We start from the raw sequence: 221,077 nt of genomic DNA on the forward strand, positions 1-221,077 counted from the left end.
GGTGTCGATGATGGTCGCGGCGATACCGCCGTGGACGTTGCCGCGTCCAGCGCCGTGGTTCGCGAGTTTCTCGTGGTACGGGACGCGCATCGTCATCTCGCCCTCCTCGACGTCCTCCACCTGGAGGTCGAGGAAGGAGAGGAACCCGTGGTCGTCAACGTAGGACTGGATGAACGCCTGCGCGTCGTCCGCGTCGAACGCCGTCATGTCTGGCCGTGGGGTGGCTGCCCGCATAAGCCCACCGAGGCCACCACGACGCAAAGCTTCTTGAGCGAACACTCCGTGATACCAGTTGACACATGACGAACCTCGTCACGAACGTCGAGTCAGTCGTCGCAGACTACCCCGAGGAACCGGCGCTGGTCTTCCGGGACCAGACCGTCTCCTACCGGGAGTTCTGGGCTCAGACCGGCCAGTTCGCGGCGGCGCTCCGCGAACACGGCGCCGAACCCGGGGACAGGGTCGCAGTCTACCTGCCGAACCTCCCGCAGTTCGTCGTCGCGTTCCACGGCGCGCTCCGGGCGGGGTGTGTGGTGGTGCCGATGAACCCGCAGTACAAGAGCCGCGAGATCGGTCACCTGCTGGAGGACTCCGGGGCGAGCACCGTGATTGCGCTCGCGGACCTCGTCCCGTTCGTCCAGCAGGTACGCGCGGACACCGACGTCGAGCAGGTCGTCACGGTCGGCGGGGAGGCCGACGTGGGGACCCCGTTCCGGGAGTTCCTCACCGGCGGCGACGACAGCGTCGCCGAGCGCGCGGACGACGACGTCGCGGTCCAGCCGTACACCTCGGGGACGACCGGCCAGCCGAAGGGCGTCGAACTCACCCACCACAACCTCGCGTCGAACGCCCAGCAGTCCGTCGACATCATCCCGGACGGCATCGCCCCGGGCGACAGACAGCTCGGCGTGCTGCCGCTGTTCCACATCTACGGGATGACCGTGGTGATGAACGCGACGCTGTTCGGCGGCGGCGCGTACTACCCGCTCCCCCAGTGGGACGCACAGGAGGCGATGTCGCTCGTTGAGGACGCCGAACTCACGCTGATGCACGGCGTCCCCGCGATGTACAACGACGTCATCAACCAGCCGAACGCCGAGGAGTTCGACCTCTCCTCGCTGCGGCTCTGTGGCGTCGGCGGGTCCGGCATCCCAGTCGAGGTGCTCCGGCGCTTCGAGGAGCTCTACCCCGTGAAGATCTACGAGGGGTACGGACTCACGGAGACCAGCCCGGTCACGCACTTCAACAGCCCGAAGTGGGGCCGACGCGTCGGCTCGATCGGGAAACCGCTGGAGGGAGTCGACGCCCGAATCGTCACCGGCGACTTCGAGGACGTGGACCCGGTCGAGGAAGGACCGCTCGACGAGGACGAAGTGGACATCGACGAGGTCTCGGGTGAACTCGTCGTCTCGGGGCCAAACGTGATGCGCGGGTACTCGGGCCTCCCGGAAGCCAACCGTGAGGCGTTCTCCGAGCGCGACGGCCAGCGCTGGTTCCACACGGGTGACCTCGGTTACCACGACGAGGACGGCTACTTCTACGTCGTCGACCGGAAGAAGCACATGATCAACACGGCGGGCTACAACGTCTACCCCCGCGAGGTAGAGGAACTGCTCTTCGAGCACGAGGCGGTCGCCGACGTCGCGATCGTCGGCATCCACGACGACCGGCGCGGCGAGACGGTGAAGGCGTTCGTCGTGACGACCCCGGACGCAGACGTCACCGGGGACGAACTGAAGCAGTTCTGCCTGGAACGCCTCGCGGAGTACAAACACCCCCGCGAGGTGGAGTTCGTCGAGGAGCTACCGCGGACGACCACGGGGAAGGTCAAGAAGTTCGAACTGGTCGGGGAAGCGTGAGGATCGCCAGTAGAACCGCTCGGCTGTCGGCCCGTCTCGTCTCCGCCGTCAGTCCTCGAGGACCGGAACTGGACTGACCGGACAGAGCAGCGGGACGTTGTCGAGCAGGTGACGGAGAACGTGGACGTGGCCCTGGCCGACGACAAGGACTACCCGGTCGGTGTCGGTCCCACCGGCGACGCGGCGGAGGTTCTCGGCGGTCTTGAGGTTGCGCTCGTACCAGCCTGTGAGGAGTCGCGACCCGACGTAGCGGTCCTCGGGACCGCCGAATGCCCCGGCGAAGTGCGTGCGATCGTTCGTCCGGAGGTGCTCCTCGCGGTTGTACCACGCGAGGAACTCAGTGACCGACGCGTTGTCCCACTTCTCTACGTGGTCTGCGTAATCGGGGACGAGGAATTCCGGGAGGGATTCGACCGCCGCGTCGACCTGTTCCTCGAACCACTCGTCGTCGACGTCACGGTCGAGGTGCGCCGCCATGTCCATCATGGAGTCGACGGCGTGGACCCGATCGTGGTCGAGATGGGCGGCGAGACGGAATCCGATCTGGACCACTTCACTCTGGCAGGTCACCTCGGGGTCGTCCATTCCCATCCGTGGCGACTCGATGGTGTACTGTTCGTCGAATGCACGCTCGCCTGTCCGGTAGTCGGTGTACAGCGCGTCGACGTGGTCCTGATGGCGGTGGGAGCGCTCGACGGCGACGGTGTCTGGCTCCCAGTCCGCGAGGCGGTCGGTCAGCGCCTCGAACTCGCGCTGTCGGTCGTCGCCGAGCACGCCTGCGACCCGTGGACTGTCGAGGTGGCTGGTGCCGAGCAGCAGCACGCGAGTCTGCTCGGGTGTCGGTTCCGGCCAATCGTTCCGCGGGGCCGTCGGTGTCACGCACTTGTGCACGCGAGAGCAGGGATTAACTGTTCGTAGAACGGCCCTTCTGTTGGTCTGTTGTTACTAGTCGCGCACTTCGACCACGTCCAATTCGGCGTCGAAGACGAACGTTCGCCCCTCGTCGTCCAGCGGGATCGGGAGGGCGATGCGCAACGGGTTCTCGGACTCGACGGTGCCGCGCCCCGTCTCGATCCACGCCAGTTCCCACGCCGGCGTCTCGCGGAGGTCGATGCCGTGGTCGTGGTGGTAGGCGGCGACGAGAGGGTGGGAGAGCACGGCTATCTGGACGGCCGCGTTGTACGTCTCTCCGCAGCGCTCGCAGTCGTGGAATACCATCCCGAGGAGGCCGCTGCCCGCGAGCCACTCCGGGGCATCGGGATCGTCGCTGAGGTGTAGCCGCCGGTCCAGTTCGCCGTAGCAGTTCTGGCAGATGCCCACGTCGGTGGCCGCAGCGCTCATCCGACTCCAGCGTCCGAGGACGCCCGGCGTGTCGTCGACGTCGTGGTCCGCGAGGAGGCCCGCCGGCACCTCGGGGTTCGTGAACTTCGCCTCGCACTCCGTGCAGTCGATGGCGACGCCGTGGTCCCGGAACCTGGCGACCTGGGGCGCGCCACAGTTCAGGCACTCGGCGTCGACGGGGACGGGGTCGGCGTCGAGTGCACCGGTGTACCCACCGGCGAGCACTGCTCCGACGAGACGCTTCCCCGGCGCCGATATCTCGTAGCCGTCGTCGGTCTTGGTAACGAACTGGCCAGTGAGCTCGCCGAGGTGGTAGTTGAACCGCCCGGGGTCGTCGACGCCCACCCGGTCGCGCAACGCCGAGAACGCCAGCGGTCCGTCCGCCGACTGGAGCGCGCTGAGGGTCGCGAACCGGGTCTCGTCGCTCACCAGTGAGAACGCCTCCTCGGCGGAGAGTCGCTCCACCAGGGGGTCTTTGCCGCTGCTCATACCTGGGGCCACGGAGTTGACACTGATGAGCGTTCGCCCCGAGGCTCGAAACCCGACGCGGGTTGTCAGTCGTTGACACAGTTTTATGCATGGCGGCGGCAAAGTTCGCGCCATGACAGACCGATTCTCCGTGTCCGGCACGGCAATCGTCACGGGCGCGTCGAGCGGTATCGGACGGGCCGTCGCCGAGCGGTTCGCCGCGGACGGCGCCAACGTCGTCGTCTGCTCGCGCGAGCAGGAGAACGTCGACCCAGCGGCCGAAGGCATCCGCGAGGACGGCGGGACGGCGCTCGCCGTCGAGTGCGACGTGACCGACCGCGACGCCGTGGACGCGCTCGTCGACGCGACAGTCGAGGAGTTCGGCGGCCTCAACGTCCTCGTGAACAACGCCGGCGCGAGTTTCGTCGCCGGCTTCGAGGACATCTCCCCGAACGGCTGGCAGACCATCGTGGACGTCAACCTCACGGGCACCTACCACTGTACGCAGGCCGCCGCCGAGCACCTCAAGGACGGCGGCGGGAGCGTCGTCAACCTCGCGAGCGTCGCTGGCCAGGAGGGTGCGCCGTACATGAGCCACTACGCCGCCGCAAAGTCCGGTATCATCAACCTCACGCGGACGCTGGCGATGGAGTGGTCGGGCGAGGACGTGCGAGTGAACTGCATCGCGCCCGGGTTCGTCGCGACGCCCGGCCTCGAGTCCCAGATGGGTGTCTCCGCCGACGATATCGACCGCGAGGAGGTCGACCGACGCATCGGGGTGAGCGAGGAGATAGCGGACGTAGCGCGGTTCCTCGCGAGTCCGGCCGCCTCGTTCGTCGTGGGTGAGACGGTGACCGCTGGCGGCGTCCCGCAGGGCGAGGAGGTGCCGTCGCTGTGACCGACCGCACCATCCACCTCCCGGTCGCCGCCCAGGACTCCCTCGACGACGTGCTCGACATCGGCGTGCGCGCCGAGGAACTCGGCTACGACCGGGCGTGGTTCCCCGAGACGTGGGGCCGCGACGCGGCCACGACGCTCGCCGCACTCGCCGACCGCACGGACGACATCGGCGTCGGGACGAGCATCGTGAACACGTACTCCCGCAGTCCCGCGCTCGTTGGCCAGACCGCCGCGACGCTCCAGGAGCACTCCGACGGTCGGTTCCGCCTCGGCCTCGGGCCGAGCGGTCCCGCGGTCATCCAGGGGTGGCACGGCGAATCCTTCGAGCGACCGCTCCGGCGCACCCGGGAGTACGTCGAGATCGTCCGGCAGGTGCTCTCCGGCGAGCAGGTGGACTACGACGGCGACCTGGTGCAGACGCGCGGCTTCCGTCTGCGCCAGGACGCCCCCGAGCCGGCGCCCGAGATCGACGTCACGGGTATGGGGCCGAAGGCCGTCGAACTGGCGGGCCGGTTCGCGGACGGCTGGCACGCCCTGATGTTCACCCGCGAGGGGTTCGCCGAGCGCCTCGACGACCTGCGGACCGGCGCGGAACTCGGCGGCCGCGACCCCGAGGACGTGCGGACGACGTTCGTGCTCCCGTGCTGTGCGCTCCCGGACGCCGACGCCGCACGGAACCTCGCGCGACAGCACCTCGCGTTCTACGTCGGCGGGATGGGGGACTTCTACCGGAACGCGCTCGCTCGCCAGGGGTACGAGGAGGCGGCCCACGCCATCTACGACGCGTGGCAGGACGGCGAGCACGAGCGCGCGGTCGGCACCGTGAGCGACGACCTGCTCGACGCGCTGGCCGCCGTCGGCACACCCGAGCAGGTGAGGGAGCGCTACGAGGCGTTCGCCAGCATCGACGGTCTCGACGCCGTCGCCGTCTCGTTCCCGCGGGCGGCCGACGGGGAGGTCATCGACGCGACGATGCGGGCGCTGGCGCCCGAGCGCTGACGGGAACCCGATCCCCGTTTCCCGGGGTTTGAGCCGCCTTTTTGCGCGTGGCCCGCGTACCAGTAGTCGTGCAAACAATCGAGGTCACAGAGTTCGGCGACGACGACGTACTGGCGCGCGTCGAGCGCGACCGACCCGAACCAGGTCCGGGCGAGGTACTGATCGACGTCGAGGCGGCGGGCGTGAACTTCGCGGACGTGATGCAGCGCCGCGGCCACTACCACGGTGGGCCGGAGCCACCGTACGTACCCGGGATGGAGGCCGCCGGCACTGTCGCAGCCGTCGGCGACGGAGCCGACCGAGAGGTCGGCGAGCGCGTCGTCGCGATGGTCGGCGGCGGAGGCTACGCGGAGTACGTCACGGCGCCCGCGCTCGCGCTGTTCGACGTGCCGGAGTCGATGTCGTTCGCGGAGGCCGCGGGCTTCCCCGTCCAGTTCCTCACCGCCCACCACTGCCTCCACGACTGGGGCGGACTCGACGCGGACGAGTCCGTCCTCGTCCACGCCGCGGCGGGCGGCGTCGGCACCGCAGCGGTCCAGCTCGCCGACCACCACGGCGCGGAGGTGTTCGGGACGGCGAGCACCGCGGAGAAGCTCGCGCTCGCGGAGCGACTGGGCTGTGACCACCCCATCAACTACACCGAGGTCGAGTTCTCCGAAGTCACCCACGACCTGACGGACGGCGCGGGCATCGACCTCGTGCTGGACGGCGTCGGCGGGGAGACGTTCCGGGAGAGCGTCGACGCGCTCTCGCACTTCGGGCGCGTCGTCGCCTACGGTGCGGCCTCCGGCGAACCCGGCACCGTCGACACGGCGACGTTGCTGTTCGGCAACAAGTCCGTCGAGGGGTTCCACCTCGGCCAGGCGATGGAGCGCGACCCCGAGCGCGTCTACGCGGCCGTCCCTGAACTCTCCGCGCTGCTCCGGGACGACGTCCTCGAAGTCGTCGTCGGCCAGACGTTCGACCTCGCGGACGCCGCCGAAGCTCACCGGGCGCTCGAGAACCGCGAGACCACCGGGAAGGTCGTCCTCGAACCCTGAGCGGCGAACCGGGGCCGCGAGTCGGGACTACTACGATTCCTTGACTCATCCAGACACTTTTCCGTCCGGTGGACGACGGGTGGGTGTGAACGGACGATTCCGGCGAGTCGCCCTCGGCGTCCTCCTCGCGCTACTCGTCGCCTCGGCGGGTTGCAACGCGTTCGACGACGGCCCCGCGACAAACCTCCTCCTGGTGAACAACGACGACCAGCGGCACGACGTTCGCGTCGAGGTCCTGCAGGACGGCGAAACGCAGTACACCTCCGAGAAGACACTGCCAGCGGAGTCCCAGGCCGACCTCTCGTCGTTCGAGGGGTCGGGCGAGTACACGGTGGCCGTCACCGTCGACGGGACGACGACCGGACGGACCCACGAGTTCGGCAGCGACGACGAGACGCTCTCCATCGGCGTCCAGAACGACGGCTCGGTGATCGTCGGCGGGTAGCTACACGGGGACCGACTCGATCCCCCCGCGGCGGCCGTCGAGCACCCAGCGCGTCGCCACGGTCGGCCCGGACTTCATCGGTTCGCCTCGTACTCCGCCCGCAGAATCGAGTAGCGGTACAGTGGGGTGACGGTGCCGTCGGGTCGGCGCGTCTCGTGGCGGAGACAGCCATCGAACTGGCCGCCGAAGCGCTCGACGACCGACTCGATCATCCGTCTCGACGCCTCGTTCTCCGGGTGGCAACTCGTGTAGTACGCGTCGAGGTCGTAGCGTTCGAACGTCTGGCGGACGAACTCGCGGGCGCGCTCGGACCCGTAGCCACGGCCCCAGAACCGCCGTGCGAGGACGACGCCCGACCCCGCCCTGCGTTCGTCCCATTCCGGGTCGAACGACGCGAATCCAGCGAACTCCCCACTCCCGGACTCGTCGCCGACGGGGCGCACGACGTACCACGCCTTCGCTCGTTCCTGCCAGCGCTCGCGTGCGACGTCCTGGAACGCCGCGACGTCGTTCACCGTCTCGAAGCGGTACCACGGCATGTGCTCCGTGACGTCCGTCTGCCAGGACTCGGTCCGCGTGCGTTCGTGCAGTTCGATGGGGTCGGCGTCGTGGACCGGCGTCAGCACCAGTCGGTCGGTCTCCACTCGGTCGGTGAATACCATGTGTTCTCCTCGAATTCGCGGGAGAAAGGCGCTGACGGCCGCGGACACGTCTTCCGCAACGCTCAATAGGGTTTTACTACGTAGTCTCGACTGAGGGATTCTCCCGGGTGCCAGACGGTGGGTAGCGACCGGACCGCGTTTCGCCGATCGTCGGCTGTATCGGTCGGTGAGCGTGCTACTCCACGACGGATCGGATCCCCGCGCGCCGACCGTCGAGCACGCCGAATCGCTCGCCGCGGCGGGACTCCAGCCAGTAGAGGAGGCGCTCGGCCCACGCCAGTTTCTTCGCCTTCTCCGGGCCCACGTCGGGGTCTTCGAAGTCCCACCCGGGGAAGACGAGTTCCGCGGCGCCGCAGTGGTCCGCGAGGAACGCCGCCCGGTCGCCGTCCGTGAACCCGCCGAAGTTCCGCACCGGGCCAGCGGGTTCGGCCTGCGTCGTCCCGAGGACGTGGTCGGCGTCGAACGTCGGGACGTGTTCGCGGACGGCGGGGACGTTGTCGCCGTGGGCGTGTGCGGCCACGGGGACGCCGGCTTCCGTGAGTCGGCGCGCGGTTCCCGGGTTCTTGTCGAGGTCGGTCACCATCACGTCGACGTCCACCCCCGCGTCGGCGAGGACGTCGACGGCCGTCGACGCGGCGAACACGCGGTCCGCAGTCGCCGCGACGTCCGTCTCGTCGGCGAGAGCGGGCGCACCGCCGGCGATCGCGACGCGCTCGCCGGCACAGTCCAGCCGCGAGACGTCGAACTGGTCGACGTACTCGGCGAGGACGTCGCGGGCGCGCTCGTCGGCGGCCCGCGGGTACCCGAAGTCGGCGAGTATCGTCTCGTAGACCGGCTCCCAGTCGTCGAACTCCATGGCTGTCACTACTCGGTGCGATAAATGAAAGGATTCCGTGGTCCGAGCCGAGACGCCCCGCAAAGTACCCCTACCCGGCGGGTGTCCGGCTTCCAGTCCCGGCTTCTTGCCCCGCCGGTATAAGCTTTCCCGTTAGTTGCCAACTCCCTTCCAGGTGGTCGCAAGTTCGCCCAGAACACCCTCTCGGCCCGCGATCGCCGCCGACGCGGCCCGTAGCGTCCTGACTGTCCCGGCGACGAACGCCGGGTCCTCGCTACTGACTGCTACGCCGGCGTCGGCGAGTTCCGCCCGTTCTCCGTCGTCGAGGCCGTGAACCACGTACGCCCGGGCCGCGGCGTCCGTCGCTACGTCAGCGTCGCCGCCGAGTCGCTCGACGTGGCGCTCGGCCTCCCGGACCGTGGTCGCGTCCAGTTCCTCCACCGCGTCGGACCGAGTCCGGTCCCGGGCGAACGCCTGCCCGACGAGCGCCGCGTCCCGGGTCTCCGCCACGTCGTGGGTGCGGATCACGTGGGCGCCGCGTTCGACGGCCATCGACGTCGCCGCCAGCGAGACGGGGAGCGCCTCCTCCGTGGAGCGGTCGGCGAGTTCGCGGAGGAAGTTCTTCCGGTTGATGGAGACCAGGATGGGGTAGCCGTGGCCGCGGAACTCCCGGAGACGCCTGAACGTCTCTCTGTCGTCGTCGGTCGTCTTGGCCGCCGACCAGCCGCCGAACGCGGGGTCGACGATGGTCTTGTCCGTGAAGCCGTTGAGCGCGAGCGCGTCGTAGATGTCGTCCACGGACTCGACGGCGCCTGGTCGTTCGAGGTCCGGGGGGCTGGCCATCTTCGCGACGGCGACGTCGTGGGCCTCACAGACCGCCGGCATCTCCGGGTCCGCGAAGCCGCAGATGTCGTTGACCATGTCGAACCCCCGCGAGAGCGCCTCGTCGGCCACCTCGCTGTAGCGCGTCTCGATGGAGAAGACGGCGTCGCCCTCCACGCGCTCGATGGTCTCGACGGCCGTCTCGAGACGGTCGAGTTCCTGCTCGGCGGAGAGCACCTCGAAGCGCTTGTTCGCCGACTCGAGGCCGACGTCCACGATGTCCGCGCCCTCGCCGACGAGCGCCTCGTCGACGTACGCGGCGGCGTCCGCTGGGTCGTCGAAGACGCTCGGGTCGTACGGCGATTCCTTCGAGACGTTCAGCACGCCCATCACGCGGGGCGGGTGGTCGTCCCCGATGGAGAGGCCGGCGGCGTCGACCGTTCGCATACTCCCACAGCGTATCCGGGCGTCCATAGGCGATGCGGTTCCGGCGACGCGGGCTTCAGGCGACTTATGTGGCGGCGCTGCCAACAGTCGGGCGATGACGAAGGTGAGCATCGGCTTCCGGGGGTGGCGCTTCGACGAGGACGAGGTGTTCGACGAGAACGGCGACTACCGGCCACTCAAGGAGATGAGCGAGGACACCCGCGAGCGACTCGGCCGACTCCCGCTGCTGGCCGACAGGCCCTGCGACGCCTGCTACCTGAGCGACGGAGAGAGTGACAACTCGCCGACGGCGGTGTACGGCGAACCCGGCGCGGAGGTGCTCGTCTGCGACGACCACGAGCCGGAGTTCTACTACTGGTTCCTCGAGGACGGTGGGGACGAGCACCGCGGCACCGAGACGCTCCAGGACGCCTTCCACGAGTGGTTCGCGGCCGGGAACCGCGCGCCCGACTGGTACGACGGCCCCGACCACGTGGAGACCGAACCCGAGAACCTGCCGGAGCCGGACCTGGACAACGTCGAGGCGGTGAACGTCGAACTGCCCGAGGACGAGCAGTCGAGCGTCGACCTGCGAGACGTCGAGGAGAGCCTGCGGGGCGCGGACATCGAGATGGACTACCCGACCGCAGATGAGTGAGGGCGGCGAGAGTGAGAACGGCGAGAAGCGCAGCAAGCCGGCGGTCGCGGTCGTCGACGCGAAGACCGCGGGGAACGTCGGCACCATCGCGCGGGCGATGAAGAACTTCGGCTTCGAGGACCTGCTGCTGGTCGACCCGCCGTACCTCGGCCGTGACTCCGAGGCGTACGGCTTCGCCGGGCAGGCCCGCGAGGACGTGCTGCCGAACGCCACGGAACTCTCCTTCGACGAACTCGCCGAGAACTACCACACGGTCGGCTTCACCGCGGTGACGAACCAGGACGCGACGAAGCACGCGCGCTTCCCGTTCCGGACGCCCGCGGAACTCGGCGCGAGCCTCGCGGACGTCGAGTCGAAGACGGCGCTCGTCTTCGGCCGCGAGCGCGTCGGCCTCACGAACGAGGAACTCGAGCGCATCGACGAGGTGTGTGCGATCCCCGCGAGCGAGGAGTACCCCGTCCTGAACCTGGGGCAGGCCGCGACCGTCGCGCTGTACGAACTCCGGGGGCTGGCGATGGGGCGTGACCAGTTGCCGGACGTCGAGCGCCACCGCGCGACGGAGGCCGAGATCGAGGCGTTCTACGAACACGCCGCTGAGTTCCTCGACGCCGTTGACTACCCCGAGGAGAAACGCGAGAAGACGCTCCGGATGCTCCGCCGGATGCTCGGGCGCACCCACCCGACCGGACGGGAGATCAACACGGTCCACGGGCTGCTGCGTCGCGCCGAGAACCGGATGGAGTGAGGCGAGTTACTGTTCTGCGTCTCGGCGCTCGTACATGCTGATGGGTTTCATCGACGCCTTCACCTCGCCGTCCTGGTTCGTCGTCGTCAGTTTCGTCCGGACGATGCCGCGGCCAGGGTCGCTCTCCATCGGGCGCTTCGACAGCACCTCGACGTGGAGTGACAGCGACTCGCCGGGGAACGTCGGGTTCGGCCAGCGCAGTTCGTCGACGCCGATCGCGCCGAGGCTCCCGGCCTCCGAGAGGTGCTGGTCGACGAGCAGTCGCATCGACATCGCGGCGGTGTGCCACCCGGAGGCAGCGAGGTCGCCGAAGTGGGACTCCTCGCGTGCGCGCTCGACGTTGACGTGGAACCACTGCGGGTCGTACTGCTCGGCGAACGCCACGATCTCCTCGGCGGTCACCTCGTAGGTGCCGAACTCCATCGTGTCGCCGACCGAGAGGTCCTCGAAGTAGACGGACATGGAGTGGCCTTCGACGGTCGGGGTGGTAGCTGTTGGGTTCGCGGCGGGTCAGTACGAACGCACCGCGTCGGCGGTGTCGAGGGCGACGGTGGACAGCGTCTCGCGCTTGAGGAGGGCGAACCCGAGGAAGATAGCGGCGAAGCCGACGACCGCCTGTGCGTCGACGACCTGGCCGAGCAGCGCCCACGCCGCCACCGCCGCGACGACGGGTTCGAGGTAGCCGACGAGGTTGAGTTCGGTGGCACCGATGCGGTCGAGCAACTCGAAGTACATGAGGAAGCCGACACAGCCCGATATCAGGGTGAGGTAGACGAGACTCGCCACGGCTGGCGCGGTCCACTCGACGCCCGAGAGAGACTCGCCGCGGGCGCCGGCGCCGACCCAGAGCACCGCCGAACCGAGCAGCATCGCCCAGGCCTCGAGCGTCTCGATGGGGAGGCCGGTGGAGAGCGGGCGGGCGAGCACGGCGCCGAGGGCGAACGCCACAGCGCCGACGAAGACGAGTGCGACGCCGAGGAGGTCGGTGCCCCCGCCGCCGGGAGCGGCGACCGCGGCGACGCCGGCGAAGCCGAGGAACAGTCCCATCCCCTCGACGAGGTCGACGCTCGCGTCGTCGAGGAGGCCGGTGGCGAACGCAGTGGTGAGGATGGGCGTGAGGCTGACGACGATGGCGGCGACGGCGCCCGACACGCGGAGTTCGCCGAGGTAGAGCGCGCCGTGGTAGACGGCGATGACGAAGACGCCGGCGACGGTGACGGCGAACCACTCCCGGAGACTCCGGGGCCGCCAGCGGTCGGTCGCGTACGCGGCGTACGCGAGGATGATCGCGCCGGCGACCGTGTACCTGAGGGCGGCGAACGACAGTGCGGGGACCGTGTGCAGGCCGACTTCGATGGCGACGAACGAGGTGCCCCAGAACGCGGCGAGCAGCAGGAACATCGCCGTCGTGGGCGACGGGGCGAACGAGGAGTGACGGTAGCTCATATACACCCAACCATACGGAGGTATATTAGACTTATCTTCAAACTTCGTTCGAGAAGTAGGATTTGGTGTAATTTAACGGTCGGTCGTCGTCGATGGGACCGACTCCCACAGGCTTTTGCCGGCGGTCGCCGACTCGGGGAACAATGGACGAACGCGACGTGCGCCTCCTGAAGGCCATCTCCGACCTCGGCACCGGCAGTCCCGAGCGACTCCACGAGGAGACGGACATCCCCGTCTCCACCATCCACTACCGGCTGAACAACCTCCGCGAGGAGGGCGTCGTCGAGAACGACCTCTACGACCTGGACCTCGACGAACTCGGCCTCGGGGTCACCGTCGTCCTCGAAGTGCTCACCAGCTACGAGGGGAGCTACGAGGACGTCGGCGAGAAAATCAGCGCCATCGAGGGCGTCACGCAGACGTTCTTCACGATGGGGGAGACGGACTTCATGGTTGTCGCGCGGCTCCCGGACTCCGAGGACGTCGAGCGACTCATCTCCGACTTCGAAGCCATCCCGGAGGTCGACCGGACGAACTCCACGTTCGTCGTCGAGGAACAGAAGGACGTCACGCGGCCGCTACAGAGCTACGACCTGGAGACGCTGCTCGCAGAACTGGCCGACGACTAGCTCCGGGCCTGGATCTCCTCGCGCAGCACCTCGCTGACGAGGTCGCCGTCCGCCTTCCCGCGTAGCGCGCCCATGCACTCGCCCATCAGCGCGGAGAACGCGCCCATCCCCTCCGCCTCGACCTGCCCGCTGTTCCGTTCGACGACCTCCGAGACCGCCTCCCGGACCTCGTCCTCGCCAGCGGAGCCGAGACCGAGTTCCTCCGCGAGAGCCGCCGGGCCCCGCTGGGGGTGCTCCGCGAGCCCAGTCAGCAGGTCCGGTACGCCCTCCTGGGCGAGTTCGCCCGCGGCCACGAGGTCGAGAACGCTACGGAAGTGGTCGTCGGTGAGGTTCTCGACGGCGACGTCGTCGCGGCGGATCTCCGTCACCGTCGATTCGAGCGTCTGTGCGGCGAGCGTCGCGTCGACGCCCGACTCGACGCTCTCCTCGAACAGCGGCCAGCGGCGCCCGAACGCCACCTGCTCGGCGAGCCCCTCGCCGAGGTCGAACTCTGACTGGTAGCGCTCGACCTTCTCCGTCAGCAGTTCGGGCACCGTCACGTCCGCGAGGTCCGGGTCGACGGGCGGTACGTCCGTCTCGGGGTACATCCGCGCCGCGCCCGGGAGCGGACGGAGGTAGCGACTCGTCCCGTCGTCGTTCGCGCCCCGCGTCTCCTCCGGCACGCCCTCGATGGCCGTCTCCGCGCGTTCGGCGACGGCTCCGATGGCGCTCTCCGCGACGGCCGGTTCGTCGGCGACGATAGCCACCGCGTCCGCGTCGCCCGCGCCGACCGCCTCCCGCAGCGCCGCGACTTCGTCCTCGGTGACGCCGTACGCGGGCAGTTCGTCCGTGTGGAAGATGCCGCCCGCGCCGTGGCGCTTCGCGTGGTCGGAGAACTCCGTGCCGAGCCGGCGGTCGTCCTGCAGTTCGCGGCCCACGAGGCCGTCGAAGCCGGAAAGCAGGACGGCGTGCACCTCGCCACCGTCGTCGATTGCACCGCGGACGACGCCGGAGTCGGTATCCGCGAAGACGTCGGTCACGTCCTGCGTGTCGCCCACGCTGGCGTCGCGGTCGTCGAGTTCCTCGCTGATGTCGACGAGTTCGACCTGTCGGCGGACCTCCTCGCGCACCAGGTCGTCGATGTCGTCGAGGCTCTGGACACCCTTCATCTCGACGCGCGCGCCGTCGGCGATGGAGACGTTGACGTCCTGGCGGATGGTGCCGAGGCCGCGCTTGACCTGTCCCGTCGAGCGGAGCAGCATGCCGATGGTCTCGGCGGCCTCGCGGGCCTGCTCGGGCGAGGCGATGTCCGGCTTCGTCCCGATCTCCACGAGCGGGATGCCGAGGCGGTCCAGCGAGAACAGCACGCCGTCCTTGCGTTCCTCGATGCGCTGGGCGGACTCCTCCTCGAGCATCACGTCCTCGACGCCGACCGGCCCCTCGCTCGTCTCGATCTCGCCGTCCTGTGCGACCAGCGTCGAGCGCTGGAACCCGGAGGTGTTCGACCCGTCGATGACGACCTTCCGCATCACGTGCGCGCGGTCGACGACGTCCATGTCCAGCAGTTCGGCGATCTCCAGGGTCGTCGCCAGCGCCTCCTCGTCGAGGCGGTGGGGCGGTTCGTCGTCCTCCTCGACGAGACACGTCGTGTCGTAGGCGAGGTACTCGAACTCCCGTTCGACCTTGCTCTCCTCCAGGGCCGCCTCGTCGATCTCGCCCAGCTCCGAGCGCGTCGGGTGGAGGTAGCGCGTGAACGTCCGTCCGGAGGCCTCGGGCTCGCGGAGCTCGGTCGGGCACTCGCAGAACAGCTTCGTCGCCGTGTCGAGTTGCTGGTGGATTTCCAGCCCGGCGACGAGGCCCAGTTCGTCGTAGTCGAACTCGGTCATTACGTGGAGGTGTGCGGCCGAACGGTAAAAAACCGTTCAGTCGCTCCCGAGCGCCGCCAGCAGCTGTGACTCCACGCGGTCGGAGATCTCGTCGGCCTCTGCGTCGTCGCGGTCCAGCGCGGCGGCGTCGCTCCCCGCGATAGAGCGCGAGCCCGCGGTGTCGACGACGACCGAGGTGAGCGACCAGCGCCGCTGGAAGACGGTCTGGCGCCGGATGACGGTCTGCACGCGGTCGTAGGGGACGATACGGGTCTGGCGTCGCCAGAACCCGGTCTGGGTGACGACGTGGTCCGGCCCGAGGTCGTAGCCGCGGTTCCGGTGGGCGCGCTCGGCCGCGGGAACCGCCAGCACGAGCAGCGGGACGAGCGCCGACCACGGGAACGAGACGAGGAACCGACTGATCGCGTAGCCGACGGCGAGCAGACCGACACCGACGAGCAGGTACCGCCGGACGTAGCGCTTCCGGGCGCGTTCTGGCGGTCGGGAGATGTCGAAGGCGTGGAACGGCTCGAGGGTGTTCGCCATCTCGAACACCGCCTCGCGCGAGGCGATCGGGATGGCGGCCTCGGAGCCACCGCTCGGCGAACTCCCGGGGGCGTACCCCGCGGTCTCGACGGCCAGCGACGCGAAGCCGTAGCGCCGCATCAGGACGTTCTCCTCGACGGAGACCGTCTGGAGCTTCGACAGCGGGATGGTGCCGTCTCTGACCTCGAAGAGCCCGCGCTCGTAGCGCAGGTCGTCGCCGACGCGCCGGAGTTCGAAGCCGTAGAAGCGCACCATGCGCGCGAGCGCCGAGACCAGCCACAGCGCGGCCATGCCGACCAGGGCGACCGCGACGAGCAGGACGACGCCGAACCGCGTTATCTCGACCCGGTCGCTGACGAACGGGACGAGGAACGGCGCGAACGCCAGGACGCTGGAGAACAGCCGCGGGTCGAAGGACAGCGCGCCGTACAGCGCTAGGTCGCGGTTCGAGAGCTCGAACAGCGTCTCGCCGCGACGGGACGTCCCGGTCTCCTCCTCGCCGGCCAGGCCCTCGGCCAGTCGCTCTCCGGGCGCCTCCTCCGTGGTCCGTTCCGTCCCCGTCTCGCCCTGTGCGGCGGCGCGACGCTCCCGGACCTCCTCCTGGAGGCGCTGGGCCTCCTCGCGGGAGACGTACCGGAGGCTGGCCTCCGTGCCGCCCCCGCCAGCCGTCTCCACCTCGACCTTGGCGAGACCGAGCAGTCGGGCGACGAACGACCGCGTGACGTCGACGTTCTGGACGCGACGGAGCGGAATCTCGCGTTCCCGCCGGGAGAAGACGCCCGAGTAGATGTCGAGGCTGTCGGGCGTGAGTTCGTACTCGAAGCGGCGGTAGTACGCCACCTCGTAGGTGACCACGGCCGCGATGGCGAGCACCGCGAGCACGACGGCGCCGCTCGTCAACACGGGGTCGCCCTGGGCGAGCGCCACGCCACCGACGAGGAACGCCCACGCCAGACCGACGCCGCGGGAGACGACGCGGTACGGGATCGACAGCGGGTGGAGCTTCATACGGCGTCCCCGGCGTCGCCCTCGGTCGGTTCGCTCTCGATGGCGAGGCGGCGGAGCGTCTCCTGGGCTTCGTCGGCGCGTTCGGCCGTGAGTCCGGGTATCGACACGTCGGCACCGCGGGACCCCGCGGTGTAGACGACGACGCTCCCGAGGCCGAGCAGGCGCTGGAGCGGCCCGCGACGCGCGTCGACGTGCTGGACGCGGACGTACGGGACGACCGTGCGCACGCTCACGAGGACGCCGCGCTCGATGTACAGCGTGTCCTCGCGCACCTCGAAGCGCCACGCGCGGTAGCGCAGGAGGAGGTGGACGGTGCCGAGGATGCCGAGGGAGCCGAACACCGCTGCGACGGCGACGACGGGGGAGACGACCTGGAGGAAGCCGACGTTGGCGACGGCGATACCCACGACGACGGCCGCGACGGTAGCGAAGACGATGACGCGGACGAACCAGATGAGACGAATCCGCGAGTCGAGTCGTTCCATGCGTTCGGGTTCGGTACGAGGCTTAAGAAAGTAGGCGGAGCCTACCTGGCGTCGCGAGCGCTGCTCAGTCCTGCCCGGGGATGCCGCGGTGAGTCATCTTCTCCGGGTCGAGGGCGTCTTCGGCCTCCGCCTCGGAGAGGTACCCCTTCTCGACGACGACCTCCTTCACGGTCTTGCCCTCCTTGAGCGCCGTCTTCGCGACCTCGCTGGCCTTGTCGTAGCCGATGGCGGGATTGAGTGCGGTCGCCAGCGCCATCGAACGGTCGACCTGGCGCTCGCAGTGCTCCTCGTTGGCCTCGAGTTTCGCGACGAAGCGCTCGGCGAACACCTCGCTGGCGTTCGCGAGCATACTCGCAGACTGGAGGAAGTTGTACGCGAGCACGGGCTTGTAGAGGTTGAGGTCGAGTTGGCCCTCGGCGGCGCCCGCGCTCACGGCGGCGTCGTTGCCCACGACCTGCTTGTGGACCTGGTTGACGGCCTCCGCGACGACCGGGTTGATCTTCCCGGGCATGATCGAGGAGCCAGGCTGGTTCTCCGGCTGTTCGATCTCGCCGAGGCCATTGCGCGGCCCGGAGGCGAGCAAACGGAGGTCGTTGGCGATCTTGTTGAGGCTGCCCGCGACCGTGCGGAGCGCGCCGTGGGCCTCCGACATTGCGTCGTGGGCGGCCTGCGCCTCGAAGTGGTCGTCGGCCTCGCGGAACTCGATGCCGGTCTCCTTGCTGATGTACGACGCCGCCTTCCCCGGGAAGTCCGGGTGGGTGTTGAGACCGGTGCCGACGGCGGTGCCGCCGAGCGCGAGTTCCGCCAGCCGCGATTTCACGTCCTCGACGCGGCGGCGCCCCTTCTCGATCTGGGTCCGGTAGCCGCCGAACTCCTGGCCGAGTCGGACCGGCGTGGCGTCCTGCAGGTGGGTGCGCCCCGTCTTCACGACGTCGTCGAACTCGTCGGCCTTCTCGTCGAGGGCGTGCTGGAGCACCTCCAGAGCCGGTTCGACGTCCTTCTCGACGGCTTCGAGCGCCGCGACGTGCATCGCGGTCGGGATGACGTCGTTGCTCGACTGGCCGTAGTTCACGTGGTCATTGGGGTGGACCGCTCGGTCGCCGATACCCTCGCCCAGGATCTCGGCGGCGCGGTTCGCCACGACCTCATTGACGTTCATGTTCGAGGACGTTCCGCTACCGGTCTGGAAGACGTCGACGGGGAACTGGTCATCGTGGTCGCCCGAAATGACCTCGTCGGCGGCGTCGGCGATGGCGTCGGCCGTCTCCTCGTCGAGGAGGCCGAGGTCGTAGTTCGCCTGCGCGGCCGCCTTCTTCACGACGCCGAGCGCGCGCACGAACCGGCGTCCGAAGGTGATGCCCGAGATGGGGAAGTTCTCGACGGCGCGCTGGGTCTGCGCGCCCCAGTAGGCGTCTGCCGGCACCTGCATCTCCCCCAGACTGTCCCGCTCCGTTCGATAGTCTTCGCTCATGTGCAGAACGTGGATTGGTGGCTGCGTAAAACCCACCGAATCGACTCAGCTTCGCCGCTTGGCTTCAGTCCTCTCGCGCGTCGTACTCCTCGGGGGTGTACGTCGACAGTTCGAGCGCGTGGACGTCGGTCGTCATGACGCCGTCGAGGGCGTCGTAGACGCGCTGGTGCTGCTGGACGAGGCGCTCGCCCTCGAACGCCGGGGAGACGACCGTCGCCCGGAGGTGGTCCTCGTCGTGGTCGCCCCGCATCTTCGTCACCGTCGCCTCGCTGTCCGGAATCGCGTCCTCGATGAGTGCTTCGACGTCGGAGAGGTCCATACGCCGCCTCGGTCGGCCGGCGAGAAAAGCGCGTGGGTCCGGGCCGCGGCGTATAACCCGCTTGTGCCTGAAAGGTCGATTCTTACCGTCGCTCGTCGCCTACGGTTCGTCACTATGCCTGTAGGCGAACTCGGCCCAGAAGACGTAGTCACGGTGGAGAAAGACGCCAAGATAAGCGACGTCGTCGACCAGCTCGAGTCCGAGAACGTCGGCGCCATCGTCGTCACGGACGAGGAGAAGCCGGTGGGCATCGTCACCGACCGGGACGTGGCGCTCGCGCTGAACCGGATGGACGATCTCGCGACGGGGGACGTCACGGACATCATGACCGAGGACCCGGTGACGCTGCGCGAGGACGACCCGGAGCTCGCGGTCGCGCGGACCATCGAGGACGAGAACGTCCGGCGCATCCCCGTCGTCGACGAGGACGGCAAACTGACCGGGATCGTGACCCTGGACGACCTCGTCGCTACGGTCGGCGAGGAACTCGGGAAGGTATCGAACACGATCGAGAGCCAGTCGCCGGACTACAAGCCGTAACGCCGTGCCGCGCTCAGGTCCACTGGTCGAGACCGGTCTGCGTCACTGCCTCCTCGATGCGTGAGAACCCGCGCTCGACCTCGTCGGCGTCGACCTCCCACTGCTCGGTGACGAACTCGCGAGCGGCGGCTACGTCCGGCGAGAGGTCGGTGTGGATGGCGTAGTCGTCGGTGACGTCGGGGTTCAAGAACAGTTCGCGGATGCGGTCGCCGTACTCGACGTACTCGTCCTCGGCCTCCAGGACGCCCCAGAGGTCGCCGTGCTCGTGGATGGCCTTCAGCGCGGTCTTCGGGCCGAAGCCGTCGATACCCGGGTTGAAGTCCGTCCCGCAGAGGATGCCGACGTCGACCAGCTGTTCCCACGTGATGTCGTGTTCGTCGAGAGTCGCCTGGAAGTCCATGCGCTCGGGGTCGCCCTTGCTCGTCAACTGGCGGAGCGTCAGCGGCGACCCGAGCAGGAGGCAGTCGTAGTCGTCGCTGCCGGCGTAGTCGACGGCGTCGTCGACGCGCGCCATGTACGACGCCTGTGCCTCGCCCTCCGCGGGCGCCTCGACCTGCGGCACGTCGAGGAGGTCGAACAGCTCCCGGGTCGTCTCGTGGATTGTCTCGGTGAGCCGTTGCGTGCGGGCGTCGAGCCGTGCGGCCTCCAGGTGGTCGCCGGCCTCGCGGGCGTCCGCGAGCTGCTCTTCGTACTCCTCGCGCTGGTCGCGGCGCTCCTCGATCTCCTCGTCCTTCAGTTCGGTGACGCCGCCGTCCCAGACGAACACCGGCGTGAGGTCGTGCTCGAAGAACTTCGGGAGTCCCTGCACGACGCCGACGAGGTTCGCAACCTCCACGCCGTCGGTGGTCGTGTAGACGTCGTCGCGGGTCCACTGCACCGTCGTCGTGAGGTACTTGTACAGCCAGTTGTGCACGTCCACGGCCACCACGCTCCCCTCCACGGCCGCGAAGGGGACCTCCTCGATGGCCGCGAGTTGACGGAGGTCGGCGTTACCCATTACGCGTGCTTGGCGCCCCCCGTGCTTGAAACTTCAGTCACGAACCGAGCGCGCTCGCGATCACGAGCAGGGAGATGCCCACCGAGTTAACTCCCATGCCGAACCCGCGCCACTGACGGCGCTCGCCGACTGCCTCGGCGTACCGCGGCGGCAGACGCGTTCGTACGAACCCGGGCGCGAGCATCGCTGGGACGCCGATGAGGAGGTGGAGCGCGGCGAGCACGTACAGGAGGAGTGAGAGTATGGACACGGGTGAGTCAGACGCTAGTGATCAACAGCAGGCCGACGCCGGCGGAGACGAGGCCCGCGGCGCGCCACTGCTGGTCGTCGCCGCCGATACCCGGGAACACCCTCCGAAGGGCAGCTTCGACTCTGGTCGGTACGATCACGGCGGCCGCGCCGACTACCACGCACAGCGACCCGACGGCCAGCGCGACGAGCGAAACGGGAGACACGCGGAGGAGTTGGCTGGCCACCGTGAAAAGTCACCCGTCGACTCTCGCGGGCGGCGACGCGCCACGCTTGCGGTCGAGGAACGCCGACTCGGCGTCCGAGAGGTCGCGTTCGCGGTAGCAGTCGAGGCCCGCCTGGTAGCTCGCGTCCCGTTCCGCTGCGGGACGTTCGAGGACGAGTTCCGCGACACCCGTCTCCTCGCCCGTGAAGCCGAATCCGGCCTTGTGGAGCGCCTCGTAGGCGAACGGGTTGTTGACGGCGATTCGAACGCGGTCGTAGTCGTCGTGGAGGTGGTCGGCGACGAACGCACAGAGGCGCGCGCCGACGCCGTCGCCGCGCCGGTCCTCGTGGACGGTGACGTACCGGAGCCACGCCGACGCCGCGTCCGTACGGTCCTCGTTGAACGAGACGGCACCGACCACGTCCGAGACTGGTTCATCGGCCTCGCGAGCGGCCGGCGGCCAGTCCTCCCGGTCCGCGAGCGCCGCGCCCTGGTAGGCGATCGCCTTCCCCGTGCTGGACATCACGAACTTGCCCGCGTAGCTGAACGCCCGCCAGTCGAGGCGGAGCGTCGGTCCGTCATCGGGGTCGCCGAGCACCGCGTATCGCACGCTCGACCGTTGGCAACCGAGGGCAAAGAGTTGCGTGGCTGGCACCCGGTGCCGAACGTATGCACGACGTGCCGTACTTCGACCGGTTCGCGGGTGTCTACGACCTCGCGATGCCGTCCGCCGACCGGGCGGACATCGAGGCCGGATTCGCACACGCCGAGCGACCCGTCGAGCTGGTCCTCGACGTCGGTGGCGGTAGTGGACGGGTCGCCCGCGCTCTCGATCAGCACGCAGTGGTCGCGGACGCCAGCCGGGGGATGCTCGCCGAGGCCCGGGACCACGGTCTACCGACGCTCCAGACGGACGCCGGGCGACTCGCCGTCCGCGATTCGAGCGTGGACGCCGTCACCATTGTCGACGCGCTCCACCACTTCCCCGACTGGGACGCGGCCGTCGCGGAGGCCAGCCGAGTGCTCCGTCCGGGTGGCGTCCTCGTGGTTCGGGACTTCCACCCGGCGACGGTCCGAGGGCGACTGCTGGTCGCCGTCGAGCACCTCGTCAGCTTCGAATCGTCGTTCGACACCCCCGACGAACTCGCCGCGGGAGTCGCGGCGGCGGGCCTCGACGCCCGCGTCCTCGAGCGCGGGTTCACGTACACGGTGGTCGGCGTCGAACCGGGAGACGGATAATCCCCCGCCGAGAACCGCGCCGTATGAACATCGTCGACGTCGACGCGCGGGCGTTCGTGCGGTTCCTCCCCGGGGACCTGCTGGCCGTCTTCGCGCTCGTTCTGGTCGGAACGATGCAACACGGGTCGCTGACCGCCGAGCGGTACGCCGGCGTCCTGGTCCCGTTCCTCGTCGGCTGGCTGGTCGTCGCGCCGCTGGTCGGCGCCTACGCCTCGGAAGTACTGGAGTCGACGCGCAGCGCGCTCGTGCTGGGCGTCGCGTCGTGGCTTGGCACCGACTTCGTCGGGCAGGTGCTGCGGGGCACCGACTACTTCCCCGGCGAGGCGGACCCCGTGTTCTTCCTCGTCGCGCTGCTGTTCGGCGGACTGTTCGTCGCCGTCACGCGGTTCGCGACGCTCGTCGTCGTCGACCTCACCGGTAACTGAGCCAGGCGGCGACGCCGGCGGCGAGCGCGGCGAACAGCGCGAGCACCGCGAACAGCGTCGGCGGGCCGGCGTACTGGAGGACGCCGCCCGCGATGGCCGCGCCGAGCGCGCCCACGCCGAACACGCCGAGGTAGGTGTAGCCGTAGGAGAGCCCCCGGGTGCCGGCCGGCGTGTAGACGGCGACCGTCGCCTGGTACAGTGGCTGGATGACGAACAGCGTGAACCCGAGGAGCGCGCCGACCACGAGCAGCGGGACGAGACCCACCTCGGACGCCGGGAGGAACGCGAGCGCGAGGACGACGAGCGCGCCGAAGCTGACCGCGATGGCGCGCTCCGTCGAGACGCGGTCCGTGAGTTTACCACCGACGTACTGGCCGAGGACCCCCACCATCAGCAGTCCCGAGTAGGCGTACCGGTAGGGCTCTATCTCGCGGCCGGCGAACTCGACGGGCGCGAACGCGGGGAACTCCGAGAGCACGTTCGGCAGGAAGGTCAACACGCCGCGGTAGTAGAGGCCGTCGAGCATCACGACCAGCAGGATGGCCGCGAACGGCCCGACGAGCAGCAGTTTCGACTCGGCGACGAACTCCGAGAGGGAGCCGACGCCGACGCTGCCCTTCGAGTCGCCGCCGTCGGCTTCCGCCTCCGGGACGGCCGCGCGCTCGTCGAAGCGCACACGGACGGCGACGAGTCCGGCGACGACGGCGGGGGCGGCGAGCACGATGGCGACCGTCCGCCAGTCCGCGACGAGTAACAGCAGCGTGACCGCCAGCGGGCCGAGTGCGATACCGACGTTACCCGCGATGCCGTGGTAGGCGAACGCGTTCCCGCGAGCCTCGACACCGGTGCTAATGAGCGAGAGCCCCGAAGGGTGGTAGACGCTCGCAGCGATCCCCCAGCAGACGAGCGCGAATCCGACGGCGAGAATCGAGGGTGCGAACGAGAGCACGACGAAGGACGCCGCCATGCCGAACAGACAGCCAGCGATGAGGCGGCGGGAACCGAACCGGTCCGAGAGCACACCACCCGGGAGCGCGCCGAGGCCGAACAGGCCGTAGCCGACGGCCACGATGACACCGATGGTCGCCCGGTCGACCGGGAACGCCTCCAGCCACAGCGGGATGAGGATGGGGATAGAGAGTTCGTAGGTGTGGACCATCGCGTGCGCGAGGGAGACGAGGCCGACGATGGCGCGGTCGTTGCGGTTCACTGCGATCGTCTGCATCATCCACGTGGGGCGTTATAGACGTGTCCAAACCGGAGACGGTTCGCGTTATCTGGTGCGTAACGGCCGACGAGCCATAACTTATGCAGTGCATTTCCCAATAGTCCGGGGAACCTTTATTGTGGTTCGGGCACAACAGTAGGACAACCATGACCGGGTACTACGACGCGCTTCTCGTTCTCATTCCGGTCGCGCTCGTCGGCGTCAGCGCCGTTCTCGCGGCGATTGGCGCGGCGAACACGACGGCCGTCACCCTCGGCGGCGTCGTCGCGGCAGGACTGGTTGCACACGGACTCTTCGTCAACGAACCGAGCTCGACCGACGCCGCCCCCGACTCGTCGTACGAACCCGCCGACTGACGCGGCGACCCGGGCGGCCTCAATTCTTAACCCGCTGTCGGACGAATCGACGCACATGACCGAGACGCTGTTCCTCGCCGACGAGGACGTCGCCGACCTCGCCGACCCCGCCGACTACGTCGACGCCGTCCGGGAGGGGTACCGACAGCGCGGCGAGGGTGCGCCAGCGAAACCGCGGACGAAGCTCCTCAACGAGTCACCGCCGGGCATGTTCACCGCGTACGCAGCCGTCCTCCCGGAGACCGGCGCGATGGGGGGCTACATGTACAGCGCCGGGTTCGAGGAGCGGGACGCGTGGTTCGTCACGCCGCTGTTCGACGCGACGACGGGGGAACCGCTCGCCATCGTCGACGGGGCGCGGATGAACCCGTTCAAGACTGGTGCCGTTGGCGCCGTCGGCGTCGACGCACTCGCTCGCGAGGACGCCAACACGCTCGCCGTGATCGGCAGCGGCGCACAGGCACGGGGACAGCTCCGCGCGACGGCGACCGTGCGAGACCTCGACACCGTCTGGGTGTACTCCCCGACGAAGGAGCACCGCGAGTCGTTCGCCGCGGAGATGAACGAGCGGCTCGACGCGTCGGTCGCAGCCGTCGCGTCTAGCGCGGCGGCAGTCGAGGAGGCGGACGTCGTCGTCACCGCAACGAAGGCGAGCGAACCCGTCTTCGACGGCGAGAACCTCGCGGATGGCGCCCACGTCACCGCAATGGGGCAGTACGACCCGAACAAGCGGGAACTGGACGCGGCCACCATCGAGCGCTCCGTCTACGTGCCTGACCTCCGTGAACGCGCGACGCAGGACGCCGGGTCGTTCATCCAGGCGATCGAGGAGGGCGTCGTCACGCCAGACCACGTCCACGCAGAACTCGGCGAGGTGGTCGCCGGACACGCTACGGGACGAGAGTCGCCCGAGGACGTCACCGTCTTCGACAGCGGCGGCACGGGCATCGAGACGGCTGCCGCGGCCTACATGCTCTACGAGCGCGCGGTCGAACGCGGCCGGGGCACCGAGATCGAGTTCGCGCCGGCCAGCGAGGCGCTCACCGGCGAGTAGTCCGAGAGTTTACGTACCAGAGCGGGACCAGGCCCGCCCGTGACCTGAGAACGTGCGTGGAGCGGCCAGCGGGAGTGCGGCGGCACCCTCCACGAGACCGCAGTGAGTGCTCCGGCCAGCCTCGCCCGGAGCGCCCACCGGCCGTCGCCTGTTCGCCCTACACCCACTGCGCGAGGCCGAGTGCCTCCACGAGCGGGATTCCCGCAGCGAGTGCGCCGACCAGGTAGCCGAGGATGGCGCCCCCGTTCAACAGCGGTAGCCCCGCGTGCGCCCGCCCCTCGAACACCATCCGCATCAGGACAAGTAGCCCCATCATCGTCCCGACGATCGCGGTCAGCGCGGCGAGTTCCACGCCGAACACCTCCGGCGTGTCGAGGAAGAACGCGGCACTCGCCACGAGAATCGACGGCATCACGGCGTCGCCGAGGCCGATGAAGTACGCGCCCCGGTCCGGACCCGATTCGTCGCGTTCGCCCTCGGCTGCCGACTCGGCCACCTCCTCGGCGTCCTCGCGGAAGGAGTAGTCGAGCGTCGTCGGGACGACCAGCACGACCGGGAGCCTGAGCTCCATCACGCCGGAGGCGAGCGTCAGCATGTGTTCCGTGCCGTAGACACTGATGGCGTCGTAGACGGCGAGCGCCGTCAGCAACACGATCGCCGGCAGGATGCCGAAACTGATGCCGAACAGCGCCGCGGCACCCATCCCCATGATGGCGCCGGCGCCGTCGATGACCCACCACTCGGGGTAGGCGTACAGCGCGACCACGAGGACGGCCGCGGGGACGTACGCCGCGAGGTTCACGCCCGCGACGTCGACGGCGGGGAGCGCGACACCGAAGACGTAGGACGCGATGAACCCGCTCGTCAGCAGCACGAATCCGCGGAGGATCCACTGGACATCGTACTTGATGACGAGCAGGATCGCAGCCGTGACGACCAGCAGGAAGCCGACGTAGAAGACGCTGTTGAGCGGGTTCTGGGGGTCCTCCGTCGACTGGAGGCCCGCGTCCTCGAACGGTTCGAGGAGCGCGAGCGCGCCGAACTGGACGACGAGAAAGAGGCCGACGACGACGCCGAGCACAGCGACGACGCGGGTCGAGTCATTCATACCCAGGTTCTCTCACCCGCCCCGCTTTGGTGTTGCGACTCGGGCGAACCAGTCACCGGACGTACAGCGTCTGCCCGACGAGCGCCGGCAGGTGGACGCCGCGGTCCGGCGTGACCGAGAGGTACGGCCGTTCGATCGGCCCGAACACGTCCACGACGCGGCCGACCGAGTCCAGGTTCTGGTCGACGACGCTGGCCCCGATGTCCGGGTGCTGCTCGTCGTCGCAGCGCACGACCGCGACGTTCTGTGCGGTTCGCACCACGTCGCCGGCGCGACGCATCAGTCCCGGAGCGCCGTCACGTACGCGGCGACGGCCTGCAGGAGGTCGGACTTCCCGGCGTCGTCGGCGTCCTTAACGAGGACGCGACCCGAGCCCTCCCAGTGGCGCCTGGGGTAGGCGACGTCGCGTTCGACGACGGCGTCGTAGCCGACCTGCTGGACAGCGGTCGCGATCTCGTCGACGGTCGGCTCTTCGACCGCGAGCGAGCTGGGGACGCGACGTCCCTCGCGGCGGGAGAGCGTCGCGTCGAAGTAGGCGGGCCAGATGACGTTCTCGACCATGGCGGAGCGTACCGGTTCACGCGGTTAAATGGTATCGGAGCGTGCCGCGACGGACGGAGCCGCGTTACCGGCGAGCGAGCAGCGCGGCGCCGAGCACGGCGACGACGGCGGCAGGTACGCCGAACCCGGGGACACCGCCGCCGGACTCGTCGTCAGTGGTGTCGGCCGTGGTCGTCGCGTCGGCCGTCGTGGTCGTTGGCGCTGCAGTCGTCGTGGTCGTGGTGTTAGCGTCGGCGTACGCCTCGGGGTGGAACGCCTGGGCCATCTGCGTCATCGGCTCGACGATGCGCGGCGCGGGCTGACTGAGGTGGTTCGTGTCCACGACGACGATGTTCCCCTCCTCCCAGGCGGTCGTGTTCCGGACGACCGAGTCCTGAGGGATGTACGAGCGGGAGTCGTTGCCGAGTTGCTCCGGGGGGACGCTGACGACGACGAACTCGGGGTCCTGCTGGGCGATGAACTCCTCGGAGAGCTGCGGGTACGGCTGGCTGGTGTTCGCCTCGTTGGCGACGTTGTGACCGCCGGCTCTCTCGATTATCTGGCCGACGAAGGTGTTCGGGCCAGCGGTGTAGCCGGCTTCCGTCCCCCAGTAGACGCGGGGTCTCTCCTCGCCAGCGACGGCCTCCTCGACCGTCTGGACGCGGTCGCGCATCTCGGAGACGGTCTCCTCGGCGCCCGCGCACTCGCCGGTGAGCTGGCCGATGAGCTGGGTCTTGTTGTAGATGCTGTCGACGGAGTCGGCCAGTTCGAAGCGGTAGACGGTGATGCCGGCGCCGCGGATCTGCTGGACCGAGTCGTTGTCGATGGTGTTCGGTGCGAGCACCAGGTCGGGGTCCAGGCTGATGACCTGCTCGACGTTCACCGTCGACGGGAAGCCGGAGGTCACGACCTCCCGCGACTCGGCGCCCTCGAGGTAGCCGCCGAACTGCGAGATACCGACGACCTTCTCGCGGCCGCCGATCTCCCACATCGTCTGTGCTGCACTCGGGTTCAACGTGACGACGCGTTCTGGTTCCGCGTCGACAGTGACCTGGTGGTCGCTGGCGTCGGAGTCGGTCAGTGGGAACTCACACTCCAGTGCGCCGCCGTCCTGTGCACCGATGGCGCCGGCGGCACCCGCGGCCGGCACCACCGCACTCAGAATCAGTAGGACTACACCAACTGCAGTTGCAGTTCTGTGCATACACCACCGAGGCCACTAACGCAATAAATATTTGTCTAAAGCAAATACGGTTGTAGTGATGCGCGCGTTCACCCGGGCGAGTCTCTGGACCGCCGCCACCTTCGCCGTCCTCGTGGCAGTCATGCTCGCCAGTGCGACCATGGGCCACGCCTCCATCCCAGTCGACCAGGTGGCCCTCGCGGCCCTGGAGACGGTTGCCGTCCCCACCTCGGTCTCTCCGTTCGTCGACTCGGCGACGCTTCCCGTCGTCGGGTCGCTCCCTTGGCCTGCCATCGACGTGGGCTACAGTTCCCCCCTCCAGTTCGACGTCCCCGGCGAGGCACAGTACATCGTCGGCCAGCTCCGCATGCCCCGTATCGTGCTCGGCGCGACCGTCGGCGCCGCGCTCGCGGTCGCCGGCGCCGTCATGCAGGGGTTCTTCCGCAACCCGATGGCCGACCCCTCTATCATCGGCGTCTCCTCCGGCGCCGCGGTGGGTGCAGTCACCGTCATCGCGTTCCCCGCGCTCCTCCCGTTCGGCGTTCAGGTGGCCGCGTTCGGCGGCGCGCTCGTCGCGGCGTTCGCCGTCTACCTCCTCGCGACACAGGACGGCCACACGCCCGTCGCGACGCTCCTGCTGGCTGGCATCGCCGTCCAGACGTTCCTCGGCGCGGTCACCTCCTTCGTCGTCGTGAAGTCCGGGAAGAGCATCCGCGAGGCGATCTACTGGCTGATGGGGCACCTCAACGGGAGCCGCTGGCACGAGGTCGAACTCGCGCTCCCGACGGTGCTCGTCGGCACGGTAGTCTTGTTCGCGTACGCGCGGGACATGAACGTCCTTCTCGCCGGCGAGGAGGACGCCCACACCCTCGGCGTCGACGTCGAGCGCACGAAGCGACTGCTGCTCGTGGTGGCGAGTGTCGTCACCGCCGCCGCCGTCGCCGTCGCGGGCGTCATCGGCTTCGTCGGTCTCGTCGTCCCGCACGCGATGCGCCTGCTCGTCGGCCCCGACCACCGCGTCCTCCTCCCCACGTCTGCGTTCGCCGGCGGCGCGTTCCTCGTCGTCGCCGACACGTTCGCCCGCACGGGCGCAGCCGAACTCCCCGTCGGCATCGTCACCGCGTTCGTCGGCGCCCCGTTCTTCCTCTACCTGCTCCGCGACCGGGAGGTGCGTGCGCTGTGACCCTCGACGTCCGGGACGTGGACGTGGAGCTGGGCGGCGAACTGATCCTCGACGCCGTCAGCGCGACTGTGGCGGACGGGCGCCTCGTCGGCGTCGTCGGGCCGAACGGCGCGGGGAAGTCGACGCTGCTGCGCGCGATGAACGGCGTCGTCGAACCGGCTGTCGGGACGGTCCTCGTCGACGACGAAGCGGTCGAGGAGCTCTCATCGAAGGCCGCCAGCCGGCGCATCGCCAGCGTCCCCCAGGACACCCACGTCTCCTTCGAGTTCACCGTGCGCCAGACCGTCGAGATGGGGCGCCACCCCCACGTCCCACGGTTCGGTACGGACGACGACCCCGGCGCCGTCGACCGCGCGATGGAGCGCGCGGAGGTCGCGCAGTTCGCGGACCGCGACGTCACCTCGCTGTCCGGCGGCGAGACCCAGCGCGTGCTGTTGGCGCGCGCGCTCGCCCAGCAGGCGCCCGTCCTCCTGCTCGACGAACCGACGGCGAGCCTCGACGTGAACCACCAGATCCGGACGCTCGAACTCGTCCGTGGTCTCGCCGACGACGCCGACCGCGCGGTCGTCGCGGCCATCCACGACCTCGATCTGGCCGCGCGCTACTGCGACGAACTCGTCCTCCTGGCGGACGGTCGGGTCGTCGACTCCGGGCGCCCCGAGGACGTCCTCACCCCCGCCGCGGTGAGAGACGCCTTCGACGCGCGAGTCGCGGTCGGCACGGACCCGACGACGGGCGCGCCCACGGTCACGCCGCTCCCCGACGTCGAGGACGGCGTCGACCGCCGCGTGCACGTTCTCGGCGGCGGTGAGACTGGGGCGCCACTGATTCGCCGCCTCGCGGACGCTGGCGTCGTCGTGACCGTCGGCCCGGTCGTCGAGGGCGACGTCGACCACGAGACGGCCCGCCGGTTCGGCGCGGACGTCGTGACCGTCCCGCCGTTCGCCGGTGCCGACGACGGGGTCGGGCGCGCTCGCGAACTGGTCGACGCTGCCGACGCCGTGGTCGTCGCCGCCGACGCCGCCGGACTCGGGGCGAACCCGGCGCTCCGGCGGCGAGCGGCGAACGCCCTGGTCGTCGGCGACGGACCGACGGGAACCCGGGTCACTCCCGGCGGACTCGTTCCAGCACTCGCCGCCCTCGACGACGAGAGCGGCCAGTTCGCGCTGGCTGACGGCGGTAACGACGAGGAGTGACGCGGCCACGTCGCCTATGTACGTCGGGCCCACAGGTGGGGCCATGATACGTGCGGTGGCGCTGTCGGTGCTGGTCGTCGCGTCGCTCGCTGTCGGTCCCGCCGCCGGGGCGTCGCCGGTCCTCGACGACGCTATCGACTCCTCCGCGGTCGAACAGTCCCGGGCTGCAGACGCGCAGTCGACGGCCGCCCAGCTGACCACCCGGACCATCGAGAAGTCGATCCGGCTCCACCGGACGCCCGGCGAACCCGGTGAGATCGACGTCTCCGCGACCTACGACGTCCCCGACGAACTCACGTCGATGAAGGTGCGACTCCCCGCGGAGGCTCACGACGTGAGGAGCAAGTCGTTCTCGCCGGACGGCGACCGCTACGCCTGGGACGGGAACACAGACCCTGCGACGCTCCGGTTCTCGATACTCGCGAACCAGTCGGCCAGTGGTGCGCGCTCGCCCGCGGTAGCCGCGGACGGAACGTACTCGTTCGCAGACACGGGCGAGTGGGCGCTCGTCACCGTCCCAGGGCTCGGCACGGAGTGGAGCTGGCGGAACGCCGACTCAGTCACGATCACCGAGGACGTCGCCGTCGACGGCCCGGGTTCGACGGGCGGCGAGATAGCCTACCTCGGCGACGTCGAGGAGTACACCCGCACGGCGAACGGCCAGACGTTCACGCTCGTCGTCCCCGAGCGCGCGACGATGGCGGAGCCACCCGGTGACGTCCTCGACGCGCTCGCGGCGGCGTCGAGTCGGCTTCGGGTCGGCGCCCGGGACGAGAACGTCTGGTTCGTCGCCGCGCCGGCGAACGACGACTGGGGCGTCAGGGGCGTCGAGTACGGCGGCAACGACGCCTGGGTACTCGCCGACGCGGCGCTCTCGGACCCGGGGAACGTCTGGCTGCACGAGTACGTCCACACGCGCCAGGACTACACGACGGCGGCCAGTGGACGCTGGACGATGGAGGCGGCCGCCGAGTACTACGCGGCGTCGCTCTCGATGCGTGCCGGTCTCGTCGAGTTCGACTCGTTCCAGCGGTACGTCGGCTACGGCGAGCGCAGTCCGTGGCGCGACGCGACGCTCGCCCGGCCGGAGACGTGGGCCGCCGGCGCGAACTACCTCAAGGGGAGCCTGGTCTGGGGGAGTATCGACCGGCGACTCCGCCTCGAAACCGACAGCGGCGCTACGACCGACGACGTGGTCTGGCGGCTGAACGACCAGGACGGCCCGGTGACGAACGCGGACGTGCTGGACGCCGTGGCCGCGGTGTCCTCGTCGTCGACGCGCGAGTACGCACAGCGGTACACGGAGACCAGCGCGACCCCCGGGATGTGGTCCGAGCGCGAACACGCCGAGGCGTTCGACACGCAGCCCGCGCGCATGCGCTACGACAGTCTGTCGTACGACGTCACGGGGCCGTTCCGCGACGAGTCGGTGGGCGCCCAGCCCACCGTCTACGTCGGCGAGACGCTCACGCTGTCCGCGACGGTGACGAACGACGGTGGCACCGCGGGGACGTACGTCGTGAAACTCACCTTCGACGACGCTCCACTCGCCGAGGCGCGGGGCGAACTCGACCCCACCCAGAGCGACGACGTCCGCCTCCAGCACGAGTTCGCCGAGCCGGGCACGTACAACCTCACGGTCGGCAGGGACACCGTCCAGGTGACAGTCCGGCAACCCGCCGAGCCAGTCGTCGAAAACCTCTCCGTCTCCCCGGCAGCGGTCGCGCCCGGAGCGGACGTCTCTGTCACCGCGACGTTCTCGAACCCGACCGACGACCCCGCGACGGGAACCGTCCCGCTCACCGTGGACGGCCAGCAGGTCGGGAGCTTCGACGTCACGCTCGGGGCCGACGAGTCGGTCACGCGCTCCCGGACGGTCACGCTCGACGAACGGGGGGAGCGCGAACTCGGCGTCGGCGACCTGACCGTCCGCGTCACCGTCGGCGAGTCGGAGGCGCCGGTTCCCGGCTTCGGGGTCGGCGTCGCGCTCGCCGTGCTCGCGCTGACGGGCGTCGGCGCCCTCGCTCGTCGCGAACGTTAACAAGCCGGACCGCCGAACGTCGCCCCGTGAACCGACGCACCCTCGCCGTCGTCGTCCTCGTCGCGCTCGCGGGCTGTTCCGGGTCGCTGGTCGAACAGGAGCCAGCGCCGGACGAACGCACCGCGACGGTTGTCCACGTCGTCGACGGCGACACCCTCGACGTGCGCTTCGCGGACGGTACCGAGGACCGGGTCCGCCTGCTCGGCGTCGACACGCCGGAGGTCCACGGCGACGTGAACCCAGACGAGTTCGAGGGCGTCCCGGACACCGAGGCCGGGCGCGCCTGCCTCCAGACGTGGGGCGAGCGCGCCAGCGGGTTCGCCGACGAACGCCTCGCGGACGCCACCGTCACCGTGACCGTCGACGGCGAGGCCGACCGCCGCGGCGGCTACGACCGCCTGCTCGCGTACGTCACCGTCGAGGGCGACTCGTTCAACCGTGCGCTCCTCGAGGACGGCTACGCGCGACTGTACGACACGGAGTTCTCCCAGCGCGACGCGTTCGCGGCCGCCGAACGGCGGGCGCGCGAGAACGCCACCGGACTCTGGTCCTGCGCCAGCTAAGGCGACCGGGCGCCGACCGGAGCGCCCCCGGCGAGAACCTTTTTCAACGGGTCCGGTGTACGTCGTCCGCATGGCGAGCGACACCGGGGACATCGACGCGCTGCTGGACGACATGCACGAGCGGGCCGCGGCGATGGAGGGCCAGGCCGACCTCCCGCTTGACGAGATGTTCCCGCCGGGTTTCATGCAGCGACACACCCACGACGACTCCATCGACGCGTTCCTCGACGCCTGCGAGTGGGACGTCGACTCCCGCGAGGCGTTCGCGGACGTCCCCCAGGACGAGTTCGACGACTACGTCGCCGGACGGACGCGCTTCGGCGACTGGGACGCGATGGTCGGCCGCGCAGGCGAGGAGTGGATGGCGCGGCAGATGGGGATGGAGCTCTGAGTCCGGGCGGGAGCCGGACGGCCACCGAACGACGAACGGCAGGAGACGGAGCAGATTCCTCGGCGACCAGTTACGTACGAGTGTCGTGAGGACGGGGTGGTCGTGGCACTTCTTCGTCACTCGTCAGGGTCTTCGCCCCCCAGACGGCTGTGAGTATCACTGCGAGCAGCACCCAGTGAGCGTAGTAGAACAGGTCCCCGACCACGACGGTTTCGGAGACGAAGTTCACCCATCCGTGCAACAGGATGATCCCGAGGATGCTGCGCGAGGTGTGGTTGTAGACCCACGTGAACGTCACCGAGAGCGCGACGATTCCGACCATGAACAGCCAGAACCCCGTCGTGGCGAACCCGACACTCTCGGCCTGGAACGACCCCTCGACGAAGAACAGTGGGAGGTGCCAGACCGCCCAGACGACACCCAGGATCAGGCTGGCACTCAACGCCGACCAGTTCATCTGCAGTCGGTCTAGCGCGTAGCCCCGCCAGCCCAGTTCTTCGAGGATGGGCGGGAGCGTCGCGAAGAACAGCGCTGGCAGGATCGCCAGTGGCGTGACGCCGAACTCCTGTACCCCTTCATCCAGCGTGGCGCCTGGGCCACCGAACAGCACGTCCACGACTCCAGCGACGACGGTTACGACGGTTGGGACCAGGAGGATGACGAGGAACCACGCGACCCCGATTCGGCGAACCGACCTGATGCGGTTCCAGAAGTCCGCCCGCCCACGCTCGTCGTAGACGAGGTAGACGAACCCGACACCGGCGGCTCCGGGTCCGGTGAGGCCCACGAGTAGCAGCGCGAGCCCCGCGGCGCTGTCGAAGCGCACCCCGAGGGCGATCGCTGCCAGCCAGAAGCTCCACGTGATGGCGTACGTCACGGCGAAGAACAGCCAGGGGTTCCCCGCGGAGATGGACGTGTCGCCGATCGTCGGACGTGCTGTCTCTCCCATACGACAGTTACTCCCGCCAGGTGCTTAGTTCGACGTCAGTATCGAATCGACCGGCGGATAGCTGTACGGGGGTTCCGCGATACCAGTGTGGATTCCGAGTAGAACGGGAGAACGGATTCGAAGCGTCGTTCCTGAAGCCGGTAAAGGGATTTGAACCCTTGGCCTATTCCTTACGAAGGAATCGCTCTACCAGTCTGAGCTATACCGGCGCACGTCACTTCCTGTGCGCATCCTACCGTAGCCGCATACGAGAAATAAGGCTTGCGAATCACCGGCGGGTGAGACGGGCGTCCACGACGACGTTGAGTTCGTGGGGCGCGTACGACCGCACGGAGCGATGGGTCTCGACGGTCACGTCGTAGGCGGGTTCGGCGGCTTCGCGGATCGCCGCCTCCGCAGGGCCGTACGGGTCGTCCTCGTGCTGGATGTCGTAGAGGTGGAGCACGCAGTCGTCGCCCGCGAGCGCGACGGCGGTGTCGAGGAACTCCTCCGCGGTGTGGGGGAGGTTCATCACGACGCGGTCGGCCCAGTTCTCGTAGTCGCCGGCGAGGTCCCTCACGTCCCCGGCGATGGCGGTGACGCGGTCGGCGACCCCGTTGCGTTCGGCGTTCCGCCGGAGGTAGTGGATGGCGCGCTCGTTGATGTCGGTGGCGACGACGTCGGCGCCCGCGGCGGCCATCGGCACCGCGTATGGGCCGACGCCGGCGAACATGTCGAAAGCCTGCTCTCCCGCGTCGACTTGCTCGACGACGCGGTGGCGTTCGGTCGCGAGGCGCGGCGAGAAGTACACCTCGGCGATGTCGAGTTCGAACTCGCAGCCGTACTCCCGGTGGACCGTCTCAGTACTGGAAGACTCGCCCTGCTCGTCTTCCAACCCTCGTCTCGCCTCGCTCGACTCAGTGCTCTCGCCGGCGAGGACGTCCCAGTCGCGGACGCGCTCGGTGCCCTTGATCTTCGACGCCCGGTTGACCACCGTCCTCGCGCGCACGTCCGACTGGACGATGGCGTCGGCGATACGCTGGGCGCGCTCGGGGTCGTCCTCGTCGACGATGACGACGTCGCCGAGGCGCTCGTAGCTGGGTTCGAAGCCGAGGATGTCCGCGGGGTTCGTCTGCGTGCGGCGCTCGGGCGCGTCGAAGTCGACCACCGCGAGGTCCCCGGGAACGGCCGCTGGGTCGGTGACCGGGATGTAGAGGAAGCCGTCCTCGCCGGTGATGGTGTGGTCGCCGTCGACGAGGTCGGCGTCCGCGAGGCGGCGGCGGGTGGCTTCGCCGTCCTCCGTGGGGACGCGCACGCACGGGACTGGCATCGTGGGTGCTCGGCGCGGCGCGGCCTTACCGGTGTCGCTTCCGCGACGACCGGCGCCGTCGGGCGCTCAGTCGTCGGTGTCGCCCGCTCCGGTGCGGGCGTCGTCGATGCGCGTCCGCTGGTTGTCGGAGAGCGAGAACTCGGTGGCGCCGACGTTCTCGTCGAGTTGGTCTGTCGTGCGCGCGCCGACGATGGGCGTGCAGGTGAACGCCTCGCGCTCGATTAGCCAGCGGAGCGCGACCTGCGCGGGCGTCCGATCGAGTTCGTCGGCGACGTCGCGAATTTCGTCGAGGACCTGCCAGCCGCGCTCGCTCACGTAGTAGTCCGCGAACTGGTCGTCGAGGTCGGCGCGGGAGCCCTCCGGACCGGTGACGCCGCCGCTGTCGTCGCGCTCGTACTTCCCGGTGAGGAAGCCCCCGGCGAGCGGCGAGTACGGACAGACCGCGAGGTCCTGGTCGGCGCAGACGTCGAGGTAGTCGGCGACGTCCTCGCCGGCCGCGGCGTGGAACATCGGCTGGGTCACGTCGAAGCGCGCGTGATCCTCGACGTCGGCGGTCCACAACGCCTTCGTCAGTTTCCAGGCCGCCATCGTGGACGCCCCGAGGTAGTTCACTTTCCCCTCCTCGACCAGGTTCGTGAGCGTGTCCAGCGTCTCCGCGATGGGCGTCTCGTCGTCCCAGCGGTGGATGTAGTAGACGTCGAGGTAGTCCGTGCCGAGGCGGTCGAGGGTCCCGTCTATCTGTCGCCGGATGTGTTTCCGGGAGAGACCGCTGTCGTTCGGACCCTCGCCCATCGAGCCGTACACCTTCGACGCGAGCACGAAGTCCTCGCGGTCGTAGTCCGCGATCCAGTCGCCGATCCACTCCTCGCTGGTGCCCGACGGCGTGCCGTAGACGTTCGCGGTGTCGACGAAGTTGACGCCCTGCTCCCACGCCCGGTCGAGCAGGCGGTGGGCCTCACGTTTCGTGGTCTCGACCTCGCCGCTGTCCGCCTCGCGGCCGAAGCGCCACGTGCCCAGACAGAGCTGCGAGACCTTCGTTCCCGTGTTGCCGAGGGTGACGTACTCCATGTGTGAAGCGTCGTCTGCCACCGGCAAAGTCGTTGGTCCCGCGGCAGTCTCGAAACCCATAGGGTCGCTCGCGAACAACTCCGCCCATGCTCACGTTCGTCGGTCTCGGACTCTACGACGAGCGCTCGGTCACCGTCGCGGGGCGCGACGCTATCGCCGCCGCAGACCGTGCGTTCGCGGAGTTCTACACCAGCAGACTCGTCGGCGCCGACGTCGCCGACCTCGAAGCCTACCACGACACCGACATCGAGGTCCGGGACCGCGCGGGCGTCGAACAGGACCCGGGGCCGATCCTCGACGCCGCCGAGTCGGGGGACGCCGTCTTCCTCACCGCCGGCGACACGATGATATCCACGACGCACGTGGACCTCCGGCTGCGGGCCGAAGAACGCGGTATCGACACCCGCGTCGTCCACGCGCCGACAGCCGAGTCCGCCGCCTCCAGTCTGACGGGGCTCCAGAACTACCGCTTCGGGAAGGCGACGACACTCCCGTTCGAGTGGGCCCACGGCGCCGACGGCGTCCCCGGGTCGGTCGTCGATACCATCGAGGCCAACCGCGAGCGCGGCCTCCACACGCTCTGCTATCTGGACATCAAGGTCGACCACCCGCGAATCGAGGGCGACGAGTACATGACCGCGAGCCACGCCGCCGGCCTGCTCGCCGAACACTGGAATCCGGACGCGCTCGGCGTCGTCGTCGCACGTGCGGGCGCACCGGACGCGACAGTTCGCGCCGCTCCGCTCGAGACACTCGCAGCACTCGACTTCGGCGACCCGCTCCACCTGCTCGTGCTCCCGGGCGACCTCCACCACGTCGAGCGGGACGCGCTGGTCGGCCTCGCGGACGCGCCCGCGGACCTGCTCGAGTAATCAGCTACTGGCCGGGTTCGGCTACCGCAGTTTCTCGAAGACGGTGCTGTTGCAGTTCGAGCAGGAGCGGCGGTTCCGCCGGTAGGTCTTCCCGCAGTTCTCGCACTTCCACTTCGGCTTCAGCGACTCCGGCTTCAGCGACTGGAGCAGTCCCATGTCCCTGGTACGGCGTCGCCGTGGAAAAGGTGTACGAACGCGTGGTTCGTCCGTCAGGCCGACCGGTCCATCGGCGACTCCGCGGGGTCCAGCACCTCGATCTCGTGGCCGTCGGGCGTCTTCGTGAACGCGTAGTTGTAGTCGCAGGACTCGGGGTCGCGGTAGTCGGCGGCCTCACGGGTGAGCAGGTCCTCCCAGTCACCGACCAGGTCGTCGGTGCGGACGGCGAGGTGGCCCCAGTCGTCGCCGTGGTCGTAGCTGCGGCCGTCGTAGTTGTAGGTGAGTTCGACCGCCATCGCCTCGTCGGCGGCGCCCCCGGGTTTCGCGAAGTAGTTCGCGAACGTGTCGGACTCCCAGCGGCCCGTGTGTTCGTACTCGAACTTCCGCGTCCAGAAGCCGAGGTGCTGGTCGGCGTCCTCGACGCGCACCATCGTGTGGTCGAGACTCCACTGCTGGCCGTAGTCGCGCTCGACGAGTTCGACCTCGTGGCCGTCCGGGTCCGTGACGAACGCGTAGGAACCACCGCAGGAGTCGGGGTCGCGGTAGTCCTCGACGCCCTCGTCCATCAGTTGCTCGTAGGCGTCGTAGACGTCCTCGGTGCGCACGGCGATGTGACCGAACGCGTCCCCGAGGTCGTACTCCGCGGTGTCGTGGTTGTACGTGAGTTCGAGGAGCGCGCCCTCGTCGTGGACGTCCTCGGGGCCGAGGTAGACGTTCGTGAACGTCTCGGCCTCCCAGCGCGCGTGTTCGACGTAGTCGAGGTGTGACTGGTACCAGTCCAGTGATTCCTCGAGGTCGCCGACGCGCATCATCGTGTGGTCGAGTACGAAGTCGCTCATGTTCGGACGGTGCACTGCGGCGTCGAAAAGCGTACCGGACGCGGAACGGCGGACCGTCACTCGGCGACGAACAGGTCCGCGTAGCAGACGGCCGCCGCGGTCCACAGCCACAGCGCCCCGAGGGGGACAGCGGTGATGCCGCGCTGGCCGGACAGCGAGACGGAGAGCGAGAGCACGCTGGCGCCCGCGAGCACCAGCAGGCCGACGGTCACGGCCGCGTCGACCCGGTCGACGAGCGCGGTGACGACGGCTCCGGCCCACAGCAGGACCGCGATCGGCCACGCCTGCAGGTGAGCGGGGAAGGCGCCGACGCGGTCGACGTACGTGGGCAGCGACGTGAACGCGAGCGACTCGATACGGAGGAAGCCGACGGAGAAGATGGGGTACCAGCCCGAGGGCCAGGTGACGGCGACCCACGGGAGGAGGCCGGCGAGGACGACCACGCCGACGAGCCGACGGTTCATCTACCGCCGCGCGACGACGCGCAGGATGTCCTCGTCCTGCAGTTCGTGGTCGCGGCCGACCTGCTGTTCGTCGTGTTGCGCGGATGGACCAGTCACGCGCGCGAAGCGGAACCGCTCGTCGAGCGTCCCGCCGAGTTTCCGGAGCGCGTCGTCGACGGTGTCGCCCTCGCGGACGATGAGCGGTTCCTCGTAGTCGACGCCCCGGCCGGGCTTGTCCATGTAGATGCGGATGAGGCCGAGTGCCGCCCAGATGCGTTCTTTCAGCGTCTCGAGGCCCTTCTCCTCCTCCGCGGAGATGAAGATGGCGTCGTCGGGGTCGATGCCCTGTTCGCGGAGGTTCGCCTTCATCGTCTCCGCGTACGACGGGTCGATGAGGTCGACCTTGTTCACCGCGACGAGCGACGGCATGTAGACGCGGTTGTCCATCACGCCGTCGACCAGGCGGTCCACCGAGGGATTGCCGCGGATGGTGACGTTCGCGTTGACGAACCCGCGCTCGCGGAGGATTCCCTTCACCGTGTCCTCGTCGAGGTCCATCTCGCCCGAGGAGTTCACGTCGATGCCGTCCTTGCCCTTCCGCCGGACGTTCACGGTCGGTGGCTCCTCGTCGACGCGGATGTTGACGTTGTACAGTTCCTCGGAGAGGCGCTCGTAGCGGTCGATCTCGAACGCCGACAGCATGAAGATGACGAGGTCGGCGGCGCGGATGACCGAGAGGATCTCCTTCCCGCCGCCGCGGCCGCCGGCGGCGCCCTCGATGAGTCCCGGCACGTCGAGCAACTGGATGTTCGCGCCGCGGTAGTCGAGCATCCCCGGGTTCACGTCGAGGGTCGTGAACTCGTAGGAGCCGACCTCGCTGTCCGCGTTCGTCATCGAGTTGATGAGCGAGGACTTCCCCACCGAGGGGAAGCCGACGAGCGCAACCGTCGCGTCGCCGTGCTGTTCGACGGCGTAGCCGCCACCGCCGCCGCTACCCGCCTCCTGCTTCTCGAGTTTCTCCTTCTTCTCGGCGAGCTTCGCCTTCAGACGGCCGACGTGGGCCTCCGTCGACTTGTTGTACGGCGTACTGGCGATTTCTTCTTCGAGCGATTCGATCTCCTCCTCGATACCCATTGTCCGAGGCTACGATGCTAGTGCCGAAAAGCGCTTTCCTCCGCGCCCGCCGGCGTTGCTTTCGACACGTTAATAGTTCGTCTCAAAGCACAGCGTAGTAATGGCCGACCCCTCCACCTTCCGCGACAGCACCCAGATCGTGCTGCCGGCTGCCACAGTGGAGGGGTTCCGCGAAGACCTCGAGGCGGAGTTCGTCGTCACCGTCTTCGAACCGGAGGACAGCGACCTGGTCCGCATCATCGGGAGCCCGGTCGTCATCAAGAAGGTCAACGACTACCTCACGCGGCAGGGAATCAGTCTCCCCTGAAAAGAAAGGGTTAAAACTGCGGCGACGGTTCTTCTGGGTATGGCTGAGACGATAGAAGTGCTCGTACCCGGCGGTCAGGCCGATCCCGGCCCACCGCTCGGTCCCGAGCTCGGACCTACTCCCGTGGACGTGCAGGGCGTCGTCGCAGAAATCAACGACCAGACAGAGGCGTTCGACGGGACCGAGGTCCCCGTCACCGTCGAGTACGAGGAGGACGGCTCCTTCAGCATCGAGGTGGGTGTCCCCCCGACGGCCGCGCTCATCAAGGACGAGGCGGGCTTCGAAACCGGCTCCGGCGAACCCCAGGAGACGTTCGTCGCCGACCTCTCCATCGAGCAGCTGAAGAAGATCGCCGAGCAGAAGAAACCCGACCTGCTCTCCTACGACACGCGCAACGCCGCCAAGGAGGTCGCGGGCACCTGCGCCTCCCTCGGCGTCACCATCGAGGGCGAGGACGCACGGACGTTCAAGCAGCGCGTCGCGAACGGCGACTACGACGAAGTGCTGGGCGCGGAAGAAGCCGCGGCGTAAGCCTGGTACCCGATCGCGGTTCGCAGTTCTCCGGTTCACCGTCGCTGACCAGTCAGTTTCCCGTCTTCACGGCGACGAAGCGGAGCCGACGGTAGTCCGCGGTCCAGGCGCCGTCCGCGAAGTACTCGGCCCGCAGTTCGTCCTCGACGGCGGCGACGACGTCGTCCAGTTCCGACGCCGGCACGGGGGCGAGCAGACTGTCGCCGAACATCTCCAGCCACGCGGCCAGGCCGTCCTCGCCGTCGTCGAGTTCCGTGGGTCGGTCGAACAGGACGGCGTAGCGAACCTCGAACCCGTGGGTCTCGAGCAGGGACGCGTACTCTCCCACGGACGGGAAGTACCACGGGTGGCTCCGCTCGTAGCCACGGCGCTCCAGTTCCGCGAACACCGCGTCGACGATGGCGCTGACGTTTCCGGTCCCGCCGAGTTCCGCGACGAACCGGCCGCCAGGGTGTAGCACCGAGGCGACCGACTCCAGGACGCTGTCCTGGTCGGGGATCCAGTGGAGGGCGGCGTTCGAGAACACCGCGTCGAACGACTCGTCGAACGCCAGGTCCCGGGCGTCGCCGTGGACGAACTCGTGGTCGGGGTACGCCGAGCGCGCCTCCGCGAGCATCGCCTCGGCGTTGTCGACACCAACGACGTCGGCCCCCGAGTCGGCGATGGCGTCGGTGAGGTGGCCGGTGCCGCAGCCGACGTCGAGGACGCGCTCGCCGGCCTGCGGATCGAGCAGCGAGACGACCGCCTCGCCGTACTCGAAGACGAACGAGTGGCTCCCGTCGTACGTCTCGGTGTTCCACTGGTTGGGCTGGGCGTCGGGCGAACGCGTCATCTCTACCCGGAGCCATCGCGGTCGGTCGGGATTACTCCACCGCTCGGACGCACGCTTGCCGGTCGAACCGTGTGCGAACCGGCAGGCTGAACCGACTGGCCGGGAGCAGGTGTTTCAGACGCGCTCACGCCGTGAGAGCGCCGCAGGCGGCTCGAGACTGGTTCGACGGTTTTAAGGCCGGCATCCACCTCTGTCGAAGCGAGACAGGCGTAGCCTGTTTCACTGACCCGTAGGAGATCTGGCCTTCACAGGGTCGACGCACTACGGAGGTGAAAGATGGCAGACAACGATATCCAAGAGGCGGTAGCTCGCGCACTCGACGAGGCCCCAGAGCGGAACTTCCGTGAGACGGTGGACCTCGCGATCAACCTGCGCGACCTCGACCTCAACGACCCGTCGAATCGAGTCGACGAGGGCGTCGTGCTGCCGTCGGGTACCGGTCAGGAGACGAAGATCGTGGTCTTCGCAGAGGGCGAGACCGCGGTTCGCGCCGAGGAGGTCGCAGACGAGGTTCTCGACGGAGACGACCTCGCGGACCTCGCAGACGACACCGACGCCGCGAAGGACCTCGCTGACGACACCGAGTTCTTCGTGGCGGAAGCATCCATGATGCAGGACATCGCGGGTGCACTCGGTCAAGTTCTCGGCCCGCGCGGCAAGATGCCGACGCCGCTCCAGCCCGACGACGACGTCGTCGAGACAGTAAATCGAATGAAGAACACCGTGCAGCTTCGCAGCCGCGACCGTCGCACGTTCCACACGCGCGTCGGTGCGGAGGACATGTCCGCCGAGGACATCGCGAGCAACATCGACGTGATCCTGCGTCGCCTGCACGCGGACCTCGAGAAGGGGCCCCTCAACATCGACGGCGTCTACGTCAAGACGACGATGGGGCCCGCCGTGGAGGTGGCCTGATATGTCCGCAGAAGAGCGCACGACGGACCACATCCCCGAGTGGAAACAGGAAGAGGTCGGCGCGCTCGTCGACCTCCTCGAACAGTACGACAGCGTGGGTGTCGTGAGCGTCACGGGCATCCCAAGCAAGCAGCTCCAGGACATGCGCCGCGGCCTCCACGGCTCGGCGGCCCTGCGCATGAGCCGCAACACGCTGCTCGTTCGCGCGCTCGAAGAGGTCGACGACGGCCTCGAAGAGCTCACCCAGTACATCTCGGGTGAGGTCGGACTGGTCGCCACGAACGACAACCCGTTCGGGCTGTTCAAGCAGCTCGAGGCGTCGAAGACGCCGGCACCGATCAACGCCGGCGAGGTCGCCCCGAACGACATCGTCATCCCAGAGGGTGACACGGGCATCGACCCGGGTCCGTTCGTCGGCGAACTCCAGACCATCGGCGCGAACGCGCGCATCCAGGAGGGCTCCATCCAGGTGCTCGAGGACTCCGTCGTCACCGAGGAAGGTGAGACGGTGTCCACGGACGTGGCCAACGTCCTCGCGGAACTCGGCATCGAGCCGAAGGAAGTCGGCCTCGACCTGCGCGGCGTCTTCTCCGAGGGCGTCCTGTTCACGCCAGACGAACTGGAGATCGACGTCGAGGAGTACCGCGCGGACATCCAGTCCGCTGTGGCCTCGGCCCGCAACCTCTCGATCAACGCGGAGTACCCGACGGCGCAGACCGTCGGCGCGCTGCTCGCGAAGGGCAGCGGCGAGGCGAAGAGCCTCGGCCTCCAGGCGGCCATCGAGAGCCCGGACCTCGCCGAGGACCTCGTCAGCAAGGCGGACGCGCAGGTTCGCGCGCTCGCCGCGCAGATCGACGACGACGAGGCGCTCCCGGAGGAGCTCCGCGATATCGAAGCGCCCGCTGCGCCCGCTGAGGGCGACAGCGACGAGGAGGAAGCACAGAGCGACAAAGAAGAAACTGAATCCGAGGCAGACGCCGACGACTCCGACGACGACGACGGAGACTCCGGCGCCGAAGGCCTCGGGGAGATGTTCGGATAACAATGGAGTACGTTTACGCAGCACTCATCCTGAACGAGACTGGTGAAGAGCTCAACGAAGAAAACATCACTGGCGTCCTCGAGGCCGCCGGTGTCGATGTCGAGGAGTCCCGCGTCAAGGCGCTCGTCGCCGCGCTCGAGGACGTCGACATCGAGGAGGCCGTCGAACAGGCCGCCGCCGCACCCGCCGCGGGCGCCGCGCCCGCCGGTGGTCCCGCGGAGGCCGACGAGGCCGAAGCGGAGGAAGCCGACGAGGAACCCGAAGCGGAAGCAGAGGACGAGGACGACGACGAGGAAGAAGAGGCCAGCGGCGAAGGTCTCGGCGACCTCTTCGGCTAACTCGGTTCCACACAGTACACCGTTCTTTTTGCGCCACACTGCGTAGCGACGCGTCCGTTTCCGCGTGATGCCGTCCGTAGCGACGCGTAGGTTGAAGTGCGAGTCCGGGACCAACTCGCCCCGATGGACGTTGCCGGGGTGCGCGTGTTCGTCGGGCCGGGAGCGACAGCGGCGGCGGTGGCGGCCGTCTCGACGGGCATCCTGCTCGGGACGTGCTCCGGCCTCGTTCCGGGGTTGCACGTCAACACACTGGCGCTCCTTCTGGCCGCCGCGGCACCCGCAGTGCCGGGACCGCCCCACCTCGTCGGTGCGGCGTTGCTCGCCGCGGGGGTGACCCACTCGTTCCTCGACGTCGTGCCGACGCTCGCTCTCGGCGTCCCGGACCCGGCGATGGCCGTCAGTGCGCTCCCCGGACACAAACTCGTGATGGGTGGACGGGGGCGGGAGGCGCTGCGCATCTCCGCACTCGGGAGTGGCGTCGCCGTCGCCTTCGTGCTCGGCGTCCCGGTGACGTGGGTCGCCAACCGCGTCGCACCGCTCGTCTACGCCCACCTGACCGTGGTGGTCGGGGCGCTGCTCGTGTTCCTGCTCGCCCGCGAGACGTCGTGGCGGGCACGCGGCGGCGGCGTCCTGGCCGTCGTCGCCAGTGGTGCCCTCGGCGTCGTCGCGCTCCCGATGGACCCGTCGGGCGTCGTGCCGACCGGCGACGTGCTGGCGCCGCTGTTCGCGGGCCTGTTCGGCGCGCCAGTGTTGCTCGCGGCCTACCGCGGTGCTGGCGTCCCCGAGCAGGACGACCCCGTGGTCGCCGACAGTCCGCGCGACGTCGTCGAACCCGGGGTGGCGGGCAGTCTCGCGGGCGCCGCCGTCGCGTACGTCCCCGGCGTCTCCGGCGCCATCGCCGCCATCTTCGCGCTGGAGGCCACCCGAACGGACGGCGACAGGGCGTTCGTCGCGGCGCTCTCGGGGGTGAACACGGCAAACACCGTGTTCGCGCTGTACGCGCTGTTCGCCCTCGGCGACCCGCACACGGGGGTGCTGGTCGCGTTCGAGCGGGCGGAACTCCCGCGGACGCTCCCGCTGTTGCTCGCGAGCGTCGCGCTGGCGGCCGTCGTCGGCGCCGTCCTCGTCCCCGTAGTCGGGGACCGCTACTTCCGCCTGGTTCGCGCCGTCGACCACCGGCGACTCACGGTCGCCGTCTGCGTCCTCCTGGTGGTCCTGTCGTGGCTGTTCGCGGGGGCAGTGGGTGTCGCGTTGCTGGTGGCGGCGACGCTGGTCGGGTTGATTCCACCGCGGTTCGGCGCGCGCCGCGTCCACCTGATGGCCGTCCTCCTCGTGCCCATCGCGCTCTGACTGGAGCGCCGAGTTGGGCGGCCCTACGCCGCCGGCGACGGGCGAAGGCTGGCGTTTCGAGGCGTACGTCGTTCATACCAATGGTGGGCGCCCTGCAACAGTCGCCCGGCATGACTGCTGTCAAGATCATCAAAGTGCTGGGTACCTCCGACGAGTCCTGGGAACGCGCGGCCGAGAACGCCGTCGAACAGGCGAGCAACACCGTCGAGAACATCAGCGGGATAGAGGTGGAGGACTGGACCGCGAACGTGGAGAACGGGACCGTCACCAACTACAAGGCGACCGTGGAGATCGCGTTCCCGGTGAAGGAGTCCGGGGAGTGAGGGGGTAGCGACAGCGGGTGAGTGACCGGGGTCAGACCATCGTCTCGAGGTCGCAGATGGCCGACTCCTCGACGACCATGAACGCGTCCTCGCGGAGCATGTCCTCGTCCTCCGGCAGGACGAGCACCTGTGGCCGACCGCCGGCGGTGGTCTCGATCACGTCGAGTTCGATGATCTCGTAGTCGAGGTCGTTCGACGGGTCGGGGTCCGGGGAGACTTCCTTCCAGTCGGTAGCCGATAGCGACGCCATCGTCAGACGTCCCGGTAGATGGCGACCTCGGCGTCGCCGTTCACAGTCACGTTCTCGACTTCGCCGCTGAAGCGGTAGGAGTCGACGCCGCTGCCGACGATGCCGACGACCTGACCGTCGTTGGCGATGTCCTCCAGTTCGTCCCACTCGTTACCGTCGCTGGTGACGACGGTCGCGGTCGCGTCCCGGGTGACGTCCCCGGAGACCGTGAACGTGTACGTCGACGCAGCCGTCTTGTCGCGGGCGAACACGGAGACGCGGTGCGGGAGGGTGTCGTCTGTGCTGCCACCCGTACTGCCGCCGGTGTCCGTGCTGTCGTCGGTGGTCGTGTCGTCTGTCGAGTCGTCGGTCGTCTTCCCCGTCGACTCGTCGTAGATGGTCGCCCCTTCGGCGACGAGTTCCTCGAACGTCGTCGTGACGCCGTTGAGCGCGACGGTGTAGTCGTAGCCGTCGTCGAGCGCGTAGTCGACGACCCGGCCGTTGAACCGGAAGGAGTCGAGCTCGTCCGGCCCGAGGTTGTTGACGTCGATCTTCGTGGTCCCGTCGGACTGCGCCGTGATGCCGTCGTTGGACTCCGCGTCCTCGCCGAGCGCGGCTTCACCACTCACGACGACGTCGAGGTCGAAGTCGCCGGGGACCGCGTCGCTGGAGACGGGGTTCTCGGGGTCGCCGTGGAGCACCAGTGTGTGCTCGTACTCGGTCGTGGTGTTGTCGTCGGTCGGTTCCTGGGTGCTACCGCCACTACCGCTCCCGAAAGGGCCGACGTCGGAGCCGACACCCTCGATCTCGTCGGCGACCGCGTAGCCGGTGATCTCCGACGGCAGGGGCACGGTGACCTCCTTGTCGGTGAGTCCGTTGCCGGAGTAGTCCGGCTGGATGCCGCGGTTGCCCGAACCGGAGAACGTGCAGTCCTCGATGGTGACGTTGCAGTCGCCGCCGGTCTTGTCGCGGACGACCCAGCCGTCGCTGTCGTTGTGGAAGTGGCAGTTCCGGATTTCGACGTTGGCGCCGGGCGCCTCGTCGTGGATCTCGACCAGGTCCGCCGTGCCCTCGACGTCGAGGTAGACGACGTAGCAGTTCTCGATGACGAAGTTACCCGGGTAGCGCATCCGGATGCCGCGGGCGTACGAGCCAGCTTCGTAGTCGCTGCGCGTCTTCTGGGTCACGGCGACCAGGCAGTTCCGGATGTACGTCGTGTGGTCCATCGGGTTCGACGTCCCGGCGCTCTCTCTGTGACCGACACGGATGTTGGCGATGTTGTTGTTGACGGCGGCGACGTTCTCGTAGGTCGCCGGTGCCTTGTCGGTGTACGCACCGTTGTTCGCCATCCACGCGATCGCGGAGTTCCGGACGGTCGTCCGCTCGCTGCCACCGTCGGGGTGGTAGAACGCGCGGTCCTCGCCCTGGCCACCGCCCTCCGGCCAGACGAAGCCGTCGACGACGCTACCGGGGTAGAGGTTGAGGCCCGCCTTCGACTGCGGGTTGTCGCCGCGGACCACGATGTTCTCGAGGGTGCCGCGGACGGAGCCGTCCATGGTACCCGATTCGAGGTTCCAGACGACGTCGCCGGGGTTGCCCTCGCCGACGAGCGAGTCGCCGGAGCCGACGTCCACGCCCGAGCCGCTCCAGGAGTACTCGCCGGCGGGGATGGTGACGTTACCGCTCTGGTCGAGGTACTGCTCGACGTCCCCGGCAGCCTTCGCGTTGCCGAGTAAGGTCGCGCTACCGCCGATTGCGGCGGCAGCACCGACTGTCTTGATGAACGTCCGTCGGCTCGTAGAGGGAGGTTTCTCGTTGCTCGCGTCGGTAGAGGTCTCCTTCTGTGTCTCGTCGTCGTTGTGGCGTTTCGCCATGGACCGGTAGAAAGTGGTTACTCAAAAAGGGATTCTGACGGAGTAGCCGTCCGACGGTAGTAGGATACCAATACTTGCGGACAGATGCGTACGAGATAGTTACCAGATAGTCACCGACTACTGGTTTCGGGCGGTAGATACCCCTTACCCATCATCGGTGCCCGCACGAATTACTGGAAAGCCCCAGTTACCGTCAACAGGCGGAGGTTACTCGTGGTGTACGACTACGGCGGGCCGCACGAATTCGTGGGTAAGAGGTGCTTAACGAGGCCTAGGACGCTATTTAGGCCCCGGCAACTCCCGGAGAGTGACCGGCGACGGTCGCGAACACCAGTAGGACAGGGTGAGCAGGTGGCAGACGCGTCGGCTCGTCTCGACGAGCTCCAGAGCGTCGAGCGAGCCCCGCGTCGAGTCGCTGGCGGCCACCGAGGATCCACTGGAGTGCTCGACAGGCGACGCGGGTGCGGAACCACTCACTGGTGCACACCAGGCCGACGCAGTCCCGCAGGTGGCGGCGTGGACAGCGACGAGCAGTAGACCTGCGCGCAGCGAGCCGAAGTTCGTGCAGGAACGGGTCCGTACTGCGGACGGGGACGACGAACGCAGGTTCGATGATGTACAGGGAGCTACAGTTGTCCGTTCTGCGTGCCTGGGCGAGTCGGTTCGACCTACGTCCAGATCTCGATGACTCCCGCGCCGGTGATGCGGACGTCGACTCCCTCGTACGTGAACGAGAGTTCGAGGCGCGGGGAGTCGGAGTTGGCCAGCAGGGCGTCCAGTGCGTCCGCGTCGACGCTGTGCTGCAGTGGGTCGAGGTCCGTCTGCTGTTTCCCGGTCGCTTCCGCAACTGCCTCCGCAACCGCCGTGCTCGGGTTCCCGTAAGAGGTCCAGTCCGACCGGAAGATGCCCGTGTCAGGTTCTGAACTCGTCGTATCTCGGGATACGTTCTTATCAGATGGCATGGAGTTCGTGGGCGCTGCCTGAGGTTTTGCTTCGGGGGTTAAATAATCGGTGGATTCTGGCAGAGAGTTCGCCTTGTGGGCGCCTGCACCCCGCAGAGCGCCGAACTCACGGCGACCGACAGCGGCGACCTACCAGAACGACTGCACGTCGGAGCCCCGGCCACCTCGCGGATCACCTCGACGGCAGCCGATCGACCGCCAGCCGACCCGGCCGCGACACACCCCGGAGTGCGTGTCGGTCATCGGCGTCTGGGAGCTGCGGCGCCGGTGATACTCGCCGGAGCGTTCGCTGGGACACCGCTGTGCCCTGGCGAAAGAGTCAGTTTTCTAACTGTCTGTCGCCCCGGAGGACCTCCGTCGTAGTGGGACTCCAGGTCCCCGGTCGCCCGGGCTGGTGTTCGACGTGGTCACTACGTGTCCGAGGTGTAGGCGACGGCGAGAGAACGGAGGTGGGCGCACGAGGCTGGCTGTCGCGGTTCACCGGGACGACGGGTGGTTGGACCCCCGGTGGGCCGACATCCTCGTAGCAGCCCGGTCAGACGGCCGACGGGGAGTCGGCGGCAGGCGTCGTCACTCGCTCCACGCAAGCGGCGACTCGGACCGGCTCTGTGAGTTCGACGCGGCGCCGTCGTCGAGCTCCGCGTTCGGCACGCAGTCCATACAGTTGTGGACCGAGTCCTGGTTGTCACCGAACACTCGAGCGAACTGGACTGTCACGTGACTCCCGCAGTTTCTACACTTTGGCATCGTTGATGTACGCACAGGCCACGGATTTGGTTATACACCTCCTTCGCACCGGGGGCGGTCCGTTAGGCTCACGCCGGACGTAACCCCTCCCGCGTAGCGGTGCTGTACGGCCCTCTCGGTGCTCGAGAGGCTGCGTTACCCGCCAGGTAACGGAGCCGTCAGCCCGCCGACTGAAAGCCACGCTTACTGCAGGAGGTGGGCCGCCGGTCAGCGAGACAGGACGACCTCGCCGCAGTCGTGCGATTATGACCGCCCGTTCGCGGCCATCGCCCGCGTAGACGCAGTATTACAATGCGACCGCCCGGCGTGAACGTGACCGGTGACGTCGCCGGACAGCGGCGGCCCGTCACCTGATTAGCCATGGTACGCGAGTTCAACGCCGACGACGAGGGGAAGAAAGTGGTAACGAACGACGGCGACACCGTCGGATCGATCGAGCAGGTAGACGGTGGCACCGCGCACGTCAAGCCGGACAGTGACCTGTCGACGAGCATCCGGCAGCGCCTGGGGTGGGCGAAAGACGACCAGGACATGTTCACGCTCGACCACGCGCACGTGCGCTCGTTCACCGGCGACGAAGTGTACTTGAAGGACTGAACAGTCAGGCGCTGTCGGCGCGGACCGCGGCCTCGATGCCGTCGAGGTGGCCGTAGCCGACGACGGCGACGACCGACGACTCTTTTCGCAGCGCGGCGAGCCGACGACCCATGAATCGCTCCCGCGTCGCGTCGAGGATGCGGGTCGCCTGTGGCGGGTCGAACGCGCGGAGCAGTGTACTGCTGCGCTTGAGGTGCGCGCTCTCGTGGGCGGCCTGCTCGTCGGGCGATGCCGACGGCGCGCAGTCGTACGTGCGCGTCCGCTCGAAGCCGCTGCCGACCCACCGGTCGGGGACGCCCGCCTCGCGCAGGCGACCGAGCGCGGTGTGGGTGACGAACCGGCCGAACCCGTAGACCGCGCGGGCGGCCGTGTCCAGGTCGGGGTCGGCGGCCCGCAGTTCCGAGAGGAGTGTGCCGACGGACCGGCGACCGGGGACGTCGACGCCCACGATCTCGTCCGCGGTCGTGGCGTCTATCGCGCCCGCCATCTCGCCGCCCTCGTCGCCACCCGCGGCAGCGTACGATTCGAACAGCCCCACCAGCACGTTCGGCAACTCGAGTGCGAGCGTCCCGGGTTCGAGTTCGGCCGCGACGGTTCGCGCGCGGTAGACGCTCGCCGGGTGGTCGTGGGCGACGCCGACGACGACGACCGGGTGGTCGCCGTCCGCGGCGGGAATAACTCGAACGTACTGCTCGTCGAGTCGGGGGTCGGCTGCGAAAATCTCCCGGAGCTGTCTGCGGGTTTCTGGCTGTTCGTCTGTCACGGTTCACCAGCCGTCGATTGGACCATCTTACCGTCGTTACAGGCCGAGTCTACTTACGTTGCGCGCGACCTAACAGCTACCTAACAAAGCGCCGCTGGCCCGGACTGGACGACGATGCCCGCAAACAGCCCCTTCGAGGACATCGAACGCATCGTTGACGAGATGCAGCGACGACTCGACGAGACGTCCGTCGGCGGACAGTCGGTCGGGAACCAGCCGAGCCTCGACGTGGTCGAGTACGACGAAGAGTTCGTCGTCACCGTGGACCTCCCGGGGTTCGAGGCCGAGGACGTGAGCGTGGAACTCGTCGGCCGGACGCTCGCCGTGGAGGCCGAGCAGACCCACGACGAGACGGTCGAGGAGGACGACGGTCGGTTCATCCGCCAGGAGCGCTCCCGGAGCACGTCGACCCAGCAGGTGGAGTTTCCCGCGCGCGTGCACGAAGCCGGGGCGATCGCGTCGATGCACAACGGCGTGCTCACCGTCACGGTGCCGAAGACCGACCCGGACCAGGGCGGCACCCGCGTCGAGATCGAGTGATCGCGGCGCGACGACGGAGCGCGTCTCCCGGCAGAAATCGCGAGTACAGGCTCCGCTTACTCCACGGAACCGCTCCATAACAATCCCTGTCCGCTAGCATCGTTCTACCATCACTATGAATCGTCGGGCGGTCCTCTCCAGCATCGGCACTGCCGCACTCGTCGCTGTCGCCGGGTGTGGGAGTTCGAACGACGACAGGTCGACACCCGAAGGCGACTCGACGCCGACCGGCGGGACGGGTGGCCCTCCGTCGCGACCGCCGGGCAGCGAACAGTACCCCCAGGCCATCGCCGACGAGTTCGGGTTCGAGAACGTCGTGAACTTCGCCGAGGTGGGTGCCGACCAGACGGGCAACCGGGCCGCGGACGACCTCTTCGAGGAACATCTGACTGACAACCAGCTGCTCTACCTGCCGCCCGGTCGATACCAGATCGACGACACGATGATGTTCGGCGGTGACGGCAGCAAGCGCCTCGGCCTGGTCGGCGAGAACGCGACCATCGTGCCACCGGACGGGTTCGAGAGCGTCCTGTTCGGCTTCGGCTACCCGTCGCCGCTCTCCGAACTGCTGGTCGAGGGGCTCACGTTCGACTGTACCGCGAGGAACACGGGCGCCCGCCCCTTCTTCGTGAGTGCCGACGACCGGGTCGTCGCGAAGAACCTCACCGTTCGCGGGGAGATCGACGTCAATCAGGACCTCCTGCGGTTCGACGTCACGAGCAAGTCGGGACAGGCGCTCGTCAAGAACATCAACCTCCCCGACGGCGCCGTCCCCGGGACCGGTGTCACCGGCATGGAGGTCGGCGACAAGAACCACGGCGACCTCCGGTTCGAGGACTGCCACGTCGCCGGCTTCCCGGACAACGGCCTCTACGCGAACCCACCGGAGGGGTCGGTCGAGGTGCTCGGCGGGACGTTCCTCAACAACGGCGTCGCGGGCGTGCGCATCGAAACCGCCAACGAGAGCGTCGTCCGTGGCGTACACGTCCGCTGCGACGACGCCTCGGGCGCCGGCGAGAACATGCGGGGGATCCGTCTCCGGAGCGGCAAGTCGCTGCTCGTCGAGGACTGCCTCGTGGAACTGCTCGACGTCACGACGAGCGACGGTGCGGTGACGTTCTCCTCGGAACTCGGCTCCGCGACGGTCCGCAACTGTCAGATCCAGGTCGACGCCGACAACGTCAACGCGGTCCGCATCAAGGAGCCGGAAGGCGGTGGCTCCGAGCGGGGACCGTTCCGCTGCGAGAACGTCGTCATCAGGGGCACGGCCGCCGGAGCCGAGGCGATACAGGCGGCCAACCGGGACGGTTGCAAGTTCGACAACGTCTGCGTCCACCAGACCGGCAAGGACCGGGACGGTCTCGTCGCGGACAACGTCGGTGGGGAAGTCCAGAACACGTACATCTCCGTCACTGGCGACCCGATTTCCTCCGTGAACTCCGCGATTACCCGGACGAACGTCGACATGAACCGACAGCCGGAGGAGACCAGCGCGGACATCGAACGCTACTGCGGCGCCGTCGACGGAACCGCCGACAAATCCCTCCCGAACCGGGAGTAACCGACTCCGTACTCCGTTCACCGCCACCACCCCGAAATCGCCATCAGGCGCGGTCTAACGCCTCACAAGCGCGTCTATAACAATGGGACGTTCGCGGGATAAACCGACAACCGCCACCGGCGGTGTCGACAATGTCTCCACGCAACAATCATATCCGAACCGCCCGGCCGAACCGAACCACGAGCCGCTCGTCGACCGCTGAGCGGCCCCACGGGGGAGGAGGAGTGCGATGACTGACGCCGCGTTCGGTCCCGAGGCCGACGTCCACCCGGACGCGACGCTCGGCGAGCGCGACGAGGGAGAGCCGACCATCGGCGAGAGCCCGACCATCCGTCGCGGCACCGTCGTCTACGCGGACGTCGAGATCGGCGACCGGTTCACGACCGGCCACGACGTCCTCGTACGCGAGGACACCACGATCGGCGACGACGTCCTCGTCGGCACGAAGGCCGTCATCGACGGCGCCTGCACCATCGGCGACGGCACGCGGCTCCAGACTGGTGTCTACCTCCCCGCGAACACGACCGTCGGCGACCGGGTGTTCTTCGGTCCCCACGCCGTACTCACGAACGACCCGTACCCGCTGCGAACGGCGACGGAGCTCGTGGGACCGACCATCGAGGACGACGCCTCCATCGGCGCGAACGCGACAATCCTCCCTGGCGTCACCGTCGGAGAGGGCGCGTTCGTCGCCGCGAACGCCGTCGTCACCGAGGACGTCCCGCCGGAGACGCTAGCGGTCGGTGCGCCGGCCGTCCACGAACCGCTCCCGGAGGAGCTCGAAGGGGGGAACGCGAGCCGATGATCCCGATCGCCGCCCCCGACGTCGGCGCCGCCGAGCGCGAGCGCGTCGTCGAGGTGCTCGAGGACGGACAGCTCGCCGACGGCCCGGTAGTCCGGGAGTTCGAGGCCGAGTTCGCCGACTTCTGTGGCGCCGAGCGTGCCGTCGCCACGACGAACGGCACCACCGCGCTCCACGCGACGCTGGAGGCGCTGGGCGTCGGCCCCGGGGACACGGTCGTGACGACGCCGTTCTCGTTCATCGCGAGCGCCAACGCCGTCCGACTCGCGGGCGCCGAACCGGTGTTCGCCGACGTCGAACCCGAGACACTCACCCTCGACCCCGATGCCGTCAAGGACGCCGTCTGCCGCCGTGACGACGTCGCCGCGATTCTCGCGGTCCATCTCTACGGCATGCCCGCGGAGATGCGAGAGCTCCGGGACATCGCCGACGACCACGGCCTCGCGCTCGTTGAGGACGCCGCGCAGGCCCACGGCGCGGAGTACCGCGGCGAACCCGTCGGCACGCTCGGCGACGCTGCGTGCTTCTCCTTCTACCCGACGAAGAACATGACCTCCGGCGAGGGTGGGATGGTGACGACGAACCACGCGGCGCTCGCCGACCGCGTCCGCCGCTTCTGCGACCACGGCCGCACGTCGGGGTACGACCACGCCGACGTCGGCCACAACTTCCGGATGACGAGTCTCTGTGGCGCCATCGGGCGGGCACAGCTCCGGAAGCTCTCGGAGTACAACGTCGCGCGCCGCGGCAACGCTGCCTACCTCAGCGACCGCCTGGCCGACACGAGCGTCGAGACGCCCACCGAACCCCGCGACCGGCGTTCGGTCTACCACCAGTACACCGTCCGCTCCGACGACCGCGACGGATTGAAGGCCCACCTCGCCGACGCGGGGGTCCAGACAGGCGTCTACTACCCGACCCCGATCCACCAGCAGGAGGCGTACGCCGACGTGCGAGCCGACCTGCCGGTCGCGGAACGGGCCGCCGAGCGCGTCCTCTCCCTCCCGGTCCACCCCGCGCTGTCCGTCGAGGACCTGGACGACATCGCCGCCGCCGTCGAATCGTTCGACGCACAACCCGCACCGACCGACGTCGCCGAAACCGGCGTGATGGACTCGTGAGTGGCACGCAACTCCGCGCGGGCGTCATCGGCGTCGGTAGCATGGGTCGGAACCACGCGCGGGTGTACCAGGAGCTCTCGGACACCCAGCTGGTCGGCGTCGCCGACGCGGACCGGGCGGCCGCCATCAGAGTCGCCACCGAGTACGGCACGTCGGCACTCGACACCGGCGTGCTCCTCGACCGCGTGGACGTCGTCTCCATCGCGGTGCCGACGCCGGTGCACGCGACGCTGGTCCAGCAGTGCATCGACGCCGGCGTCCACGCGCTCGTCGAGAAGCCGTTCGTCGACGACCCGACACGCGGTCGGGAGCTGGCGGCGGCCGCGCGGTCCGCCGGGGTCACGCTCCAGATCGGGCACATCGAGCGGTTCAACCCGGCGGTCCGCACGCTCGCGAACATCGTCCCGAACCTCGACGTGATGGCGGTGACCGCCGAACGACTCGGCCCGCCGCTCGACCGCGAGATGGAGTCGAACGTCGTCTTCGACCTGATGATCCACGACATCGACATCATCCGGTCGATACTGGGCGACGACCCGGTGTCCGTCACGGCGTCGGGCACCGCGGCCGGCGACTACGCCACCGCGACCTGCTCGTTCGACGACGGCGCGGTGGCGTCGCTGACCGCCAGCCGCGTCACCCAGCAGAAGGTCCGGCGGCTCGCCGTCACGGCCCGCGAGTGCCGCGTCACCGTCGACTACACCGACCAGTCCGTCGAGATCCACCGGAGTTCGACGCCGGAGTACGTCGCCGCCGACGGCGACATCCGTCACCGCACGGAGAGCGTCGTCGAGCGCCCGCTGGTCGAGAACGGCGAACCCCTGAAACACGAACTGTCGGCGTTCGCCGAGGCCGTCAGGGAGGGGACAGAACCAGTGGTGACCGCCGAGGACGGCGTCCGCGCGGTCGAACTGGCGACCCGGATCGACGACCTGATCGCCACCCGCAGCGCCACGGAGGTGCCACAGTGAGCCGTTCGCTGTACGGGTCGCAGGCGGCACCGGCGACGCAGCGCGAGTGGTTCCGCACCGGCGAGGTGCCGGTGGCGGTCTACGGCCTCGGCAAGATGGGGCTGCCGCTGGCAGCCGTCTACGCGGAGTGCTCGGGCAACGTCACCGGCGTCGACATCGACGAGTCGGTCGTCGAACAGATCAACGCCGGGCGGTCCCACGTGCAGCGCGAACCGGACCTGCCGGAACTCGTCTCGGCCCTCGTCGACCGCGGCGCGCTCTCCGCCACCACGGACGGCGTCGGGGCCGCACGCGACGCGTCGATCCACGTCGTCATCGTCCCGACACTCGTCGACGAGAACAACGAACCCGACCTCTCGGCGGTCACCTCGGTCGTCTCGGACGTGGCCGACGGGCTCTCGGCGGGCGACCTCGTCGTCGTCGAGTCGACGCTCCCGCCGCGCACGAGCGAGGACGTGCTCCGCCCGCTGCTCGAGGACCGCAGCAACGTGTCGACCGACGAGTTCGGACTCGCGTTCTGTCCGGAGCGGACCGCCAGCGGCCGCGCGCTCGGGGACATCCGCGGCGCGCACCCGAAGGTCGTCGGCGGCGTCGACGACGAGAGCACACGCGTCGCCGAGCTAATCTACAACGAGATCGTCGACAACGACGTGATCCCGGTCTCCGACGCCACCACGGCGGAGGCTGTGAAGGTGTTCGAGGGACTCTACCGGGACGCGAACATCGCGCTCGCCAACGAACTCGCGACGTTCACGGACGAACTCGAGGTCGACGTGCGGGAGGCCATCGAGGCCGCGAACACCCAGCCGTTCTGTGACCTCCACACGCCCGGGCCGGGCGTCGGCGGCCACTGCATCCCCTACTACCCGTACTTCGTGTTGAACTGGCTGCACACCGACGCGCCGCTGGTCGGGACGGCGCGCCGCGTCAACGACGGGATGCCAGGCTTCGTCGTCGACACCGTCTCCGAGGGGCTCGCGGCCGCCCACGAGTCCGACGAACTGGACGACGTCTACGCTGCCGACGGCGGTGCCGTCGAGGGCGCGACGGTGGGGGTGCTCGGCCTCACCTACCGGGCGGGAGTCGAGGAGACTCGCGCCAGTCCGGGCGTCGACATCTGCGAGCACCTCGACGAGCGCGGCGCGGAGGTGCTGGCCGCGGACCCGCTGGTCGACGCCGAAGGGGTGCCCGCCGAGCACGTCGCCCTCGAGGAGCTCCCGGACCGGGACCTGGACGCCGCCGTGCTCGCCACCGCCCACGCGGAGTTCGACGCCGTCGACTGGACGGCGTTCGACCCGATGGTCGTCGTGGACGGCCACGACGTGCTCGACCTCTCGGGGACGGACCACCGCGCCTACACCGTGGGGAGGGGGTGGCTGTGAGCGACGGGTTCACGATGCACGACTACGCCGACCTCCTCGCCGCCATCGCGGAGGCTGGCTACGACTGCCTCACCGTCCGCGAGTACCTCACGGCGGGCCGACTCCCCGAGCGGTTCGTCGTGGTGCGCCACGACGTCACCCGGAAGCCCGAGAACGCCGAGCGGATGGCCGAACTGGAGGCCGAGTACGGCGTCCGGGCGACGTACTACTACCGGACGCGGACGTTCGCCCCGGAGCGCGTCGGCCGCGTCGAGGCCCTCGGCCACGAAGTCGGCTACCAGTACGAGGACTACGCGGACGCGGGCGGCGACACGGAACTCGCCCACGCGCTCTTCCGGAACAACCTCCGCGTGTTCCGCCGGGCCTGCGACGTCGACACCGTCTGCATGCACGACACGCCGCTGTCGCCCTACGACAACCAGGACCTGTGGGCTGGCGCGGACGCACCCGGCTTCGCGGAGTACGACCTCGTGGGGGACGCCTACCTCACGGTGGACTTCGTCGACGTCCCGTACTTCTCGGACGTCGGGCGCACGTGGACGGACGTCCCCACGAACGTCGAGCGACGCGCGGTCGGCTGCCACGACAAACCGGTCTCCGCTGACACAACGTCGGACCTCACTCGGCTCCTCCACGACCGCGAACTCGACCGGGCGTGCCTGCTCGTCCACCCGAACCGCTGGGTGGACTCGCTGCCGGAACTGGTCGTCGAACGCTCGAAGGAACGCGCCGCGAACCTCGTGAAACGCGGCGTCGGACTGTTCGAGGACGGGACAGCGACATCATGAACCCACAGACGGACGGCGTCGACGGACCGACGCACGAATCGGGGGGACCGAACCGAGGGCCGCTGGGGGGCTGGCCCGACCGCAGCACTTCCGGCGCGCGACACCGCGTCACCGTCGGGATGATCGCCTGATGCACGCGCTCGTCGACGTCACCCACCCGGCGCACGTCCACCTCTTCCGGAACGCCATCACGGCCCTCCAGGAGCGCGGCCACGAGGTCAGCGTCGCCTCTCGCGAGAAGGACGTGACGACGGACCTGCTCGACGCCTACGGCATCGACCACACCCCGCTGACCGGCAAGCAGACCGGACGGTTCGCGCTCCCACGAGAGTGGGTGAGCCGCGAACTGCGGCTGTTCCGGTTCCTGCGGGCCGAATCGCCGGACGTCGTGCTCAGCCACCTGAACCCGGCTGCAGCGCACGTCTCACGCGCGCTCGGCGTCCCGAACGTCGTCTTCCATGACACGGAGGTCGCCGGTCTCGTCGAGCGGTTCACGGCACCGTTCGCGGAAGTCGTCTGCACGCCCGCGGAGTTCGACCGCGACGTGGCGGGCAACCAGCTCCGCTACCAGGGGTTCCACGAACTCGCGTACCTCCACCCCGCGCGCTTCGAGGCGGACCCCGCGCCGCTCGTCAAGGCGGGCATCGACCCCGACGAGCCGTTCTCGGTCGTCCGCCTCGTCGCCATGGACGCCCACCACGACGTGGGTTCGGACGGCTTCTCGCGGGAGCGCGTTCGCGACCTGGTCGAGGGGCTGTCCGAACACGGCGACGTCTACGTCACCGGGGAGAGCGACCTCCCCAGCGAACTGGCGGCCTATGAGGCGCCGGTGTCGCCCGCGGCGATGCTCGACCTGCTCGCGTTCGCCGACCTCTACGTCGGCGACTCCGGGACGATGGCGTCGGAGGCGGGACTGCTCGCGACGCCCGCCGTGCGGTACAACGTCCTCGACCGCGAGATGAGCGTCTTCGAGGAACTCGCAGAGTACGGCCTCGTCACGTCCACGATGGACGCCGAGGAGGCCGTCGAGCGGGCGGTAACGCTGGCCGCGGACCCGGACGCTGGCGCCCGGTGGCGACGCCGGCGGCGCGAGTTGCTCGCGGAGAAGATCGACGTCACCGCGCTCGCCGTCGAACTCGCCGAGGAGGTGGGCGGAGCGTGATGGGGAACCGCGAGAACTACGCTGAGGACCCCGAGCAGGTCGGTCTCGACGGGGAGGGCGAGCGCCCAATCCCGGACGGCCACGAGTTCGCGCTGTTGCTCACCCACGATGTCGACCGGCCGTACAAGACCTACCAGTACGTCTACTACGCGCTCACGGACCCCGAGAACCGCTGGACCCACCTCTCCGGGCTGCTGTCCACGGAGAACCCCTACTGGCAGTTCGACCGCCTGACCAGCATCGAGGCGGACCTCGGCGTCCGCTCGGCGTTCTACGTGCTCGACGAGCAGCGCCTCCGCGACCGGCCCGTGCGCGAGTGGGTGTCCAAGACCGGGTGGCAGCTGTACGGCGGCCGGTACTCTCTGGACGACCCCGCCATCCAGGAGGTCGTCCAGGCGCTCGACGACGGCGGCTGGGAGGTCGGACTCCACGGCTCCTTCGAGTCCTTCGACGACCCCGGCCGTCTGGCCGCCGAGAAGGCCGCCGTCGAGGACGTCCTGGGCGACGAGGTGGCCGGCGGCCGGCAGCACTACCTCAACCTGGACGCGCCCGAGACCTGGCGCATCCAGCGCGACCTCGGCCTGCGCTACGACAGCAGTCTCGGTTCCAGCGACGACTACGGCTTCCAGCACGGCTACGGCCTCCAGCGGCCGTTCGACGACGAGTTCGTGGTGTTCCCGCTGACGATCATGGAGCAGGCCGTCCCCGACCCCGGCGACGACTTCGACGCGGCGTGGACGGCCTGCGAGCAGACCCTCCAGGAAGCACGAGAGAACGACGCCGTGATGACGGTCCTCTGGCACCCGCGACACTTCAGCGAACGTGACTTCCCCGGCTACGGGCGACTCTACCGGCGCCTCGTCGAGCGCGCGCTCGACCTCGGCGCGTGGGTGGGGTCACCGGGTGCGTTCTACGACGAGGCGGCCCTCGACGAGCGACCCGTCGAGACCGGCGCCGACTGACCCACCGGGGGGTCGGTAGCCGCTCTATAACAAACGGTTCGCGGCCGCCCCTCACCAGTACATGGAGATCGAGCAGCTCTCACTGGAGGAGTGGGGAGACGCGCTCCCATCGTCCGGTTTCGAGGTATTCCACACGCCCGCGGCGCTCGGCGTGCTCGACGAGCACACCGCCGGCGAGCTCAGACTGTACGGCGGCTTCAAGGGCGACCAGCCGGTCGGGCTGTTCCCCGTCGTGGTCAGAGACCGCGCCGTTGGGCGTGCCATCCTCTCGCCGCCGCCGGGGTTCGCCATCCCGCGGCTCGGTCCGATCGTGATGCCGACAAGTCCGAAGCGGCGCAAACAGGAGCAGGTCAACGGTCGGTTCGCCGACCAGGTCCTCGAGGAACTGGACGTCGACGCCAGGCTGACCCTGTTCCGGACCGTCTGCCCCACTGCCTACCCCGACCCCCGGCCGTACGTCTGGTCGAACCTCTCACTCGACACCTCCTTCACGTACCACCTCGACGTCGGAGAGAACACCGACGAGATGCTGAAGTCGTTCAGCAAGAGCCTGCGCCGAGAGGTCCGTGACGCGAAGGACCTCGACGTCGAGGTCGACGTCGCCGGCGAGGACGGCGTCCGCACGGTGTTCGAGCGGACGCGCGACCGCTACGAGGAACAGGACCGGACGTTCGCGCTCGACTGGCCGTACGTCTCCGACCTCACGCGGGAACTCGTCGAGGAGGACCGCTGCCGGACCTACGTCGTCCGCACGCCCGGCGGTCGCTTCCTCTCTGGCATCGTCGTCCTCTACAGCAACGACGCGGCGTACTACTGGCTCGGCGGTGCGCGGACCGACTACGAGGGAACCAGCGTCAACAGCCTCCTCCACTGGCGCATCATCCAGGACATCGCGGACGGCGAACCCCGCGAGTCCGTCTCGACGTACGACCTGATGGGAGCGAACACCGAGCGCCTCTGCCGGTACAAGAGCAAGTTCGGCGCGTCGCTGGCGCCGTACTACACACTCGAGTCCGGCGGCGCGGGGATGACCGCCGCGAAGACGGCGTACCGACTGGTGAGTCGATAGCTACCGATGCGCGTGCTCAACCTCGTCACGAACGATCGGGCGCGATTCTTCAGACAGCAGGTGTCGGTGCTGAATAGCCGCGGCATCGACTACACGACGCTGACGGTGCCGGGTCAACGCCAGTACGACGACGGCAACACGTCGTCGCGTCCGGCGTCGGCGTACGCGCGCTTCGTCCCGACCGTGCTCCGCCACTCGTTTGGCGACTACGACCTCGTCCACGCGAACTACGGGCTGACCGCTCCCCACGCGGTGCTCCAGCCCAACCTCCCGGTCGTCGTCTCCCTGTGGGGGTCGGACCTGATGGGGGAGTACGGCTGGCTGAGCAAGTTCTGCGGGCAGTTCGCCGACGCGGTCGTCGTGATGTCCGAGGCGATGGCCGAGGAACTCGACCGGGACTGCTGGGTCATCCCCCACGGCGTCGACCTCGACCGGTTCCAGCCCCGCCCCCCGGAGGAGGCGCGTGCGGAACTCGGCTGGCGAGACGACGCGTACCACGTACTGTTCCCGTACTACACGGAACGCGACGTGAAGAACTTCCCGCGGTCCGAACGCGTCGTCGAGGCGGCGCGCGAACGCGTCGACGAGGACGTGGAGCTACAGACCGTCACGGGCGTCGCCCACGAGGATATGCCGACGTACATGAACGCCGCGGACTCGCTGCTGTTGACGTCCCGTAGCGAGGGGTCGCCCAACGCCGTCAAGGAGGCGCTGGCGTGCAACCTCCCGGTGGTGTCGACGCCGGTCGGCGACGTCGCCGAACGCATCGACGGCGTCACGCAGTCCCGGGTCTGTGCGACCGACGAGGGACTCGTCGACGCGCTCGTCACGGCCCTGGAGACGGAGGGCCGATCGAACGGTCGCGAGGCCGCCCGCGAGGTCAGCGTCGCGCGCACCAGCGAGCGCCTGGAGGCACTGTACAGAGAAGTCACCGGCGCGAACTGAGGGCGCGTACGGTCCCACTACTCCCGGTACGGACGACGAACCACCTCGATTCTCGGACGGTACGAGTCGACGCCACCGTTAGCCCCGGCACAGCGCTGGGTCCCGTGTCCGACCGGTCCGGAGCCACCCGTCGCCGCGAATCGAGGGACAGGAGGTGGTTCACCGGAGCCAACTCGGGCGTACCCAGCGCATAACAATCCCCCGACGACACGGAGTATCTCCAAGATTCCGGGGAGATACCAGAATGGCTACGAATTCACATCGACTGTCGAAGGTGGGGTTGGCTGCAGGGTTCCTCGGACTGCTCGTCGCCGTGGTCGTCGCCCACAGGGCGCCAGCGACCGGCTACGAACTGTCCATCTACAGTGGGACGCCGACTGCCGTCTGGGTCGGGCTGGGTGTCGCGATGGCCGTCGGGACGGTGCTCTCGCTTCTCGGCCCGCGGGCGAGTCGCATCTATCACGGCGCGCTGCTGCTCGTGGGGAGCACGGCGCTGGCGATGCTCTCGCTCCCCATCATCAGGGGGTACGAGTTCTACGGCCGGGGTGACGCGCTCAGCCACCTGGGGTGGGCCCGCGAGATCGCCGCGGGGACGTTAGACCCCGCGAACCTCCTCTACCCGGGCATCCACACGATGACGATCTTCGTCCAGTCCGTGGCGGGCGTCCCGATCACGCGGGCCAACCTCTACGTCGTCCTGCTCGTGTTCCCGCTGCTGTTCCTCCTGTTCGTCCCGCTCTCGGTGCGGCTGCTCGGCGGTGGCTCCCGGGCCCTCGCGATCGGCCTGCTGGCGGCGGCGCTGTTCATCCCGGTCAACAACGTCTCCGTCCATCCGAACGCCCACCCCGCGACGCAGGGGATCTTCTTCTTCTCGTTCGTGCTGTACCTCCTGCTCGCGTACACGGTCGACCCGTCGAGCGAGCGCCAGACCACCGACCAGCGCACGGCCGTAGCTGACGGTGGGCGGCGGTCCTCGTGGTGGCGGGACCCCGAATCCGGCGTCACCGGGGCGGGTGTGTTGCTCGCGACCGCGTCCGTGGCCATCGTGCTCGTCCACCCCCAGCAGGCGGTGAACGTCACGCTCGCCTTCCTCGCCATCACGTTCGTACAGCTGGGGTATCGCCGGCGGAAGCCCGATCACCCGATCGCGGCCCACAGGGCGATTACCATCCCGACGCTCGTACTCGTCGCTGCAGTCCTCGCCTGGGCACCACGGTTCGACCGGGTGACCGGGACCATCGTCGCGCTCATCGGGGGTCTGTTCAGGACCGGTGCGACGACGGGTGAAGTGGTCACACAGAAGTCCGCGTCGCTGACGACCGTCGGCGGCAGCCTCCCGACGCTGTTCGTGAAGCTGTTCCTCCCGGCGCTCGTGTTCTCGCTACTGGCGACCTGGCTCATCCTCGTGGCACTCCGTCGGTTAGCCGAGGCCCCCAGCCTCAACTCGCTGGTCGCCTACATCGCGGTCGGACTCGTCCCGCTGTTCGGCATCTTCCTGTTGATGGTCATCGTCCAGTCCGGAGACCAGTACTTCCGGTACGTCGGTTTCATCATGGTGCCGGTGACGGTGCTCGGCGCGGCCGCGCTCAGCCGCTGGCTGAACGGCCTCGGCGGCAGCTCGCGACCCGTCGGTGCCGTCGCACTCGTCGTCCTGATGCTCGTACTGTTGCCGGTCGGGGTCGCAGCGACTCACCCCTCGCCGCACATCTACCAGCCGAACTCGCAGGTGACCGAGTCCGAGTTCAGCGGCTTCGAGTCGACGTTCGAGCACCGCCAGGAAGAGGTCGCGTTCACGGGCGTCCGCGGCGGCCCGCGGCGGTTCGTCGACTTCCACTACGGCACCGAGCGGGCGATGAACACCCTCGACTTCCCGGGATACCGGTCACCACTCGGTGAGCAGATATTCGTGAAGGCCAACTACAGCGACGCGTTCGAGGAGCCGCGGTACATGGCGGTCACGGAGTCGACCTACGAGCGCGAGGTCACCCTCTACGACGGGTTCCGCTACCCCGAACGGAGCTTCGAGGCGCTCGAGGCGACGCCCAGCGTGAACCGCGTCCGGTCGAGCGACGGGTTCGACCTGTACCGAATCGACGGCGACGAGGACGACGCGTAGATGACACTGGCCGAACGGCTCTCCCGGGGAGCGAAGGCGACCTTCGGCGGCAACCTCGTCGGGATGCTGTCGAACGCCGCGCTCATCGTCCTGCTGACGCGGGTGTTCCTCACGCCAGAGGAGTTCGGTGAACTGAACTTCGTACTCTCGGCGGTGGGCGTGCTCGCCATCTTCGCCACGCTCGGCCTCCCGAAGTCGGCTGCCCGCTACGTGACCGAGTTCACGGAGACGGCCCCCAAACAGGTCCCCCACGTCGTGCGGCGCTCCGTCGTCTACCTCGCGGCGCTCGTCGCGGTAGTCAGCGGCGGTACGCTCGTCCTCGGGCGCCCCGTTGCGAACCTGATCGGCGTTCCGTCGCTCGTGCCCTACCTGCTCGTCGCCGCACTGTACGTGGCCGTGAGCGCGTTCTCCAGTTTCTTCGGCTCGCTGTTCCAGGGGTTCAACCGCGTCACCTGGACCGCGGCGACGCGGATCATCACGCGAGTCGGCCAGCTCGTCTTCGTCGTCGCGTTCATCATGCTCGGGTACGGCGTCGTGGGAGCACTGTTCGGGTACATCGCCGGGCTGGCGGTCAGCACGGTCTTCGGTGGCTACGTCGTCTACACGCGCTTCTACTCGACGTACGAACGCGCCGACGAGCCAGCCGAACGCCTCTCACGGCGCCTGCTCGAGTACAGCATCCCGCTGACTGCCACCCGCGGCGCGAACGTCCTCGACAAGAAGGTCGACACGATCCTCGTCGGCGTCCTCCTCAACATGACTGCGGTCGGCTACTACACGCTGGCCAAGCAGGTGTCGAACTTCGTGGCGATGCCCGCCGCCTCGTTCGGCTTCACGCTGTCGCCCGCGCTCGGCGAGCAGAAGAACAAGCAGAACGTCGAGCGCGCCTCCCGGCTCTACGAGCAGTCCCTCGAGTACGTGCTGCTGGCGTACGTCCCCGCCGTCGTCGGCCTCGCACTGGTCGCCGACCCGATGGTGCGGTACATCTTCGGGACCGACTACCTCGGCGCCGTCCCCGTCGTCCAGGTGTTCGGCGGGTTCATCCTCGTCAACGCCGTCAACAAGATCACCAGCGACGGCCTCGACTACCTGGGGCGGGCGCGCTCGCGGGCCATCGTTAAGACCGTCATGTCGGTGTCGAACTTCGGGCTGAACCTGCTGCTCATCCCCATCATCGGCGTCGTCGGGGCCGCCATCGCGACAGTGCTCACCTACACCGTCTACACCCTCTCGAACGTCTACTTCATCCACCAGGAGCTGACCATCCGCATCCCGCGGGTCGCCCGGCGCCTGGGCATCATCTGCCTGGTCACCGCGGGCATGGCGCTGGCCGTGCTCGTCGTGCTGCCGTACGTCTCGGGTATCCTGTCGCTGCTGGCCGCCGTGTTGCTGGGCGCCGCGACGTGGGCGTCGCTCTCCATCGCCGGCGGCGTCCTCGACGTCCAGAAGGTCACGAACTTCCTCGCCTGAGCACCTAGGGGCGGTATAACAATCCGGTCTTCGGGCGACCCGTCGAGCATGGATTCGCGTGACACGCGACGTGCAGTCGACGGTTCCTCGCTGCGAGACCAGACCGTCCTCGTGACCGGTGGTGCCGGCTTCGTCGGCAGCCACATCGCCGACGCGCTGGTCGACGACAACGAGGTCCGCGTCCTCGACGACTTCTCCTCCGGGCGCCCCGAGAACGTCCCCGAGGGAGCGACGATCGTCGAGGGCGACGTCCGAGACCCGGAGGTCGTCGCCGAGGCGACCCGCGACGTCGACGTGGTGTTCCACCAGGCAGGCCTCGTGAGCGTCCCGGAGTCCGTCGAGGTCCCCGAGGAGAGCCACGAGACGAACGTGAGTGCGACGCTGTCCATCCTCGAAGCAGCGCGCCGGGAGGACGCCCGCGTCGTCGTCGCGTCGAGCGTCGCCATCTACGGTGACCCCGTCGAGGTCCCCATCCACGAGGAGGACGCAAAGGCGCCGACGTCACCGTACGGTGTCGACAAACTCGCCGTCGACAACTACGTGCGGCTGTACAACGAGCTCTACGACCTCGAGACGGTCGCGCTCCGCTACTTCAACGTCTACGGCCCGCGACAGTCCGCGGGCGAGTACAGCGGCGTCGTCAGCACCTTCCTCGAACAGGCCCGCTCCGGCCAGCCGATAACCGTCGAGGGGGAGGGCGACCAGACCCGGGACTTCGTCCACGTCTCCGACGTCGTCCGCGCGAACCTCGCGGCCGCGACGACAGACAACGTGGGGCGAGCGTACAACGTCGGCACCGGCGACAGCATCACCATCCTCGGTCTCGCCGAACTGATCCGGGACGTCACCGACTCCAGCTCCGAGGTGGTCCACGTGGACCCGCGTCCGGCCGACATCGAGCGCAGCGAAGCGGACGTCAACCGCGCGAGACGACAGCTCGACTACCAGCCCCGGGTGCCGCTCGCGGACGGACTCCGAGAACTCGCCGGGACGACCGCGCCGATCCAGTGACGGCACCGCGACGACAGCCGTCACCCCCGGAACATCGTCCATACCGTGCGAGAGCGCGTCGCTGCCCCGCTGGAGACCGATGCGAGAGCTTCGGTAAGGGACTGTTACCGGCGTTTCGCAGTGTCTACTCATTACGCGCGTCTCCGTAGGGCAGTCCATGAGTGGTTCGCCCGGTGAACAGGAGTCCGCTCTCATCCCGTCTCACCGTGGAGCATCCGGTTACGCGTGCGTCCGATCACTCGCCGAGCACGGCGTCGACACCATCGTCGTCTCGGAGAAGGACGGTGTGCCGGCCGCCGCGTCCAGGTTCTGCACCGAGTCGGGGTCCCTCCCGCCGCCCCGGGAGGACCTCCTGGCGTACCGGGACGCGCTGCTGGAGTACGCCGCCCGGGAGGACGTCAGGACGGTCGTCCCGGCCCGCCCGGAGGACACCTACGTCCTGTCGCGGTACTACGACGAGTTCGACGCGGAAGTGTCGATTCCGGTGCCCGAGATCGAGCAGTTACGCTCAGTGTACGACCGCCTGGAACTCGCAGACGTCGCGAGGGCGGCGAGCGTGCCCGCCCCCGAGACGCGGCTGCTCTCGTCGGTCGGCGGCTGGGACGGCGACCTCGTCGTGAAGTCCCGGTTCAACGTGCTCGCGGACGTCTACGAGGACTCCCTCGGCCCCGCGGACGTCGACGTTGCCAAGGACATCTACCACGTCTCGGCGGACCAGACGTTCGACGCGGCGGCCATCGAGGAGTCGATGGGGCACGACCCCATCGTCCAGGAGTTCATCCCGAAGGACGGCGAGTTCATGTTCGCCGCGCTGTACGACCGCGGCGAACCGCTGGCGACGTTCCAGCACCGCCAGATACGCGGCTCGTCGTACAGGGGTGGCGGTGGCGTCTACCGGGAGTCGATCTACGACCCGGAGCTCGAGAGCGTCGCCCGCGACCTGCTCGACGAACTCGAGTGGCACGGCCTCGCCTGCATCGAGTACATGCGGGACGCCCGGACCGGCCAGTACGTCCTCACCGAGATCAACCCCCGGATGTGGCAGTCCCTCCCGTCGACCGTCCACGCGGGCGCCGACTTCCCGTACTACTACTGGCTGCTCGCGACCGGGCGGGCCGACGAGATCGACCACGACTACGAGACCGGCGTCGGGACGCACCTGCTGTACGGCGAACTGGCGTACCTGCTGAGCATCCTGCGAGAAGAGTCGCCCCACGTCGAGCGCCCGTCGGTCTCACGCACGACCTGGAACATCCTCGCGTCCTGTATCACCGAACCCAGCTTCGACTACCTCTCGCTGGACGACTACGGCCCGTTCCTGACGGGGCTGAAACGGAAGCTCTCGAAGTAGGCCGAGAACCCGCGGTTCGTCGACGCCTGCCAGGAGTGGCAGTCCCAGGCCTCCCGGGCGGACGAGTCCGGGCGCTCCGTCGTCCAGAGTCTGTTCTCGTAACGTCCCCGGGGTGGGGCCGCCGCGACACCTCGACGGCTACTCGATGTAGCCGAGTCCGCGGAGGCGGTCCTCGACGTCGTCCATGTCCCCGCCGTCGCCCTCGCCGACGCTGGCAGTCTCGCGCTCGGCGGTCACCTCCGTCGTCTCGACCGCCCGGGTCGCGGGCGTCGACTCCGCCTCGAAGATCTCGGAGAGGACGCGGCCGTCGACGTAGTCGGGAACTGGCTCACCCACCGCGTGGAGGAGCGTCGGCGCGACGTCCACGACGGTCGCGTCCTCGGCCTCGGCGCCGGCTTCGACCGTCGGTCCCCACGCGAAGTAGATCCCGTCCTCGTGGTGGCCCGCGGCCTTCGTCGTCGCGTCGACGAACACGTCCTCGGTCAGCATCGTCATCACCTCGTACTCGCCCTCGCCACGAATCACGAGGTCCGGGGAGTCGTCGTCACGCGGGAAGATGTCGTCGCCGTCGAAGACGCTGAACACCTCCTCACCGGTCTCCGGGTCGGTGAGGTCCTCGAACAGTTCCTGGAGTTCGGCCTTCAGGTCGGGGACGTCGGCGGGGTCGACGATGCCGTCGTCGAATCGCTCGGTGTCGTTGACGTACAGGCTGCCCTCGCCGTGCGTGAACGCGACCGTGTTCTCGTGGTCGACGTCGAAGAGGCTGTGTTCGCCCGGCACCTGGAGGGCGGCGACATTGACGAACGCCTGGGGGACGTAGTCGACGATCCGCTGCTTGGTGACGCCGACGCGGTCGAGTTTCGAGAGGACGTTCTGTTTGTCGATGCCGAGTTCCGCGAGCGTGCCCCGCATCCCGGACGCCTCGCGACGCTCGAGGTAGCCCTCGCGTTCGAGCAGCGCCGCCGCGGAGACGATGGTCTCGTTCGGGCCGAAGCCGTGGTCGGAGACGACGTTGAGCACGGCACCCCGCTGTTCGGCGTACTCCATCACGTCGCCGACGATGTCGTCGAACACCTGGTACCACTCCAGCAGCACGTCCTCGTCCCAGATGAGGTGCTGGAGCCTGTCGGGCGCCGTGAACACGAAGAAGAAATGCCGCCAATCCTCGCGCGCCATGAGTTTCTCCAGGAGCGCGGTGCGGTTCTCGACGAGCGCCTCGAGGTCCTCGACGAACGCGGCCTCACTGTCGCCGTACTCCCCCCAGTCGAGGCCAATCTCGTAGTCCGGAATCTCAGCCTCGATCTCGTCGCCCAGCGACGACGGACTCGTGAACCCGTCGTCGAGTCGCGGCGTCATCATCCCGGCGACCATCTCGCCGTCGATGTCCGCGGCCGGGTACGTCATCGGGACGTTCGCGACGACGGCCGGGTCGAGGTGGTCCCAGAGCGCTGGTCGCTGGACGTTCTCACTCGCGTTCATCTCGTGAGTGTAGTCCGACGCGAGGTTCTGGAAGCCGTAGACCCCGTGGTCGTCCGGCCACACGCCCGTCGAGATAGAGGGCCACGCCAGCGCGGTGTGGGCCGGCTTCGTACTCTCGAGGACGCCGCTGGCGCCCTCCTCGAAGAGCCGCTGGAAGTTCGGCAGGTGACCCTCGTCCGTCCACCGTTCGACGAGGTCCCACGGGACGCCGTCGAGCCCGAGGACCATCGCTCGTTCCGGGCCTGCAGGTTCGTGGTCTACACCGGGACGGTTTTTGGGAGGCATCTACCGTCAGCAAACCCGCGAAGAGGTTAGTTACTGAGGTGGTAACGGGATACCAGTAGCTACGATCGGTCACCCGCCTCCCGGGCGAAAACACCCCACTCTACACGCCTACCGGCCAGCGTAGACGAGCGGGTCCAGGTCGGGGTGGGGTTCGTGCTCCTCGCGCGGGAGGTCCCCGCGGACGTACGCGTCCCGAACGGCCTGCCACTCCGTGTGACGGCGGAGGACGCGGACCCGTATCTCGTCGAGGTCGAGGAGCTTCGCGATGCTGAGCCGGTTCCGGCCGTCGACGAACAGCAGGTCGCCGTCCCGGCCGACGTGGACGGCGATCTCGTCCTTGTAGCGCTCGGTCTTGAGCCGGTCGGGGTCCCTGATGGGGCTCGCTTCGTCGGTCTCCAGTAGCTCCGCCTGCGAGCAGTAGCCCTCCTCCGCGATGCGCTCGTACAGGTCGTCGAGGCGCTCACAGCGGGCTTCGAACTCCGCTCGAGTGTGGCACCCCCAGCGCTCTCGCCCCTCCGCCATCTCGCCGACGACACGCTCGAAGAAGTCGGTCTCCGACCAGGGGACGCCCTCCTCGAAGTGGCGCCGGTACGCCCGGTAGACGTCCATCTCCTCGAAGCGGAGGTCGGTCTGGTCCCAGTTGCCGGCGACGACCTGCCCCGCGTCGCGGAACATCGGCTGGCGACGACCCACGACGTGCTCGATGTCGTGCGGGTCGACCTCGATCAGTCGGTACGGGTCGATCGGGGCGTCGTAGCGCACACGGTTGGCGAGCACGGTGGCTCGCACGTACGACCTGGCGTACAGGTCCCGGGCGCGGAGGAGCCGTCGTTCGACCCCGTAGCTCTGGCTAGCGAGTCGTTCACCGATCCCCCGGAGGAGTCCGTCGACGTCGGGACTCACCTTCATCCCCCACATCCCCGGCTATTCGGCGTCCTGACCAATGCTGTGTTCGACTGGCTGTGCGTCTCGGCGGCCCGACCGAGTGGCCGCGTTCCGGATCGCCTCCATGAGGTACACCGTCCAGCGGGCCTCCGCCAGCGGCACCGGCATCTCGTCGCCGGACTCGAGCGCACGCGCCTCGGCGTCGTGCTGGTAGAAGTGCGGGTTGTTGAGGCGGGTTGTGTCCCAGTCGTCGTTGCGGTTGCTCCGGACCATCGACCGGACGTTCTTCACCGTCCCCGTCACGCGGTCCAGCACGGAGTCGACGTTGTTGAGTCCGCGGCTCATCGGCGAGGCGAGGTAGTCGCGGTCGTGCTCCTCGATGGTCTGTGAGATGAGGTCGACGGTGAGGGACTTCTCCTCGCCGTGGATGAGGATCTGGCGGACCGGCACCGTGTCGCTGAGGACCTTCGTCGTGCAGAGCACACCGTCCTCGGTGACGTACTGGAGCTGGGCGTTGTCGTAGTCGAAGTCGCGGTCGTACTCGTCGAACAGCGACGTGGTGGCGACGACGTCCTCCTGGCTGCGCGGGTAACCGCCGGCGCGCAGCGTGAGGTAGATGGGGTGGGGGAGGCCCTCCTCGAACTCGCCGCCCGCGAGTTCGAAGTTCCACGGGCCGCGGTTCGGGTCGTCCGGCCGACTCGAACCGGTGTAGATGACGTCGACGCCGCGGACCGCACCGAGTTCGCCGTCCCGTTTCATCTGCATCGCCTTCCGCATCGCGGGGACGAAGTTGTGGTTGTGGACCTCGGTGACGGTGACGCCGTGGCGGTCGGCGTGGGCCGCCAGCTCCTCGAACTCCTCGTAGGTCTCCGTGATCGGCTTCTCGATCTGGACCGGGATGCCCGCCTCGATGACGAGCTTCGCTATCGGGAGGTGGGTCTGGACGGGTGTACAGAGGTGGACCCAGTCGAGGTCGAGTTCGTCGAGCATCTCCTCGACGTCGAAGAACGCGTGGATGTCGTAGTCCTCGGCGATTTCCCGCGCGGTGTCCTCGTCGGTGTCGCAGATGGCGACGAGTTCCGTCCGGGGTCCCTGGTCGAGTCCGGAGAGGTGTTGTTCCGAGACGGTGCCGCCACCGACGACTGCCGTTCGCAGTGTCATCGTCGGAGGATACCGCCGTCGGCGCATTGTTATAGAGACGCTACGGCCTGCTGGGTCGCGAGTCCGGGCTCGACGGTCACTCCGGTGCGGACCGCTCGAACAGTCCACGGAGCAGCGGCATCCCGTCGAACAGCCAGACGGAGAGGGCGGCCAGCAGCAACAGGACGTCGGCGACGAGGTACAGCGTCCCGCGTGGCGTCGCGAGGAACTCCAGGAACACGACGATGAGTTCGCCGACGTGCGGGAGCGCCCGCTCGGGGCCGCCCTCCGCCGGGACGACAGGCCAGAGGAGGAAGCCGAGGCGCAGTTCTCCGCGGACGACCAGCGGGTAGACGACGTCACCCGCGAGGTGCGAGAGGTGGCCGACGGCGAACGCGATGCTGCCGCGGTAGGAGTCGATGGCCCACCCGATGGCGAACGCGACGGCGACCAGTGGCATGGCCACGAGCAGCGAGTGGCCCAGCGTCCGTCCGCCGGGCAGGACGGCGAGCACCCACGCCAGCGGTTTGTCGACGAGGTCCGGGAGTAGGCTGGCGAACGCGACGACGACGGTCCCGCGGGTCGTCGGCGGTCGTCCCCACAGCCAGCGGCTACACGCCGAGTACAGCAGGTAGCCGACCGCGAGGTGTTCCCACGGCCACATCTCAGACGCCGTCCCCGGTCACGGGCGGGGCGGTGGTGGCCGCGGCCGTGCCGGCTGACGACTCGTTGACGTCCACCCAGAGGAAGAGGTGGTTGTCGGCGGTCTCCGGCGTCACGGTGGCCGGAGGTTCGCCCTCGTAGAGGAGGACGTTGAACCGCAGGTCGTCACCGAGCATCTCCGGGCGCACCGACAGCGTCTGTTCGCGCGTCTCGCCGTCGGGGACGGTCAGCGACGTCCGGTCGAGTTCGTTGCGCTCGAGGACGGTGACCGAGCCGTTGTCCGTCTCGACCCGTTCGATCACGGCGACGGCGGTGTAGTTCGTCCGTTCGCCCTCCTGGTTCTCGACGGTCAGCGTGAAGTTCGTCGCGCCGCCGGACGTGAGCTCCGTCGAGTAGTTGCCTGCGACGAGTTCGCCGCCGTCCTGGCCGAGCAGCGCCGCCTCGGTGAACGACTCGCCAGACTGCGGGGCGACCAGGCCGAACGCGAGCGCGCCCATCGACGCGACGACGAGCAGCGCCAGGACGACGTTCAACACTGTGTCGGCGTTCCACTCGGCGTCGGCGGTCGCGGCCCGTAGTTCGTCGCGCCAGCTATCCGTCGGGAGGGCGAAGCGGTCGGTCTCCGGCAGCCGCAGTCGCCGGAACGCGCCGCCGAGTACGCCCACGCCAGTCACCAGCAGCAGCGTCGCGACGATCACCGTTGTGTCGAGGGGGAAGCCGAGCCAGGACAGCCCGAGCGCCACGATGGGCAGGAGTGCGACCGTCGCGCCGAAGGACAGACAGACGCGCTCGACCCAGCTGACGCCGCGCACGTGGGACGGCGTCGGCCGGCGAGTGCCCGCGTCCGTCGGCTGGTCGGGGCCGCGCGCGGGGAACAGCACTGCGGCCAGCGCGTACCCCGGCAGGAAGGTCAGCAGTGGCGCGGCGAGCACGACCCGGAGCGGGCCGGTGGCGACGCCACCGACGATGGCCGTTCCCACGACGAGCGCGTAGCCGAGCACCACCAGGACGTCCCCGAAGGCCGTGAGCAGGCCACCGTCCCCGACCGAGGTATCGAGAGCAGTCACCCGACTCATTGCCTCCCTCCCGCGCGGAGCACGTCGCGAAGATACCGATCCATGGAACTGGTAGCGAGAACGGCCACGCGGTCCATTGTTACCAACAGCGTACCACGTCCGTCCAGACCGGTTCTCGCGGCGTCAGCGGCCAGTGTTCGAGGACGTGGCTCCTGCGTGGACTTGGATCGTAGACGACGACTCGCGGCCTCGCAGAGCTGCGAGTTGTCCCGTTTCGCCGGACACCTCTCGGCGTTCGAGACGTTCGCTGCGGCCGTTAGCCCGCGTGTACCGCCAGTTGGAGCGCCTGGCCGGCGGTCTCGCGGGGCCCGACAGTCGGGTACGACCGTTCGGCGCTCGCGCCAGTAATCTCGGCTTTCCAGATTCGTAACCTGACCCTTGTCGGAGTGGTCGGAAAGCGCTGGCTTACAATGGTCGCGTACTCCCTCGGTAGGCGACGAGTATGGATACCGAACCCAGCTCTGTCAGGGCGATCGCAGTGGTTCTGGTGGTGGCGCTGGTCGCCAGCGGCGGCGCGACCGCTGCCGCTGGCTCGAACGCCACGGCCTCGTCGGTGGCCCAGTTGTCGTCGTGTGGGACCATCGATTCGCCCGGTATGTACGTCCTCTCCGAGGACATCGAGAACGCACCGTCCGACGGCTGTTTCACCGTCGAAGCGAACTACGTCAGCATCTACGGCGACGGACACACCGTCGCGACCGAGGACGGCACCGGTGCCGCCGTCGAGGCGGACGGCGTCGACCAGGTCGTCGTCGGGGGCATCGTCGCCACCGGCTGGCAGACCGGCGTCGCGTTCGACGACGTCGACGGCGGCGCGGTGGCCGGCAACGAGTTCCGGAACGTCTCCGTCGTCGCCGTCTCGCTACGGGACGGCACCAGCGTCGTGCGGGTCGACCGGAACGTGGTGACCGACGGGACCGACGGCGTCCGGGTCGCCTTCACCGACGAGGGCAACGTGGTCAGGAACAACGAGTTCACGGACCTCACCGGCACCGCCGTCGACGTCGGCGCGTTGGCCGAGGAGACCAGCGTCGTGAACAACACCGTCCGGAACGTGGGAGGTGACGCCGTCCGCGTCTCGAACTCGCGGTCGGCGACGGTCGCGGCCAACGACGTGACCGGCAGCGTCGGCGCCATCGCCGTCGAGGAGTCGGCGGGCGCGACCGTCCGCGACAACGTCGTCCGGGACGTCGACAGCACGGCGATCCGGATCGACGGCGGCGCGTCGGCGAGCGCCGCGGCCAGCGAACCGGCGACGAGCGCCGAAGCACGGCACTTCGCCGCGCTCCAGTTGCTCGCGCCCGAACCCGACGGCGACACGGAGAGCCGGATTATCAACAACACGGTCGCGGGAACCCCCAACCGCGGTATCTCGGTCAACGAGACCGCGTCGCCGACCGTCGCGCACAACCTCGTCACCGACGCCAAGGACGGCATCTACGTCCACGACTCCGCCGGCGTCGCGGTGACTGACAACCGCATCGCGGGCAGCGGCGACGACGGCGTCGCGCTGGCGAACAGCGTGAACACGACCGTCGCGCGGAACGACGTCACGACAAGCGGCGACAACGGCATCTACGTCGTGGGCGCCGACAACGTGGTGTCGAACAACACCGTCACCCGGAACGCCGACGACGGCGTCGACCTGCAGAACGCGACGCGGGCGACGGTCCACGCCAACGCCTTCGTGAACAACAGCGACGACGGCGTCTTCCTCAGGGACACCGACAACGCCACGATCACCGCCAACGACATCCGGGCCAACGGTGACGACGGCGTCGACCTCAGGGCCTCGGCCTGGAACGCCGTCGAGAACAACACGGTCTGCGAGAACGTCGACCGGGAGATCCGCGAACGTCGCGGTGCGGCGAACAACGACCTCGCGAACAATAGCTGCTGACGGCCCGCACCCGGACTTACTCTTTTCGGCGCTGGAGGAACCGACCAGCGAGAGCCAGCGCGAGGGCGAGCACCGCGACGGTCGGGCCGAAGCCCGGGGACAGCACGTCGGAACTACCGTCGGTCGTCGTGGGCGTCTCCGTCGTCGTCTCCTCGCCCGCGACCTGCAGGGACACCGTCGCGTTCCCGACCGACGCGGTGTACGAGCCCGGCGCCTGGATCTGGCGCGTGAACGTCACCTCCACGGTCTCCCCCGCGGGGACGGTCACCTCCTGGCTGTCGACCACCTCGCCGAACAGTTCGAGCTCGACGCTCGTGGTGCCCTCGGCGTCGCCCGTGTTCTCGACGAAGGCCGTCAGCTCGAACATGTCGCCCGCGAGCACGGGGTCGCCGGACTGCTCGACGCTCGCGACAGAGATGTTCGGTTCTGCGGGCTCGACAGCCACGGTGTACGTAGTCTCGCCCACGCTGACGGTCCGGTTCCCAGGCGTGGTGAACTGCCGGGTGAACGACACGGTCCTGGTCTCGCCCGGCTCGATCACGAGCGTCCGACTCTCGACGACCGTCCCGTCGACGGCGAACTCGACCTCCCGCTCGCCGGCAGCGTCGCCGTCGTTCATCAGCGTCGCGTCGACGACCAGCGAGTCGCCGGCGACGAGCGTCCGGTCGGACACCGAGACATTCGCCGGCCCGATGTCGGGTTCCGCCGGGTCGGCCGGTTCGCTCGAACCGCCACCACCACCGCCGCCTCCGCCACCGCCGCCGCCACCGCCGCCAGCACCGCCTCCGCCACCACCGTCGTCGTTGTCGTTACCGCCGTCGTTCCCGTCACCGCCGTCCCCACCGCTACCGCCGCTGTCGGCGGACGCGACATCGACGGTGGTGTTCGTCGAGGCCAATTCGCCGGCCGACGACTCGACCCGGAGCGTGACGGTGTAGCTCCCGGGTTCGTCGAACGTGTGCTCGACGGTCGCTCCGGTGGCGTTCCCGCCGTCCTCGAAGGTCCACTCGTAGCGCACGATGTCGTCGGTCGGCGTGGACGCGCTCGCGTCGAAGGAGACCGGTTCGCCCTCGGTCGGACTCTCGGTCTCCACGCTCACGACGGGGTCCAGCGGTTCGGAGTCGCCCTCGGTGACCGTCAGGATCGCAGTCGCCTGGTCCGTGGCGTTGTCGTCGTCGACCACCGTGACTGTCGGCTCGACGTCGCCAGTCCCGGTGTACGTGTGACTGACCGTCGCCTCGGTAGTAGTCTCGTCGACCGTGCCGTCGCCGTCGAAGTCCCAGCGGTACTCGATGATGCCGCGGTCGTCAGTCGACCCACTGGCGTCCAGCGTCAGCGCCTCGCCCGCCGTGGCGTTCGCGGGCACCTCGAGCGTGGCGTTCGGGGGACTGTTCGGCGCCTGAACGGTGAGCGTCGCGCTCGCCGTATCAGTGGCGTTGTCGTCGTCGACGACCGTCACTGCCGGCTCGACAGTCCCGCTCTCGCCGTAGACGTGGTCGACTGTCGCGCTGGTCGTATTGGCGTCGACCGTGCCGTCGCCGTCGAAGTCCCAGCGGAACTCCGCGAGGGTCCCCTCGTCGGTCGACCCGCTCGCGTCGAGTGTGACCGACTCGTTCACGGTCGCTTCGGCGGGGACGTCGAGCGAGGCGTCGGGTGGCGAGGCTGCGGCCGTCACCGTCACGGTCGCGGTGGCGTTCCCGCGCTGTCCCGTGGTGTCCACGACGGTCACCGTGGCCGTGTACGTGTCCGCGGAGTCGTACGTCGTGGTGGTCGTCGCCTCCGCAGTGGTCTCGTCCACCTCGCCGTCTCCGTCGACGTCCCACTCGTAGGAGTCGATGCCCTCCTCCGCGGTCGACCCGCTCGCGTCGAGTTCGACCGTCTCGCCGGTGGTCGCGTTCTCCGGCACGGTGAGGGTCGCGTTCGGCGGCGCACCAGGCGCCTCGATGGCGACGGTCGCGTTGGCCGCGTCGGTCGCGCCGTCGCCGTCCACGACGGTGACCGTCGGCGTGTAGTTGCCCGCAGTGTCGTACGCGTGGGTGACCGTCGCGTCGGTCGTCGTGTCCTCGGGGCTGCCGTCGCCGTCGAAGTCCCAGCGATACTCGGTGATGCCGCGGTCGTCAGTCGACCCACTGGCGTCCAGCGTCAACGCCTCGCCCGCGGTGCCGTTCGCGGGCGCATCGAGCGTGGCGTTCGGGGGACTGTTCGGCGCCTGGACGGTGAGCGTCGCGCTCGCGGAGTCCGTGAGGTTGTCGTCGTCGACGATCGTCACCGCCGGCTCGACAGTCCCGCTCTCGCCGTAGACGTGGTCGACTGTCGCGCTGGTCGTGCTGGCGTCGACCGTGCCGTCGCCGTCGAAGTCCCAGCGGTACTCGGTGATGCCGCGGTCGTCGGTCGACCCGCTCGCGTCGAGCGTGACCGACTCGTTCACGGTCGCTTCGGCGGGGACGTCGAGCGAGGCGTTCGGTGGCTGCACGACGTTCACGGTCGTCTCGTCGGTGGCGGCGTTCCCGTACGTGTCGAACGCCGTGACGGAGACCGTGTGCGCTCCCGCGTCCGTGAACGTGTGGGAGACGCTCGCGTCGGTCGTCACCTCGTCCACCTCGCCGTCGCCGTCGAGGTCCCACTCGTAGCCGCCGATGGCCGCCTCGGCGTCGGTCGACGCGGTCGCCTCCAGCGTGACGTTGGTGTCCGGCTCGACCTGCTCCGGACCCGAGACGTTGGCAGTGGGTGCAGTGTCGAGACACCCACCGCCGTGGACGAACACCCGGCGGTCCATGTCGAGGGTCGCCCGCGTCTCGCCGTCGGCACCCTTCACGACCCACGCGTCCATGTAGTACGCCGGGTCACCAGATTCGCCCCACTCTCCCCAGTGCGCCGCGTCCTCGTTGAATCCGGGGTCGAGGGTGACCGTCCCGTCGAACGCCCCGAAGCCGGTGTAGGCCCCACCGTCGGTCCGGTTGTCGGTCCACTTCCAGTCGACCGTGGTGGTCGTCTCGCCGATCACCCAGTCGTCGTCCTGGTCGGAGCCGTCGGGGGCCCTGTAGAGGTCGTCCTGGACGGCCCAGCTGCCGCTCGCTGGCAGCCCCTCGTACGCCATGGTCAACGTACTACCGCCGGCCTCGTCGCCGAGACGGTCGTTGATGGTGACCAGGCTCGTGTCGTTCGACCCGGCGTAGAACAGCAGCACGGACGTGTGGGTCTCCTGGTATTCGAGGGTCCCGTACGACGCGTACTTCGAGCCGTCGTACCCGGACTCCGGGTTCCGGTAGTCGTAGAATTCTGCGACGGTCTTCGAGGTGTTCGTCACCGGGCTGACGGTGGTACAGGTGGTGCCCTGTGCCACCGCGAACTGCTCGTTCGCCGGTGGTGCCGACTGTGCCGACGCAGGTGCGGTACTCGCAATCGGCGCGAGGACGACGACCGACACGACGACGATCGTCGCCAGCGCGCCCGCGGACAAACGCTCTGACATTCACTCTCCGAATCGCCGCGTGTAACCCTTTGTTATAGACGCGTTTCGGCAGAGACTACTCTCTGCTCACGCCTGGAACGCCCGTTCTCGAGCGTACTGGCTGTCAGGGCGTCCGTCGAGGTAATCAGAGCCATACCCGGAGAAGCGGCGGCGTTAGGCGGTCCGCGCCTCGAACACAAGCTCTGTGTAACAATACTCCGCGTCGGCATATTTCCGAGCAACCGCCGGCAGTCCGGCGAGAACACAATGTACCGAGGACACACTGTCGGGGTCGTCATTCCGGCGTACAACGAAGAGGGGTTCGTCGGCGACACGCTCAGGTCGGTTCCGGAGCTCGTCGACCGCGTGTACGTCGTCGAGGACGGCTCTACGGACGGGACCTGGCAGGAGATTCGAACGACCGCAGCGGCACTGAACGACCGGCGCAGCGACGACGAGGACGACCCCTTCTCCGAGTTCGTCGTCCCGATCAGACACGAACAGAACCGGGGCGTCGGGGGCGCGATCAAGACTGGCTACCTCCGTGCACGCGAGGAGGACGTCGACCTCATCGCGGTGATGGGGGCGGACGGCCAGATGGCGCCCGAGGGGTTGACCGACCTCATGGACCCCATCGTGGACGGACGCGCGGACTACACGAAGGGCAACCGTTTCCTCGGGCGGACCTCGCGGGGTGACATGCCCGCGTTCCGGTTCGTCGGGAACGCCACGCTGGGCGCCATCACGAAGATCGCCAGCGGCTACTGGAACAGCGGCGACCCGCAGAGCGGCTACACCGTCATCTCGAAGCGCGCCCTGGAGGAGACGGCCGTCGAGGACATGTACGAGTTCTACGGCTACTGCAACGACCTCCTCGTGAAACTCAACGTCGCGGGGATGCGGGTCGTCGACGTCCCGCGCCCCATCATCTACGGCGACGAGGAGAGCCACATCAAGTACCACACGTACATCCCGAAGGTGTCCGGGATGCTGTTCAAGAACTTCCTCTGGCGGCTGAAGACGAACTACCTCGTCTTCGACTTCCACCCGCTGGTGGCCGCCTACGCCGTCGGCGGACTGGCGTCGCTCCTCGGCCTGCTCGGGTTCGTCTGGGCGCTCCCGGGCGTAGGGAGCTTCGGGACGCCGCTGGCACGCGGTGGCGCCGCGGCCGGCTTCCTCCTGTTCGGCGTGCTGTCGTTCGTCCTGGCGATGGGGATGGACATGCAGGCCAACGAGGGGCTGAGCGCGACCCTCCGACCGGAGTCCGACACTGGGGACGGGGAGCAGCGAGCGGTGCCCGCCGGCGAACCGACACCGGCGGGCGAGCGCGCCGGCGAGGCGCCGGACCAGACGGTGACCGTCGAACTCGGCCCGCGCGAGTGGGCCTACGTCGCGGACGCAGAAGTCACAGACGGCGGCACGCCGTCGCCCCACGAGGTGGCCGTCGAGGAGGTCCGCGAACGGATCCGGGAACGACTCGAGGCGGCCGACGACGACGGCGACTGACCGACACCGACTCTCCCTCGAAGCCGCCGTTCACACGCGCTGCGCGGTCGTATACGGGGACTAACTAACTACGTAGCCGGCCCGCGTTGACGTAATGTTCGGGACGAGCGGGATACGCGGCGAGTTCGGCACGGACGTGACGGCGGGGCTCGCACTCGACGTCGGTCGTGCAGTCGCATCGGAAGACAACGAGCGGGTCGTGGTCGGACGCGACCCGCGGGAGAGCGGTCCAGTTCTTGTGGACGCCCTGACTGCGGGTCTGCGGGAGTGCGGCGCCGACGTCGTGCGCCTCGGGGAGGTGCCGACGCCGACCGTCGCGCGGGCCATCGAGTGGTACGACGCCGACGCCGGCGTCGTCGTCACGGCCTCGCACAACCCACCGGAGGACAACGGCCTCAAACTGTGGAGCGCCGACGGGTCGGCCGTCGTGGGCAACGAACAGGCCAGCATCGCGGGACGGCTCGAGCGGGAGGCGTTCGACCTCCAGCCGTGGGACCGCCTCGGCGGCGTGGAGTCGATCTCCGAGGCGCGCCACCGGCACGCCGACGCCGTCGCCGACGCGGTCACGGTCGACCCGCCCCTGGAGGTGGTGCTGGACGTCGGCAACGGGAGCGGACGGCTAACGGAGACCGCGCTCCGCAAACTCGGCTGCGCCGTCGAGACGATGAACGCGACGCCCGACGGCACGTTCCCGTCGCGACCGAGCGAGCCGACCGCCGAGAACTGCCGGCAGCTCGGGAACGTCGTCGCCGGGACCGAAGCGGACCTCGGCGTGGCCCACGACGGCGACGCCGACCGAATGCTCGCCGTCACCGAGTCGGGGCGGTGGGTGTCCGGCGACGTGCTGCTCGCGCTGTTCGCGCGCCGCGAGGCCCGCCCGGGCGACCAGGTCGCCGTCCCCATCGACACGAGCATGGCGGTCCGCGACGAACTCGAGGCGCTCGGCGCGACCACGACGTTCACGAAGGTCGGAGACGGCCACGTCGCCGACCGCGCGACCGACGACGGCGTCGTCTTCGGCGGCGAGCCCAGCGGCGCGTGGATCTGGCCGTCGCTCTCCCGCTGTCCGGACGGCCCGCTCGCGGCGGCGAAGCTCGCGGCGCTGGTCGCCGACCACGGCTCCTTCGACGCGCTCGTCGACGACGTCCACACCGTCCCGATACGCCGCGAGAACGTCGAGACGGAGTCGAAGCGCGACGTCGTCGAGTACGTCCGCGCGCAGGTCGCCGACCGCTACGAGAGCGTGACGAACGTCGACGGCGTGCGCGTCGACAAGGACGACGGCTGGTTCCTTGTGCGGGCCAGCGGCACCCAGCCGCTCGTCCGCATCACCGCGGAGGCCCGCGACGCCGACCGCATGGCGTCGCTGTTCTCGACGGCGAGCGAACTCGTCGACAACGCCGTGGGGTCGGTCGGGGCGAGCGCGGGCGCGGCGTGATAGCCGTCCAATAACAAGGACGGTTCCGGCTGTGGAGTACGTCGTCATGCAAGCAGTGATTCTGGCCGCCGGTTCCGGACGCCGGATGCGGCCGCTCTCGACTGTGACGCCGAAGCCGATGCTCCCCGTGGCGGACCGCCCGCTCGCGGCGCACGTCGCGGACGCCGCGGTCGCCGCGGGCGCCGACGAGCTAGTCTTCGTCGTCGGCTACGGTGCCGAACACGTCCAGTCCTACTTCGGGGACGAGTACGGCGGCGTCCCGGTCAGCTACGCTACCCAGTCCTCGCCCTCGGGCACAGCCGACGCGGTGCACACGGCGAGCGAACTGATCGACGGCCCGTTCGCCGTCCTGAACGGCGACAACCTCTACGACGAGGAGAGCATCGTGGCGCTGTTCGAACACGACGCCGCGGTGGCCGCCCACCGCGTGGAGGACCCCTCGGAGTACGGCGTGCTGACGACCGAGGACGGCGTCGTGACCGGCATCGTCGAGAAGCCAGCGGACCCGCCGTCGACGCTGGCGAACGCCGGCGCGTACGTCTTCCCGGAGTCGGTCGTCGACGAACTGGACGTCGAGGCGAGCGAACGTGGCGAGCACGAACTCACGGACGTCCTCGCTGGTCTCGTGGAGCGACGCGAGGTCGCGGTCGTCGAGACCGACCGCTGGCTCGACGTGGCGCGTCCGCCGGACCTCGTCGCCGCGAACGAACTCGCGGTGCCGGACTTCGAGGAGTCGGACGCGGCGGCCGAGGGCCCGGTCCACGTCGCCAGCGGCGCGACCGTGGCGCCCGACGCCACCATCGAGGGGCCGGTGCTGGTCGGTCGCGGTGCGACGGTCGAAGCCGACGCCGTCGTCAGAGGACCGGTCGTCCTCGGCCCTGACTCGACGGTCGGCGAGGGCGCCCTGCTCTCCGAGGCCGTGTTGCTCGAGGGCGCGACCGTAGAGGACGGCGTCCAGTCGAGCGGCGTCGTGCTCGGCCCGGCCTGTTCGCTCGGCGAGGACGCGACCCTCGTGGCGTCCGACCGGGACGACGCTACGGGGACCGCGTCAGTCGTGGGCGCGGACACCCCGCTGGGCGCCGGACTGCAGTACTACTGACTCCCGGACGGACCCACGTTTCTGGAGAACTACGTTGGGCAGCGGTGAGAACAGCGACCAGCGGTAGCGCCGGGACTCGTGCGGGGAACGTCGACTACGCCTTGGTGCGGAGCCGGTACGTCACGAATAGGACCGCGAGGAGGAACCCGACGACGATCGCGTTGGCCACCATGTAGGCGCTCGAGAGCTGTGCAGCCAGGAACAGGACACCGACGGCGAGGACGGACCCCGAGTAGAGTTCGTAGGAACTGGACTCCTCTTCGACGCCGACGTCGAGGTAGTTGTAGAGGGGGGCGACGTTCGGGCCCGGGTCGATGCGGCCGCGGTCCTGGTTGAACTCCACGACCCCGGCGTCGTCCATCTTCGGGAGGTGACACTGGTAGAGCCCGATGTAGACGCGCTTTCGCTGCTGGGCGTTGAGCTGCTTGACCGTGGTGTCGTTCTCGATCGCCGCGATGTGCTCGGCGAGTTCGCCGATGCTCGTCGTCTCCTCTGCGTCGCGGAGGTACTGGAGGACGAGGCGTCGCCGTCTGTTCTTCAGGATCTCGAACGTGACGTCGAGCGGTAGCTCCTCGGCCCGTTCGTCTGCCGTCTCCTCGGCGTCCGCCTCCTCGGATACGGCCGGCTCCGGTGGGTTCTCTGGCGACTGTACCTCCGACTCTGTCTGGCTCCCCGAATCTCCCTCGGTGTGGGTTCCCTCTAGCATTGTTGTGTCCCGCGTTCGTCTGGTGTGCTGGTCGTTCGTGCGCTCCGGTTCGTCCCCACCATCGGGCTCTCAGTCCGCCTCCGGCGTCTCGGTTCGGCTCACGCCCCTGTCCCGCGTGAGGACCTCCCCCGGCGCAGTGGTGGCGCCCGCGCCGACCGTGACGCCGACGTTCAGCCGCGTCCCGATGCCGAGTTTCGCGTCCTCACCAACGACGGCACCGAACTTCCGTCGTCCGGTCGAGACGCGCTCTCCCTCGTGGGCCACGGCGACGTCGTCCTCGTCGTGGCGCAGGTTCGCGACCAGGGACCCCGCGCCGACGTTCGCGTCCGGGCCGACGATGCTGTCTCCCACGTAGGTGAGGTGGGGGACTTGCGCGCCGGAGAGGAGCACGCTGTTCTTGATTTCTACGGCGTGTCCGACGCCAGCATCCGGTCCTATAAACGTACGTCCCCGGACATAAGCGTTTGGTCCGACTGTACAACCACTCGAAAGGAATGCAGGTCCCTCGACGACGGACCCGGCCTCGACTTCCGCACCGGATTCGACGACGACGGCGCCCCGGCACTCGGCGGTCTCGTGTACGGTTCCCAACACCGACCGTGACTGTTCGCCCAGGACTGCCTCGTTGGCCGCGAGGTACTCCCACGGGCGGCGGACGTCGAGCGCGCGCTCGCAGTCGACCGTCCGCCACTCGCGCTCGTCGAGCGGGACGTCCGCGAGCGACGCCGCCGACTGGAGCGACTCGAAGGCGTCGGTCGACACCGAGTACGCCGGCGGCCGTCTCGCGTCGTCTGCCTGACGCGTCGCCACGGCAGGGCCTCCGCCGGCGAGATGTTCGACGTCGGCTGTCCCTAACAGCGTCGCCGCGTTGACGACGACCGCCCGCTCGCTGCCCCTGCGTGCCCGTCGCCGGAGACCCTCGACTCCGACCACCCCGTCGGTCGGGCTCTCGGGTGACTCCGCCCACTCCTGCACCGGATCGTCGGTAGTGACGACGACTAACTCCTCGACTCCCGCGGCCGCCATCGCGTCGGCAGTCCGCTCCACGACCGGAATCCCGGCAACCCGGTACAGTGGCGCCGACACGGAGGGTGCGACCCGTGGGTTCGACTCTCTCGGCGTCCGTAGCACTCCCAACATGTCCGTCGTTCACACGTCAGGCTACGTCCTTAGTTATCCCCTGGTTAGCGGGGAGTAAGCCCACCCAAACGTCTCGCGAGCGTTCTCGGAAACCCCCGAGATACCGCCGCTCGAACCGGATGCCGGGGAATAACCACGGCTCGATTTCGGCAACCGCCGAATAACAATGCCCGGAAGAGCCGATTCACGCACGTTACCTTGGACGGTAAGCGCGTCCAAAACCACCATGACCCGGAACAACCAGAAACCGCAAGAGAGGGAGCGTCGGACGCGAAAGCGAACGGATTACGGACCGCCCGAGAGCCGCACGCGCGGTAGTTCACCGGGCCACCCACACGTTCGCCGATCTGGACGACCGTCCGACGGCCTCACGGAGGAGAACTGATGTGCGGGATAACCGCGTGCGTCGGACGCGACGACGTCGTCGACGTGCTACTCGGTGGGCTCGAGAACCTCGAGTACCGGGGATACGACTCCAGCGGCATCGCGACGCAGTCCGCGGAGTCGGTCGCCGTCGTGAAACGTGAGGGTGGCATCGAGGAGCTCGCCACCAGCCTCGACGCGATCGAACCCACCGGCCACGTCGGCATCGGCCACACGCGCTGGAGCACACACGGCGCGCCGACGGACGCGAACGCACATCCACACACTGACTGCGAGGACCGGGTCGCGGTCGTCCACAACGGCATCATCGAGAACTACGCCGACCTCCGCGAGGAGCTCGCGGCGGCTGGCCACGAGTTCACCAGCGAGACCGACACCGAGGTCGTCCCCCACCTGGTCGCGGACGCACTCGACAGCGGGCTCTCTCCCGACGCGGCGTTCCGTGCGGCCATCGACAGACTCGAGGGGAGCTACGCGCTGGCGATGGTGGTCGCCGGCGAGGACGCCATCTACGCGTCCCGCGACGGCTCACCACTCGTCGTCGGCGTCGGCGACGACCGGCAGTACCTCGCGAGCGACGTCCCATCGTTCCTCGAGCACACCTCGGAGGTGGTCTACCTCGAGGACGACGACGTGGTCCGCGTCACCGCCGACGGACACGACGTCACCAAGATCGACGGGACGCCCGTCGACAGACCGGTCGAGTCCGTCGACTGGCAGCCCGAGGACGCCGAGCGCAACGGCTTCGACCACTACATGCTCAAGGAGATCCACGAGCAGCCGGCGGCCCTCGAACGGGCCATCAACGGGCGCGTGACGGCAGACGGCAACGTCAAACTCGAGGAGTTCCCCCGCGGGAGCTTCGAGGACGTCGAGGACGTCATGTTCGTCGCCTGTGGCACTTCCTACCACGCGTCGATGTACGCCCGCCAGATGCTCGCCGCTCGCGGCGTTTCCGCGCAGGTGTACAGTGCCGGCGAGTTCGCGACGACGCCGTCGCCGGTCGACGAGAACACGCTGGTCGTCGCCGTCACGCAGAGCGGGGAGACGGCGGACACCCTCGCCTCGGTCCGCCTCGCACAGGAACGAGGCGCGCGCACGCTCGCGGTGACGAACGTCGTCGGGTCGACCGCCGCACGGAAGTGCGACGACGCGCTGTTCATCCGCGCGGGCCCGGAGATCGGTGTCGCCGCGACGAAGACGTTCTCCTCGCAGGTCGCGGTGCTCACGCTGCTCGCCGAGCGCCTGGTCGAGGACGTCACCGGGTCGCCGAGCGAGGAGCGCGCGGACGTGCTGCGCGCGCTCGAACGACTCCCGAGCGACGTCCAGCAGATCCTCGACCAGTCCTCCGTGGAGTCGCTGGCCGCCCGCAACAGAGACCGGGACGGCCACTTCTTCATCGGACGTGGGGTCGCCTACCCCGTCGCGCTGGAGGGCGCGCTGAAGTTCAAGGAGATCACCTACGAGCACGCGGAGGGGTTCGCGGCTGGCGAACTGAAACACGGACCGCTCGCGCTCGTGACCCCCGACACACCGGTGTTCGCCGTGTTCTCGGGCGACCACGACGAGAAGACGCTGAACAACGTCGAGGAGGTGCAGACGCGGGGAGCACCCGTCGTCGGCATCGGCAGCGAGGAGTCGACGGCGGTCGCCGAGACGGTCGACGAGTTCATCCCGATCCCCGACACCCACCCGCTGGTGTCTGGCGTGCTCGCGAACGTACAGCTGCAACTGGTCGCGTACCACGTCGCGGATCTGCTCGGTCGTTCCATCGACAAACCGCGGAACCTCGCCAAGAGCGTGACAGTAGAGTGACCGTACGCGAACCAGGACGCTCGAGAGCGAATCGCCGCCCGCCACCGGGAGCGGCAGCGTCGACCGGTCCCCGACTCGGGGAGCCGCGAGACGCCTCGGTGGCCGCCGCCGTGCCGGGCGGCGAACTCACCACAGACGAACCGTGAGTATTCAGTATGTCCAGGCCAGACCACGACACGTTGTCTCAGGGCGAAGTGTACGACCTCCTGAGCAACGCCCGCCGTCGGTACGTCATCTCCTACCTGCGGGACCGCGACGAGCCCGTGGAACTCACCGACCTCTCCCGGGCGGTCGCCGCGTGGGAGAACGACACCTCCGTCGAGGAGCTGAGCGACCAGCAGACCAAACGCGTCTACGTCTCGCTCTACCAGACGCACGTCCCGAAGCTCGACGACTCCGGACTCGTCGACTACGACCAGGAGAGCGGCGAGATCCGGCTCACGTCGAGTGTGAACGAGCTAGACACGTACCTGCCCGCCGAAGAGGAAGCGGGAGTGCCGTGGCAGCTAGTGTACATGGCTATCGCGGTGGTCGGCCTCGCGCTGTACGGCGCCGCGGCGCTGTTCCCGGCGGCGTTCGGCTGGCTCTCGCTGACGCTGCTCGGCAGCGTCGTGATGGCGGCGTTCGCCGTCGTCGCGGCCGCCCACTACCTGTCCGCGAGAGGCACGTGATCCAACCACTGTCGGCTCTCCACGGCCTGACGACACCCACAATCACACCATGACCACACAGACCCGGACCGGACGACACGCAGCGGCAACTCGACGGAGGTGGGCGTCGTGAGCCCCGACTGGGACGTGGTCGGGTACGTCATCAGCTCCGACCACCGCACGCTCGTACTCGGCCGCCTCGCGGAGGGACCGGCGACGCCGACACAGATCGCCAACGACGTGGAACTCTCCGTGACCCACGTCTCCCGGGCGCTGAAGTCTCTCCGGGAGCGCGACCTCGTCGAACTGCTCGTGCCCGAGGAACGACGCAAGGGCAGAGTGTACGGCATCACGGAGCAGGGACAGGAGGCGTGGCAGCTCATCCAGGCGAAGGACCTCAGCAAGTGAGGTCCCGAAAACGGGGTGGGGGAGAAAGTGGCTCCGGTTCGGGGTGGTGGGGTAGCAGTCGTTCCGAGGGGCGTGGTTCGTCTGCACCCCGTCTCGAAACTCTACTGCCAGCTCCTTTGTTAACCACACCGTGAGCCGCCAGCTCGGCGAGTGACGACGGTCACCGGGCGGGAACGTTGGGCCAATGCTCGGCAGTGACTCGACGGTCGTAGATGTGAGTACTGCGGAGGCGAGCGGCCTGGTCCGCGAGCGGCCGGATATCGGACTTCGACCGTGGATAGTCGAATCGTAACAAAGCTCTCGGGGCCCGCCGTCTCTGTCATGGAATCCCGACAGACAGTTCTCGGAGACTGCCCGCACTGCGCGACGACCATCCCGAAGGGCGCACTCCTCGTCAGTTACGAGCGCGACGGGTGGCCCGCGATGTACGCGGAGTGTCCGGACTGCGGCGACGTCGTCCACCCCCAGTAGGGGCGTCTCCTCGACGTGGACCACGTGGGTGGCGACACGGACGCCGTCCTGATCGTGTCCGACGGCCGAATGCTCTCGACCTGGCAGCCGTCGTCGGGTTTCGCGCCGTCTCGTCGAGCTGCCGGGAGGTGGAAGTCGCTGCATAACGAACTGCATCGGCGGTCTGGATACGAGTGGCCATGCGACTCAAACTACTCGCGACGACCGTCGCCATCGCAACCGTCCTGCTCGCAGCACGAAGCTTCGAACAACGTACTCGACCGGACGTAGCCGACGAGTACGGCGAATAGCGCCCGACTGTCCTCCGTCCCGTCCTCCGTCCTCAGTCGGCGTCTGCAGCGGCGACCGCTGTCGCCTCCTGCACCGACCCGTCCTCGACGCTGCCCCGGGCTCCCCGCTGGACCTACAGCGCGTTCCACGGCGGTCTCGTCGCCGCTGTCGGGTCGCTGGAGAGGGGGTGGCGAGCGCCGACAGGGGTGTCGGATCCGGGGTCCGGGAACCGCCCGTACACCGGTGATTAGGAGCCTTCTATCGCAGTTATTGTAGATATTACTTAGGCAGAAACTGACCAAGAGAGGGGCGATGGCACACCAGATAACTGACGCCGATAAGCAGCGCATGCAGGAGTTCGCGACCACCCCGAAGTACCAGCGGAGCCCTCACCTCCTCGAACCCGAAGACTGCGACGACGGCGACGAACAGAGCCGTCAGTAATCGTATACAAACGCAGTACGCTCCCGGTTTCGCGTCCACGGCTCGCTCTCGGCTCCGGTGCTGTGGACGACGAACCCGACGCCCTCCGTTCTTCTCTCCGATGTTCCACGACAGACGGCGACCCGTGCAGAATGCTAGTAACTGTCTCGCGTACGTGAGGGTTACTGCGGGCGTGCGACACTGGGCGGCGAATCTGTTACTCTGCGCCGTCCTCTAACTCCGCGACGAACGCGAGGAGCGACTCCAGGTCGTCGTCCGGTCGGTAGGTGACGGTGCGCTGCCCGGGGTCGTAGTCGACGACGTCGTGGTCGTCGAGTGTCGGGAGGTGTTTGTGGTGGAGTTCGGCGCGAACACGATCGGTGTCGGGCGGGTCCACTCCCACAGTCGAGGTTTCGGCGACGACTCGACGCACGACGTCGTCGACCGACTGTTCGGGCGACCCGGCCACGAGTACTTGGAGGAGCGTTCGGCGACACGAGTCCGCGAGCAGTCGGAGGAGGGCGTCGATGGACTCCGACTGGGTTGGAGTAGCGGTCATTGGTCCACCCGTCAGAACTAGTCAATACTACGACCATAATAATGTAACGGTGGAATGTATCTAATTTCAAACTAGAAGAGGGAACTGCCACGATTCGACCCGGACGTCCGAGCTACGTTCTCGCGCACTCGACGACTGTGTAGTGTCGACCGGCAGCGTCACGGGCGAGCCCTGCCGGAGTATCGGTCAGTGTTCGATGCCCGCGAGGAGTGCGTCGACGTGCGCCTGTTCGTCGTCTAGCTGCTGGGGGTAAATGCCGACGGCGACGACGAAGTCCCCGTCGTGTTTCACTTTCGTGACGTGGACGTAGACGTCGACGGACGGTCCACCCTGGAGGGTGGCGGTGCCCTCGAACTTCGAGACCTCGGCCGACTCCTCGAGGACGGTGACGGTCCGCGTGCCGACCTCGTCGCCGATGGAGAGGCTGTCGTACTGCTGCTGGGCGAGTTCGGCGAGTTCCCGGTTGGAGTAGTCCTTGATCGGGTTGAACGTCTGGCCGAGCACGCTCACCTCGGGGCTGGCGAACGTCGAGAACACCGCCGCTCGTTGCTCGCCGATACCGAGCACGTCGACGGTCCGCTCGTACATCGCGACGTGGTTCGTGACGCTGACGTTCTTCGACTGACCCGCAGCGGAGAACGTCCGCGTCACCTCGCTACTCGTGACCTCCGCCTCCTCGTACCCGGTCTCCGCGAGCGCGTCGTCCCCGACCGTCGCCTCCGACGCGGAGAACTCCAGGGGACCACTGAGGATACCGAGACACCCACTCGTCGCGACAAGCGCCGCGAACGCGACGACAACCGCCGTTCGTCGATGCATGGAGTACGCGACCCAGCGTGCGGAGATAAGCCTGTTGGCAGACGTCTCAGCGCCGGAACGAGACGCCGTCGTCCGTGTCCTCGACGACGACGCCGAGCGCCTCCAGGTGGTCCCGGAGGTCGTCCGCCCGCTCGTAGTTACCCGCGGCGCGCTCCTCCTCGCGGACGCCCAGGACGAGTTCGACGAGGTCGTCGGCCAGCGAGACGTCGCCACCAGCGTCCGCGTCACCGAACTGGAAGCCCAGGACGTCGCCCCCGAGGTCCTCGAACGTCTCGACGGCGTCGACGAGACCGCGGTAGTCGTAGCGCTCGGCGGCGTCGGCGTGGCGGTTCACCGCGGTGGCGAGTTCGAGCAGCGCGCTCACCGCCGCGCGGCTGTTGAAGTCGTCGTTCATCGCGTCGGTGAACGACTCGCGGGCGGACTCCGCTGCCGCACGGAGGTCGTCGTCGACGGTGGTCGCGTAGGCGTCGGGGCTGTCCGCGGCCTCGACGGCGCGGTCGTAGGCGCGTTCGAGGCGCTCCCAGCGCTCCTCGGCCTCCGAGACGGTCGCCTCGGAGAACGTCTGGCGCTGCGTGTACGACGTGGAGACGAGGAACATCCGCACGACGTCCGCGCCGAACTCCGCGACGGCGTCCTTGACGGTGAAGTAGTTGCCGAGGCTGGAGCTCATCTTCTCGTCGCCGGTCTCCAGCAGTCGCACGTGGAGCCAGTACTTCGCGAACGGCTCGCCCGCGGCCGCCTCGCTCTGGGCGATCTCGTTCTCGTGGTGGGGGAAGACGAGGTCCTGGCCACCGACGTGGACGTCGATGTGGTCGTTGAGGTGTGTCATGCTCATCGCGGAGCACTCGATGTGCCAGCCGGGACGGCCCTCGCCCCACGGGGAGTCCCACGTCTGGCCGGACTCGTGGTCCAGCGGCGGGAGGGTCTCGTCGCGGTGTTCGTTGGCGTCCTCGGGGTCGACGCCGCCGGCCTTCCAGAGCGCGAAGTCCGCCGGGTGGCGTTTCTCGCGTTGCTCGTCCTCGGGGCCCTGGGCCTCCACCTCCTCTACCTTCTGGCCGGAGAGTTTCCCGTAGTCCTCGAAGGTCGTGACGTCGAAGTAGACGGAGCCGTTCGTCTCGTAGGCGTACCCCTCCTCGATCAGCGTCTCGACGAGGTCGATTATCTCGGGGACGTGCTCGGAGACACGTGGGTAGACCTCGGCGCGGTCGAGGTTCAGCGCGCGCATGTCCTCGATGACGGACTCGATGTAGTGGCGCGCGACCGCAGCCTCGGTGTCCCCGAGGTCGTCCTCGCCTGTGCGGGCGACGATCTTCTCGTTCACGTCCGTGAAGTTCTGCACGTGGCGCACGTCGTAGCCGGCCTTCGCCAGCCACCGCACGACCACGTCCGACTGCACCCAGAGGCGAGCGTGCCCGAGGTGGGCGTCGTCGGAGACCGTGAGCCCGCACGTGTAGACGAGTACGCTGTCGGGGTCGTGGGGCTCGAAGCGCTCTCGCTCGCCGGAGAGGGTGTTCGACACGTAGAGCGTCATCCCCGGATGCTACGCGCGCCAGCGTTTCAAAGCGTCGGAACTGGCGGCGTCTGTCGGGAGACCGACTGCGGTTACTGTGGCACGCTCCCGAGTGCGTCCTCGACGACCCGGAGCGCGTCCGCGCCGTCACGGCGTTCGACGACCACCGCGAGCGCTCCCTCGGCCACCCCGGCGGCCACGGGTTCGACGTCCACCGCGTGCAGTCGGTCGAGTGCGAACGCGAGGACGCGCGTGTCCACGTCGCCGTTGGCGAGCAACGCGGTGAGCCGGCCCTCCCCGGGCGCGAACCCGTGCCCGGAGACCACCAGCAGGCCGTCCTCGCTCGCCCCGAGCCCGGACTCCATGGAGACGGTGCCGCGGCGCTCGGCCGCCTCGAAGTCGGGGAGTTCCTCGCCGTACCGCCTGATCGCTGCCGCGACTGCCTCCTCGTCGCCGTCCACGTCGAGGAAGCGCGCCGCGGCGGCGTGATTGACGACGCCGGCCCGCAGCGCCTGCCGGAGGAACGGGTTGTCGTCTATCGCAGCCCGGGTTGTCGCCGCCTTCGTCATACCCTCCCTCGTCGCCCCCGTGGCTTAAATCTCAGCTCCTGCGAGCGACGACCGTCTTTAAATCCCCGGGGCGGAAATGGCGCGTGTGAGCGAGGACAGCGACCCGACTGCGGTGCTCTCCGTGCTCGACGACGAGCACGCGCGAGCCATCCTCGCAGCGGCCAGCACGCAACCCATGTCCGCTAGTGAACTGAGCGAGGCGTGCGACGCATCGACGGCGACAGTGTACCGCAGGATCGACGACCTCACCGAACTCGAACTGCTCGAGGAGTCCATCAACGTCCGTCCGGACGGCAACCACCACCGCGTCTACCGCGCGACGCTCCGGCGGTTCACGCTCGAACTCGCCGACGGCGAGTTCACCACCGAGGTGGAGTGTGACTCCGAGGACGTCGCCGACCGATTCACGCGCATGTGGGAGGGACTGTGATGGACGACTGGTATCTCGCCATCTTCGCGGTGTCGCTGGCCTCGACGGCGGTGGGACTGTTCGTCGGCTACCAGGCCTACCGCGGCTTCCGCCGGCACCAGAGCGCGGCGATGCAGTACCTCTCGGCGGGGCTCATCCTGCTGACCGCGGTGACGAACACGGCCGCGTTCGTCGGCTCCGCGCTGCTCCGGTACGGCGTCATCGACGCGTCGCTGCAGTCGCCGTTCACCCTCGGCGTGCGCCTGCTGCAGTTCGCCGGCCTGCTCTGTATCGCGTACTCGCTTTACCGCCGCCCCTAGTCACTCGCAGGCCATGGACTGCGCGATTTCGACCAGTGCCTCCTCGTCGAGCGTCGACCCGACGACGGAGTACCGGGTGCGCTCGCAGGACCACGTGACGAGGTTGTACTGACCCGTCGACAGGTACCGGCCCTCGTAGCCGGCGACCGAGACGTTCTCGCCGCCCGGGTGCGCGTTCGGTTCCGCCGACGTCGCCGGGGACTTCGAGACGGTGAGGTGGCCGTCCTCGCTCTCGTACTGGAGGGTCAGCTGCGTGTGGTTCCCCTGGATCACCTGCGCGCGGTGGAACTCGTAGCCGTCCGGGACGTCGGGGTCCGGGACGGCCAGCGAGCTGTTCGCCCGGAGCGCCGACAGCGAGTCGAAGGTCTCCACGTGGAAGTCTCGCGTCTCGACGGTGGCGCCCTCCGGCTTCTCGAACGTGAAGACGTCCGTCGGGAGGTCGTCGTTGTACGTGACGTTCTCCAGGTGCATGGCCGTGTGGTACGTCTCGCCGTCCAGCGTCACGGTCTGGTTCATCCGCAGCGGGTAGTAGTACGCCGCGTCGAGCCACATCGTCCGGTCGAAGTCGACGGCCGCGTCCGACGCTGCGGTCATCCGGAACCCGTGGACCGTGCGCCCGTCGACGGTGTCGGTCCCCAGGTACGTCACCTCGTAGGTGTCGATGGGGTCGGACTCGGTGGTGGTCGCCGGGAGGACCGGGAGCGGGGAGACGCCGCTGGAGGGGTTCTCGATCGGTTCGTCCTCACAGGCGCCGGCGACGACGCGCGCGAAGAACTCCCCGCGGTCAAGAGACAATACACCGCCGACGTGGGGTACGTACGAGACCGATTTCTCGCTGGCGTCGTAGGTCACCGACGTCGACTCGTTCGACACGTACACGTCGCCTTCACGCTCGGCCGGGGCGTGGACGTACTGGTACTGGCGAGTGGACTCCCCGAGGCCGATGTGGACCGTGGCGCGCATGTGAACGGTCTCGTTCTCGGACCGGAACGAGAAGACCTGCGTGCCACTCACCGTCTCCAGGGAGTCGAACTTCGCGGCCACGTCGTCGTCCGGAGGTGACTGGGTACCGTCGCCCCCGAACAGCAGGACGCCGGTACAGCCGCTCGCGACGAGGAGGAGGGCGACTGCGACTGGCACGTAGCTCTGGGACCTCATTCTCACCTGCCACGACGCAGCCGGAACGAATAAAATGGGCGAAACATTCCGGTTCTTGCCGGCCGGCTCGGCCACCGGATTCCCCCGATTCCCGAATCCCTAAGGTCACTTCGTCCCTACCCGCGAGCATGCAAGCGCTGGTCATCGTCGGACACGGCTCACACCTCAACCCCGGGTCGTCGGACCCGGCGTTCGCGCACGCCGACACCATCCGCGAGGCGGGCGCGTTCGACGAAGTACGGGAGGCGTTCTGGAAGGAGGAACCGTCGTTCCGCGAGGTGCTCCGTACGCTCGAGTCCGAGGAGGTGTTCGTGGTGCCGCTGTTCATCTCGGAGGGCTACTTCACCGAGCAGGTCATCCCGCGCGAACTTCGACTCGACGACTGGGACCCCGCGGACTGGGACTCGAACGGCACGGACGCCGACCACGTCACACTCCACGCCGAGGACGTGGAGAAGACCATCCACTACTGCGGACCGGTCGGCACTCACGACTCGATGAGCGACGTCATCGTCCAGCGCGCGAAGTCCATCACGGGCGACGAGGACGTCGGCCCGGGCTTCGGGCTGGCCGTCGTCGGCCACGGCACGGAGCGCAACGAGAACTCCGCGAAGGCCATCTACTACCACGCCGACCGCATCCGCGAGACGGGCCGCTTCGAGGACGTGCAGGCGGTGTTCATGGACGAGGACCCGGAGGTCGACGACGTCACCGAGTTCTTCGACGCCGAGGACATCGTCGTCGTCCCGCTGTTCGTCGCCGACGGCTTCCACACCCAGGAGGACATCCCCGAGGACATGGGCCTCACGGACGACTACCGGACGGGCTACGACGTGCCCAGCGAGGTGGACGGCCACCGCATCTGGTACTCCGGAGCGGTCGGCACCGAACCACTGGTGGCCGACGTGGTGCTCGAACGGGCGGCCGAGGCGGGCGCCGACGTCCGGGAGGCTATCGAACTGGTGCGCGAGCGGACCGGCGGCGTGAACGCCGCGAGTGCGGGGGACTGATGTCCGCGACCACCACCGACGCGGTCGCCGACGCGCTCGTCGATGCGGCCAACGCCGGCATCGACTTCGACGGCCTCACCGTCGAGCCGTTCCGCGAGGCGTACCGCTGGCAGACGCCGGAGACCGAGGCCGTCGTCTCGGCCGAGGAACTCCAGGAGTACGCCGACGACCCGTACGCGACCAACTGGTACTACTGGGAGCGGGAGGTCGGCGGCCACGACACCGCGCGGCGCGCGTTCCTCCGCTGGCTCGAGGGCGACGACCTGGCCCCCGACCGCTACGAGCAGTTGCGCGGCGGCCACACGCGCCACTGGGGGGAACTCGCGATCACGGTCGTGCTGAGCGATGGCGGCACCCGGCGCTACGAGGTGCGGCACGAGGACGACGTCGGCGAGGACGTCGACGCCTACACGGACCCCCTCGAGGCGCGCCACCTCGTCAAGCACGACAACGAAGGACGCTACCGCCCGCTCTCGACGGCGCCCTCGCTCCCCCACGGCTGGGCGTTCGTGGACCTGGACGGCAGCGACCTCGTTCAGACCGTCGAGTACGTCTACCCCGCGACGGTCGCCAACTGGCACCGCGAACGGGAGGGCGACCTCGATGTCGACCACTGGGAGGACGCCGCGAGCCGCCAGACGGGCATCTACAGCATCGTCGAACAGCTCGACGGCGAGGCCCTGGAGTGGGGCGCGGAGGCCTGCTGCGTCGACTCCCAGTGCCTGAAGCGCCGCGAGTGGGACGAGAACGACGAGACGGAACTCGACGTCCCACGGGGTGACGGCGAGTTCCCGTGCCGCGAACCCTGCTCGCTGTTCGTCGCCGCCGCACGGAAGTTCGTCACGCTCGAACGCGAGGAGAGCCGCGAGTACACCTTCGAGTTGACGCCCGCCGAGAAGGAACAGATCGAGGACATCGTCGACACCGTCGCGGACGGCCGCACGGACGAGATCCGCGAAGCGGACGTCTACGAGGGTGCGAACCGCTACCGGGCGCGGTTCCTGCGCGCGAAGCGGATGGACGAACACGGCCTCTCGGGGACGCCCACGTACCCCGAGGACCACGACTGACGGCCCGTCAGGACAGCTGCTTCTGGCGAAGAGACGACTCAGACGAACAGCAGGTAGGCCGCAGCCGCGACGCCCGCCAGCAGTGCGAGCACGCCCACGACCAGCGCCAGCGAGTCGGAGACGGCCAGGGCGACCGCCGCGGCCACGACCACACCGCCGGCGGCCAGCACGAGGTTCCGCGCTCCCTCGGCGGTCCCACCGCCCGGGTCCGTCTCGACGGTCTGTTTCTCCGCGAGCGTCTCGTCGACGGCCACCTCGGGACCGCCGTCCTTTCGCTCGGCCGTCACGGTGACATTGAGGCGCGCCTCCTGGGCGCCGTACCCCGTCACGAGGTCGACGTACCCCTTCGCGGGGCCGTGACCGAGTGGAATCGTGATTTCGACGTCACGGGTCGCCTCCTCGTCGACGTACACCTGCGTGGCCGAGGGCTGGGCGACCGCGTCGAGCGCCTCGTCGAAGTGGAGGTGGACGTGGAGCGGGCCGCCGTGGTTCACGAACCGCAGGACGAACGAGCGGTCCGTCTCCAGGGACGCCACTTCGGGTGCGACGTCGCGTGGCTCCTCGCGGTTGAGGTGAACCGTCAGGGTCTCCGGCACGCTCGGGGGATGGAACCGGGGTTAGAAAAAGGTTCCCTGCCGAGTCAGGCGGGCGCCTCCTCGCGCATGTCCGGCGGGAGGAGGTTCGGGATGCCGTCCTCGATGGGGTAGGTCTCGCCGCACTCAGTGCACGTCAGCGTCCCCGACATGACCTCGCCGTCCTCGCGGGACTCGACGTCGAGTTCCAGGTCGTGCTTGTCGAGCGGACAGCAGATGATGTCCATGAGGTCTTCCTTCATGTTCTGAGCGTGGACGGCGCCGGTCAAAAGCGTGCGGGTTCCAGAGTGGGTGTTCTCCGGACTCGGTACGCGCGGCGTGGTAGCGGAGTACGACACAGAAAGCCCTCGGCTCGCCCTTTCGCTCCACCAGGGTGTCGGTCGTTCCACAGCAGTTTCTCGCAGAAAATCGGACTGGCAGCGGAGACGCTTACTCGAACGGGTCCTGGCGAACGACTGTCTCTTCGCGACCTGGGCCGACGCCGAGGACGTACGTCGGCGTGTCGAGTTCGTCCTCGAGGTACTCGACGTACTCGCGGGCGGCGGCCGGGAGCGCGTCGTAGCCACCGTCTGCGACCGCCTGCGGGTCGAACTCCTCCCAGCCGTCGAAGCTCCGGAAGACCGGCTCGCACTCGCTCCAGCGCTCCGTGCTGGCGGGCGTCGCGAGCAGTTCTTCGCCGTCGAGTTCGTACGCGTGACCGACCTTCAGTTCGTCGAGGCCGGCGAGCACGTCGAGGTGGTTGATAGCGAGGCCGGTGAAGCCGTTGGCGCGGGCGGCGTGCCGGAGCATCGGGACGTCCAGCCAGCCGACGCGACGCGGGCGGCCGGTGACGGTGCCGTACTCCCCGCCCTCGTCGCGGATGTACTCCGCCAGGTCGCCGTCCAGTTCCGTCGGCATCGGGCCGCTACCGACCCGGGAGAGGTACGCCTTCACGATACCGACGACTTCGCCCTGTCCGATGACTGTCGGGCCGAGGCCGGTGCCGGTGGCGGCGTAGCCCGCGGTCGGGTTCGAGGAGGTGACGAATGGGTAGTCGCCGTGGTCGATGTCGAGGCTGGTACCCTGGGCGCCCTCCAGCATCAGTTCCTCGCCGGCGTCGACGCGGTCGGCGAGGTACTCGCCAGCGTTGACGGCCATGTTCTCCTCGCTGATGCGTTCGCCGTACTCGCGGCAGCGCTCGTAGATGGCGTCGACGTCGAACTCGTCGCCCGCGTCGCCGCCGTAGACGTCCTCGTACAGCGTACGCTTCTGCGGGACGGCGTACTCCAGGCGGTCCCGGAGCACGTCCGGGTCGAGCAGGTCGCCGACGCGGACGCCGCGGCGGCCGACCTTGTCCTCGTACGTCGGGCCGATGCCGCGGCCGGTGGTGCCGATCTCCTGGTCGTCGTCGGCCTTCGCCTCCTCCTCGATGCCGTCGAGGACGCGGTGGTACGGCAGGATGACGTGTGCGCGGCGCGCGACCCGGACGTCGGGGTCCAGCCCGCGCTCGCGGAGCGCGTCGATCTCCTCGAACAGGGTCTCCGGGTTCACGACGCAACCGTTGCCGAGAACGCCGGTCTTCCCGCGGATGACGCCGGAGGGGACCAGGGAGAGCTTGTACTCCTCGCCGCCCACGACGACGGTGTGGCCGGCGTTGTCCCCGCCCTGGTAACGGACGACGACGTCCGCGGCGTCGCCGAAGATGTCGACGACACCGCCCTTGCCCTCGTCGCCGAGCTGTGCGCCCACGATAGTGACGGTCATACACGTGCGTTCCACGACTGGCGACAAACCCGTTACGATGTTCGCGGATATTGTGTGCACTCCCGTGCACAACGACGGTAGATTTCCCCGCCCCCATTGGACGAACGAGTAGATTCGACCGGACTCGAACGCCGAGCGCAATCGTTAATTGCTAGCACTCCCAAACGCCAAACACCCCGTTTTTCGCGGCGCAGTGTGACAACCTTTAAAACCCCGCCAAGACAAGTTAACAAGTGCCATGATAGACCGGCTTGAGAAGGAAGTCGATATGCTAGAACGACATCTGCAGGTCCTCCGAATGGTCATCGAGAACGAGCCAATCGGTATCGTGAAGATGTCCAACGAGACCGGCTACCCCCACCACAAGGTGCGCTACTCCCTCCGCGTACTCGAAGAGGAGAACCTCATCGAACCGTCCAGCCAGGGTGCGATCACCACCGAGCGGACCCAGGAGTTCGTCGACGAACTCGACGGCAAGATCGACGAGATCGTGGGGAAGATGGAGGCGATGAAGATCGACGCGGCAGCGGAAGCCGAGTGAGGCGTCCTCGACGTCGATAACTCCGGTCGAGAAGGTCCCCGCCGGGTACCTACAGTTCGGGGACGGTCAGGTGGAACGCGTCGTTTCTATCCTCCACCAGACAGAGGTGGTAGCCGTCCTTGCGGCCGACCTTCACGTAGCTCTCTTTGTCGCTGCGAGAGAGGAAGCCGCCGCCACCGGTCTCCTCGGCGGCGGTCTCCAGTGCCTGCGGTTCGAAGAACGAGGCCGTGACGTACATCGCCGCGCTCAGGTCGTCGGCACCCTCGCTGACGGCGGTCGTCGCGTCGACGAGCGCCTGCATCTCGTCGCCGGTCACTGGTTCCCGCTCCGCGTTCAGTTCCGCGACGACGAGCGGTTCGCCCATGCGGTCGCGCAACACGACGTCGAACGAGCGGGAGACGCTGCCGTCCTCCGTCTCGACCTCGACCGCGCCGTCGAGTTCCGCGCGGTCGACCCTCGGAATCGCGTCGTAGAGGTCGGCGAGCCCGGTCGAGTGGCCGGCGTCACGGATCTCGTAGGGGAGTTCTCTGACAGCCCAGGAGACGAAGCGGTACGCGCCCGTCCCCGTCAGGAACGTCTCGAACTCCTCGCCGTCTACGGTGGCCGTCGACGCCTCGAACTGCGTGTGGTGGTCGACGCGCATGTTCTGGTTCACGGCGTCCGCGTCGATGCCGTCGCCGAGTTCGTCGAGCGTGGACTTCCCCTTCGAGTCGTACCGGACGAAGAGGTTCGTCCCCGACAGCGCGGCCTCCGGTGAGAGGTCGTTCTGTCCCGGAGTGCCGCCCGTGGCGCCCGCGCTCTCGGCGGCCTCGAGTTCCGACTCGAGTGCGTCCGCGCGCGCCGCGAGTTCGTCGCGTTCCTCCTGGAGGCTCCGCACGCGCTCGCGGAGCTTGTCGCGTTCGCCTTCGAGGGAGTCGATGCGCTCGGCGGCCTCCTCGAGTTTCGCGTCGCGCTGCTGGACGGCCCGTTTCAGCTTCTCGACGTTCGAGCGGCGCTTGCCCGAGGAGGACGACTGCCGGCTGCGCTTGGCCCGGCGCTGTTTCTGCTGGCGTTTGGCCGTCTGCTCGGTGGCCTCGCCGCCGGCGTCCTCGTCGGCCGTCTCGCTCTTCTCCGGGTCGAGCGTCGGCACCGAACGGGCGTTGCGCCACTCCTTCTCCTCGTCGAAGACGCCCTCTTCGTCGGCTGCCGCAGCCGACGCTGCTGTCGCCCCGCCGTTGGGCGCCGCCTCCTCGGGTTCGTCTGTGGCGCCCGAACCGTCGTCTACGGTGGACGGCGAACCCGGCTCGGGAGCGTCACTGGGCTCGCTCGCCGACTCGTCGACGCTCCCCGGACCTGTCTCCGCTGCCTCTGCCGTCGCTTCCTCGGCGTCGGTCGTCGATTCAGCGTCCTCGGTGGACTGTCGCTCGTCGTCGACGCCACCGGGAGTGGCCGGCGATTCGACCGTCGTCTCCTCGGCTGTGTCGTCCGCGGCGTCCGCCGGTTCCTCCGCGGCCGCGGCCGCGTCGCCGGTATCCTCTTCGACATCGGGGATGCTCGTGACGTTCACGGGCGTCTTCAGCACCTCGTAGAGCCCCACTTCGTCGTCCGCGCGCTCGAAGGCATCGTCGCCGGTGATCAGTTCCTCGCTGGCGCCTACGAACGCGGCACTCATCGAGCGGCCGCCGTAGTAGACGACGTAGTAGTCCCCGGAGAGGACGTTCTCCGAGAGTTCGATGTAGCCGGTGAAGTTCGCGTCCGAGAGCGTCCTGTCGGCCTCCGAGAGCGCCGTGTCGTTCGTGTAGTACTTCGCCTGCGTCTCACCGCCCCGCTCCTGCATGGAGAACAGTAACGCGAGCGCGGGGTCCGGCGCCTCGTACACCGTTCCGTCGGTGTCCTCGAAATCGTCGATCTGGCCCTCGAAGACGCCAATGACGCGGCCGTTCAACATGAACAACCACGTCCCGCCGGCGACGACCGCGCCCGAGAAGTCGGCGTCCGCGAGTTCGTGCAACTCGTGGAAGCCACCCGAGAACGGTCGGGAGTGCCAGGACTCCACCCGCTCGACCGTGTGTGCCTGCATGGTCCATCGAACGCAAGGGGCCGGTATAAGGCTTTCCGGGGCGGACGAGCCCCTTCAGAACGTGTTCGGGAGCCGTCGTTACAGCTTGCCCGAGGCGTCGTCGGCGAGCTCCTCCATGCGCTTGCTGAGTCGGCCCGCGTTGGAGAACTCGTCGTCGCTCATCGCCGCCGCCAGCGCGTTGCCGAGCAGGAAGACGGCGTGTTTGTGTTCGCTCTTGGATTTGTGGACGTGCGAGGGGTCGACGTCGAGTTCTTCGTAGGCCGCGAACGCGTCCTGGTCGACGCTGTCGAACGCGAGGAACTGGTCTTTGATCTGGACCATCTGTTCGTGCAGGTCGAGGAGCTCGTCCTTGTGCATCGTTGGTCGGAGTAGGAAATTCGGCGATTTAAGCGTTGTCCGCTACGGTGTCACACGGTCAGAAGACGTACTCGTCGTCGTGGCCCATCATGCCACCCTCGCTCTCGAGTCCCGGGTCCTCTTCGTCTGCCGGTCCGCTCGTCTTGTAGGCGCGGATGCCCGAAGACAGCAGCTGTTCGACGGCCTCCTCGCGGCTCACGAACTCCCCCTGTTCGACGAGCTGAGCGATCTGCATCTCGATCTGGTCCGGGATGTTGATTTCGACGGTGGGCATGCTACTGGACGGGGATTCGCCACCACCGTTCTTAAGCCTGACGGGGTGGCCACTCGCCGTCTCCCCGGGAGCGTCACGCTCGCCGGAAGATACGGGGACGACGCGGCGAGCTGCAGTCGGTAGGAATACGTGTACCGACCCGCTACGCGCACCCATGAACGTCGAGGACGTCACGGATCTCTACGAGGAGTTCGGGGACGACCGCCTCCCACCCGGGCAGCGCGAGACGTCGAAGTTCCCCGTGCTCTCGAAGGGGAGTACGCCGACGTGGGACCCGGAGACGTGGCGGTTCACCGTCGGGGGCGCCGTGGGGAACGAACTCTCGCTCACCTTCGAGGAGTTCACGGACCTCGACGCGGTCACCCAGCGCCAGGACTTCCACTGCGTCACCGGCTGGTCGAAGTTCGACTGCGAGTTCACCGGCGTCACCTTCCCCCACCTCGCGGAACTCGCGGACGTCCGTCGCGACGCCACGCATGTCATGTTCCACGCGCTCGACGGCTACACGACCAACCTGCCGCTCGAAGACTGCATGCGCGAGGAGGTGCTGTTCACCTGGGAGTTCGACGGCGAGGACCTTCCGGCGGAACACGGTGGCCCGCTCCGGGTCGTCACGCCCCACAAGTACGCCTACAAGGGCGCGAAGTGGGTCGACGGCGTGGAGTTCCTCACTGAACCAGAACGCGGCTACTGGGAGAAGCGCGGCTACTCGAACACCGCCGACCCGTGGGCCGAGGACCGGTACAGCTAGACCAGTCGCGCAGGCGCTCTGCCAGCCGGTTTATCCTCGTCGAGAGAGAACGTCATATCGATGAGCCAGTTCAACCTGTGGCTCACGGTGCTGGGCGGCCTGACCCTCCTCTTGGTCCTGGGGGCGGGCGTGATGAAGACCCGCATCCGCGTGCTGTCCCAGCCGATCGTCGCCGTCCTCGTCGGTGTCGCCGTCGGCCCCCGCGGCCTCGACCTCCTCCAGACGACGGCAGTCTCCGAGACGCGTCCGCTCCTCGAGGAGGTCGCCCGGCTCACGGTCGCCTTCGCGGTCACGAGCATCGCACTTCGCCTGGATCCGGCGTACTTCCGAGCGCGTGCCCGGTCACTGGCGGTCCTCGTCGGTCCCGGGATGGTCCTGATGTGGCTGCTCAGCGCGCTCGTGGCCTACGCCGTCCTCCCCGTCGGCCCGGTCGTTGCCCTCCTCGTCGGGGCGGTCGTGACGCCGACCGACCCGGTCCTCGCGAACTCCATCGTCGTCGGCGAGACGGCCACGGAGAACATCCCGAGACGACTCCGCTACCTGCTCTCCGGCGAGGCGGGCATCAACGACGGCACCGCCTACCTCTTCGTGTTGCTCCCGGTGTTGCTGATGGCCCACCCCGTCGAGACGGCGCTCGGCGACTGGCTCACGCGGACGTTCCTCTGGGAGGTACTCGGAGCCGTCGTCGTCGGGTTCGCCATCGGGTCACTCGTTGGCGCAGTCGAACAGTGGGAGAACACGCGGGACTTCCTCGAGGAGACGTCCGTGTTCACGCTCACGGTCGCGTTGACGTTCTTCGTGCTCGGCGCCACCAAACTCGCCGGGACCGACGACATCCTCGCGGTGTTCGTCGCCGGCGCCGCGTACAACTGGCGGGCCGACCCCCAGGACGAGGCGAACGAACAGCGCGTCGAGGAGGTGTTCAACCGGCTGTTCACGATTCCGGTGTTCGTCCTCTTCGGCATCGCACTCCCCTGGAGCGGGTGGGTCGACCTCGGGTGGCGGGCGCCGGCGCTCGTCGCCGGCGTCCTGCTGTTCCGCCGCCTCCCGGTGATCCTCGCCCTCCGCCGGTACGTCCCGCCGCTGGACCGGAGAGGGGCCTCACTGTTCGTCGGCTGGTTCGGCCCGATCGGCATCGCCGCCGTCTTCTACGCCGTACTGGCAGCGGAACGGACGGGCGCGGAGGTCGTCTGGGTCGCGGCCAGTCTCGTCGCCGCGAGTTCGGTTCTCGTCCACGGCGTCACCGCGGTCCCCGCGACCCTCGGGTACGGACGACTGGGCGACGACGACGAGTCCTGGTGAGTCTCGGGCGGAAGGAACAGGCTATTAGTCGGAGCGCCCTCAACGTCGGACAATGAGTTCTCTGTCCGGCGAATCGACCGTTCGCGGGCCGGTCGTGAGCAGGAGTGCCCGGGTCGCCGACGTCTCCTACCGGGCGTTCCTGGCGTCGCGGGACGCACCCCGCATCCACTGGGCGGACCCCGACGGCCTCGAACTGTCGGGCGCTGGCGCGGCGGCCGCCGTCACCGCGTCTGGCGCCGAGCGATTCGACACGGTACGCGAGTGGGCCGACCGACTGTTCGCCGACAGCGACCACGACGGCCCCGAGGTCGCCCGCCCGCGCCTCCTCGGCGGGTTCGCCTTCTTCGACGACCACGAGGCCGGCGGCGCGTGGGCCGGGTTCCCCGCCGCGCAGTTCGTCCTCCCGGAGGTCCAGTTGTCCAGCGCTGGCGACGAGACGTGGCTGACCGTGACGCGTGCGGGCGACGACGTCGACCCGTCGACCGTCGAGACCGACCTCGACGACGCCCGCGAGGCCGTCGAGTCGCTGCCGGCGATGAAGCCGGGCGGCCCCCACCCCGGTGTCGAACGCACCGCGCCGACCCCGGAGAAGGCCACGTGGTGCGAGCAGGTCGCCGCCGCCCTCGACCGCATCGACTCGGGCGACCTCCGGAAGGTCGTCCTGGCGACGGCACTGCGCGCGGATCTCGCCGGCCCCGTCGAACCACGGGACCTCCTCGAGCGCCTCCGGCAGCGCTACTCGGAGTGTTTCCGGTTCCTCGTCGAACCGACCGACGACGCCGCGTTCCTCGGCGCGACGCCGGAGCGACTCGTCACACTCCGCGAGGACACCGTGGAGACGACGGCGCTCGCGGGGTCCGTGGGGCGCGGCAACACCCCCGCCGAAGACGCCCGCCTCGCCGAACGCCTCCGCGAGAGCGAGAAGCTCCGGCACGAACAGCGCCTCGTCACGGACGCCATCGCCGACGGCCTCGACGCGTTCGGCGACGTGACCGTCGGCGAGCGCGGCGTCCGCAGGCTCTCGAACATCCAGCACCTCGAGACACCCATCCGCGCCGACGTCGACGAGATGACCCACGTACTCGACGTGGTCGAGGCGCTCCACCCGACGCCCGCCGTCAACGGCCTGCCGCCCGCCGCGGCGCTCGCCACCATCCGGGAGACGGAGACGTTCGACCGCGGCTGGTACGCCGCCCCCGTCGGCTGGTTCGACGCCGCGGGCGACGGCACGTTCGGCGTCGGCCTCCGGTCGGCCGTCGCCGCCGACCGCACCGTCACGCTGTTCGCGGGCAACGGCATCGTCGCGGACAGCGACCCCGAGGCCGAGTGGGAGGAGGTACAACTGAAGTACCGCCCCATCCTCGACGAACTCGAATGACGACCGCGACGGAGGCCCCGCGATGACCGACCCGAACCGGAACGCGCTGTGGGCGCGCGCACTCGTCGAGGAACTCACACGGAGCGGCGTCGACGCCGCCTGCGTCTGTCCGGGCAGCCGGTCGACGCCGCTCACCGTCGCCCTGGCAGAGCACGACGACGTGCGCGTGTTCTCCCACCTCGACGAGCGCTCGGCGGCGTTCTTCGCCCTCGGCCGTGCGAAGCGCACCGGCCGCCCGACGCCCGTCGTCTCCACCTCCGGCACGGCCACCGCGAACTTCCACCCAGCCGTGATGGAGGCCACCCAGGCCCGCGTCCCGCTGCTGGTGCTCACCGCCGACAGACCCCCCGAACTCCGTGACTCGGGCGCGAACCAGACCGTCGACCAGCAGACGCTGTACGGCGACGCCGTCCGCCACTACCGCGACCTCCCGGAACCCGAGGCCGACGACCGGAAACTCCGTTCGCTGAGGACCGCGGTCTGTCGCGCCGTCGGCGAGACGACTGGCGCGAACCCCGGCCCCGTCCACCTCAACGTCCCGTTCCGCAAACCCCTCGAACCCGTCGAGGTGCCCGGCGACGTCCCCGAAAACTTCGCCGCCGACTTCCCCCTCGCCGCGGGTGGGCGGGACGACCCGTTCGTCGCCGTCGAACACGGCCGCGGGCTGCCCGACGACGGGACGCTCTCGGAACTCGCTGCGGCCGCCGAGTCCGCGGCGCGCGGTCTCGTCGTCGCCGGCCCGGACGACGGTGGCCTCGCCCCGGAGGCAGCCGCGGCGCTCGCCGACGCGACCGGCTTCCCGGTTCTCGCGGACCCGCTCTCGGGCCTCCGGTTCGGCGACCACGTCACGGACGCCCCGGTCGTCGGCGGCTACGACGGCTTCCTCGCGGGCGACGTTCCGGAGCCGGACTTCGTACTCCGCTTCGGAGCCTCTCCCACGTCGAAGCCACTCCGAAACTTCCTCCGGGACAGCGGCGCGCGACAGGTGCTCGTCGACCCCGCGGGCGGGTGGCGCGAGGCGACGTTCACGGCGACAGACCTCGTCGTCGCGGACCCGACCGAGACGGCTCGCGCGCTCGCCGGCCGGATCGAGACCGGTCGAGACGAGTGGACCGAGCGCGTCCTCGACGTCGAGTCCCGCTATTGGGCCGCCGTCGACGAGTTCGAAGCAGACGGCGTCATGGAGGGCGACGTGGTCGCGGCCGCGGCCGACGACGCGCCCGACCCGGCCACCGTCTTCGTCTCGAACAGCATGCCCGTCCGGGACTTCGACCGCTTCGCGCGGCCGCGAGCGGCGGACCTCACCGTGCTCGGGAACCGCGGCGCCTCGGGCATCGACGGCATCACGTCGTCGGCCCTCGGCGCCGGGAGCGCGACAGACGACCCGCTCGTCCTGCTCACGGGCGACCTGGCGTACTACCACGACTCGAACGGCCTGCTCGCGCTCGAACGCTGCGACGTGGACGCGACGATCGTCCTGCTCAACAACGACGGCGGCGGCATCTTCCACATGCTCCCCATCGAGGAGTTCGACCCACCGTTCACCGGCCAGTTCAGGACGCCACACGGCCTCGACTTCGCGCCCACTGGCGACAGCTACGACCTCGAGTTCGGCCGCGTCGAGACGCTCGCGGGGTTCCGCGACGCCTACCGGCGCTCCCTCGAATCGTCGGGGACGCAGGTCGTCGAGGTTCGCACGGACGCCGAACGCAGTCACCGCGAGCGCGAGCGCCTGCACGCCCGGGTCGCGGACCTTGTCTGATCCTGCTCACTCCCCGTGGACGTAGGCGCCGTAGAGCGCCGCGCCGACCGTGCCGAACGCGAGGGCGTACCCCGTGCAGTAGAGCGCCACCGTCACGAGATTCGGGCCGACCGTCACCGCCGCGAAGCCGACGCTCCGCGAGTACGACACCGCGGAGACGATTGTGACAGCAGTGACGCCGTAGCCCAGCGCGATTCGGATACCGGTGAGGAGGCTACTGGCGGGACGTTCGTCGGCGAACCGGGCAGCGAGCAGGAGCCCCGTGGCGAGCAGGACGGCTGGTGGAACGAGCACGAGCAGTGAGTCCCAGACTGGCGTCTCCTGGACGTCGACGCTGCGGCGCACGGTGCTGCCGAGCACCGACCCGTGGAACTCCAGTGGGACGTAGTGGCTGCCGTAGAAGAACCACCCGACCAGCTGGACGGAGTCCGGCTGGAGCCACTCGGCGACCCCCCGGAAGATGCCACCGGTGTCGGCGCCGAGGAGTGCAGCGACCTCGTCGACGACGGCGGCGGACTCCCGGACCTCGTCGTACTGGACGGCGAGCGTGGCGGCGTAGCCGACGCAGAAGGCGAGGACGCCGGCGAGCGCGCCTTCGGCGGTCGCCCGCCACTCCCGCCACAGCGCACCGTACTCCATACCGGTCGGTCCCCGGGCCGGCCCATAAGCGTGCGGGTCAGTTCTCGGGCGAGTGCTGTACAAACGCTTTTGCCCGCCGCCCGCGGACGCCCGGTATGGTTTCCGAGCTCTTCGACCCCGACCGCTGGGAGGCGGTCGACGACGTCGACTTCGAGGACGTGACGTACCACCGCGGGACGGACGTCGACGCCGTCCGCATCGCGTTCGACCGGCCAGCACTGCGCAACGCGTTCCGCCCGGGCACCGTCGACGAACTGTACGAGGCGCTCGACCACGCGAAACGCCAGGCTGACGTCGGCTGCGTCCTCCTCACGGGCAACGGCCCGAGTCCGAAGGACGGCGGCTGGGCGTTCTGCTCCGGTGGCGACCAGTCCGTCCGGGGCGACTCGGGCTACGAGTACCGCGGCGACGACCGGGCCGGCGACGAGGAGGACGCCGCGGTGCGCGAGGCGAAGGCGGGCCGCCTCCACATCCTCGAGGTCCAGCGCGCCATCCGGTTCATGCCCAAGCCCGTCGTCGCCGTCGTCCCCGGGTGGGCCGTCGGTGGCGGCCACTCCTTGCACGTCGTCTGTGACATGACCCTCGCCAGCAAGGAGCACGCGAAGTTCCTCCAGACGGACCCGGACGTCGCCTCATTCGACGCCGGCTTCGGCTCCGCCTACCTCGCCAAGCAGGTCGGCCAGAAGAAGGCCCGCGAGGTGTTCTTCCGCGGGAAGACCTACTCCGCCGAGGAGGCCGCCGACATGGGGATGGTCAACGAAGTCGTCCCGCACGACGACCTCGAGGACGTCGCCCTGGAGTGGGCCGACGAGATGACGAGCAAGTCCCCGACGGCGATGCGGATGCTGAAGTACGCGTTCAACATGGCCGACGACGGCCTAGTCGACCAGCAGGTGTTCGCGGGGGAGGCCACCCGACTCGGCTACATGACCGACGAAGCGAAAGAGGGGCGCGAGGCGTTCATGGAGGGCCGGGACCCCGACTTCTCGAAGTTCCCCTGGCACTACTGACCGGAGAGGGTGCAGTCCGCCGGACTCCAGTGCGTTCGTCAGTCGACGGGAGTTCCCAACGAGGAGACGGACTCGACGGGCGCACCCGCACCGTCGCTGGACGGCGACGCCCGCTGGAGCGCCACCCTGAACGTGCTGCCCGCCGGCCCCGTCTCCACCAGGTCGACGGACCCCCCGTACTGTTCGACGAGTTTGGCAGTGAGGTACGTCCCGAACCCGTGGTCGGCCGTCCGCTGTGACGGCCGGTCGAACAACCCTTCGACCTCGCCGTCCGGGACGCCGGAGCCGTTGTCCGCGATCTCGACGGTCACCCGCTCGCCGCCCGCGTCCACGGTGACGGACACCCGCGGCGGACTGCTGTCGTTGTGTTCGACGGCGTTCGCGAGCAGGTTACCGAACACACGCGGGAGCAGCGCGTCGGCCCGGACATACACCGAGTCGGGTACCGACATCTCGACTTCCACGGAGTCGTCGAGGTCCTCAAGTTTCGCCACCTCTTCGGCGAGCGTCTCCGAGAGGTCCACCGGCACGACCGGCGCGTCCGTCTCGGACGCGAGCAGCAGCACGCGGACGTCCTCGATGACGCCCGTTATCTCCTCGCTGCGGCGGAGTATCGTGTCGCCGTAGTCGTACTCGGGGGTCCCCTCGTCGTGTGCGTCCTTCAGCAGTGTCGCGTATCCCGAGACGACGTTCGTCGCGTTCAGCACCTCGTGGCGCAGGAGGCTGTTGAGGTAGTCGAGCAGGTCGCGCTGGGCCTCGAGGTGTTCGGCGCGGACCGCGCTCCGTTCGGCGTCCGTCGCGTTCTGGATGGCTCGCGCCTCGACGACGCCGATGAAGACGCCCAGCCCGGCGCCGAGCGCGACCGCCCAGCGGAGCCACGCGACGAACAGGAGCACCGAGGACACCGGGAGCACCGTCATCAGGGCGAGGTTCAGCAGGACGGCAGCCCCGGCCCCCGCGACGGTCCACCACCAGGCCCGCGCGAACCGCTCGGGCTGGAGTTCGCTGTGCGTGAGCCAGTGGCCGGCGTACGCGACGCCCGCGACGAACGGGGCGGCAGTGATGACCCCGACCAAAAACTCCCCGCTGAACACCAGCGAGGACTCCTTCGTCCAGTCTGCCAGCCCGAGCAGCCGGACGCCAACCTCGGCGACGAGGACGAGCGAGAGGCCGAGACTCGTCCCGAGCAGCCACGTTGGCACTCCGTGTCTGGACTGGAACGAGAAGGTGGCCATGACGTGCCACCAACGAACGTTCTCGTGTATAAAGGCTCACTTTGGTTGCGTATCCGACAGAGTCGGTCTATCCCGCGGTTCCGGACGTCGAGTGGTGGGTGGACCGGTGACCGCGCGTCGACCGCCACCGCTTTTGTACCGCTGTCCGTAGACCCGGACAATGAGCGAGACGGCCGACGTGACCCGACGGCAGGCGTGGCTGATGGCGGCACGCCCGCACACGCTGCCGGCGGCCGCCGCACCCGTCGTCGTCGGCACGGGGCTCGCGGTGCACGCGGGCCTGTTCGCGGCGCTGCCAGCGCTTTCCGCGCTCGTCGGCGCGGCGCTGATACAGGTCGGCACGAACTTCGCGAACGACTACTACGACGCCGTCCAGGGCGCGGACACCGACGAGAGAGAGGGATTCACGCGCGTCACCGCGGGCGGCCTCATCGACGCCGAGCGCGTGAAGTTCGCGATGTACGCGACGTTCGCGCTCGCCATCCTCGACGGCACCTACCTCGTCTACGTCGGCGGCCTCCCGATTCTCGTCGTCGGCCTCGCGAGCGTCGCCTCCGGCATCGCGTACACGGGCGGCCCCTACCCCCTGGGCTACCACGGCCTCGGCGACCTCTTCGTCTTCGTCTTCTTCGGCGTCGTCGCCGTCACCGGGACGTTCTACGTCCAGGCCGTCACCCACCTCGCCGAGCCGCTGACGACGACGATTCCGCCGGGGACCGTGACGACGGCGGCGCTGGTCGCCAGCCTCCCGGTGGCCGCGATCTCCACGGACATCCTCGTCGTGAACAACGTCCGCGACCGCGAGGAGGACGCGACGACCGGCAAACGCACGCTCGCGGTCCGCTTCGGCTACGCGTTCTCCCGCGTGCAGTTCGTCGCACTGCTCGTCCTCGCCTACGCCGCCCCCGTCTGGTTCTACGTCGAGGGGTACGGCGCGGCCGTCTTCCTCCCCGTTCTCTCGCTGCCCCTCGCCGTCTCGGTGACGCGCACCCTGCTCTCGCGGACCGACGGCGAGGCGCTGAACCCCGCGCTCTCCCGCACCGGCCAGCTACTCGCGCTGTACTCGGCGCTGTTCGCCGCCGGACTCGCACTATGATCCGGGCGTTCACCCTCCCGCTGGCGCGACCGCTGCCGACCGCGCGTGGCACCATCGAGACCCGCTCGGGGGTCCTGTTCGCCCGCGACGGCGGCGTCGGCGAGGCCACACCACTCCCCGGCTGGACGGAGTCCCTGGAGGACTGCGGGAGCGCGCTCCGCGCGGCCGACGCAGCCGACGACTGGGCGAGCGCACTCGCCGCCTGCGAGGACGCGCCCGCCGCCCGGCACGCCGTCTCGCTCGCGAAACTGGACGCCGAGGCGCGCAACGCGGACGTTCCGCTCGCCGCCCACCTCGCGGACGACCCGGCCGACTCGGTGGCCGTGAACGCGACCGTCGGCGACGCGAACGCACAGGACACCGCCGAGGCCGTCCGGAACGCCGCCGACGCGGGCTTCGACACGGTGAAGGTGAAGGTCGGCGCGCGCTCGCTCGACGAGGACGTCGAACGCCTGCGCGCCGCCCACGCGGTGACCGACGCCACCCTGCGCGCCGACGCGAACGGCGCGTGGTCCCGGGAGCGCGCCCGCGAAGCGTTCGAGCGACTGGAAGGACTCCACGTGGCGTACGTCGAGCAGCCGCTCTCTGCGGACGACCTGGAGGGCCACCGGGGCCTTGGCGACGACGGCGTCGGCGTCGCGCTCGACGAGGCGCTGGTCACCCACGAGTACGAGGCCGTCCTCGACGCAGCGGACTACGTCGTCCTGAAGCCGATGGTACTCGGGGGAGTGGACCGCGCCCGCGAGGCCGCACTCGAAGCCCGCGAGGCCGACGTCGAACCCGTCGTCACGACGACAGTCGACGCCGTCGTCGCGCGCACAGCAGCGCTCCACCTCGCCGCGAGCCTCCCGGACCTGCCGGCCTGCGGCCTCGCCACCGCCGACCGCCTCGCCGAGGACTTCGCCGCGGACCCCGCCCCGGTCGCCGAGGGCCGAATGGTGGTCCCGGACGCTCCGGGTCACGGCGTCGAGGTGTCGGTCGATGCGTGACGCGGTCGCGCTCCAGACGGCGAGCAACCCCGACGCGACCGCGCTCGTCGACACCGAGAGCGGGGCGTCCTGGACGTACGACGAACTCCACGACGCGGTCGAGACGACTGCGGGGCGACTCGCGGCGCTCGGCGTCGAATCGGGCGACCGCCTGGGCGTACTGATGGAGACGCGGCCCGCGTTCGCCAGACTGGCGTTCGCCTGCGCCCGTCTCGGCGCCGTCCTGGTCCCGCTGAACGCGCGCCTCGCCGTCCCGGAACTCCGGGCGCAGGTGCGGTCCGTGGAACCCGTCGCCATCGTCTGCGAGGCGGAGACGGCCGCCGACGCCCGAGAGCTGGACGCCCCGACCGTGAGCGTCGACGCTGGCGACCGCCCGGCACTCGCCGACAGCGACCCCGTGGACGTCAAGGCCGCCGACCTCGCGTGGAGCGATACCCGCGCGCTCCTGTTCACCTCGGGGACGACGGGGTCGCCGAAGGCGGTTCGGCTCACCTACGGGAACGTCGCCGCGAGCGCCGTCGCGTCGGCGTTCCGACTCGGCGTGCTCCCCGACGACCGGTGGCTCTGCCCGCTGTCGATGTACCACACGGGCGGTCTCTCGGTCGTCCTCCGGTCGGCGCTCTACGGCACGACCGCGGTCCTGACGCGCGGCTTCGACGCCGAGGACGTGCTCGCTGCGCTCGACGAGTACGACTGCACGGGCGTCTCGCTCGTCCCGACGATGCTCCAGCGCCTGCTCGACGCGGGCGCCATCTCGGACTCGCTACGGTTCGCGCTCGTCGGCGGCGCACCCACGCCCCCGGACCTCGTGGTGCGCGCACTCGACGCCGACGTCCCCGTCTGTCCCACGTACGGGATGACCGAGACGGCCTCGCAGGTGGCGACGCTCCGCCCGGAACAGGCCGCGGACCGGTCGGACAGCGTCGGGCGGCCACTGCTCGGAACCGACGTGACCGTCGTCGGCGACGACGGCGAACCCCTGTCTGCAGGCGAGGTAGGCGAACTCGTGGTGTCCGGTCCGACTGTCACCCCGGGCTACGTCGGCGACGACGGAAGAGAGTCGTTCTCTGAGTTCGGGCTGCGGACGGGCGACCGCGGGTACGTCGACGAGGACGGCTTCCTCCACGTCGGCGGGCGACGCGCCGACCAGATCGTCACCGGCGGGGAGAACGTCCACCCCGAGGAGGTCGCGGCCGTGCTGGAGTCCCATCCCGGCGTCGACGAGGTCGCCGTCGTCGGCGTCCCCGACGAGGAGTGGGGCGAACGCGTCGGCGCACTCGTCGTCTCCGCGAGCGACGTTACTGCCGCCACCCTCGACGAGTTCTCCGACGACCGGCTTGCGGGCTACAAGCGACCGCGGGTGGTGGCGTTCGCCGAGGAACTCCCACGGACGGCCTCCGGGACGGTCGACCGGGCGGCCGTCAGGGACGCGCTCGCCGACGAGAACTAAGTGCGGGCGGCCCCTACGAACCCGCGTGTGTACGCTGGCATTCGCGTGGCGCGAGTTCGATGACGCGCCACTGGTAGTCGCAGCGAACCGTGACGAGGCAGTCGGCCGACCGTCCACCCCGCCCGCCGTCCGCGGGCAGCACCCCAGGGTACTGATGCCCCGCGACGAGGAGGCCGGCGGGACCTGGATCGGCGTGAACGAACACCGCCTGTTCGTCGGCGTCACGAACCGGCCCGCGGACGTCGAGGGCGAGCGCTCGCGCGGCCTGCTCGTCACCGACGCGCTCGGCGCCGAGAGCGCGATTGACGCCCTCCAGCGCGTCGAACGAGAACTCGCCGAGCGCGACTACGCGGGGTTCAACCTCCTGCTCGCCGACGACGAGGACTGCGTACTGCTGGAGTGGGACGGCGTCCTGCGCACCCACCACCTCGACCCCGGCACGCACGCGGTCGTGAACCGGGGGTTCGACGACGCCACCGAGAAGTCCCGGACGGTGCGGGCCGCACTGTCGAACGAGGAGTCGCCGACTGCGTGGCACGACGCCGCCCGGACGACGATGCGCGACCACGACGCCGACGTCTGCATCCACCGCGACGGCTACGGCACGCGCTCGTCGTCGCTTCTCTGGATTTCGGCCGGCGGCGAGGTGGACTACGAGTTCGCGGACGGCCCGCCGTGCGAGAACGACTACCGACGCATCAACGGCCACCTTTAAACCGGTCGCGGTACGTATGACGCATATGAGCGCCGAAGCCACCGAGGCGGACCTCTCGGAGGACGAGCAGCATGGACTCGAACTCGTCCGGGAGACCCTCGGCATCCACCAGAGCGAGTTCTGGAAGGAACTCGACGTCTCCTCGCGGAAGGGCAGTCGCATCGCCTCGAAACTGGAGGAGAAGGGGCTCGTGGAGCGCGAGGAGAGCGTCCACGAGGGGAACACCACCTACCTCATCACGCCCGTCATCGACGAGCGGAACCTCGACTTCTCGCTTCTGATGGCCGGCGAGATGCTGTCGCCGTTCGTCGGCGAGGAGGAGGTCGACCCGCAGGGCGACGCCTTCTCGCAGTGGATCATGAGCCTCGCGTACGAGGACTGACCGCGAGTCGACCACGGCCGACGCCGTTTTGCCGTCCGCTTCCCACTCCTCAGCCATGCCGACAGCCTACTTGACATCCTCCCCGCGCTAAAGCGCGAGGATTCCACCGTGGGGATTGGGCTACGCCGATTCCCCGGCGGTAACTTGCGGGTGTGTATGCTCCTCGTTGAGACGGTGAGCGCGTGGTGACGCCGACCATCGGTGGTCGTCCCACTTGAGGCATACGAGCCGTGCCATCGGCCGTGGTACGTCTGCTTCGTGGCTTTGACGAGACAAGTTGTGTCTCGCTCGCCAATCAGAACTTTCTAAGTTCTGATGACGTCGGAGGAACGTCTCCGACGCGGTGAGATCCGCGTGGCCTTCGAAGCCACACGAACAGGTGAGCGTGTCCTGATGCCGAGTCGTGTCCTCCGTCGAACCGCACTGCGGACACGTCTGCGAGGTCCACGCTTCGGGGCGGACTTCGACGGTGATGCCGTACTCCTCGGCGGTACACGCGAGCCGGTCAAGGAACGCGCGGAACGCCCAGAAGTTGTGCGTCTTAGCGTTCGCCCGCACCGACCAGTGCGTTTCCAATACGTCGGTGAGGTCGCCAACGTACACCGTCGAAACGCCCTCTTCGTACAGGCGCTCGAAGAGGTCACGGGCGAGGGCGTCCATGGCGTGGTCGCGCCGTCGCGTCCGGCGGCGGTACAGCCGTCGAATCCGCTTCGAGGAGTACCGCTCCTCTTCGCGCTTGACTTTCGATTGGTGGTCCGCGATTCGGCGGGTTGTCTCGCGGAACAGCGCGAAGAGGTCGCGTCCTTCGTACAGGTACTGCTGGCCGGTCGTGGTCGTACAGGCGACGATGTTGTTTGCGCCAATATCCAGAGCAGCCGTTTCGTCGGCTACTGGTGAGTCCCGCCGAGAATCGTTCGTGGTGACAGGTTGAATAGCCCTGAATTGGTCGCTCAACTTATCGTAGTACAATTCGAGCCGGCCTTGATCGCCCGACCACTTCGGCTTCCCACGAACGTCGAGCGTGAGACGTTCGCGGTAGCCCATGTCGTACTCGTCCTTGAGGTCGCTGCCGGCCGTGATTTCGATGGTCGAACGGTCGCCCCAGCGGAGCGTGTACTGGTCGTTGCGGATGTACGTTCGCAACTCCCGTCCCTCTTCTTCGTTGCCCCAGTAGCCCGGAAGGCCGTTGGCTTCACCCTTCTCTTTCAGGGCGAAAAACGACCGCCACGCTTCGGTATTCTTGCGAATCACCTGTTGGGCCGTGGCGCTCCCGAGGACGCCGACGTACTGCTTGCGGTAGTCCTCGGTGTCCCACACAGACTTGTCGATGTCGGGGTCGGTGAAGTTCTGCCGACGCTCGTAGGTGAGTTGATTCCACAGCGAGGCAGAGGCGTCCAACAGTCGGCGAAGCAGTTCTTCGTCGGCGTCGGAGCGCGGGACGACGCTGAAGGAGTTGACGCGCCTCATGCGGTCCACTCCCCATTTTGTTTGTCCTTTTGCTCGCGGATGTACTGCTCGACAGCGTCTTTTGAGACGCTGCCGGCAGTCCCGACGTAGTACGAGCGGGTCCACTTGATGCGGTCGTCGGCCCGTTCATTGTACCACCGGGCGGAAATTCCCTTCACCCAGTTGACGATTAGGGAGGGGGCGTTCTTCGGCGGGCTGCCGATGTAGAGGTGGACGTGGTCGGGCATGATTTCGGCTTCAACCAGTTCGAGGTCTTTGTCGTCACAGATTTCCTCAAAAATAGAGTGAAGCCTGTCAGCAGTCGCACCCGTGAGACGCTGCTCCCAGTACTTTGGAATGAACACTATGTGGTAGTAGAGTTCGTAGACAGCGTGACGAGTGTTCTTCACTATGCGTGTATACCATGGTTAGCATGGATAGTAAGTGTCCCGGTCGAACCCCGGCCTTGCCATCGCCATTGGACTGTTTGGCCGGGCTTACTGCTCGACCTCGTCCTGAATGGCAGCTTGCGCTCGAATTTCACATCAGACCGCGTGAACGCTCTCGGTACGTCCAAGTGCTGCGGGTGGGAAGGTCCGCTGTGACTCATCAGACCGACGTCCTCGTCGTCGGCGGCGGGGCGACCGGGGCCGGCGTCGCTCGCGACCTGGCGATGCGCGGCGTGGACGTGACGCTCGTCGAGCGCGGCGGCCTGGGGAGCGGTACCTCCGGGCGCTCACACGGTTTGCTCCACAGCGGCGCGCGCTACGCCGACACCGACCCGGAGGGCGCCGCGGAGTGCATCGCGGAGAACCAGATCCTCCGCGACGTCGCCGGCGCCTGCGTCGACGCGACGGGCGGCTTCTTCGTGCAACTCCCCGACGACGATCCGGACTACTTCGAGGCGAAGGTCGCGGCCTGTCGGGACGCGGGCGTCCCCGTCGAGGTGATGGACGGCGAGGCGGCGCGCGCCGACGAACCCGGGCTCTCGGCGGACGCCGAGCGCGTGGCCGAGGTTCCGGACGGCGTCGTCTACCCCTCGAGGCTGGTCGCGGCGACCGCCGCCGACGCCCGCGAGCACGGTGCGAGCGTCCACACGCACGCACAGGTCCGTAGTCTCCTCGTCGACGACGGCCGCGTCGTCGGCGCGGACGTCGGGGGCGTCGGCAGGGTTGAGGCCGACCACGTCGTCAACGCGACGGGCGCGTGGGCCGACTCGCTGGCCGCCACGGCCGGCGTCGACCTCGAGGTCCACCCGACGAAGGGCGCGATGGTCGTCGTCGAGTACGACGGCCTCGACACCGTGTTGAACCGCTGTCGGCCCGCCGCCGACGGCGACATCGTCGTGCCGCACGCCGACCGCGTCGTCCTCGGCACGACCAGCGTCGAAGTCGGCGACCCCGACGAGTTCCCCGAAGACGAGGCGGAGGTCGAGCGCGTCCTCGCGGAGTGTGCCGAGATGCTACCGGACGTCGCCGACCACGCAGTCGAACGAGCGTACTGGGGTGTCCGCCCGCTGTACAGTCCGCAGTCCTACGGCGAGAACGCGCGTGCCATCTCCAGGGGGTTCTACCTGCTCGACCACGCCGACCGCGACGGCGTCGCCGGGTTCACCACCACCGTCGGGGGGAAGCTCACGACGTACCGGCTGATGGCCGAGGCCACCGCAGACCACGTGGCCGACCGTCTCGGCGTCGACGAACCGTGCCGGACGGCCGACGAACCGTGCCGGACGGCCGACGAACCGCTGGTCGGCCACGACGACCCGGACCGTCTCGACGAACTAGTCGCCGAGTTCGACGCCGCGAACCCCGCCGACGCGGACGTCGGCGGCGACTGATTCTGCTCAGACGCGACCGAGAACGAGCGTCACACGTTCCACGTCGTCGTCGGGCTCCTCGTCCTCCTCGTCGACCGACTCCGTCTCGTGTAGCATCGCGAGTGCGGGGCGGAGGTCATCCCTGACGCCCGCGCGGTTGCAGAGGTCCGCCCACACGCGTTCGGGGACGCGGAGCACCCACCGCGTGGGCGTCCGCTCTACGAGCGGGTTCTCGCGGAACGCCTGGCGCCACTCGTGAACCGCCTCGGGGCTTGACCTCGAGGCTTCCCGTGGTTTAGTCGGACACTCCCATCCGACCATCGGCCTGATAGCCTCGAACGGGCGGGTGGGTCACGGTCGGGGCGTCCACGGCCCCCGATGCCTGCCGTCGCACCTTCCTCATGGTGGGGAGGCTGTTGAGAGCAGGCACATTCCAATCGAGTTTCTTGACGCCTTTCACGGCGATATTGACGCTTGCACCACGGTCGCTGTGGTCTTGATGCTCGCAGGACTTGCACTTGAACCGCTTCTTATTGCGATTCGCCCGTTCCGTGTGTCCACACAGCGGACACCGTTGGCTCGTGTACTTAGGGTCAATCCACTCGGTCGGAATCCCCTCGAACGCGGCCTTGTACGACGTATAGAACTGAAGTGCACGGAACGGGAGGTGGTGCAGGCGTCGGTTCATCCGCGTACCGTAGTCGATACTGTCGCGCATCTCTTTGAGGTCCTCAAAGACGATGCACGGCTTCTCGAACTGACGGCTCCACTCCACTATGTGCCGGGACACCTTGTGGAGTCGGTCGCGGACGAACCGTTCCTCACGCCCTTCGAGCGTGTCGTGGATCCTGTCCTTTCCCGCGTTCTGGACGCGCTTGCGCATCGTGAAGTAGCGGTGGCGCTCGAACTTGATTTCGGGGAAATCGATGACCAAAGAGTCCTTGACACCACGCTCGGAGAGTGCGGTGAGGGCCACGTTGTCCTCGTTTACGTCTACACCGACGACCGTCCGCGAGTCATGCTTGTCTCGAACGGATTGCTTGGTGTTGGTGACGTTGACGTGTAACTCGGCGTTGTCGTTGTGGAACAGGGCCTCTGCCGTCCCAATCTTCCACTCATCACTCGTGAGTGCAGTCTTGAGAATGTCGAGGTGCGCGTGATCGCCTTCGAGGACGCCCGTGACGTGTTTGTACGGCTTCGCGCTGATGCGGAACGCCACGTCACCGTCGTCGGTGAGCGAAAGGTTGTAACCCTCCGTGTAGTTCGCTCGGAGCGGGTACGCGCCGCCTTTAGTGTGGCTCGGGGGTCCGAAGTCGTCGTACTCGTAGTAGTTCTCCATCGCACTGAGTGCTTTGGCGACGACGCGCTGAGTCGTGTTCTTCACGAGGTTAGCGTCATCAGCCACGCGGTCGGAAATGGCGTCCCAGTCCACGCCTTCCTTGGCGAGGCGGATGGTTTCGTTGTACACTCGGCGGGCCTCAAGCGTGGCATCGTAGAGTAGGCGCTCGTTGTCACTGTGAATGTCGAGTTGAAAATCCAGCGTCTTGATGAGTGCCTGTGCGGCGGTCATTCCTCGGGTTCGTTGAGCCAGTTGTTGACGAGTCCACGCACTACGTCGGACTTGGTTTCATCAACCTCGATGCACTTCTTCGAGAACTCCTTGTATACGTCCTCCTCGAAGTCCACGGACAACCGTTTCGTCATCTCACAGCCTTACTCAGATACTGAAATACTTAATCCTTGCTCACGTACTGTCCATATAGGTGAGGCTCGGGCGAACCCCACGGTGTACAACGTCAACTACCACTTTCTGTGGTGTCTGAAGTACCGTCACGCAATGCTCGAGCGAATCGAGGACTCGCTGAGAGAGAGTTTCCGAAGAGTGCATGACGAGTACGACTATGAGATACTTCGCTTCACATCCCTCCGACCACGTACGCCTATCCTAGCCGCCCGCCCGAATCACGCGTGCGGTTGTACGAACAGCCAAGAGCATCACGGCACGAGAGATATGGGATCAACACAAACCGTTCCTTGAAAAGTACCTGAGAAGCGGCAGGTTCTAGGAGGAAGCATTCCACATCGAGACGGCAAGAAAAGCGTCTAGCAAGACGATTGAACGTATATTGAACGAACTGAATACGTCTGGGTGTCGGCTTCACCCACTGGCACAAATCCCGAGGCACTCGCCTCGCTCGTCAGTAGACGAGGCCGTCGACGGTCGTTCCAGGGTAGTCCGCGACCGCCGCCTGCACGGATGCGGCGGCCGACGCGAGGTCCGAATCCTGGACGCCGAAGACAGATGCGATCTGGGCGACGGTGTCGCGTTCGAAGGGACCAGTCATACCGTCGCGTTCGTCCGCGACGGAGAAAACGCCCCGGGCGTTAGTAGTCGAGGTCGTCGGTCGACGCGTCGAGGGCGAGCACGAGTCCCGCGCCGACCACGCCGGAGACGAGCAGCGGCACCGCGGCAGCCACGGTCCACTCGGGGGTGGCGTCGGCGATGCGGATGGCCGGCGCGCGGAGTGCACCCGCCATCAGCGCCACGAGGAACGTCAGCGTCGCCGCCCGGTACGTGTCCAGAGCCCACTTCACTGCGCGCGCGAACGACAGCAAGCCGACGAACGCGCCGAGGATGAACACGACGAGCGTCGTCATCGGGTCGACCGCCTGCCCGAACTCGCCCGCGAACAGTGTGTCCGTCGCGGCGCTCACCGCCGACGTCATCGTCTCGTACTTCCCGACGGTCAGCAGGATCAGCGACCCCGAGACGCCCGGGAGCACCATCGCACAGATGGCGAACGCCCCGACGACGAAGATGACGAGCAGGCCGCCCGGGAGCGCGTCGCCCTGCGCCTGGCCGCTGAGCACGAACGCGAACGCGAACCCGAGGACGCCCGCCGCGATCCGCCCAGGGGTATCCGCGGACACCTCGTCGAACAGCACGACGACGGAGGCCGCGATGAGGCCGAAGAAGAACGCGAACGTGAGCCCCGGGTAGTCGTGGTACGCGATCTCGACGAGGTTCGCCACCGTGACGACGGCGCTCACCACGCCGATTCCCAGTATCGCGAGGAACGGCACCTCCATGTCGGTCAGCGTCCCCGCGAACTCCGCGCGGACGCCGTCGTCCCCGAGTCGGGGCACCAGCGCCAGCAGCCCCACGGCTTCTCGCGGGTCGAGTGCCGCGAGCGCGGAGACGAGTCGCTCGTAGATGCCCGTGATGAGCGCGATGGTCCCGCCGGAGACCCCCGGCACCGCGTCCGCCGCGCCCATCGCCGCGCCCTTCAGGTAGACGATGAGCCAGTCCCGCGCCGCCATCAGCCGACGCGACGGAGCAGGAGACCAGCGACGACGGGCAGTGCAGCGGCCGTCAGCCCGGCGGTCGTCGCCGACGAGTCAGTCGCCTGGCCGCCCGACGTGCCGTCGGCGGTCAGCGACGACGACTCGGGGGCGCTCAGCGTCTCGGAGGTGTCGTTCTGCGCGCCCTCCGGTTCGTCGACCACGTTGCGCTCGAGGTCGACGGTTACCGTGTCGTCGGACTCGCCGAGCACCTGCGCCTCGGTCACGTCCGCGGTCGCGTTCCAGTTCACGACCGTCACGCCGTCCTCGGCGGTCGTGTTCCCCGTCGAGAACTCGTACGGGCCGGCCGCGCGCACCGAGACGTTCGTGTGGCCGTTCTCCGGTCCGAAGTTCTCGTAGCCGGTCGTCGAGTACGGCAGCGTCATCGTGAACTCGCCGTCCGGCCCCGTCTCGGCGTGCTGCGTGTACGTGAACGTCGGGTGGGAGTTGTCCTGGTTGCTCGTCATCTGCGAGAGGTTCATCTCGACCGTAGCGGTCACCGTCGTGTTCGCGGGCGCGGTCCCGGTCACCTCGGCGCCGTCGACGCGCTCGAACAGCTTCACCCACGTCGGCATGTAGCCGTAGTTCAGCTCGCCGTTCAGGATGAGGTTCGCCGGTGCCAGGTTGTCGTCGCTCACGCCCACCAGCCGGTAGTGCTGCAGGGCCGCGACGTCCTCCTCGGGCACGTCCTGGAAGCCGCCGATCTGGGACGTCGAGTCGTTGGCGACGTAGGACTCTGCCGCGCTCATGTTGTCGAACTGCCTGACGTTCGTCGTCGACTGGTCGAACACGAGGAGCGGCTGGCCGGTCGGACTCCGCCGAGTCTCCTCCCAGTCGAGCACCGTCGGCTGCGCCTGCTTCGCGCTGCCGTGGTAGCGGTAGAGCCGAACCGACATCGACTCGAAGTACGACTGCCCCTTCACGAGCGGTGCCTGCTGGAGGTACCGCGCGCCCTGAATCTGGCCGTTCTCGTACTGCGCGTTGTACGCGACGCGGTAGAAGTCGCTCGCAGCGAAGTTCCGTGGCCCGTCGTAGAAGACCAGCGGCGCGGAGAACTTCGCCTGCCCGGAACTGAGGTCGGGCCGCGGCGGCATGATCATCTTCCAGTCGACGGCGACGTACTTCGTCGCCGCGTCGTCCTCGTCGATGCCCTCGAGGACGTCGGCGGCCTCGGACTCGTTCTGCGCGAGCAGGAAGTTCGCGGCCGTGTTCGCGCCCTGCTGGAACGGGTTGGCGTGGGGCACACGTTCGCCCTCGACGGTGATCCAGTGGCCGTAGTCCCACCAGGACATGACGCCGTAGGCTCCCTCGGGGTAGTCGAAGTCCCCGCTCCGGGAGTACGTCCCGTAGTAGTCCATCGCGTCCGCGTTCGACGCGCCGCCGTACTCGCCCTGGGCGGGCGTGTGCGTCTGCATCCACTCCATCGCGTCGTCCCACTGGACGACGGCGCCGGGGCCGTTCGACGAGCCGACGGTGATCGCCGACTGGAGGGGGACCTGCTGGTTGTTCGCGTTCGTCAGCGTGATCGGCGTCGCGCTCCCGCGCTGGGAGTCGTTGTTCGTCGCCTCCGCGACGGCGGGCGCCGCGACCGGCACCAGCACGAGCAGGACGACCATCACGACGGTACCGACCTGGTACCAGCTCACGTCCTCGATGGTCGAGGCGGGCCGGTCGAGGTCGAGCACCGACAGCACGCTCGCGAGCAGGTACGCGTTCAGCACGACGACCGGCACGACGAGGTAGTAGTTGAACCGCACCTGCGTGAACGCCGCCGAGGTGATGAACGCGCCCCAGACGACGACCAGCAGCGGGCCGGCGTCGTACTCGCCGGTCACGGCGATGGCCGCCAGCGTGATGCCGACGATACCGAGCGCGGCGAGCTGCCCGCCGATGCCGAAGATACCGCCGATCCACGCCGGGAAACCGGGCGCGGCGAACATGAGGAGGACGACCGCGACACCGACCGCTGCGCCGGCGAGCCGCTTCAGACTACCGCTCTCGAGGTGCGGCCGGAGCAGGATAATCGCGGCCGCGAGGAGGGCGGTGAAGAACGCCAGCCCGTACTCCAGGAAGATGACGCCGAACATCCCGAGGCCGTACGTGTTCGTACGGGAGAGGAACGGCTGGGCTTCACCGATGGTTCGGGTTGCCGCCCCAGAGCTGAAGCCGACGAAGCGGAAGAGGTTCGTCTCGACGAGCGACCAGAGTTCGGGGAGGACGACGGCGGTGGCGGCGACACCGACGACCAGGATACCGAGTACTGCGGCAGGGTAGGAGTCCGCAGTGAACTCGCGGTCGTCCCACTTGCGGGCGAGCCACGCGAGGAACACCGCGCCGCCCGCGACGGCCATCGAGAACACCGGCTGGAGAAGAGAGAACTTGCTCGCGGAGAACTCCAGGGTCGACAGGGGGACCAGCATCAGGAGGGCGGTCGTCGCCATGCTCACTGCGGCGACGATAGCGACGTGGTCCGGGCTCGACCCGCTGTAGTAGTCGCTGGTCAGCTTCACGAGGTAGAAGACGCCGAAGATGCCGACGAGGAGGATACCCGGCGGCCACATCCACATGTAGGCCGCGGCCGCGACGCCCGCGAGCACGCTCCAGGCGACAACCCGGCGGAGGCCCGAGACGTCGCGGTCGACGAACTGCTCGTAGACCGGTTTCTCGCGTTCCGCAACGCGGAGCGCGAGAAGCGTGCCGAGGACGGCCAGGGACTGGAACAGCGGCTCGGCACCGTTGTGGTCGGCGGCGCCGACGAGGCTACGCTGGAGGAAGTAGCCCGGGAGGAGCGCGAGGATGACCGCTGCGAACACGCCGCCGATGCGGCCCCCGAGGTGTTTCCCGATGAAGTAGACGGGGATCGCGAGCAGCGCGCCGAAGACGGCCGGCGCGAACAGCAGCGTCATCGCGACCGTCTGCTGGGAGGGGTCGCCGAGACCGACGACGAGCGCGGCCGTCGCGACGAGCTGGTCGAACAGCGTGCCGAACTGGCCGACCGACGTCCCCGTCGAGAACCCCGTCCAGACGTCGAACGGCATCGTCTCGGGCCAGTTCTGGACCGTGTACATCACCTGACGGAAGTGGTACCAGGCGTCGTTGCCGGAGAAGTACACCTGCCCGTTCCGAGTGAAGTTCTCCCACGCCTGGACGCGCACCCAGAGCATGAACGCGAGGACCGCACCCAGCACGGGCACGTGGTACCAGTCTTCGAGCGCGTCGAGGGCGTTGTCGACGGAGAAGGCGGACTCCCTCGGCGCTTCGTTCTTCTCGCTCATTACCCGTAGGGACCGCCAGCGTTCGAATAAGCCTTGTGAATCTGCCCGCTTTCCAGACACGAAAGAAACGTCTATACCCCCGTCGCTGGTAGCTCTCCCCGATGCGAGTCTCCGTCGTCGTCTGCACCTACACGATGGACATGTACGAGCACGTCCGGGACGCCGCCGACGGTGTCCTCGAACAGACGTACGACGACGTGGAACTCGTGCTGATCTCGGACGGCGACGAGGACGTCTACGACGCCATGTGTGCGGACTACGGCGACCGCGAGAACGTCCGAATCGGCTGTAACGACGAGAACCGCGGGCTCTCCTACAGTCGGAACCACGGCGTCGAACTCGCGACTGGGGATGTGGTCGCGTTCCTCGACGACGACGCCGTCCCAGAACCGGACTGGGTGGCGGAACTCGTCGGCGGCTACGAGCGTCACGACGCGCTGGCTGTGGGTGGGAAGATGACACCGCTGTGGGTGGACGGGAAACCCGAGTTCCTCCCCGAGGAGTTCTACTGGCTCGTCGGCGTCACCCACCGTGGTTACGCCGAGGAGGAGTGTGAGGTCCGGAACACGTTCGGCTCGAACATCTCCTTCCGGCGGGAGATCTTAGAGGATCTTGGCGGGTTCGACGAGAACCTCGGCAGGAAGGGAGAGGCGCAGGGGCAAGGCGAGGAGACGGAGATCGCAGCGCGCATGCACGAGGAGTACGGCGAATCTGTCTGGTACGTTCCCGACGCGGAGGTCGGGCACAAGGTGTTCGACTTCCGGACAGACCGCAGGTGGCTCCTCGAGCGCGCATTCTGGCAGGGCCACTCGAAGCGAGTGATGGGGGACCTCGTCGAGGACAGCGGTGGGCAAGAGGGTGAGTTCCTGCGGCGGCTACTGGTCGAGTTCGGCCCACTCAGATTCCTCGGCCTCGTGATGAATCCGTCCCTGGCGAAAGTCGAACAATTAGTCATGCTCGTGTTATTGACGGTCTCCGTCGGACTCGGATTCTTGTGCGCGAATCTCTCGAGGCTGGCGTCGAGCTAGCTCTCTGACTTCAAATAAACGAGGTGGCTTTCTGACGAATCCGGCCCGACAGGGCTAACAGGACAATCGCGTAAACGGCGCTGCCTGCAAAGATGATCACGATTGTAGCGAGGTGGCCACGCTGGAATTGGCCAATTGACATCCACACAAAGCCCACCATCACGATACTGGCGAATATCTCAATCGAGATCTCATGCAAGGGAATCGCAAGTGTACCAAGTTCACGTACCAGTAGTGCGTACCCGAGCAGGAGGTAGACACCACTCGAAACGAGCGTAGCGATGGCAGCCCCGTACCAACCGATGGTGACGACGAGTCCAACGTTCAACAACAGATTCACACCGACGAACACGGCGTTCACACGGAATGCGGCTTCCGGCCTATTAATGCCATTCAGCGTGTTAACAAACTGGCCTCCGAACGTGTGCAGTACTTGGGCGCCGATTAGAATACCGAGCACCGTGGCGCCCTCAGCGAACTCCGGCCGGTAGATTCTCAGCAGGTCATCTCCGATGACTAGTGCTCCGAAGAACCCCGGGATGAGAAAGATTCCAGTAAACACGAGTCCCTCGTCCAGAAGGTGCTTGATCTCGTCGAACTCGGCACGAGTACTCAGGGAACTCATCTTCGGGAAGAGCGTCGAAGTGATCGAAGTCCCCGCGATGGCGAGGAACGAGGCTAACGTCCACGTCACTTGGTAGATTCCGATCAGGTTGTCGGCGACGACGAAGCCGAGCACGAAGATGTCCATCCAGTTCAGGGCACTCCCCTTCAAACTCCCCAGCCAGGAGTATTGGGCGAACGAGAGCACCGAGTCGAACGAAGAGCGGGTGGGCCATTCCAGATACTCCTTCAGTAAGACGGCACCGACCAGCGAGACGACGAAGAGTGACAACAGGTGGCCAAGCACCAATCCCAGTACAGCGTACCCCAAAAGGACGAGTCCGACCTGACACACGAGCCGGACAACTCTCTCCGCAGTCCCGAGCCAACCCGATGCCGCGACGCGGTTCGCCCCAATCAGTCCACTGGCAACCGTGTCGTATCCGGCGGTCACTACCAGTAGCAGCGGTAAGTACAACGCCAGTTCCGTCCCGAGGTAGGCGTTCACGTACTCCTGACCCGTCACAACCCCAACCGCCACGAGAGCTGCGTACCCCCCGACAATCAGAATCCCCGCGACGAAGATTCCTGGTCTGGAGTTATCTTCGCTCATTCGCTTCGAGATTGCAGAGCCGATACTGTCCGTGGGGAACTTCAGCCAGAAGAGGAGCGTCAACAGTTGTGAGTAGATGCCCAGCGGGGTCGCACCCAAGTACCGCGCGATGAAGAACGTCGCCAGGAAGCCGGCTACGGACCGTGTAACCTGTGAGACAAAATGGAGGATAGCAGTCTTTCCAGAACGCATTTACTCCTCGGTTGCTTTCGGACCCCTAAACATGTCCGGATTCTTCCGAAAGTCTCTACGACGACTGTACAACCGGTTCGTCCGCCACAAATTACCGAGGACGATGGGTGTCTACAACGGGGTCGCCACGAAGAAATACTATCTCCTTGACCTGACTGCGAGCGATTACGAGCCGGACTACAAGCAAACGCTAGTATCGACCGTTCGGTCGGTCGTAGCGGAGGGTGATTCCGTTCTCGAGATCGGGTCCGGATACGGCGTATGTACCGTCTGGCTGGCGAGAACAGTCGGTGAGGAGGGCGACGTCACATCCTACGAAGCAGGAGACAAGCAAGTAGCCGCAACGAAGGAGGCAATCCAACTGAACAGTAACATCCTCGAAGAGGACCTGACAGAACGCACGGCCGTCGAACATGCGCTCGTCGGCGAAGGAAACGCCGTGTACGGACCCAGCGGTGCAAAAATCGTTAACGCCGAAGAACTACCATCTTGCGACGTACTCGTCACAGATTGCGAGGGGGCGGAACTAGATATTCTACCAGCGATGGACGTTCGTCCGCGGACGCTCGTTATCGAAACGCACCCAGACTTCGGAGCGGGAACCCCCGAGCTCTCCTCGCTGTTGGAAGACTACGGGTACGAATGCAGGAAGGAGTACGTCTCCGAAACGCCTGAAGGACCGAAGCACATACTCGTCGGAGACCGATGAACCCCGACGGGAGCCTTCGTCTCGGCCGATACACCGGTGTTTACGGTCTACGGGCCTCGGTTCGAGACTTCCTCGTACACCTCGAGGTGTGTGTCGATAGCTGTATCGAGCGATAGAGGAGCCTCTTCGAACGTGTCGAGCCCCCGCTTTACCTGTTCTTCGTACTCGGTACTGTCGTCAAGTAGAGCCCGAACTGTCGAAAGAACGGCCTCCGGTGTCCGTTCTGCCCACACGTACGAACCGTGTTTCTCGAAGATCTCCTCGAGCAACCCATCCGCCGTCGTGACGAACGGGGTCCCGCACGCGATAGACTCCAGGCCGACGTTCGACGTCTTGTCTGTTCGACGTGGACCGATAGTTACGTCGGCCGCGTTGTAGTAGACAGGTAACTGGTCGTTGTCGACGAAGCCCTCGTACCGGACGTTGGTGCGGTCGCGGAACCTGTTTCTCATCTCACCCTCGCCGACGACGATGAACTGCAGGGAATCGTCGCCCCTTTCGATTCGTGCCATCTCGTCGACGATACCAGCCCCGTACTCCTCGTTCAACTCTCCGACGTACAGCACGACGTCGACACCGGCGGGTATGTTCAGTTTCGTTCGGGCCCGCTTGGTTCCATCCTCGTCGTATGGGTGAAAATTCTCCCGGTTGATCGTAGCAGTGACAGACGTGGTGTCGAACCCAGATTTAGTCCACCTGGACCGCTCCTTGGAGACGACCATCTTTTTGTCGATACCCAACAGATACCCCAACAGACGGTGCCTGCGGCCCGGTTGGATGCCGGGACCCACACCGGCTACGAGAGGTCCACGGTAGAACAACCGAACGAACAAGACCTGATAGATATTGATGGGAACGTGGGCGACGTCCACGTCCGACAGGGCCCGTTTCGTGGCCATCGCCGTGCCGAGAATGTTCTGGAGAGATATCTCAACGACCTCTGCTCGGTCCGAGACGGCCCCCGGTTCTTTCGTCAGAACGACGACATCGTGGTCCGTCTTTGTGGCGACGCCATTGATGATATCCTTGGCCCGTGTCCTCGGGCCAGTTCCAGAGAGACGATAGCAGAAATAACCAATCTTCATACGGTGTCCCTGATTGTTCCCGACTAAAGGTCTTTCCAAGGAACGGACGTGCTGGACGCCCGATACGTCACTCCCTTACCGGGAATCACCGAGTACCCGCGACACCACAAACTATTTCCTCGGATACCTCATCGCTCCAGAAAACCAGAGGGAAACCCAATGGATGTTGATTTCACAGATATCTACGTCGACGACGAAATACTCGAGAGCGTCGAGTCTGTTCTGCGGAGCACTCGATACATTAAGGGCCCGGAACTGGAAGCCTTCGAGGAGGCCTTTGCTCGACACTGTGGCGTCGAACACGCGGTGGGGGTCAGCAGTGGAACGTCAGCAATCTTACTCGCACTCCAGTCAGTGGGCGTTGGAGAGGGCGACGACGTTTTCGTCCCCGGTCACACGTTCTTCGCGACGGTTAGTCCAGTGCTCGCACTCAACGCCAACCCGGTCTTCGTGGACATCGACCCGGAGACGTACACGATGGACCCGGAGGACCTGATCAGGGCCATCGAGAGTAGCGACCACCCGACTGCGGTGTTCCCCGTCCACATCTACGGACAGATGGCGGACATGTCTCGGATTTCGGAAATCGCCGAACAGTACGACCTAAAGGTCGTAGAGGACGCCTGTCAGGCCCACTTCGCGGAACGAAACGGTGACGTAGCAGGCACCATCGGTGATGCTGGCGCGTTCAGTTTCTACCCGTCGAAGAACATGACCGTGGCGGGCGACGGAGGGATGCTCATGACGGACGACGACGACGTGGCCGAACAGGCCCGCATGCTGCGCAACCACGGTCGGAACGAGGTTGGCGAGCACGTGGACCTGGGGCTGAACTACCGCATGGACGAGGTCCGCGCCGCAGTCGGCAACGAGCAACTCGCACACATCGACGAGTGGAACACGGCCCGGAATCAGGCGGCCCAGACGTACTCTCGACTCCTCGCGGACGTAGACGAAATCACCACGCCGTTCGAGGCTGACGGTGCGTTTCACGTCTACCACCTCTACGTGATTCAGGCGCCAGACCGGGACAAACTCCAGTCGCATCTCGAGGATCAGGGCATCGATACCGGCATTCACTATCCGACACCAGCCCACGAACACGAAGCAGTCGTCGAACGGCGCGGAGAATCGTCACTCCCGACGACTGAGGACCTCGCCGACCACATTCTCTCCCTGCCAATGCACCCAAGAATCTCCGAGAAAGAGATCGAGTACGTCTGTGACACGATCGAAGAGTACTACCGATGAACTACGCTGTCATCGGGACCGGCTACTGGGGATCGAACCACGCGCGCGTCGCAGCAGAGTTGCGTGAGGAAGGAACAATCGAGAACGTCGTCCTCTGTGACATCGAAGAGGAACGTGTCTCCGAACTGGCGGACTCTTACGACGTATCGTACACGACCGACTACACCGAACTCGGTGACCTGGGCGTCGACGCGGCGACGGTGGCCACGCCGTCACCGTCACACCACGAAATCGCGACAGAACTCCTCGAAGACGGCGTGAACTGTCTCGTCGAGAAACCGCTCGCATTGACCAGCGAGGAGGCGTGGGACATCGTAGATACCGCTGAACGCGAGGGTCGAACGCTGGGTGTCGGGCACATCTTTCGGTACCACCCCGCGCTTCGAGAACTCAAAAAGCGTATCGACCGGGGGGAACTCGGTCGGATAAAGTACGTGAACACGAACCGATTCTCTTTCCGCGTTCCTCGAGAGACGGCTGGCGTTCTCTACTCGCTCGCAGTTCACGACGTCGACATCTCGAACTATCTCCTCGACAGTGAACCAACGTCCATCTACTGTAACCTCGACTGTCACATCCGGGACGATATCGACGAGACGGCGACTATCGTCATGGAGTACGAGAACGCGACGAGTGTCATTAACGAGTCCTGGCAGATCCCCGTCTTCGGGAAACGGCGGGATTTGACCGTGGTCGGTTCCGAGCAGGTCGCGTATCTAGACTACCTCGAAGATACAGTTGTCGAACTGTACGACGCAGCAGTCACGAGCAGAGACGGTGAACTTCGGACTCGAGACGAAGGAAAGCAGGTGTACGAAACAGAACGATGTGAACCCCTCAAGGTAGAGGCCGAAGAGTTCCTCGAGGCTTGCCAGTCGGGTGGACAGCCCGCCGCTTCCGGCGAGGTGGGTGCCCGGACTACGGAACTGCTAGAGTGCTGTCGGCTGTCATCCGACGAAGGGCACGTGATTCGATTCGGGTAGCCTCCAGTGAATCCGCAGAGAATGCGGAGTGACTCTCGAAGCGGTTACAGCGTGACTCCCAGATTCTCGATGTCTTCGTAAGAGTTCTTCGTCAAGTAGATACGGTGGCCATCGAGTTCTACGTACGCTGGTTCGAACGGCGGGAAGTCGAGTGCGCGAATCCGGTCGTAGAGCACTGCTTCTTCGTTCGGGTCCACGAGTTCCGCTCGGTCGATCTCCTTGAGTCCGTCTAGGCTCTCCTTCGTGTAGAAGTACCGTTCACCGTCGAACGCCGACTGAGGGGTTCGACGCTCGCCTATCTCCCCGGAAACGATCTTTGGCAGCAGATCTTCGAAGAGTCGAATCGATTCCTCACGCGTCTTCTCGTAGACAGACCGCGCGGTGTCCTCCTCCTCGATGTCTACGAACCGGCGCTCGATTACGTCACCCTGGTCCACTTCCTCCGCCATCACGTGCAGGGTCGTCCCGTGCTTCCAGTGGTCGTCCTGTCTCGCATTCATGATGGAGTGAGAGAACACGTTGGACCCTCGGTACCGTGGTAACTCGGCCTGATGGAGGTTCAGTGGGAGTTCCTTCGGGTGGTCGAGGAGTTCCGCGCCGAGAATGTTGGGGTAGTAGACACTCAGTAAGTAGTCGACGTCGTGGTCCAGGACGTTCCGTTCTTCGTCGAGGGTGTAGACTGTGAGGTCGTTTTCCACGGTCAGGTCGTGAACCGACCCGTCCCACCAGGAGTCGTAGCCCCGGGGATACGTTACGACTGGGTCGACTTCGACGTCGGGGTGGTCCAGGAGGCGTTCGAGACAGGACTCCCCGAGTGGGTGGCTGCCGAAGAAGGCGATAGTCTGCATGGGATTCACCGGGACTCGGACTGTGTTCAATGCTACGGTATTGGCATGGGTGAACGCCAAGAGCAATCAAGCTCCTTTCACTGATATTGTGACCAGGTTGAATCACTTCTGTGATGCGCAAGCTTGTTAAACAGTCTCGCCCGATATCTGGCCGATGTCTGATACCGCTTTAATTACAGGCGTAACAGGCCAAGATGGCAGCTATCTTGCCGAATATCTCCTAGAGAAGGGGTACGAGGTGTACGGACTGGAGCGGTGGAAGAGTACACGCGGCAAAAGCCGGATTGACCATTTGTCGGACTTGAAACTGGTAAATGGCGATCTCGCAGACCAGTCCTCACTGGACCGTGCGGTAAGGGAAGCGGAACCAGACGAAGTTTACAACCTCGCGGCTCTATCGTTCGTTCCAGAAAGCTTCAACCAGCCGATTCACACGGGCAACATCACCGGGCTGGGGGCGACACGAGTTCTCGATGCTATCCGAAAGCATCAGCCTAATGCAAAATTCTACCAAGCGTCTACCAGCGAAATATTCGGGAATGCTCCAGACAAAACCCAATCAATAGAGACTCCGTTCCAGCCTCGAAGTCCGTACGGAACGTCCAAACTCTACGCGTACTGGTCTACCGTGAACTTCCGAGAAGCGTACGATATGTTTGCTGTGAACGGTATCCTGTTCAATCACGAATCTCCTCGCCGAGGCAAGAACTTCGTCACGAGAAAGATCACCAGAGGCGCAGCAGCCATTTCGCTTGGGCTTCAAGAGAAACTTGAACTTGGTAATTTGGACGCGAAGCGGGACTGGGGGCACGCGAAGGACTACGTGCGAGCTATGCACATGATGCTACAACAGGACTCCCCCGAGGAGTTTGTTATCGGGACCGGTGAACACCATTCCGTTCGCGACTGTGCCCGAGTTGCGTTTGACGAAGTCGGATTGAACTGGGACGATTACGTAGAAGTCAACGAGAAGTATTTCAGACCAGCCGAAGTTGATGCGCTGAAAGCAGATATCTCCCGTGCGAAGGAGAACCTCGGTTGGGAACCCCGAATTTCGTTTGACGAACTCATTCGAGAAATGGTCCAAGCGGACCTAGAGCAATTGCAAGATAAATGAGTGAAGAAGTACTCGTCACGGGTGGAACTGGTTTTATCGGGAGTCACTTAGCTGCCGAATTAGCGGCGACTGGTCGGAATGTGACGGTTCTGTCACGCGATACACCAGACAGAGAGTGCGGGCCTGACTCTACCAAGAAAATCCAGGGGGACGTGAGAACATTAGACGAAATCCCCTCGTTTCGTCGGTACGACACCGTATTTCACCTAGCCGGGGTTGTCTCCGTTCAAGGCTCTATCGAGGACCCTCAACAGACGTTCCAAGTAAATACTGTGGGAACGCAGAACGTTCTAGAGAGGGCTCGAAGGGATAACGTGGATGAAGTCGTGTATCTTAGTAGCGCTTCGGTTTATGGGAAGCCCGAGGACCTACCAATCAGCGAGAACCATCCTATACAGCCCACTCATCCATATGCTGCGACGAAAGCAGCGGGGGAAGACCTAGTGAATGGATACGCAGCAGCATATGATATTGGGACGAAGATTGTCAGAGCCTTCACCGTCTACGGCCCGGGCCAATCATCTGACAATTTGGTTCCGATGATCATCAAACAAGCGGAATCAGGGGGGCCAGTCGAACTTGGGAATACGGACCCGACCCGGGATTTTGTCCACGTCCAAGATCTCGTTCGGGGAATCGAGACACTGGTAGAATCGGACGGTTCCTCTGATGGAGTGTACAATATAGGAAGTGGGCAAGAATCCTCTGTGATGGACGTCGTTGATGCGGTGCTTGACGCGTTGGATAAACCTGATATCGATGTGAATTCTGACGCCGGTGGGCGGAGCTCAGACGTTGAGATAGAGCGAATGGTCTCTGACAACAGTAGAATTGAAGCACTCGGTTGGAGCCCAAAATTCGATTTGCAAAACGGTATTACGCACACTATCAAAAGCTCACGAATATAATGGACCCAGAAGACCTAATCTCAGATATACGCCCAAAAATCGAGGAGCACTTTGCCACTGACGAGGAATTCGTCCCTGGAGAGTCTACGATACGCCTTAGCAGACCAACGTATGGGGCGGAAGAAGTGCTAGAATCGTTAGACTCACTCTTATCGACGTGGGTGACGATGGGTGAGAAAGTAGAGGAATTTGAAGACGGTTGGAGTGATTACACGGGGCGGGACCATGGAGTGATGGTTAACTCTGGATCTTCAGCAAATCTCCTGGCGATGAAAGCACTTGAGGGGACTATAATTGAGCCAGGCGATGAAGTAATCGTTCCTGCAGTATCTTGGTCTACGAGCGTTTTCCCGATTCTTGATATCAATGCCAAGCCCGTCCTCGTAGACGTCGACTCCAATACGTATACACTCGATATAGAAGCGACGAAGGAGGCTATCACAGAGGATACGGCAGCTATACTTCCAGTACATCTCCTTGGTAACCCCTGCGAGATGGACCCACTCCTCGATCTCTGTGAGGACCACAATTTAGCTCTCATTGAGGACTGCTGTGAAGCACACGGAGCTAGGTACGACGGTGAACACGTAGGGAGCTTCGGTGATTTCGGAACGTTTAGTTTCTTCTTCTCCCACCACATCGCTACTATCGAGGGTGGTATGGTTGTAACAGACTCTGAATCCTACCTGGAGAAACTTCGAATGCTCCGCGCGCACGGGTGGGTTCGTGAGTTAGACGACAAAGAGAGGTTCGTCCAATCGAACCCCGACATCGACGAACGATTCCTCTTCGCAAACACGGGGTACAATCTCCGGCCTACTGACATACAGGGAGGGTTTGGAATCCATCAACTAGATCGGATTGATGGGTTCTTAGAGAAGCGACGTTCGAATGCGGAATACTTGAACGACCGTCTATCTGAGTACTCTGACACCTTCGTATTCTTGGAGGAACGGCCGAAAGCCGAGTGTTCCTGGTTCGCCTACCCGCTCCTTATTAAGGATGGAGCCTCCATATCCAGGGACGAGTTGAGAGCACATCTCGAGGACCACAACATTGAGACCAGGCCGATTCTCGCGGGGAACATGGCTCGTCAACCTGTATTCGATTCAATCCCTCACAGAATCCACTCGGACTTAGATAATTCTGAGAAGATACACCTCGACGGAATATTTGTCGGTAACCATCACCGCATGACCTCAGAGAAACTCGATTACATCGTTTCGGTAATCGAGAACCTGCTTGCTGGACGGGACTAATTGATCAGCAACGAGTTTACATCTACTCCATTCACATCCGCTTCCGCTCGGTCTGATAGGACAACGACTATATAACGCCGTGGGCCATCGGTCGCGGTATGAAGGTCTGGCACGTTGTATCAGAAGAAAATCAAGTCGTCACTGGTCTCAAGGATGTAGACGGGGTGGACGCATTCATGTTATCCCCCGTTCAGAGCCTCGTTATGTCGTTCTTTGCGATTCGCGGGAAGTACGATATCATCCACTTCCACTACTTGCAGGTTCAAATGGATTCGTCGGTTCACCCACTCGTATCTGTATTGAAATTCTTTTCCTTCCTCCTGAATCTAGTGGTAATGAAGGCTGCGGGAATTAAAATCGTCTGGACGGGACACCATGTAGAGAGCCACGAAGCATCGATTCCTGCTATAGATAAACTGGGCCGCCGACTAGTAGTTTCTCTAGCGGACCATATCTTCGTACTTGAACCTCCTGTCCAGAATCAAATCGAACGGGAGTATTCGATGGGGGGCGATTTGTCTGTCGCGCGTTTGGGAGACCCCAGAATATTCCACCATGAGAAGGATGCCGGTGATTCGTCGAAGATAAATTTTCCGGAGGTCGGGCCAGTCATCACTATGATTGGGAACCTACGCCCATACAAACGCGTACCACTGGGGATTCGAGCAGTTGCCGAACTGAACGGAACAGAATCAATGCTGATTGCTGGGAATCCGTTATCAGAGGAACTTGAAGGAGAAATTCAGAGTTCGATCGATAGGTACCCAGTGGACGTCACTACCGAATTCGGGTTCGTTGCTGATGAAGACATACTCGAATACGTCGAGAGAAGTGATGTGGTGTTGATTCTGAACGATCAAGAGACTGTACCCGCAACCGCTCTCTTGTCAGCAGCGTTCCAGACGCCGGTCGTGACCGTTCCCGGTGGTGTGAAGGAATTTCTGGTAGATGAGTACAACCTCGGCGTAGTCGCAGAGACCGATTCCGCAGAGGCAATTGCAGACGCAATTCAGGATATCCTTTCGAACCCACCAGAGATAGACCACACATCGTTCCTATCTGACCATTCTTGGGGCGCGTATACAGAACATCATCTAGAAGTCTATGAGACGCTGACAAGCTGATATCGGGGGTGCAGTCCCAGAACGGGAAGATAAAAATGCGAAACCGTTATTCCCCGATGGCACGACAACCGCACGAAAATGGATTCCACGGACGGCCCTCCGAACATTCTCTTTCTCGTCTGGGACGCGTGCAGACTCGATTACGCGAGAGAGCACGCGTCGAACCTGGGCGAGCTAGCCGACTCCGGCGTCTGGTTCGAGAAGGCGGTTGCTCCTGCCACGTGGTCACTCCCTTCTCACGCTTCCCTGTTCACCGGCCAACCCCCGCACGAACACGGCGTGACCCAGCCCAGCCAATCCCGCGTTCCAACGGACCTCGTCGACGAACTGAAATCGAACGAGTACACGTGTTACGGCGTTTCCGGGAACGGATTCGCGAGTCCGCTCTGGGGATTCGACGAGCCGTTCGACGACTTCCGTTCGACTCGGGGGCCGGAACCGTACGTCGACGGGTTGGACGTCTACACGCAACTCCGGAGTGACCTCGAAGCGGGAACGCCCAAACTCTCTCTCCTCCGGCAGTACTTCACCGAATCGCTCGCTCACCCTCACCCCGCGAAGAGTCTCGCGAATCTCGCCGCCGTGGGTATCAACCACGTCTCGAGAGAGGTCGTTCCGGCCCTCCAGGCGGTCCCCCACGACGTCTTCCGAACCGGAATCAGGGAGACGTACGCCCCGGAGAAAAACACGCGAGCGATAACGAACTTCCTCCGGGAGGAAGCAGAGAGCGAATCACCGTTCTTTGTGTTCTCGAACTACATGGACACGCATCGGCCGTACGCGCCGCCCGAGGATCTCCAACGAAAACACCTCGGGGCGCCCCTCGACGACGCGGAGATTCGGCGGCTGAACGACGAAGTAGCGGGTCCGTGGAAGTTCATCCAGCGCGTCGAGAACGGTGAGGTCGACGACAGTGACGTCGACACACTCCAGAAGCTGTACGCCGGGGAAGTGGAGTCTGTCGACCGCCACCTCGGCAGACTGCTGGCGGAACTTCGCCGGAACGACCTGTTCGAGAACACGCTCGTCGTCGTGACGTCGGACCACGGCGAGAACCTCGGTTCTCCGGACAGTCACGGGGACCGTCGATTCGGCCACGAGGCGTCGCTCAGTGACGACCTCTGTAGAGTCCCTCTCGTGGTCTCCCACCCTGACATCGAGCCCGGGGAGGTCAGCGAACTGTTCTCGCTAACTAGTCTCTACGATGTGATTCTCGACGCTAGTCGTCGGAACGCCGAGTTCACGGTCGACGACATCAGAGACCAGTGCGCTCCGAGAGTGGCGTGTGAGTACCCGGCGCTTGGTGACGAGTCTTTCTACGACGAACACCCAGATATCGACCGGGCGATTCTCGAACAACGCGTCGAACGAGACTCGTTGGCGGCGTACGAGAACGATTGGCGTGCAATGCTCGAATCTGGCGGCACTCGGCTCGCTGAACACCGCGGCGAACCCGCAGACGTCGGGGAAGCCCCCGAATCCCTCGTCGAGTTCTCCGAAGCTATCCTCGAACGGCTTGGCCACCTCAATCAGGTTGACGTAGACGTGGACACACAGAACCGACTCGAAGACCTCGGATACCTCTGAACGATGGACGAACCAACCGTGGACGACGACCGGAAACACGTACTATTCGTGACGAAATCGGACTTGTCGGGCACTGGCGGCCACAACATCGCGACGAAGGAAGTCGCGATAGCGTTCGCCAAGCACCCGGGAATCAAAACGACAGTTCTCTGTCCAGAACCGAGTGCCGAATACCCGGCCGACGTGACGGAGTCGATCGACAACCTCGTCCACTTCCCCGCCACCAACTCGAAGATGGACGTCCTGGAACACGGGCTCTCCTCTATTCGACTGTACCGGACGTTGAGGAGCGTATTCGACTCCGTCGACCCAGACCTCGTGGTCGCCAGGATGGCTCCAGTCTTCTTCGCCCCCGCGTTCGTGGCCTCCCGGAAGGACGTTCCGTACGTCCTGCTCTCCCGGGGACGGCACTACAAGACGCTCCGGTTCAACCGAGTGCTCTCGCGGTTGTATCGGTACAACGTCCGGGTCGCCGACCGTGTCTACACGGCGAGCGAGGACATCAAGCAGGATACAGACCGGCTGCGCCGACCAGGGCAGGAAGAAGCGACCGTACTCCCGAACGCAGTCGACCCGGACCGGCTCCGCCCCGCACCGAAGATGGAAGCCCGGGCCGAGATCGACTGTGACGTCGCGCCTTCGTCGTTCGTCGTCGGATTCGTCGGCACGATGGAACCGTACCACGCAATCGAAGAACTGTTGCGCGCAGTCGACCAGATCGACGTCGACAACCTCGAGTTACTCGTCGTCGGTGATGGGCCTGAGTTAGCGAACTTCCGTACCCTCGCGGAGAACCGGGGGATAACCGACGTGGTGCACTTCCCCGGATTCGTTCCCCACAGTGAGGTCTATCGATACGTTTCGGCGTGTGACGTGATGTACGGGGTGAGCCATCAGGGGTCGGCGACGCCGATAAAGTGCTTCGAGTACCTCTCCTGTGAACGGCCGATTCTCGTTCACGAAGTCGCAGACCTGAACTTCGTGTCGGAGCAGGATGTCGGTCGCCTGGTACAATCGGTCGTCCCCGAGTACATCGCCTCGGGCGTCGAGGAGTTAGCGGCACTGAGCGAGTCCGATAGAGAGGAGATGGGGGGCCGTGGCCGGGAGTACGTGATTCAGAACCACACGTGGCGTGGATTCGTGGACGACATCGTCTGTGGTTCCTTCGACGAGTACAGTAGAACGTAAGTTCGAGGTCGGGGGTGGTCGGCGGTAGACAGCCGGAGTCGTTCCCTTGTGGAGTCGACCTACGGGGTCGAACCTCCGGTGACTGTTCGAATGATGGCTTCGTACCGTTCCACGGCAGCCTCTTTTGTGAACTGTTCGGCCGCCATCTCCCGGCAGTTCGCACTCATCTTGCGGAGTTCATCAAACTCTGCAGATTCGATTTTGTCGACGAACTTCTCTGCAGAAGCCTCGTCAATCAGGTATCCCGTTTCGCCGTCGATCACGATGTCGGGGTTACCCGAGACGGCCGTCGTGATTGTCGGGGTACCACAAGCGTGAGCCTCCATGATGGTCGTGGGGAGTCCCTCTATCGGACTTGAGGGGTACACGAGTAACCTCATTTCGTTCAAGAACTCTTCGGGATCTTCTACCCAACCGTGAATGTTTATAGAATCGTCCTTGCTAGTTTGGTTTCGTACCCAGTCCAGCATCGGACCGGTCCCGGCGAAGTGGAACTCGTAATCGACGCTCTTTGCGATTTCGACTATGGTCTTGATGTTCTTGTCGGCGTTATGTCGACCGAGGAACCCGATTTTCGGGTCCCGGTCTTCGAAGTGTGTATCGTACCCGAAGTCGTCAGAGATGTACCGCATACCGTTAGTTATCGCGTTGTCGATTCCATACTCCTCCGCCATACTCGGTGAGTAGAAGACTGTAAAGTCGGCCAACGAGTAGCCGATGTGCTCGACCCTCCGGAGAACCCGGAATAGAGTTCTCCGAACAGATTCGGGAATGTCCCAGTTCAGGTATAGTGCGAGGGGAACGTCTCCTTTCGGTTGGACCACTACGGGTACGTCGGTACTTTTCGCAATCCAGATGGGGAGCGTGTAAAGCTGCATCCCGTTGAACCAGAGAATATCTGTGTCGACGTTTCTGACTAGCGTGGAGAGAGCGATCTGGTTTCGGACGAAATCAACCGCATCAGGAATGGCTCCCTTCCCGGTTCGAGACTCAGTGTACTGTTGCGTCTGGTACTGCTTGAGGTCCGGGTCGTCTATTGGCCCACTGATGAGGGATACTTCCCCTATCTCGGCCATTATATTTAGCAGAGAGCGCGTCTGAGCTTCCCCAATTGGACCGACAGGTTGGGTCACTATAGTGATGTGGGTCATAGGCGTGGTTTCGTACATTACAGGTGAGGGATTAGAGGATTTCGACTGGCTGTAGAGCAATTCTGGGAGTGCCAAGTATTGAATTGAGAACTGGTCATTTTATAATATTAGTTAAGGTATTTTTTCAAATATCGTTAGTGGAGTCAATCCACTCGACTTCAGTAGCTTTTAGCCACTTGATTCCCCGAAGGTATATCATCACGAGACTAGACGAGGGTTAGTATGCAAGCAGTAGTCCTCGCCGCGGGCAAGGGAACCCGCCTCGAACCGCTCACCGACGACAAACCCAAGCCTCTCGTTGAGGTGGACGGGAAGCCGATACTCAAAGACGTCTTCGACAACCTGATCGATGTCGGCGTAGACGAAATCGTCGTCATCGTCGGCTACATGAAGGAGAAGATAATCGAGAAATACGCGGACGAGTATCGCGGTGTTCCGATCACGTACGCCCATCAGCGGGAACAGAAAGGGCTGGCGCACGCGCTCTTACAGGCTGAGCCCCACATCGACGACGAGTTCGTTCTCATGCTCGGCGACAACATCTTCCGCGCGAATCTCGGTGACGTCGTCAATCGTCTACGTGAGGACCGCTCCGACGCTGCCTTTCTTGTCGAGGAAGTACCGCTGGAAGAGGCGTCCCGGTACGGTGTTTGCGACACAAACGGGTACGGCGAAATCGTCCGCGTCGTCGAGAAACCCGACAACCCACCATCCAATCTCGTCATGACGGGGTTCTACACGTTCACCCCTGCGATTTTCCACGCATGCCACCTCGTTCAGCCGTCGGACAGAGGAGAGTACGAACTCTCTGACGCTGTCAACCTCCTAATTCAATCAGGACGAACTATTGATGCGATTCCAATCGACGGCTGGCGGATGGACATCGGGTATCCAGAGGACCGCGAGGAAGCCGAAGGACGCCTGCAGGATGAGTGACGGGTGACGGGGTATTGATACTACGGCCGTAATTGACTCAGGTTAGGACAGTATAAGTTGGAAATACAGGAGTGGCCACTTAGGAGGGGCCGTCCTACGGACGTACGATTTACTCCACAGTGACGCTCTTAGCCAGATTCCGCGGTTTGTCGATCGACCGCCCCTTCAGGTTGGCAACGTGGTACGCGAACAACTGGAGATACACGTTCGCGACGAGCGGTTCCATGACGCCGAGTTCGGGTACGTCGAAGCGCGCGTCGAGCAAGTCCTCATCCGCCTCCAAGGACGAGCAACCGACGACGGGTGAACCCCGAGACTCGACTTCCTTGACGTTGTTCAGCGTCTCGCTGGGCCGCGTCCCGTCCGTCAGCACAGCGAGCGTCGGCGTGTCTGGTGTTACGAGCGCGAGCGGGCCGTGTTTGAGTTCGCCAGCGGCGAACCCTTCGGCGTGGTCGTAGGAGATCTCTTTGAGCTTCAGCGCCCCCTCGAGCGCCACGGGGTAGCCGAGTCCGCGTCCGATGAAGAAGAACGCGTCTCCGTCCGCGTACTCCTCGGCGACCTCCAGCACTAGGTCCTCGTCGTCGAGAACTTGCTGGACCGCGCCGGGGAGACCGCGGACGTTCGATAAGATCTCGCTGGCTGCACTCGAACCGAGTGTATCCCGGCGTCGCCCCAGGTAGACACCGAGCAACGTGAGCGTCGCGACCTGCGAAGCGAACGTCTTCGACGCGGCGACGCCGATCTCCGGGCCAGCGCGGATGTACAGCGAGTGATCGGCCTCCCGGGTCACCGTGCTACCGACGGTGTTCGTCACCGCGAGCGTCCGCGCGCCGCTCTGGTCAGCCCTCCGGAGCGCGGACAGGGTGTCCGCCGTCTCCCCGCTCTGCGTGACTGCGACGACCAGCGTGCGCCACGGATCGCGGCCTCCCGTGAACTTGTACTCGCTGGCGATCTCGACTGACGCCCGAACGGAGGCGTACTCCTCGAAGAGCCGTGCTGCGAACAGCCCCGCGTGGTAGGATGTCCCGCAGGCGACAATCTGGATCTCCTCTAGAGACTGGAGATACTCGGCGGGGAGGTCGATGTCCAGATCGACGTCGCCGTGGAGTTCGTCGAGGCGCCCCGAGATCGCCTGCCGGAGTGCGCTGGGTTGCTCGTGGATCTCCTTGATCATGTAGTGGTCGTAGCCACCCTTCTCTGCGGCTTCGGCCTCCCACTCGACTGTTTCGACGTCGCGGTCGACGGGCTCGCCGTCCTGTTCGACGCTGACACCGGCCGGCGTGACGTGTGCGATGTCGCCGTCTTCGATGTACGACACCTGGCGCGTGTGCTCGATGAATGCTGGAACGTCGCTCGCGATGAAGTTCCCGCTCTCACCGTGACCGACGACCAGCGGGCTACCACGACGGGTCGCGACGATTCCGTCGTAGCCCGGCGCGACGACGCCGAGTGCGAAACTCCCCTCCAGACGAGAAACGACGGTTGCGACGGCGTCGGGGAGCGACATCCCATCCGCGAGTTCGTCCTCGACCATGTGGGGGACGACCTCGGTGTCGGTCTCGCTCGTGAACTCGTGGCCGTCTTCGCGGAGTTCGGCCTTTAGGTCAGCGTAGTTCTCGATGATGCCGTTGTGGACGACAGCCACGTCGCCAGTGCAATCGACGTGCGGGTGGGCGTTCGCGTCCGTCGGCTTCCCGTGCGTACTCCAGCGAGTGTGACCGATTCCGAGGGTCTCCGGCGAGGAGTCTGGCAGAACCAGATCGTCGATCTCACCGGCCTGCTTGTGGACCTCGATCCCGTCGCGGTTCACGAGTGCGACGCCCGCTGAGTCGTACCCGCGGTACTCCAGGTTCTTCAGACCGTCAGCGAGGATGGGGAGCGCTTCGTCGGTGCCGACGTAGCCGATGATACCACACATCGTTACCCCCTCCTGACGACGGCTCCCGGATCGATGCGGCCCGATACAGACGCTCCGGTCTTCACGTCGGCCCCGTTCCCGACGACCGTTCCGGGAGCGAGATTCGCGCCTCCACCGAGACTGGCGTTGTCGCCGACGACGCCGCCGAGGCGAACGTCCTCGTAGTACTCACCGTTCACGACGACGTCGGCGTCGCCCCCCGCGATGGTCGTGTTCGCGCCGATGGTCGCGTTCTCACTGACGATGCAGTCAGTGACCACGGCGCCAGCCTCGATAGTGGCGTCCGCGAGGACCACCGCGTTCGAGAGTACCGCGTTCGCACCCACCTCCACGTTCGGCCCGATAGCGACACCGGGGAGGACTGAAGCGTTCGGTCGGACGTAGGTATCCTGGTCGACGACAGTGTTTCCGGCGACGAGTGCCGTCTCGTGGATCGACGTGCTCTCGGTGACAACTTTTCCAACACGGTCGAGTACACGTGCGTTCACCGAGAGGAGGTCCCAGAGGTGTGAGACGTCCAGCCACCGGCCCTGGAACCGGACCGCCAGGACGCGCTCCTCCTCGGCGAGCTCGGCGAGGGTGTCGGTGATAGCGCGTTCTCCGTCGGAGTCCGTTCGTCGGATGACGTCGAAGATAGACCGGTCGAACGCGTACGCACCAGCGTTCACCAGATTCGAGGGGTCGGTGTACTGCGGCGGTTTCTCCACGACGTTCGTGACCGTGTTCCCGTCGAGTTGGACGACCCCGTACGCACTCGGCTGGTCCGACCGAATGACGCTCATCACCGTTTCGCCGGTGGCCTCGTAGCGCTCCACGAGTCGCGAGATTGACTCGCCGTCCATGATGAGGTCGCCGTTCAGCACGACGAACTCGTCGCCGACGGCGTCCTCAGCCTGGAGTACTGCGTGTCCGGTACCGAGCTGTTTCTCCTGGACGACGTACTCTATGTCCACGTCCCAGTCGTCGCCGTCGCCGAAGTAGTTCTGGATACGTTCGCGCTTGTACCCCACGACCAGCACGACCTCGTCGATGCCGGCGTCGGCCGCAGCCTCAACGACGTGCTCCAGGAGCGGTTTGTTCGCTACGGGGAGCATCGGTTTCGGGCGGACGGCAGTGAGGGGTTCGAGTCGCGTCCCCTCGCCGGCCGCGAGAACGACTGCCTTCATAGCTGAGAATCCGTATCGCGCGTGATAGGCTTTCCGGGGGGCGTCGTCGTGTTCGCCCCGAGTTTCACGCCGGCGTTGATGCTCGCGTTGATGCCGGTCTTCGTCCCGTCTCCGACGACGACACCGAGCTTTCTCCGACCGGTGTCCACGGGTTCGCCCTTCACCCGCATCTCGACAGCCTCGTCGTCGTGGCGCAGGTTCGCGACTTTGGTTCCGGCACCGAAGTTCACGTCCTCCCCGAGGATGGAGTCGCCGACGTATGAGAGGTGGCCGACAGCAGTGTCGGCCATCAGTATCGAGTTCTTCACCTCGACGGCGTTGCCGACGCGAACGTCCCGTCCGACCACTGTCGACCCGCGGACGTAGGCGTTCGGTCCGACGTCCGCACCTGACTGAATCAGCACTGGACCTTCTACGTACGCGCCCGCTCGAATGCGGGCACCCTCCTCGACGACGGCAGGACCGTGGATGGTAGCTCCCTCTTCGATAGTTCCGCGACGGTCGTCATCGAGGTCCGCGAGCAGCGTCTCGTTTGCATCGAGGAGGTCCCACGGACGCCCGACGTCGAGCCACGCACCGTCGTACTCGACGGCGTCCACGCGTTCGCCGTCCGCGACCAGGGACCCGAGCGAGTCGGTGATCTCGTACTCGCCGCGCTCGCTCAGGTCCGTGGCTTTGATGTAGTCGAAGATGTCCGATTCGAACGCGTACACGCCGAGGTTAGCGAGATTCGACGGTGGGTCGTCTGGCTTCTCGACGATACCCGTCACACTGCCGTCTTCGACGTCGACGACTCCGAACGAAGAAGGGTCGTCGACGCGCTTGACCGCCATCGCGTTCGCGGGCGTCTCCGCGAGCGCCGTCACCAGTTCCTCGGTGAGCAGCACGTCGCCGTTCAGCGCGAGGAAGCGCTCGTCGACGTAGTCGGCCGCCTGCCCGATCGCGTGGGCGGTACCGAGTTGTTCCGTCTGTTCGGTGTACGTCACGGGGTGGCCGGCGAACTCCTCGCCGATTCGGTCCCGCATCTGGTCGCCACGGTAGCCCACGACCAGCACGTAGCCGTCCACGAGGTCCGCGCAGGCGTCCATGACGTGTTCGACGATGGGACGGCCGGCGACCGGCAGGAGAGGTTTCGGGCGTCTCGCTGTCAGCGGTCGCATCCGCGTACCCTCGCCTGCAGCGACGACGACCGCTTTCATGCCCGCATCAACCTCCGAACGGTGTCCTCGACAGAACGGCTCGATTCGAACCCGAGGTCCTCGGTAATCGGGCCAGTCTCCATCGAGAACTGTTCGGCGATAGCCTCGTCGCGAGGGTTCTCGACGCGCTCGATCTCGGGCCGATAGCCGAGTTCCGCCTCGGCAGCGTTCTGGACGAGTTCCGCGATTTTCAGGACAGACAACACTTCGCCGGTCCCCAGCGTGTATGTCGTCGCACCGGGGTCGTCCCCGACGAGCGCCTCGACCGACAGTCGGTAGGCGTCAGCCACGTCGGCGACGTGGACGAAGTTCCGTGCTTGCGTTCCAGGGTCGTACACTGTCAGGGGCTCGCGGTTCCGTGCCGCGTCGACGAAGATGTCGATGACCGTCCGCTTCCGAACGAGGTCGCCGTCCGTCTCGTGGGCGCCGAAGAGGTTCGCCATCAGGAAGACGTGTGCGGGAAACGACCGCGTAGCCAGCGAGTGGATGTCGTCCTCACTCATCTGCTTGGTCACGCCGTAGAGATTCAGGGGGTCGCGCCGAGTCCCGGGAGCCAGCGGAAACGTCTCCGGCTCCCCGAAGACCGCGACGCTCCCGGCGAACGAGAGCGGGACGCCGCGCTCCCGGCAGAGCCACGCGACGTTCTCCGTCCCACCGACGTTCACGTCGAACGCCGCCCCAGGTCGCTGCTCGCACGTCTCCACGTCGCTGACGGCAGCGAGGTGAACGACGGCGTCTACGCCCTCGAAAACCCGAGAGAGCGCGTCCCTGTCGCGAACGTCGACGTCCGCTACCTCGCGTCCGCCGACAGACTGCACATCCCCGTTACTGAAGTCGTCGACGGGAACGACGTCGTGACCGGCGTCGAGCAACGTCCGCGTGACGTGGGAACCGAGGTAGCCACCGGCACCCGTCACGCCGACGGTCACAGTGTCCGACATTTGTGTTCACGTGCTACACCGGCGCCAACGCATAAGGTGATTTGGATTGCTCGAAAACGCAAAGCGTTTTTCACCTCCCTACAGAACTGAGTCCAATGACCGACTACGAGGACGTGTGCGCCCTCGTTCCCACCCGGAACGAAGCCAAAACTATCGGCGACGTCGTCGACGGCCTCCACGACGTCGGCATCGATCACGTTCTCGTCGTCGACGGCCACTCGACGGACGACACGGCCGAAATCGCCCGTGAGCGCGGCGCCCGCGTCGTCGACCAGACCGGCACCGGCAAGGGCCAGGCCGTCCGCCAGGGCGTCGAACACATCGAACAGGAGTACGTAATTCTCCTCGATGGCGACGGGACGAACCCGCCGGAGCAGGCGCCGCGCCTCCTCGACCCGCTCGTCACCGGCGACGCCGACCACGTCATCGGCGACCGCACGGCCGACATGCAACCGGGCGCGATGTCGCGGCTGAACCAGGTGGGCAACCGCATCATCAACGCCGCGTTCCGTCGCATCCACGGCGAGGACTACGGCGACATCCTCTCCGGCTACCGCGCGTTCACGCGGGACTCCTTCGAGCAGATGTTCCTCTCCGCGGAGGGCTTCGGCATCGAGACGGAGATGGCCGTCGAGTGCGCGCGCCACGACATCCCCGTCGAAGTCGTACCCACCACGTACAGGCCGCGTCCAGACGGCTCGGAGACGAACCTCCACCCCATCTCCGACGGCGGGCGCATCATCGTCACGCTGTACAGCCTCGCGAAGACGTCGAACCCGCTGTTCTACTTCGGCAGCATCGGCGCCATCTTCGGCGCCGTCGGCGTGGCCATCGCCACGTACGTCGCCTACGACTGGTTCATCAACGGCATCTCCCACGAGGCGCTCACCGTCGTCGGCGGCGTCAGCGTGCTCTTCGGCCTCCAGTTACTGATGTTCGGACTGCTCTCGGATCTCGTCGTGACGCTCCACCGCGAGCAGAGCCGGCGCCTCGAAGAGCTCCGCGACTAGAACAGCGACCGCAGACCGCGCAGCCACACCTTCGGCGCGCGCCGCCGCGCCCCGTCGACGGCCGTCTGCAACGCCGCGGCACCGTTCTCCATGACGCCGTCACCGTGACCCGTGAGGACGCGCTCCGGGCTGAACTCCCGGAGCACGCGCGGCGGTATCACGCGGAGCATCGGGTGGACGCCGATCCGCTCGGGGCCGGCGACGAAGTACTCGACGCTGCCCACGAGGTCCCCGACGACGAGTGTCTCGCCGTCGTACAGCGCCGCCTCCGACCACCCCGGCCAGTCGACGGTCTGGACGACCTGGAACTCGCTGTCCGGGAGTCGGCCGACGAGTTGTTCGGTCGGCGCGTCGACGTCGACGTCCACGAACGGCGGCACGTAGACCGGGACATCGTAGCGACGCGCGAACGTCACCGCGTCCCGCGAGTGCCGGTCCATCAACACGACGACGCCCCGAACTTCGCCCAGGTCGGCGAGCAGTTCGTCGATCCCCTCGGCGTCCACGGGGTCGATCAGCCACACGTCCCCGTCCACGGCGAGTGCGTGACTCGTCCGTCGCATCGTCTCATCGGGGTACGCGACCCACCCGAGACCGCCGTCGAAGCGGTCGACGACCTCGAAGTTGGTTGCGCGTCCGCTGCCTTTGAGAGCCATACCGGGTGCTTCGGTCGGCATCTCCATAAAACGGGGTAGGACTATGGTGGACGCGAACGAACGACAGGTATGCTCACGGCGCTCGACGAACTCGCACTCGAGGTGCTCTTCGTCGACCGCGCAGCGACGTTCTACGAGACCCACCTCGGTCTCGACGGCACCCAGGGCGACCACGAGGCGCGCTACGAAATCGGGGACACGACGCTTGTGCTGCGCGAACCCTCGACGGTCCCCCGGGGTGGCGTCCACGTCCACTACGCGTTCTCGACGCCGCCCGACCGCTACGACGAGTGGTACGACCGCCTCGAGGACGACTTCGACCTCGCGGAGTTCGACTTCGGCGCCGCGCGCTCGCTGTACTTCGACGACCCGGACGGCCACTGCGTCGAGATCGGAACCGGCGGAGCGGACGGCGACGCGGCGCTCACGGGCGTCTTCGAAGTCGTCCTCGAAGTCGAGGACCTCGACCGCTCGGAAGCGCTCTACCGCGACCTCGGCTTCGGCGTCGTCGACCGCGGCGACCAGCGCCGCCGCGTCCGACTCACCGGCCCTGTCGACCTCGAACTCTGGGAGCCCCAGCGCGGCATCGCCGACGCCCGCGGCGCCGTCCACGCGGACCTCGCGTTCACTACGGGCGACCCGGGAGGTGCAGCAGCGGCGGTCGCCGACCGGGTCTGCGACGTCGCGGACGTCGAACCGGGAGTGCGAGTGCAGGACCCCGACGGCCACTACGTGACGTTCGTTCCGGAGTGACGTTAACCAACAAACCGGTAGCAGACGCGGAGCACACCCACCACAACCGTACGCCCTAATTCAACTCGCAGAGACGACCTGTACCTCCCTACGAGAGAAAGCACCAGTTACGAAACGCGGACCATACAGCACAACACGCCGCGTGATCGAACTATACACGCTCTACTGCCTGCTCGACACAGAACCAGAGCCTCCTAATCGGCACTCCACCCCGCAAGAACATACTGAGGGAGGGATTCAGGTAGAGTATGAACCGTGGGGTTCGGAGGGCTCGTGGTGAATTGGCTGTTCTGGGGTGCCGAACGGCCGGAGTAGTACTCGGTAGGGCCAAGCGCAAGTTCGAGAGAACGCATCCGTACCCGAGTCAGACGTTCATAATCCGCCGCCGTCTAGGGGTTTCGTAGCAACCCGGGCACGAGTCCTCCTCGAGAACTACCCTCAGCACCCCGAATCCAGGATTCCAACCCCTCTACTACTCGGAATCAGGAGTATCACGTCCACTCCTCCCCGTCTTCCCCAATCACAATCCCCTTCCATAGATTCGCTCATAGCGTGCTCTTGCGGGCGATTGAGCCGATTATGAAGAATCCGACTTCGATGGTGTGCTGTCGAGGGGGACTCTCGTATGGTCTGAGCCCGCGACGCCGAGTATGAGGATCTCCACCAGAAGTCGAGTTAGCGCAGGGCGCTGGTAGAAATTGTCGGAGTGAGTGGTCCGTTGGCGTCGGGCCGATGGTTTGTTGTAGTCCTGCTACCACCGAGTGCGTATGGAACAGGTCGGTCTGGAGCAGGTCGAGCTAGTCGCAGTGGGTGTCGGGGCCGCAGTCCTGTTGCTCGCGCTGGTCGTGCTGTTGCGACGTCGGTCATCCGGGCGACGGCAGTCCAAGCGCGCTCACGAGTCGGCCCAGGAACGCGCGCCACCAGTGGAACTCGGGGAGACCTACGAGTTCGGAATCACGGAGTTCGCGGACCACCACTCCGGCGAGCGCGTCGCCGTCGGGAAAGTCGAGGGGTTCGTCGTATTCGCCGAGGACGTCCCCGGCAGCGTCTCGGAGGGCGACGTGATCCGCGCGCGAGTCCTGTCGTTCAACCGCGGGAAGACGTCCGCGGACGCGTCGTTCATTGGAGCTTCTTGACGTTCAGGAGCGGGGTGTCCGTCTCTGTCCGTGACGAACGACATTTATGACATCCTCCCTAGCGTGAACGCCGGGGTTTCCTCGCACTGGGGATATCGCTTACCGACCCACGGAGGCAACTTGCGGGTTCGTGCGCTCCTCGTTGGAACAAGAGTGTGGTGACTCTGACCATTCGTGGTCGTCCCACTTGAGGCGCACAGGCCGTGCCATCGGCCGTGCTACGTTCGTCTGCCTGTTATGAGGCATACTGAGTCTCGTTTGCTGAGCAGGACTCGAAGGGTTCTGCTGCCGCTTCAGGAACGTCGCGGATGCGGTGAGGTCGGCATGTCCCTCGAAGCCGCACGGACACGTGAGTGTATCGTGGTGGCGCGTCGTGCGGTCGGTCGAACCGCACTGCGGACACTCTTGGGAAGTCCACGCTTCCGAGCGCACTTCCACGGAAACGCCGTATTCCTCGGCGGTACAAGCCAGCCGCTTCACGAACGCGCGGAACGCCCAGAAGTTGTGCGTCTTGGCGTTGGCCCGAACTGACCAGTGCGCATCCAGTACATTCCTCAACGCACCGACGTACACCGTTGAGATGCCCTCGGTGTGCAACTGTTCAATTAGGTCCCGTACAAGCGCGTCTTGGGCGTGGTCCCGGCGTCGCGTCCGGCGTCGATACAGCCGTCGGATGCGGTGACTGCTGTATTGTCCGTCGCTCAAAAGCGACTGGAGCCGAGCGATTTCTCGCGTCGTCTTGCGGAAGCGCTCAAACAGGTCGGACTCTTCGTACAGGTACTGTTGGCCAGTCGTGGTCGTACAGGCGACGAGGTTGTTTGCACCAATATCCAGCGCGGCTTCTTCCGAAGCCAGTGGGTGTGCCAGTCTAGAAGTGTTAATCGTGACTGGCTGAAAAGCCCTGAATGTCTGTGCGTTCTCGTCCCAGAACAACTCTAACCGGCCTTGCTTGTTGTACTCCTTCCAGTTGGGGTCTCCCCGAACTTCGAGACTAAGTCGTTCGCAGTATCCGAGCCCGTACTCGTCTTTGACGTCTTGACCGACGAGGATTTCGAGCCGGGAGTGTTCGCCCCACTCGATGGAGTATGATGTATTACGGATGTACGTGCGGAGTTCGCGGCCGTCATCGGCATTTCCCCAGTATCCAGGTCTGCCGTTGGCTTCGCCCTTCTTTTTGAGTGCGAAGAATGACTTCCACGCTTCGCGGTTCTTCCGTTCGATTTGCTGTACCGTGGACGCACCGAGCGTGCCGCCGTAGCGGCCCCGATACTCGCTGATTTCCCACACTTCGCCGTCTGGGTCGGCGTAGTTCTCGCGGCGCTCGTAGTTGATCTCATTCCAGAGAGCGGCAGAAGCGTCCAACAGGTGTCGAAGTAATTCCTTGTCCGCGTCGGACTGCGGAACTACCTCAAAGGTGTTGGTCCGCTTCATCAACTTCACTTCTCCCCCAAGGCTAATTTATGTTTAGTTTTTGTATGTATGTATGGTCAAAAACATTCATGTGGTGGTTGACGACGACGTACATAGGCGATTAGAGCAAGCAAAGAAGAGACACGGCCTTACTTGGGAAGGAATGTTACTCCTCGCCGCCGATAACTTGGATATCCCGGACTGAGTGGTGACGGTGCCTGCTCACTATTTGTCGAATTCTCCCCGCGGTGAACAGCGGGAGTCTACCCCGTTTAAGTAGAGGTCGCTCGTACGAGGCGCCAAGGTGGACATCTCGTGAAGCTTAGCATCGTCGGCAGTGGGTACGTCGGCACGACTATCGCGGCGTGTTTCGCGGACCTCGGTCACGAGGTCGTGAACGTCGACATTGACGAGGACATCGTCGAGGCAATCAACGACGGCCGCGCGCCGATTCACGAACCCGGTCTGGATGAGCGCATCGCCGAACACGCCGGCGGCCGACTGCGCGCGACGACGGACTACAAGGCTGTCCTGGAGACCGACGCGACGTTCCTCGCGCTCCCGACGCCCTCGCGGGAGGACGGGAGTATCGACACGTCCATCATGGAGGTCGGCGCGGAGTCTCTCGGCGAGGCGCTCGCGGGCCAGGACGACCACCTCGTCGTCGTGAAGAGCACGGTGGTTCCGGGGACGACCGAGAACGTCGTCGAACCCGCACTCGAACGAGGCGGGTTCGAGAACGCGACGGTGGCGATGAATCCGGAGTTCCTGCGGATGGGGTCGGCCGTCTCGGACTTCATCGACCCGGACAAGGTCGTGTTCGGCGCTCGCGACGACGATACGTACGCCGAACTCCGCGACGTCTACGAGCCACTCCTCTCGGAGGCCCCCGACGCGGCCATCGTGGAGACCGGCGTCCGTGAGGCCGAGATGATCAAGTACGCGAACAACGCGTTCCTCGCGTCGAAAGTGAGCCTCGTCAACGACCTCGGGAACATCTGCAAGGAGTTCGACGTCGACGCCTACGAGGTCGCGGACGCCATCGCCCACGACGACCGCATCAGCGGCCGGTTCCTCCGGTCGGGAGTCGGCTGGGGCGGAAGCTGTTTCCCCAAGGACATCGCCGCAATCATCGCCGCCGCGAAACAGGAGGGGTACGACCCAGCGGTCCTCGAAGCCGCCGTAGAGGTGAACGACGGCCAGCCCGAACGGCTACTCGACCTCCTGGACGACCACGTCGACGTGACCGGCGAACGCGTCGCCGTCCTCGGCCTGTCGTTCAAGCCGGGAACCGACGACATTCGCGGCACGCGCGCGATTCCCGTCATCGACGGCCTGCAAGAACGCGGCGCGAACGTGGTCGCCTACGATCCAGTCGCGACCGAGAAGATGGCCGAGGAGCGCCCAGACGTGGCGTACGCGGAGAGCGCCCGAGAAGCCCTGGACGGCGCGGTCGGCGCAGTCGTCGTCACTGACTGGGACGAATTCGCAGCGCTCAACGACGCCTTCGACGCGATGGCCGAACCAGTCGTCGTGGACGGTCGTCGAATCGTGGAGCGCCGCGACGGCATCACCTACGAAGGACTCACCTGGTAGCCGGAGGCAGAATCGAGACGCGCTACAGTCGGTCGGTGTCCACGCCGACGCCCGGCGGCGCGACGACGAGGAACTCCCGGAAGTGCATCAGCGTGCCGCCGCCGTCTTTGACGTCGCCGGCGAACCCGGCGGCGAGTTCGTTCAGGTCGCCGTCGACGGCGAGCAGGAGGACGTTGCCGCTGTCGATTTCGTCGAGCCACTCGCTGTCCGGCGTCGTGCCGTCGAGGACGCCGAGCGTGACGTGGCCCTCGAACTCCTCCGGGAGGTCGATCTCCTCCTCGGCGTTCCGCAGGTCGAGATTGAAGCCGTCACCCATAGAGCACCAGTCCGTACCGCGGTGGCAAAAACCTTCCCGCCCGTGTGTTTATGCTGCCGGCTGACGTTTCCACACGTATGCCCGAAGTCACACTCAGCGAGGAGACCGTCGAGCGCCTCGACTCGCTCAGAGTCGAAGACGAGTCCTACGACGAACTCGTCACGGAGCTGCTGAACATCTACGAGGCCGAGGAACTGACGATGTTCCGCTCCGGCGACGGCTAGTCGTTCGCGGCAGTCCGCCGGACGTCGTCCCAGCGCCCCTCGCTCTCGAGGTACGCCTGCAGTTCGTCGGCGTACGCCTGCGCGAGCTGCGTGGACTCCTCGGCCAGCGCCTCGTTGTCCTCGTCACCGCCGCCGCCCAGTCCCAGCGCGTTCTTGATGCTCCCGACGACACCGCTCCCCTTGCTACCGCCCGCCGAGCCGCCAGCCATCGCGTTCATCTGCTGGTCGACGTTCGCCATCTCCGGGAGCACGTGCTCGAGTTTCGACGTGTTCGCGACCATCGTCGCGGCCTCCGGGTCGTCGGCGTTCTCGATCTCGAACTCCACCGCGGTCATCACCAGCCCCCACTGTGGCCGGGAGAGCGACGACCCCTGGACGCGGTCGGCGAACTGCTGGTCTACGGTCATGCGCGCGCCGACGATCTGGTCCTGCCAGCCGGTAGTCATACGCGGGGCTACGCAGGCAGCCCGCTTGTATGCTACGACAAAAAGCAGGTCAGTCGCCGTCGCCGTTCAGAACGCGCCCGTCTCGCCGGTGATCTCGGCGTGGAGACCCTCGCGGAGCGCGGTGTGGACGTGGCAGATGTTCTCGGCGCGCTCGGCGACGTCGTCGAACGTCTCGTCGTCGAGTTCGGCCTCCACGAGGATGTGGAAGCGGATCGCCTCGAGGTCGTCGTCCTCGTTGACGTCGCCCTCGACGTCGATGTCGACGCGGCCGAGGTCCTCGTGGCCCTCCTTGTTGGCGCCGACGCGGAACGCGGGGATGAAACAGGACGCGTAGTTCGCGATGAACACCGCGTTCGGTTCGGGTCCGTCTTCGCCGGTCGCGTCGACGGTCAGTTCGAAGTCCCCGACGCGGGACCGCGTGACGTAGCCTTCCTCGGACGTGCTGGTAACTTCGAGTGTCATTACGATAGAACAGTCCACCGCCCGCCGTGTAAGCGTTGTTCTTTCGGAGGGGTTCGCCTCCGGCGGCGTTCGGACCTGATTACTGCCGACGGCGGGCCTCAGTAGCCCTCGGTCAGGTCGAACGACTCGTCGCCCTCGAGGACGTGTACGTCGGCGGTGCTCCCGACGGCGTCGACCTCCCGTTCGAAGTCCTCGACGTCGACCTCGATGGGCGGGAACGTGTCGTAGTGCATCGGGAACGCGACGTCGGCGTCCAGCCAGTCGACGGCGACGGCGGCCTGCCACGGTCCCATCGTGAAGTGGTCGCCGACGGGGACGGCGACGGCGTCGGGTTCGAGGTACGGCGCGACGACGTCCCGCATCTCGGTGTGGAGGCTGGTGTCGCCCGCGTGGTAAAACGTGACGCTCTCCTCGTCCGCTACTTGCGTCGGTTTGGTGTCCGAGATGACGTAGCCTGCGGGCATGCCCGCGGACGTGCCGTAGTCGGTGTCGATGCCGTTGGAGTGGTCCGCGCGCACCATCGTGACGAAAGCGTCGTCGAGTTCGACGGTGCCGCCGAGGTTCATCCCGGTGGCGCCCTCGATGCCGTGCTGGTCGCCCAGCCAGCCTGCGAGTTCGGGTGTGCCGACGAAGTGCGCGCCGCGGAAGCGGTCGACGTCCGCGACGTGGTCGGCGTGGCCGTGGGTCAACAGGACGTGGTCCGGGTCGAGTTCCTCCGGGTCCGTCTCCGTGAACGGATTGTCGAAGAACGGGTCGATGAGCAGACTCGTCTCGCCGACCTCCACGTGCCACGTCGAGTGACCGTACCAAGTGAGTTCCATAGCGTACTCACCTACTCCCGATTCCCACATAAAACGTGACGGCCCGGTGGATTCTTCTCCCTCCGTGGAGACGCCCGAACATGGACGCAGACGCCGTCCGGAACAAACAGCCCTCGCGAACGCACCCCGACCGCGTCCGGAACGCCCTCCTCGCAGCAGTCGTCTTCGAACTCGCCGTACTCGCGGGGACCACCGCGAACACCTCCGGCGACCTCGAACTCGTGGTCGTCGCCGGGCTGGCAGTCAGCTTCGTGCTGGGCCTGTTCGGGTTCGCGGCGTTCCTCTACTACCTCGTGACGCTCTGAAGCCGGTCGCCCGGCCCGGAGGAACGACCCGGGCGGCGAGCGATTGCCCCGTCCCAAATCCTTACGCACGGGCGGCGGGAAGCCGGTAGCATGCACCGAATGCGATTCCGCGACCCGGCGGGCGCCGTCCGCACCGGCGAGTACGAGGACGGAACCGTCTCCTTCGGCGGGCGCTCCTACGACCCGAGCGAGGTGGACGTACTGCCGCCGTGCGAGCCCTCGAAGGTCGTCTGCATCGGCCGGAACTACGCGAAACATGCCGAAGAGCGTGGCTCTGAGGTCCCCGACCGCCCGATGCTGTTCCTGAAGCCGCCGAACGCGCTCGCCGGCCACGGCGACACGGTGACGCTGCCCGACGGCAAGGACATCGAGCACGAGGCCGAACTCGCCGTCGTGGTCGGCGAGCAGTGCCGGAACCTCGAGGAGGACGAAGCGATGGACGTCGTCGCGGGGTTCACCTGCGCGGACGACGTCTCGAACCGCACCGACCAGAGCCAGGAGCAGAACTGGGTACGCGGGAAGGCCTTCGACGGCGCGTGCCCGCTCGGGCCGGTGCTGGCGACGCCCGAGGAACTCCCCGCGGACGCGAGCGTCGAACTCCGCGTGAACGGCGAGGTGAGGCAGTCCTCCTCGATTGAGCGATTCATCTTCGACGTGCCCGAACTCCTCGCGGAGATCACGGCGTACCTGACTCTCGAACCCGGCGACGTGATCCTCACGGGGACGCCGGCGGGCGTCGCTGAGCTGACGGACGGTGACAGCGTCGAGGTCGAGATCGAAGGGGTCGGGACGCTCGAGCACGACGTGGAGCGACCGTAGCGGGCGAAGACTGGACTGTTTCTCAGACGGTGACGGTGACGGCCGAACTGTTGCCGGCGGCGCTCGCGTTCTCCACGAACGACTCGTCGCCGGCGTAGACGACGACCGTCTCATCGGTCACCGACTCCGTGCGGAAGTCGACGTCGTTGGCTGCGTCGTAGTCAGCGAACGCCTCGCGGAACTCCGTGGCCTCGCCGGCGTCGTCCCAGCGCAGCACCCACGCGTACGTGTTCGCGCCGTGGTCGCCGGAGACGTGGACGAGGCGGTCCATCCCCCAGCCGGACGACGCGGCGACGGCGCGCTCCCAGTCGAGTTCCGTGGACAGCGCCAGTCGGACGAACAGTTCGCCCTTCGTCGTCCCGCGTAGTCGCGTGAACTCGGTGTCTTCGGCGTCCAGGTCGACAGTGAGGGTCTTCGCTCGCTCCTCGTCGGGTGCGTAGCCGTGGAGGACCTGTTCGGCGGTCCGGGGTGGCCGGTCGTAGACGTCGGTGACGTCGCCGGCGTCGTCGACGCGGAGCGCGAAGTACCGCGACCCGTACTCGTAGGGAGCGATGCGCATGCGGACGTAGGCGGAGGCGTTCTTCCACCTGACGGGGACGGCCGTCTGGTCGAGACTCTCGTTCTGGTAGCGGACGCCGTACCGCTCCTGGACGTACTCGGCGGAGCCCTCGACGAGGACGGCGTTCAGGAACTGGTTGTCCCGCCGGTTGTCCAGGTGGGCGGTGGCCTCCCGGGTGAGGATGCGGGTCTGGTAGACGTGGACGAACTCGTGGGCGAGGACGTTCTCCTGCCACGCCGCGGTGACGTTCGGGTGGTCGAACAGGGTGACCCGCGTCCCGCGAGCGAATGCGCCGACGCTGACGCCACCGCTCTCGCCCGCCGACGGGTCCGGCTCGATGCCGACCAGTTTCGTGAACCCACTCGTCGACGCCCTGCCGAGAACGTCGCCGTCGGGCGGGTCCTCGACGCGCACGACGGTGCTGGGTCGGTCCGCCTGGGGGACGCCGAGCATCCGCCCGACGCGCTCGTAGACGGGCGTCGCGCGGAACGGGAGTTCGTCGGTGACCCTGACGAGTTCGGTCGCTTCCGCCGCGTCGTCGGTGGTCGTCGTCCCGTTCGTGGACTCGTTCGTCCCCGCGGGCGTCGCCGGAGCGTCCCCGGGCGCCGTGCTCGCGCCCTGCTGGGTCGGCGCCTGACAGCCCGCGGTGACGAACAGCACCGCGAGCGCGACGGCGAGCACCGGTCGCGTGGTCATGCTCGCACCTTCGGTCGGCGGTACGTAAACCCCGGGGCGCGCAAGCGGACCGTGGAAGCGCAACCCTGAAGATTAGGCTGGCCTAATACCGTCGCGAATGGAGCTGACGCGACGCGACGTCCTCGCCGCGCTCGCCGCCACCGGCGCAGCCGTCGGTGCGGGCGCGACACTCCTCGTCGAGCCCGACGGCGACCCCGTCGGCGACCACGAGGTCGAGACGCTCGTCGCCGTCGCGGGCGTCGTCTACCCCTCCGCCGTCGAGGGCGTCGAGTCGTTCGTCGAGCAGTACAGCGTCAACCGCGTCCGCGAGCGACCCGAGTACGCCGCGGGCGTCGCGGACGCCGTCGCCGCGCTCGACGATTACAGCCGGGAGTGGAACGAGGCAGACTTCGTAGCCCTCGACCCCGGGGTCCGGGAGGAGACCCTCGACGAGATGAGCGTCGACGTCGCAGATCCGGTCCCGGACGGCACCGACCGCGAGCGCGTGCGCTACTACCTCGTCAACGAGTTGCTGTACGCGCTGTTCACCACGCCGACGGGCGGCGAACTCGCGGGCATCGAGAACCCGCAGGGCCACCCCGGCGGTACGTCGTCCTACCAGCGAGGGCCGCGATGAACCGCGAGCCCTCGGAGGACGTCGACGCCTGCGTCGTCGGCGCGGGCCCCGCTGGAAGCCTGCTGGCCAACCGACTCGCGAGCGAGGGCCACAACGTCGTCGTGCTCGAGGCCGGCCCCCGCTTTGACAGCGAGAATCGGGAGCGCCGCATGGAGCGGGACATCCGGCCCGCCCACGCCCCCGACTCGGTCTGGGAGATGGGTGGCGACCGGGACGCCTACTCGGCCTCCGGGGAGCGCCACTACCCGCTGAACGCGGCGCGGGTGAAGGGTGTCGGCGGCTCCACCCTCCACTGGCAGGGGATGGTGATGCGCCTCCACGAGCAGGACTTCCGCCTCGCGAGCGAGACGGGCGTCGGCGTCGACTGGCCGCTCGCCTACGACGACCTGCGACCGTACTACGCGGCCGCCGAGGACGCGCTCGGCGTCGCCGGCGCCAGCGACAACCCGTTCGCTCCACCCCGTGAACGACCCCACCCGCTGCCCGCGTTCCCGCCGAGCCACTCGGACTCGCTGTTCGCCGAGGCCTGCGAGGAACTCGGCATCGCGACGCACTCCGTGCCGAACGCCCGACTCTCGGAGGCCCGCGACGGCCGGAGCGCCTGCGTCGGCTACGGCACCTGCCAGCCCGTCTGTCCCTCCGGCGCGAAGTACGACGCCACCGTCCACGTCGAGCAGGCCGAGAGCCAGGGCGTGCGCGTCGTCGACCGCGCGCCGGTCCAGCGTCTCGAACACGACGACGCGGGCGAACGCGTGACCGCTGCGGTGTACGCGACGCCCGACGGCACCGAACACCGCCAGGTGGCCAGCGAGTTCGTGCTCGCGGCGGGCGGCGTCGAGATCCCGCGCCTCCTCCTGCTCTCGGAGTCGGCGCAGTACCCCGAGGGCCTGGCGAACTCCTCGGGGGTCGTCGGCCGCTACTTCACGGACCACCTGTTCGCCGGCGTCGGCGGCACGCTCGACGAACCGACCCGCCAGAACCACGTCGGCTTCAACACCACCGAGAGCCACCAGTTCTACGACCGCTCCGACGACTCCCGCGGCGCCATCAAACTCGAGTTCCTCAACTACGCCGGTCCCTCGCCCGTCGAGATGGCCCTGGGCGGCGACGACTGGGGCGACGCGATGCTCGACCGCATCCGCGAGGACTACGGGACGCACGTCGCGGTGGGCGCGCTCGTCGAGCAGCGCCCGCGGGCGGCGAACCGGGTCCACCTCGACCCCGAGCGCACCGACGACCACGGCAACCCGGTGCCCGACGTCGTCTGGTCGCTCGACGACTACGAGCGCCGGACCATCGAGCGCGCGAACGAGATCCAGCGCGACATCCTCGACGAACTCGGCGCCGACGTCGAGTGGACGGTCGGCCCGGAGACCACGGGGCCGGCGTTCCACCACATGGGCACCACGCGCATGGGCGACGACCCCGAGGAGAGCGTCGTGAACGCGCGACTCCGCACGCACGACCTTGCGAACCTCACAATTGCCTCGTCGAGCGTGTTCCCCACCGGTGGCGCGATGAACCCGACGCTCACCATCGCCGCGCTCGCGCTGAAGGCCGCCGACCACGTCGCCGACCGTCTGTAGCTCAAAACTGGAGGTGCGACGTAGAGTCCGGGCCGTCGTCGTCGCCGTCGTCGTTCATCGTCCCTTCGTAGAGGAAACGGACGTCCTCGTCGGTGAGGTACACCTGACCGTCCTCGACGTCGATTTCTACGGAGGGGAGCGTGGTGTCCGCGGCGTCGCCGTTCTCGCAGTAGCCCGAACAGCTGTCGAACATCGAGCCGTGCTTCGGACAGACGATGTCGCCGTTCCGGACGACTGCGCCGACGCCCTCACGGTAGAGCCGCTGGGCCTCGTGCGTACAGCTGTTCACCCACGCTTCGACCGCCGGCCGGTCGTCGTCCTCGCAGGGCACGAGGAAGAACTCCTCGTCGTCGCCGTGTTCGTCCCGGGCGGTGAACACCCACGACCCCTCCTCACGGACGGTGTCGACGCTCGTTAACCGGTGCCGACTCGTCATACCAGGGTGGCGGAGTGCCTCGCAGTTAGTTCCCCCGGTAGGGCAGGTCAGAAGTAGCGAACGAACGTCGACTCAGATACCGCCGGCGAGCGCGCCCGCGTCCAGCAGCAGGAGCACGGAGAGCACGCCCCCGACGTACAGCAGGCCCGTCGCGTCCTCGCCGTCCTCGAGTCTGCTGCCCGCGACCTCGACGACGCCGGCGAGCAGGAACCAGAGTGCGACCATCGCGAGCACGAGGTGGCCGCGACCCGTGCCGGTGAGCACGCCGCCGTCCGTGTAGCCCGCCAGCGTGAGCATGTAGCCGCCGGTGAGTAGCAGGAACAGCGCGCTCGCCCGGGAGACGTTCCGCAGTCGGCCGGCGACCGTCCGCCGGACACCCGATGGGAGGTCCGACGAGACGGAGGGCAGGGTGACCGCGGCGAACAGGACGCTCCCGGTCCAGAGGCCCGCGAACAGGAGGTGTGTGGCGTACACGACTATCTCGGTGAGTGCCATGCCCACTCCTCGGGAAGGAGTGGCCGTAAAACGCGGGGATTGCGGCGAGCGACGTGCTCAGACCCCGGGGACGCCCACAGCCTCGAAACTGGAGATGTCGAGGACGGCGAGGACGTACAACACGGCGAGCGCGGCGAGCCACGCGATCAACGCGATGGCGAACGCCCGCCCCCAGCCGCCAGGGTAGCGCCGGTTGATGACCCAGACGTACGCCAGCAGCGTCAGCAGCGGCCCGATGAACGGAATCCACCCGACGAAGAAGCCGACGACTGCCCAGACGATGGCGCCGATGAGCGCGGTGACGACGGCGTAGCCGAAGTCCTCGGTGTCCGCAATGAAGCGCGCGCCGACGTAGATGCCGAAGGCGCCGACGAGCAGGCTGACGGCGAAGACGACGAGCGACTCGATGAGTGCCATGCCCGCCGGTTCGCCGGCGACGCCCTTTACAATGGTGTTCCTACGAGAGCGACGCGCGGATAACCACCGGCTACTCGGCCGCGTGAAGGCACGCTTAAGGCCCGCCCCAATCATCTCCCGGGCATGCAACTACGGGACCTCTCCGACCACGTGGAGTACCGTGCCGGTCGGGGTATCGAGGAGGTCGCTCGCGAACTCGGCCGCGAGCCGAGCGAGTTCGTGAAGCTCTCCTCGAACGAGAACCCCCACGGACCGAGTCCGAAGGCCGCGAGCGCAATCCGCGAGGCCGCCGCGGAGGTCCACCGCTACCCGAAGGCCGTCCACGCCGACCTGACGGCCGCCGTCGCGGACCGCTGGGACCTCTCCGACGAGCAGGTGTGGCTGGCCAACGGTGGCGACGGCGCGCTCGACTACCTCGCGCGAGCGACCCTCGACCCCGGCGACACCGTCCTCGTGCCGTCGCCCGGGTTCACCTACTACGGGATGAGCGCGCGCTTCCACCACGGCGACGTCGCGGAGTACGACGTGACCGAGAACGACGGCTTCGCGCTCACCGCCGACAGCGTCCTCGACGCCTACGACGGCGAGCGCGTCGTCTACCTCACGAGCCCCCACAACCCCTCCGGCGGGCGGTTCTCGCTCGACGACGTTGAGCGGGTCGCCGACGAGACTGGGCCGGACGCGCTGGTCGTCGTCGACGAGGCGTACGGCGAGTTCGCCGACGCACCATCCGCGGTCTCGCTGCTCGACGAGCGCGACGACGTGGCGGTCCTGCGCACGTTCTCGAAGGCGTACGGGCTCGCCGGCGTCCGTCTCGGCTACGCCGTCGTGCCCCCGGCGTGGGCCGACGCGTACGCTCGCGTGCAGACGCCGTTCGCGGCGAGCGCCGTCGCCTGCACGGCGGGCCTCGCGGCGATGAAAGACGACGACCACGTCGAGAAGTCGGTCGGGAGCGTCGAGTGGAGCCGCGAGTACATCCACGACGAACTCGACGCGGAGACCTACGAGAGCCACGGGAACTTCGTGCTCGCCGACGTCGGCGATGCGACCGAGGTGACCGACGAGGCGAAGTGCGAGGGCGTGCTCGTCCGGGACTGTTCGAGTTTCGGGCTCCCGGAGCACGTCCGCATCACCTGTGGCACCCGCGAGGAGACCGAGCGGGCGGTCGCGGTGCTGAACGAGGTGCTCGCGCGGTGAGAGTCGCGGTCACGGGGACGCCCGGGACGGGCAAGACGAGCGCGACCGGGCTACTGGAGACGGACCTCGACGTCGTCCACCTCAACGACCTCATCGAGCGCGAGGGGCTGTTCACGGAGGTCGACGAGGCACGCGACAGCAAGGTCGCCGACCTCGAGGCCGTCCGCGACTGGCTGGAGGGCGACGAGGACGTGCTCGTCGAGTCACACCTCGCGCACCTCCTGGACGTCGACCGCGTCGTCGTCCTTCGGTGTGCCCCCGAGGAACTGGCCCGCCGGCTGACCGAGCGCGGGGAACCCGAGGCGAAGGCGGAGGAAAATGCAGAGAGCGAGGCGCTCGACGTCATCCTCTCCGAGACCGTGAGCATTCACGGCGAGGACAGCGTCTACGAGATAGACACCACGGACCGCGACCCCGACGAGGTGGCGACGGAGGTCGAGGTCGCCATCGCCGGCGACCGGGACCCCTCCGCCGGGGACGTCGACTTCACGGAGTACCTATGACACTCGATAGATTCCGCCCGGTGGCGGACCGCGCGCTGCGACCGTGGGTCAGGGGCGCGAAGGCGGTCGGCGCGACGCCGAACGCGATAAGCGTCGTCGCGTTCGCGCTCGCCGTCGGGGCGGGCGCGGCGTTCTACGTCGCCACGCCGCTGGCGTACGCCGTCGGTGCCCTCCTCGTCTTCCTGAACGGCTGGCTCGACCTGCTCGACGGCGCGCTCGCGCGGGACCTCGGCACAGACTCGCTGGCCGGGGACCTCCTCGACCACGTGCTCGACCGGTACGCCGACGTGATCGTCGTCGCCGGGCTCGCCGCCGGCATCGGGCGCTACGACCTCGGACTCGCCGCCGTCACGGGCGTCCTGCTCACCTCCTACCTCGGCACGCAGGCGCAGGCGGTCGGCCTCGACCGGGTGTACGGTGGCCTGCTCGGGCGCGCGGACCGCCTCGCGCTCGTCGGGTTCGTCGGCGGTCTCACTGTGTTCGTTCCGACTGTCGCCGGGTTCACGCTGGTCGCGTGGCTGCTCGGGCTGTTCGCGGTCGTCGGCCACCTCACGGCGGTCCAGCGCTTCGTCTCCGCGTGGCGGCAACTCGTGTAAACTACCCTACCCTATTTCGCTCACCCCATACGAGGTTCGCTCGTTGAGGGTGGGGCTTTGATGTGGACTCGCGGTGATCAGTCGCCAGCAATCGGCCGATGACTCTCACCGTTCACCATCCCACCAGTTATACGCACGTCTACTAGTGCGTCTCCGTCCCCCGACGTGGGCGAGGACCGGAGTTTGTGTTGTCGCTTCCGGGCATACCGAAGCCCGATGTTCTTCGCCGCGTTGTAGTCTGCGTTCACCTCGTACCCACACTTCTGGCAGTGGAAGTGTTCACCGTCGCGGTTGTTTCGGTGCGTGAACCCGCAGTCCGTCCGGGAACAGCGTTGGGACGTATGGTTCGGCCTGACTTGTTCCACTGAGACGCCCTGTTCCGGGGCTTTGTACTCGACGTAGTCAAACAGACGTTGGAATGCCCAGAGATGGTGCCACTTCGCTTGCGGAAGTCGCTCACGAATGTCGGTCAAGTCCTCAAACACGATCACGTTGCAGTCGTGTTCGACAGCTTCTGACACTATTTCGTTCGCGACGGTGTGGATGTACTGTTTACGCCAGGCTTCCTCGCGATTCCCGAGGCGAAGAAGTGCGTTGTGCGCTGCTTGCGTTCCGCGCTGTTGGATTTCTCCCCGTCGCTTTTCGAACTCCCGAGTCCAGTGGTCGTAGTCGCCTCCCTGCCAGAACGTTCCGGTCGAGGAGATTGCGAGGCTGTTGACGCCGAGGTCGATACCGAGGACTGTTTGGTGCTCAGCATCTTCCGAAACCTCGGACGAGTCGCCATCGTCCCCGTCTTTGTCAGCGTCGTACTTCCGCATGGTGATGTGGAAATAGAACTCGTCGTCCGCTGCGTCATACTGGAGCGTGCTCGCACGGAACTCAAACTCTTCGGACAACACGTACCGTTCGAATGGCGTCGGACTATCTGAAGGGAGTTCGAAGTCGCATTCAACTCGTCCGTTGACCGTGGAGAGTGAGACGTTGTTCCGGTAGAACGTGGCGCTCCGTTTGTCGTAGAGCATACTCCACGACGTGAACTCAGGTTGGCTCACTCGCTTGCCGTTCTTCCACCGTTCGACGCAGCCTTTCGTAGCTTGGACAGCGCGTCGAATGGCTTCTTGGACGAGGTTGGCGGTGAGGTCAGTTTCGCCGCGGAGTTCGTCATAGAGTTCGTCACGGGCTTTGGAGTTCGATGTGATACAGTCCTTGTAGGATTTGTCCGCCCAGCAGTAATCTGCGGCACGATTGGCGCAGTAAAGGAATTGTCGTGCGGTTTTGTGGAGGTCCTTGCGTCGCCCGTCAGGAACGACGAGTTTGACGGGCGCGGTACGTCGTACCTCCATACTTCAGATGTAAGATTAGGGGTTCTTAAACGTTCGAGGGTCGAGATCCTATGTAATCGGTTGTTCCACACGCTGTCAGTTTCCTCTCCGGCCAACTCACTCCTTTCAGACGCACCTTGAGCCCAGATGCTCCCCCTTTAAACAGGCTGAACGGCTGCGCGACCGGGCGTGCCATTTAAACGTGCCCCCGGGCAAGTAGCGGTATGGTTCAGTGCGAGATGTGTGGTGCTGACGTTCCGAACCCGAAGACCGTGAAGGTCGAGGGAGCGGAGTTGGACGTCTGCGGCGACTGCGCAGACTTCGGCACGGAGGTCGAACAGCAGTCCTCCAGCACTACCAGCACGAAGTACTCGACGTCCTCGTCGTCGGGCGGCTCCTCCGGTTCGTCTGGCGGATCCTCCGGGTCCTCGGGCGGCCGGCGCCGCCGGGACATGTTCGACGAGATGGAGGAACTGGCCGGCGACTACGACGAGCGCATCCGGAACGCTCGCGAGGCGGAGGGGCTCAGCCAGGAGGAACTGGCCGACGACCTCAACGAGAAGGCCAGCGTCATCCGGAAACTCGAGCGCGGCGCCAGCCTCCCGAGCGACGACGTCCGCGAGAAGGTCGAGAAGCGTCTCGGCATCGTCCTCACGGAGTCCGGCGACACGAGCGACGAGGAGTGGTCCTCCGAGAGCGACAGCGCGGGGCTCACCCTCGGCGATAAGGTCCGCCGGAAGGGCGACGACAGCTAGGAACTTTTTTCGACCCTGCGGCCGGTTCTCCGGTGTGTTCGTACTCGTCAACCTGAAGGCCTACCCCTGCGACCCGGTCGCGGTCGCGGCGGCCGCACGGGACGTCGCCGCAGAGACAGAGACGACTATCGCCGTCGCGCCCCAGACCGCGGACCTCGCGCGGGTCGCGGAGACGGGCGCGACGACCTACGCCCAGCACGTCGACGCCGTCGAGCACGGCAGCCACACGGGCAGCGTGCTCGCGGAGTCCGTCGCGGACAACGGCGCGACCGGGACGCTGCTCAATCACTCCGAGCACCGCCGCAAACTCGCGGACATCGACGGCAGCCTCGACGCCGCCGGGCGCGTCGACCTCGACACCGTCGTCTGCGCGAACAACCCCGAGCAGGTCGCGGCCGCCGCGGCGCTCGGCCCGGACGCCGTCGCTGTGGAACCCCCCGAACTCATCGGCACCGGGACGCCGGTCTCGCAGGCCGACCCGGACATTGTCGAGGACGCGGTCGCCGCCGCCGAGGCGGTCGACCCGGGCGTCGACGTCTACTGCGGTGCGGGCATCAGCACGGGCGACGATCTGGCCGCGGCGCGCGACCTCGGTGCGACCGGCGTGTTGCTCGCGAGCGGCGTGGCGAAGGCCGACGACCCGCGGGCGGCACTCGAAGACCTCGTCGAGCCGCTCGCCTGAGGACGGGTAGCACACCTTTTTCGCGGGGGGCGACCAATGGCGCCCATGGACTCCGAACGAGTAGCCATCGTGACGGCGGCCGGCAGCGGTATCGGCGAAGCGTGTGCGCGGCGACTGGCCGACGACGGCTACACGCCGGTGTTGCTGTCGAAGTCGGGTGCCGCCGTTGACGTCGCCGAGGAGCTCGGGGGCGTCGGCTTCGAGGGGTCGGTGACTGACCCGGACGACATCGCCGCGCTGGTCGACGCCGCGGTCGAACGGTACGGCCGCGTCGACGCCGTGGTGAACAGCACCGGTCACCCGCCGACCGGCGACCTGCTGGACATCACCGACGAGGAGTGGCACGGCGGCCTCGACCTCGTGTTGCTGAACGTCGTGCGGATGGCCAGGCTGGTGACCCCGGTCATGCGCGAGCAGGGCGGCGGCGCTATCGTGAACATCTCGACGTTCTCCGCCTTCGAGCCGAGTGCAGAGTTCCCCGTCTCCTCTGTGCTCCGGGCGGGCCTCGGGAGTTTCACGAAGCTCTACGCGGACCGGTACGCGGCCGACGGCGTCCGCATGAACAACGTGCTGCCGGGCTTCACGGACAGCTGGCCGATCGACGACGAGACGGCTGCCGAGATTCCGATGGGGCGGGCCGCAGAGACCAGCGAGATAGCCGACGCCGTGGCCTACCTCGCCTCGTCGGACGCGAGCTACGTCACGGGGCAGAATCTCCGCGTCGACGGCGGGTTGACGGACTCGGTGTAGAAACGGTCACTCCGACTCGATGACGTAGCCGTCTCCCTGCTTCCGCAGCACGCTCTCCTCGCGCAGTTTCACGATGGAGCCCGTTGGCTGGGGCTGGCGTTCGTGGTCCGCGTCCGTGCGCGCGAGGTGGCCGACGACCTGCGCCGACGGCGGTTTCTGGGCGGCGCCGCAGTCGTAGATGGTGAGGAGTTGGCCGCCGTCCTCGGCGTCGTAGACGACGACGTGGGCGTGTCGGGCGAGTCGCCACGTCTCCTCGTCGACCTGCGGGAGTTTGTTCACACGCGCTGTAGGCGGAGGCGGGCCAAAAACCTACTCGAAGTCGCCGAGTGACACCTGTCCGTCGCGGTCCGACTGGTCGTCCTCTCGGTCCCGGTCGTAGCGCCCGCGGTCGAGCGTGCCGTCGCCGTCACCGCTGGCGTCGGCGTCCGCGAAGCCGTCGAGGTTCGCCTGCTCGCGCTCCGAGAAGTCCAGGTTCGAGACGCGGACGCCGACCTTCCGGACGCGTTCGTCGGCGAACTCGTCGAGGAGGTCCTGGGTGACGTCCTCCACGAGGTCGGGGTCGTCGACGGGACCGGGCAGCGACTCGGCGCGCGTGTGGACGTCGTACGGCGGCGTGACGACCTTGACGCCGATGGTGCGGTAGAAGGCGTCCTTGCGGGTGGCGCGGTCGGCGACGGCCTCGCCGAGCGTCCGAGCCTGCTCGCGGACGCGCTCGAAGTCGTCGGTCGCGCCGTCGAAGGAGGACTCCCGGGAGAGGCTCTTGGGCTTCCCGCGGGGTTCGACAGGGCGGTTGTCGACGCCGCGGGCGCGCCGGTGGAGTTCCCGGCCGCGCTCACCGAAGCGCTCAACGAGTTCGTACGGGTCGGCGGCAGCCAGGTCGCCCGCGGTGTCGATACCCATCTCACGGAGTTCGCGGGCACGGACCGGGCCGACGCCGTGGACGTCCTCGATCTCGATGGGCGCGAGGAACTCCCGGACCTCGTCGGGTTCGACGACGACGAGGCCGTCGGGCTTGTCGTGGTCGCTGGCGAGTTTCGCGGTGCTCATGTCCGGGGCGACGCCGACGCTCGCGGGGACGCCGACCTCCCGCTGGATGCGCTGTTTGACGTGGCGGCCGAACCCCTCGGCGACGTCCCAGGCGGTGCGCTCGGTGACGTCGAGATACGCCTCGTCGATGCTCACCTCGCGGACGGTGTCCCCGAGTTCGTACAGAATCTCCTTGACCTCGCCGCCGACTTCCTGGTAGAAGTCCATGTCGACGGGACGGTAGTAGCCGGCGTCCGGGTCGTCGGGTTCCTCGGCCTTCCGCGGGAGGTTGTCGAGGGCCGCGCCGATGGCCTGCGCGCTCTCGACGCCGTACTCCCGGGCCTCGTAGCTCGCGGTCGCGACGGCGCCGATGGTCTCGCCGGCCTCGTACCCCATCCCGACGACGAGTGGCTCCCCCTCGAGTTCGGGTTCCCGCAGGCGCTCGCAGGAGGCGTAGAAGCAGTCCATGTCGACGTGGAGGACGATGCGCTCCGCGCGGTCTGGCGCCCCTGGGAGTCGCTCGCCGGCGGGCATCACTCGCGGGTGAGAGCCCCGTCCAGATAAACGACCGGGTGACGGGTGGCTGTCGGGGAACGGGTGCTCGGGGCGACCGTGGAACCGCCGGAACGGAGGAGTGGTCTACTGGCCGGGGAGGATCTCGACGACCGAGTCCTCTTCGCGGGCGTCCTCGAGGGCGTGTTTTGCGCCCATGCCGGCGTCGTGGGGGGAGACGCCGTGGCCCACGCCGACCCGGAGGTCGACGCCCGCCGCCTCGCGGACGTGTGCGATGGCGTCGGCGTAGTCGGCCTCGGTGAGCGCCGGACAGACCGCGATGATGTTGTCCCCGCCGACGAAGAAGGACAGAGAGTCGTGGGCGTCGTGCATGTACTTCATCAGTTCCGCGTACCCCTGTTCGATGTGGATGAACGAGGAGAACGCGTCGAGTTCGTCGGTGTACTTGCCGGTGGCGTCGACGACGTCGAAGTGCGCGATCTGGACGTCGTCGTCGCTGCGCTCGGACTCCTCGATGGGCTGGCCGAGCAGCGCCTCGGTGCGGTCGGCGTCCTGGGCGCTCCCCTGGTCCTGGAGCGCGGCGGTGGCGTCCACGAGGCCGTCCGCCGGGGAGGCCCCCGTGCCGATGGAGAGGCTGACGGTGACTGGGTAGCGGTTCCGGATGGACTCCTGGATGCGCGCGTGGTCCTCGAGGTCGAGTCCGTTGGTCACCGCGAGCATGTTGTCGAAGCGCGTGAAGAAGACGTAGCCGTCGCGCATGCCGAACGCCTGCGAGAGGTCGGCGTACAGCCGCGACTGGAGCGTCTGGAGGTCGACTTCGCGGCGCGGTGACGGCGTCACGGTCCACGGGCCGTAGTTGTCGAGTTGGACGAGCGTAACCTGCGTGTTCGTCACGGTTACCGGGAGTCCGCGCGGCGCAGGTATATCGGTTTTGGATTGCGTTCCAAATGTGTTCTGTAGGCCCGGCCTCCGACGGTCGTTCAGTCGGCCGCCGGGCGGCCGTAACTCCTCGCAACCGTGTGAACTACTAACAGCGTGGAGGTCCTGCGTTCCGTATGCGCTACACGACCGGAGACAGCGGACCGCCGACCGTCCACGGTCGAGACGGCAGATGACTGGCCGCCAACTCTCCCGTCGGGCGCTCCTCCAGACGGGTACGGCGCTCGGGGTCGCTGGCGTCCTCGCGGGCTGTCTCGACGACACCGGCGGGAACGCGGCCCAGCCGACGACAGCCGAGGACGGGACGACGTCCGGAACCACGTCGCTCCCCGACAGCGTCGGCACCGAGTTCGTGGCGGGCGGGTTCGCCGCCCCGCTCGGCGTCGAGTTCGCACCCGGCGACACCGAGCGTACGTTCGTCGCCGACCAGGTCGGCGTCGTCCACGTCGTGGAGTCGGGCGGCGTCCGCGACCAGCCGTTGCTCGACGTCCGCGACCGCATGGTCGCGTTGAGCGGCTACGAGGAACGCGGCCTCCTCGGGTTCGCCTTCCACCCGGAGTTCGACTCGAACGGTCGCCTGTTCGTCCGGTACAGTGCGCCCCCGGCCGACGACACCCCGGACGACTACAGTCACACGTTCGTCCTCTCGGAGTTCCGGGTGGGCGAGGACCTGGAGGCGGACCCGTCCAGCGAGCGGCGCCTGCTCGAACTCCCCGAACCCCAGTCGAACCACAACGCCGGTAGCGTCGTGTTCGGCCCCGACGGCTACCTCTACGTCGGCGTGGGCGACGGCGGCGCGGGCAGCGACGTGGGCACGGGCCACGTCTCGGACTGGTACGACGGGAACGAGGGCGGCAACGGCCAGGACGTGACGTCGAATCTGCTCGGGAGCGTGCTCCGCCTCGACGTCGACGAGACTGGCGACGGCGCGCCCTACGCGGTCCCCGAGGACAACCCGCTGGTCGGCGAGCCGGGCCTCGACGAGCAGTACGCCTGGGGGTTCCGCAACCCGTGGCGGCTGTCGTTCGCCGGGGAGACGCTGTTCGTCGCGGACGTCGGCGAGAACCGGTACGAGGAGGTGAACGTCGTCGAGCGCGGCGGCAACTACGGCTGGAACGTCCGGGAGGGAACCCGCTGTTTCGGCGCGGACTCCCCGGGGTCGCCTCCCGAGGACTGCCCCTCGGAGACGCCCGAGGGCGACCCTCTCCGCGACCCCGTGATCGAGTACTCTCACTCCGGCGGTGACGTCGAGGGCGTCTCCGTCATCGGCGGCTACCGCTACGCTGGGGACGCCGTGCCCGCACTCGACGGACGGTACGTCTTCGGTGACTGGCAGTCCGGGGGCGACGTGTTCGTCGCGACGCCCGTCGACGACGGGCTGTGGCCGGTCAAGTCGGTGTCGCTGGAACACGCCGGCGAGAACCCGCCGGGCCAGTACCTGCTGGCGTTCGGTCGCGACCACGAGGACGAACTGTACGTCGCGACGACAGCCGCCGCCGCACCATCGGGCGAGAGTGGTGCGGTCCACAGACTCGGCTCCAGCGACTGAACGCACGCCTCGACTGGCCGCGCGGACAGGTCCGCCGAGGTCGGCTCGGCGGGAGGCGGGAGAACGGGGCTGCTACTGCAAGCACGGGCGTTATCGGAGTCCACGACCTCGTACAACGTATGGGGTTGCTCGACTCGATTCGGAGCCGAATCGGGAGTGACGACGAGATGGACCTGGAGACGTACACCTACGAGTGCGAGGCCTGCAACAGCCACTTCGAGTTGCCCGTGCCGGACCACGAGGACATGCAGTGTCCGGTCTGCGACGACCACAACGTCGCGCGGATCGAGACGCCGTAGCCCGTAGCCTGTTCTCTCTCGCGCGCGATCGAACACCGGACCACGCCGTTCTTGGGTGACCTGCCGTACAGTTCTGCCGCCAGCAATCCGAGCCCGCAGCCCGTGGTAGAATCGCTCGGGTAGCGCCGCCGTCGTCACCACCAGTTGCCGCCACACTGCATCCATTCTACTTACCAGATACTGTCGATTTCACGGGCGTAAGCCCTCCTTACCGCCGATAACGTCAATCTACTGTGAGGGGAAGTTAAGGGGGACAGGTCCAATGGCTCGGCATGCACCGCCGCAAGTTCCTGGGTCGTGGCGCCGCAGTAGGTGGTGCTTTACTGGGCCGTAAGTCCGTCCTATTCGCCCAGCTGAACCTGGGTCTGGGCGGCGTGTCGACTCGCGGCGACGGCAGCCTCCCGCCCCGGGACGCGGGCATCTCGGGCGAGGTCGAACGCGTCGCGGGATCGGACGTGACGGTGGACGTGACGTGCCACGACCCGAGGCCGGAGTTCGAAGTCGTCGTGGTCCGCCGCGAGTATCCCACGGGGGAGGTCCTGGGCCGCGGCGCGAGCGAGCGGTTGCGAGCACCCGACGGCGGTCAGTCGAGCAGCGTCACCGTCGCGGTTCCACGCGAGAACCGCGACCCGGGCGCCTGGTTCTACGAGGTGTACGTCCGAGGTGCGGGCGAAGCCGAAGTCGAGGCCTACCTCTGTGAGTCCGCGCCGTTCCGGTGGGCGAACGGGACCGGGAGCGAACTGTCGGCGGCGGACCGGGTGACCGACGCGCACCCACCTGTCCAGGGCACCTGGTTCGACCGTCGCCTCGCCGGCAACGACTACGTGCTGACCTACCGCTGGCAGGACGCCGACGACGACGTCTGGTCGGTGGACTACCGACTCCGCCGGTCCACGCACGAGGCGGCGGTGGCCGCCGAGCGTGGCTACACGACCACCTACGAGGAGTCGCTGTCGAGCCCGGTCGCGAGTGACGTCGCCGCGACGCTCGAACGCGACGCCAGGTGTGTCTCCAGAGCGGACGAGGCAAGCGGGGACGCGCCCACACTGGGAGCGCTCGACGCGGGCCGGCGCTTCGACGTCCTGGTTCGCTTCGTGCAGACGCTACACTACGCTCGTGACGCCGAGTCCCTGGGCACGTACGACTACCACCGGACCGTCGAGGAGACGCTCGTGGCCGGCGTCGGCGACTGCAAGGACCGAACCTACCTGCTCGCCGGGTTGCTGTCGGCGGCCTTCGACTGCGAGACGGCGCTGTTGTTCCAGGCGGGCCACCTCATCATGGGTGTCGACCTCGCGGACGTCCCGGCGCTCCCCTACGACGTCGAGTCGCTGACGCTGGGCGGACGGGAGTACCTCCCCATCGACCCGTCGCTGCGCGGCCCAATCGACTACTACCCGGACGACCCGTTCGTCGCGGCGTACGGCGACGGCGAGTGGTTCTACACCGACCCCGCCGCGATGGGAGCGGGCGTGGACGACGTGGTCCGCGACTGGCTGGAGAAGACGGACGTGGCGCCGCAGGTGTTCTGAGCCGCCCGTCGCGCCGACACCGGAGGACGGGTCTCGAGTCAGGTCTCGGGCTCCACGCGCTCGCTCGTCACTCGACGTGTGAGTCGTACACCGCCTCGCTGAGCGTGTCGCGGTGGCCCTCGTTGGGGCCGCCCGCGATAGTCAACAGTCGAGCGTCCCGGAGGTAGCGCTCCACGTGTCGCTCCGTCGTGTACCCGATGCCGCCGTGCAGCTGCATCGCGGTGTTCGCGTTCTCGACGGCCGCCTCGGTCGCGTGCACCTTCGCCATGCTGTACGCTCTCGTCGACGCCTCCCTCCGGTCGGCCGTCGCGGCGGCGCGGAGCGTGAGCAGTCTGGCAGCGTCGACGTTCGTCGCCATCTCGCCGACCTCCCAGGTGACCCCCTGGAAGTCGGCGATCGGGTGGTCGAACTGCTCGCGCTGGGCCGTGTACTCGACGGTGTCCTCGAGGGCCGCCCGGGCGATACCGACGGCGCGCGCGGGGACGTTCACGCCGGTCGCGAGTTCGCCCCGCTGGACGTACCCCTCGCCGACGGCCCCCACGCGCTGGTCGTCGGGGACGCGGACGTCGGAGAGCGTTGCCTTCGGCGACTTCACGGGGTTCGCGCCGAGCGTGTCCCAGACGGTCTCCACGTCGAACTCGTCGGCGGGCACGAGGAACGCCGTGACGTTCCGCGGTGCGTCCGCGTCCGGTCCCGTCTTCGCGTACGTGAGCACGTAGTCCGCGTGGCTGAGGTTCGTTATCCAGCGCTTGTGGCCGTCCAGCAGCCACTCGTCGCCGTCCCGTTCGGCGGTCGTCTCCATCGCTAGCTTGTCGCTCCCGGCGCGTTCCTCGCTCAGTCCGAGCGCACCCACGGTGTCGTAGGACGCCATCTCGGGGAGGAACCGCTCGCGCTGGGCGTCGGAGCCGAACCGCTCGAGGACCTCCGCGACGCCGAGGTGCAGCGACAGCGCGCTCGCGACGGGCATCAGCGCCGCCGACAGTTCCTCGACGACGACCGCCAGTTCGGTCATCCCCTCGCCCATCCCACCGTACGCCGCCGATATCGTCAACCCGCCGTACCCCATCTCCGCCAGGTCCTCGAGGATCCCCTCGGGGTACGTCTCGGTCTGATCGAGTTCGATGGCGCGCGGTCTGATGGTCTCCCGGGCGTATCGCCTGGCCTCCGCGCGCAGCGCCCGCTGGGAGTCGGTGAGCTGGAGCGTCACGACGCGACACCCCCGGACTGGCACTGGCGGTCTCTGGACCGTTGGCCGGTGTCGTCGAGAAGGGCGAACGGGACGGTGGGCCGTTTCGCGGCCCGCGTAGCACACTCGGAGCGGCGGTTCATACTCGTACTGACAGTTGTTCGACGAGGGTGGTAAATTCTTGTGTCGGACGACCCGGTCGGGTCTCCGGCGAGAAGCGGAACGCCGCTCCCTCTTCTTCGTTCAGCCCGACTTTGCGACCGTCCTGGTCGTCGTGATCTTCCACCTGCGTCGTCGCTGTCGCCTGTGCCGAGGAACGAGACGAGAGTCCTAGAATCTATCCCGCACCACAGCCATCCGCGGGGGTCGAGAGACAGATTCCGGTCTTCTCCGAGAAGTTAGTAGGCGTTTCGCGAGATTGCCGATTATCATAGGGCGGCCGGTAGAGACGGGGCTATCATCGTCGCCGGTCCCCCTTTCGCTACTTAGCCGATAAAATGTGTGATGGCTGCCCCCCTAACGATCCTCCTCGTCGAGGACCATCCGGGAGACGTGCGCCTCGTCGAAGAGGCGTTCGCCGAATCTGACCTCCACATCGACCTCCACGCCGTCACTGACGGGGAAGCTGCCCTGGAGTTCATCGACCGTGACGGTGAGTACGTGAACGCACCCCGTCCAGATGTCGCGTTCCTGGATCTCGTGATGCCGGCGCCCGATGGAGAGGACCTCCTCCACGCGATCAAACACCATCCCGAACTCGGCCACGTCCCAGTGATCATCCTCACCGGTATGGACGAGGAGTACGTCGAATCCCAGGACCTCGACCACGACGCAGACGAGGATGGAGTCCTCCAGAAGCCGTTCGATATAGAGGAGTTTCGCGACCTGCTCGCGGAGTTCGAGGGCGTAGCACTCCCGATCGCCCGAGCCGGGGACTGAGCACGAGGGAGCGCTGTCGCTCACTCCAGCATTCCACGACACTCGTTGTCGCTCAGTATAGCGGATCGAAGCAGCGAATCAACCAACTATCTATCCAACTCGTTTCACGAATGGCGTACAGAATAGGAGACCGGGAGACCTGAGTTCGGCAATCTTGTGTGCTGACTTCGAACTGCGAACCGCACGGACGAATCCGGGTTCGATCGGACGGCAGCGTCGGGAACGCCCGTCTACGGCCGCTGGTCCACTCGTTCGAGGAAGGTCAAGTCGGGTTCCCCTTTCAAGCCTGCGGCGACCAGCCGCTCTCGCATCTCATCTGATTGAAAGAGGTCCCGGGCGTTCTCCGCGTCGTCCCACTCGAAGAGGACTACCGTCTCGTTCGGATCGTCCACCGACTGAAAGACCTGGAAGCCCTGCTGTCCGTGCTCGGATCGGAAGGAATCGTTGTCCTCGAAGTTCGATTTCCACTCGTCGAAATCTTCCACCTCGGATTTTCCCAAGAGGTATTGCATGTTCTCCACCGACCGAACAGACGCGTGACGAGGACAAAACCGTAGTTCCCAGTTACCTCCATTGTCAGATGCCCCCAGAATAGCGACTGTCAGATACGCGCCCTGTATCCAGCATGGCGCCACCAGAATTATCTGAGCCTGACAGAGTTCACGCCGGTAGGTCCGCAAGCTTGCTTCGCAGCTAGTTCGCAAAACGACCCCGTCGAATAATCCGGTCTTCTCCGAACCCCGCTGTCGCTAAGCAGAGAGGAGAGGGGGCCCCAGATTCAGGCACGCCCGACTACCGAGACGAGCGATGATCGGGCTGCATTTACTATCGATTGACCAGTCCCAGTATCCGGCTTCGAGCGTCATCGGCGGACTCGTACGTCTGGTCGTCAGTCGACGCTAGCACTTCCTCGAGGGACTGCGTCCCGTGCTGAGTCTCGACCTCGTAGTCGCCATAGGCCTCGACCAGTTCGTCGGTCGTGGTCGGATAGTCCTGGCTCTCGAGTGCTTCATCGAGCTCGTTGAGTCGCCCACCAGGGTCGCCCGACATCGCCTGGTCCTCTCGGGCACGGTCACGTACTTCCTCTCGCTCCCGTTCTGGCTGGCGTCGCTCTTCGTCCGCCTCGTTCTCGCCTCGGCGTTGGTTGTCATCTGGCACGGGTTCCACTAGACGATTGATTCAGAAAACGGTGTGGTCGGTCACTCTTCGTGCCGCCTTCCGGGGGTCGCTGTAATCTGGCGACGGCAGGCAACTACCGGGGCTTATAGTGGTAACAGGGGGTTTCCCGTTGACGGTCCAAACAGCGTGCGTGAGAGATACTCAGGAGTTCTTCTACGAACCCGGCGAGGATGAACCGCTAAGCACAGCAGTCGTCACGGCGGTTGCAGAGGCACACCACGAAGATGTACTCGAGCAAGAGTGGGTCATCAGTAACGATATCAACGCAGACGCACTCGACGGGCTCTTCCAAGAGAACAATCTCAAGATGACCCTCCAGTTCGAGGCGGATTCGACGACCGCGACTATCGTTGCCGACAAGAACGGAGATCCAGTCGTCAAAATCGAGTCGCACCGGTAAGCATAATTCTGCTACTGGCCGTCTCGGGAACTGTCCGAGAGAATCCGTTCGACGACACTCGCCCGTTCACTGTGTGATCCCGCTCTCGTATTCTGTTCGACGTGCTAACACGGTCGTGAGCGTATTCGCGGAGATGGATCTCTCCCCCGACGCCTTCGCGTTGGCGAAGACCCTCGAGGAACTCCCCGAGGCCGAACGCGCTGCGCTTCTCGGTGTCCGTGGCGGTGTTCGGGAACCCCGCTGCTGCTTCTTCGTTGAGCCAGACATTTCGACCGTCCTGGTCGTCGTGATCTCCCCTCTGCATCGTCGCTGTCGCCTATTCCGAGAGATGCGACGAATATCCTAGAATCTTTCCCTCAACCGGGTCGCTTCGAGGGTGAAGTAAGCGGTTTCTGTCGGAGATTCCAGTCTTCTCCGACACCAGTTTAGGTGTCGCGGTTGCCGGGGTACCGCGACAGGAAAATGACGCACTTTCAGTGGATATGCGACGCTACGAAACGCTTTCCGCTGCTGACCATGTAGCACAGGTATGTCCACGAGCATTACGACACCCGATGCAGATGAGACGTGTGCGTACTGTGATTCGCGTATCTTTGACCACGACCCGATCTGCGTTCGTGATTGCGACGACGGCTGTGGGTCGCCTGCGTACTTCTGCAATTACGCGTGTCTCTCAGCGTACATCGAGGAGAATGGCCTGACGACAGGTGACGCGTGCAAGTGGAATCCCGACGAAACCGGCTGTTGCTAACCGACGATGTTGGCAGATTCGCAACCCTGGTTAACAGCCATTTTAGGAGCTGGCCCTGTCGAATATTCAGTGATTCTGCGACACGGAACCGAACGGCCTCCGCCTGAGTTTCAACCCTAGTTCATGGAATCATGCTGCCCGGGAAGAATATTAGTAGATGAATTTCAATAGCGCTGACGCATGGCAGAACTCGAACCCAAGCTGAAGTGGGCGATTCTCGGCGTTCCGACCGTGGTTTTCCTCCTCATGGGCGTGATGTGGAAGACCAGTGGAGATGTACCGGTGAGCTGGAACGGGGTTCTCCTATTGGCGCCCCTCGGGTTCGGCATCGGGTGGATGATACTGAACGTCTACACCGTCGCCGACAACGTATAGCAGCGATATTCTCGGCCACAGCTAGCTGCCAGTACAACCGTACAGATACCGTTATCCAGGGAACGACAGCCCCGGTTTCGGGGATTCAACGAAAAGTTGGGTGGATTATATAAATTTATAACTGCGGCACAGTGTTCGCCAGTATGAAACGTCGACACGTGCTCCGTGTTAGCGGAGTACTCACTACAGGAGCAGTCGCAGGTTGTCTCGGCAACAACGGGGGAGGCGGGGCCAGCGAGATGGGGTCGCAGGACGGAGCAGAGTTCGAGGTCCGGATCGAGTCGTTCGACCAGGAGGTAGAGCAGGGCGAGGAGACGTCGGTTTACTTCTCCGTGGAGAATTCAGGGGAGCTATCTGGGACCCAGACGGTCACATTCGAAGTCGACGGTTCGGACCACGACGTCCTCGAGGCTGTCCAGCTCGAGGGAGGGGAGTCGATCAACGACAAATTCACCTACAGTACCGGGTCTGGCGATCCTCCCGAGGTCGAGTTGACCATCGCCACGAACGATGAATCGACTACCCGTACGGTGACCGTAATCCCTCGTCCTCCGGTCGAGGATATCGACATCGAGATCGCGGACGTCCGTGACATCAGCACTGGTCTCACGAGTGCGACCATTCCGGTTTACCTGGAAATCGAGAACTCCAATCCGGACCGGGAGATCCCGTCACCCACGGTTGAGTACACTGGGTTCATCAATGGCGAACAGGTCGGTTCAGACCAGAAGGTCATCCCCACCATCGAGCCCGGGGCTGCTCTGACGAAGGAGTTTGGATTCACGGTGAACTACTCGAAGTTGGGCAGTGCCGTCGTTTCGGCGATCAAAGATGGGACGTTCACGTTCAGGATTACCGGAGCGATCGAATCAGACGGTACAAGAGTCGAATTCGGGGAATCGTACGAGTACTGAAGAACGGGAGCGCTAGTGAGCGCGACATGATCATTTCCTAGGAAGTCCGCGATAACGTACGCGGCTCTCCTGTCTCGCGGTTTTTGGTTTCTGAAGTAAGGGTATGGGGCCGGAGGGCGCACAGTCGATGGTCGGGCGTTGCGACTCGGGACGGAACGGCGTTATTCTGAATCATTGTCTGAGGCGCTGAGAATGTCGAGGTCGTTCGTTTCGGGGCGTCGGCGGGCCAGTTCGTCGTCCAAATCGGCCTTATCGTAGTAGCGCCGGATCGTCTCCGGACTCGACGCCACCCGCTCCGCGACTTTGACGTAGGAGAGTCCCCGGTTCAGCTGCCAGGTGATACTCCCCGTCCGAATCGCGTGCGGGGCGCGGCTACTCGGACACTTCGACGCGTGGCTCTTCTCCGTGTAATGGCAGGTCGCGCGCTCCCGATTATGCGGGCACGCGGTCGCAACACAGGGTTGTGTCGCCTGATATGCCCACGTCTGAAGCGTCGACTCCGCCGGTCGGCCAAAACGCGTCGTCAACAGTGGCGTCCGTCCGTTTTCGTCCCGTTTCTCAGCGCGCTCTCGTTCGATGTAGAAGTCCAGGGCGTCCGCCGTCGCGTCCGTCAGCGCGACGTTTCGCTCGTGCTCGCTCCCGTCCTTCAGGCGCGTGGGTGGACGGTGACGGAACCGGATGACGCGGTCCCCGTCGTCGTAGTCGCCCAGGTCCAGCGCCCGGAAACAGGAGATTCGGCCGCCGATGTGCCACATGAGTTCGAGAACGACGTGGTGAATCGTCCCGTAGTCCCGCGTGCTCTCCCGGAAGTGCTCCAGGAGCCGGCGCGCGTCGACGGCCTCCAGGCGCTTGTCGCTCGTCTGCTCGTCCTTCGAGAGTTTCGGGAGTTCAATCCGCTCCGGGAGATCGTCGTCGACGACGTCCAGGCGGACACAGTATTTCGCGAGTTCCTGGAGGGAGACAAGCTTGCCCTTCACCGTCGCGGGGGCGTCTCCGCGCTCGTCCAGGAACCGCTCGTATTCGTCGATAATCCAGCCGTCCAGGTCGCGCATGACGTCAACGTCGTCCCGGTCGTGAGCCCACCGAACGAACTGCCGGAGGCGATTCGCGTAACTCCGAACTGTCTTGTCCGTATTCTTGTTCTGGCGCTTCGCCAGGAATCGCTCGGCGGCCTCACGGGGAGTTAGGTCGCGCTGGCGGTCGTCACTCATCGCGTATCGCCTCCCGCGGTCGCGCTCACCTCCCGGACGACCTCCGCGTTTAGGCGGTCCTCGCAATCGTCGCACGCGTTGACCTTCCCGTCGGGGTCCCGCACGACGAGTTCCCGAACGGTCGCGTCAGTACGTCCACAGCCGTCGCACTCGCGGGGGTCGGGGCTCATCCGGACACCTCCGCGGTCTCGTCGGCCAGCTGCTGGCCGCCGTCGGTCAGCCCGTAGAAGCGGCCCTTCGAGCGCTCCTCGGGGACGAGCAGTTCGACCACGTCGCGCTCGCGGAGTTCTCCGAGCGTCCGGGAGACGTGCGTGACCGCGAGGTCGGCCCGGTCACTGATCGTCGTCGGCGTCGCCGGCCCGCCGACGTCGAGGGCGGCGACCACGGCACACCGGTATTCGGAGGCCGCGACGAACCCGAGGGCGTCCCAGTCGACGCCGCCCTCGAACGCCCCTACCCGGGCCACGTTCAGAACGAGGCCGACTCGAAGTGGCCCATCGTCTTCTCGATGCTCGTCGAACAGCAACAGGAGATCGCGAAACTCCGCGGCGAACTCGTCGAAGCCCGCCAGAACGGGGAGCCATCGGCTTCGGAGTCGGAGGCGCGGGCATAAGTTGAATTCCAGGACTTTGGTGATGCCTGGTTGCTGATCTAAGGCGGGGCCAGTTCTATCGCCAGACGAAGAATCGCTAAAACGAGGTAAACCTGAGAGAGGAGTCGAGGTTGGCTTACTTAGGTCGGAGACAGAGGATAGAGACTACTGTGAGTTCTCCTCGATGACCATCTGATTCAATTCGTCCGCGAACCGGTCGATTTTCCGGAGGTGACGAACGAGATAGTGCTGACGATCGCCAACGTCAAGAGTGATATTCCCTAGACCGAAAAGGCGGAGATAGAACGGGCGGTGGGTCCGCAGGGATTTCACCTTCTGAAGCGGGAGGCGGTTCGTGTTCGAACCGAGGAACCGGGTCTCAATTACGAGCTGTTCGTCGGTGAGATGGTAGCTCGTAAGCGTGTTCTTCCAATACGTCCACAGGCCGGTAGTGAACAGTGACCCGCCAGCGAAGAGGGAGACGGTCGGATAGACGTAGGGGACACGGGTGTAGAATAACCAGTATGCTGCAAGCGCGAGGAAAAACAGTCCAACAACCGACTTGGCGCGGGCAAAGGGGGTTACGGGATGGTCGCTTTCGATGTGGTTCTCAAAGGTCCCAGTTCTGAACTCGTCTGCGCCCACGACGTGGACGTAACAACCAATAAGGAAAATCCCGACACCAACTGTCAGTGCGGTAGCTGCTATCTGGTTGGGGACTGCGGTGGATAGTGTCCCGGTGTGTCCAGCCAGCCCAAACGCGACAAAGGGACTGGCGACGATACTGCTCCAAACTGCGGGCATTCCTCGTGTCATATGTATTGATGTGGTTTGCTCGATTTACTCGTACTTGAAGCGCTGATAGAGGAGGCTTCCAACACTGACTGCGAACCCGATTACTGTCAGGCCCCAAGGTGTCAATGATTCCTTAAGAACACTGTCGCCGCGAGTGAAGAAACCCCGGTTTGACGTATCGGAATCGGGAGTTGTCTTACTCTCCGTGGGATCTGGTGTCGGTGTTGATTCCCCCTTGCTCATCGTTGTGGGGGTCTCGGTGGTGGTTGCTGAGGATTCAGTACTGGTAGCCGTTTCAGTAGTGGTGCTGGTAGTGGTTTGCGGAGATTCAGCGACCCTACGAATCGCAGAGAGGGACTCTGTCTGGGTGTCTGCGACGAATGCGTGGGTATCACTCAACGCAGGGGTAGAAATGGTCTCGTCATCCCCTTCACCAACCTTGTAGCGCCAATTGGTAACACCGGTAGCCAGCTTGATACCTGACACAACCAGGGTTTCACTGTCGTCCAGACCAGCGACTACGAGTTCGTTGTTCTGGATAGCGATATCTCGGTCTGGATTGATGCCTAAAGAGTACTGGCGCCGACCTGTATCCGCAGAGAATACGTGAACCCTCGAAGCGGCGGCAACGACGTAGTTTCCCGATGCTGCAGTGGCAGTAATACCATGGTCATCAAGCTTATTTTTCCAGGTCACAGTACCGTCAGCCACCTCCACACGAGCCAGGCGTCCCCATTGACTGCCAACGTACACTGCCCCATCTTCGCTGCTTATCCCAGTGGTGGAGGCCTCATGGTCCCAGTCACCCAAATCAACGCTCCACTCTTTAGCTCCCGAATCAAGCCCAACCGCTCGCAGTCCACTACTGCCTTCAGCGAAAACAACAGTATCCTCAGTGACGGCCGCTCGAAGCGGCACATACGTATCATTGCCCTCCTTGGTAGGCCACTGGGAACCGCCAGAGTCGAGGTCGAGGGCCCCGATTTTTCCGTCAAGTCCAAAGAGAAGCTTGTCCCCAACTATTTGGAGGCTGGTTACGTTCCCCGATACAGAACGAGTCCAGAGCTCCTTACCATCAGAGGGGTCAAATGCGAAGACGCTCCCACTTTCTGTTCCGACAACTACTGCGGAATCAGAGGCATCAATCGCGTATGCCGGAACGACCCCATTAGTTCCGGCCATCCATTCGTCTTCACCACTCTGCGCGTCACAACAGAGCAAGGAGCCAGAATTGTCGGCAAAGTATACCTTCCCGTTCTGAGCTACCGGATCAGAACCGAAGGTTGTGTTCTTTCTGGACCAGTCAGCTGTGCCTGGCTCGGCCGGGTTATTCCGGTTGCTGGCTGATGAAAGACGCGTACTCACCGTAGTGGCAACTATTCCCGAAGCGGTTGCAAGGACGGTGCGTCGTGAAAGGGTATGCTTAGTCATGGTGTTACAGTTAAGTCCCAAATTCAGACAGTTTGGTCTGGACTGACAGCTGGCTCAAACCCGAGTGAGTATTCCAAATCGGATACTCAGAGGAATTGAACTCAGCCAAGTCCCGCTCTAACCTCTGAATGTGACTATTGAGTTCCGACTTGGACAAGGTCTGGAGCCACGGGAACCGGTCCGAAGGCGGAGCCACAGGACCACCCTCTTCAGGATGGCTCCGTGAAGCCCTGATCAGTTCCTCCTTTGCGGCTCGGAGCTCGGCTTTAAGCTTTGTTTCGGTGGACATTGTATTTCCCAACGCTGTTCTCAACTCCGCCCGCTTCGCAATGGGATTGCCGCCATCAGTCGCGCGGACAGATCAGAACAGCGATGGAGCCACCGGAGTGACAACCATATGACCTACAACTGGTAATCGAATGATAATAAAAATACCGAAGTGGGCATGCTGTGGATCTATCACTTTAGAAGATTTCCGAGAGAAGAGGTCTTCCTCAAGACCATTGAACTCCACCAATAGCAAGGCGCGGCAATAACAGATTTATAGGGCCATACGTAGACCGACACCTATTCGGGCTTCTTCTCAGAACTCACGGCCGACGAAGAAATGACCTCGAACAGAGAGGAGTGCCTCGACGCCCTTCAGGAGGCGGTCGACGAACTCGGCCACGCCCCCACCGTCGAGGAGTACAAGACCCTCGACATTTCGCCCTCCTACAACACCATCGCGCTCCACTGTGGCGGCTGGACGGCCGCCATCGAGGAACTTGGCGAAGAACCCAGTACCGGCAGTCAGTACACGGAGCAGGACTGTCTCGACGCTCTCCAGGAGGCCGCCGACCAGCTCGGTGAGGAACCGTCGATGTGGCAGTACGACCGCCTCGATCTCCGCCCGTCGTCAAGCACGATTACGCACACCTTCGGGACGTGGAACGAAGCGAAGGTGGAAGCAGGTGTCCGTCCCGAAGACTGAGCAAGAGTGGCGACACTACTCTCCTTACCCGTGGCGGTAGTGCTTCCCTCGCCCAACCCCGTCTGAATAGACGAGTTCGTACTCGCTGAGCCGCCCCAGATACTTCCGCCGCGTCGACCGCGCGACGGGGTCCTGGGCGCGATCTTCGTACCGCGCGTGGAGTGTCCCGGCGTCCAGCTCGCCCGCCTCCCGGACGATCTCGTAGAGCAGGCGCTTGTCCGTATCCAACTCCCGAACACGATGCGCTCGCATATCTGCCCGGGCGTCCACCTCGACGTCGGCCACGAGCGCCTGCGTGATCTCCTCTCGCCCATCCGCAACCGCCTGCTCGACCGCGCTTCGCAACAACGCGATGCCCGCTCGGGCGTCCCCGGCGGCCAGGTCCGCAATGTGCTCGAGAGCCTCCTCGCGAATCACGCCCGGCCGCAACCCCGCATTCACGCGGCCCTGAAGGATAGCCGTCATCTCCGCCACCGTGTAGCGGTCTAGGTGGACCTTCCGCGCGCCGCCGAAGCGACTCTGGAGCTGCTGATCGAACTCCGCGAACAGCGCCTCCTCGTCGAGACACACCAGCAACAGCGTCACGTTCGGTTCCTCCCAGAGTGCCTGGAGGGTACTGTAATCCTCGAGGACATGGACCTCGTCGACGATCGCGATGAACTGCCCGTCGATGTCCCCGATGCGGTCGAGGAATCGCGACGCGTGCGAGCCCTCCTTGCGAATGTCGTAGGCCACCTCCGCGTCTCGAGCGAGCGCGTATAATGCGTCCGCCCGCGTGCTGTTCGACATCGCGTTCACGTAGGCGGTGGTGGTGTCGAGGTTCTCCTGCTGGAGCAGGTCGACCACGTAGTGGGCGATCGTCGTCTTCCCCGTGCCACTCGGCCCGAAGATGAACGCGTCCTCGCCAGCGAAGCCGTCCGCAACGGGGCGCAGCGTCGTCGTGAGCGCGTCGATCTCGCCTTCGCGGTGGTGGAGTTCCTGGGGGACGAAGTCCGGTTGAAGTGCGCGAGCGTCAGTGATCATGCTGACTGGGTGAATCGACCCGTCAAATGAAGGTGTCCCTCTATGAAGGAGTGGAGAAGAGGGTTGTTGAAGGGGATGTCCTTGAGACTATTCTCATCGTTGAGTATGTGAGGGGTAGAGTTAAAGACCCACAAGAGGAGGGGTAGTTGTCTTCGAGTATGAAATCCAACATCAACGAACGAGTATTACTGAAACAAACCCTGGATGAGGTCTTTGAGGACCACTCAAGTCCTTCGAATCTCTTGGACCGTCTCTATCAGAACGAGAAGGACAGCCTGCCAGAGGGCTTTCTGGATAAAGCAAACCCGCGAGAACCAGATGACATTCTAGTTATCCGCGGCACAAAGAGTCGGTTTGACCGCCGGACGTGGAAAGAGGACTTGCAGTTGACTGATGAAGCCTTCCATCAGGAGGATTTCGCAGACCCTCCTGATGGAGAGGTATCCCTCCCTGAGTTCAAAGATCTCCTATCAGATGACCACCAGAGTATTGTCTCCCATGAGTACGGTGACTGTCCCGCCTGTGAAGGAGCTCCTGAGAAACACTGCAATTCCTGCGATGGAGACGGCGTAGTTACTTGTGAAGCGTGTACTGGCAATGGAACCATTGACTGCAGCGAATGTGGGGGGGCTGGCAGCCAAGATTGTCCGGGTTGCCAGGGTACAGGGAAAAACACCTGTGCGTCATGTGATGGTGACGGCGAACGACTCGTTGAGTCAAGCTGTCCAAACTGCTCAGATGGGACTATCCGGACGAAGGAGACATGTGCCCAGTGCCAAGGAGACGGAACAGTACTCAAGCAGGGGGAAGAGATTTCATGTCCGCGGTGTTCTAACGGGTGGTTTTCGACGAGTGGAGTTGTTGCCGTAGAAAACGTTTGTCCGGAGTGTAGTGGTCGGGGGGCAATACGTAGACGTACTACCTGTTCTGACTGCGCGGGGAGTGGAAGCTTAGGATGCAACCGGTGCGAATCCTTGGGAACGATCGGCTGTGAGGAGTGCGGAGAGACGGGAGCAGTTTCCTGCGGGCAATGTAATGGGCAGGGGAGGTGTGCTTGTGAGGACTGCCAAGACGGCACGATTGAGTGTTCCCTGTGCGAGGGGACTAGCGAAATACACAGTCTCGTTGTCCGACACACGAAGATTGCAGCCAAACCGTCGGACGTCAAGGTCGGAAACTTACCCCACGGAATCTCCAACCCTGATTGGGAGAGCATCGAACCACTTTATCTCGAATACGAAACGAAAAACGGGGCGACAGTACCTGTAGAACCCGAAAGTATCGACTTAGACTCAATCGAGGATGGTTCATACGTTCGTATTGATATCCGGTATGCAGCAATACGGCAGGTAAAATATGATCACAGCGAGCGGAATTTCAGGGTGATGGAAATGGGCGGCACCCTCTATTATGATCGTATCCCGGAACGAAAGGGGCTGATTGGTCGCATCAAAGGTTGGCTCTAACTAGCGTACGTAGAGTCTGGAATCAGTGGGTATTCGACCACTTTGCGGGTTAGCTATCAGGCGAATACCCCTCGTCTCTGAAAGTCTGATTTTCTGGTTTGTGCTCCCGCATCCAAGCAGTCGTATCGGATGGCATGCCTGCAATCCGCCACTGGATGAATGTCTGGTGTCCTAACCTTGGGCCAAGGTGCTCAAGCATCTCCTCATATGTTGATTTGTGCAACTTCAGCGTGTCCCTCGCCTCAAGCAACGCACGTGCCTTTGACCGAGCACGGGACTCCTCACCATGGCCTTCGGTCGCTAATAACCTATCTTTGAAGGCCTGCGATATTTGCTCTGTTGAACACTCTGCTTTGCGCTCAAGACCCAGAACGTCGTAGTACGTGATCGCATTGGGGAACTCCGGGATATTTGCTAATTCAGTAGATGGAGATTCCTCTGGACTAGGGGCGTCTGGATCCCACGCATCGTCATCCGAATACGGATTAGGGACATCGTCCATTTCTGGCTAAGTGCTACAAACCTGAGGATAGAGATTAAGGTTTCCCAGGATTGGAGGGGGAGCCACTATAACGACGCGTCTACGGTAGAACTCCTTTATCGTTGATTGTACCCCGTACCCCAGAGAACTACCATCTCAATCACCTGTTTTGATACACAGACGAGGTCACACGCGAACGCGGGCTAATTCGCGATAGTGGCCACGGCCACCCTGCGAGCGGTGGCCACAATTTCACGCTTCTACTCCACGTGCGACCGCGCGACCACCCGGAACGATCGCTCACGCTGACGCTTGCTTGACGCTGAGGACGACTACGCCCCCTCTCGGAATCCTTCGGTTATACAAACCGCCCCAATGGAGAGCCCTTGAAGCGATTGACTGGTTAGATCGCCTTACTTCAATCCCGGGACTGTGAATGAGAAGGGGCCCAGGTGAATTTTCGTCTGGTGGTCCATATTCTCTAATTGGGAAATTAGTTCCTTAGCGGTATCCTCAATTTCTTCAAGGCCATTTTCCAAGGTCTCCAATGCGCTATCACGCATATCTTCAGCATCTGCTCGTTGCGACTCATAATGCTCAATGTCGTATTCTAACCCGTCTCTTTGCTCCATCATTTCCGTCATAGCGGGTTCGTCTTCAGCATCTCCGGATAACGTAGAGAGGGAAGTTTCAACTGCATTAAGGTTAGACCGGAGGTCACTGATTCTATCGTCCACTGCAGTAAGATAATCTTCTGTTGTCTGCTGATCCGCCAAATAACTCTCAAGTTTATGCGAGTGCATTGACAAGCCTTCTAATTCTTTAGTCACTTCATCGTCAATATCTGCAGGAGCCTGTTCTGCTAAGCCACTTAACGCTTCGAGCGAGCTTATAATATTTGAAATGTTACTTGGTGGGGAGCCGTCTACCTCTGTGGACTCAGTGTGAGAAACTATGCTTTCCAAAACGCCTATTGCCGTGTCAGTCCACTTCTTCTCATACTGGATTGACTGCCTGTATCTGATAATCTGGAAGGTATATCGTGAGAAGGCCCCGGCCGCAATGCCAACATATGCAATAATAACATAAATCGGGTCTATGGGACTGGAGACTCCAGAGATCCAAGCGAAAAGCTCGCGATTAACGCCTTCAAGAGTCCAACTGATTCTATCCCAGAATAGGTAAAGCCCCATAACGGGGAGCGATGACAGAGCCACGATTATGCTTTTCTCGGCGGTAGCTGTCAGCTTCTGTTCTGGGTTTTCAACTGATTTCACACCCCGTCGAATGCCTAGGTATGCAACCGGGAGAATGCTGAACAGGCCTAAGAATACGCTAATCAATCCAACCTTTAGGAAAACAGAAGCAGTACTCAAGAAAATCTCGGCGGTGAAAAAGAGCGCGCCTCCTGTCAGGAATAGCAGAGACACTTCCACAAATCGATATTCCATATGGAAATCAGAAATCCTCTCATCGCCAGTATTCTGGAACTGCTGAATTGCTTGAAGAAGAATTGCTACCGCCGGAAGAGCAAGCGCAACTATTTGAAGTAATGTAACTGGCGAGGGAGCTGGCATACACTCAGAAACAGTAGTAGCATGCCTTCAATCGTTCGTATTCCAATTAAAAAAATAGGAGTTATATCTTGAATTCAGTCGACATCTGGAACCTCTACATCCAAGTCGGTGAGTTCAGCAAGCTGCTCAAGGCCATATCCCAATCGTGAAACCTTTTTCTTGAATTCCCGCCTCTCATTTAGATAGAAATCCTTCTTGGAATCGTGATAGTCCTCTATGACTCCGTTCATCGCCCTTCCAAACATAACCTCACGATGTTCGATCTCCCGAATTCGAGTTAGAACACGGGATATTGTGTCCCTGACCTCCTCGTCTCCGTAGAGGTGGTCTGCATTCCGAAGCACCTCCCGGATCCCGTCAGTGTTTACGACATGGAAGTCAGGGGGTGAGTGTCCATGAACGTGGGTGATATCTGGCCTGCCTTGGGTGACCGCATCACCGAATCGGTTAATCTCTAGCTCCAGTTGTCGAATGGTCTGTTGCTTTCGGTCACTTTCGATGAATAAGGACTCCATTTGTTCGCGGCTCATCGGCTCTTTCCGGTCATTCACTCGGACATAAATCGAGCCGTCGCTACACCGGACGGGTTTCCGGGTCGCTTCCTCAATCTTTACTGCAAATAGAATCCGGTCCACCGAATCCGAGGGAGTCTCAATCCGAGAGGACGTCTCTACAGGGATAATCGGGGTTGTATTCTGAAGTAGTCGAGTGACAGATTGTTCTACCTCGTGCTCTGGTGGCTCAAACGGGTACAGATCTCCGTCGTCGTTAATCCCGAAGATGAGGACTCCTCCGCTCGCGTTAGCGAACGCACAGAGTTCCCGTTCCAGTTTGATTTGCCATTGCTCTGAATCCTCGTTCTCATCGGCATGCAATTTCTCCTTATATTCGAGATACTGGCCCTCAGAACGGTCTGAAATCCTCTCTACTGTCTCCCAGTCCCAGTCTGTGACTGGCGTCTGAAATGGTAAGTCCATAGAATATCCGAGACACCGGCCTGTAAAATTGCTTTGTACTGGCTGAACCTCGCGGAATCCTTCGGTTTTATAGCCGGCTCCTGTCGGCTCGCGACAGGGGTTGGTCATATCCGGTCCGTCACTGCAAATTCGCTAATCCCAATCCTCAGAGGAGGAGGTATCAGAACTGTTCCCTGTTGCCAAGGACGTAGCCGAGTAAGACGATCAGGAGCGTCCCAAAGAAGGTCTCGACCATCGTAAGAAGTTGGGTGAATGTCCCGGATGGAGGGCTAGTCGGAGGGGCCGCTGTAGTAAACGTCATTATGCTGTAGTAGACGCTGTTTGGAATTCCCGAGTACTCGTACCAGAGAGTACAGACTGAGAACAACAGAACCATGACGAGGCCAATCCTTTTCACGCGGACACCGTATCCCGTCAAGTATCGGGATAGAAGAGAGCCAAGGTAACTAACCGAGACCATCCCCTCGGCTGCTTTTGCTTCATTTTCCCTGGCCCGTCGTTCACGGACATGAAAGAGCCTCGCACGGTCGACAAGCCCGTTATTGCCAAATTCTGATTTGAGTTGGTGGTACACTCTAGCGATTGTATCCCAATCATGTGCGGACTCTGCCCTTGATTCTAAACCGGATTGTATTCCGCACTCTGTGGCCCTGTCAACCTGGATATCAGAGAGTTGGGTTGTATTGAAGGTCGTACTCTGGAGGTCCGTCCCGCGGAAATCAGTAGCGGACAGGTTTGTTTCTTGGAATAGCGTGCTCTCTAAGATTGCCCGTTGAAAGTCTGACTGGACAAATTCAGATCGTATTATCCGGCAGCCGTCAGCTACCGCATCATATAATCTTACGTCTTCTGCCCTAGAATCTGTAATAAAGGTGCCAAACATTGATGCGGAGTCAACTTCGGCCTCTGAGAGGTCACTGTACCTAATTTCAGCTTGATCTAGAATTACATCGCCCATTATCGCTTCCTTCAAATCACAGTTGTGCAGATTAGAATGGGATAAATCGGCATGGATGAAAGTCCCCTCACTGAGGTCGCAAAAGGCCAGATTGCAGCCGGAAAAGTCGGCAGCCCATGCGTTCGAAGTCGATAAATCAACACTAAGGAGGCGAGAGTTTTGGAACATCACATCCTCAAGCTCGCTTTTTACGAAATCCATATCCGAGATGGTGCTTTCCGAAAAATCAGCTCCATTGAGAACACATTCGCTGAAATCAAACTCCAAACCTAAGTCCAAATTCCTGAAGATTGCTCCATCAAATCTTATATCAGGAGGCCTAACGTGATTCGATATTTCACTGGGAGATTTCTCATCAGTGTTCGCATGAACAATACACTGGTCGAACCCCTTCCAAGTAGGCCTAAAACAAGTGAAATCCCCAAGAACAGAACTCCCCGTTCCATACTCTACAGAAAAACCGCATTTATCAGCAGGTGCACTATCTTCAAGATACGCTGCTTCCCATTTTGATGGTAGTGAGTCCGAATCAGGAGGCCAGACATTGTAAGAAACACTTTTCATAGATGTACACCACCGCCACTCAAAGAAAAAACCTGTTTACCCTTCATGTCTTTCTTTCCGCTATTTTCATGTTCCTATACATGCGTTGGAATCCTTCGGTTTTATAACCGGCTCCTGTCGGCTCGCGTGGAAGAACTCCCATGCGTAGCAAATCTACGACTGACAGCGACGAACTGACAGAATCAGCGATGCCCCGGCGCCAGTTTCTCGCGGGCGAACTCGACGCTGACGACCTCGAAGACTGACCAAGTCCTGTTATCCCGGAAGAATAAAACACCCCGAAATCAAGGCGTAGCTATGCAAAGGTGGCGCCGCATTCTCGGGGGTAACAACCCCGTCGACGAGCGGCTATTGCGGTTGGTGGGCATCGCTTTCGTGACGCTCGTTGCGACCGTCGCGTTGGCGGGCTGCATGGGGCTGGGCACGGGCGGCGGGGGACCGTCGCTCTCGGACGCACAAGTCGGTGTCGCGGAGAGTGGCGGGCCGGCAGTGGCGGTCAACTACTCGGTCGACGACTACGCGACCATCCTCTTGGAGGGGCCAGAAAACAACATCCTCAACGAGGTTGAGGTCTCGCCGGAGGGCAACCAGACGGCCATGTACATGGGAGACGTAGGTGCGGGCGAGTACGAGCTTGTACTCCGCCAGGGTGACGAGACAGTTGATTCACAGACAATGACCTTTGAGGGCGCCGAGCCACAGGTCGAGATTGTCTCACCAAATTGGTCCGGGAACACGATTGAGTCAGTCGACGTGACTATTACGAATACGGGCGACCTTCCAGTCTACGTGGATAATGTGGCGTACTCGGCCCGTGGGGACTCGGTAGAGAACAGTGTCTACAGCTGGATTGACGCCAACGACTCGCGGACGTTCAATGTGGCGGGGTCTTTTGGTTCGTCCGTGACCATTGAGGAGCGCGGTGACGTGATTGGGTCTGTCGAAGTGGCGACGGACGCTGGCGTTCTCACCGATTCGTTCCAGCGAACGTTCGACGGTCCGAATCTCACGGTCACGAATATTGATACGGAGTGGGAGAACAACGAGCTACACACTGCGGAGGTGACTGTCCGGAACGATGGCGATCTCCCGACGACCGGTAACGTGACGATTGTAAGTGGTGGCGAGTCTCTGGCGTCCTCGTACAGCAATGAGGTTGCAGTCGGTTCGACAACGACCTTCGAACTGGTCGGGTACTCGTACATCTATCGAGCAGAGTCCGGTGGGACGGCCAATCTGGACGTGATCGTCAATTCGCCGACCGGATATGTGACCGACCAGATTACGCGGGAAATTGCGGGTTCGAACGTCTCTATTGAATCGATGAATACAGAGTGGCAGAACGGGGAACTGGTATCTGTCACGTTTATAGCGGCGAACGATGGCGAAGTGGCGAGCGATGGGGCCGCTGAAGTCACAGTGAACGGTGAAGTCGTCTCGAAGGATTCAATCTCGATTGAACCATCCACGACGTCCGAGTTCACCGTATCGGATGGTGCGTATACTGTTGAACCGCTCTACACGGCAGACAGTGGGGGATCACAAGAAGTGACTCTCTCCATCAGTGGCGACGGCTGGTCTGACTCGGAGACGTCGACGACCTCACTTGGCGGCGTCGACGGAGAACTCTCGTCGATATCGACAATGTTCTTCGGGAACTACGACGAGGACACGTCAGACCTCAGTTCCGTGGACTTCAACGTCCGGAACACGGGAGACTTAACGATCAGCTACGACGCCGTGGAAGTCTCGATTGATGGAGTGAGCACCACGGATAATCTCTACTCGGCCACGGAGTTGACGCCAGGACAGTCGACGAGTGAGTACGTCTCGACGGACCTCACCGTGGACGATGGAAGTCACGAACTCACGATTCGGTTACTGGACGACGGCGAAGAGGTCCTTTCGGAGACAGTCACCGTCTCGACGAACGAGTGAGATAGAGCAAGAGCACTCTGCGGAATCCTTCGGTTTTATAGCCGGCTCCTGTCGGCTCGCGTGGGAGAACTCCCATGCGTAGCGAATCCAACTCTGGCGGCGACGAATTGACTGAAACCACTATGCCGCGGCGGCAGTTCCTGGCGGGCGCGGGCGCAGCTGGCGCGGCAATCGCGGTGGGCGCGGGCGGTGCGGCGGCTCATTCGGACGGGGAGTGGACCACCGGAAAGGACGGCCTCAACTTCGGCAGTGGGTACGTCCCGGGACCATACTTCAAGGAGGACCCGGTGACGAAGGCAAAGCACAAACTCGCGTGGGGGACGGACGACGCGGCGCTCGTCGCCTACGAGGACGACGCCGGGGAGAAAGCAATGCTCCCGGCCGTCGTCGACCGGGAGGACACGGACAACGTCGTGACGCTCCGCGCGGACAAACTCGAAGCGCCCGATCTCTACGAGTTCCCGCGCGGCGAGATGTACGACAAGAGCGGGGACGGCGACGCGGAGACGGCCATTTACGCGCTCGACCCGACGCACTGGACGACGACGGACGCAACGGACGGGAGTATTTCCGTCCAGGAGGGCGACGCGCCGGTAAGCCATTCGCTCCAGGTGACGGCGACCGGCGTCACCGCCGGGGAGACGGTGTCCGCGGAGTTCACGGACGTCTCCGTGACGTCGGACCCGGAGAAACGGTATCTCCAGGGCGTCGTCAACGTCGACAGTCTGACGGCAGGCGTCGTCGTCACGCTCGCGTTCGTCGACGAGGACGGCGACCGCAAGGAGCTGGTCCTGGACCCGTCCGGGGACGCGTCGACGGCCGGCGTCGTGGCGTCCTCAACGGGCCAGGGCATCGTGTTCCAACAGCGCGCGGGCGACCTGTCGACCGTAGCGAACGGCGACGGCTCCTGGAGCGGGACGGAGAAGGTCGTCGTCGAGGTGTCCGAGGCGGACGCGGACGTGACGTTTACCGCGCTCAACGCCGAGAAGATGGCGACGTGGGGCTTCGGGTCGTACCTGGCGAACGAGGACACGGACGACGAGGAGCGGACGGAGCGGACGCGGCCGTCCGGGGAGTTCACGGTAACGGGCCTGGACACACTGGGGACGGCGCTCACGCACGACGACGCGGTCCTCTACGACGTCGCGCTCCCGGTGAAGTACCCGCTCGCGGAGACGACCCAGGACGTCCGGTATCACTTCGAGGAAGCCACGGATCGGCCGGGCTACGACTACATTCTCCACGTCCAGGCGAAACAGGTCATTCCGAACGCCTACGACCTGACGCACAGCGGGCCCGTCTACGAGGAAGAGGCGACGATGCCGGCGGGTCGCTACGTCGACGTCAACACGGCGTCGGGCGTGGAGGGCGTGGACTTCGCAGACATCGGCGACGACTCCTGGACGTCGCACGCGTCGGCGTTCGACTCGGAGGGCGTGGTCGTTCAGTTCTCCGACGCCGTGGCGCCCGGCGAATACTGGGCGACCGAACACCGCGTCCTGTTGACGTCCTCGAACCGGGACGCGGCGACGTCCGACGGAGGCGGCGGGCCGGTGACGACGAACAGCGGCGGCGGTGGGAACGGCCTACTCGGGTGGTTCCTGGCCGCTATCGGCGGACTCGGGGCGTACCTGGGTATCAGTAAGTGGAGGTGAGACGGATGGCCGACTCAAAGGCGGAGACGGTCGAAATGGGCGCGCTCTTCCCCGTGGCGGTCGTGCTCGCGGCGACGTTGGCGACTCCGCTCCTGGGGTCGTCGGCCGTCGGCGGGGCGCTCGTCGGCCTCGTCGTCGTCGGCGGCGTGCTCACGGCGGACGCGTCCATCACGTGTGGTCGTCGGGTCGTCGACGCCGTCCGGGAGCGGCGCCGGATGGACAATCGGGCGACGCACAAAGCGAACTTGGCGGCGGGCGCGGGCGCTGTCACGGTGGCGACGGGCGCGGCGACAATCGTGGGGAATCACGGCCTCGTCTACCTCGTCAAAAACTTCGGGTTCGGCGGGGTCCTGGCCCAACTGTTCATTTCCATCATAGGGGCGATACAGGGCCTGGCGGACTCGTTCATGTCGCCAATTCAGGAATTCGTCGGGGGCCTGGCGCGGACAATCGCGGCGATGTTCCCGGCGCGCGTGATAAGCGGCGGCGCCGACAAGACGCTCCGGTCGCTCACGACGGGCGACTGGGCGTTTTTCGGGCCGGCGACGTTCCCCGTGTCGGTTATCGCCGTGCTCGCGGGCCTCTCAATCTTCCTGTGGTGGCTCCGTCGGGAGGACCTGTCCGCCGTGGAAATGCTGTTCACCAGGAGGTAGCCGAGAATGGCCAGGATCGGCGGCGTCAAAGTGTCCGATGGCGGGAAAATCTACTGGACGGCACTCATGTCCGTCCTCATAGGGGCGCCTGTGGGCGCGTGGTTTCTCGGATGGATTCGGGCCATTCGAGCGTATGCCAGCGGCCTGGGCGCGGCGCTGGGTGGCGTCCGGGAGACGGTCGTCGGCTTCATCGCGGCGCTGTTCGCGGGGCCGACGGGCGCGTTCAAGACGGCTCAGGACGCATTCCTGGCGAGTATCGGCGCGTTCTCGGAGACGACGGTAACGGTGCCGTCGGGCTACGTGCGCGCGGTGCCGGGCGTCGGCGCGTCGACGGTGCCGGACGTCGTCCAGGTGAATCTCGGCCCGTTCACGTTCCTGTTCGCGGCCGCAATCGGCGTCCTCTCCCTGTGGGCGTTCTTCGAGGGCGTCCAACGAGCGCGGGGTGCATTCTGAATGGGTGAATGGCTCCCGGACGGCCCCGTGATTCCGGAGGGGCCGGTCGTTGATGGCCCGGTCGTCGACGGCCCCGTCTACCGTGGCCCGGACTTTCGGGAGGCGGTCCTGGACGTCGTCGTGAATTGGCTCGTCGGCGGCCTGTGGGACGCGACACTCGCGGTCGTCGCGTGGATCCTCCAGCTGTTCGACGTCGCGCTAATCGACCCGGCACAGTCGGCCGGGCGCGGGATTATGGACGCGTTTGCGCCCGTCGGGGACGCGCTCATAGACCTGGCCTGGGCCGTATCCGACCCAATGCGGGAGGTGGCGGCGAGTAGTCCGTTCGGCCTCGTCGTGGTGTCGTTTCTGGCGGGCGTCGTGCTCGTCGGCGTAGCGTACCTGGCGCGCGGCGCGCTGCTCTCCCTGAAAACGGTGACGTGGAAATGAGCCGGGATATACTGGGCGCGGGCGGCGTCGCGGGGACGATCTTCGCGCTGTTCGAGTTCGGGTTTCTCCACGCCCCGGAGTTGCTGACGGTCGTCGGCCCGCTCGTCCGGCTCGCGGACGACGTCCCGTGGCTGCCGGCGGCGACGCTGGCGGACGTCCGCACGGCCATCCTCGTGCTCGTCGTCCTGTTCGGGCTGTATCGACTCGCAAATAGTGCGGCAGAGAGGTTCAAGACATGAAATTCGGTAAGTTAGCGGCCGTCGACGTGGCGGGCGTTCCCGTGTGGGTCCTCGTCGTGGGGATCCTGGCGGTGGCGCTCGTCGTGTGGTGGTATCAGGAACGGAGCGCGCGCGGCGTTCAGCGCCGCGCTGAACGCTCTGGGGAGAAAGCAGTGGCTGGCGTCTCCGTCGCGGTCGGGGGCGTCGTGTACACGTTCCTGGGCACCGCGCGCGGCGCCTCGGACCTGCTCTCGATGGGCGGGGATGTCCTCCTGGAGGTGATCGGGGGCGTCGCGTATCTCGCGACAACCGGCCTGGGCTACAAAATCATCGTCGGGGACGTGTCGCTAACAGCGACCCAGTTCCTGATTGCGGCGGCCGTCTTCGGCCTCCTGGGGGTGGCGCTCGATGATTAACGAGAGAGGACGCTGGGGCGTCCTCGTGGCGGCGTTCGTGGCCGTGTTCCTTATCGCTCCCGTGGTAGGGGGCGTGGCCGGCGCGACGTTCCAGGAGGACGGTGGCGACGGCAACGAGACGAACGCGTCGACGGATTACACTCTCGAGGAGCTGCGCCAGCTCGGGCCACACAAGCCGGGGACGCCCCCGTCGATGCGGCCGTCCGGGGAGGCGGGCGGCTACTGGGTGACACACGTCCCGACCGGCCTCATGGTGTCCGATACGGAGAGTAATCGGGTGTCGGCGGCGCCGGGCGAGACGACGATCCGGCGGGGGTATCTCTACCTCAATTCGTTCCAGGGGTGGGACGCGCCCCGCCAGGAGGTGACGGTCCATCTCGTCGCCTGGAAACCTGGCGAACGCGAGCGGTCGGGGCCGAACGGGACGTATACGGAGCGCGTCCCGGTCGACGTCGTTCACCAGACGGAGCGCGTGACGTTCCCGGCGGGGACTTATGGGGAGGCGAAGGTGCCGATTCCGGAGTCCTACGACGAGGCGAAGTATCTCACGATGTGGATTGAGGGCAAACGCTCGGAGACGCAATGGGTCTACACGGTCAAGACGTCGAAGGCGGCCCAGGAAATCCCGCTGTCGACGGCGGGCGGCCTCGTCGTGTGGGGCGGGTGGAACATCGGCGTGACGTTCCTCCTGACGGCGGCCCTGACTATCGTTGGGGACCGCTACCTCCTGGACAAGATCGGCCGTGGGCCAGGCGTCTCCGCCTTAGAGTGGGCGTTTTTCGGCCTCGTCGCTGTATTCCTCGGGGGATTCGTCTACTACGACGGCGTGATAGACACGCTCGTCTCTCGGCCGTACCTCCTGGGCGTGCTGGGCGGCCTGGCGGTGGGCCTCCTGGCAATCACGGTGTTTAGCGACGACGGAGAGGAAGCCCTATTCCTCCAGTTCCGGCCCCAGGACGCGCGGGCTGGGGCGGACGGCGCCGGCCGGCTCCGCGTGGCGAATCAAGTCCATACGGTCGTGGGGCGGGCGAAGGACGGCCGGAAGGCGGTCCCCCGGACGGGGTGGCTGCCGGCGCTCGCGCGGGCGTGGCCCTGGAGCGACGCGACACCGCTCCTGGAGTTCGACGTCCACAAACAGCGACGCATTGAATCCCCTACCCGGGACGTCGAGATGCCCGACGACGCGGGCATTTGGGAGCGGATTCGCACGCGGTTCGTGGGGTCCGCCAACGACGGTGACGAGTACGACGTCGTGTATATCGTCGACCCGCTCGCGGACGACGTCGTCCAGTACCAGGAGGAGACATTCGAGCTGTATTCGCCTGATCTCTTGGAGTGGCCTGACGAGGACGCGGAGCCGGAGCGATTCGTCCGGGGCGTCCCACTCCCACGCGTGGCGTGGGGGACGATAGGCGCTGGCCTGTTCGCGCTGGGCGTCGTCTACGCGGCGACGGCGGCGTTCGTCGGGTCGTCGACGTGGGCGACGCTCGCGGTGTGCGTGCTGGGGGTGGCGTTCTTCATCCGGCCGGTTGAAGGGTCGGCGGTCGTCGAGCTGGCGCCGGCCCAGTTCGACGTCGTGGTAAACTCGGCGATGAATCTCCTGGAGGGGTATTCGGAGCGCCAGGACGCCGAACACTTCCAGGAGAAGTGGCACCGGTCGGAGGCGAAGCGGCGCGCGAAGGCCCGGGCGGAGTCCGAACAGAAGGACGAGACGATATTCCGGGAGATCGCAGAGGAAATGGCGCCCGAACGCGCCGGAGACGACGTCGCGGAGGTGTCATCGGATGACTGACGACGGCGACGCGGGCCACGCGGCGGACGTCCTAGACGGCGCGGGCCTGGACGCCGTCGACGGTGACGTCCTGGACGCGCTCGTCGATGGCGACGCGGACGGCGACGGGAGTCCCTCGGCGGAGCCGTCGCTGTTCGACGGGCCGGCGGAGTTCGACGACGCGGGCGTCCAGGCGTTCCTCCGGAGCGCGCCCGATAGCGAGACGTTGCGGCCGGCGCTCCAGCGGCTCACGGCGGACCAGCGGGCGCTTATCGGGTCGTTCGTCGACGGGTTCAAGTCGCGGGCGGCGTTCCTCGAATGGTGTCAGGACGCGGCGATTAGGACGCTCGGGGAGTTAGACGGGGAGTGGTTCCGGGCGCGGGCGTTCACGCGCCTGGACCTGTCGGTCCTCGTCACGACGGACGCCCGCGAGCGGTACGCTCCGGAGTCCGGGGACGTTCTCTCGAGGCGCCAAGCGGCCGGCGTCCGCCGGGGCGTCGTGCTCGCGGACATTCTCCCGGCGTGTGCGTCGGCCTACCGGCGGCTCCGCTGGAGCGCCACGGAGTACGTGAACGACGCGGACGACTCGTTCGTCCCGGACCCGGACGTCCAAGAGCACACGGCGATGCGGCCGGCGCTGACGGAGCTGGACGAGCGCCAGGGCTGGGCGATCCGCCGGCTCCTGAACGGCCTCCCGTCGGAGGACGCGCTGTTTGCGTGGCTCCAGGCGGTCACAGAAGCCTCCTACGCGGAGGTGGACGGCGACCTGGGCCGGCGGTTGAATGGCGAGCGGCGGGCGCGGGCGTACCTCCTGGACGACATCGACGACGCGGAGCGTCACCTAGCGCGGTGGTTCCGGGAGTCGTTCGCGGCCCACTACGTCCTCCCGGGGTTCGCGGAAGCGGCGTCAGAGGTCGGCAAGCGCGCGGGTGAATTGGCAGAAAGAGACGCTGAGGACTTGAATTTCCCCAAGATGGGCTAATGACGGACAAAGAAACTACAGACGTTGGACCGTGGAATGGAGTCGAGACGCTAACCGACCTGGAGGCGCGGACGGAGACGGGGACGTACCTCGGGACGTCACGCCACACAGACGCCGACTCAATCCGGCGTCACTACGGGATTCGGCGGTTCGACGCAGGGGACTACGATTGGAAAAGCGTCGTCCCCGGGATGCTGATGCACGCGAAGGACAATTCGGCGTATTCGCCGGCCGGCGGGACGTCGTTCCTCTGCATCGGGAGTTACGGCGCCGGCAAGTCGACGATGGCCCACACGGTCGCGGTCCAGGTCCTCGACGTCAACAGCCACCTAAACGAGATGGGGGTGTGGCGGGCGTCAGAGTCGCGTTCGGAGTGGGTCCGGTTCGCGCCGTGGGCGCGGGTGTACGTCCCGCGTTCGTGTGAGGTAGAGGCGCGGATCGTCTCCACGGACGAGGCCAATCCCTACGAGCGGGAGGTGGACCTGGAGGACGTCGTCCGGGAGGTCGTCGCCTACGAGGACGTCCACGACTTGAATCAGAACGTCCTGGAGCCGGGAAAGTTCCATGTCGTCTACCCGGACCCGGACTTTCGGAAGTGCCAGGAGATCTATCGCCGCTCGTCGAAGGAGTACGACCTGACGTTTGAACCGGGCGACCCGGTCCAACAGTGGTGGGTGTCCTGGGTCCAGGACCGCGTGGAGAACGGGCCGTATACGTTCACGTCGGCGTTCCTGGACGAGATCCACGAGATAATCAGCCAGGAGGTGAGTAAGGACGCGTTCGACTCCTACCAGAAGGTCCAGCTCTACCGGGACTGCCACATCGACGCGCGGAAGTTCAACCTCTCGCTGTTCCAATGGGGCCAGGACGCGACGGACGTCCACGAAAAGCTCCGGCGCAAGGAGCGGTGGCGTATCACGATGAACGGGCGTGCGAACCCCACGCGCTCCTCTCAGGTCGTCGGGTGGGACAGTATCCCGATGAATACGGACCTGGCCTCCCGGATGAAGACGGGCCAGGCGCTCGCGTACACCCAAACGAATTTCGAGCCGTTCACCTGGCCGGACATCCCCAAGCCGACGGATGAGGAGCTGAAGGTTCGACTCCGGCCAAAACAGGAGAACGCCCGTGATTCGGTCGCGGCGGAGGGGGGTGGTGTCGCGTGACGTCGACCCGGTTCGGCGGATTGGTCGAGAAGTTGAAGCGATACGCGCCCGCGCGTGTCGACTCGGATGGGTGCAAACCCGGGGGGACGGGCGTCCGCGCGGTACTGCTCACGTGCGTGCTCGTCGGCGCGGTCGTCGCGGGCGGCGTTGGTGGCGCGCTCGCGTCCTCGTCAACGAGCGCGGCGCCCCCGAACCCGCCCAGTGGTATGGTGGGTGTCGGGGACGCGAACGTCCAGGACTTGCGGCCCGAAGGCGTCAACGCGGCGGTCCAGGCGGCGGACCTGGAGGGCGCGGTCTATACGTCCGCTCACGCGGAGACGACGCGCGTCTCACTCGTCACCCGTGGCCAGGCCCAGGAGGTGGGCGCGGGCGCGGACCCGGCGGCGGTCGCGGGTGAGGCGGTGTGTGGCTCCCCGGCGGCCGGGAAGAATCCCGCGTTTGAGTGCGGACAGTCGTTCGCGCTCGTCGTCCAGGACGACGTCCACGACGCGGGCCGGGAAGTGGCGATTCGCGCGGACGTCCTGAAAGCGGGCCTGGGCTACGTCCCGCAATCGCTGACGGTCCAGAATAATGAGACGGGCGAGACGTGGACGGGTCCGGCGACGCTCCAGGACGGCTATCTCGTCGCGGACTTTGAACACTTCTCCAGTAACAGCGTGACGTATTCGGGGACGGTGTCGCTGTCGGGCGACCCAGCCCAGGACGAGACGGCTTACTCCTACTACCTGGAGGACGTGGACGCTGTGGAGGACGGCCCGACACTCAATCTAACGGGTGTCGTGACGGAGGAATGGGATAATGAGACGATGGCGCTGGGGGACGGCGAGAATGCAGGCGTCGCGTTCGCGGGGACTGAATCCCTCGCGGGGCCGTCCACGAACGGCCTCCCGACGGCGACGCTCACGGCGCCCGCCGCACACAGTACCACGGATTCCACGACGAAAGGCGATATTGACAGTGGGTACACAACTGAAATCAATTACAGCGGAGACACGATTGAGCGGCTAACGGTCGACGTCGGAACGGTGGACGGTGGGGATGAACCGGACCATTACGACGTCTACCTGGAAGGCGAGTTGATAGACGACGACTGGGACGTCTATAACGAGAAGACCACGACGTGGGAGGGCCTGAACGTCTCAGTTGATGGGGATTCGGCGACGCTCCAATTCGACTCTGATAACCAGGGTGGCAGCTATTGGTACTGGGATTACGCGGGGAGCACAATCTCGAAGCCTGGGGGCGCGACGGCGGTCACGTTATCGGCCGACGACGGGACGAGCGTCGACGTCGGAGATATTGGGTCGGGCGGCTCTAAGACGGTGGAGTTCCCCGTCTCGCTTTCGGCCTCCCAGGTGTCGCTCTCACAGTCAAAGACGACGACGCTGGGCGTCAACGTCCACGCTAAGGAGCGCGTCGGGACGGGCGACGTCGGAATTGGGGTTAATACGGACTCCGGCGGTGGATGGGTGAATGTGACGTGGCCGATTGCGGACGGGGAGACGGTTTCCCGGGAGGTTAACGCGTCGTGGGTCCAGGACGGCGTAAATCAGCTGGACGTCCGCGTGGGGGACGGCTCCCTGTCGGCGGACGCCCCGACGCCGGGCGTCGGCCTGGACTACTCCCACGCGGCCGTAGACAACGTTAGCGTCTCCTATACGGCGGAGGCGTGGACGGAGCGATACAACATTACGCGCTCGTGGGGTGACGCGACGGATAACGCGACGCTCACGGTACCGTTCGCGTCGGACGTCGTCTTAGTGCGGAACCTGGAGACACGCGTCGACGGTGGGAGTTGGGAGGACGTCGCGGCGTCGGCGTATTCGTTCGACGGGACGGCGCTCACGGTCGACTTTGGCGATCTCCCGGGACGGGCGACGACGGACGTCCGTGTCGAAGGGGCGACGGTGAAGCCGGTAAACGGGTCCATCAACGTCCTGGAGCCGACGATGGCCGGAAATGGCCTGTCCACCCGGTTTGAAGTGGCGTCGACGTCGGGGGAGTTCGGCCTGGACGTCTCCGGGACGTCGTCGGCAGGGTGGCTTCACTACCTCGAAAACGAGACGTGGACGGATACCCAGGAGTACGCGCGCGTCGAATCGGACGCCCAAACGCTCGTTATGCCGAACGCGGGGGAGGGCGCGCGTTTGCGCGCCCGCATTTGGGACGCCCCCTTAGGGGCACTACCGTAGGGGGACCCGACAACCCCGGCGGACGGCCGAACGGCCGAGACGGGCGTTTAGCGGGCGCGTCCGGGCGCGTATCGGCCGGTTTCCTCCGGAGGAAACGCGCGAAAACTGGGGAAAACTGGCCCGGTTCGCTCCGTTTACACCCGGACGAAAGTGAAACGGCGCCGAAAACCGATCGGTTCGCGGAGACGCGGACGGCGCGCGACGTCGCGGACGGCGAAAAGAGGCGGCGAAACGCGGAGCAGTGGCTGTTCGGCGGGCGGACCCGGTCGGCGCGACGTCGCTACGTCGGCGGGTCGTCCTCGTCGTCCAGGAGGCGGACGCGGACGTCGCGCTCCGTCCGCTCGTCCTGGAGGAGTTCGTCAATCAGGAGCGACGGGGTGCCGTCCCATTCGTCCAGGTAGCGCCAGACGCTCCGCTCGCGGGCGCTGCCGGCGTCCTCGTCGGCGTCCGGGGTGGCGTCGGCGTCCCGCTCGCGTTCGCGGCGTTCGCGGCGCGCGTCGGCGCGCTCCTGGCGGTCCTCCGGGGAGTCGCCCGGGTTCACTTTCTCCAGGACGTTCCGCGCTTTGTCATACAGGGCTTCGGACGAGTAGACGACGAGGACGGGGTTCCCAAGTCGTTCGAGGACGCCCGCGTCGACGAGTCGGCGGACGTGATACCGGACGGTGGACCGCGCCAGGCCGGTCATGTCCTCCAGGTGGTCGTAGGTGGCGCCGTGCTCCTGGGCGACGACGTCCAGGAGGTCATAGACGGCCGTCGTGGACTCTTTCAGGGCCTCCCGATAGACGTCCGTCGCGCGGTCCTCGTATTCGCTCCGGAGCATTTCCCGGCGGCCTGTGGGTCGCTCGTAGTCGTAGGCGGGCGCGCCCGGTCCCTGGAAATAGTCGTCGGCGACGAGATCGGCGCGTTCGACGCCGGCCCAATGCGCGTGCGTGGCGACGACGGCCCGGAGGTGGTCCAGGACGTCGTCCCAGTCGTCGACGTGGGGGAGCGCGCCGTCGTTCGTCCCACTAAAGGAGGCTTCGAGTTTCGGGTGGGCGAAGTGGTCCGACAGCGGGCGTTTATGCCAGTCCTGGGCCTGATAGACTTTCAGTTCGGTACTGTATCGCTGGGCGTCGAACCCCAGGAGGCTCCAGCGGTCGAACTCCACGCGGGCCTCCTGCCACCCGGCCTGGGCGCGCTGTTGATACGCGTCGATCTCGGAGGCGCCGCCGTAGTCTATGAGGCGCTGGGATTGCTCTATCGTCTCCACGACGGCGTTTTTCTTCTCCTGGGCAAACCGAACATGAGCCTCCGCTTTCTGAATGCGACGGGCGGCCGGGTTGCGGTCGCGCTCGACGTCGACGGCGTCGTCTCCATAGACAGCGCGAATGGCGTCGTACATTCGCGTTTCGACGGCGCTCCCGGATTCGGCCCAGGTCGTCCAGGCGACGACGCGCGTCCCTTCGCCGTATTCGTCGGGGAAATGCAGGGGATCGCCCGACGAATACACTAAGTCCTCATACTGGGGCATGATTTCGACGTGGAGGGCCAGCGGCCCTTTCTCCAGCTGGGCCTCGTCCTCGTCGTCGTCCCGGGTCCAGCGCCGCAACATGAGGTGTTGCTGGAAGTACGGCGTATAGTCGTCTCCGTGGCCGGTGCCGGCTTTCCACCGGCTGGACTTGGTGACGAGGGCGTAGTCGTGGCCGTCGTCGGGGAGCCACGACGCCGCGAAGTCCTCAACAGCCACGTAAGGCTCCTGGGCGGCGTCCTGGACGTGCTGCATCCAGTAGTCGACGGCGGTTTGATACAGCGTATTCCGGTCCTGGGGGGCGTGCTCGCGTTCGCTGGGCGCCAGGTCGTTGAGGACGTTAGCGACGGCGGCGCCGTGCGCCCGGGGACGCGGGAAGGTTTCGGTTGTCGTGCCGGTAACGGCGTCGGCGTCCACGTCCTGGACGTCCTCGTCGTCCAGGTGGCGCGGGGCGTCGTCGGCGCTCATTCGTTACCACCGTCGGGGGAGCGCGCAAACTCGGAGAGTTGGGGGCGCTGTTCGTCGACGACGCCCACAAACACTTTCCGGCGGCCGAATGGGGCGAATACGGCGACGGCGTCGCGGCGATACCCCAGGTCGGAGGGCATACACGACGCGGAATACCCCAGCTGGATAACGCGGCCGCGCGGTCGGAGCATTCGGTCGAATCCCTCTTTCTGTTCGCGCGTCCAGTTCACGTCGCCACCCTGGTACTTATCGCCGGCCTGGAACCCGCTCCAGGGCGGGTCAAAGACGATTGTGTCGAACGAATCAGGGCCGTATACGTCGGGGAGGTCGTGGACGTCCAGGTGGGTGTCCGCCGGGTGGTCCTCGTCCAGATCGTTGCGGCGGACGTCTCCGTCGTAGTGAAGGAGCGTCGGCCCCGCACAGGCGTTCAAGACCTGGCCTTTACAGTGGTTCCGGGTCCAGCGGGCGACTTTCTCGTCCTCGAAGGTCCATTTTGACCCTCGGACGTCGTGATACGTCATTTCGGGGTCCTGGAGCGTGCGGAGGCGGGCGCTGGCCTGACTGTCGCTCATTCGGGAATCACCCGGTTGGGGACGGCAACGTGACGGACGCGCTCGTCGGCAAACTGGACACGGACGGTCGTCCATTCGTCTCCGTAGCCTGGTGCGCCCTTCCCGACGCGCTGTGGGAGGACGACGTCGTAGGCGTGGCTTCGGCAGCGATACGCGCGCGTTATGAGGGCGTCAATCTGGACGTCGTCGACGACGACGGGACCAGAGATTTTGAGGGTCGTCGGCTCTCCGACGGGCTGGCCACACTCAGGACAGGCTTTGAGGTCCTTGTCGTGGCGGTCCTGGACCGGCGCACGGACGACGTCGGGAGATTCGACACCGAAACGGTCCAGGCTCACGGCCGGACACCTCCAAACAGCGGGCCGTCTCGTTGGTCGGGAATCTCCCCCAGTGGGGAAAGGCCGAAATCCTCCGGGTTGTGGTCCTCTAAGAAGTGTTTCCAGCGGTTTTCGTGACTGTCGAAAACGTACCCACAGGGGCACGCGGTGAGGGTGTGAACCCGACGGCCGCGAGCGTAGGTGTCGGTGGTCAGGCTCACGCCAACCACCCCGTAGAAACGGGTCGCTGAGCGGGTTTACGTGAGGTAAGCGGAAAGCGGCAAGGCTCTCCGATGTTGTTAAGGGTAGTATGGGGCCGGAGGGATTTGAACCCCCGATCGACTGATATCTCCGGTGCGCCTCGGAACTCCAGAGGGTCGTCGTCGCGAACCGATGATCAGTCGGCCGCTCGGTATACCAGTCTGGAATCTCGTCCCGGGCGCGTGACCTCTGGAGTCAGTCGCCATTCCTGGCTTGGCCACAGCCCCGCGCGTTCGCTCGTACGCCGATTTTCCCTAAGTGCGTTTCGATTCCGTGCTTCGAGGCCGCCGCGAAACAGATTCTTGTCGGGCGCTCGCGTAGCCCCACCTATGCGCGAGTACCCGATCGTCGTGCGGGAGATCGGTGGGAAGCACCGACTGGGCGTGGAGGAGGCAGCGGAGTTCGACGCGGACCTCCGGGAGGTGGTAGCGGAGGGGTACAGTCGCATCGACGTCGAGGACTGCGAGGACGGCGAGCAGGTCGGCACCGTCGTCGCGAGCGAGACGGCGCCCGAGGTCGAGACGGTCCGCTGGCGGGACTAGCTCTCGCGTTCGCTCCAGTCGCAGTCCTGGCACTTGTAGCCGGTGACGAACTCGGTCACGGAGGGCATGTAGCCCACCGAGAGCACGTCGCCACCGCACTCGGGGCACTGGCGGTCGGCCTCCTCGATGGGTTCGGCGTCCATGACGGACTCCCCCTCGACGAGTTCCGCGAGCTTCTTCGGCGTGACCATGCGGCCCTGCACGACCCGGTTGTCGGCCATACTACAGCGTGGAGAGCGCTACGGTAAAGGCTTCTGTCGGGCGGTCACCGACTCACAGCCACGGTGCGCGTTCCTCGGCGCCGTTCTCGCCGGGGTAGCCGTACGCCGGTTCGTCGTCGTCGGATTCGCTGGCGTCGTTGCCGCCGTCCGGGGTCGCTGCGGGGTTCGAGGGGGTGGGACGGTCGGGGCCGTCGTCGGCGCCCGGGACGGTCTGCGGGCTGGTGTCGTCCGCGGAGTCGTCGGGGGCGTCGCCCGGCGCGGCCTCCGGGTTGAACGCGAGGAGGCCGGCGACGCCGAAGACGACCAGCGGCGCCTGCGAGGGGACGAGCTGGAAGATCGAGAGCGCGAGCGTCCCGAGCGCGACCGCACTCCCGAACCGGAAGCGGTCGATGTCGACGACGCGCCGGAGGTACGGCCGGAGCGCGACGACGGCGAGCGCGAACGCGACGGCGACGCCGCCGGCCGCGGCCGCGCTGAACAGGAGCGCGGGTTCGTAGTCGGCGACGAACCGGAACGAGCCGGGCTGGAAGCTCGCGACGAAGCCGAGCCCGATGATGATGCCGGGCGACGGGAGGTAGTCCCCGATGGTGGAACTGGCCGTCTTCGCGGCGATGGCGAGGATGACGAGCGCGGCGAAGCGCTCGAAGGTCGGGACGTCGACGAGCGTCGCGATGGTCGGCGCGAGCGCCGCCTCGACGGCCGCGATGAGTATCAACGGGACGCCGACGACGAGGACGCTGGTCGCCTGCTCCCAGGGGTCGTCGTCCATCTCCGCGAGGATGACCGCGAGCGTGGCGCTGCCACCGAAGACGAGCAGGCCGATCTGCGTGACGCCGGCCCACGTTTCGAGCTCACCAGCGAGCACGAGCGCGGCGAAGATGCCGTCCGCCAGCGGGAGCAACATCACGGTGGCGAGCAGGCGCGTCGCGCCGCCCACCCGTTGCTCGAGGCGAAGGGCGATGGGGTGACGTGAGCTACTCATGGGCTACGGAGTCAACTCGGGTCTGGGCGAGGTGTGGCCGGAGCGGCGGTGCGCGGGTGCGAGCGCCGAGCGTCCGAGCCCGAACGTGTCCACCAGTTTCCCGGTAAATGTGCGTCCGCCGGAGACGTCGCTGTTGGGACCGGCGATGCGAATCACATCGGGACTGGTGGAGTCCATACACCACAACACTGGAGTTAGTAGCATAAAGATTGCGTGACACGCGACCACAAATGGTGTGGGTACGAAACCACCATTCAAGTACCCTCCTACAGAGTGACGGCGAACTGCCCAGATGGGCAGAAATGCTGGAATGACGGGCGTTGAATCTTCACGTTCGTTCCCTGACGACCGCTGACGTGGACAGTTGTCGAGTGAGACCCGAGCCAATACACGTCTGTGCCCGAAACGGTTCGTTCGGGTGTGCAGTATTCGCACGTTCGACCAATCTCGCAACGCTTTTGGCGTGGGCGCCGCGACGGTTTACATGGCGAACGACTCCTCGAACGACGGCCGATTCTCCGAGAAACTTCGCGTACCAGAGGCACTCACCTTCGACGACGTGCTCCTCCGCCCCAGCGAGAGCCGCGTCGAACCCGACGACGCCGACGTCTCCACGCGCGTCTCGACGAACGTCTCGCTGAACGTCCCCGTGCTCTCCGCCGCGATGGACACCGTCACAGAGTCCGACCTCGCGATCGCGATGGCCCGCGAGGGCGGTCTCGGCGTCCTCCACCGAAACATGGACGTCGCGGCCACCGCCGCGGAGGTCGAGCGCGTCAAGCGCGCCGACGAACTCGTCATCCAGCGCGAGAACGTCGTCACCGCCGGTCCCGAACAGACCGTCAGCGACGTCGACACGATGATGAACCGGGAGGGCGTCTCCGGCGCACCCGTCGTCGACGACGACGACACCGTCCTCGGCATCATCTCCGGCACCGACATCCGCCCGTACCTCGAGGTCGGGGAGTCGGACTCCGTCCGCGAGGCGATGACCGACGAGGTCATCACCGCCCCCGAGGACGTCACAGCGCGGGACGCCCTCGAACTCATGTACGAGCACAAGATCGAGCGCGTCCCGCTCGTGGACGACGCCGACCACCTCGTCGGCCTCGTCACGATGCAGGGTATCCTCAACCGCCGCGAGCACGAGGACGCCGCCCGGGACGACGACGGCCGCCTCCGCGTCGGCGTCGCAGTCGGCCCCTTCGAGACCGACCGCGCGACCGCCGCCGACGAGGCCGACGCCGACGTGCTGTTCATCGACTGCGCGCACGCGCACAACGAGAACGTCATCGACTCCGCTCGCGAGATCGCCGAGACGGTCGAGGCCGACGTCGTCGTCGGCAACATCGGCACCCGCGAGGCCGCCGCGGCCGTCGTCGACTTCGCCGACGGCGTGAAGGTCGGCATCGGCCCCGGCTCCATCTGCACCACACGAGTCGTCACGGGTGCCGGCATGCCCCAGATCACGGCCGTCTCCCAGGTCGCAGACGTCGCGAGCGAGCACGACGTCCCCGTCATCGCGGACGGCGGCATCCGGTACTCCGGCGACGCCGCGAAGGCCATCGCCGCGGGCGCCGACGCCGTGATGCTCGGCTCCTACTTCGCCGGCACGGACGAGGCCCCGGGGCGGGTCATCACGATGAACGGCAAGAAGTACAAGCAGTACCGCGGGATGGGGTCCGTCGGCGCGATGCAGTCCGGCGGCGGCGACCGCTACCTGAAGGACGACGACGAGGACGAGGAGTTCGTCCCCGAGGGCGTCGAGGCGGCGACGCCGTACAAGGGCCCGCTCTCCCAGGAACTCCACCAGCTCGTCGGCGGCATCCAGTCCGGGATGGGCTACGTCGGCGCGGGGACGGTCCCCGCGTTCAAGGAGGAGGCGCGCTTCGTGCGCGTGTCCTCTGCGGGACAGACCGAGGGCCACCCCCACGACGTGATGATCACGGACGAGGCACCGAACTACAGCCCGCACGAGAGCTAAGGCAGGCTACAGCGGCGTCCGTCACACCCGTTCTCGGAGTCGGCACCCGGCCACAGTTCTTCGACACCGTCGGGCCGTCGAACCCACAGTATACAACAGCGCCACCCATGGGTGGAACCATGACGAAGACGGTCGACGACCTCAGGAACGAGATTCGGGCAGCGGTGGGGCGCTACGAGCGCGTCGAGTCGACGGCGTTCACCAAGGAAGCGCTCGCGGCAGTGTGTGACGCCGTGGGCGCCGACGTGGACACCAGCGGGCGCCCGTCGAAGCCCGAGATGCGGACGGGCATCCGCGAGCAGGTCGACGGCCTCGCGGCCCCCGACGCGGACAACACGACTCGCGCCTTCCGGAAGGCGGAACTCGAAGCGATCGCGGCGGCGCTCCGCGACGAGTAGCTTCAGATCTGGACGGCCCCGATGACGAACGCGACCAGCGGCACCGCGACCAGCAGGTGGTAGAGGACGAGGATACCCTGTCCCACGGGGGTGACACCCATCTCGGGGGTCGCGAAGAGCACGGGGACGAGCATGAGGACGAAGACGGCTACCGAGAGCAGGACGAAGATCCCGACCGGCCGGCTCGTGAACCTGACCAGGACCGCGTACACGACGGCAGCGCCGATGCCGGCGACGACGGTCGTCGTGACGAGGGGGACTGCCGAGAACGGACTCGTGGGTCCTGTAGCACCGACGTCGACACCGACTGCGTCGACGAGCGCCTGGACGACGAGGAGCGCCACGACGGCGACGGAGACGCCGGCGGTCGTGCGGCGCACGAGAGCGCCGGCAGTTCTCGGAACGGGGTACTTGGAGTGAGCGCGCTCCATACGCTCCCTTCGTCGTCTACCCACAAAGGAAGCGGTGCCGAGTTGCTACCCGGATGCCGCACTGGTACTCGGAGGGACAACTAGCTCGTGGCCTCTTCCCGGAGTAATCGGAAGGCGATGTCCCGGCCGTGGTCCTGCGTGAGGTCGATCCAGAACCGGGCGAGGTGTTCGAGGTGGGTCGCCGCCGAGAGGTCGCCGGCGACCACCGGTTCGAACCCCAGGTCGCTCGCGAGCGATTCGGCTACCCCCACGGCGTCTCCGTCGTCTCCCGCCAGGAACATTGAGGCGGGGTCGCCGTCGACGACCGGGTCTGCCATGAGGTTCGCGCCGATGGTGTTGAACGCCTTCACGACGTGAGCGTCCGGCACGGCCGCCGCGACGCGCTCAGCGACCGACCCGTCGCCACTGGCGGTCGGGTACTCGTTGGTCGGGTCGAGCACCGGTTTGCCGGCGAGCGCGTCCCCGAGGTCGGCTGCGACGTCCGACACGACGTCCGCAGGCAGCGCGAGCACGACGACTTCGCCCCGTTCGGCGGCCGCCTGCTGTGCCACCACCTCGGTGTCCTCGATGTGGTGTGAGTCCGGGTCCCGCGACCCGACGACTACGTCGTGGCCGGCTGCCGCCAGTCCGTTCGCGAGTGCACCGCCGACGTTGCCCGTTCCGATGATGCCGACGTCCATGTGTCAGTTGTACTCGGAGAACCCGGAAAACGCTACCCAGAGAGTGGTTCCCAGGTGGTGACGGGATACCGTTCGGAGGTGGCGAGCTACCCGTCCGCGAGCGACTCGACCGCCTCCGCGGCGCTCGTGTCGTCGGCCAACCACTCGTCGGCCCACGACTCGATGGCGTCGAAGACGGGGAACAGCGACTCGCCCTTCGGGGTCAGCGAGTAGTACGTCGCGACGGGCGACTCCTCCTCGAGACGTCGGTCGACGAACCCCATCTCCTGAAGGTCGTCGAGCACGCGGGACAGTGTGCGGGAACTGGCGTCGGTCGAGCGCTTCAGTTCGTTGAACCGCTTCTCGCCGTCCTGGAGGTCGTGGAGCACGATGAGCCGCCACTGAGAACCGATCTGCTCCAGGGAGTCGATGACGTGGCACGCCTCCTCGCTGTACCGACCGTCCTTGGTCATGGCGGACCGTACGCTCGCCGCCCGCATAGTGGTTCCGGAACGCATCAGGTATCACAGCGACACCACGGGTGACGTGCGTGTCACCGGGTGGCCGGGAGGTTAGCTGAGACGTTTACGTCCGGGTCGTCTACCCCGTACCACGATGACACCAGCCGACACACCAGAGACGGCGGGGCTCCACCACGTCACCGCGGTGGCCGGCGACCCACGGGAGAACGCCCGGTTCTACCGGGAGGAACTCGGCCTCCGCCTCGTCAAGCGCACCGTGAACTTCGACGACCCGACGACCTACCACCTCTACTACGGCGACGAGGTCGGGACGCCGGGGACCATTATGACGTTCTTCCCGTTCGAGAACGGCCGCTCCGGGACGCCCGGCCGCGGACAGACCACCGCGACGTCGTTCGTCGTCCCCGAGGGGAGCCTCGAGTTCTGGACCGAGCGCTTCGCTGACCGCGGCGTCGAACACGGCGACCTCCAGGAGCGCTTCGGGACCCGCGTGCTGCCGTTCGAGGACGGCGACGGACAGCCTCTGGAACTGATAGCGGACGACAGCGACGTCGAACCGTGGAGCGACGGACCAGTCCCCGAGGAACACGCCATCCGCGGTTTCCACGGCGTCACGCTCCACCCGACAGAGCCGGAGTCAACGGGGACGGTGCTCGAGACGCTCGGCTACGAGCGCACGGACGAGGAGGGGGACCGCGTGCGCTACGTCGCCGGCGAGCGCGCGAGCGTCGTGGACGTGCTGACGAGTGGCGGTTCGCGGGGGCAGCCCGGCGTCGGGACTGTCCACCACATCGCCTTCCGCGCGGCCGACGACGACGCGCAGGCCGCGCTGGGCGACGCTGTTTCCGACGTCGGGATGGCGACCACGCCCCAGAAGGACCGCCAGTACTTCCGGTCGATCTACTTCCGGGAGCCGGGCGGCGTGCTGTTCGAGGTGGCGACCGACGACCCCGGCTTCGCCGTCGACGAGGACGTCGCCGACCTCGGCTCCGCGCTCAAGCTGCCGCCGTGGCTGGAGGACGACCGCGAGACGCTCGCATCCCGGCTCCCGCCGCTCGAACTGGAGGGGTCGGCGTGAGCGAAGCTGACCCCCACGACGGCCAGCCGGTCGAACACCGCGGCACGCCACTGGAGGACGCCGAGCGGGCCGTCGTCCTGCTCCACGGCCGGGGTGCGCGAGCGACTGGGATGCTCCAGTTCGCCGACGACCTGCCCAGCGAGGCCACCGCGTTCGTCGCGCCGCAGGCCGCCCGCGCTACCTGGTACCCGAAGAGCTTCCTCGAACCCACCAGGGAGAACGAGCCGTGGTTCTCCTCAGCGCTCTCGCTCGTCGGCGACGTCTTCCGCGACGTCACCGAGCACGTGCCCGCCGACCGCGTCCTCCTCCTGGGGTTCTCCCAGGGCGCCTGTCTCGGCAGCGAGTTCGTCGCGCGCAACCCCCGGCGCTTCGGCGGCTTCGTCGCGTTCTCCGGCGGCCTCCACGGCCCCGAGGGCACCACCTACGACTACGCCGGCAGCCTCGACGGCACGCCCGTCTTCCTCGGCTGCAGCGACCGCGACCCCCACATCCCGGAGTCGCGCGTCCACGAGACGAAGGCCGTTTTCGAGTCGGTGGACGCCGACGTCACCGAACGCATCTACGAGGGCATGGGCCACGGCGTCAACGAGGACGAACTGAAGTTCGCGGCTAGTATGGTCGACAGTCTGTAGGTCAGCATCAGTCGTCTGTCGGCAAGCAGCGTCTGTAGACTCCGAAAGTTCCTTCTCGAAAGCCCCGGACGGCTACGGGAAGCACTGCAACGACCGAACGTAGTGAGGGAGTGAAGTGCGCAGCGAGCCCATCAAGTCCACAGCCTCGGGGCTTTCGAGACGGAGTCCACGAGACAGGTCGCTCTCGAACCCCAAGTTGGCCAACCTGTACGCTTACCTGCGGTCGGCACCAAACGTGAGTATGTCGAACACACCCGAAACCGACGTCGACTGGCGCGAGAAACTCTCCGAGGAGGAGTACCGCGTGCTGCGCGAGCAGGGGACCGAGCGCCCGTACTCCGGCGAGCACGTCGACCGCGACGAGGACGGCACGTACACCTGTGCGGGTTGCGGCGCCGTGCTCTTCGACGCGGAGACGAAGTTCGACGCGCACTGCGGCTGGCCGAGTTTCTGGGACGCCATCGACGGCGACGCCGTCGAGCGCCGCCCCGACGACAGCCACGGGATGGAACGCACGGAGGTCGTCTGCGCGAACTGCGGCGGCCACCTCGGCCACGTCTTCGCGGACGGGCCGGAGCCGACGGGCGAGCGGTTCTGCATCAACTCCGTCGCGCTCGACTTCGAACCCGAGGCGTAGCTACCAGTCGATCATCCGGGTGGCGAACCAGTAGAGGCCGTAGAGGCAGGCGGCGAGGACCACGACGACGGTGGCGATGCCGGCCGTCTGCCGCGAGAAGCCGAGCGCCATCAGTCCGTCTGACCCGTACGCGAGACTGTACCCCACGACCATAATCAACCCGAATGCGCCGACGCCGAGCGCCGCCTGTCCGAGGAGCGCGTTCGGGACGAGGTCGACTACTTTTCGAAACACGACCCCCGCTGGCCACCGTTCGACAATAAATCCCGGCGGTACGTGGTCCCGGGGTGACACTTACTCGCTCCGGGCTACCGCGACGTCTGTACGTTCGTGCTCCCGCAGTCGGGGCACTGCGTCATCGCCCCGAGTGTGGGGTGCGTCGCCGTCCCCCAGTCTTCCAGGAGAGCCGAGCGCCCGCACTTCGCACACCGCAGTGTGGGAACTGATTCGGCCATGTGTGCTACTTCGTCGCACGCAGTGAAATAGTTCCCGGCGGACCTGTACTCGGGGGTGGAGTGGACGCGTCCGGCAGAAGCCGTAACCCGTTTTCCCGCTGGCGTCCTACGGCGGGTAGTGACAGACATCTCGAAGGAGGCGTTCCACGACGCACTCGAGTCCGTGGGACGCCCCGTCGCCACCGCCGCACAGGTCGCGCGGGCGCTGGGGTGCACGCAGGCCGAGGCCGCCGAGGCCCTGGACGAACTCGCCGAGCGCGGTGACGTCGAGCGGGCGGGCGTGGAGTCCGACCCCGTGGTGTGGTACCCGCGGGACTGGCTCGAGCTGACCGACCGCGAGCGCGTCGTGCCGTTCCCGGGGCGCCGCGAGATCATCGTCGACCAGCCCGCGCAGTTCACGCGCGCACAGCTCTCGCGGTTCGCACACCTCGAAGACACGACGCGGACTGGGAGCTACCGCTACGTCGTCCGGGAGGAAGACGTCTGGGCGGCGCCGTTCGAGTCCCTGGACGCGCTGCTCGAGGCGATGCGGCGCGTGCTCCCGCGCGAGGTTCCCGGCCTCGAGGACTGGGTCGAGGAGCAGTGGACGCGAGCGACCCGATTCCGCCTACGGACCCATGACGACGGCTACGTCGTCCTGGAAGCGAAGAGCGAGAGCCTGCTCGGGAACGTCGCCGAGCAGAAACTCGCCGACGACGTGCTGCGCGCGAAGATATCGGACACGGAGGCGTGGGTCGCCGAGGAGAAGGTCGCGGAACTGAAGCGCACGCTGTACGAGGCGGGCTACCCCGTCCGGGACGACCGCGACCTCGAGACCGGGGACCCCCTCGACGTCACGCTCAACCTCGAACTGCGGGACTACCAGGCCGACTGGGTGCAGCGGTTCGTCGACGCGAACTCCGGCGTGCTCGTCGGGCCCCCGGGCGCCGGGAAGACCGTCGCCGCGATGGGCGCTCTCGAAGCGGTCGGCGGCGAGACGCTGGTGCTCGTTCCGAGCCGCGAACTCGCCGCGCAGTGGCGCGACGAACTGCTCGCGCACACCTCGCTCACCCGCGAGGAGGTCGGCGAGTACCACGGTGGCAGCAAGGAGGTCCGTCCCGTGACCATCGCGACGTACCAGACCGCGGGCATGGACCGCCACCGCCACGTCTTCGACGACCGGGAGTGGGGGCTCATCGTCTACGACGAGGCCCACCACATCCCCTCGGAGGTATTCCGGCGCTCCGCTGACCTCCAGAGCAAACACCGCCTCGGCTTGAGCGCCACACCGGTCCGCGAGGACGACCGAGAGATGGACATCTACACGCTCATCGGGCCGCCCATCGGGACGGACTGGGACGCGCTGTTCGACGCGGGCTACGTCGCGGAACCGGAGGTCGAGATACGCTACGTTCCGTGGTTGGACGACGACGCGCGCTACGAGTACGCCAGCGAGAGCGGGCACACGCGTCGGCGACTCGCCGCGGAGAACCCCGCGAAAGACGAGGAGGCGCAACACCTGCTCCGCCAGCACCCCGACAAGCAGGCGCTCGTGTTCGTCGACTACCTCGAACAGGGTCACCGACTCGCGGACGTCCTCGACGCGCCGTTCGTGAGCGGGGAGACGCGCCACGTGGAGCGCGAGTCGCTGTTCGACCAGTTCCGCACTGGCGCACTTGACACGCTCGTCGTCTCCCGCATCGGGGACGAGGGCATCGACCTGCCGGACGCCGAACTCGCCGTCGTCGCGTCGGGGCTCGGCGGCAGTCGGCGGCAGGGCGCCCAGCGCGCCGGCCGGACGATGCGGCCGGGCGGCCAGTCGCTGCTGTTCGTGCTAGCGACCCGTGGCACCGAGGAGGAGGACGACGCGCGCAACCGGATGCGCCACCTCGCGGCGAAGGGCGTGCGCGTTACCGAGTCGGGGAGCGACCGTGACTGACGAGCGCCTCCGGGACCTCCACGACCACCTCGTCGCGACCGGCGAACTGCCGGTCGAGCGGTCGGCGAGCCACTACCTCGGGGAGGCCGAGGCCGTGGTCGAAGACGCACTGGAACCGGGGACCACCGAGGCGGTCGTACAGCGGCGTGTCGAGCAGGCCCGGGAGCTGCTCTCGAACGTCGAGGAGACCGGTGACGAGCGCGCTGACGGGCACGTCGAGGCCGCGCGGGCGTGCTGTACTGAGCTCCTCGACGACTGACAAAATTTCCGGGTCGACCGGCCGCGAACTATCACTGCTGAGAGACGGCACCCACATTTTAAATACGAGGTTCGTCATCGCTCCCCTAGTCAGGGTGACCGCAGTACAATGTTCGAATTTCTAACGAGTGTAGTCGCCGGCGTCACCGGCTCGGCGAGCAGCGCCGACGCCGACAGCTCGGCGGGCGGCGGCGTCGAGCCGCCCGGCGACCTGGACGGAGACGACCACGACCCCGAGGCGTGGCGGGAACGAGCGACGGTCGGCTCCGTCGTCGAGAGCATCATGGACGGGATGGGCTACCCCATCTTCATCGTCGACGACGAGGGCTACTTCACGCAGCTCAACGAGGAGGGTCGGGAGCTGTTCGGCCGCGAGCCGGGCGAGCTGTACGGCGACTGCCTCTTCGACTACGACGAGGCCGACAACTCGGTGATGCGGAAGGTCCTCGAGACCGGCGAGGCGGTCCGGAACCTCGAGGACACGGTCAGCGTCGACGGCGAGGAGGTCCCGGTCAACCGCACCGTCATGCCGTTCTTCGGGGCCGACGGCGACGTCGTCGGCGCCCTCGAGATCAACGAGGAGATCACCGAGCGTGTCGAGTTGCGCGAGCGCGAGGAGCAACTCGAGGCCTATCAGAGCGAGGTCGTCGACGAACTCAAGGAGAGCCTCGACGCGCTCTCCCAGGGTGACTTCACCGTCGAACCCGAGGTCCGCGAACCCGACGCCGACTTCGAGGCCATCAGGAACGTCTACTGGGAGTTCGACGAGATGGCGTCGGACCTCGACCACGCGGTGCGGACCACTCGCGAGTCGCTGACGACCGCCCGCGACCACGCCGCGGAACTCGACGAGATCGCGGAGACGCTCAGCGAGGCCAGCGAGGAGGCGAGCTCGGCGATCGGCGAGATCGAGGCGTCCAGCGACCAGGTCTCGGAGGTCGCCCAGCAGCAGACCGAGCGCACGGAGCGCGCTGAGGCGAACGTCTCGGAGCTCTCCGCGACCGTCGAGGAGATCGCGGCGACCGCCCAGGAGATCGACCGTCTGGCCGAGGACGCCAACGAACTCGCCTCCGAGGGGACCGACGACGCCGAGGACGCGATCGAGCGGATGGAGGCCGCGATGGCCGCCTCCGAGCGCAACATGGAGGTCGTCCAGTCCCTCGAGGAGCGGATGGACACGATCAACGAGATGACGGAGATGATCGACGAGATCGCCGATCAGACCAGCCTCCTCGCGCTCAACGCGAACATCGAAGCCGCGCGCGCTGGCGAGGACGGCAGCGGCTTCAAGGTCGTCGCCGACGAGGTGAAGGCGCTCGCCGAGGAGTCCAAGGAGGCCGTCGCCGAGATCGCGGAGATCGTCGACGACCTCAAGGACGGCATCGACACCACCGCCGAAGCGATCGGCGACAGCAACGAGGAGGTCAAGCAGGGCGCCGCCGCCGTCGAGGACGTCGTCGACCGCATCGAGGAGATCGACGAGGCCATTGCCGAGACGAACCACGGTCTCAGCGAGATCACGAGCGCCACCGAGGACCAGGCCGAGAGCGCCGAGACGGTCCACCAGCTCGTCGAGGAGGTCGCCGACTCCAGCCGCGACGTGAGCGGCCGCATGCAGCAGGTCGCCGCGGGCGTCCAGCAGCAACGCGAGTCCGTCACCGACGTCGCCGACCAGTCCCGCGACGTCGACGACATCGCCGACGATATGGCCGCCAGCCTCACGGACTTCCGCCTCGACGAGGACGAGCGAGCGACCGTCGACGACGAGTAGTCCCGACGCGCGGTCACCCCCTTCTGCGGTCGCACCAAACCAGAAGCGACCGCTACGCCGTCAGGTATCCACTCGAGAGAACAGCCGACTGGCGACCTCCACGCTCGTGTTGCGTGCGTGGAACGCCGAGAGACGCATCGCGTCTCCCGTACACCGCGCTCGTGTTACTCGCGCGGAACGCCGATACCCTCGCTGCGCTCGGCTATCGTACCCCGCGTGGTAGTGCGACCGCGGGATGCCGAGAGAGGGGTACGCTACTCGTCGCCGCGCGGCACGCCGTTGTCGTACCGGGGCAGGTAGTCGCGACCGCCGGCGTCGACCTGCAGTTCGTCGTCCTTGACGACGACCTCGCCGCCGACGATGGTGTGGGTCGGGAGACCCGTCAGTTCGTCGCCGTGGAACGTCGAGTAGCGGGGCTCCATCGTGTGGTAGAAGTCGTCGTCGACGACCTTGCTCTTGTCTAGGTCGACGATGACCATGTCGGCGTCCGACCCCTCGACCAGCGCGCCCTTCCGGGGGTAGAGGCCCCAGCGCTTGGCGTTGTTCTCGGCGCAGATCTCGACGAGGCGTTCCATCGAGATGCGGTTCTTGTTGACGCCCTCGCTCATCATCACGGGGAGGAAGTACTCGATGCCGTTGTTGTCGCCGGGGATGGCGTCCCAGATGTCGCCGTGCTTGCCCGTGTCCTTCTCCTTGAACTCGAGTTTGTGCGGGCAGTGGTCGGTGCCGAGGTAGTCGACGGTGCCGTTGCGGAGGCCCTCCCAGAGGCGCTTCTGGGACTCTTCGCCGCGGAGCGGCGGGCTGATCTTCCCCCACGTGCCGAGTTCCTCGTCGTGTTTCGTGTGGCTGAGGAACGCGGGGAGCGTCTCTGCGTGGACGTTGACGCCCTGGTCCTGCCAGCGCTCGCAGATGTCGACGCCCTCGCCCGTGGACATGTGGACGATGTACGCGCGGGAGTCCGTGTACTCGGTGAGGCGAGCGATCTGCTCGATCTGCATCGCCTCACAGATGTTCGGCGCGGACTCCGACCACGCGAGGAGGTCGTTGCGGCCCTCCTCCTGGAGCTCCTTGCGGCGCTCGTAGGCGAGGTCCTCGTTCTCCGCGTGGAACATCACGACGCCGTTGTTGATCTCGGAGACCTTGTCGAGCACCTTGTAGGTGCGGCCGGCGTCGGAGTGGTCGATGCCGAGTTCGGGGCTGGCGTGCTTGTACCAGTTGAAGAAGATCTTGAACGAACGGATGCCCTCCTCGGCCAGGCCTTCGATCTCGTCGACGTGCTCGTCCTGGTGGACGATCGCGTGGTACGCGAAGTCGATGTAGGAGTTCTCCTCGCCCGCCTGCTTGAAGAACTCCATGTCCGGGAGGTAGGGGTCCGGCTGGAGGAGGAAGTTCACGACGGTGGTGACGCCGCCGTGGACCGCCCCGCGGGTCTCGGTCTCGAAGTCGTGTTCGAGGCCCTCGTGGTAGTCGTACTCGTAGCGCGAGAGCCCCCAGTGGACGTGCGGGTCGATGAACCCGGGAATCAGGTAGTTGCCCTCTGCGTCGATGGTTCGTTCCGCGTCGGGGAGGTTGGCTTCCGTACCCACCGACACGATCTTGCCGTCGCGCGACGCCACGCCACCGTCGATCGTGCCCGACGGAGTGACGACGCGCGCATTGACGACTCTCAGGTCTGCGGACTGCGTGCCCATACAGGAGAAATCGCGCTCCCCCACTTAAGTTTACGCATGCTGTGTGTGACCGGATTCCGAACCTATACGTGAACGTGGTGGTAACTCGGGGTCGTCAGCCCAATGGAGAGAGCCATCACTATCGGCGGTGCCGGTATGACGCGCTTCGCCTCGGACGCCGACGCCGACGTCAGAACGCTGCTGGAGCGTGCGTCGTCGCGCGCGCTCGACGACGCGGGCGTCGCTGGCCACGAACTCGACGCCGTCCACGTCGGGAACATGGCCGCGGAGGCATTCGAGGACCTCTCGGGCCTCCACAACGCGCTCGCGGCGAGCCTCGGCGCCCACGGCGCGCAGGCCGACCGCGTGGAGAACACGAGCGCGAGCGGCGCGAGCGCGTTCCAGCGCGGCGTACAGGCGGTCGCCTCGGGCGCCGCGGACACCGTGCTCGTCGCCGGCGGCGAGCGCATGTCCAGTGCGAGCACGGAGACGGCCACCGGCGTCATCGGGAGCATCGTCCACCCCGAGGAGTACGCCCACGGCGTCACGCTCCCGTCGTTCGGCGGCCTCGCCGCGGACGCCTACCTCCGGCGCTACGACGCGCCCTACGAGGCCCTCGCCACGGTCGCCGCGAAGAACCACGCGAACGGCGCGAGAAACGAGTACGCGCAGTTCCAGAAGGAGGTAACGGTCGAGGACGCCGCCGACTCCCCGCTCATCGCGGACCCCCTCCGCCTCTACGACTGCTGTCCGACCAGTGACGGCGCGGCCGCGCTCGTCCTGCAGGCCGACGGTGGCGAGGTGACGGTCCGGTCCTGCGAGAGCGCGGTCGGCACGCACGCCGTCGCGGAGCGCGACGACCCGCTCGAGATCGAGAGCGTCGCGACGGCGGG

234 protein-coding genes, 2 tRNA genes and 2 pseudogenes (2 of these 238 running past the window's edge) are annotated in these 221,077 nt (G+C 66.3%); 126 read left to right on the plus strand and 112 right to left on the minus strand.

Going from position 1 to position 221,077, the window contains the following annotated elements; genetic code table 11:
- Positions 1-207, minus strand: partial view of a PaaI family thioesterase gene (locus tag LT965_RS00260; RefSeq protein WP_232702009.1) — the 5' portion only. Its footprint begins 243 nt before the window's first position; the window shows 207 of its 450 coding nt (coding positions 1-207); it begins with the start codon at positions 205-207; its stop codon lies off the left edge, out of view.
- 92 nt (positions 208-299) lie between these two features.
- Here LT965_RS00260 and LT965_RS00265 point away from each other — a divergent pair, with 92 nt between their 5' ends.
- Complete coding sequence (locus LT965_RS00265; RefSeq protein ID WP_232702010.1) at positions 300-1,859, plus strand: long-chain-fatty-acid--CoA ligase; 1,560 nt, start codon at positions 300-302, stop codon at positions 1,857-1,859.
- Positions 1,860-1,907: 48 nt separating this feature from the next.
- Here the strand turns inward: LT965_RS00265 and LT965_RS00270 are convergent, their stop codons facing one another.
- Both LT965_RS00270 and LT965_RS00275 read right to left on the minus strand, forming a co-directional pair.
- Entirely contained in the window at positions 1,908-2,738 is an 831-nt protein-coding gene (locus tag LT965_RS00270) for a DUF5694 domain-containing protein (RefSeq protein ID WP_232702011.1), read from the minus strand.
- Between the two features lie 66 nt (positions 2,739-2,804).
- The gene (locus LT965_RS00275; protein ID WP_232702012.1) at positions 2,805-3,689 is read right to left on the minus strand and encodes a DUF7351 domain-containing protein; all 885 of its coding nucleotides are present in this window, start codon (positions 3,687-3,689) and stop codon (positions 2,805-2,807) included.
- 112 nt (positions 3,690-3,801) lie between these two features.
- On the opposite strand from LT965_RS00275, the gene LT965_RS00280 reads away from it, so the two are divergent.
- From LT965_RS00280 to LT965_RS00295, 4 genes are all read left to right on the plus strand, one after another.
- Positions 3,802-4,566, plus strand: coding sequence for an SDR family NAD(P)-dependent oxidoreductase (locus LT965_RS00280; protein WP_232702013.1), 765 nt, complete (start codon positions 3,802-3,804; stop codon positions 4,564-4,566).
- Positions 4,563-5,567, plus strand: a complete 1,005-nt coding sequence (locus LT965_RS00285; RefSeq protein WP_232702014.1) for a TIGR04024 family LLM class F420-dependent oxidoreductase — start codon at positions 4,563-4,565, stop codon at positions 5,565-5,567. The genes LT965_RS00280 and LT965_RS00285 overlap by 4 nt, the downstream gene beginning before the upstream one ends.
- Positions 5,568-5,635: 68 nt before the next feature.
- The gene (locus LT965_RS00290) at positions 5,636-6,607 is read left to right on the plus strand and encodes a quinone oxidoreductase family protein (protein WP_232702015.1); all 972 of its coding nucleotides are present in this window, start codon (positions 5,636-5,638) and stop codon (positions 6,605-6,607) included.
- Between the two features lie 85 nt (positions 6,608-6,692).
- Positions 6,693-7,052: an Ig-like domain-containing protein gene (locus LT965_RS00295; RefSeq protein WP_232702016.1), complete on the plus strand. Its 360-nt coding sequence runs from the start codon at positions 6,693-6,695 to the stop codon at positions 7,050-7,052.
- A gap of 74 nt (positions 7,053-7,126) precedes the next feature.
- On the opposite strand, the gene LT965_RS00300 is transcribed toward LT965_RS00295, so the two are convergent.
- From LT965_RS00300 to LT965_RS00310, 3 genes are all read right to left on the minus strand, one after another.
- On the minus strand, positions 7,127-7,714 hold the full coding sequence (locus LT965_RS00300; protein ID WP_232702017.1) for a GNAT family N-acetyltransferase: 588 nt from the start codon (positions 7,712-7,714) through the stop codon (positions 7,127-7,129).
- Positions 7,715-7,889: 175 nt separating this feature from the next.
- Positions 7,890-8,570, minus strand: coding sequence for a 6-hydroxymethylpterin diphosphokinase MptE-like protein (locus tag LT965_RS00305; protein ID WP_232702018.1), 681 nt, complete (start codon positions 8,568-8,570; stop codon positions 7,890-7,892).
- Positions 8,571-8,702: 132 nt separating this feature from the next.
- Positions 8,703-9,818 (minus strand): dihydropteroate synthase, encoded by a 1,116-nt coding sequence (locus LT965_RS00310; RefSeq protein ID WP_232702019.1) that lies wholly within the window; start codon positions 9,816-9,818, stop codon positions 8,703-8,705.
- A gap of 94 nt (positions 9,819-9,912) precedes the next feature.
- Between LT965_RS00310 and LT965_RS00315 the strand changes: the two genes are divergently transcribed.
- Positions 9,913-10,455: a DUF8114 family protein gene (locus LT965_RS00315; RefSeq protein ID WP_232702020.1), complete on the plus strand. Its 543-nt coding sequence runs from the start codon at positions 9,913-9,915 to the stop codon at positions 10,453-10,455.
- Positions 10,448-11,200, plus strand: coding sequence for an RNA methyltransferase (locus LT965_RS00320; protein WP_232702021.1), 753 nt, complete (start codon positions 10,448-10,450; stop codon positions 11,198-11,200). Before LT965_RS00315 ends, LT965_RS00320 begins: the two co-directional genes overlap by 8 nt.
- 6 nt (positions 11,201-11,206) lie before the next feature.
- Here LT965_RS00320 and LT965_RS00325 read toward each other — a convergent pair whose 3' ends face one another.
- Together LT965_RS00325 and LT965_RS00330 are read right to left on the minus strand one after the other, a co-directional pair.
- Positions 11,207-11,662, minus strand: a complete 456-nt coding sequence (locus tag LT965_RS00325; RefSeq protein ID WP_232702022.1) for a MaoC family dehydratase — start codon at positions 11,660-11,662, stop codon at positions 11,207-11,209.
- A gap of 48 nt (positions 11,663-11,710) precedes the next feature.
- Positions 11,711-12,646 carry a DMT family transporter gene (locus tag LT965_RS00330; RefSeq protein ID WP_232702023.1) on the minus strand — a complete coding sequence of 312 codons (936 nt, stop codon included), beginning with the start codon at positions 12,644-12,646 and terminating at the stop codon, positions 11,711-11,713.
- Positions 12,647-12,789: 143 nt separating this feature from the next.
- Here LT965_RS00330 and LT965_RS00335 point away from each other — a divergent pair, with 143 nt between their 5' ends.
- Positions 12,790-13,275, plus strand: coding sequence for an Lrp/AsnC family transcriptional regulator (locus LT965_RS00335; RefSeq protein ID WP_232702024.1), 486 nt, complete (start codon positions 12,790-12,792; stop codon positions 13,273-13,275).
- On the opposite strand, the gene gatE is transcribed toward LT965_RS00335, so the two are convergent.
- The 5 genes from gatE to LT965_RS00360 form a co-directional block, all read right to left on the minus strand.
- Entirely contained in the window at positions 13,272-15,140 is a 1,869-nt protein-coding gene (gatE, locus tag LT965_RS00340) for a Glu-tRNA(Gln) amidotransferase subunit GatE (protein ID WP_232702025.1), read from the minus strand. The genes LT965_RS00335 and gatE overlap by 4 nt on opposite strands.
- A gap of 36 nt (positions 15,141-15,176) precedes the next feature.
- Entirely contained in the window at positions 15,177-16,673 is a 1,497-nt protein-coding gene (locus LT965_RS00345) for a PH domain-containing protein (protein ID WP_232702026.1), read from the minus strand.
- Positions 16,670-17,158 (minus strand): PH domain-containing protein, encoded by a 489-nt coding sequence (locus LT965_RS00350; protein ID WP_232702027.1) that lies wholly within the window; start codon positions 17,156-17,158, stop codon positions 16,670-16,672. Before LT965_RS00350 ends, LT965_RS00345 begins: the two co-directional genes overlap by 4 nt.
- Positions 17,159-17,222: 64 nt before the next feature.
- Positions 17,223-18,629 carry a class II fumarate hydratase gene (locus LT965_RS00355; RefSeq protein ID WP_232702028.1) on the minus strand — a complete coding sequence of 469 codons (1,407 nt, stop codon included), beginning with the start codon at positions 18,627-18,629 and terminating at the stop codon, positions 17,223-17,225.
- A 64-nt stretch (positions 18,630-18,693) separates the two neighbouring features.
- Positions 18,694-18,948, minus strand: coding sequence for a BolA family protein (locus tag LT965_RS00360; protein WP_232702029.1), 255 nt, complete (start codon positions 18,946-18,948; stop codon positions 18,694-18,696).
- 114 nt (positions 18,949-19,062) lie between these two features.
- Here LT965_RS00360 and LT965_RS00365 point away from each other — a divergent pair, with 114 nt between their 5' ends.
- Positions 19,063-19,488 (plus strand): CBS domain-containing protein, encoded by a 426-nt coding sequence (locus tag LT965_RS00365; protein ID WP_232702030.1) that lies wholly within the window; start codon positions 19,063-19,065, stop codon positions 19,486-19,488.
- A gap of 13 nt (positions 19,489-19,501) precedes the next feature.
- Here LT965_RS00365 and fen read toward each other — a convergent pair whose 3' ends face one another.
- The 4 genes from fen to LT965_RS00385 are packed head-to-tail and all read right to left on the minus strand — an operon-like array spanning position 19,502 to position 21,549.
- Positions 19,502-20,485 carry a flap endonuclease-1 gene (gene fen, locus LT965_RS00370; protein ID WP_232702031.1) on the minus strand — a complete coding sequence of 328 codons (984 nt, stop codon included), beginning with the start codon at positions 20,483-20,485 and terminating at the stop codon, positions 19,502-19,504.
- 37 nt (positions 20,486-20,522) lie between these two features.
- Entirely contained in the window at positions 20,523-20,735 is a 213-nt protein-coding gene (locus LT965_RS00375; protein WP_232702032.1) for a hypothetical protein, read from the minus strand.
- Positions 20,736-20,742: 7 nt separating this feature from the next.
- Positions 20,743-20,940, minus strand: coding sequence for a hypothetical protein (locus LT965_RS00380; protein WP_232702033.1), 198 nt, complete (start codon positions 20,938-20,940; stop codon positions 20,743-20,745).
- A 30-nt stretch (positions 20,941-20,970) separates the two neighbouring features.
- A complete protein-coding gene (locus LT965_RS00385) occupies positions 20,971-21,549 on the minus strand; it encodes a GNAT family N-acetyltransferase (RefSeq protein WP_232702034.1) in 579 nt (192 codons plus the stop codon).
- A 59-nt stretch (positions 21,550-21,608) separates the two neighbouring features.
- On the opposite strand from LT965_RS00385, the gene LT965_RS00390 reads away from it, so the two are divergent.
- On the plus strand, positions 21,609-22,178 hold the full coding sequence (locus LT965_RS00390; RefSeq protein ID WP_232702035.1) for a class I SAM-dependent methyltransferase: 570 nt from the start codon (positions 21,609-21,611) through the stop codon (positions 22,176-22,178).
- A gap of 23 nt (positions 22,179-22,201) precedes the next feature.
- A complete protein-coding gene (locus LT965_RS00395) occupies positions 22,202-22,603 on the plus strand; it encodes a DUF3054 domain-containing protein (RefSeq protein WP_232702036.1) in 402 nt (133 codons plus the stop codon).
- On the opposite strand, the gene LT965_RS00400 is transcribed toward LT965_RS00395, so the two are convergent.
- Positions 22,590-23,831: an MFS transporter gene (locus tag LT965_RS00400; RefSeq protein WP_232702037.1), complete on the minus strand. Its 1,242-nt coding sequence runs from the start codon at positions 23,829-23,831 to the stop codon at positions 22,590-22,592. The genes LT965_RS00395 and LT965_RS00400 overlap by 14 nt on opposite strands.
- Positions 23,832-23,977: 146 nt before the next feature.
- Here LT965_RS00400 and LT965_RS00405 point away from each other — a divergent pair, with 146 nt between their 5' ends.
- Together LT965_RS00405 and LT965_RS00410 are read left to right on the plus strand one after the other, a co-directional pair.
- Positions 23,978-24,187: a DUF8015 family protein gene (locus tag LT965_RS00405; protein WP_232702038.1), complete on the plus strand. Its 210-nt coding sequence runs from the start codon at positions 23,978-23,980 to the stop codon at positions 24,185-24,187.
- 55 nt (positions 24,188-24,242) lie between these two features.
- Complete coding sequence (locus tag LT965_RS00410) at positions 24,243-25,241, plus strand: ornithine cyclodeaminase family protein (RefSeq protein WP_232702039.1); 999 nt, start codon at positions 24,243-24,245, stop codon at positions 25,239-25,241.
- Positions 25,242-25,398: 157 nt separating this feature from the next.
- Here LT965_RS00410 and LT965_RS00415 read toward each other — a convergent pair whose 3' ends face one another.
- The 4 genes from LT965_RS00415 to LT965_RS00430 form a co-directional block, all read right to left on the minus strand.
- Positions 25,399-26,349, minus strand: coding sequence for a presenilin family intramembrane aspartyl protease PSH (locus tag LT965_RS00415; protein WP_232702040.1), 951 nt, complete (start codon positions 26,347-26,349; stop codon positions 25,399-25,401).
- 52 nt (positions 26,350-26,401) lie between these two features.
- The gene (locus LT965_RS00420; protein ID WP_232702041.1) at positions 26,402-26,629 is read right to left on the minus strand and encodes an H/ACA ribonucleoprotein complex subunit GAR1; all 228 of its coding nucleotides are present in this window, start codon (positions 26,627-26,629) and stop codon (positions 26,402-26,404) included.
- The gene (gene srp19 / locus LT965_RS00425) at positions 26,629-26,910 is read right to left on the minus strand and encodes a signal recognition particle subunit SRP19 (protein WP_232702042.1); all 282 of its coding nucleotides are present in this window, start codon (positions 26,908-26,910) and stop codon (positions 26,629-26,631) included. Before srp19 ends, LT965_RS00420 begins: the two co-directional genes overlap by 1 nt.
- A 64-nt stretch (positions 26,911-26,974) precedes the next feature.
- On the minus strand, positions 26,975-28,093 hold the full coding sequence (locus LT965_RS00430; RefSeq protein ID WP_232702043.1) for a PGF-CTERM-anchored ABC transporter substrate-binding protein: 1,119 nt from the start codon (positions 28,091-28,093) through the stop codon (positions 26,975-26,977).
- A 58-nt stretch (positions 28,094-28,151) separates the two neighbouring features.
- On the opposite strand from LT965_RS00430, the gene btuC reads away from it, so the two are divergent.
- The 5 genes from btuC (at position 28,152) to LT965_RS00455 (ending at position 33,446) form a co-directional block, all read left to right on the plus strand.
- On the plus strand, positions 28,152-29,255 hold the full coding sequence (btuC, locus tag LT965_RS00435; RefSeq protein ID WP_232702044.1) for a vitamin B12 ABC transporter permease BtuC: 1,104 nt from the start codon (positions 28,152-28,154) through the stop codon (positions 29,253-29,255).
- On the plus strand, positions 29,252-30,451 hold the full coding sequence (locus LT965_RS00440; RefSeq protein ID WP_232702045.1) for a heme ABC transporter ATP-binding protein: 1,200 nt from the start codon (positions 29,252-29,254) through the stop codon (positions 30,449-30,451). The genes btuC and LT965_RS00440 overlap by 4 nt, the downstream gene beginning before the upstream one ends.
- A gap of 43 nt (positions 30,452-30,494) precedes the next feature.
- A complete protein-coding gene (locus LT965_RS00445) occupies positions 30,495-32,492 on the plus strand; it encodes a COG1361 family protein (RefSeq protein WP_232702046.1) in 1,998 nt (665 codons plus the stop codon).
- A 26-nt stretch (positions 32,493-32,518) separates the two neighbouring features.
- Positions 32,519-33,055: a thermonuclease family protein gene (locus LT965_RS00450; RefSeq protein ID WP_232702047.1), complete on the plus strand. Its 537-nt coding sequence runs from the start codon at positions 32,519-32,521 to the stop codon at positions 33,053-33,055.
- A gap of 70 nt (positions 33,056-33,125) precedes the next feature.
- Positions 33,126-33,446: a hypothetical protein gene (locus tag LT965_RS00455; protein WP_232702048.1), complete on the plus strand. Its 321-nt coding sequence runs from the start codon at positions 33,126-33,128 to the stop codon at positions 33,444-33,446.
- Between the two features lie 70 nt (positions 33,447-33,516).
- Here LT965_RS00455 and LT965_RS00460 read toward each other — a convergent pair whose 3' ends face one another.
- The 4 genes from LT965_RS00460 to LT965_RS00475 form a co-directional block, all read right to left on the minus strand.
- Positions 33,517-34,395 (minus strand): CPBP family intramembrane glutamic endopeptidase, encoded by an 879-nt coding sequence (locus LT965_RS00460; protein WP_232702049.1) that lies wholly within the window; start codon positions 34,393-34,395, stop codon positions 33,517-33,519.
- 135 nt (positions 34,396-34,530) lie between these two features.
- Positions 34,531-34,604, minus strand: a tRNA-Thr gene (locus LT965_RS00465).
- A 59-nt stretch (positions 34,605-34,663) separates the two neighbouring features.
- Positions 34,664-35,704 carry a class I SAM-dependent methyltransferase gene (locus tag LT965_RS00470; RefSeq protein WP_232702050.1) on the minus strand — a complete coding sequence of 347 codons (1,041 nt, stop codon included), beginning with the start codon at positions 35,702-35,704 and terminating at the stop codon, positions 34,664-34,666.
- Between the two features lie 66 nt (positions 35,705-35,770).
- Entirely contained in the window at positions 35,771-36,772 is a 1,002-nt protein-coding gene (locus tag LT965_RS00475) for an aldo/keto reductase (protein WP_232702051.1), read from the minus strand.
- An 86-nt stretch (positions 36,773-36,858) separates the two neighbouring features.
- Here LT965_RS00475 and dph5 point away from each other — a divergent pair, with 86 nt between their 5' ends.
- The gene (dph5, locus tag LT965_RS00480) at positions 36,859-37,644 is read left to right on the plus strand and encodes a diphthine synthase (protein ID WP_232702052.1); all 786 of its coding nucleotides are present in this window, start codon (positions 36,859-36,861) and stop codon (positions 37,642-37,644) included.
- A 21-nt stretch (positions 37,645-37,665) separates the two neighbouring features.
- On the opposite strand, the gene LT965_RS16525 is transcribed toward dph5, so the two are convergent.
- Genes LT965_RS16525 through LT965_RS00495 form a run of 4 tightly spaced genes read right to left on the minus strand, consistent with a single transcriptional unit; the run spans position 37,666 to position 40,216 of the window.
- Positions 37,666-37,800: a hypothetical protein gene (locus tag LT965_RS16525; RefSeq protein WP_269782705.1), complete on the minus strand. Its 135-nt coding sequence runs from the start codon at positions 37,798-37,800 to the stop codon at positions 37,666-37,668.
- A 53-nt stretch (positions 37,801-37,853) separates the two neighbouring features.
- Positions 37,854-38,639, minus strand: a complete 786-nt coding sequence (locus LT965_RS00485) for a VOC family protein (protein WP_232702053.1) — start codon at positions 38,637-38,639, stop codon at positions 37,854-37,856.
- Between the two features lie 56 nt (positions 38,640-38,695).
- Positions 38,696-39,103 carry a DUF8050 family protein gene (locus LT965_RS00490; RefSeq protein WP_232702054.1) on the minus strand — a complete coding sequence of 136 codons (408 nt, stop codon included), beginning with the start codon at positions 39,101-39,103 and terminating at the stop codon, positions 38,696-38,698.
- Positions 39,104-40,216, minus strand: a complete 1,113-nt coding sequence (locus LT965_RS00495; RefSeq protein ID WP_232702055.1) for an OBG GTPase family GTP-binding protein — start codon at positions 40,214-40,216, stop codon at positions 39,104-39,106.
- A 100-nt stretch (positions 40,217-40,316) separates the two neighbouring features.
- On the opposite strand from LT965_RS00495, the gene LT965_RS00500 reads away from it, so the two are divergent.
- Entirely contained in the window at positions 40,317-40,523 is a 207-nt protein-coding gene (locus tag LT965_RS00500) for a VNG_1110C family protein (protein WP_232702056.1), read from the plus strand.
- Positions 40,524-40,562: 39 nt separating this feature from the next.
- Positions 40,563-41,054: a 50S ribosomal protein L11 gene (locus tag LT965_RS00505; RefSeq protein ID WP_232702057.1), complete on the plus strand. Its 492-nt coding sequence runs from the start codon at positions 40,563-40,565 to the stop codon at positions 41,052-41,054.
- A gap of 52 nt (positions 41,055-41,106) precedes the next feature.
- On the opposite strand, the gene LT965_RS00510 is transcribed toward LT965_RS00505, so the two are convergent.
- Positions 41,107-41,886 carry a class I SAM-dependent methyltransferase gene (locus LT965_RS00510; protein WP_232702058.1) on the minus strand — a complete coding sequence of 260 codons (780 nt, stop codon included), beginning with the start codon at positions 41,884-41,886 and terminating at the stop codon, positions 41,107-41,109.
- 276 nt (positions 41,887-42,162) lie between these two features.
- Here LT965_RS00510 and LT965_RS00515 point away from each other — a divergent pair, with 276 nt between their 5' ends.
- The 5 genes from LT965_RS00515 (at position 42,163) to LT965_RS00535 (ending at position 45,854) form a co-directional block, all read left to right on the plus strand.
- The gene (locus LT965_RS00515) at positions 42,163-42,801 is read left to right on the plus strand and encodes a 50S ribosomal protein L1 (RefSeq protein ID WP_232702059.1); all 639 of its coding nucleotides are present in this window, start codon (positions 42,163-42,165) and stop codon (positions 42,799-42,801) included.
- Between the two features lies 1 nt (position 42,802).
- A complete protein-coding gene (locus tag LT965_RS00520) occupies positions 42,803-43,843 on the plus strand; it encodes a 50S ribosomal protein L10 (RefSeq protein WP_232702060.1) in 1,041 nt (346 codons plus the stop codon).
- Between the two features lie 2 nt (positions 43,844-43,845).
- Complete coding sequence (rpl12p, locus tag LT965_RS00525) at positions 43,846-44,181, plus strand: 50S ribosomal protein P1 (protein WP_232702061.1); 336 nt, start codon at positions 43,846-43,848, stop codon at positions 44,179-44,181.
- 123 nt (positions 44,182-44,304) lie between these two features.
- On the plus strand, positions 44,305-45,531 hold the full coding sequence (locus LT965_RS00530; RefSeq protein WP_232702062.1) for a tripartite tricarboxylate transporter permease: 1,227 nt from the start codon (positions 44,305-44,307) through the stop codon (positions 45,529-45,531).
- Positions 45,532-45,641: 110 nt separating this feature from the next.
- Positions 45,642-45,854 (plus strand): dodecin family protein, encoded by a 213-nt coding sequence (locus LT965_RS00535; RefSeq protein ID WP_232702063.1) that lies wholly within the window; start codon positions 45,642-45,644, stop codon positions 45,852-45,854.
- A gap of 31 nt (positions 45,855-45,885) precedes the next feature.
- Here LT965_RS00535 and LT965_RS00540 read toward each other — a convergent pair whose 3' ends face one another.
- From LT965_RS00540 to LT965_RS16615, 4 genes are all read right to left on the minus strand, one after another.
- Positions 45,886-46,104: a hypothetical protein gene (locus LT965_RS00540; protein ID WP_232702064.1), complete on the minus strand. Its 219-nt coding sequence runs from the start codon at positions 46,102-46,104 to the stop codon at positions 45,886-45,888.
- Positions 46,105-46,106: 2 nt separating this feature from the next.
- Complete coding sequence (locus LT965_RS00545) at positions 46,107-47,957, minus strand: right-handed parallel beta-helix repeat-containing protein (RefSeq protein WP_232702065.1); 1,851 nt, start codon at positions 47,955-47,957, stop codon at positions 46,107-46,109.
- A 668-nt stretch (positions 47,958-48,625) separates the two neighbouring features.
- Positions 48,626-48,919 carry a HalOD1 output domain-containing protein gene (locus LT965_RS00550; RefSeq protein WP_232702066.1) on the minus strand — a complete coding sequence of 98 codons (294 nt, stop codon included), beginning with the start codon at positions 48,917-48,919 and terminating at the stop codon, positions 48,626-48,628.
- 570 nt (positions 48,920-49,489) lie between these two features.
- Positions 49,490-49,666: a DUF7563 family protein gene (locus LT965_RS16615; protein WP_432419301.1), complete on the minus strand. Its 177-nt coding sequence runs from the start codon at positions 49,664-49,666 to the stop codon at positions 49,490-49,492.
- Positions 49,667-50,026: 360 nt separating this feature from the next.
- Between LT965_RS16615 and LT965_RS00555 the strand changes: the two genes are divergently transcribed.
- On the plus strand, positions 50,027-50,263 hold the full coding sequence (locus tag LT965_RS00555; protein ID WP_232702067.1) for a DUF8593 domain-containing protein: 237 nt from the start codon (positions 50,027-50,029) through the stop codon (positions 50,261-50,263).
- Between the two features lie 4 nt (positions 50,264-50,267).
- Here LT965_RS00555 and LT965_RS00560 read toward each other — a convergent pair whose 3' ends face one another.
- Entirely contained in the window at positions 50,268-51,026 is a 759-nt protein-coding gene (locus tag LT965_RS00560) for a TraB/GumN family protein (RefSeq protein WP_232702068.1), read from the minus strand.
- A gap of 114 nt (positions 51,027-51,140) precedes the next feature.
- On the opposite strand from LT965_RS00560, the gene LT965_RS00565 reads away from it, so the two are divergent.
- The 15 genes from LT965_RS00565 to LT965_RS00635 all read left to right on the plus strand — a co-directional run bounded on the left by LT965_RS00565 (position 51,141) and on the right by LT965_RS00635 (position 68,277).
- A complete protein-coding gene (locus tag LT965_RS00565) occupies positions 51,141-51,566 on the plus strand; it encodes an Hsp20/alpha crystallin family protein (protein ID WP_232702069.1) in 426 nt (141 codons plus the stop codon).
- Positions 51,567-51,681: 115 nt separating this feature from the next.
- Complete coding sequence (locus LT965_RS00570) at positions 51,682-53,127, plus strand: hypothetical protein (RefSeq protein WP_232702070.1); 1,446 nt, start codon at positions 51,682-51,684, stop codon at positions 53,125-53,127.
- A 229-nt stretch (positions 53,128-53,356) separates the two neighbouring features.
- Positions 53,357-53,932, plus strand: a complete 576-nt coding sequence (locus LT965_RS00575) for an acyltransferase (RefSeq protein ID WP_232702071.1) — start codon at positions 53,357-53,359, stop codon at positions 53,930-53,932.
- On the plus strand, positions 53,929-55,050 hold the full coding sequence (locus tag LT965_RS00580) for a DegT/DnrJ/EryC1/StrS family aminotransferase (protein ID WP_232702072.1): 1,122 nt from the start codon (positions 53,929-53,931) through the stop codon (positions 55,048-55,050). Before LT965_RS00575 ends, LT965_RS00580 begins: the two co-directional genes overlap by 4 nt.
- Positions 55,047-56,021: a Gfo/Idh/MocA family protein gene (locus LT965_RS00585; RefSeq protein ID WP_232702073.1), complete on the plus strand. Its 975-nt coding sequence runs from the start codon at positions 55,047-55,049 to the stop codon at positions 56,019-56,021. The genes LT965_RS00580 and LT965_RS00585 overlap by 4 nt, the downstream gene beginning before the upstream one ends.
- On the plus strand, positions 56,018-57,403 hold the full coding sequence (locus tag LT965_RS00590; protein ID WP_232702074.1) for a nucleotide sugar dehydrogenase: 1,386 nt from the start codon (positions 56,018-56,020) through the stop codon (positions 57,401-57,403). Before LT965_RS00585 ends, LT965_RS00590 begins: the two co-directional genes overlap by 4 nt.
- The gene (locus LT965_RS00595; protein ID WP_232702075.1) at positions 57,400-58,191 is read left to right on the plus strand and encodes a polysaccharide deacetylase family protein; all 792 of its coding nucleotides are present in this window, start codon (positions 57,400-57,402) and stop codon (positions 58,189-58,191) included. Before LT965_RS00590 ends, LT965_RS00595 begins: the two co-directional genes overlap by 4 nt.
- 130 nt (positions 58,192-58,321) lie before the next feature.
- The gene (locus LT965_RS00600) at positions 58,322-59,353 is read left to right on the plus strand and encodes a DUF354 domain-containing protein (protein ID WP_232702076.1); all 1,032 of its coding nucleotides are present in this window, start codon (positions 58,322-58,324) and stop codon (positions 59,351-59,353) included.
- Positions 59,353-60,315, plus strand: coding sequence for a polysaccharide deacetylase family protein (locus tag LT965_RS00605; protein ID WP_232702077.1), 963 nt, complete (start codon positions 59,353-59,355; stop codon positions 60,313-60,315). The genes LT965_RS00600 and LT965_RS00605 overlap by 1 nt, the downstream gene beginning before the upstream one ends.
- A gap of 61 nt (positions 60,316-60,376) precedes the next feature.
- A complete protein-coding gene (locus tag LT965_RS00610) occupies positions 60,377-61,384 on the plus strand; it encodes a GNAT family N-acetyltransferase (RefSeq protein WP_232702078.1) in 1,008 nt (335 codons plus the stop codon).
- A gap of 6 nt (positions 61,385-61,390) precedes the next feature.
- Positions 61,391-62,329: a glycosyltransferase family 4 protein gene (locus tag LT965_RS00615; RefSeq protein WP_232702079.1), complete on the plus strand. Its 939-nt coding sequence runs from the start codon at positions 61,391-61,393 to the stop codon at positions 62,327-62,329.
- A 244-nt stretch (positions 62,330-62,573) separates the two neighbouring features.
- The gene (locus tag LT965_RS00620; RefSeq protein ID WP_232702080.1) at positions 62,574-64,445 is read left to right on the plus strand and encodes a hypothetical protein; all 1,872 of its coding nucleotides are present in this window, start codon (positions 62,574-62,576) and stop codon (positions 64,443-64,445) included.
- Positions 64,446-65,915 carry a flippase gene (locus LT965_RS00625; RefSeq protein ID WP_232702081.1) on the plus strand — a complete coding sequence of 490 codons (1,470 nt, stop codon included), beginning with the start codon at positions 64,446-64,448 and terminating at the stop codon, positions 65,913-65,915.
- Between the two features lie 48 nt (positions 65,916-65,963).
- On the plus strand, positions 65,964-66,926 hold the full coding sequence (locus LT965_RS00630; protein ID WP_232702082.1) for an NAD-dependent epimerase/dehydratase family protein: 963 nt from the start codon (positions 65,964-65,966) through the stop codon (positions 66,924-66,926).
- Between the two features lie 157 nt (positions 66,927-67,083).
- Complete coding sequence (locus tag LT965_RS00635; protein WP_232702083.1) at positions 67,084-68,277, plus strand: carboxylate--amine ligase; 1,194 nt, start codon at positions 67,084-67,086, stop codon at positions 68,275-68,277.
- A gap of 138 nt (positions 68,278-68,415) precedes the next feature.
- Here LT965_RS00635 and LT965_RS00640 read toward each other — a convergent pair whose 3' ends face one another.
- The 5 genes from LT965_RS00640 to LT965_RS00660 all read right to left on the minus strand — a co-directional run bounded on the left by LT965_RS00640 (position 68,416) and on the right by LT965_RS00660 (position 73,805).
- Positions 68,416-69,984 (minus strand): alkaline phosphatase family protein, encoded by a 1,569-nt coding sequence (locus LT965_RS00640; RefSeq protein WP_232702084.1) that lies wholly within the window; start codon positions 69,982-69,984, stop codon positions 68,416-68,418.
- Positions 69,985-70,149: 165 nt separating this feature from the next.
- Positions 70,150-70,950 carry a hypothetical protein gene (locus LT965_RS00645; RefSeq protein ID WP_232702085.1) on the minus strand — a complete coding sequence of 267 codons (801 nt, stop codon included), beginning with the start codon at positions 70,948-70,950 and terminating at the stop codon, positions 70,150-70,152.
- Positions 70,951-70,965: 15 nt separating this feature from the next.
- The gene (locus LT965_RS00650; RefSeq protein WP_232702086.1) at positions 70,966-72,087 is read right to left on the minus strand and encodes a Gfo/Idh/MocA family protein; all 1,122 of its coding nucleotides are present in this window, start codon (positions 72,085-72,087) and stop codon (positions 70,966-70,968) included.
- Positions 72,088-72,163: 76 nt separating this feature from the next.
- On the minus strand, positions 72,164-72,730 hold the full coding sequence (locus tag LT965_RS00655; protein ID WP_232702087.1) for a metal-dependent hydrolase: 567 nt from the start codon (positions 72,728-72,730) through the stop codon (positions 72,164-72,166).
- A gap of 1 nt (position 72,731) precedes the next feature.
- Positions 72,732-73,805 (minus strand): DUF1616 domain-containing protein, encoded by a 1,074-nt coding sequence (locus tag LT965_RS00660; protein ID WP_232702088.1) that lies wholly within the window; start codon positions 73,803-73,805, stop codon positions 72,732-72,734.
- Positions 73,806-74,283: 478 nt separating this feature from the next.
- On the opposite strand from LT965_RS00660, the gene LT965_RS00665 reads away from it, so the two are divergent.
- The gene (locus LT965_RS00665) at positions 74,284-75,705 is read left to right on the plus strand and encodes a right-handed parallel beta-helix repeat-containing protein (RefSeq protein WP_232702089.1); all 1,422 of its coding nucleotides are present in this window, start codon (positions 74,284-74,286) and stop codon (positions 75,703-75,705) included.
- A 16-nt stretch (positions 75,706-75,721) separates the two neighbouring features.
- Here the strand turns inward: LT965_RS00665 and LT965_RS00670 are convergent, their stop codons facing one another.
- Positions 75,722-79,177: a PKD domain-containing protein gene (locus tag LT965_RS00670; protein WP_232702090.1), complete on the minus strand. Its 3,456-nt coding sequence runs from the start codon at positions 79,175-79,177 to the stop codon at positions 75,722-75,724.
- Positions 79,178-79,423: 246 nt separating this feature from the next.
- On the opposite strand from LT965_RS00670, the gene LT965_RS00675 reads away from it, so the two are divergent.
- The 3 genes from LT965_RS00675 (at position 79,424) to glmU (LT965_RS00685) (ending at position 83,199) form a co-directional block, all read left to right on the plus strand.
- Positions 79,424-80,662 carry a glycosyltransferase family 2 protein gene (locus LT965_RS00675; RefSeq protein ID WP_232702091.1) on the plus strand — a complete coding sequence of 413 codons (1,239 nt, stop codon included), beginning with the start codon at positions 79,424-79,426 and terminating at the stop codon, positions 80,660-80,662.
- A gap of 94 nt (positions 80,663-80,756) precedes the next feature.
- Complete coding sequence (gene glmM / locus LT965_RS00680) at positions 80,757-82,100, plus strand: phosphoglucosamine mutase (RefSeq protein WP_232702092.1); 1,344 nt, start codon at positions 80,757-80,759, stop codon at positions 82,098-82,100.
- A gap of 31 nt (positions 82,101-82,131) precedes the next feature.
- Positions 82,132-83,199 carry a bifunctional sugar-1-phosphate nucleotidylyltransferase/acetyltransferase gene (glmU, locus tag LT965_RS00685; protein ID WP_232702093.1) on the plus strand — a complete coding sequence of 356 codons (1,068 nt, stop codon included), beginning with the start codon at positions 82,132-82,134 and terminating at the stop codon, positions 83,197-83,199.
- A 94-nt stretch (positions 83,200-83,293) separates the two neighbouring features.
- On the opposite strand, the gene LT965_RS00690 is transcribed toward glmU (LT965_RS00685), so the two are convergent.
- Both LT965_RS00690 and LT965_RS00695 read right to left on the minus strand, forming a co-directional pair.
- On the minus strand, positions 83,294-83,905 hold the full coding sequence (locus LT965_RS00690; protein ID WP_232702094.1) for a DUF7344 domain-containing protein: 612 nt from the start codon (positions 83,903-83,905) through the stop codon (positions 83,294-83,296).
- Positions 83,906-83,974: 69 nt separating this feature from the next.
- Positions 83,975-84,952: a glucose-1-phosphate thymidylyltransferase gene (locus tag LT965_RS00695; RefSeq protein WP_232702095.1), complete on the minus strand. Its 978-nt coding sequence runs from the start codon at positions 84,950-84,952 to the stop codon at positions 83,975-83,977.
- 477 nt (positions 84,953-85,429) lie between these two features.
- On the opposite strand from LT965_RS00695, the gene glmS (LT965_RS00700) reads away from it, so the two are divergent.
- The 5 genes from glmS (LT965_RS00700) to LT965_RS16530 all read left to right on the plus strand — a co-directional run bounded on the left by glmS (LT965_RS00700) (position 85,430) and on the right by LT965_RS16530 (position 89,487).
- The gene (gene glmS / locus LT965_RS00700; protein ID WP_232702096.1) at positions 85,430-87,244 is read left to right on the plus strand and encodes a glutamine--fructose-6-phosphate transaminase (isomerizing); all 1,815 of its coding nucleotides are present in this window, start codon (positions 85,430-85,432) and stop codon (positions 87,242-87,244) included.
- A 155-nt stretch (positions 87,245-87,399) separates the two neighbouring features.
- Positions 87,400-87,915 carry a DUF7344 domain-containing protein gene (locus tag LT965_RS00705; protein ID WP_232702097.1) on the plus strand — a complete coding sequence of 172 codons (516 nt, stop codon included), beginning with the start codon at positions 87,400-87,402 and terminating at the stop codon, positions 87,913-87,915.
- Between the two features lie 108 nt (positions 87,916-88,023).
- Positions 88,024-88,302, plus strand: a complete 279-nt coding sequence (locus LT965_RS00710; protein WP_232702098.1) for a winged helix-turn-helix domain-containing protein — start codon at positions 88,024-88,026, stop codon at positions 88,300-88,302.
- Positions 88,303-88,623: 321 nt separating this feature from the next.
- Complete coding sequence (locus LT965_RS00715; protein WP_232702099.1) at positions 88,624-88,773, plus strand: phage terminase large subunit family protein; 150 nt, start codon at positions 88,624-88,626, stop codon at positions 88,771-88,773.
- A 582-nt stretch (positions 88,774-89,355) separates the two neighbouring features.
- Positions 89,356-89,487 (plus strand): hypothetical protein, encoded by a 132-nt coding sequence (locus tag LT965_RS16530; RefSeq protein WP_269782706.1) that lies wholly within the window; start codon positions 89,356-89,358, stop codon positions 89,485-89,487.
- Positions 89,488-89,683: 196 nt separating this feature from the next.
- Here LT965_RS16530 and LT965_RS00720 read toward each other — a convergent pair whose 3' ends face one another.
- The 4 genes from LT965_RS00720 to LT965_RS00735 form a co-directional block, all read right to left on the minus strand.
- Positions 89,684-90,025, minus strand: coding sequence for a DUF7344 domain-containing protein (locus LT965_RS00720; RefSeq protein ID WP_232702100.1), 342 nt, complete (start codon positions 90,023-90,025; stop codon positions 89,684-89,686).
- Between the two features lie 186 nt (positions 90,026-90,211).
- Positions 90,212-90,844, minus strand: coding sequence for a DUF6517 family protein (locus tag LT965_RS00725; RefSeq protein WP_232702101.1), 633 nt, complete (start codon positions 90,842-90,844; stop codon positions 90,212-90,214).
- A gap of 46 nt (positions 90,845-90,890) precedes the next feature.
- Positions 90,891-92,375 carry a cysteine--tRNA ligase gene (gene cysS / locus LT965_RS00730; protein ID WP_232702102.1) on the minus strand — a complete coding sequence of 495 codons (1,485 nt, stop codon included), beginning with the start codon at positions 92,373-92,375 and terminating at the stop codon, positions 90,891-90,893.
- A gap of 71 nt (positions 92,376-92,446) precedes the next feature.
- Positions 92,447-92,923 carry a DUF7523 family protein gene (locus LT965_RS00735; RefSeq protein WP_232702103.1) on the minus strand — a complete coding sequence of 159 codons (477 nt, stop codon included), beginning with the start codon at positions 92,921-92,923 and terminating at the stop codon, positions 92,447-92,449.
- An 85-nt stretch (positions 92,924-93,008) separates the two neighbouring features.
- On the opposite strand from LT965_RS00735, the gene LT965_RS00740 reads away from it, so the two are divergent.
- A complete protein-coding gene (locus LT965_RS00740) occupies positions 93,009-93,353 on the plus strand; it encodes an ArsR/SmtB family transcription factor (RefSeq protein WP_349292041.1) in 345 nt (114 codons plus the stop codon).
- Positions 93,353-93,652, plus strand: a complete 300-nt coding sequence (locus LT965_RS00745) for a DUF7521 family protein (protein WP_232702105.1) — start codon at positions 93,353-93,355, stop codon at positions 93,650-93,652. Before LT965_RS00740 ends, LT965_RS00745 begins: the two co-directional genes overlap by 1 nt.
- On the opposite strand, the gene LT965_RS00750 is transcribed toward LT965_RS00745, so the two are convergent.
- Positions 93,653-94,810 (minus strand): DUF4367 domain-containing protein, encoded by a 1,158-nt coding sequence (locus LT965_RS00750; protein WP_232702106.1) that lies wholly within the window; start codon positions 94,808-94,810, stop codon positions 93,653-93,655.
- Between the two features lie 128 nt (positions 94,811-94,938).
- Here LT965_RS00750 and LT965_RS00755 point away from each other — a divergent pair, with 128 nt between their 5' ends.
- Together LT965_RS00755 and LT965_RS00760 are read left to right on the plus strand one after the other, a co-directional pair.
- The gene (locus LT965_RS00755) at positions 94,939-95,820 is read left to right on the plus strand and encodes a CbiX/SirB N-terminal domain-containing protein (protein WP_232702107.1); all 882 of its coding nucleotides are present in this window, start codon (positions 94,939-94,941) and stop codon (positions 95,818-95,820) included.
- Complete coding sequence (locus tag LT965_RS00760; RefSeq protein ID WP_232702108.1) at positions 95,820-96,890, plus strand: DR2241 family protein; 1,071 nt, start codon at positions 95,820-95,822, stop codon at positions 96,888-96,890. Before LT965_RS00755 ends, LT965_RS00760 begins: the two co-directional genes overlap by 1 nt.
- Before the next feature lie 38 nt (positions 96,891-96,928).
- Here LT965_RS00760 and LT965_RS00765 read toward each other — a convergent pair whose 3' ends face one another.
- The 3 genes from LT965_RS00765 to LT965_RS00775 form a co-directional block, all read right to left on the minus strand.
- Positions 96,929-97,486: a DUF7524 family protein gene (locus LT965_RS00765; RefSeq protein ID WP_232702109.1), complete on the minus strand. Its 558-nt coding sequence runs from the start codon at positions 97,484-97,486 to the stop codon at positions 96,929-96,931.
- Positions 97,487-97,530: 44 nt separating this feature from the next.
- Positions 97,531-97,725 carry a methytransferase partner Trm112 gene (locus LT965_RS00770; RefSeq protein WP_009761166.1) on the minus strand — a complete coding sequence of 65 codons (195 nt, stop codon included), beginning with the start codon at positions 97,723-97,725 and terminating at the stop codon, positions 97,531-97,533.
- Positions 97,726-97,912: 187 nt separating this feature from the next.
- On the minus strand, positions 97,913-99,226 hold the full coding sequence (locus LT965_RS00775) for an adenylosuccinate synthase (RefSeq protein WP_232702110.1): 1,314 nt from the start codon (positions 99,224-99,226) through the stop codon (positions 97,913-97,915).
- Between the two features lie 238 nt (positions 99,227-99,464).
- Here LT965_RS00775 and LT965_RS00780 point away from each other — a divergent pair, with 238 nt between their 5' ends.
- On the plus strand, positions 99,465-99,767 hold the full coding sequence (locus LT965_RS00780; protein ID WP_232702111.1) for a hypothetical protein: 303 nt from the start codon (positions 99,465-99,467) through the stop codon (positions 99,765-99,767).
- A 49-nt stretch (positions 99,768-99,816) separates the two neighbouring features.
- Here the strand turns inward: LT965_RS00780 and LT965_RS00785 are convergent, their stop codons facing one another.
- The 3 genes from LT965_RS00785 to LT965_RS00795 form a co-directional block, all read right to left on the minus strand.
- Positions 99,817-101,826 carry a DUF7527 domain-containing protein gene (locus tag LT965_RS00785; protein WP_232702112.1) on the minus strand — a complete coding sequence of 670 codons (2,010 nt, stop codon included), beginning with the start codon at positions 101,824-101,826 and terminating at the stop codon, positions 99,817-99,819.
- Between the two features lie 78 nt (positions 101,827-101,904).
- Positions 101,905-102,183 (minus strand): UPF0058 family protein, encoded by a 279-nt coding sequence (locus tag LT965_RS00790; RefSeq protein WP_232702113.1) that lies wholly within the window; start codon positions 102,181-102,183, stop codon positions 101,905-101,907.
- A gap of 58 nt (positions 102,184-102,241) precedes the next feature.
- On the minus strand, positions 102,242-102,457 hold the full coding sequence (locus LT965_RS00795) for a DUF7120 family protein (protein ID WP_232702114.1): 216 nt from the start codon (positions 102,455-102,457) through the stop codon (positions 102,242-102,244).
- Positions 102,458-102,611: 154 nt separating this feature from the next.
- On the opposite strand from LT965_RS00795, the gene LT965_RS00800 reads away from it, so the two are divergent.
- Genes LT965_RS00800 through menD form a run of 4 tightly spaced genes read left to right on the plus strand, consistent with a single transcriptional unit; the run spans position 102,612 to position 107,650 of the window.
- Positions 102,612-103,208: a sulfite oxidase-like oxidoreductase gene (locus LT965_RS00800; protein ID WP_232702115.1), complete on the plus strand. Its 597-nt coding sequence runs from the start codon at positions 102,612-102,614 to the stop codon at positions 103,206-103,208.
- Positions 103,209-103,268: 60 nt separating this feature from the next.
- On the plus strand, positions 103,269-104,510 hold the full coding sequence (locus tag LT965_RS00805) for a cation:proton antiporter domain-containing protein (protein ID WP_232702116.1): 1,242 nt from the start codon (positions 103,269-103,271) through the stop codon (positions 104,508-104,510).
- 52 nt (positions 104,511-104,562) lie between these two features.
- Positions 104,563-105,888 carry an isochorismate synthase gene (locus LT965_RS00810; protein WP_232702117.1) on the plus strand — a complete coding sequence of 442 codons (1,326 nt, stop codon included), beginning with the start codon at positions 104,563-104,565 and terminating at the stop codon, positions 105,886-105,888.
- Between the two features lie 22 nt (positions 105,889-105,910).
- On the plus strand, positions 105,911-107,650 hold the full coding sequence (gene menD, locus LT965_RS00815) for a 2-succinyl-5-enolpyruvyl-6-hydroxy-3-cyclohexene-1-carboxylic-acid synthase (protein WP_232702118.1): 1,740 nt from the start codon (positions 105,911-105,913) through the stop codon (positions 107,648-107,650).
- 6 nt (positions 107,651-107,656) lie between these two features.
- Here menD and LT965_RS00820 read toward each other — a convergent pair whose 3' ends face one another.
- Entirely contained in the window at positions 107,657-108,289 is a 633-nt protein-coding gene (locus LT965_RS00820) for a DUF7978 family protein (RefSeq protein WP_232702119.1), read from the minus strand.
- 95 nt (positions 108,290-108,384) lie between these two features.
- Here LT965_RS00820 and LT965_RS00825 point away from each other — a divergent pair, with 95 nt between their 5' ends.
- Positions 108,385-109,299, plus strand: a complete 915-nt coding sequence (locus LT965_RS00825) for a 1,4-dihydroxy-2-naphthoyl-CoA synthase (protein WP_232702120.1) — start codon at positions 108,385-108,387, stop codon at positions 109,297-109,299.
- A 38-nt stretch (positions 109,300-109,337) separates the two neighbouring features.
- Here LT965_RS00825 and LT965_RS00830 read toward each other — a convergent pair whose 3' ends face one another.
- The gene (locus tag LT965_RS00830) at positions 109,338-110,534 is read right to left on the minus strand and encodes a sensor histidine kinase (protein ID WP_232702121.1); all 1,197 of its coding nucleotides are present in this window, start codon (positions 110,532-110,534) and stop codon (positions 109,338-109,340) included.
- Between the two features lie 160 nt (positions 110,535-110,694).
- Here LT965_RS00830 and LT965_RS00835 point away from each other — a divergent pair, with 160 nt between their 5' ends.
- Genes LT965_RS00835 through LT965_RS00855 form a run of 5 tightly spaced genes read left to right on the plus strand, consistent with a single transcriptional unit; the run spans position 110,695 to position 115,166 of the window.
- Positions 110,695-111,630, plus strand: coding sequence for a 1,4-dihydroxy-2-naphthoate polyprenyltransferase (locus LT965_RS00835; RefSeq protein ID WP_232702122.1), 936 nt, complete (start codon positions 110,695-110,697; stop codon positions 111,628-111,630).
- A complete protein-coding gene (locus LT965_RS00840; RefSeq protein ID WP_232702123.1) occupies positions 111,627-112,619 on the plus strand; it encodes a mandelate racemase/muconate lactonizing enzyme family protein in 993 nt (330 codons plus the stop codon). Before LT965_RS00835 ends, LT965_RS00840 begins: the two co-directional genes overlap by 4 nt.
- Positions 112,612-114,069 (plus strand): o-succinylbenzoate--CoA ligase, encoded by a 1,458-nt coding sequence (gene menE / locus LT965_RS00845; protein ID WP_232702124.1) that lies wholly within the window; start codon positions 112,612-112,614, stop codon positions 114,067-114,069. Before LT965_RS00840 ends, menE begins: the two co-directional genes overlap by 8 nt.
- Positions 114,070-114,094: 25 nt before the next feature.
- Positions 114,095-114,784: an NRDE family protein gene (locus LT965_RS00850; RefSeq protein ID WP_232702125.1), complete on the plus strand. Its 690-nt coding sequence runs from the start codon at positions 114,095-114,097 to the stop codon at positions 114,782-114,784.
- Between the two features lie 25 nt (positions 114,785-114,809).
- Positions 114,810-115,166: a helix-turn-helix transcriptional regulator gene (locus LT965_RS00855; RefSeq protein WP_232702126.1), complete on the plus strand. Its 357-nt coding sequence runs from the start codon at positions 114,810-114,812 to the stop codon at positions 115,164-115,166.
- A gap of 120 nt (positions 115,167-115,286) precedes the next feature.
- Here LT965_RS00855 and LT965_RS00860 read toward each other — a convergent pair whose 3' ends face one another.
- Together LT965_RS00860 and tnpA (LT965_RS00865) are read right to left on the minus strand one after the other, a co-directional pair.
- Complete coding sequence (locus LT965_RS00860; protein WP_232702127.1) at positions 115,287-116,633, minus strand: RNA-guided endonuclease InsQ/TnpB family protein; 1,347 nt, start codon at positions 116,631-116,633, stop codon at positions 115,287-115,289.
- Complete coding sequence (tnpA, locus tag LT965_RS00865; RefSeq protein WP_232703602.1) at positions 116,630-117,025, minus strand: IS200/IS605 family transposase; 396 nt, start codon at positions 117,023-117,025, stop codon at positions 116,630-116,632. The genes LT965_RS00860 and tnpA (LT965_RS00865) overlap by 4 nt, the downstream gene beginning before the upstream one ends.
- A gap of 188 nt (positions 117,026-117,213) precedes the next feature.
- Between tnpA (LT965_RS00865) and LT965_RS00870 the strand changes: the two genes are divergently transcribed.
- Complete coding sequence (locus LT965_RS00870) at positions 117,214-118,452, plus strand: FAD-dependent oxidoreductase (protein WP_232702128.1); 1,239 nt, start codon at positions 117,214-117,216, stop codon at positions 118,450-118,452.
- Between the two features lie 6 nt (positions 118,453-118,458).
- Here LT965_RS00870 and LT965_RS00875 read toward each other — a convergent pair whose 3' ends face one another.
- Genes LT965_RS00875 through LT965_RS00885 form a run of 3 tightly spaced genes read right to left on the minus strand, consistent with a single transcriptional unit; the run spans position 118,459 to position 120,135 of the window.
- Positions 118,459-118,752, minus strand: a complete 294-nt coding sequence (locus tag LT965_RS00875) for a DUF8048 family protein (RefSeq protein WP_232702129.1) — start codon at positions 118,750-118,752, stop codon at positions 118,459-118,461.
- Positions 118,727-120,001 carry an RNA-guided endonuclease InsQ/TnpB family protein gene (locus tag LT965_RS00880; protein ID WP_232702130.1) on the minus strand — a complete coding sequence of 425 codons (1,275 nt, stop codon included), beginning with the start codon at positions 119,999-120,001 and terminating at the stop codon, positions 118,727-118,729. Before LT965_RS00880 ends, LT965_RS00875 begins: the two co-directional genes overlap by 26 nt.
- Entirely contained in the window at positions 119,998-120,135 is a 138-nt protein-coding gene (locus LT965_RS00885) for a plasmid partition protein ParG (protein ID WP_232702131.1), read from the minus strand. Before LT965_RS00885 ends, LT965_RS00880 begins: the two co-directional genes overlap by 4 nt.
- A gap of 55 nt (positions 120,136-120,190) precedes the next feature.
- Between LT965_RS00885 and tnpA (LT965_RS00890) the strand changes: the two are divergent.
- Positions 120,191-120,577, plus strand: a pseudogene (tnpA, locus tag LT965_RS00890) (IS200/IS605 family transposase); the annotation flags it as partial.
- Between the two features lie 52 nt (positions 120,578-120,629).
- Here tnpA (LT965_RS00890) and LT965_RS00895 read toward each other — a convergent pair.
- The 3 genes from LT965_RS00895 to LT965_RS00905 are packed head-to-tail and all read right to left on the minus strand — an operon-like array spanning position 120,630 to position 125,048.
- Complete coding sequence (locus tag LT965_RS00895) at positions 120,630-120,776, minus strand: hypothetical protein (protein ID WP_232703622.1); 147 nt, start codon at positions 120,774-120,776, stop codon at positions 120,630-120,632.
- Between the two features lie 40 nt (positions 120,777-120,816).
- Positions 120,817-121,752, minus strand: a complete 936-nt coding sequence (locus LT965_RS00900; protein WP_232702132.1) for a DUF368 domain-containing protein — start codon at positions 121,750-121,752, stop codon at positions 120,817-120,819.
- Positions 121,752-125,048, minus strand: coding sequence for an oligosaccharyl transferase, archaeosortase A system-associated (locus tag LT965_RS00905; protein ID WP_232702133.1), 3,297 nt, complete (start codon positions 125,046-125,048; stop codon positions 121,752-121,754). Before LT965_RS00905 ends, LT965_RS00900 begins: the two co-directional genes overlap by 1 nt.
- A 101-nt stretch (positions 125,049-125,149) precedes the next feature.
- Here LT965_RS00905 and aglG point away from each other — a divergent pair, with 101 nt between their 5' ends.
- Complete coding sequence (aglG, locus tag LT965_RS00910) at positions 125,150-126,076, plus strand: glucosyl-dolichyl phosphate glucuronosyltransferase (RefSeq protein WP_232702134.1); 927 nt, start codon at positions 125,150-125,152, stop codon at positions 126,074-126,076.
- 10 nt (positions 126,077-126,086) lie between these two features.
- On the opposite strand, the gene LT965_RS00915 is transcribed toward aglG, so the two are convergent.
- Complete coding sequence (locus LT965_RS00915; protein WP_232702135.1) at positions 126,087-127,484, minus strand: oligosaccharide flippase family protein; 1,398 nt, start codon at positions 127,482-127,484, stop codon at positions 126,087-126,089.
- A 103-nt stretch (positions 127,485-127,587) separates the two neighbouring features.
- On the opposite strand from LT965_RS00915, the gene LT965_RS00920 reads away from it, so the two are divergent.
- A complete protein-coding gene (locus tag LT965_RS00920; RefSeq protein ID WP_232702136.1) occupies positions 127,588-128,193 on the plus strand; it encodes a class I SAM-dependent methyltransferase in 606 nt (201 codons plus the stop codon).
- A gap of 47 nt (positions 128,194-128,240) precedes the next feature.
- Here LT965_RS00920 and LT965_RS00925 read toward each other — a convergent pair whose 3' ends face one another.
- The gene (locus LT965_RS00925; protein WP_232702137.1) at positions 128,241-129,278 is read right to left on the minus strand and encodes a glycosyltransferase family 4 protein; all 1,038 of its coding nucleotides are present in this window, start codon (positions 129,276-129,278) and stop codon (positions 128,241-128,243) included.
- A gap of 159 nt (positions 129,279-129,437) precedes the next feature.
- Here LT965_RS00925 and LT965_RS00930 point away from each other — a divergent pair, with 159 nt between their 5' ends.
- Entirely contained in the window at positions 129,438-130,529 is a 1,092-nt protein-coding gene (locus tag LT965_RS00930) for a DegT/DnrJ/EryC1/StrS family aminotransferase (RefSeq protein ID WP_232702138.1), read from the plus strand.
- The gene (locus LT965_RS00935; RefSeq protein WP_232702139.1) at positions 130,526-131,512 is read left to right on the plus strand and encodes a Gfo/Idh/MocA family protein; all 987 of its coding nucleotides are present in this window, start codon (positions 130,526-130,528) and stop codon (positions 131,510-131,512) included. Before LT965_RS00930 ends, LT965_RS00935 begins: the two co-directional genes overlap by 4 nt.
- Before the next feature lie 44 nt (positions 131,513-131,556).
- Here the strand turns inward: LT965_RS00935 and LT965_RS00940 are convergent, their stop codons facing one another.
- Entirely contained in the window at positions 131,557-132,360 is an 804-nt protein-coding gene (locus LT965_RS00940) for a methionyl-tRNA formyltransferase (RefSeq protein WP_232702140.1), read from the minus strand.
- 154 nt (positions 132,361-132,514) lie between these two features.
- Here LT965_RS00940 and gmd point away from each other — a divergent pair, with 154 nt between their 5' ends.
- The 6 genes from gmd (at position 132,515) to LT965_RS00970 (ending at position 139,543) form a co-directional block, all read left to right on the plus strand.
- Entirely contained in the window at positions 132,515-133,477 is a 963-nt protein-coding gene (gene gmd, locus LT965_RS00945; protein ID WP_232702141.1) for a GDP-mannose 4,6-dehydratase, read from the plus strand.
- Positions 133,474-134,385 (plus strand): NAD-dependent epimerase/dehydratase family protein, encoded by a 912-nt coding sequence (locus LT965_RS00950; RefSeq protein WP_232702142.1) that lies wholly within the window; start codon positions 133,474-133,476, stop codon positions 134,383-134,385. Before gmd ends, LT965_RS00950 begins: the two co-directional genes overlap by 4 nt.
- Positions 134,385-135,644, plus strand: a complete 1,260-nt coding sequence (locus tag LT965_RS00955) for a DegT/DnrJ/EryC1/StrS family aminotransferase (protein ID WP_232702143.1) — start codon at positions 134,385-134,387, stop codon at positions 135,642-135,644. The genes LT965_RS00950 and LT965_RS00955 overlap by 1 nt, the downstream gene beginning before the upstream one ends.
- Positions 135,645-135,742: 98 nt before the next feature.
- Positions 135,743-136,768 (plus strand): glycosyltransferase family 4 protein, encoded by a 1,026-nt coding sequence (locus tag LT965_RS00960; protein ID WP_232702144.1) that lies wholly within the window; start codon positions 135,743-135,745, stop codon positions 136,766-136,768.
- 78 nt (positions 136,769-136,846) lie between these two features.
- A complete protein-coding gene (locus LT965_RS00965) occupies positions 136,847-138,355 on the plus strand; it encodes a sulfatase (RefSeq protein ID WP_232702145.1) in 1,509 nt (502 codons plus the stop codon).
- Positions 138,356-138,373: 18 nt separating this feature from the next.
- Positions 138,374-139,543, plus strand: coding sequence for a glycosyltransferase family 4 protein (locus LT965_RS00970; RefSeq protein WP_232702146.1), 1,170 nt, complete (start codon positions 138,374-138,376; stop codon positions 139,541-139,543).
- A 59-nt stretch (positions 139,544-139,602) separates the two neighbouring features.
- Here LT965_RS00970 and LT965_RS00975 read toward each other — a convergent pair whose 3' ends face one another.
- The gene (locus LT965_RS00975; RefSeq protein WP_232702147.1) at positions 139,603-140,712 is read right to left on the minus strand and encodes a glycosyltransferase family 4 protein; all 1,110 of its coding nucleotides are present in this window, start codon (positions 140,710-140,712) and stop codon (positions 139,603-139,605) included.
- A 204-nt stretch (positions 140,713-140,916) separates the two neighbouring features.
- Between LT965_RS00975 and aglF the strand changes: the two genes are divergently transcribed.
- Positions 140,917-141,630 carry a UTP--glucose-1-phosphate uridylyltransferase AglF gene (aglF, locus tag LT965_RS00980; RefSeq protein WP_232702148.1) on the plus strand — a complete coding sequence of 238 codons (714 nt, stop codon included), beginning with the start codon at positions 140,917-140,919 and terminating at the stop codon, positions 141,628-141,630.
- A gap of 109 nt (positions 141,631-141,739) precedes the next feature.
- Here the strand turns inward: aglF and glmS (LT965_RS00985) are convergent, their stop codons facing one another.
- From glmS (LT965_RS00985) to LT965_RS01000, 4 genes are read right to left on the minus strand one after another with little or no spacing between them, the layout of a single operon-like run.
- A complete protein-coding gene (gene glmS, locus LT965_RS00985) occupies positions 141,740-143,548 on the minus strand; it encodes a glutamine--fructose-6-phosphate transaminase (isomerizing) (protein WP_232702149.1) in 1,809 nt (602 codons plus the stop codon).
- Between the two features lie 2 nt (positions 143,549-143,550).
- Entirely contained in the window at positions 143,551-144,714 is a 1,164-nt protein-coding gene (gene glmU / locus LT965_RS00990; protein ID WP_232702150.1) for a bifunctional sugar-1-phosphate nucleotidylyltransferase/acetyltransferase, read from the minus strand.
- Positions 144,711-145,913 carry a bifunctional sugar-1-phosphate nucleotidylyltransferase/acetyltransferase gene (glmU, locus tag LT965_RS00995; RefSeq protein ID WP_232702151.1) on the minus strand — a complete coding sequence of 401 codons (1,203 nt, stop codon included), beginning with the start codon at positions 145,911-145,913 and terminating at the stop codon, positions 144,711-144,713. The genes glmU (LT965_RS00990) and glmU (LT965_RS00995) overlap by 4 nt, the downstream gene beginning before the upstream one ends.
- Positions 145,910-146,854, minus strand: coding sequence for an NAD-dependent epimerase/dehydratase family protein (locus LT965_RS01000; RefSeq protein ID WP_232702152.1), 945 nt, complete (start codon positions 146,852-146,854; stop codon positions 145,910-145,912). Before LT965_RS01000 ends, glmU (LT965_RS00995) begins: the two co-directional genes overlap by 4 nt.
- A 95-nt stretch (positions 146,855-146,949) precedes the next feature.
- Between LT965_RS01000 and aglJ the strand changes: the two genes are divergently transcribed.
- A complete protein-coding gene (gene aglJ / locus LT965_RS01005; protein ID WP_232702153.1) occupies positions 146,950-147,864 on the plus strand; it encodes an S-layer glycoprotein N-glycosyltransferase AglJ in 915 nt (304 codons plus the stop codon).
- Here aglJ and LT965_RS01010 read toward each other — a convergent pair.
- A complete protein-coding gene (locus LT965_RS01010) occupies positions 147,861-148,520 on the minus strand; it encodes a hypothetical protein (RefSeq protein WP_232702154.1) in 660 nt (219 codons plus the stop codon). The genes aglJ and LT965_RS01010 overlap by 4 nt on opposite strands.
- A gap of 69 nt (positions 148,521-148,589) precedes the next feature.
- On the opposite strand from LT965_RS01010, the gene LT965_RS01015 reads away from it, so the two are divergent.
- Together LT965_RS01015 and LT965_RS01020 are read left to right on the plus strand one after the other, a co-directional pair.
- Positions 148,590-149,273 carry a VOC family protein gene (locus tag LT965_RS01015; protein ID WP_232702155.1) on the plus strand — a complete coding sequence of 228 codons (684 nt, stop codon included), beginning with the start codon at positions 148,590-148,592 and terminating at the stop codon, positions 149,271-149,273.
- A 767-nt stretch (positions 149,274-150,040) separates the two neighbouring features.
- Positions 150,041-150,409 (plus strand): hypothetical protein, encoded by a 369-nt coding sequence (locus LT965_RS01020; protein WP_232702156.1) that lies wholly within the window; start codon positions 150,041-150,043, stop codon positions 150,407-150,409.
- A gap of 99 nt (positions 150,410-150,508) precedes the next feature.
- Here LT965_RS01020 and LT965_RS01025 read toward each other — a convergent pair whose 3' ends face one another.
- Positions 150,509-151,840, minus strand: a complete 1,332-nt coding sequence (locus LT965_RS01025; RefSeq protein ID WP_232702157.1) for an RNA-guided endonuclease InsQ/TnpB family protein — start codon at positions 151,838-151,840, stop codon at positions 150,509-150,511.
- Between the two features lie 294 nt (positions 151,841-152,134).
- On the opposite strand from LT965_RS01025, the gene aglM reads away from it, so the two are divergent.
- Positions 152,135-153,415, plus strand: a complete 1,281-nt coding sequence (gene aglM, locus LT965_RS01030; RefSeq protein ID WP_232702158.1) for a UDP-glucose 6-dehydrogenase AglM — start codon at positions 152,135-152,137, stop codon at positions 153,413-153,415.
- Positions 153,416-153,437: 22 nt separating this feature from the next.
- Here aglM and LT965_RS01035 read toward each other — a convergent pair whose 3' ends face one another.
- Complete coding sequence (locus LT965_RS01035; RefSeq protein ID WP_232702159.1) at positions 153,438-153,731, minus strand: DUF5779 family protein; 294 nt, start codon at positions 153,729-153,731, stop codon at positions 153,438-153,440.
- 77 nt (positions 153,732-153,808) lie between these two features.
- Here LT965_RS01035 and LT965_RS01040 point away from each other — a divergent pair, with 77 nt between their 5' ends.
- Complete coding sequence (locus LT965_RS01040; RefSeq protein ID WP_232702160.1) at positions 153,809-153,955, plus strand: DUF7557 family protein; 147 nt, start codon at positions 153,809-153,811, stop codon at positions 153,953-153,955.
- On the opposite strand, the gene LT965_RS01045 is transcribed toward LT965_RS01040, so the two are convergent.
- The 3 genes from LT965_RS01045 to LT965_RS01055 form a co-directional block, all read right to left on the minus strand.
- Positions 153,952-154,401: a DUF5799 family protein gene (locus LT965_RS01045; RefSeq protein WP_232702161.1), complete on the minus strand. Its 450-nt coding sequence runs from the start codon at positions 154,399-154,401 to the stop codon at positions 153,952-153,954. The two genes, LT965_RS01040 and LT965_RS01045, sit on opposite strands and share 4 nt — an antisense overlap.
- A gap of 66 nt (positions 154,402-154,467) precedes the next feature.
- The gene (locus tag LT965_RS01050; RefSeq protein WP_232702162.1) at positions 154,468-154,863 is read right to left on the minus strand and encodes an OsmC family protein; all 396 of its coding nucleotides are present in this window, start codon (positions 154,861-154,863) and stop codon (positions 154,468-154,470) included.
- A gap of 98 nt (positions 154,864-154,961) precedes the next feature.
- The gene (locus LT965_RS01055) at positions 154,962-155,684 is read right to left on the minus strand and encodes a metal-dependent hydrolase (protein ID WP_232702163.1); all 723 of its coding nucleotides are present in this window, start codon (positions 155,682-155,684) and stop codon (positions 154,962-154,964) included.
- 80 nt (positions 155,685-155,764) lie between these two features.
- Here LT965_RS01055 and LT965_RS01060 point away from each other — a divergent pair, with 80 nt between their 5' ends.
- The gene (locus LT965_RS01060; RefSeq protein ID WP_232702164.1) at positions 155,765-155,989 is read left to right on the plus strand and encodes a hypothetical protein; all 225 of its coding nucleotides are present in this window, start codon (positions 155,765-155,767) and stop codon (positions 155,987-155,989) included.
- Positions 155,990-156,079: 90 nt separating this feature from the next.
- On the plus strand, positions 156,080-156,808 hold the full coding sequence (locus LT965_RS01065) for a fumarylacetoacetate hydrolase family protein (RefSeq protein WP_232702165.1): 729 nt from the start codon (positions 156,080-156,082) through the stop codon (positions 156,806-156,808).
- 22 nt (positions 156,809-156,830) lie between these two features.
- Here the strand turns inward: LT965_RS01065 and LT965_RS01070 are convergent, their stop codons facing one another.
- Positions 156,831-158,063, minus strand: coding sequence for a hypothetical protein (locus tag LT965_RS01070; protein WP_232702166.1), 1,233 nt, complete (start codon positions 158,061-158,063; stop codon positions 156,831-156,833).
- 97 nt (positions 158,064-158,160) lie between these two features.
- Here LT965_RS01070 and LT965_RS01075 point away from each other — a divergent pair, with 97 nt between their 5' ends.
- The gene (locus LT965_RS01075; RefSeq protein WP_232702167.1) at positions 158,161-158,679 is read left to right on the plus strand and encodes a gluconate 2-dehydrogenase subunit 3 family protein; all 519 of its coding nucleotides are present in this window, start codon (positions 158,161-158,163) and stop codon (positions 158,677-158,679) included.
- Positions 158,676-160,265: a GMC family oxidoreductase gene (locus LT965_RS01080; RefSeq protein ID WP_232702168.1), complete on the plus strand. Its 1,590-nt coding sequence runs from the start codon at positions 158,676-158,678 to the stop codon at positions 160,263-160,265. The genes LT965_RS01075 and LT965_RS01080 overlap by 4 nt, the downstream gene beginning before the upstream one ends.
- A gap of 1 nt (position 160,266) precedes the next feature.
- Here LT965_RS01080 and LT965_RS01085 read toward each other — a convergent pair whose 3' ends face one another.
- The 3 genes from LT965_RS01085 to LT965_RS01095 form a co-directional block, all read right to left on the minus strand.
- Positions 160,267-160,701 carry a Rieske (2Fe-2S) protein gene (locus tag LT965_RS01085; protein ID WP_232702169.1) on the minus strand — a complete coding sequence of 145 codons (435 nt, stop codon included), beginning with the start codon at positions 160,699-160,701 and terminating at the stop codon, positions 160,267-160,269.
- Between the two features lie 72 nt (positions 160,702-160,773).
- Positions 160,774-161,196, minus strand: coding sequence for a hypothetical protein (locus LT965_RS01090; protein WP_232702170.1), 423 nt, complete (start codon positions 161,194-161,196; stop codon positions 160,774-160,776).
- A 57-nt stretch (positions 161,197-161,253) separates the two neighbouring features.
- Positions 161,254-161,613: a hypothetical protein gene (locus LT965_RS01095; RefSeq protein WP_232702171.1), complete on the minus strand. Its 360-nt coding sequence runs from the start codon at positions 161,611-161,613 to the stop codon at positions 161,254-161,256.
- 123 nt (positions 161,614-161,736) lie between these two features.
- On the opposite strand from LT965_RS01095, the gene hisC reads away from it, so the two are divergent.
- The 3 genes from hisC to LT965_RS01110 are packed head-to-tail and all read left to right on the plus strand — an operon-like array spanning position 161,737 to position 163,909.
- Positions 161,737-162,810 (plus strand): histidinol-phosphate transaminase, encoded by a 1,074-nt coding sequence (hisC, locus tag LT965_RS01100; protein ID WP_232702172.1) that lies wholly within the window; start codon positions 161,737-161,739, stop codon positions 162,808-162,810.
- Positions 162,807-163,313 (plus strand): adenylate kinase family protein, encoded by a 507-nt coding sequence (locus LT965_RS01105; RefSeq protein ID WP_232702173.1) that lies wholly within the window; start codon positions 162,807-162,809, stop codon positions 163,311-163,313. Before hisC ends, LT965_RS01105 begins: the two co-directional genes overlap by 4 nt.
- The gene (locus tag LT965_RS01110; protein WP_232702174.1) at positions 163,310-163,909 is read left to right on the plus strand and encodes a CDP-alcohol phosphatidyltransferase family protein; all 600 of its coding nucleotides are present in this window, start codon (positions 163,310-163,312) and stop codon (positions 163,907-163,909) included. The genes LT965_RS01105 and LT965_RS01110 overlap by 4 nt, the downstream gene beginning before the upstream one ends.
- Before the next feature lie 77 nt (positions 163,910-163,986).
- Here the strand turns inward: LT965_RS01110 and LT965_RS01115 are convergent, their stop codons facing one another.
- Positions 163,987-165,252, minus strand: coding sequence for an RNA-guided endonuclease InsQ/TnpB family protein (locus LT965_RS01115; protein ID WP_232702175.1), 1,266 nt, complete (start codon positions 165,250-165,252; stop codon positions 163,987-163,989).
- 203 nt (positions 165,253-165,455) lie between these two features.
- Here LT965_RS01115 and LT965_RS01120 point away from each other — a divergent pair, with 203 nt between their 5' ends.
- The 3 genes from LT965_RS01120 to LT965_RS01130 are packed head-to-tail and all read left to right on the plus strand — an operon-like array spanning position 165,456 to position 167,418.
- Positions 165,456-165,986: a multiprotein bridging factor aMBF1 gene (locus LT965_RS01120; RefSeq protein ID WP_232702176.1), complete on the plus strand. Its 531-nt coding sequence runs from the start codon at positions 165,456-165,458 to the stop codon at positions 165,984-165,986.
- A gap of 34 nt (positions 165,987-166,020) precedes the next feature.
- The gene (gene tpiA / locus LT965_RS01125) at positions 166,021-166,668 is read left to right on the plus strand and encodes a triose-phosphate isomerase (protein WP_232702177.1); all 648 of its coding nucleotides are present in this window, start codon (positions 166,021-166,023) and stop codon (positions 166,666-166,668) included.
- A 45-nt stretch (positions 166,669-166,713) separates the two neighbouring features.
- On the plus strand, positions 166,714-167,418 hold the full coding sequence (locus LT965_RS01130; RefSeq protein WP_232702178.1) for an SDR family oxidoreductase: 705 nt from the start codon (positions 166,714-166,716) through the stop codon (positions 167,416-167,418).
- A gap of 6 nt (positions 167,419-167,424) precedes the next feature.
- On the opposite strand, the gene LT965_RS01135 is transcribed toward LT965_RS01130, so the two are convergent.
- The 3 genes from LT965_RS01135 to LT965_RS01145 form a co-directional block, all read right to left on the minus strand.
- Positions 167,425-167,697: a hypothetical protein gene (locus tag LT965_RS01135; protein ID WP_232702179.1), complete on the minus strand. Its 273-nt coding sequence runs from the start codon at positions 167,695-167,697 to the stop codon at positions 167,425-167,427.
- Positions 167,698-167,727: 30 nt separating this feature from the next.
- On the minus strand, positions 167,728-168,978 hold the full coding sequence (dinB, locus tag LT965_RS01140) for a DNA polymerase IV (protein ID WP_232702180.1): 1,251 nt from the start codon (positions 168,976-168,978) through the stop codon (positions 167,728-167,730).
- A gap of 105 nt (positions 168,979-169,083) precedes the next feature.
- Entirely contained in the window at positions 169,084-169,851 is a 768-nt protein-coding gene (locus LT965_RS01145; protein ID WP_232702181.1) for a GTP cyclohydrolase III, read from the minus strand.
- 217 nt (positions 169,852-170,068) lie between these two features.
- On the opposite strand from LT965_RS01145, the gene LT965_RS01150 reads away from it, so the two are divergent.
- The 3 genes from LT965_RS01150 (at position 170,069) to LT965_RS01160 (ending at position 173,276) form a co-directional block, all read left to right on the plus strand.
- The gene (locus LT965_RS01150; RefSeq protein WP_232702182.1) at positions 170,069-171,445 is read left to right on the plus strand and encodes a PQQ-dependent sugar dehydrogenase; all 1,377 of its coding nucleotides are present in this window, start codon (positions 170,069-170,071) and stop codon (positions 171,443-171,445) included.
- Between the two features lie 119 nt (positions 171,446-171,564).
- Positions 171,565-171,744 (plus strand): FmdB family zinc ribbon protein, encoded by a 180-nt coding sequence (locus LT965_RS01155; RefSeq protein ID WP_232702183.1) that lies wholly within the window; start codon positions 171,565-171,567, stop codon positions 171,742-171,744.
- A 374-nt stretch (positions 171,745-172,118) separates the two neighbouring features.
- Positions 172,119-173,276, plus strand: a complete 1,158-nt coding sequence (locus tag LT965_RS01160; protein WP_232702184.1) for a hypothetical protein — start codon at positions 172,119-172,121, stop codon at positions 173,274-173,276.
- Positions 173,277-173,343: 67 nt separating this feature from the next.
- Here the strand turns inward: LT965_RS01160 and LT965_RS01165 are convergent, their stop codons facing one another.
- On the minus strand, positions 173,344-174,483 hold the full coding sequence (locus LT965_RS01165) for an acyl-CoA dehydrogenase family protein (protein WP_232702185.1): 1,140 nt from the start codon (positions 174,481-174,483) through the stop codon (positions 173,344-173,346).
- 483 nt (positions 174,484-174,966) lie between these two features.
- Between LT965_RS01165 and LT965_RS01170 the strand changes: the two genes are divergently transcribed.
- Positions 174,967-175,401 (plus strand): response regulator, encoded by a 435-nt coding sequence (locus LT965_RS01170; RefSeq protein WP_232702186.1) that lies wholly within the window; start codon positions 174,967-174,969, stop codon positions 175,399-175,401.
- A gap of 230 nt (positions 175,402-175,631) precedes the next feature.
- Here LT965_RS01170 and LT965_RS01175 read toward each other — a convergent pair whose 3' ends face one another.
- Positions 175,632-175,913: an antibiotic biosynthesis monooxygenase gene (locus tag LT965_RS01175; protein WP_232703603.1), complete on the minus strand. Its 282-nt coding sequence runs from the start codon at positions 175,911-175,913 to the stop codon at positions 175,632-175,634.
- Between the two features lie 313 nt (positions 175,914-176,226).
- A complete protein-coding gene (locus LT965_RS16620; protein WP_349292047.1) occupies positions 176,227-176,559 on the minus strand; it encodes a DUF5789 family protein in 333 nt (110 codons plus the stop codon).
- A gap of 151 nt (positions 176,560-176,710) precedes the next feature.
- Between LT965_RS16620 and LT965_RS01185 the strand changes: the two genes are divergently transcribed.
- The 4 genes from LT965_RS01185 to LT965_RS01200 all read left to right on the plus strand — a co-directional run bounded on the left by LT965_RS01185 (position 176,711) and on the right by LT965_RS01200 (position 179,020).
- Positions 176,711-176,980: a HalOD1 output domain-containing protein gene (locus LT965_RS01185; RefSeq protein WP_232702188.1), complete on the plus strand. Its 270-nt coding sequence runs from the start codon at positions 176,711-176,713 to the stop codon at positions 176,978-176,980.
- Between the two features lie 529 nt (positions 176,981-177,509).
- Positions 177,510-177,731 (plus strand): hypothetical protein, encoded by a 222-nt coding sequence (locus LT965_RS01190; protein ID WP_232702189.1) that lies wholly within the window; start codon positions 177,510-177,512, stop codon positions 177,729-177,731.
- 180 nt (positions 177,732-177,911) lie between these two features.
- Positions 177,912-178,106, plus strand: coding sequence for a hypothetical protein (locus LT965_RS01195; protein WP_232702190.1), 195 nt, complete (start codon positions 177,912-177,914; stop codon positions 178,104-178,106).
- Positions 178,107-178,249: 143 nt separating this feature from the next.
- The gene (locus LT965_RS01200) at positions 178,250-179,020 is read left to right on the plus strand and encodes a CARDB domain-containing protein (protein ID WP_232702191.1); all 771 of its coding nucleotides are present in this window, start codon (positions 178,250-178,252) and stop codon (positions 179,018-179,020) included.
- 161 nt (positions 179,021-179,181) lie between these two features.
- Here LT965_RS01200 and LT965_RS01205 read toward each other — a convergent pair whose 3' ends face one another.
- Genes LT965_RS01205 through LT965_RS01215 form a run of 3 tightly spaced genes read right to left on the minus strand, consistent with a single transcriptional unit; the run spans position 179,182 to position 180,697 of the window.
- Complete coding sequence (locus LT965_RS01205; protein ID WP_232702192.1) at positions 179,182-180,231, minus strand: tyrosine-type recombinase/integrase; 1,050 nt, start codon at positions 180,229-180,231, stop codon at positions 179,182-179,184.
- A complete protein-coding gene (locus tag LT965_RS01210; RefSeq protein WP_232702193.1) occupies positions 180,228-180,401 on the minus strand; it encodes a hypothetical protein in 174 nt (57 codons plus the stop codon). Before LT965_RS01210 ends, LT965_RS01205 begins: the two co-directional genes overlap by 4 nt.
- Positions 180,398-180,697 carry a winged helix-turn-helix domain-containing protein gene (locus LT965_RS01215; RefSeq protein ID WP_232702194.1) on the minus strand — a complete coding sequence of 100 codons (300 nt, stop codon included), beginning with the start codon at positions 180,695-180,697 and terminating at the stop codon, positions 180,398-180,400. Before LT965_RS01215 ends, LT965_RS01210 begins: the two co-directional genes overlap by 4 nt.
- 27 nt (positions 180,698-180,724) lie before the next feature.
- Between LT965_RS01215 and LT965_RS16745 the strand changes: the two are divergent.
- A pseudogene (locus LT965_RS16745) lies at positions 180,725-180,844 on the plus strand (hypothetical protein); the annotation flags it as partial.
- Between the two features lie 144 nt (positions 180,845-180,988).
- On the opposite strand, the gene LT965_RS01220 reads toward LT965_RS16745, so the two are convergent.
- Together LT965_RS01220 and LT965_RS01225 are read right to left on the minus strand one after the other, a co-directional pair.
- On the minus strand, positions 180,989-181,639 hold the full coding sequence (locus LT965_RS01220; protein ID WP_232702195.1) for a PH domain-containing protein: 651 nt from the start codon (positions 181,637-181,639) through the stop codon (positions 180,989-180,991).
- 24 nt (positions 181,640-181,663) lie between these two features.
- Entirely contained in the window at positions 181,664-183,049 is a 1,386-nt protein-coding gene (locus LT965_RS01225) for an outer membrane protein assembly factor BamB family protein (RefSeq protein WP_232702196.1), read from the minus strand.
- Positions 183,050-183,656: 607 nt separating this feature from the next.
- Here LT965_RS01225 and LT965_RS01230 point away from each other — a divergent pair.
- Positions 183,657-184,022 carry a homing endonuclease associated repeat-containing protein gene (locus LT965_RS01230; RefSeq protein WP_232702197.1) on the plus strand — a complete coding sequence of 122 codons (366 nt, stop codon included), beginning with the start codon at positions 183,657-183,659 and terminating at the stop codon, positions 184,020-184,022.
- Between the two features lie 24 nt (positions 184,023-184,046).
- Here the strand turns inward: LT965_RS01230 and LT965_RS01235 are convergent, their stop codons facing one another.
- Positions 184,047-185,045 (minus strand): Cdc6/Cdc18 family protein, encoded by a 999-nt coding sequence (locus LT965_RS01235; RefSeq protein WP_232702198.1) that lies wholly within the window; start codon positions 185,043-185,045, stop codon positions 184,047-184,049.
- Between the two features lie 158 nt (positions 185,046-185,203).
- On the opposite strand from LT965_RS01235, the gene LT965_RS01240 reads away from it, so the two are divergent.
- Positions 185,204-186,511 (plus strand): hypothetical protein, encoded by a 1,308-nt coding sequence (locus LT965_RS01240; RefSeq protein WP_232702199.1) that lies wholly within the window; start codon positions 185,204-185,206, stop codon positions 186,509-186,511.
- A gap of 49 nt (positions 186,512-186,560) precedes the next feature.
- Here LT965_RS01240 and LT965_RS01245 read toward each other — a convergent pair whose 3' ends face one another.
- From LT965_RS01245 to LT965_RS01260, 4 genes are all read right to left on the minus strand, one after another.
- Positions 186,561-187,013, minus strand: a complete 453-nt coding sequence (locus tag LT965_RS01245) for a J domain-containing protein (protein WP_232702200.1) — start codon at positions 187,011-187,013, stop codon at positions 186,561-186,563.
- Between the two features lie 392 nt (positions 187,014-187,405).
- A complete protein-coding gene (locus LT965_RS01250; protein WP_232702201.1) occupies positions 187,406-188,569 on the minus strand; it encodes a hypothetical protein in 1,164 nt (387 codons plus the stop codon).
- A gap of 74 nt (positions 188,570-188,643) precedes the next feature.
- Positions 188,644-189,654 (minus strand): AlbA family DNA-binding domain-containing protein, encoded by a 1,011-nt coding sequence (locus LT965_RS01255; RefSeq protein ID WP_232702202.1) that lies wholly within the window; start codon positions 189,652-189,654, stop codon positions 188,644-188,646.
- 52 nt (positions 189,655-189,706) lie between these two features.
- On the minus strand, positions 189,707-191,068 hold the full coding sequence (locus LT965_RS01260) for a pentapeptide repeat-containing protein (RefSeq protein WP_232702203.1): 1,362 nt from the start codon (positions 191,066-191,068) through the stop codon (positions 189,707-189,709).
- Between the two features lie 297 nt (positions 191,069-191,365).
- On the opposite strand from LT965_RS01260, the gene LT965_RS01265 reads away from it, so the two are divergent.
- From LT965_RS01265 to LT965_RS01315, 11 genes are all read left to right on the plus strand, one after another.
- The gene (locus LT965_RS01265) at positions 191,366-193,006 is read left to right on the plus strand and encodes an autotransporter outer membrane beta-barrel domain-containing protein (protein WP_232702204.1); all 1,641 of its coding nucleotides are present in this window, start codon (positions 191,366-191,368) and stop codon (positions 193,004-193,006) included.
- 74 nt (positions 193,007-193,080) lie between these two features.
- On the plus strand, positions 193,081-194,661 hold the full coding sequence (locus LT965_RS01270) for a hypothetical protein (RefSeq protein ID WP_232702205.1): 1,581 nt from the start codon (positions 193,081-193,083) through the stop codon (positions 194,659-194,661).
- 5 nt (positions 194,662-194,666) lie between these two features.
- Entirely contained in the window at positions 194,667-195,314 is a 648-nt protein-coding gene (locus tag LT965_RS01275) for a hypothetical protein (RefSeq protein WP_232702206.1), read from the plus strand.
- Between the two features lie 6 nt (positions 195,315-195,320).
- Positions 195,321-195,767, plus strand: a complete 447-nt coding sequence (locus LT965_RS01280; protein WP_232702207.1) for a hypothetical protein — start codon at positions 195,321-195,323, stop codon at positions 195,765-195,767.
- A complete protein-coding gene (locus LT965_RS01285) occupies positions 195,768-196,196 on the plus strand; it encodes a hypothetical protein (protein ID WP_232702208.1) in 429 nt (142 codons plus the stop codon).
- A complete protein-coding gene (locus LT965_RS01290; RefSeq protein ID WP_232702209.1) occupies positions 196,193-196,435 on the plus strand; it encodes a hypothetical protein in 243 nt (80 codons plus the stop codon). Before LT965_RS01285 ends, LT965_RS01290 begins: the two co-directional genes overlap by 4 nt.
- A complete protein-coding gene (locus LT965_RS01295) occupies positions 196,432-196,830 on the plus strand; it encodes a hypothetical protein (RefSeq protein WP_232702210.1) in 399 nt (132 codons plus the stop codon). The genes LT965_RS01290 and LT965_RS01295 overlap by 4 nt, the downstream gene beginning before the upstream one ends.
- Positions 196,823-198,622 (plus strand): hypothetical protein, encoded by a 1,800-nt coding sequence (locus LT965_RS01300; RefSeq protein ID WP_232702211.1) that lies wholly within the window; start codon positions 196,823-196,825, stop codon positions 198,620-198,622. Before LT965_RS01295 ends, LT965_RS01300 begins: the two co-directional genes overlap by 8 nt.
- Complete coding sequence (locus LT965_RS01305; protein WP_232702212.1) at positions 198,615-199,583, plus strand: hypothetical protein; 969 nt, start codon at positions 198,615-198,617, stop codon at positions 199,581-199,583. The genes LT965_RS01300 and LT965_RS01305 overlap by 8 nt, the downstream gene beginning before the upstream one ends.
- Positions 199,583-200,749: an ATP-binding protein gene (locus tag LT965_RS01310; RefSeq protein ID WP_232702213.1), complete on the plus strand. Its 1,167-nt coding sequence runs from the start codon at positions 199,583-199,585 to the stop codon at positions 200,747-200,749. The genes LT965_RS01305 and LT965_RS01310 overlap by 1 nt, the downstream gene beginning before the upstream one ends.
- Positions 200,746-202,941, plus strand: coding sequence for a hypothetical protein (locus tag LT965_RS01315; RefSeq protein WP_232702214.1), 2,196 nt, complete (start codon positions 200,746-200,748; stop codon positions 202,939-202,941). Before LT965_RS01310 ends, LT965_RS01315 begins: the two co-directional genes overlap by 4 nt.
- A gap of 280 nt (positions 202,942-203,221) precedes the next feature.
- Here LT965_RS01315 and LT965_RS01320 read toward each other — a convergent pair whose 3' ends face one another.
- From LT965_RS01320 to LT965_RS01335, 4 genes are all read right to left on the minus strand, one after another.
- Positions 203,222-204,916, minus strand: coding sequence for a winged helix-turn-helix domain-containing protein (locus LT965_RS01320; RefSeq protein ID WP_232702215.1), 1,695 nt, complete (start codon positions 204,914-204,916; stop codon positions 203,222-203,224).
- Positions 204,913-205,488, minus strand: a complete 576-nt coding sequence (locus LT965_RS01325) for a hypothetical protein (protein ID WP_232702216.1) — start codon at positions 205,486-205,488, stop codon at positions 204,913-204,915. Before LT965_RS01325 ends, LT965_RS01320 begins: the two co-directional genes overlap by 4 nt.
- The gene (locus LT965_RS01330) at positions 205,485-205,826 is read right to left on the minus strand and encodes a hypothetical protein (protein ID WP_232702217.1); all 342 of its coding nucleotides are present in this window, start codon (positions 205,824-205,826) and stop codon (positions 205,485-205,487) included. The genes LT965_RS01325 and LT965_RS01330 overlap by 4 nt, the downstream gene beginning before the upstream one ends.
- Positions 205,827-206,116: 290 nt before the next feature.
- A tRNA-Trp gene (locus LT965_RS01335) sits at positions 206,117-206,293 on the minus strand.
- 102 nt (positions 206,294-206,395) lie between these two features.
- Here LT965_RS01335 and LT965_RS01340 point away from each other — a divergent pair.
- Complete coding sequence (locus tag LT965_RS01340) at positions 206,396-206,608, plus strand: hypothetical protein (RefSeq protein WP_232702218.1); 213 nt, start codon at positions 206,396-206,398, stop codon at positions 206,606-206,608.
- Here the strand turns inward: LT965_RS01340 and LT965_RS01345 are convergent.
- From LT965_RS01345 to LT965_RS01355, 3 genes are read right to left on the minus strand one after another with little or no spacing between them, the layout of a single operon-like run.
- Positions 206,605-206,829, minus strand: coding sequence for a DUF5795 family protein (locus tag LT965_RS01345; protein ID WP_232702219.1), 225 nt, complete (start codon positions 206,827-206,829; stop codon positions 206,605-206,607). The two genes, LT965_RS01340 and LT965_RS01345, sit on opposite strands and share 4 nt — an antisense overlap.
- A gap of 52 nt (positions 206,830-206,881) precedes the next feature.
- Positions 206,882-207,811, minus strand: a complete 930-nt coding sequence (locus LT965_RS01350; protein ID WP_232702220.1) for a DUF5794 domain-containing protein — start codon at positions 207,809-207,811, stop codon at positions 206,882-206,884.
- A gap of 3 nt (positions 207,812-207,814) precedes the next feature.
- Positions 207,815-207,988, minus strand: coding sequence for a hypothetical protein (locus LT965_RS01355; RefSeq protein ID WP_232702221.1), 174 nt, complete (start codon positions 207,986-207,988; stop codon positions 207,815-207,817).
- 307 nt (positions 207,989-208,295) lie between these two features.
- On the opposite strand from LT965_RS01355, the gene guaB reads away from it, so the two are divergent.
- Entirely contained in the window at positions 208,296-209,795 is a 1,500-nt protein-coding gene (gene guaB / locus LT965_RS01360; protein ID WP_232702222.1) for an IMP dehydrogenase, read from the plus strand.
- 119 nt (positions 209,796-209,914) lie between these two features.
- Positions 209,915-210,193, plus strand: a complete 279-nt coding sequence (locus tag LT965_RS01365; RefSeq protein ID WP_232702223.1) for a hypothetical protein — start codon at positions 209,915-209,917, stop codon at positions 210,191-210,193.
- A gap of 2 nt (positions 210,194-210,195) precedes the next feature.
- Here the strand turns inward: LT965_RS01365 and LT965_RS01370 are convergent, their stop codons facing one another.
- From LT965_RS01370 to LT965_RS01380, 3 genes are all read right to left on the minus strand, one after another.
- Complete coding sequence (locus LT965_RS01370) at positions 210,196-210,624, minus strand: DUF6069 family protein (RefSeq protein ID WP_232702224.1); 429 nt, start codon at positions 210,622-210,624, stop codon at positions 210,196-210,198.
- An 80-nt stretch (positions 210,625-210,704) separates the two neighbouring features.
- Entirely contained in the window at positions 210,705-211,304 is a 600-nt protein-coding gene (locus LT965_RS01375) for an NADPH-dependent F420 reductase (protein ID WP_232702225.1), read from the minus strand.
- A gap of 86 nt (positions 211,305-211,390) precedes the next feature.
- Positions 211,391-211,756 carry a winged helix-turn-helix transcriptional regulator gene (locus LT965_RS01380; RefSeq protein WP_232702226.1) on the minus strand — a complete coding sequence of 122 codons (366 nt, stop codon included), beginning with the start codon at positions 211,754-211,756 and terminating at the stop codon, positions 211,391-211,393.
- Positions 211,757-211,898: 142 nt separating this feature from the next.
- On the opposite strand from LT965_RS01380, the gene LT965_RS01385 reads away from it, so the two are divergent.
- The 3 genes from LT965_RS01385 (at position 211,899) to msrB (ending at position 214,112) form a co-directional block, all read left to right on the plus strand.
- Entirely contained in the window at positions 211,899-212,843 is a 945-nt protein-coding gene (locus LT965_RS01385) for a VOC family protein (protein WP_232702227.1), read from the plus strand.
- Entirely contained in the window at positions 212,840-213,475 is a 636-nt protein-coding gene (locus LT965_RS01390) for an alpha/beta hydrolase (RefSeq protein ID WP_232702228.1), read from the plus strand. Before LT965_RS01385 ends, LT965_RS01390 begins: the two co-directional genes overlap by 4 nt.
- 241 nt (positions 213,476-213,716) lie before the next feature.
- The gene (msrB, locus tag LT965_RS01395) at positions 213,717-214,112 is read left to right on the plus strand and encodes a peptide-methionine (R)-S-oxide reductase MsrB (RefSeq protein ID WP_232702229.1); all 396 of its coding nucleotides are present in this window, start codon (positions 213,717-213,719) and stop codon (positions 214,110-214,112) included.
- Here msrB and LT965_RS01400 read toward each other — a convergent pair whose 3' ends face one another.
- Entirely contained in the window at positions 214,113-214,346 is a 234-nt protein-coding gene (locus LT965_RS01400; protein WP_232702230.1) for a hypothetical protein, read from the minus strand.
- A gap of 339 nt (positions 214,347-214,685) precedes the next feature.
- On the opposite strand from LT965_RS01400, the gene LT965_RS01405 reads away from it, so the two are divergent.
- The 3 genes from LT965_RS01405 to LT965_RS01415 all read left to right on the plus strand — a co-directional run bounded on the left by LT965_RS01405 (position 214,686) and on the right by LT965_RS01415 (position 218,514).
- Positions 214,686-216,485 (plus strand): DEAD/DEAH box helicase, encoded by a 1,800-nt coding sequence (locus LT965_RS01405; RefSeq protein ID WP_232702231.1) that lies wholly within the window; start codon positions 214,686-214,688, stop codon positions 216,483-216,485.
- Complete coding sequence (locus LT965_RS01410) at positions 216,478-216,744, plus strand: DUF8152 family protein (protein ID WP_232702232.1); 267 nt, start codon at positions 216,478-216,480, stop codon at positions 216,742-216,744. The genes LT965_RS01405 and LT965_RS01410 overlap by 8 nt, the downstream gene beginning before the upstream one ends.
- A gap of 108 nt (positions 216,745-216,852) precedes the next feature.
- The gene (locus tag LT965_RS01415; RefSeq protein ID WP_232702233.1) at positions 216,853-218,514 is read left to right on the plus strand and encodes a methyl-accepting chemotaxis protein; all 1,662 of its coding nucleotides are present in this window, start codon (positions 216,853-216,855) and stop codon (positions 218,512-218,514) included.
- Positions 218,515-218,768: 254 nt separating this feature from the next.
- Here LT965_RS01415 and LT965_RS01420 read toward each other — a convergent pair whose 3' ends face one another.
- The gene (locus tag LT965_RS01420) at positions 218,769-220,205 is read right to left on the minus strand and encodes a dihydroorotase (RefSeq protein WP_232702234.1); all 1,437 of its coding nucleotides are present in this window, start codon (positions 220,203-220,205) and stop codon (positions 218,769-218,771) included.
- A gap of 102 nt (positions 220,206-220,307) precedes the next feature.
- On the opposite strand from LT965_RS01420, the gene LT965_RS01425 reads away from it, so the two are divergent.
- Positions 220,308-221,077, plus strand: the 5' portion of a protein-coding gene (locus LT965_RS01425; protein WP_232702235.1) for a thiolase family protein. Its footprint extends 370 nt past the window's final position; only the first 770 of its 1,140 coding nucleotides appear in the window; its start codon is at positions 220,308-220,310; its stop codon lies off the right edge, out of view.

The sequence above is a fragment of the Halobacterium wangiae genome, assembly GCF_021249345.1.
In the GTDB taxonomy this organism is placed as follows: domain Archaea; phylum Halobacteriota; class Halobacteria; order Halobacteriales; family Halobacteriaceae; genus Halobacterium; species Halobacterium wangiae.

What these genes read in the sequence shown, in the direction of transcription:
- LT965_RS00265 (WP_232702010.1), top strand. Translation starts at nt 300, where the DNA reads ATGACGAACCTCGTCACGAACGTCGAGTCAGTCGTCGCAGACTACCCC.
- LT965_RS00275 (WP_232702012.1), bottom strand. Translation starts at nt 3,689, where the DNA reads ATGAGCAGCGGCAAAGACCCCCTGGTGGAGCGACTCTCCGCCGAGGAG.
- LT965_RS00280 (WP_232702013.1), top strand. Translation starts at nt 3,802, where the DNA reads ATGACAGACCGATTCTCCGTGTCCGGCACGGCAATCGTCACGGGCGCG.
- LT965_RS00300 (WP_232702017.1), bottom strand. Translation starts at nt 7,714, where the DNA reads ATGGTATTCACCGACCGAGTGGAGACCGACCGACTGGTGCTGACGCCG.
- LT965_RS00305 (WP_232702018.1), bottom strand. Translation starts at nt 8,570, where the DNA reads ATGGAGTTCGACGACTGGGAGCCGGTCTACGAGACGATACTCGCCGAC.
- LT965_RS00310 (WP_232702019.1), bottom strand. Translation starts at nt 9,818, where the DNA reads ATGCGAACGGTCGACGCCGCCGGCCTCTCCATCGGGGACGACCACCCG.
- LT965_RS00315 (WP_232702020.1), top strand. Translation starts at nt 9,913, where the DNA reads ATGACGAAGGTGAGCATCGGCTTCCGGGGGTGGCGCTTCGACGAGGAC.
- LT965_RS00320 (WP_232702021.1), top strand. Translation starts at nt 10,448, where the DNA reads ATGAGTGAGGGCGGCGAGAGTGAGAACGGCGAGAAGCGCAGCAAGCCG.
- LT965_RS00325 (WP_232702022.1), bottom strand. Translation starts at nt 11,662, where the DNA reads ATGTCCGTCTACTTCGAGGACCTCTCGGTCGGCGACACGATGGAGTTC.
- LT965_RS00330 (WP_232702023.1), bottom strand. Translation starts at nt 12,646, where the DNA reads ATGAGCTACCGTCACTCCTCGTTCGCCCCGTCGCCCACGACGGCGATG.
- LT965_RS00335 (WP_232702024.1), top strand. Translation starts at nt 12,790, where the DNA reads ATGGACGAACGCGACGTGCGCCTCCTGAAGGCCATCTCCGACCTCGGC.
- gatE (WP_232702025.1), bottom strand. Translation starts at nt 15,140, where the DNA reads ATGACCGAGTTCGACTACGACGAACTGGGCCTCGTCGCCGGGCTGGAA.
- LT965_RS00345 (WP_232702026.1), bottom strand. Translation starts at nt 16,673, where the DNA reads ATGAAGCTCCACCCGCTGTCGATCCCGTACCGCGTCGTCTCCCGCGGC.
- LT965_RS00350 (WP_232702027.1), bottom strand. Translation starts at nt 17,158, where the DNA reads ATGGAACGACTCGACTCGCGGATTCGTCTCATCTGGTTCGTCCGCGTC.
- LT965_RS00355 (WP_232702028.1), bottom strand. Translation starts at nt 18,629, where the DNA reads ATGAGCGAAGACTATCGAACGGAGCGGGACAGTCTGGGGGAGATGCAG.
- LT965_RS00360 (WP_232702029.1), bottom strand. Translation starts at nt 18,948, where the DNA reads ATGGACCTCTCCGACGTCGAAGCACTCATCGAGGACGCGATTCCGGAC.
- LT965_RS00365 (WP_232702030.1), top strand. Translation starts at nt 19,063, where the DNA reads ATGCCTGTAGGCGAACTCGGCCCAGAAGACGTAGTCACGGTGGAGAAA.
- fen (WP_232702031.1), bottom strand. Translation starts at nt 20,485, where the DNA reads ATGGGTAACGCCGACCTCCGTCAACTCGCGGCCATCGAGGAGGTCCCC.
- LT965_RS00390 (WP_232702035.1), top strand. Translation starts at nt 21,609, where the DNA reads ATGCACGACGTGCCGTACTTCGACCGGTTCGCGGGTGTCTACGACCTC.
- LT965_RS00395 (WP_232702036.1), top strand. Translation starts at nt 22,202, where the DNA reads ATGAACATCGTCGACGTCGACGCGCGGGCGTTCGTGCGGTTCCTCCCC.
- LT965_RS00400 (WP_232702037.1), bottom strand. Translation starts at nt 23,831, where the DNA reads ATGATGCAGACGATCGCAGTGAACCGCAACGACCGCGCCATCGTCGGC.
- LT965_RS00405 (WP_232702038.1), top strand. Translation starts at nt 23,978, where the DNA reads ATGACCGGGTACTACGACGCGCTTCTCGTTCTCATTCCGGTCGCGCTC.
- LT965_RS00410 (WP_232702039.1), top strand. Translation starts at nt 24,243, where the DNA reads ATGACCGAGACGCTGTTCCTCGCCGACGAGGACGTCGCCGACCTCGCC.
- LT965_RS00415 (WP_232702040.1), bottom strand. Translation starts at nt 26,349, where the DNA reads ATGAATGACTCGACCCGCGTCGTCGCTGTGCTCGGCGTCGTCGTCGGC.
- LT965_RS00420 (WP_232702041.1), bottom strand. Translation starts at nt 26,629, where the DNA reads ATGCGTCGCGCCGGCGACGTGGTGCGAACCGCACAGAACGTCGCGGTC.
- srp19 (WP_232702042.1), bottom strand. Translation starts at nt 26,910, where the DNA reads ATGGTCGAGAACGTCATCTGGCCCGCCTACTTCGACGCGACGCTCTCC.
- LT965_RS00430 (WP_232702043.1), bottom strand. Translation starts at nt 28,093, where the DNA reads ATGCACAGAACTGCAACTGCAGTTGGTGTAGTCCTACTGATTCTGAGT.
- btuC (WP_232702044.1), top strand. Translation starts at nt 28,152, where the DNA reads ATGCGCGCGTTCACCCGGGCGAGTCTCTGGACCGCCGCCACCTTCGCC.
- LT965_RS00445 (WP_232702046.1), top strand. Translation starts at nt 30,495, where the DNA reads ATGATACGTGCGGTGGCGCTGTCGGTGCTGGTCGTCGCGTCGCTCGCT.
- LT965_RS00455 (WP_232702048.1), top strand. Translation starts at nt 33,126, where the DNA reads ATGGCGAGCGACACCGGGGACATCGACGCGCTGCTGGACGACATGCAC.
- LT965_RS00460 (WP_232702049.1), bottom strand. Translation starts at nt 34,395, where the DNA reads ATGGGAGAGACAGCACGTCCGACGATCGGCGACACGTCCATCTCCGCG.
- LT965_RS00470 (WP_232702050.1), bottom strand. Translation starts at nt 35,704, where the DNA reads ATGCCAGTCCCGTGCGTGCGCGTCCCCACGGAGGACGGCGAAGCCACC.
- LT965_RS00475 (WP_232702051.1), bottom strand. Translation starts at nt 36,772, where the DNA reads ATGGAGTACGTCACCCTCGGCAACACGGGAACGAAGGTCTCGCAGCTC.
- dph5 (WP_232702052.1), top strand. Translation starts at nt 36,859, where the DNA reads ATGCTCACGTTCGTCGGTCTCGGACTCTACGACGAGCGCTCGGTCACC.
- LT965_RS16525 (WP_269782705.1), bottom strand. Translation starts at nt 37,800, where the DNA reads ATGGGACTGCTCCAGTCGCTGAAGCCGGAGTCGCTGAAGCCGAAGTGG.
- LT965_RS00485 (WP_232702053.1), bottom strand. Translation starts at nt 38,639, where the DNA reads ATGAGCGACTTCGTACTCGACCACACGATGATGCGCGTCGGCGACCTC.
- LT965_RS00490 (WP_232702054.1), bottom strand. Translation starts at nt 39,103, where the DNA reads ATGAACCGTCGGCTCGTCGGCGTGGTCGTCCTCGCCGGCCTCCTCCCG.
- LT965_RS00495 (WP_232702055.1), bottom strand. Translation starts at nt 40,216, where the DNA reads ATGGGTATCGAGGAGGAGATCGAATCGCTCGAAGAAGAAATCGCCAGT.
- LT965_RS00500 (WP_232702056.1), top strand. Translation starts at nt 40,317, where the DNA reads ATGGCCGACCCCTCCACCTTCCGCGACAGCACCCAGATCGTGCTGCCG.
- LT965_RS00505 (WP_232702057.1), top strand. Translation starts at nt 40,563, where the DNA reads ATGGCTGAGACGATAGAAGTGCTCGTACCCGGCGGTCAGGCCGATCCC.
- LT965_RS00510 (WP_232702058.1), bottom strand. Translation starts at nt 41,886, where the DNA reads ATGACGCGTTCGCCCGACGCCCAGCCCAACCAGTGGAACACCGAGACG.
- LT965_RS00515 (WP_232702059.1), top strand. Translation starts at nt 42,163, where the DNA reads ATGGCAGACAACGATATCCAAGAGGCGGTAGCTCGCGCACTCGACGAG.
- LT965_RS00520 (WP_232702060.1), top strand. Translation starts at nt 42,803, where the DNA reads ATGTCCGCAGAAGAGCGCACGACGGACCACATCCCCGAGTGGAAACAG.
- rpl12p (WP_232702061.1), top strand. Translation starts at nt 43,846, where the DNA reads ATGGAGTACGTTTACGCAGCACTCATCCTGAACGAGACTGGTGAAGAG.
- LT965_RS00530 (WP_232702062.1), top strand. Translation starts at nt 44,305, where the DNA reads ATGGACGTTGCCGGGGTGCGCGTGTTCGTCGGGCCGGGAGCGACAGCG.
- LT965_RS00535 (WP_232702063.1), top strand. Translation starts at nt 45,642, where the DNA reads ATGACTGCTGTCAAGATCATCAAAGTGCTGGGTACCTCCGACGAGTCC.
- LT965_RS00540 (WP_232702064.1), bottom strand. Translation starts at nt 46,104, where the DNA reads ATGGCGTCGCTATCGGCTACCGACTGGAAGGAAGTCTCCCCGGACCCC.
- LT965_RS00545 (WP_232702065.1), bottom strand. Translation starts at nt 47,957, where the DNA reads ATGGCGAAACGCCACAACGACGACGAGACACAGAAGGAGACCTCTACC.
- LT965_RS00550 (WP_232702066.1), bottom strand. Translation starts at nt 48,919, where the DNA reads ATGCCATCTGATAAGAACGTATCCCGAGATACGACGAGTTCAGAACCT.
- LT965_RS16615 (WP_432419301.1), bottom strand. Translation starts at nt 49,666, where the DNA reads ATGCCAAAGTGTAGAAACTGCGGGAGTCACGTGACAGTCCAGTTCGCT.
- LT965_RS00555 (WP_232702067.1), top strand. Translation starts at nt 50,027, where the DNA reads ATGGTACGCGAGTTCAACGCCGACGACGAGGGGAAGAAAGTGGTAACG.
- LT965_RS00565 (WP_232702069.1), top strand. Translation starts at nt 51,141, where the DNA reads ATGCCCGCAAACAGCCCCTTCGAGGACATCGAACGCATCGTTGACGAG.
- LT965_RS00570 (WP_232702070.1), top strand. Translation starts at nt 51,682, where the DNA reads ATGAATCGTCGGGCGGTCCTCTCCAGCATCGGCACTGCCGCACTCGTC.
- LT965_RS00575 (WP_232702071.1), top strand. Translation starts at nt 53,357, where the DNA reads ATGACTGACGCCGCGTTCGGTCCCGAGGCCGACGTCCACCCGGACGCG.
- LT965_RS00580 (WP_232702072.1), top strand. Translation starts at nt 53,929, where the DNA reads ATGATCCCGATCGCCGCCCCCGACGTCGGCGCCGCCGAGCGCGAGCGC.
- LT965_RS00600 (WP_232702076.1), top strand. Translation starts at nt 58,322, where the DNA reads ATGCACGCGCTCGTCGACGTCACCCACCCGGCGCACGTCCACCTCTTC.
- LT965_RS00605 (WP_232702077.1), top strand. Translation starts at nt 59,353, where the DNA reads ATGGGGAACCGCGAGAACTACGCTGAGGACCCCGAGCAGGTCGGTCTC.
- LT965_RS00610 (WP_232702078.1), top strand. Translation starts at nt 60,377, where the DNA reads ATGGAGATCGAGCAGCTCTCACTGGAGGAGTGGGGAGACGCGCTCCCA.
- LT965_RS00615 (WP_232702079.1), top strand. Translation starts at nt 61,391, where the DNA reads ATGCGCGTGCTCAACCTCGTCACGAACGATCGGGCGCGATTCTTCAGA.
- LT965_RS00620 (WP_232702080.1), top strand. Translation starts at nt 62,574, where the DNA reads ATGGCTACGAATTCACATCGACTGTCGAAGGTGGGGTTGGCTGCAGGG.
- LT965_RS00625 (WP_232702081.1), top strand. Translation starts at nt 64,446, where the DNA reads ATGACACTGGCCGAACGGCTCTCCCGGGGAGCGAAGGCGACCTTCGGC.
- LT965_RS00630 (WP_232702082.1), top strand. Translation starts at nt 65,964, where the DNA reads ATGGATTCGCGTGACACGCGACGTGCAGTCGACGGTTCCTCGCTGCGA.
- LT965_RS00635 (WP_232702083.1), top strand. Translation starts at nt 67,084, where the DNA reads ATGAGTGGTTCGCCCGGTGAACAGGAGTCCGCTCTCATCCCGTCTCAC.
- LT965_RS00640 (WP_232702084.1), bottom strand. Translation starts at nt 69,984, where the DNA reads ATGGTCCTCGGGCTCGACGGCGTCCCGTGGGACCTCGTCGAACGGTGG.
- LT965_RS00645 (WP_232702085.1), bottom strand. Translation starts at nt 70,950, where the DNA reads ATGAAGGTGAGTCCCGACGTCGACGGACTCCTCCGGGGGATCGGTGAA.
- LT965_RS00650 (WP_232702086.1), bottom strand. Translation starts at nt 72,087, where the DNA reads ATGACACTGCGAACGGCAGTCGTCGGTGGCGGCACCGTCTCGGAACAA.
- LT965_RS00655 (WP_232702087.1), bottom strand. Translation starts at nt 72,730, where the DNA reads ATGTGGCCGTGGGAACACCTCGCGGTCGGCTACCTGCTGTACTCGGCG.
- LT965_RS00660 (WP_232702088.1), bottom strand. Translation starts at nt 73,805, where the DNA reads ATGAGTCGGGTGACTGCTCTCGATACCTCGGTCGGGGACGGTGGCCTG.
- LT965_RS00670 (WP_232702090.1), bottom strand. Translation starts at nt 79,177, where the DNA reads ATGTCAGAGCGTTTGTCCGCGGGCGCGCTGGCGACGATCGTCGTCGTG.
- LT965_RS00675 (WP_232702091.1), top strand. Translation starts at nt 79,424, where the DNA reads ATGTACCGAGGACACACTGTCGGGGTCGTCATTCCGGCGTACAACGAA.
- glmM (WP_232702092.1), top strand. Translation starts at nt 80,757, where the DNA reads ATGTTCGGGACGAGCGGGATACGCGGCGAGTTCGGCACGGACGTGACG.
- LT965_RS00690 (WP_232702094.1), bottom strand. Translation starts at nt 83,905, where the DNA reads ATGCTAGAGGGAACCCACACCGAGGGAGATTCGGGGAGCCAGACAGAG.
- glmS (WP_232702096.1), top strand. Translation starts at nt 85,430, where the DNA reads ATGTGCGGGATAACCGCGTGCGTCGGACGCGACGACGTCGTCGACGTG.
- LT965_RS00705 (WP_232702097.1), top strand. Translation starts at nt 87,400, where the DNA reads ATGTCCAGGCCAGACCACGACACGTTGTCTCAGGGCGAAGTGTACGAC.
- LT965_RS00715 (WP_232702099.1), top strand. Translation starts at nt 88,624, where the DNA reads ATGGAATCCCGACAGACAGTTCTCGGAGACTGCCCGCACTGCGCGACG.
- LT965_RS16530 (WP_269782706.1), top strand. Translation starts at nt 89,356, where the DNA reads ATGGCACACCAGATAACTGACGCCGATAAGCAGCGCATGCAGGAGTTC.
- LT965_RS00720 (WP_232702100.1), bottom strand. Translation starts at nt 90,025, where the DNA reads ATGACCGCTACTCCAACCCAGTCGGAGTCCATCGACGCCCTCCTCCGA.
- LT965_RS00725 (WP_232702101.1), bottom strand. Translation starts at nt 90,844, where the DNA reads ATGCATCGACGAACGGCGGTTGTCGTCGCGTTCGCGGCGCTTGTCGCG.
- cysS (WP_232702102.1), bottom strand. Translation starts at nt 92,375, where the DNA reads ATGACGCTCTACGTGTCGAACACCCTCTCCGGCGAGCGAGAGCGCTTC.
- LT965_RS00735 (WP_232702103.1), bottom strand. Translation starts at nt 92,923, where the DNA reads ATGACGAAGGCGGCGACAACCCGGGCTGCGATAGACGACAACCCGTTC.
- LT965_RS00745 (WP_232702105.1), top strand. Translation starts at nt 93,353, where the DNA reads ATGGACGACTGGTATCTCGCCATCTTCGCGGTGTCGCTGGCCTCGACG.
- LT965_RS00750 (WP_232702106.1), bottom strand. Translation starts at nt 94,810, where the DNA reads ATGAGGTCCCAGAGCTACGTGCCAGTCGCAGTCGCCCTCCTCCTCGTC.
- LT965_RS00755 (WP_232702107.1), top strand. Translation starts at nt 94,939, where the DNA reads ATGCAAGCGCTGGTCATCGTCGGACACGGCTCACACCTCAACCCCGGG.
- LT965_RS00760 (WP_232702108.1), top strand. Translation starts at nt 95,820, where the DNA reads ATGTCCGCGACCACCACCGACGCGGTCGCCGACGCGCTCGTCGATGCG.
- LT965_RS00770 (WP_009761166.1), bottom strand. Translation starts at nt 97,725, where the DNA reads ATGAAGGAAGACCTCATGGACATCATCTGCTGTCCGCTCGACAAGCAC.
- LT965_RS00775 (WP_232702110.1), bottom strand. Translation starts at nt 99,226, where the DNA reads ATGACCGTCACTATCGTGGGCGCACAGCTCGGCGACGAGGGCAAGGGC.
- LT965_RS00780 (WP_232702111.1), top strand. Translation starts at nt 99,465, where the DNA reads ATGATAGACCGGCTTGAGAAGGAAGTCGATATGCTAGAACGACATCTG.
- LT965_RS00785 (WP_232702112.1), bottom strand. Translation starts at nt 101,826, where the DNA reads ATGCAGGCACACACGGTCGAGCGGGTGGAGTCCTGGCACTCCCGACCG.
- LT965_RS00790 (WP_232702113.1), bottom strand. Translation starts at nt 102,183, where the DNA reads ATGCACAAGGACGAGCTCCTCGACCTGCACGAACAGATGGTCCAGATC.
- LT965_RS00795 (WP_232702114.1), bottom strand. Translation starts at nt 102,457, where the DNA reads ATGCCCACCGTCGAAATCAACATCCCGGACCAGATCGAGATGCAGATC.
- LT965_RS00800 (WP_232702115.1), top strand. Translation starts at nt 102,612, where the DNA reads ATGAACGTCGAGGACGTCACGGATCTCTACGAGGAGTTCGGGGACGAC.
- LT965_RS00805 (WP_232702116.1), top strand. Translation starts at nt 103,269, where the DNA reads ATGAGCCAGTTCAACCTGTGGCTCACGGTGCTGGGCGGCCTGACCCTC.
- LT965_RS00810 (WP_232702117.1), top strand. Translation starts at nt 104,563, where the DNA reads ATGAGTTCTCTGTCCGGCGAATCGACCGTTCGCGGGCCGGTCGTGAGC.
- menD (WP_232702118.1), top strand. Translation starts at nt 105,911, where the DNA reads ATGACCGACCCGAACCGGAACGCGCTGTGGGCGCGCGCACTCGTCGAG.
- LT965_RS00820 (WP_232702119.1), bottom strand. Translation starts at nt 108,289, where the DNA reads ATGGAGTACGGTGCGCTGTGGCGGGAGTGGCGGGCGACCGCCGAAGGC.
- LT965_RS00825 (WP_232702120.1), top strand. Translation starts at nt 108,385, where the DNA reads ATGGTTTCCGAGCTCTTCGACCCCGACCGCTGGGAGGCGGTCGACGAC.
- LT965_RS00830 (WP_232702121.1), bottom strand. Translation starts at nt 110,534, where the DNA reads ATGGCCACCTTCTCGTTCCAGTCCAGACACGGAGTGCCAACGTGGCTG.
- LT965_RS00835 (WP_232702122.1), top strand. Translation starts at nt 110,695, where the DNA reads ATGAGCGAGACGGCCGACGTGACCCGACGGCAGGCGTGGCTGATGGCG.
- LT965_RS00840 (WP_232702123.1), top strand. Translation starts at nt 111,627, where the DNA reads ATGATCCGGGCGTTCACCCTCCCGCTGGCGCGACCGCTGCCGACCGCG.
- menE (WP_232702124.1), top strand. Translation starts at nt 112,612, where the DNA reads ATGCGTGACGCGGTCGCGCTCCAGACGGCGAGCAACCCCGACGCGACC.
- LT965_RS00855 (WP_232702126.1), top strand. Translation starts at nt 114,810, where the DNA reads ATGAGCGCCGAAGCCACCGAGGCGGACCTCTCGGAGGACGAGCAGCAT.
- LT965_RS00860 (WP_232702127.1), bottom strand. Translation starts at nt 116,633, where the DNA reads ATGAGGCGCGTCAACTCCTTCAGCGTCGTCCCGCGCTCCGACGCCGAC.
- LT965_RS00875 (WP_232702129.1), bottom strand. Translation starts at nt 118,752, where the DNA reads ATGGTCGGATGGGAGTGTCCGACTAAACCACGGGAAGCCTCGAGGTCA.
- LT965_RS00880 (WP_232702130.1), bottom strand. Translation starts at nt 120,001, where the DNA reads ATGACCGCCGCACAGGCACTCATCAAGACGCTGGATTTTCAACTCGAC.
- LT965_RS00885 (WP_232702131.1), bottom strand. Translation starts at nt 120,135, where the DNA reads ATGACGAAACGGTTGTCCGTGGACTTCGAGGAGGACGTATACAAGGAG.
- LT965_RS00895 (WP_232703622.1), bottom strand. Translation starts at nt 120,776, where the DNA reads ATGACTGGTCCCTTCGAACGCGACACCGTCGCCCAGATCGCATCTGTC.
- LT965_RS00900 (WP_232702132.1), bottom strand. Translation starts at nt 121,752, where the DNA reads ATGGCGGCGCGGGACTGGCTCATCGTCTACCTGAAGGGCGCGGCGATG.
- LT965_RS00905 (WP_232702133.1), bottom strand. Translation starts at nt 125,048, where the DNA reads ATGAGCGAGAAGAACGAAGCGCCGAGGGAGTCCGCCTTCTCCGTCGAC.
- aglG (WP_232702134.1), top strand. Translation starts at nt 125,150, where the DNA reads ATGCGAGTCTCCGTCGTCGTCTGCACCTACACGATGGACATGTACGAG.
- LT965_RS00915 (WP_232702135.1), bottom strand. Translation starts at nt 127,484, where the DNA reads ATGCGTTCTGGAAAGACTGCTATCCTCCATTTTGTCTCACAGGTTACA.
- LT965_RS00920 (WP_232702136.1), top strand. Translation starts at nt 127,588, where the DNA reads ATGGGTGTCTACAACGGGGTCGCCACGAAGAAATACTATCTCCTTGAC.
- LT965_RS00925 (WP_232702137.1), bottom strand. Translation starts at nt 129,278, where the DNA reads ATGAAGATTGGTTATTTCTGCTATCGTCTCTCTGGAACTGGCCCGAGG.
- LT965_RS00930 (WP_232702138.1), top strand. Translation starts at nt 129,438, where the DNA reads ATGGATGTTGATTTCACAGATATCTACGTCGACGACGAAATACTCGAG.
- LT965_RS00935 (WP_232702139.1), top strand. Translation starts at nt 130,526, where the DNA reads ATGAACTACGCTGTCATCGGGACCGGCTACTGGGGATCGAACCACGCG.
- LT965_RS00940 (WP_232702140.1), bottom strand. Translation starts at nt 132,360, where the DNA reads ATGCAGACTATCGCCTTCTTCGGCAGCCACCCACTCGGGGAGTCCTGT.
- gmd (WP_232702141.1), top strand. Translation starts at nt 132,515, where the DNA reads ATGTCTGATACCGCTTTAATTACAGGCGTAACAGGCCAAGATGGCAGC.
- LT965_RS00950 (WP_232702142.1), top strand. Translation starts at nt 133,474, where the DNA reads ATGAGTGAAGAAGTACTCGTCACGGGTGGAACTGGTTTTATCGGGAGT.
- LT965_RS00955 (WP_232702143.1), top strand. Translation starts at nt 134,385, where the DNA reads ATGGACCCAGAAGACCTAATCTCAGATATACGCCCAAAAATCGAGGAG.
- LT965_RS00960 (WP_232702144.1), top strand. Translation starts at nt 135,743, where the DNA reads ATGAAGGTCTGGCACGTTGTATCAGAAGAAAATCAAGTCGTCACTGGT.
- LT965_RS00965 (WP_232702145.1), top strand. Translation starts at nt 136,847, where the DNA reads ATGGATTCCACGGACGGCCCTCCGAACATTCTCTTTCTCGTCTGGGAC.
- LT965_RS00975 (WP_232702147.1), bottom strand. Translation starts at nt 140,712, where the DNA reads ATGTACGAAACCACGCCTATGACCCACATCACTATAGTGACCCAACCT.
- aglF (WP_232702148.1), top strand. Translation starts at nt 140,917, where the DNA reads ATGCAAGCAGTAGTCCTCGCCGCGGGCAAGGGAACCCGCCTCGAACCG.
- glmS (WP_232702149.1), bottom strand. Translation starts at nt 143,548, where the DNA reads ATGTGTGGTATCATCGGCTACGTCGGCACCGACGAAGCGCTCCCCATC.
- glmU (WP_232702150.1), bottom strand. Translation starts at nt 144,714, where the DNA reads ATGAAGGCAGTCGTTCTCGCGGCCGGCGAGGGGACGCGACTCGAACCC.
- glmU (WP_232702151.1), bottom strand. Translation starts at nt 145,913, where the DNA reads ATGAAAGCGGTCGTCGTCGCTGCAGGCGAGGGTACGCGGATGCGACCG.
- LT965_RS01000 (WP_232702152.1), bottom strand. Translation starts at nt 146,854, where the DNA reads ATGTCGGACACTGTGACCGTCGGCGTGACGGGTGCCGGTGGCTACCTC.
- aglJ (WP_232702153.1), top strand. Translation starts at nt 146,950, where the DNA reads ATGACCGACTACGAGGACGTGTGCGCCCTCGTTCCCACCCGGAACGAA.
- LT965_RS01010 (WP_232702154.1), bottom strand. Translation starts at nt 148,520, where the DNA reads ATGGCTCTCAAAGGCAGCGGACGCGCAACCAACTTCGAGGTCGTCGAC.
- LT965_RS01015 (WP_232702155.1), top strand. Translation starts at nt 148,590, where the DNA reads ATGCTCACGGCGCTCGACGAACTCGCACTCGAGGTGCTCTTCGTCGAC.
- LT965_RS01020 (WP_232702156.1), top strand. Translation starts at nt 150,041, where the DNA reads ATGGAACAGGTCGGTCTGGAGCAGGTCGAGCTAGTCGCAGTGGGTGTC.
- LT965_RS01025 (WP_232702157.1), bottom strand. Translation starts at nt 151,840, where the DNA reads ATGAAGCGGACCAACACCTTTGAGGTAGTTCCGCAGTCCGACGCGGAC.
- LT965_RS01035 (WP_232702159.1), bottom strand. Translation starts at nt 153,731, where the DNA reads ATGGGTGACGGCTTCAATCTCGACCTGCGGAACGCCGAGGAGGAGATC.
- LT965_RS01040 (WP_232702160.1), top strand. Translation starts at nt 153,809, where the DNA reads ATGCCCGAAGTCACACTCAGCGAGGAGACCGTCGAGCGCCTCGACTCG.
- LT965_RS01045 (WP_232702161.1), bottom strand. Translation starts at nt 154,401, where the DNA reads ATGACTACCGGCTGGCAGGACCAGATCGTCGGCGCGCGCATGACCGTA.
- LT965_RS01050 (WP_232702162.1), bottom strand. Translation starts at nt 154,863, where the DNA reads ATGACACTCGAAGTTACCAGCACGTCCGAGGAAGGCTACGTCACGCGG.
- LT965_RS01055 (WP_232702163.1), bottom strand. Translation starts at nt 155,684, where the DNA reads ATGGAACTCACTTGGTACGGTCACTCGACGTGGCACGTGGAGGTCGGC.
- LT965_RS01060 (WP_232702164.1), top strand. Translation starts at nt 155,765, where the DNA reads ATGGACGCAGACGCCGTCCGGAACAAACAGCCCTCGCGAACGCACCCC.
- LT965_RS01065 (WP_232702165.1), top strand. Translation starts at nt 156,080, where the DNA reads ATGCACCGAATGCGATTCCGCGACCCGGCGGGCGCCGTCCGCACCGGC.
- LT965_RS01070 (WP_232702166.1), bottom strand. Translation starts at nt 158,063, where the DNA reads ATGACCACGCGACCGGTGCTCGCCGTCGCGCTCGCGGTGCTGTTCGTC.
- LT965_RS01075 (WP_232702167.1), top strand. Translation starts at nt 158,161, where the DNA reads ATGGAGCTGACGCGACGCGACGTCCTCGCCGCGCTCGCCGCCACCGGC.
- LT965_RS01080 (WP_232702168.1), top strand. Translation starts at nt 158,676, where the DNA reads ATGAACCGCGAGCCCTCGGAGGACGTCGACGCCTGCGTCGTCGGCGCG.
- LT965_RS01085 (WP_232702169.1), bottom strand. Translation starts at nt 160,701, where the DNA reads ATGACGAGTCGGCACCGGTTAACGAGCGTCGACACCGTCCGTGAGGAG.
- LT965_RS01090 (WP_232702170.1), bottom strand. Translation starts at nt 161,196, where the DNA reads ATGGCACTCACCGAGATAGTCGTGTACGCCACACACCTCCTGTTCGCG.
- LT965_RS01095 (WP_232702171.1), bottom strand. Translation starts at nt 161,613, where the DNA reads ATGGCACTCATCGAGTCGCTCGTCGTCTTCGCCGTCAGCCTGCTCGTC.
- hisC (WP_232702172.1), top strand. Translation starts at nt 161,737, where the DNA reads ATGCAACTACGGGACCTCTCCGACCACGTGGAGTACCGTGCCGGTCGG.
- LT965_RS01110 (WP_232702174.1), top strand. Translation starts at nt 163,310, where the DNA reads ATGACACTCGATAGATTCCGCCCGGTGGCGGACCGCGCGCTGCGACCG.
- LT965_RS01115 (WP_232702175.1), bottom strand. Translation starts at nt 165,252, where the DNA reads ATGGAGGTACGACGTACCGCGCCCGTCAAACTCGTCGTTCCTGACGGG.
- LT965_RS01120 (WP_232702176.1), top strand. Translation starts at nt 165,456, where the DNA reads ATGGTTCAGTGCGAGATGTGTGGTGCTGACGTTCCGAACCCGAAGACC.
- LT965_RS01130 (WP_232702178.1), top strand. Translation starts at nt 166,714, where the DNA reads ATGGACTCCGAACGAGTAGCCATCGTGACGGCGGCCGGCAGCGGTATC.
- dinB (WP_232702180.1), bottom strand. Translation starts at nt 168,978, where the DNA reads ATGCCCGCCGGCGAGCGACTCCCAGGGGCGCCAGACCGCGCGGAGCGC.
- LT965_RS01150 (WP_232702182.1), top strand. Translation starts at nt 170,069, where the DNA reads ATGACTGGCCGCCAACTCTCCCGTCGGGCGCTCCTCCAGACGGGTACG.
- LT965_RS01155 (WP_232702183.1), top strand. Translation starts at nt 171,565, where the DNA reads ATGGGGTTGCTCGACTCGATTCGGAGCCGAATCGGGAGTGACGACGAG.
- LT965_RS01170 (WP_232702186.1), top strand. Translation starts at nt 174,967, where the DNA reads ATGGCTGCCCCCCTAACGATCCTCCTCGTCGAGGACCATCCGGGAGAC.
- LT965_RS01175 (WP_232703603.1), bottom strand. Translation starts at nt 175,913, where the DNA reads ATGCAATACCTCTTGGGAAAATCCGAGGTGGAAGATTTCGACGAGTGG.
- LT965_RS01190 (WP_232702189.1), top strand. Translation starts at nt 177,510, where the DNA reads ATGTCCACGAGCATTACGACACCCGATGCAGATGAGACGTGTGCGTAC.
- LT965_RS01195 (WP_232702190.1), top strand. Translation starts at nt 177,912, where the DNA reads ATGGCAGAACTCGAACCCAAGCTGAAGTGGGCGATTCTCGGCGTTCCG.
- LT965_RS01200 (WP_232702191.1), top strand. Translation starts at nt 178,250, where the DNA reads ATGAAACGTCGACACGTGCTCCGTGTTAGCGGAGTACTCACTACAGGA.
- LT965_RS01205 (WP_232702192.1), bottom strand. Translation starts at nt 180,231, where the DNA reads ATGAGTGACGACCGCCAGCGCGACCTAACTCCCCGTGAGGCCGCCGAG.
- LT965_RS01210 (WP_232702193.1), bottom strand. Translation starts at nt 180,401, where the DNA reads ATGAGCCCCGACCCCCGCGAGTGCGACGGCTGTGGACGTACTGACGCG.
- LT965_RS01220 (WP_232702195.1), bottom strand. Translation starts at nt 181,639, where the DNA reads ATGACACGAGGAATGCCCGCAGTTTGGAGCAGTATCGTCGCCAGTCCC.
- LT965_RS01225 (WP_232702196.1), bottom strand. Translation starts at nt 183,049, where the DNA reads ATGACTAAGCATACCCTTTCACGACGCACCGTCCTTGCAACCGCTTCG.
- LT965_RS01230 (WP_232702197.1), top strand. Translation starts at nt 183,657, where the DNA reads ATGACCTCGAACAGAGAGGAGTGCCTCGACGCCCTTCAGGAGGCGGTC.
- LT965_RS01235 (WP_232702198.1), bottom strand. Translation starts at nt 185,045, where the DNA reads ATGATCACTGACGCTCGCGCACTTCAACCGGACTTCGTCCCCCAGGAA.
- LT965_RS01240 (WP_232702199.1), top strand. Translation starts at nt 185,204, where the DNA reads ATGAAATCCAACATCAACGAACGAGTATTACTGAAACAAACCCTGGAT.
- LT965_RS01245 (WP_232702200.1), bottom strand. Translation starts at nt 187,013, where the DNA reads ATGGACGATGTCCCTAATCCGTATTCGGATGACGATGCGTGGGATCCA.
- LT965_RS01250 (WP_232702201.1), bottom strand. Translation starts at nt 188,569, where the DNA reads ATGCCAGCTCCCTCGCCAGTTACATTACTTCAAATAGTTGCGCTTGCT.
- LT965_RS01255 (WP_232702202.1), bottom strand. Translation starts at nt 189,654, where the DNA reads ATGACCAACCCCTGTCGCGAGCCGACAGGAGCCGGCTATAAAACCGAA.
- LT965_RS01260 (WP_232702203.1), bottom strand. Translation starts at nt 191,068, where the DNA reads ATGAAAAGTGTTTCTTACAATGTCTGGCCTCCTGATTCGGACTCACTA.
- LT965_RS01265 (WP_232702204.1), top strand. Translation starts at nt 191,366, where the DNA reads ATGCAAAGGTGGCGCCGCATTCTCGGGGGTAACAACCCCGTCGACGAG.
- LT965_RS01270 (WP_232702205.1), top strand. Translation starts at nt 193,081, where the DNA reads ATGCGTAGCGAATCCAACTCTGGCGGCGACGAATTGACTGAAACCACT.
- LT965_RS01275 (WP_232702206.1), top strand. Translation starts at nt 194,667, where the DNA reads ATGGCCGACTCAAAGGCGGAGACGGTCGAAATGGGCGCGCTCTTCCCC.
- LT965_RS01280 (WP_232702207.1), top strand. Translation starts at nt 195,321, where the DNA reads ATGGCCAGGATCGGCGGCGTCAAAGTGTCCGATGGCGGGAAAATCTAC.
- LT965_RS01285 (WP_232702208.1), top strand. Translation starts at nt 195,768, where the DNA reads ATGGGTGAATGGCTCCCGGACGGCCCCGTGATTCCGGAGGGGCCGGTC.
- LT965_RS01290 (WP_232702209.1), top strand. Translation starts at nt 196,193, where the DNA reads ATGAGCCGGGATATACTGGGCGCGGGCGGCGTCGCGGGGACGATCTTC.
- LT965_RS01295 (WP_232702210.1), top strand. Translation starts at nt 196,432, where the DNA reads ATGAAATTCGGTAAGTTAGCGGCCGTCGACGTGGCGGGCGTTCCCGTG.
- LT965_RS01300 (WP_232702211.1), top strand. Translation starts at nt 196,823, where the DNA reads ATGATTAACGAGAGAGGACGCTGGGGCGTCCTCGTGGCGGCGTTCGTG.
- LT965_RS01305 (WP_232702212.1), top strand. Translation starts at nt 198,615, where the DNA reads ATGACTGACGACGGCGACGCGGGCCACGCGGCGGACGTCCTAGACGGC.
- LT965_RS01310 (WP_232702213.1), top strand. Translation starts at nt 199,583, where the DNA reads ATGACGGACAAAGAAACTACAGACGTTGGACCGTGGAATGGAGTCGAG.
- LT965_RS01320 (WP_232702215.1), bottom strand. Translation starts at nt 204,916, where the DNA reads ATGAGCGCCGACGACGCCCCGCGCCACCTGGACGACGAGGACGTCCAG.
- LT965_RS01325 (WP_232702216.1), bottom strand. Translation starts at nt 205,488, where the DNA reads ATGAGCGACAGTCAGGCCAGCGCCCGCCTCCGCACGCTCCAGGACCCC.
- LT965_RS01340 (WP_232702218.1), top strand. Translation starts at nt 206,396, where the DNA reads ATGCGCGAGTACCCGATCGTCGTGCGGGAGATCGGTGGGAAGCACCGA.
- LT965_RS01345 (WP_232702219.1), bottom strand. Translation starts at nt 206,829, where the DNA reads ATGGCCGACAACCGGGTCGTGCAGGGCCGCATGGTCACGCCGAAGAAG.
- LT965_RS01350 (WP_232702220.1), bottom strand. Translation starts at nt 207,811, where the DNA reads ATGAGTAGCTCACGTCACCCCATCGCCCTTCGCCTCGAGCAACGGGTG.
- LT965_RS01355 (WP_232702221.1), bottom strand. Translation starts at nt 207,988, where the DNA reads ATGGACTCCACCAGTCCCGATGTGATTCGCATCGCCGGTCCCAACAGC.
- guaB (WP_232702222.1), top strand. Translation starts at nt 208,296, where the DNA reads ATGGCGAACGACTCCTCGAACGACGGCCGATTCTCCGAGAAACTTCGC.
- LT965_RS01365 (WP_232702223.1), top strand. Translation starts at nt 209,915, where the DNA reads ATGACGAAGACGGTCGACGACCTCAGGAACGAGATTCGGGCAGCGGTG.
- LT965_RS01370 (WP_232702224.1), bottom strand. Translation starts at nt 210,624, where the DNA reads ATGGAGCGCGCTCACTCCAAGTACCCCGTTCCGAGAACTGCCGGCGCT.
- LT965_RS01375 (WP_232702225.1), bottom strand. Translation starts at nt 211,304, where the DNA reads ATGGACGTCGGCATCATCGGAACGGGCAACGTCGGCGGTGCACTCGCG.
- LT965_RS01380 (WP_232702226.1), bottom strand. Translation starts at nt 211,756, where the DNA reads ATGACCAAGGACGGTCGGTACAGCGAGGAGGCGTGCCACGTCATCGAC.
- LT965_RS01385 (WP_232702227.1), top strand. Translation starts at nt 211,899, where the DNA reads ATGACACCAGCCGACACACCAGAGACGGCGGGGCTCCACCACGTCACC.
- msrB (WP_232702229.1), top strand. Translation starts at nt 213,717, where the DNA reads ATGTCGAACACACCCGAAACCGACGTCGACTGGCGCGAGAAACTCTCC.
- LT965_RS01415 (WP_232702233.1), top strand. Translation starts at nt 216,853, where the DNA reads ATGTTCGAATTTCTAACGAGTGTAGTCGCCGGCGTCACCGGCTCGGCG.
- LT965_RS01420 (WP_232702234.1), bottom strand. Translation starts at nt 220,205, where the DNA reads ATGGGCACGCAGTCCGCAGACCTGAGAGTCGTCAATGCGCGCGTCGTC.